225 protein-coding genes, 3 tRNA genes and 1 pseudogene (2 of these 229 only partly in view) are annotated in these 226,329 nt (G+C 61.6%); 110 read left to right on the forward strand and 119 right to left on the reverse strand.

Annotation, left to right across the window (positions count from 1 at the left end; genetic code table 11):
- On the forward strand, positions 1-1,181 hold the 3' portion of the coding sequence (locus J5274_RS01410; protein ID WP_142824842.1) for a M23 family metallopeptidase. The gene continues 769 nt to the left of window position 1, outside the view; the window shows 1,181 of its 1,950 coding nt (coding positions 770-1,950); its start codon lies off the left edge, out of view; the stop codon is at positions 1,179-1,181.
- Positions 1,182-1,193: 12 nt separating this feature from the next.
- On the opposite strand, the gene J5274_RS01415 is transcribed toward J5274_RS01410, so the two are convergent.
- Positions 1,194-1,412 (reverse strand): 4-oxalocrotonate tautomerase family protein, encoded by a 219-nt coding sequence (locus J5274_RS01415; RefSeq protein ID WP_142824841.1) that lies wholly within the window; start codon positions 1,410-1,412, stop codon positions 1,194-1,196.
- Between the two features lie 83 nt (positions 1,413-1,495).
- Positions 1,496-2,236, reverse strand: a complete 741-nt coding sequence (locus J5274_RS01420) for an SDR family oxidoreductase (protein WP_142824840.1) — start codon at positions 2,234-2,236, stop codon at positions 1,496-1,498.
- A 98-nt stretch (positions 2,237-2,334) separates the two neighbouring features.
- Here J5274_RS01420 and J5274_RS01425 point away from each other — a divergent pair, with 98 nt between their 5' ends.
- From J5274_RS01425 to J5274_RS01440, 4 genes are all read left to right on the forward strand, one after another.
- Positions 2,335-3,243, forward strand: a complete 909-nt coding sequence (locus J5274_RS01425; RefSeq protein ID WP_142824839.1) for a LysR family transcriptional regulator — start codon at positions 2,335-2,337, stop codon at positions 3,241-3,243.
- Positions 3,244-3,341: 98 nt separating this feature from the next.
- The gene (hisC, locus tag J5274_RS01430) at positions 3,342-4,418 is read left to right on the forward strand and encodes a histidinol-phosphate transaminase (RefSeq protein WP_142824838.1); all 1,077 of its coding nucleotides are present in this window, start codon (positions 3,342-3,344) and stop codon (positions 4,416-4,418) included.
- Positions 4,419-4,659: 241 nt separating this feature from the next.
- The gene (locus tag J5274_RS01435) at positions 4,660-5,898 is read left to right on the forward strand and encodes an MFS transporter (RefSeq protein ID WP_224127907.1); all 1,239 of its coding nucleotides are present in this window, start codon (positions 4,660-4,662) and stop codon (positions 5,896-5,898) included.
- Between the two features lie 32 nt (positions 5,899-5,930).
- Complete coding sequence (locus J5274_RS01440) at positions 5,931-6,425, forward strand: GNAT family N-acetyltransferase (RefSeq protein WP_224127905.1); 495 nt, start codon at positions 5,931-5,933, stop codon at positions 6,423-6,425.
- A 46-nt stretch (positions 6,426-6,471) separates the two neighbouring features.
- Here the strand turns inward: J5274_RS01440 and J5274_RS01445 are convergent, their stop codons facing one another.
- Positions 6,472-8,406 carry a methyl-accepting chemotaxis protein gene (locus J5274_RS01445; RefSeq protein ID WP_142824867.1) on the reverse strand — a complete coding sequence of 645 codons (1,935 nt, stop codon included), beginning with the start codon at positions 8,404-8,406 and terminating at the stop codon, positions 6,472-6,474.
- A gap of 485 nt (positions 8,407-8,891) precedes the next feature.
- Positions 8,892-9,071, reverse strand: a complete 180-nt coding sequence (locus J5274_RS01450) for a hypothetical protein (protein ID WP_142824836.1) — start codon at positions 9,069-9,071, stop codon at positions 8,892-8,894.
- Positions 9,072-9,119: 48 nt separating this feature from the next.
- Here J5274_RS01450 and J5274_RS01455 point away from each other — a divergent pair, with 48 nt between their 5' ends.
- The gene (locus tag J5274_RS01455) at positions 9,120-9,332 is read left to right on the forward strand and encodes a hypothetical protein (protein WP_142824835.1); all 213 of its coding nucleotides are present in this window, start codon (positions 9,120-9,122) and stop codon (positions 9,330-9,332) included.
- Between the two features lie 16 nt (positions 9,333-9,348).
- Here J5274_RS01455 and J5274_RS01460 read toward each other — a convergent pair whose 3' ends face one another.
- The 7 genes from J5274_RS01460 to J5274_RS01490 form a co-directional block, all read right to left on the reverse strand.
- Entirely contained in the window at positions 9,349-9,717 is a 369-nt protein-coding gene (locus tag J5274_RS01460; RefSeq protein WP_142824834.1) for a nuclear transport factor 2 family protein, read from the reverse strand.
- Positions 9,718-9,990: 273 nt separating this feature from the next.
- Positions 9,991-12,591 carry an ATP-dependent chaperone ClpB gene (gene clpB, locus J5274_RS01465; protein WP_142824833.1) on the reverse strand — a complete coding sequence of 867 codons (2,601 nt, stop codon included), beginning with the start codon at positions 12,589-12,591 and terminating at the stop codon, positions 9,991-9,993.
- Between the two features lie 230 nt (positions 12,592-12,821).
- Entirely contained in the window at positions 12,822-13,694 is an 873-nt protein-coding gene (locus tag J5274_RS01470) for a DUF4167 domain-containing protein (protein WP_142824832.1), read from the reverse strand.
- Between the two features lie 341 nt (positions 13,695-14,035).
- The gene (gene prmC / locus J5274_RS01475) at positions 14,036-14,908 is read right to left on the reverse strand and encodes a peptide chain release factor N(5)-glutamine methyltransferase (protein WP_142824831.1); all 873 of its coding nucleotides are present in this window, start codon (positions 14,906-14,908) and stop codon (positions 14,036-14,038) included.
- Positions 14,905-15,984 carry a peptide chain release factor 1 gene (gene prfA, locus J5274_RS01480; protein WP_142824830.1) on the reverse strand — a complete coding sequence of 360 codons (1,080 nt, stop codon included), beginning with the start codon at positions 15,982-15,984 and terminating at the stop codon, positions 14,905-14,907. The genes prmC and prfA overlap by 4 nt, the downstream gene beginning before the upstream one ends.
- A 390-nt stretch (positions 15,985-16,374) precedes the next feature.
- The gene (gene ptsP / locus J5274_RS01485; RefSeq protein WP_142824829.1) at positions 16,375-18,642 is read right to left on the reverse strand and encodes a phosphoenolpyruvate--protein phosphotransferase; all 2,268 of its coding nucleotides are present in this window, start codon (positions 18,640-18,642) and stop codon (positions 16,375-16,377) included.
- A gap of 87 nt (positions 18,643-18,729) precedes the next feature.
- Complete coding sequence (locus J5274_RS01490; RefSeq protein ID WP_142824828.1) at positions 18,730-19,983, reverse strand: aspartate kinase; 1,254 nt, start codon at positions 19,981-19,983, stop codon at positions 18,730-18,732.
- Between the two features lie 305 nt (positions 19,984-20,288).
- Here J5274_RS01490 and J5274_RS01495 point away from each other — a divergent pair, with 305 nt between their 5' ends.
- On the forward strand, positions 20,289-21,350 hold the full coding sequence (locus J5274_RS01495; protein ID WP_142824827.1) for a sensor domain-containing diguanylate cyclase: 1,062 nt from the start codon (positions 20,289-20,291) through the stop codon (positions 21,348-21,350).
- Between the two features lie 20 nt (positions 21,351-21,370).
- On the opposite strand, the gene J5274_RS01500 is transcribed toward J5274_RS01495, so the two are convergent.
- Positions 21,371-22,297, reverse strand: a complete 927-nt coding sequence (locus J5274_RS01500) for an alpha/beta hydrolase (RefSeq protein WP_142824826.1) — start codon at positions 22,295-22,297, stop codon at positions 21,371-21,373.
- A gap of 366 nt (positions 22,298-22,663) precedes the next feature.
- Here J5274_RS01500 and J5274_RS01505 point away from each other — a divergent pair, with 366 nt between their 5' ends.
- The 3 genes from J5274_RS01505 (at position 22,664) to J5274_RS01515 (ending at position 24,349) form a co-directional block, all read left to right on the forward strand.
- Positions 22,664-23,995: an MFS transporter gene (locus tag J5274_RS01505; RefSeq protein ID WP_219274733.1), complete on the forward strand. Its 1,332-nt coding sequence runs from the start codon at positions 22,664-22,666 to the stop codon at positions 23,993-23,995.
- A gap of 124 nt (positions 23,996-24,119) precedes the next feature.
- Positions 24,120-24,192: transfer RNA gene (locus tag J5274_RS01510), tRNA-Thr, on the forward strand.
- Positions 24,193-24,275: 83 nt separating this feature from the next.
- Positions 24,276-24,349 (forward strand) — tRNA-OTHER (locus tag J5274_RS01515).
- A 294-nt stretch (positions 24,350-24,643) separates the two neighbouring features.
- On the opposite strand, the gene J5274_RS01520 is transcribed toward J5274_RS01515, so the two are convergent.
- Complete coding sequence (locus J5274_RS01520; RefSeq protein WP_142824824.1) at positions 24,644-25,234, reverse strand: HAD-IA family hydrolase; 591 nt, start codon at positions 25,232-25,234, stop codon at positions 24,644-24,646.
- Positions 25,235-26,429: 1,195 nt separating this feature from the next.
- Between J5274_RS01520 and ubiG the strand changes: the two genes are divergently transcribed.
- Positions 26,430-27,191: a bifunctional 2-polyprenyl-6-hydroxyphenol methylase/3-demethylubiquinol 3-O-methyltransferase UbiG gene (ubiG, locus tag J5274_RS01525; protein ID WP_142824823.1), complete on the forward strand. Its 762-nt coding sequence runs from the start codon at positions 26,430-26,432 to the stop codon at positions 27,189-27,191.
- A 99-nt stretch (positions 27,192-27,290) separates the two neighbouring features.
- Here ubiG and J5274_RS01530 read toward each other — a convergent pair whose 3' ends face one another.
- The 4 genes from J5274_RS01530 to J5274_RS01545 are packed head-to-tail and all read right to left on the reverse strand — an operon-like array spanning position 27,291 to position 29,646.
- Positions 27,291-27,719, reverse strand: coding sequence for a DUF1178 family protein (locus J5274_RS01530; protein ID WP_142824822.1), 429 nt, complete (start codon positions 27,717-27,719; stop codon positions 27,291-27,293).
- Complete coding sequence (locus tag J5274_RS01535; RefSeq protein ID WP_219274734.1) at positions 27,716-28,573, reverse strand: carbon-nitrogen hydrolase family protein; 858 nt, start codon at positions 28,571-28,573, stop codon at positions 27,716-27,718. Before J5274_RS01535 ends, J5274_RS01530 begins: the two co-directional genes overlap by 4 nt.
- A 9-nt stretch (positions 28,574-28,582) precedes the next feature.
- Complete coding sequence (gene grxC, locus J5274_RS01540; RefSeq protein WP_142824820.1) at positions 28,583-28,840, reverse strand: glutaredoxin 3; 258 nt, start codon at positions 28,838-28,840, stop codon at positions 28,583-28,585.
- 29 nt (positions 28,841-28,869) lie between these two features.
- On the reverse strand, positions 28,870-29,646 hold the full coding sequence (locus J5274_RS01545; RefSeq protein WP_224127898.1) for a ComF family protein: 777 nt from the start codon (positions 29,644-29,646) through the stop codon (positions 28,870-28,872).
- A 101-nt stretch (positions 29,647-29,747) separates the two neighbouring features.
- On the opposite strand from J5274_RS01545, the gene J5274_RS01550 reads away from it, so the two are divergent.
- Entirely contained in the window at positions 29,748-30,632 is an 885-nt protein-coding gene (locus tag J5274_RS01550; RefSeq protein ID WP_142828805.1) for a class I SAM-dependent methyltransferase, read from the forward strand.
- On the opposite strand, the gene J5274_RS01555 is transcribed toward J5274_RS01550, so the two are convergent.
- From J5274_RS01555 to J5274_RS01580, 6 genes and pseudogenes are all read right to left on the reverse strand, one after another.
- The gene (locus tag J5274_RS01555) at positions 30,633-30,800 is read right to left on the reverse strand and encodes a Flp family type IVb pilin (protein WP_142824817.1); all 168 of its coding nucleotides are present in this window, start codon (positions 30,798-30,800) and stop codon (positions 30,633-30,635) included. It lies immediately after the preceding gene.
- Positions 30,801-30,871: 71 nt separating this feature from the next.
- Positions 30,872-31,186: a hypothetical protein gene (locus J5274_RS01560; RefSeq protein WP_142828803.1), complete on the reverse strand. Its 315-nt coding sequence runs from the start codon at positions 31,184-31,186 to the stop codon at positions 30,872-30,874.
- A 142-nt stretch (positions 31,187-31,328) separates the two neighbouring features.
- Positions 31,329-31,745: an 8-oxo-dGTP diphosphatase MutT gene (gene mutT, locus J5274_RS01565; RefSeq protein ID WP_142824815.1), complete on the reverse strand. Its 417-nt coding sequence runs from the start codon at positions 31,743-31,745 to the stop codon at positions 31,329-31,331.
- Positions 31,742-32,544 (reverse strand): annotated as a pseudogene (locus J5274_RS01570) (GNAT family N-acetyltransferase). The gene mutT and the pseudogene J5274_RS01570 overlap by 4 nt, the downstream one beginning before the upstream one ends.
- Positions 32,525-33,766 (reverse strand): bifunctional glutamate N-acetyltransferase/amino-acid acetyltransferase ArgJ, encoded by a 1,242-nt coding sequence (gene argJ / locus J5274_RS01575; RefSeq protein ID WP_142824813.1) that lies wholly within the window; start codon positions 33,764-33,766, stop codon positions 32,525-32,527. Before argJ ends, J5274_RS01570 begins: the two are co-directional and overlap by 20 nt.
- Before the next feature lie 334 nt (positions 33,767-34,100).
- Entirely contained in the window at positions 34,101-35,015 is a 915-nt protein-coding gene (locus tag J5274_RS01580) for a peptidylprolyl isomerase (RefSeq protein WP_142824812.1), read from the reverse strand.
- 245 nt (positions 35,016-35,260) lie between these two features.
- On the opposite strand from J5274_RS01580, the gene secA reads away from it, so the two are divergent.
- The 3 genes from secA (at position 35,261) to J5274_RS01595 (ending at position 40,875) form a co-directional block, all read left to right on the forward strand.
- Positions 35,261-37,993 carry a preprotein translocase subunit SecA gene (gene secA, locus J5274_RS01585; RefSeq protein WP_142824811.1) on the forward strand — a complete coding sequence of 911 codons (2,733 nt, stop codon included), beginning with the start codon at positions 35,261-35,263 and terminating at the stop codon, positions 37,991-37,993.
- A 192-nt stretch (positions 37,994-38,185) separates the two neighbouring features.
- Complete coding sequence (locus tag J5274_RS01590; protein WP_142824810.1) at positions 38,186-39,601, forward strand: lipopolysaccharide biosynthesis protein; 1,416 nt, start codon at positions 38,186-38,188, stop codon at positions 39,599-39,601.
- Positions 39,601-40,875 (forward strand): GNAT family N-acetyltransferase, encoded by a 1,275-nt coding sequence (locus tag J5274_RS01595; protein WP_374108255.1) that lies wholly within the window; start codon positions 39,601-39,603, stop codon positions 40,873-40,875. Before J5274_RS01590 ends, J5274_RS01595 begins: the two co-directional genes overlap by 1 nt.
- A 27-nt stretch (positions 40,876-40,902) precedes the next feature.
- Here the strand turns inward: J5274_RS01595 and J5274_RS01600 are convergent, their stop codons facing one another.
- The gene (locus J5274_RS01600) at positions 40,903-41,280 is read right to left on the reverse strand and encodes a nuclear transport factor 2 family protein (protein WP_142824809.1); all 378 of its coding nucleotides are present in this window, start codon (positions 41,278-41,280) and stop codon (positions 40,903-40,905) included.
- A gap of 125 nt (positions 41,281-41,405) precedes the next feature.
- Between J5274_RS01600 and J5274_RS01605 the strand changes: the two genes are divergently transcribed.
- Complete coding sequence (locus J5274_RS01605) at positions 41,406-41,867, forward strand: MarR family winged helix-turn-helix transcriptional regulator (RefSeq protein ID WP_142824808.1); 462 nt, start codon at positions 41,406-41,408, stop codon at positions 41,865-41,867.
- Between the two features lie 103 nt (positions 41,868-41,970).
- Here the strand turns inward: J5274_RS01605 and J5274_RS01610 are convergent, their stop codons facing one another.
- Positions 41,971-42,399: a hypothetical protein gene (locus tag J5274_RS01610; RefSeq protein WP_142824807.1), complete on the reverse strand. Its 429-nt coding sequence runs from the start codon at positions 42,397-42,399 to the stop codon at positions 41,971-41,973.
- A gap of 348 nt (positions 42,400-42,747) precedes the next feature.
- Between J5274_RS01610 and J5274_RS01615 the strand changes: the two genes are divergently transcribed.
- On the forward strand, positions 42,748-43,728 hold the full coding sequence (locus J5274_RS01615) for an aldo/keto reductase (RefSeq protein WP_142824806.1): 981 nt from the start codon (positions 42,748-42,750) through the stop codon (positions 43,726-43,728).
- A gap of 228 nt (positions 43,729-43,956) precedes the next feature.
- On the forward strand, positions 43,957-44,748 hold the full coding sequence (locus tag J5274_RS01620) for a class I SAM-dependent methyltransferase (protein ID WP_142828800.1): 792 nt from the start codon (positions 43,957-43,959) through the stop codon (positions 44,746-44,748).
- A 16-nt stretch (positions 44,749-44,764) separates the two neighbouring features.
- On the opposite strand, the gene J5274_RS01625 is transcribed toward J5274_RS01620, so the two are convergent.
- Complete coding sequence (locus tag J5274_RS01625; RefSeq protein WP_142824804.1) at positions 44,765-45,334, reverse strand: TetR/AcrR family transcriptional regulator; 570 nt, start codon at positions 45,332-45,334, stop codon at positions 44,765-44,767.
- Positions 45,335-45,521: 187 nt separating this feature from the next.
- On the opposite strand from J5274_RS01625, the gene J5274_RS01630 reads away from it, so the two are divergent.
- The 4 genes from J5274_RS01630 (at position 45,522) to J5274_RS01645 (ending at position 48,171) form a co-directional block, all read left to right on the forward strand.
- The gene (locus tag J5274_RS01630) at positions 45,522-46,820 is read left to right on the forward strand and encodes an MFS transporter (protein WP_142824803.1); all 1,299 of its coding nucleotides are present in this window, start codon (positions 45,522-45,524) and stop codon (positions 46,818-46,820) included.
- A 138-nt stretch (positions 46,821-46,958) separates the two neighbouring features.
- Positions 46,959-47,043 (forward strand) — tRNA-Leu (locus tag J5274_RS01635).
- 422 nt (positions 47,044-47,465) lie between these two features.
- Entirely contained in the window at positions 47,466-47,807 is a 342-nt protein-coding gene (locus J5274_RS01640; protein WP_142824802.1) for a hypothetical protein, read from the forward strand.
- 1 nt (position 47,808) lies between these two features.
- On the forward strand, positions 47,809-48,171 hold the full coding sequence (locus tag J5274_RS01645; RefSeq protein WP_142824801.1) for a hypothetical protein: 363 nt from the start codon (positions 47,809-47,811) through the stop codon (positions 48,169-48,171).
- 70 nt (positions 48,172-48,241) lie between these two features.
- Here J5274_RS01645 and J5274_RS01650 read toward each other — a convergent pair whose 3' ends face one another.
- Positions 48,242-48,475, reverse strand: coding sequence for a hypothetical protein (locus J5274_RS01650; protein WP_142824800.1), 234 nt, complete (start codon positions 48,473-48,475; stop codon positions 48,242-48,244).
- 445 nt (positions 48,476-48,920) lie between these two features.
- On the opposite strand from J5274_RS01650, the gene J5274_RS01655 reads away from it, so the two are divergent.
- Entirely contained in the window at positions 48,921-49,175 is a 255-nt protein-coding gene (locus tag J5274_RS01655) for a PilZ domain-containing protein (protein WP_224127895.1), read from the forward strand.
- A 22-nt stretch (positions 49,176-49,197) separates the two neighbouring features.
- On the opposite strand, the gene J5274_RS01660 is transcribed toward J5274_RS01655, so the two are convergent.
- Positions 49,198-49,473, reverse strand: coding sequence for a hypothetical protein (locus J5274_RS01660; protein ID WP_142824798.1), 276 nt, complete (start codon positions 49,471-49,473; stop codon positions 49,198-49,200).
- Positions 49,474-49,717: 244 nt separating this feature from the next.
- On the opposite strand from J5274_RS01660, the gene J5274_RS01665 reads away from it, so the two are divergent.
- Positions 49,718-50,308 (forward strand): YqaA family protein, encoded by a 591-nt coding sequence (locus J5274_RS01665; protein ID WP_142824797.1) that lies wholly within the window; start codon positions 49,718-49,720, stop codon positions 50,306-50,308.
- A gap of 19 nt (positions 50,309-50,327) precedes the next feature.
- A complete protein-coding gene (locus J5274_RS01670; RefSeq protein ID WP_142824796.1) occupies positions 50,328-50,843 on the forward strand; it encodes a disulfide bond formation protein B in 516 nt (171 codons plus the stop codon).
- Positions 50,844-50,857: 14 nt separating this feature from the next.
- Here J5274_RS01670 and J5274_RS01675 read toward each other — a convergent pair whose 3' ends face one another.
- Both J5274_RS01675 and J5274_RS01680 read right to left on the reverse strand, forming a co-directional pair.
- Entirely contained in the window at positions 50,858-51,415 is a 558-nt protein-coding gene (locus J5274_RS01675; RefSeq protein WP_111219936.1) for an HNH endonuclease, read from the reverse strand.
- Positions 51,416-51,526: 111 nt separating this feature from the next.
- Positions 51,527-52,171, reverse strand: coding sequence for a DNA-3-methyladenine glycosylase (locus J5274_RS01680; protein WP_142824795.1), 645 nt, complete (start codon positions 52,169-52,171; stop codon positions 51,527-51,529).
- Between the two features lie 50 nt (positions 52,172-52,221).
- On the opposite strand from J5274_RS01680, the gene gluQRS reads away from it, so the two are divergent.
- Entirely contained in the window at positions 52,222-53,103 is an 882-nt protein-coding gene (gluQRS, locus tag J5274_RS01685) for a tRNA glutamyl-Q(34) synthetase GluQRS (RefSeq protein WP_142824794.1), read from the forward strand.
- Here gluQRS and J5274_RS01690 read toward each other — a convergent pair.
- On the reverse strand, positions 53,068-53,982 hold the full coding sequence (locus J5274_RS01690) for a YihY/virulence factor BrkB family protein (RefSeq protein WP_142824793.1): 915 nt from the start codon (positions 53,980-53,982) through the stop codon (positions 53,068-53,070). The two genes, gluQRS and J5274_RS01690, sit on opposite strands and share 36 nt — an antisense overlap.
- A 98-nt stretch (positions 53,983-54,080) precedes the next feature.
- Between J5274_RS01690 and J5274_RS01695 the strand changes: the two genes are divergently transcribed.
- The 6 genes from J5274_RS01695 (at position 54,081) to J5274_RS01720 (ending at position 58,628) form a co-directional block, all read left to right on the forward strand.
- Positions 54,081-54,914, forward strand: a complete 834-nt coding sequence (locus J5274_RS01695; RefSeq protein WP_142824792.1) for an SDR family oxidoreductase — start codon at positions 54,081-54,083, stop codon at positions 54,912-54,914.
- An 18-nt stretch (positions 54,915-54,932) separates the two neighbouring features.
- Positions 54,933-55,136 carry a twin transmembrane helix small protein gene (locus J5274_RS01700; protein WP_111219926.1) on the forward strand — a complete coding sequence of 68 codons (204 nt, stop codon included), beginning with the start codon at positions 54,933-54,935 and terminating at the stop codon, positions 55,134-55,136.
- A gap of 10 nt (positions 55,137-55,146) precedes the next feature.
- Positions 55,147-55,725 carry a cob(I)yrinic acid a,c-diamide adenosyltransferase gene (locus J5274_RS01705; protein WP_142824791.1) on the forward strand — a complete coding sequence of 193 codons (579 nt, stop codon included), beginning with the start codon at positions 55,147-55,149 and terminating at the stop codon, positions 55,723-55,725.
- 174 nt (positions 55,726-55,899) lie between these two features.
- Positions 55,900-56,649 (forward strand): electron transfer flavoprotein subunit beta/FixA family protein, encoded by a 750-nt coding sequence (locus tag J5274_RS01710; protein ID WP_142824790.1) that lies wholly within the window; start codon positions 55,900-55,902, stop codon positions 56,647-56,649.
- A gap of 22 nt (positions 56,650-56,671) precedes the next feature.
- Complete coding sequence (locus J5274_RS01715; protein WP_142824789.1) at positions 56,672-57,601, forward strand: electron transfer flavoprotein subunit alpha/FixB family protein; 930 nt, start codon at positions 56,672-56,674, stop codon at positions 57,599-57,601.
- A gap of 145 nt (positions 57,602-57,746) precedes the next feature.
- Positions 57,747-58,628, forward strand: coding sequence for a 3-hydroxybutyryl-CoA dehydrogenase (locus tag J5274_RS01720; RefSeq protein WP_142824788.1), 882 nt, complete (start codon positions 57,747-57,749; stop codon positions 58,626-58,628).
- A 15-nt stretch (positions 58,629-58,643) separates the two neighbouring features.
- Here the strand turns inward: J5274_RS01720 and J5274_RS01725 are convergent, their stop codons facing one another.
- On the reverse strand, positions 58,644-60,014 hold the full coding sequence (locus J5274_RS01725; RefSeq protein WP_161990916.1) for a tetratricopeptide repeat protein: 1,371 nt from the start codon (positions 60,012-60,014) through the stop codon (positions 58,644-58,646).
- 144 nt (positions 60,015-60,158) lie between these two features.
- The gene (locus tag J5274_RS01730; protein WP_142824786.1) at positions 60,159-60,824 is read right to left on the reverse strand and encodes a TlpA disulfide reductase family protein; all 666 of its coding nucleotides are present in this window, start codon (positions 60,822-60,824) and stop codon (positions 60,159-60,161) included.
- Positions 60,825-60,847: 23 nt separating this feature from the next.
- On the opposite strand from J5274_RS01730, the gene argH reads away from it, so the two are divergent.
- The 4 genes from argH (at position 60,848) to J5274_RS01750 (ending at position 66,777) form a co-directional block, all read left to right on the forward strand.
- Complete coding sequence (gene argH, locus J5274_RS01735; protein ID WP_111219912.1) at positions 60,848-62,251, forward strand: argininosuccinate lyase; 1,404 nt, start codon at positions 60,848-60,850, stop codon at positions 62,249-62,251.
- A 103-nt stretch (positions 62,252-62,354) separates the two neighbouring features.
- Positions 62,355-62,549, forward strand: coding sequence for a lipoprotein (locus tag J5274_RS01740; RefSeq protein ID WP_142824785.1), 195 nt, complete (start codon positions 62,355-62,357; stop codon positions 62,547-62,549).
- A gap of 14 nt (positions 62,550-62,563) precedes the next feature.
- Entirely contained in the window at positions 62,564-63,832 is a 1,269-nt protein-coding gene (gene lysA, locus J5274_RS01745) for a diaminopimelate decarboxylase (RefSeq protein ID WP_142824784.1), read from the forward strand.
- Positions 63,833-64,083: 251 nt separating this feature from the next.
- Positions 64,084-66,777 carry a TIGR02302 family protein gene (locus J5274_RS01750; RefSeq protein WP_142824783.1) on the forward strand — a complete coding sequence of 898 codons (2,694 nt, stop codon included), beginning with the start codon at positions 64,084-64,086 and terminating at the stop codon, positions 66,775-66,777.
- Between the two features lie 58 nt (positions 66,778-66,835).
- On the opposite strand, the gene J5274_RS01755 is transcribed toward J5274_RS01750, so the two are convergent.
- The 3 genes from J5274_RS01755 to J5274_RS01765 form a co-directional block, all read right to left on the reverse strand.
- Positions 66,836-67,195, reverse strand: a complete 360-nt coding sequence (locus tag J5274_RS01755) for a response regulator (protein ID WP_111219904.1) — start codon at positions 67,193-67,195, stop codon at positions 66,836-66,838.
- Positions 67,196-67,328: 133 nt separating this feature from the next.
- Positions 67,329-67,871, reverse strand: coding sequence for a hypoxanthine phosphoribosyltransferase (gene hpt / locus J5274_RS01760; protein ID WP_111219902.1), 543 nt, complete (start codon positions 67,869-67,871; stop codon positions 67,329-67,331).
- A gap of 67 nt (positions 67,872-67,938) precedes the next feature.
- A complete protein-coding gene (locus tag J5274_RS01765) occupies positions 67,939-68,664 on the reverse strand; it encodes a hypothetical protein (RefSeq protein WP_224127892.1) in 726 nt (241 codons plus the stop codon).
- 179 nt (positions 68,665-68,843) lie between these two features.
- Here J5274_RS01765 and ftsE point away from each other — a divergent pair, with 179 nt between their 5' ends.
- From ftsE to J5274_RS01785, 4 genes are all read left to right on the forward strand, one after another.
- On the forward strand, positions 68,844-69,503 hold the full coding sequence (gene ftsE, locus J5274_RS01770) for a cell division ATP-binding protein FtsE (protein ID WP_111219900.1): 660 nt from the start codon (positions 68,844-68,846) through the stop codon (positions 69,501-69,503).
- Positions 69,496-70,515 carry an ABC transporter permease gene (locus J5274_RS01775; RefSeq protein ID WP_219274736.1) on the forward strand — a complete coding sequence of 340 codons (1,020 nt, stop codon included), beginning with the start codon at positions 69,496-69,498 and terminating at the stop codon, positions 70,513-70,515. The genes ftsE and J5274_RS01775 overlap by 8 nt, the downstream gene beginning before the upstream one ends.
- 115 nt (positions 70,516-70,630) lie before the next feature.
- Positions 70,631-71,314 (forward strand): YdcF family protein, encoded by a 684-nt coding sequence (locus J5274_RS01780; protein ID WP_224127921.1) that lies wholly within the window; start codon positions 70,631-70,633, stop codon positions 71,312-71,314.
- 86 nt (positions 71,315-71,400) lie between these two features.
- A complete protein-coding gene (locus tag J5274_RS01785; protein ID WP_142824781.1) occupies positions 71,401-72,204 on the forward strand; it encodes a 1-acyl-sn-glycerol-3-phosphate acyltransferase in 804 nt (267 codons plus the stop codon).
- Between the two features lie 2 nt (positions 72,205-72,206).
- Here J5274_RS01785 and J5274_RS01790 read toward each other — a convergent pair whose 3' ends face one another.
- Positions 72,207-72,740 (reverse strand): gamma-glutamylcyclotransferase, encoded by a 534-nt coding sequence (locus tag J5274_RS01790; protein ID WP_142824780.1) that lies wholly within the window; start codon positions 72,738-72,740, stop codon positions 72,207-72,209.
- A 50-nt stretch (positions 72,741-72,790) separates the two neighbouring features.
- Here J5274_RS01790 and J5274_RS01795 point away from each other — a divergent pair, with 50 nt between their 5' ends.
- Positions 72,791-73,807: a DUF2125 domain-containing protein gene (locus J5274_RS01795; RefSeq protein WP_142824779.1), complete on the forward strand. Its 1,017-nt coding sequence runs from the start codon at positions 72,791-72,793 to the stop codon at positions 73,805-73,807.
- 24 nt (positions 73,808-73,831) lie between these two features.
- Here the strand turns inward: J5274_RS01795 and J5274_RS01800 are convergent, their stop codons facing one another.
- From J5274_RS01800 to J5274_RS01810, 3 genes are all read right to left on the reverse strand, one after another.
- Positions 73,832-74,764, reverse strand: coding sequence for a prephenate/arogenate dehydrogenase family protein (locus J5274_RS01800; protein WP_142824778.1), 933 nt, complete (start codon positions 74,762-74,764; stop codon positions 73,832-73,834).
- Entirely contained in the window at positions 74,761-75,870 is a 1,110-nt protein-coding gene (hisC, locus tag J5274_RS01805) for a histidinol-phosphate transaminase (protein WP_142824777.1), read from the reverse strand. The genes J5274_RS01800 and hisC (J5274_RS01805) overlap by 4 nt, the downstream gene beginning before the upstream one ends.
- Positions 75,871-75,967: 97 nt before the next feature.
- Entirely contained in the window at positions 75,968-76,723 is a 756-nt protein-coding gene (locus J5274_RS01810) for a class I SAM-dependent methyltransferase (protein WP_142824776.1), read from the reverse strand.
- A gap of 87 nt (positions 76,724-76,810) precedes the next feature.
- Here J5274_RS01810 and gloB point away from each other — a divergent pair, with 87 nt between their 5' ends.
- Positions 76,811-77,581, forward strand: a complete 771-nt coding sequence (gene gloB, locus J5274_RS01815) for a hydroxyacylglutathione hydrolase (RefSeq protein ID WP_142824775.1) — start codon at positions 76,811-76,813, stop codon at positions 77,579-77,581.
- Positions 77,581-78,006, forward strand: a complete 426-nt coding sequence (locus J5274_RS01820; protein WP_142824774.1) for a cupin domain-containing protein — start codon at positions 77,581-77,583, stop codon at positions 78,004-78,006. The genes gloB and J5274_RS01820 overlap by 1 nt, the downstream gene beginning before the upstream one ends.
- Positions 78,007-78,009: 3 nt before the next feature.
- On the opposite strand, the gene J5274_RS01825 is transcribed toward J5274_RS01820, so the two are convergent.
- On the reverse strand, positions 78,010-78,903 hold the full coding sequence (locus tag J5274_RS01825; protein ID WP_142824773.1) for a DMT family transporter: 894 nt from the start codon (positions 78,901-78,903) through the stop codon (positions 78,010-78,012).
- A gap of 48 nt (positions 78,904-78,951) precedes the next feature.
- Positions 78,952-79,722: a DUF3108 domain-containing protein gene (locus J5274_RS01830; RefSeq protein WP_142824772.1), complete on the reverse strand. Its 771-nt coding sequence runs from the start codon at positions 79,720-79,722 to the stop codon at positions 78,952-78,954.
- Between the two features lie 234 nt (positions 79,723-79,956).
- Here J5274_RS01830 and rpmB point away from each other — a divergent pair, with 234 nt between their 5' ends.
- On the forward strand, positions 79,957-80,259 hold the full coding sequence (rpmB, locus tag J5274_RS01835; protein WP_111219879.1) for a 50S ribosomal protein L28: 303 nt from the start codon (positions 79,957-79,959) through the stop codon (positions 80,257-80,259).
- Positions 80,260-80,374: 115 nt separating this feature from the next.
- Complete coding sequence (locus tag J5274_RS01840) at positions 80,375-81,007, forward strand: queuosine precursor transporter (RefSeq protein WP_142824771.1); 633 nt, start codon at positions 80,375-80,377, stop codon at positions 81,005-81,007.
- Positions 81,008-81,039: 32 nt separating this feature from the next.
- Here J5274_RS01840 and J5274_RS01845 read toward each other — a convergent pair whose 3' ends face one another.
- From J5274_RS01845 to J5274_RS01860, 4 genes are all read right to left on the reverse strand, one after another.
- Positions 81,040-82,038, reverse strand: coding sequence for an esterase-like activity of phytase family protein (locus J5274_RS01845; RefSeq protein ID WP_142824770.1), 999 nt, complete (start codon positions 82,036-82,038; stop codon positions 81,040-81,042).
- A 52-nt stretch (positions 82,039-82,090) separates the two neighbouring features.
- Complete coding sequence (gene cobT / locus J5274_RS01850) at positions 82,091-83,989, reverse strand: cobaltochelatase subunit CobT (protein WP_142824769.1); 1,899 nt, start codon at positions 83,987-83,989, stop codon at positions 82,091-82,093.
- Positions 83,990-84,033: 44 nt separating this feature from the next.
- Entirely contained in the window at positions 84,034-85,023 is a 990-nt protein-coding gene (gene cobS / locus J5274_RS01855) for a cobaltochelatase subunit CobS (RefSeq protein WP_111220043.1), read from the reverse strand.
- Positions 85,024-85,335: 312 nt separating this feature from the next.
- Positions 85,336-85,953, reverse strand: coding sequence for a J domain-containing protein (locus J5274_RS01860; protein ID WP_142824768.1), 618 nt, complete (start codon positions 85,951-85,953; stop codon positions 85,336-85,338).
- Positions 85,954-86,057: 104 nt separating this feature from the next.
- On the opposite strand from J5274_RS01860, the gene J5274_RS01865 reads away from it, so the two are divergent.
- Positions 86,058-86,339 carry a BolA family transcriptional regulator gene (locus J5274_RS01865; protein WP_142824767.1) on the forward strand — a complete coding sequence of 94 codons (282 nt, stop codon included), beginning with the start codon at positions 86,058-86,060 and terminating at the stop codon, positions 86,337-86,339.
- A gap of 320 nt (positions 86,340-86,659) precedes the next feature.
- Here J5274_RS01865 and J5274_RS01870 read toward each other — a convergent pair whose 3' ends face one another.
- The 3 genes from J5274_RS01870 to J5274_RS01880 are packed head-to-tail and all read right to left on the reverse strand — an operon-like array spanning position 86,660 to position 89,684.
- Positions 86,660-87,970 (reverse strand): HlyC/CorC family transporter, encoded by a 1,311-nt coding sequence (locus J5274_RS01870; RefSeq protein WP_142824766.1) that lies wholly within the window; start codon positions 87,968-87,970, stop codon positions 86,660-86,662.
- Complete coding sequence (aroB, locus tag J5274_RS01875) at positions 87,967-89,097, reverse strand: 3-dehydroquinate synthase (RefSeq protein ID WP_142824765.1); 1,131 nt, start codon at positions 89,095-89,097, stop codon at positions 87,967-87,969. Before aroB ends, J5274_RS01870 begins: the two co-directional genes overlap by 4 nt.
- Positions 89,094-89,684, reverse strand: coding sequence for a shikimate kinase (locus tag J5274_RS01880; RefSeq protein WP_142824764.1), 591 nt, complete (start codon positions 89,682-89,684; stop codon positions 89,094-89,096). The genes aroB and J5274_RS01880 overlap by 4 nt, the downstream gene beginning before the upstream one ends.
- Before the next feature lie 150 nt (positions 89,685-89,834).
- On the opposite strand from J5274_RS01880, the gene J5274_RS01885 reads away from it, so the two are divergent.
- The 5 genes from J5274_RS01885 to J5274_RS01905 all read left to right on the forward strand — a co-directional run bounded on the left by J5274_RS01885 (position 89,835) and on the right by J5274_RS01905 (position 93,746).
- Positions 89,835-90,002: a hypothetical protein gene (locus J5274_RS01885; protein WP_162854752.1), complete on the forward strand. Its 168-nt coding sequence runs from the start codon at positions 89,835-89,837 to the stop codon at positions 90,000-90,002.
- Complete coding sequence (gene xerD / locus J5274_RS01890) at positions 89,999-90,955, forward strand: site-specific tyrosine recombinase XerD (RefSeq protein ID WP_142824763.1); 957 nt, start codon at positions 89,999-90,001, stop codon at positions 90,953-90,955. Before J5274_RS01885 ends, xerD begins: the two co-directional genes overlap by 4 nt.
- 63 nt (positions 90,956-91,018) lie before the next feature.
- Complete coding sequence (locus tag J5274_RS01895) at positions 91,019-91,972, forward strand: acetyl-CoA carboxylase carboxyltransferase subunit alpha (protein ID WP_142824762.1); 954 nt, start codon at positions 91,019-91,021, stop codon at positions 91,970-91,972.
- A gap of 234 nt (positions 91,973-92,206) precedes the next feature.
- The gene (locus J5274_RS01900; protein WP_142824761.1) at positions 92,207-93,520 is read left to right on the forward strand and encodes a murein L,D-transpeptidase family protein; all 1,314 of its coding nucleotides are present in this window, start codon (positions 92,207-92,209) and stop codon (positions 93,518-93,520) included.
- On the forward strand, positions 93,513-93,746 hold the full coding sequence (locus J5274_RS01905; RefSeq protein WP_224127888.1) for a sulfurtransferase TusA family protein: 234 nt from the start codon (positions 93,513-93,515) through the stop codon (positions 93,744-93,746). The genes J5274_RS01900 and J5274_RS01905 overlap by 8 nt, the downstream gene beginning before the upstream one ends.
- Here the strand turns inward: J5274_RS01905 and J5274_RS01910 are convergent, their stop codons facing one another.
- On the reverse strand, positions 93,747-94,928 hold the full coding sequence (locus J5274_RS01910) for a GTP-binding protein (protein WP_142824759.1): 1,182 nt from the start codon (positions 94,926-94,928) through the stop codon (positions 93,747-93,749).
- Between the two features lie 13 nt (positions 94,929-94,941).
- A complete protein-coding gene (locus J5274_RS01915; protein ID WP_142824758.1) occupies positions 94,942-96,075 on the reverse strand; it encodes a D-alanyl-D-alanine carboxypeptidase family protein in 1,134 nt (377 codons plus the stop codon).
- Positions 96,076-96,216: 141 nt separating this feature from the next.
- On the opposite strand from J5274_RS01915, the gene J5274_RS01920 reads away from it, so the two are divergent.
- From J5274_RS01920 to J5274_RS01940, 5 genes are all read left to right on the forward strand, one after another.
- Positions 96,217-97,377, forward strand: a complete 1,161-nt coding sequence (locus tag J5274_RS01920) for a M20 aminoacylase family protein (protein WP_142824757.1) — start codon at positions 96,217-96,219, stop codon at positions 97,375-97,377.
- 175 nt (positions 97,378-97,552) lie between these two features.
- Complete coding sequence (locus J5274_RS01925; protein WP_142824756.1) at positions 97,553-98,215, forward strand: CBS domain-containing protein; 663 nt, start codon at positions 97,553-97,555, stop codon at positions 98,213-98,215.
- A gap of 60 nt (positions 98,216-98,275) precedes the next feature.
- Positions 98,276-98,557, forward strand: coding sequence for a CBS domain-containing protein (locus J5274_RS01930; RefSeq protein ID WP_142824755.1), 282 nt, complete (start codon positions 98,276-98,278; stop codon positions 98,555-98,557).
- Positions 98,558-99,260: 703 nt separating this feature from the next.
- Positions 99,261-100,379, forward strand: coding sequence for a porin (locus J5274_RS01935; protein ID WP_142824754.1), 1,119 nt, complete (start codon positions 99,261-99,263; stop codon positions 100,377-100,379).
- 105 nt (positions 100,380-100,484) lie between these two features.
- A complete protein-coding gene (locus J5274_RS01940) occupies positions 100,485-102,206 on the forward strand; it encodes an ABC transporter ATP-binding protein (protein WP_142824753.1) in 1,722 nt (573 codons plus the stop codon).
- Positions 102,207-102,263: 57 nt separating this feature from the next.
- On the opposite strand, the gene J5274_RS01945 is transcribed toward J5274_RS01940, so the two are convergent.
- Together J5274_RS01945 and J5274_RS01950 are read right to left on the reverse strand one after the other, a co-directional pair.
- Positions 102,264-102,548 carry a DUF982 domain-containing protein gene (locus J5274_RS01945; RefSeq protein ID WP_142824752.1) on the reverse strand — a complete coding sequence of 95 codons (285 nt, stop codon included), beginning with the start codon at positions 102,546-102,548 and terminating at the stop codon, positions 102,264-102,266.
- 128 nt (positions 102,549-102,676) lie between these two features.
- Positions 102,677-103,102 carry a hypothetical protein gene (locus J5274_RS01950; protein ID WP_224127884.1) on the reverse strand — a complete coding sequence of 142 codons (426 nt, stop codon included), beginning with the start codon at positions 103,100-103,102 and terminating at the stop codon, positions 102,677-102,679.
- Positions 103,103-103,317: 215 nt separating this feature from the next.
- Between J5274_RS01950 and J5274_RS01955 the strand changes: the two genes are divergently transcribed.
- Positions 103,318-103,485: a Thivi_2564 family membrane protein gene (locus J5274_RS01955; protein WP_111219842.1), complete on the forward strand. Its 168-nt coding sequence runs from the start codon at positions 103,318-103,320 to the stop codon at positions 103,483-103,485.
- 68 nt (positions 103,486-103,553) lie between these two features.
- Here the strand turns inward: J5274_RS01955 and speB are convergent, their stop codons facing one another.
- Complete coding sequence (speB, locus tag J5274_RS01960) at positions 103,554-104,609, reverse strand: agmatinase (protein ID WP_111219840.1); 1,056 nt, start codon at positions 104,607-104,609, stop codon at positions 103,554-103,556.
- Positions 104,610-104,712: 103 nt separating this feature from the next.
- On the opposite strand from speB, the gene J5274_RS01965 reads away from it, so the two are divergent.
- A complete protein-coding gene (locus J5274_RS01965; protein ID WP_142824750.1) occupies positions 104,713-105,876 on the forward strand; it encodes an aminotransferase in 1,164 nt (387 codons plus the stop codon).
- Here the strand turns inward: J5274_RS01965 and J5274_RS01970 are convergent.
- Positions 105,857-106,585 carry a UTRA domain-containing protein gene (locus J5274_RS01970; protein WP_142824749.1) on the reverse strand — a complete coding sequence of 243 codons (729 nt, stop codon included), beginning with the start codon at positions 106,583-106,585 and terminating at the stop codon, positions 105,857-105,859. The genes J5274_RS01965 and J5274_RS01970 overlap by 20 nt on opposite strands.
- Before the next feature lie 230 nt (positions 106,586-106,815).
- Here J5274_RS01970 and J5274_RS01975 point away from each other — a divergent pair, with 230 nt between their 5' ends.
- The 5 genes from J5274_RS01975 (at position 106,816) to J5274_RS01995 (ending at position 110,818) form a co-directional block, all read left to right on the forward strand.
- Positions 106,816-107,643, forward strand: a complete 828-nt coding sequence (locus J5274_RS01975) for a transporter substrate-binding domain-containing protein (protein ID WP_142824748.1) — start codon at positions 106,816-106,818, stop codon at positions 107,641-107,643.
- Positions 107,644-107,743: 100 nt separating this feature from the next.
- Complete coding sequence (locus tag J5274_RS01980; RefSeq protein WP_142824747.1) at positions 107,744-108,385, forward strand: amino acid ABC transporter permease; 642 nt, start codon at positions 107,744-107,746, stop codon at positions 108,383-108,385.
- Positions 108,382-109,050, forward strand: a complete 669-nt coding sequence (locus J5274_RS01985; RefSeq protein WP_142824746.1) for an amino acid ABC transporter permease — start codon at positions 108,382-108,384, stop codon at positions 109,048-109,050. The genes J5274_RS01980 and J5274_RS01985 overlap by 4 nt, the downstream gene beginning before the upstream one ends.
- Entirely contained in the window at positions 109,047-109,838 is a 792-nt protein-coding gene (locus J5274_RS01990; protein ID WP_142824745.1) for an amino acid ABC transporter ATP-binding protein, read from the forward strand. Before J5274_RS01985 ends, J5274_RS01990 begins: the two co-directional genes overlap by 4 nt.
- A 92-nt stretch (positions 109,839-109,930) precedes the next feature.
- On the forward strand, positions 109,931-110,818 hold the full coding sequence (locus J5274_RS01995) for an AraC family transcriptional regulator (protein ID WP_142824744.1): 888 nt from the start codon (positions 109,931-109,933) through the stop codon (positions 110,816-110,818).
- A 14-nt stretch (positions 110,819-110,832) separates the two neighbouring features.
- Here J5274_RS01995 and J5274_RS02000 read toward each other — a convergent pair whose 3' ends face one another.
- On the reverse strand, positions 110,833-111,099 hold the full coding sequence (locus J5274_RS02000; protein ID WP_142824743.1) for a BON domain-containing protein: 267 nt from the start codon (positions 111,097-111,099) through the stop codon (positions 110,833-110,835).
- A 78-nt stretch (positions 111,100-111,177) separates the two neighbouring features.
- The gene (locus J5274_RS02005) at positions 111,178-111,837 is read right to left on the reverse strand and encodes a hypothetical protein (protein WP_142824742.1); all 660 of its coding nucleotides are present in this window, start codon (positions 111,835-111,837) and stop codon (positions 111,178-111,180) included.
- Between the two features lie 328 nt (positions 111,838-112,165).
- On the opposite strand from J5274_RS02005, the gene dxr reads away from it, so the two are divergent.
- Positions 112,166-113,341 (forward strand): 1-deoxy-D-xylulose-5-phosphate reductoisomerase, encoded by a 1,176-nt coding sequence (gene dxr, locus J5274_RS02010; protein WP_142824741.1) that lies wholly within the window; start codon positions 112,166-112,168, stop codon positions 113,339-113,341.
- A gap of 21 nt (positions 113,342-113,362) precedes the next feature.
- On the opposite strand, the gene hemA is transcribed toward dxr, so the two are convergent.
- Positions 113,363-114,577, reverse strand: coding sequence for a 5-aminolevulinate synthase (hemA, locus tag J5274_RS02015; RefSeq protein ID WP_142824740.1), 1,215 nt, complete (start codon positions 114,575-114,577; stop codon positions 113,363-113,365).
- A gap of 372 nt (positions 114,578-114,949) precedes the next feature.
- Here hemA and J5274_RS02020 point away from each other — a divergent pair, with 372 nt between their 5' ends.
- The 3 genes from J5274_RS02020 to J5274_RS02030 all read left to right on the forward strand — a co-directional run bounded on the left by J5274_RS02020 (position 114,950) and on the right by J5274_RS02030 (position 121,577).
- Positions 114,950-115,231, forward strand: coding sequence for a YMGG-like glycine zipper-containing protein (locus J5274_RS02020; protein ID WP_111219818.1), 282 nt, complete (start codon positions 114,950-114,952; stop codon positions 115,229-115,231).
- Between the two features lie 177 nt (positions 115,232-115,408).
- Complete coding sequence (locus tag J5274_RS02025) at positions 115,409-117,340, forward strand: autotransporter assembly complex family protein (protein WP_142824739.1); 1,932 nt, start codon at positions 115,409-115,411, stop codon at positions 117,338-117,340.
- A 76-nt stretch (positions 117,341-117,416) separates the two neighbouring features.
- Complete coding sequence (locus J5274_RS02030) at positions 117,417-121,577, forward strand: translocation/assembly module TamB domain-containing protein (RefSeq protein WP_224127881.1); 4,161 nt, start codon at positions 117,417-117,419, stop codon at positions 121,575-121,577.
- On the opposite strand, the gene J5274_RS02035 is transcribed toward J5274_RS02030, so the two are convergent.
- Entirely contained in the window at positions 121,574-122,002 is a 429-nt protein-coding gene (locus J5274_RS02035; protein WP_111219812.1) for an Lrp/AsnC family transcriptional regulator, read from the reverse strand. The two genes, J5274_RS02030 and J5274_RS02035, sit on opposite strands and share 4 nt — an antisense overlap.
- A 126-nt stretch (positions 122,003-122,128) precedes the next feature.
- Between J5274_RS02035 and rocF the strand changes: the two genes are divergently transcribed.
- The 5 genes from rocF (at position 122,129) to J5274_RS02060 (ending at position 129,054) form a co-directional block, all read left to right on the forward strand.
- Positions 122,129-123,064, forward strand: coding sequence for an arginase (rocF, locus tag J5274_RS02040; RefSeq protein WP_142824737.1), 936 nt, complete (start codon positions 122,129-122,131; stop codon positions 123,062-123,064).
- Between the two features lie 20 nt (positions 123,065-123,084).
- Positions 123,085-124,284 carry an ornithine--oxo-acid transaminase gene (gene rocD / locus J5274_RS02045; protein WP_142828796.1) on the forward strand — a complete coding sequence of 400 codons (1,200 nt, stop codon included), beginning with the start codon at positions 123,085-123,087 and terminating at the stop codon, positions 124,282-124,284.
- A gap of 322 nt (positions 124,285-124,606) precedes the next feature.
- Complete coding sequence (locus tag J5274_RS02050; RefSeq protein ID WP_219274738.1) at positions 124,607-126,397, forward strand: PAS domain-containing methyl-accepting chemotaxis protein; 1,791 nt, start codon at positions 124,607-124,609, stop codon at positions 126,395-126,397.
- Positions 126,397-126,873 (forward strand): chemotaxis protein CheW, encoded by a 477-nt coding sequence (locus tag J5274_RS02055; protein ID WP_111219804.1) that lies wholly within the window; start codon positions 126,397-126,399, stop codon positions 126,871-126,873. Before J5274_RS02050 ends, J5274_RS02055 begins: the two co-directional genes overlap by 1 nt.
- Before the next feature lie 408 nt (positions 126,874-127,281).
- Positions 127,282-129,054: a methyl-accepting chemotaxis protein gene (locus J5274_RS02060; RefSeq protein WP_224127875.1), complete on the forward strand. Its 1,773-nt coding sequence runs from the start codon at positions 127,282-127,284 to the stop codon at positions 129,052-129,054.
- Between the two features lie 37 nt (positions 129,055-129,091).
- Here the strand turns inward: J5274_RS02060 and fdhD are convergent, their stop codons facing one another.
- The 10 genes from fdhD to J5274_RS02110 all read right to left on the reverse strand — a co-directional run bounded on the left by fdhD (position 129,092) and on the right by J5274_RS02110 (position 139,827).
- Entirely contained in the window at positions 129,092-129,853 is a 762-nt protein-coding gene (fdhD, locus tag J5274_RS02065; RefSeq protein WP_219274930.1) for a formate dehydrogenase accessory sulfurtransferase FdhD, read from the reverse strand.
- A 67-nt stretch (positions 129,854-129,920) separates the two neighbouring features.
- Positions 129,921-130,691: an SDR family NAD(P)-dependent oxidoreductase gene (locus J5274_RS02070; protein ID WP_142828792.1), complete on the reverse strand. Its 771-nt coding sequence runs from the start codon at positions 130,689-130,691 to the stop codon at positions 129,921-129,923.
- Between the two features lie 172 nt (positions 130,692-130,863).
- Complete coding sequence (locus J5274_RS02075) at positions 130,864-131,268, reverse strand: F0F1 ATP synthase subunit epsilon (protein WP_142824731.1); 405 nt, start codon at positions 131,266-131,268, stop codon at positions 130,864-130,866.
- Positions 131,269-131,337: 69 nt separating this feature from the next.
- Positions 131,338-132,792: a F0F1 ATP synthase subunit beta gene (gene atpD / locus J5274_RS02080; protein ID WP_142824730.1), complete on the reverse strand. Its 1,455-nt coding sequence runs from the start codon at positions 132,790-132,792 to the stop codon at positions 131,338-131,340.
- A gap of 21 nt (positions 132,793-132,813) precedes the next feature.
- On the reverse strand, positions 132,814-133,701 hold the full coding sequence (locus J5274_RS02085; RefSeq protein WP_142824729.1) for a F0F1 ATP synthase subunit gamma: 888 nt from the start codon (positions 133,699-133,701) through the stop codon (positions 132,814-132,816).
- Positions 133,702-133,730: 29 nt separating this feature from the next.
- Positions 133,731-135,260, reverse strand: a complete 1,530-nt coding sequence (gene atpA / locus J5274_RS02090; RefSeq protein WP_142824728.1) for a F0F1 ATP synthase subunit alpha — start codon at positions 135,258-135,260, stop codon at positions 133,731-133,733.
- Positions 135,260-135,826 carry a F0F1 ATP synthase subunit delta gene (locus J5274_RS02095; RefSeq protein ID WP_202617160.1) on the reverse strand — a complete coding sequence of 189 codons (567 nt, stop codon included), beginning with the start codon at positions 135,824-135,826 and terminating at the stop codon, positions 135,260-135,262. The genes atpA and J5274_RS02095 overlap by 1 nt, the downstream gene beginning before the upstream one ends.
- 246 nt (positions 135,827-136,072) lie before the next feature.
- Positions 136,073-136,456, reverse strand: a complete 384-nt coding sequence (locus J5274_RS02100) for a DUF4345 domain-containing protein (protein ID WP_142824726.1) — start codon at positions 136,454-136,456, stop codon at positions 136,073-136,075.
- A 117-nt stretch (positions 136,457-136,573) separates the two neighbouring features.
- Positions 136,574-138,793, reverse strand: a complete 2,220-nt coding sequence (locus tag J5274_RS02105) for a primosomal protein N' (RefSeq protein ID WP_142824725.1) — start codon at positions 138,791-138,793, stop codon at positions 136,574-136,576.
- An 80-nt stretch (positions 138,794-138,873) separates the two neighbouring features.
- The gene (locus J5274_RS02110) at positions 138,874-139,827 is read right to left on the reverse strand and encodes a GNAT family N-acetyltransferase (protein WP_142824724.1); all 954 of its coding nucleotides are present in this window, start codon (positions 139,825-139,827) and stop codon (positions 138,874-138,876) included.
- A gap of 139 nt (positions 139,828-139,966) precedes the next feature.
- Between J5274_RS02110 and J5274_RS02115 the strand changes: the two genes are divergently transcribed.
- Both J5274_RS02115 and J5274_RS02120 read left to right on the forward strand, forming a co-directional pair.
- Positions 139,967-140,902 carry a tyrosine recombinase XerC gene (locus J5274_RS02115; protein WP_142824723.1) on the forward strand — a complete coding sequence of 312 codons (936 nt, stop codon included), beginning with the start codon at positions 139,967-139,969 and terminating at the stop codon, positions 140,900-140,902.
- 84 nt (positions 140,903-140,986) lie between these two features.
- Positions 140,987-142,078, forward strand: coding sequence for a TraB/GumN family protein (locus tag J5274_RS02120; RefSeq protein WP_142824722.1), 1,092 nt, complete (start codon positions 140,987-140,989; stop codon positions 142,076-142,078).
- Positions 142,079-142,588: 510 nt separating this feature from the next.
- Here the strand turns inward: J5274_RS02120 and lpdA are convergent.
- From lpdA to sdhC, 16 genes are all read right to left on the reverse strand, one after another.
- The gene (gene lpdA, locus J5274_RS02125) at positions 142,589-143,995 is read right to left on the reverse strand and encodes a dihydrolipoyl dehydrogenase (protein ID WP_142824721.1); all 1,407 of its coding nucleotides are present in this window, start codon (positions 143,993-143,995) and stop codon (positions 142,589-142,591) included.
- A 26-nt stretch (positions 143,996-144,021) separates the two neighbouring features.
- Positions 144,022-144,660, reverse strand: coding sequence for a LysE family translocator (locus J5274_RS02130; protein WP_142824720.1), 639 nt, complete (start codon positions 144,658-144,660; stop codon positions 144,022-144,024).
- A gap of 13 nt (positions 144,661-144,673) precedes the next feature.
- Entirely contained in the window at positions 144,674-145,429 is a 756-nt protein-coding gene (locus J5274_RS02135; RefSeq protein WP_142824719.1) for an SDR family oxidoreductase, read from the reverse strand.
- A gap of 6 nt (positions 145,430-145,435) precedes the next feature.
- The gene (locus J5274_RS02140; RefSeq protein ID WP_142824718.1) at positions 145,436-145,825 is read right to left on the reverse strand and encodes an MAPEG family protein; all 390 of its coding nucleotides are present in this window, start codon (positions 145,823-145,825) and stop codon (positions 145,436-145,438) included.
- A gap of 53 nt (positions 145,826-145,878) precedes the next feature.
- Positions 145,879-147,126, reverse strand: coding sequence for a 2-oxoglutarate dehydrogenase complex dihydrolipoyllysine-residue succinyltransferase (gene odhB / locus J5274_RS02145; RefSeq protein WP_142824717.1), 1,248 nt, complete (start codon positions 147,124-147,126; stop codon positions 145,879-145,881).
- Between the two features lie 144 nt (positions 147,127-147,270).
- The gene (locus J5274_RS02150) at positions 147,271-150,255 is read right to left on the reverse strand and encodes a 2-oxoglutarate dehydrogenase E1 component (protein ID WP_142824716.1); all 2,985 of its coding nucleotides are present in this window, start codon (positions 150,253-150,255) and stop codon (positions 147,271-147,273) included.
- Positions 150,256-150,417: 162 nt separating this feature from the next.
- Entirely contained in the window at positions 150,418-151,320 is a 903-nt protein-coding gene (gene sucD / locus J5274_RS02155) for a succinate--CoA ligase subunit alpha (protein ID WP_142824715.1), read from the reverse strand.
- Entirely contained in the window at positions 151,320-151,700 is a 381-nt protein-coding gene (locus tag J5274_RS02160) for a hypothetical protein (RefSeq protein ID WP_142824714.1), read from the reverse strand. The genes sucD and J5274_RS02160 overlap by 1 nt, the downstream gene beginning before the upstream one ends.
- Positions 151,701-151,704: 4 nt before the next feature.
- On the reverse strand, positions 151,705-152,901 hold the full coding sequence (gene sucC, locus J5274_RS02165; RefSeq protein ID WP_142824713.1) for an ADP-forming succinate--CoA ligase subunit beta: 1,197 nt from the start codon (positions 152,899-152,901) through the stop codon (positions 151,705-151,707).
- Positions 152,902-152,945: 44 nt separating this feature from the next.
- A complete protein-coding gene (mdh, locus tag J5274_RS02170) occupies positions 152,946-153,908 on the reverse strand; it encodes a malate dehydrogenase (RefSeq protein ID WP_142824712.1) in 963 nt (320 codons plus the stop codon).
- 178 nt (positions 153,909-154,086) lie between these two features.
- Positions 154,087-155,247 (reverse strand): cell division protein ZapE, encoded by a 1,161-nt coding sequence (gene zapE / locus J5274_RS02175; RefSeq protein WP_142824711.1) that lies wholly within the window; start codon positions 155,245-155,247, stop codon positions 154,087-154,089.
- Positions 155,248-155,294: 47 nt separating this feature from the next.
- Complete coding sequence (locus tag J5274_RS02180) at positions 155,295-155,834, reverse strand: protease inhibitor Inh/omp19 family protein (protein ID WP_142824710.1); 540 nt, start codon at positions 155,832-155,834, stop codon at positions 155,295-155,297.
- 229 nt (positions 155,835-156,063) lie between these two features.
- Positions 156,064-156,843 carry a succinate dehydrogenase iron-sulfur subunit gene (locus J5274_RS02185; RefSeq protein ID WP_142824709.1) on the reverse strand — a complete coding sequence of 260 codons (780 nt, stop codon included), beginning with the start codon at positions 156,841-156,843 and terminating at the stop codon, positions 156,064-156,066.
- 17 nt (positions 156,844-156,860) lie between these two features.
- Entirely contained in the window at positions 156,861-158,717 is a 1,857-nt protein-coding gene (gene sdhA / locus J5274_RS02190) for a succinate dehydrogenase flavoprotein subunit (protein WP_142824708.1), read from the reverse strand.
- 7 nt (positions 158,718-158,724) lie between these two features.
- Positions 158,725-159,105 (reverse strand): succinate dehydrogenase, hydrophobic membrane anchor protein, encoded by a 381-nt coding sequence (gene sdhD, locus J5274_RS02195; protein WP_219274740.1) that lies wholly within the window; start codon positions 159,103-159,105, stop codon positions 158,725-158,727.
- Between the two features lie 11 nt (positions 159,106-159,116).
- Entirely contained in the window at positions 159,117-159,512 is a 396-nt protein-coding gene (sdhC, locus tag J5274_RS02200) for a succinate dehydrogenase, cytochrome b556 subunit (RefSeq protein WP_142824706.1), read from the reverse strand.
- Positions 159,513-159,815: 303 nt separating this feature from the next.
- Between sdhC and J5274_RS02205 the strand changes: the two genes are divergently transcribed.
- Positions 159,816-160,379: a hypothetical protein gene (locus J5274_RS02205; protein WP_142824705.1), complete on the forward strand. Its 564-nt coding sequence runs from the start codon at positions 159,816-159,818 to the stop codon at positions 160,377-160,379.
- Positions 160,380-160,382: 3 nt separating this feature from the next.
- Here J5274_RS02205 and J5274_RS02210 read toward each other — a convergent pair whose 3' ends face one another.
- The 5 genes from J5274_RS02210 to tsaD are packed head-to-tail and all read right to left on the reverse strand — an operon-like array spanning position 160,383 to position 163,879.
- On the reverse strand, positions 160,383-161,033 hold the full coding sequence (locus tag J5274_RS02210; protein WP_142824704.1) for a methyltransferase: 651 nt from the start codon (positions 161,031-161,033) through the stop codon (positions 160,383-160,385).
- A gap of 7 nt (positions 161,034-161,040) precedes the next feature.
- On the reverse strand, positions 161,041-161,472 hold the full coding sequence (locus J5274_RS02215) for an EVE domain-containing protein (RefSeq protein WP_142824703.1): 432 nt from the start codon (positions 161,470-161,472) through the stop codon (positions 161,041-161,043).
- A 2-nt stretch (positions 161,473-161,474) separates the two neighbouring features.
- Positions 161,475-161,768: a YciI-like protein gene (locus tag J5274_RS02220; protein WP_142824702.1), complete on the reverse strand. Its 294-nt coding sequence runs from the start codon at positions 161,766-161,768 to the stop codon at positions 161,475-161,477.
- 27 nt (positions 161,769-161,795) lie between these two features.
- Complete coding sequence (locus tag J5274_RS02225) at positions 161,796-162,785, reverse strand: NAD(P)H-dependent glycerol-3-phosphate dehydrogenase (RefSeq protein ID WP_142824701.1); 990 nt, start codon at positions 162,783-162,785, stop codon at positions 161,796-161,798.
- A complete protein-coding gene (gene tsaD, locus J5274_RS02230) occupies positions 162,782-163,879 on the reverse strand; it encodes a tRNA (adenosine(37)-N6)-threonylcarbamoyltransferase complex transferase subunit TsaD (RefSeq protein ID WP_142824700.1) in 1,098 nt (365 codons plus the stop codon). The genes J5274_RS02225 and tsaD overlap by 4 nt, the downstream gene beginning before the upstream one ends.
- A gap of 74 nt (positions 163,880-163,953) precedes the next feature.
- Between tsaD and hemC the strand changes: the two genes are divergently transcribed.
- From hemC to J5274_RS02260, 6 genes are read left to right on the forward strand one after another with little or no spacing between them, the layout of a single operon-like run.
- Positions 163,954-164,883: a hydroxymethylbilane synthase gene (gene hemC, locus J5274_RS02235; RefSeq protein WP_142824699.1), complete on the forward strand. Its 930-nt coding sequence runs from the start codon at positions 163,954-163,956 to the stop codon at positions 164,881-164,883.
- A 3-nt stretch (positions 164,884-164,886) separates the two neighbouring features.
- A complete protein-coding gene (locus J5274_RS02240) occupies positions 164,887-165,633 on the forward strand; it encodes a uroporphyrinogen-III synthase (protein ID WP_142824698.1) in 747 nt (248 codons plus the stop codon).
- Positions 165,634-165,693: 60 nt separating this feature from the next.
- On the forward strand, positions 165,694-166,887 hold the full coding sequence (locus J5274_RS02245; protein ID WP_142824697.1) for a COG4223 family protein: 1,194 nt from the start codon (positions 165,694-165,696) through the stop codon (positions 166,885-166,887).
- A gap of 9 nt (positions 166,888-166,896) precedes the next feature.
- Entirely contained in the window at positions 166,897-168,537 is a 1,641-nt protein-coding gene (locus J5274_RS02250) for a heme biosynthesis protein HemY (RefSeq protein ID WP_142824696.1), read from the forward strand.
- Positions 168,538-168,549: 12 nt separating this feature from the next.
- Positions 168,550-169,035: a TerB family tellurite resistance protein gene (locus J5274_RS02255; protein WP_142824695.1), complete on the forward strand. Its 486-nt coding sequence runs from the start codon at positions 168,550-168,552 to the stop codon at positions 169,033-169,035.
- The gene (locus J5274_RS02260) at positions 169,025-169,756 is read left to right on the forward strand and encodes a glutamine amidotransferase (RefSeq protein ID WP_142824694.1); all 732 of its coding nucleotides are present in this window, start codon (positions 169,025-169,027) and stop codon (positions 169,754-169,756) included. The genes J5274_RS02255 and J5274_RS02260 overlap by 11 nt, the downstream gene beginning before the upstream one ends.
- A gap of 5 nt (positions 169,757-169,761) precedes the next feature.
- Here J5274_RS02260 and J5274_RS02265 read toward each other — a convergent pair whose 3' ends face one another.
- The gene (locus J5274_RS02265) at positions 169,762-171,015 is read right to left on the reverse strand and encodes an MFS transporter (protein WP_209185267.1); all 1,254 of its coding nucleotides are present in this window, start codon (positions 171,013-171,015) and stop codon (positions 169,762-169,764) included.
- Positions 171,016-171,119: 104 nt separating this feature from the next.
- Here J5274_RS02265 and J5274_RS02270 point away from each other — a divergent pair, with 104 nt between their 5' ends.
- A complete protein-coding gene (locus J5274_RS02270) occupies positions 171,120-171,464 on the forward strand; it encodes a YggT family protein (RefSeq protein ID WP_142824692.1) in 345 nt (114 codons plus the stop codon).
- A complete protein-coding gene (locus J5274_RS02275; protein ID WP_142828784.1) occupies positions 171,461-171,775 on the forward strand; it encodes a DUF167 domain-containing protein in 315 nt (104 codons plus the stop codon). Before J5274_RS02270 ends, J5274_RS02275 begins: the two co-directional genes overlap by 4 nt.
- Here the strand turns inward: J5274_RS02275 and ppa are convergent, their stop codons facing one another.
- From ppa to J5274_RS02300, 5 genes are all read right to left on the reverse strand, one after another.
- Positions 171,776-172,318 carry an inorganic diphosphatase gene (gene ppa, locus J5274_RS02280; protein ID WP_142824690.1) on the reverse strand — a complete coding sequence of 181 codons (543 nt, stop codon included), beginning with the start codon at positions 172,316-172,318 and terminating at the stop codon, positions 171,776-171,778.
- A 184-nt stretch (positions 172,319-172,502) separates the two neighbouring features.
- Positions 172,503-173,009, reverse strand: coding sequence for a GNAT family N-acetyltransferase (locus tag J5274_RS02285; protein ID WP_209185269.1), 507 nt, complete (start codon positions 173,007-173,009; stop codon positions 172,503-172,505).
- 203 nt (positions 173,010-173,212) lie between these two features.
- Positions 173,213-175,027: a translational GTPase TypA gene (gene typA, locus J5274_RS02290; RefSeq protein WP_142824688.1), complete on the reverse strand. Its 1,815-nt coding sequence runs from the start codon at positions 175,025-175,027 to the stop codon at positions 173,213-173,215.
- A 187-nt stretch (positions 175,028-175,214) separates the two neighbouring features.
- Positions 175,215-177,278, reverse strand: coding sequence for a M3 family metallopeptidase (locus J5274_RS02295; protein WP_219274741.1), 2,064 nt, complete (start codon positions 177,276-177,278; stop codon positions 175,215-175,217).
- Between the two features lie 116 nt (positions 177,279-177,394).
- On the reverse strand, positions 177,395-178,036 hold the full coding sequence (locus J5274_RS02300; protein WP_142824686.1) for a LysE family translocator: 642 nt from the start codon (positions 178,034-178,036) through the stop codon (positions 177,395-177,397).
- Positions 178,037-178,186: 150 nt separating this feature from the next.
- Here J5274_RS02300 and J5274_RS02305 point away from each other — a divergent pair, with 150 nt between their 5' ends.
- The gene (locus J5274_RS02305) at positions 178,187-178,666 is read left to right on the forward strand and encodes a MarR family winged helix-turn-helix transcriptional regulator (RefSeq protein WP_111219706.1); all 480 of its coding nucleotides are present in this window, start codon (positions 178,187-178,189) and stop codon (positions 178,664-178,666) included.
- Positions 178,667-178,731: 65 nt separating this feature from the next.
- Here the strand turns inward: J5274_RS02305 and J5274_RS02310 are convergent, their stop codons facing one another.
- The 3 genes from J5274_RS02310 to J5274_RS02320 all read right to left on the reverse strand — a co-directional run bounded on the left by J5274_RS02310 (position 178,732) and on the right by J5274_RS02320 (position 180,599).
- Complete coding sequence (locus J5274_RS02310; protein ID WP_142828781.1) at positions 178,732-179,955, reverse strand: argininosuccinate synthase; 1,224 nt, start codon at positions 179,953-179,955, stop codon at positions 178,732-178,734.
- A 183-nt stretch (positions 179,956-180,138) separates the two neighbouring features.
- Positions 180,139-180,357: a type II toxin-antitoxin system RelE/ParE family toxin gene (locus tag J5274_RS02315; RefSeq protein ID WP_142824684.1), complete on the reverse strand. Its 219-nt coding sequence runs from the start codon at positions 180,355-180,357 to the stop codon at positions 180,139-180,141.
- Positions 180,354-180,599: a type II toxin-antitoxin system ParD family antitoxin gene (locus tag J5274_RS02320; RefSeq protein WP_142824861.1), complete on the reverse strand. Its 246-nt coding sequence runs from the start codon at positions 180,597-180,599 to the stop codon at positions 180,354-180,356. The genes J5274_RS02315 and J5274_RS02320 overlap by 4 nt, the downstream gene beginning before the upstream one ends.
- Positions 180,600-180,682: 83 nt before the next feature.
- Between J5274_RS02320 and J5274_RS02325 the strand changes: the two genes are divergently transcribed.
- Both J5274_RS02325 and J5274_RS02330 read left to right on the forward strand, forming a co-directional pair.
- Complete coding sequence (locus J5274_RS02325; protein ID WP_142824683.1) at positions 180,683-181,543, forward strand: SDR family oxidoreductase; 861 nt, start codon at positions 180,683-180,685, stop codon at positions 181,541-181,543.
- 60 nt (positions 181,544-181,603) lie between these two features.
- Positions 181,604-182,245, forward strand: coding sequence for a LysE family translocator (locus J5274_RS02330; protein ID WP_142824682.1), 642 nt, complete (start codon positions 181,604-181,606; stop codon positions 182,243-182,245).
- Between the two features lie 146 nt (positions 182,246-182,391).
- On the opposite strand, the gene rlmN is transcribed toward J5274_RS02330, so the two are convergent.
- Positions 182,392-183,627 (reverse strand): 23S rRNA (adenine(2503)-C(2))-methyltransferase RlmN, encoded by a 1,236-nt coding sequence (rlmN, locus tag J5274_RS02335; RefSeq protein ID WP_142824681.1) that lies wholly within the window; start codon positions 183,625-183,627, stop codon positions 182,392-182,394.
- Between the two features lie 246 nt (positions 183,628-183,873).
- Positions 183,874-184,431 (reverse strand): invasion associated locus B family protein, encoded by a 558-nt coding sequence (locus tag J5274_RS02340; RefSeq protein WP_142824680.1) that lies wholly within the window; start codon positions 184,429-184,431, stop codon positions 183,874-183,876.
- A 338-nt stretch (positions 184,432-184,769) separates the two neighbouring features.
- Here J5274_RS02340 and J5274_RS02345 point away from each other — a divergent pair, with 338 nt between their 5' ends.
- Positions 184,770-185,324: a sigma-70 family RNA polymerase sigma factor gene (locus J5274_RS02345; protein WP_142824679.1), complete on the forward strand. Its 555-nt coding sequence runs from the start codon at positions 184,770-184,772 to the stop codon at positions 185,322-185,324.
- Positions 185,325-185,349: 25 nt separating this feature from the next.
- On the opposite strand, the gene J5274_RS02350 is transcribed toward J5274_RS02345, so the two are convergent.
- Positions 185,350-185,739, reverse strand: a complete 390-nt coding sequence (locus J5274_RS02350; protein WP_142824678.1) for a YkvA family protein — start codon at positions 185,737-185,739, stop codon at positions 185,350-185,352.
- A gap of 58 nt (positions 185,740-185,797) precedes the next feature.
- Entirely contained in the window at positions 185,798-186,103 is a 306-nt protein-coding gene (locus J5274_RS02355; RefSeq protein WP_142824677.1) for a 4a-hydroxytetrahydrobiopterin dehydratase, read from the reverse strand.
- Positions 186,104-186,138: 35 nt separating this feature from the next.
- On the opposite strand from J5274_RS02355, the gene J5274_RS02360 reads away from it, so the two are divergent.
- On the forward strand, positions 186,139-186,618 hold the full coding sequence (locus tag J5274_RS02360; RefSeq protein ID WP_219274742.1) for a low molecular weight protein-tyrosine-phosphatase: 480 nt from the start codon (positions 186,139-186,141) through the stop codon (positions 186,616-186,618).
- Here J5274_RS02360 and thpR read toward each other — a convergent pair.
- A complete protein-coding gene (gene thpR / locus J5274_RS02365; protein ID WP_142824675.1) occupies positions 186,552-187,145 on the reverse strand; it encodes an RNA 2',3'-cyclic phosphodiesterase in 594 nt (197 codons plus the stop codon). The genes J5274_RS02360 and thpR overlap by 67 nt on opposite strands.
- Positions 187,146-187,211: 66 nt before the next feature.
- A complete protein-coding gene (locus J5274_RS02370) occupies positions 187,212-187,862 on the reverse strand; it encodes an arylesterase (protein WP_111219682.1) in 651 nt (216 codons plus the stop codon).
- Between the two features lie 72 nt (positions 187,863-187,934).
- On the opposite strand from J5274_RS02370, the gene J5274_RS02375 reads away from it, so the two are divergent.
- The 3 genes from J5274_RS02375 to J5274_RS02385 all read left to right on the forward strand — a co-directional run bounded on the left by J5274_RS02375 (position 187,935) and on the right by J5274_RS02385 (position 192,148).
- Entirely contained in the window at positions 187,935-188,645 is a 711-nt protein-coding gene (locus tag J5274_RS02375) for an ABC transporter ATP-binding protein (RefSeq protein ID WP_142824674.1), read from the forward strand.
- Positions 188,642-191,188, forward strand: a complete 2,547-nt coding sequence (locus J5274_RS02380) for an ABC transporter permease (RefSeq protein WP_219274743.1) — start codon at positions 188,642-188,644, stop codon at positions 191,186-191,188. The genes J5274_RS02375 and J5274_RS02380 overlap by 4 nt, the downstream gene beginning before the upstream one ends.
- 189 nt (positions 191,189-191,377) lie before the next feature.
- The gene (locus J5274_RS02385; protein WP_142824672.1) at positions 191,378-192,148 is read left to right on the forward strand and encodes a Bax inhibitor-1/YccA family protein; all 771 of its coding nucleotides are present in this window, start codon (positions 191,378-191,380) and stop codon (positions 192,146-192,148) included.
- A gap of 126 nt (positions 192,149-192,274) precedes the next feature.
- Here J5274_RS02385 and J5274_RS02390 read toward each other — a convergent pair whose 3' ends face one another.
- The 8 genes from J5274_RS02390 to acnA form a co-directional block, all read right to left on the reverse strand.
- Positions 192,275-192,922: a hypothetical protein gene (locus tag J5274_RS02390; protein ID WP_142824671.1), complete on the reverse strand. Its 648-nt coding sequence runs from the start codon at positions 192,920-192,922 to the stop codon at positions 192,275-192,277.
- A gap of 87 nt (positions 192,923-193,009) precedes the next feature.
- Positions 193,010-193,564, reverse strand: a complete 555-nt coding sequence (locus tag J5274_RS02395) for a hypothetical protein (RefSeq protein ID WP_142824670.1) — start codon at positions 193,562-193,564, stop codon at positions 193,010-193,012.
- 226 nt (positions 193,565-193,790) lie between these two features.
- Positions 193,791-194,399 carry a hypothetical protein gene (locus tag J5274_RS02400; RefSeq protein WP_142824669.1) on the reverse strand — a complete coding sequence of 203 codons (609 nt, stop codon included), beginning with the start codon at positions 194,397-194,399 and terminating at the stop codon, positions 193,791-193,793.
- A 163-nt stretch (positions 194,400-194,562) separates the two neighbouring features.
- Positions 194,563-195,210 carry a hypothetical protein gene (locus tag J5274_RS02405; RefSeq protein ID WP_142824668.1) on the reverse strand — a complete coding sequence of 216 codons (648 nt, stop codon included), beginning with the start codon at positions 195,208-195,210 and terminating at the stop codon, positions 194,563-194,565.
- Positions 195,211-195,358: 148 nt separating this feature from the next.
- On the reverse strand, positions 195,359-196,420 hold the full coding sequence (locus J5274_RS02410) for a helix-turn-helix domain-containing protein (protein WP_161990915.1): 1,062 nt from the start codon (positions 196,418-196,420) through the stop codon (positions 195,359-195,361).
- Positions 196,421-196,998: 578 nt separating this feature from the next.
- The gene (locus J5274_RS02415) at positions 196,999-197,400 is read right to left on the reverse strand and encodes a DUF2794 domain-containing protein (protein WP_142824666.1); all 402 of its coding nucleotides are present in this window, start codon (positions 197,398-197,400) and stop codon (positions 196,999-197,001) included.
- Between the two features lie 154 nt (positions 197,401-197,554).
- On the reverse strand, positions 197,555-198,298 hold the full coding sequence (locus J5274_RS02420) for a thioredoxin family protein (RefSeq protein ID WP_142824665.1): 744 nt from the start codon (positions 198,296-198,298) through the stop codon (positions 197,555-197,557).
- A gap of 217 nt (positions 198,299-198,515) precedes the next feature.
- Positions 198,516-201,206 (reverse strand): aconitate hydratase AcnA, encoded by a 2,691-nt coding sequence (gene acnA, locus J5274_RS02425; protein ID WP_142824664.1) that lies wholly within the window; start codon positions 201,204-201,206, stop codon positions 198,516-198,518.
- A gap of 268 nt (positions 201,207-201,474) precedes the next feature.
- Here acnA and ccmA point away from each other — a divergent pair, with 268 nt between their 5' ends.
- The 5 genes from ccmA (at position 201,475) to J5274_RS02450 (ending at position 205,397) form a co-directional block, all read left to right on the forward strand.
- Complete coding sequence (gene ccmA / locus J5274_RS02430) at positions 201,475-202,113, forward strand: heme ABC exporter ATP-binding protein CcmA (RefSeq protein WP_142824663.1); 639 nt, start codon at positions 201,475-201,477, stop codon at positions 202,111-202,113.
- Positions 202,114-203,134: 1,021 nt separating this feature from the next.
- Positions 203,135-203,794, forward strand: coding sequence for a heme exporter protein CcmB (gene ccmB, locus J5274_RS02435; protein WP_111219658.1), 660 nt, complete (start codon positions 203,135-203,137; stop codon positions 203,792-203,794).
- 58 nt (positions 203,795-203,852) lie between these two features.
- Positions 203,853-204,614 carry a heme ABC transporter permease gene (locus tag J5274_RS02440; RefSeq protein ID WP_142824662.1) on the forward strand — a complete coding sequence of 254 codons (762 nt, stop codon included), beginning with the start codon at positions 203,853-203,855 and terminating at the stop codon, positions 204,612-204,614.
- A gap of 4 nt (positions 204,615-204,618) precedes the next feature.
- Positions 204,619-204,789 carry a heme exporter protein CcmD gene (gene ccmD / locus J5274_RS02445; RefSeq protein ID WP_142824661.1) on the forward strand — a complete coding sequence of 57 codons (171 nt, stop codon included), beginning with the start codon at positions 204,619-204,621 and terminating at the stop codon, positions 204,787-204,789.
- A complete protein-coding gene (locus tag J5274_RS02450; RefSeq protein WP_142824660.1) occupies positions 204,789-205,397 on the forward strand; it encodes a DsbE family thiol:disulfide interchange protein in 609 nt (202 codons plus the stop codon). The genes ccmD and J5274_RS02450 overlap by 1 nt, the downstream gene beginning before the upstream one ends.
- A 170-nt stretch (positions 205,398-205,567) precedes the next feature.
- Here J5274_RS02450 and J5274_RS02455 read toward each other — a convergent pair whose 3' ends face one another.
- The 5 genes from J5274_RS02455 to dapF form a co-directional block, all read right to left on the reverse strand.
- Positions 205,568-206,155: a DUF2585 domain-containing protein gene (locus tag J5274_RS02455; protein ID WP_142824659.1), complete on the reverse strand. Its 588-nt coding sequence runs from the start codon at positions 206,153-206,155 to the stop codon at positions 205,568-205,570.
- Complete coding sequence (locus J5274_RS02460; RefSeq protein WP_142824658.1) at positions 206,152-206,805, reverse strand: septation protein A; 654 nt, start codon at positions 206,803-206,805, stop codon at positions 206,152-206,154. Before J5274_RS02460 ends, J5274_RS02455 begins: the two co-directional genes overlap by 4 nt.
- A gap of 73 nt (positions 206,806-206,878) precedes the next feature.
- Positions 206,879-208,399, reverse strand: coding sequence for a signal recognition particle-docking protein FtsY (gene ftsY, locus J5274_RS02465; RefSeq protein ID WP_142824657.1), 1,521 nt, complete (start codon positions 208,397-208,399; stop codon positions 206,879-206,881).
- A 14-nt stretch (positions 208,400-208,413) separates the two neighbouring features.
- Positions 208,414-209,688 carry a tRNA (N(6)-L-threonylcarbamoyladenosine(37)-C(2))-methylthiotransferase MtaB gene (gene mtaB / locus J5274_RS02470; RefSeq protein WP_142824656.1) on the reverse strand — a complete coding sequence of 425 codons (1,275 nt, stop codon included), beginning with the start codon at positions 209,686-209,688 and terminating at the stop codon, positions 208,414-208,416.
- Positions 209,685-210,590, reverse strand: a complete 906-nt coding sequence (gene dapF, locus J5274_RS02475; protein WP_142824655.1) for a diaminopimelate epimerase — start codon at positions 210,588-210,590, stop codon at positions 209,685-209,687. Before dapF ends, mtaB begins: the two co-directional genes overlap by 4 nt.
- 125 nt (positions 210,591-210,715) lie before the next feature.
- Between dapF and J5274_RS02480 the strand changes: the two genes are divergently transcribed.
- The 12 genes from J5274_RS02480 to J5274_RS02535 all read left to right on the forward strand — a co-directional run bounded on the left by J5274_RS02480 (position 210,716) and on the right by J5274_RS02535 (position 223,874).
- The gene (locus J5274_RS02480; protein ID WP_142824654.1) at positions 210,716-211,000 is read left to right on the forward strand and encodes a GIY-YIG nuclease family protein; all 285 of its coding nucleotides are present in this window, start codon (positions 210,716-210,718) and stop codon (positions 210,998-211,000) included.
- 919 nt (positions 211,001-211,919) lie between these two features.
- Positions 211,920-213,506 (forward strand): signal recognition particle protein, encoded by a 1,587-nt coding sequence (gene ffh, locus J5274_RS02485; protein WP_142824653.1) that lies wholly within the window; start codon positions 211,920-211,922, stop codon positions 213,504-213,506.
- A 12-nt stretch (positions 213,507-213,518) separates the two neighbouring features.
- Positions 213,519-213,821: a chorismate mutase gene (locus J5274_RS02490; protein WP_142824652.1), complete on the forward strand. Its 303-nt coding sequence runs from the start codon at positions 213,519-213,521 to the stop codon at positions 213,819-213,821.
- 71 nt (positions 213,822-213,892) lie between these two features.
- Entirely contained in the window at positions 213,893-214,267 is a 375-nt protein-coding gene (gene rpsP, locus J5274_RS02495; RefSeq protein ID WP_111219634.1) for a 30S ribosomal protein S16, read from the forward strand.
- Between the two features lie 124 nt (positions 214,268-214,391).
- The gene (gene rimM / locus J5274_RS02500) at positions 214,392-214,958 is read left to right on the forward strand and encodes a ribosome maturation factor RimM (protein WP_111219632.1); all 567 of its coding nucleotides are present in this window, start codon (positions 214,392-214,394) and stop codon (positions 214,956-214,958) included.
- A 5-nt stretch (positions 214,959-214,963) separates the two neighbouring features.
- Positions 214,964-215,662, forward strand: a complete 699-nt coding sequence (gene trmD / locus J5274_RS02505) for a tRNA (guanosine(37)-N1)-methyltransferase TrmD (RefSeq protein ID WP_142824651.1) — start codon at positions 214,964-214,966, stop codon at positions 215,660-215,662.
- A gap of 229 nt (positions 215,663-215,891) precedes the next feature.
- Complete coding sequence (rplS, locus tag J5274_RS02510) at positions 215,892-216,455, forward strand: 50S ribosomal protein L19 (RefSeq protein ID WP_142824650.1); 564 nt, start codon at positions 215,892-215,894, stop codon at positions 216,453-216,455.
- A 149-nt stretch (positions 216,456-216,604) separates the two neighbouring features.
- A complete protein-coding gene (locus J5274_RS02515; RefSeq protein ID WP_142824649.1) occupies positions 216,605-217,402 on the forward strand; it encodes a transporter substrate-binding domain-containing protein in 798 nt (265 codons plus the stop codon).
- 28 nt (positions 217,403-217,430) lie between these two features.
- The gene (locus J5274_RS02520; protein ID WP_142824860.1) at positions 217,431-218,249 is read left to right on the forward strand and encodes an amino acid ABC transporter permease; all 819 of its coding nucleotides are present in this window, start codon (positions 217,431-217,433) and stop codon (positions 218,247-218,249) included.
- Between the two features lie 245 nt (positions 218,250-218,494).
- Positions 218,495-219,904 (forward strand): 3-isopropylmalate dehydratase large subunit, encoded by a 1,410-nt coding sequence (leuC, locus tag J5274_RS02525; RefSeq protein ID WP_142824648.1) that lies wholly within the window; start codon positions 218,495-218,497, stop codon positions 219,902-219,904.
- Positions 219,905-221,013: 1,109 nt separating this feature from the next.
- On the forward strand, positions 221,014-222,297 hold the full coding sequence (locus J5274_RS02530) for an FAD-binding oxidoreductase (protein WP_142824859.1): 1,284 nt from the start codon (positions 221,014-221,016) through the stop codon (positions 222,295-222,297).
- 44 nt (positions 222,298-222,341) lie between these two features.
- A complete protein-coding gene (locus tag J5274_RS02535; RefSeq protein ID WP_142824647.1) occupies positions 222,342-223,874 on the forward strand; it encodes an aldehyde dehydrogenase family protein in 1,533 nt (510 codons plus the stop codon).
- A 53-nt stretch (positions 223,875-223,927) separates the two neighbouring features.
- Here J5274_RS02535 and J5274_RS02540 read toward each other — a convergent pair whose 3' ends face one another.
- Positions 223,928-225,247 carry a glucoamylase family protein gene (locus J5274_RS02540; protein WP_142824858.1) on the reverse strand — a complete coding sequence of 440 codons (1,320 nt, stop codon included), beginning with the start codon at positions 225,245-225,247 and terminating at the stop codon, positions 223,928-223,930.
- A 360-nt stretch (positions 225,248-225,607) separates the two neighbouring features.
- Here J5274_RS02540 and J5274_RS02545 point away from each other — a divergent pair, with 360 nt between their 5' ends.
- The gene (locus J5274_RS02545; protein ID WP_142824646.1) at positions 225,608-226,108 is read left to right on the forward strand and encodes a ferritin-like domain-containing protein; all 501 of its coding nucleotides are present in this window, start codon (positions 225,608-225,610) and stop codon (positions 226,106-226,108) included.
- Between the two features lie 199 nt (positions 226,109-226,307).
- Positions 226,308-226,329 carry the 5' end (the start) of an NAD(+) synthase gene (locus tag J5274_RS02550; RefSeq protein ID WP_142824645.1) on the forward strand. The gene runs 2,021 nt beyond the window's last position, so only the first 22 of its 2,043 coding nucleotides appear in the window; it begins with the start codon at positions 226,308-226,310; its stop codon lies beyond the right edge, outside the window.

The following is a 226,329-nucleotide window of genomic DNA, read 5'->3' on the forward strand; positions in this document are numbered from 1 at the left end:
CGGAACAGGTGACGCCGAACACGCCGGAATATGCCGACGACATCATCCCCGTGCGCCAGACGACCGCCATCGAGGCCGCCCTCACCGCTGCCGGCTATCCTCCCGCCGATGCGAGCACGGTCGCCGGCAGCATCGAGCCGCTCTACGGCGCACCGGTCGTCAATGCCGGGGACGTCTTGCGGATCGGCATCCTGCAGACCGGCGAGCGCGCCAAGATTATTCGCGCCAGCCTTTATCATGGCACCAAGCATGCGCTGACCGTTGCGCTCGACGACAGCGGCCATTTCGTCGCCGGCAGCGAACCGCCGCTGCTCGACGCAATCGCCACGGCTTTCGACAACGACACGGCGCCTGTGGCCGCCGGGCGCGACCTGCCGCGCGTCTATGACGGGATCTATCGGGCAGGCCTTGCCTATGGGATGACCCGCGAGATGCTGTCGCAGATCATCAAGCTGCTGGCCAGCAATGTCGATTTCCAGGCGCAGCTGAAACCGACTGACATGCTCGAAGCCTTCTTCTCCGTCGTCAACGGCAAGGGCCAGGCGACGTCGGATTCGGAACTGCTCTACGTCAACGCCCGGTTCGGCGACACGGTCACCCGTTTCTACCGTTTCGAGGACCCGGACGACCATTCGATCGACTATTTCAACGAGGACGGCAAAAGCATCCGCCAGTTCCTGCTGCGCAACCCGGTGCCGACAGGCGTCTTTACCTCGGGCTTCGGCATGCGCCGCCATCCGATCCTCGGCTTTGCCCGCATGCACACCGGCGTCGACTGGGCCGGCCCGCGCGGCACGCCGATCATCGCCGCCGGCAACGGTATCGTCGAGAAGGCCGGCTGGGATTCCGGCGGCTTCGGCAACCAGACGCTGATCCGCCACGCCAACGGCTATGTCTCTTCCTACAATCACCAGAGCGCCATCGCCAAGGGCGTCGTGCCCGGCGCAAAGGTGGTGCAGGGCCAGGTAATCGGCTTCATCGGCTCGACCGGCATGGCAACCGGCGCCCATCTGCACTACGAGCTGATCGTCAACGGCACCAAGGTCGATCCGCTGCGCATCCGCCTTCCCGGCGGCAAATCTCTGGACGGCACTGCACTCGCAAAATTCGAGGACGAGCGCAAGCGCATCGACACCCTGCTGTCGGACGAAAAGGCCAAGCAGGTGGCAAGCCGCGGCTAGGTTGCCGGAGCGTCAGGCCGGCTCCTCGGCCCGATAGGCTTGCGGAATGACGAAGACCTCGTCGGCACGACCATAACCGCCGTCTGGCACGGTCTCGATCAGCACCATGGTGTGCGGTCGGGCCGCTTCGCTGAGATAGGCGACCAGCAGGTCCGTGGTCCGATGGATCAGTTCTTCCTTCTGGGCTTTGGAGAGAGCGCCTTCGGGCAGCTTGAAATTGGCAAACGGCATAGGGATTCCCTTGGATTGGAGACGGATTGGCGGCTGGCCTGGCCCGGTTGAGCCGAGACATGGCCAGCACGCATTCGCAATGTTCAGATCGCGCCGCCATTGGCGCGGATGACCTGGCCGTTGACCCAGCCGCTATCGGGGCCGGACAGGAACGAGACGAGGCCGGCGATGTCGTCGGGCTGGCCGAGCCGCCCGAGAGGGATCGTGCCGGCGATGGCCTTGACCAGCGCGTCGCTTTTGCCCGTCATGAAGAGATCGGTCTCGACTGGCCCGGGCGCCACGGCATTGACGGTAATGCCCTTGGGTCCGAGCTCCTTGGCAAGAATGTGGGTCATTGCCTCGACCGCTGCCTTGGTGGCGGCGTAGATTGCGTAATTCGGCTGGTAGAGACCGACGACGCTCGACGAGAAGCTGACGATCCGGCCGCCTTCTCGCAGTCGCCGTGCCGCCTCGCGCATGCCGCGGAAAACGCCGCCGATATTGACCGACACCATCCGCTCGAACGCGGCGTCGTCGACGTCGGCAAGCGGAGACAGCGACATGATGCCGGCATTGTTGACGAGGATGTCGACCTTGCCGAATTCCTGTTCAGCGGCATCGAACAGGGTGCTCATGCAATCTGCTGCGCCAATATCGGCGCCGACCGCGATTGCCCGGCCGCCGGCAGCAGCGATCGTGGCGACGACCTCGTCCGCAGCCTGGCGACCGCTGGCATAATTGACGACGACGGCGATACCATCGCGGGCCAGCCGCCGGGCGATGGCGGCGCCGATACCCTTGGAAGCACCGGTAATGATGGCGGTGCGGGAATGTTGATCTGTCATGTTGATCTCCTTCTGATGAGGAGACCAATACGCCGATGCCAGAATAGAACAATCACCGCTAATTTGACATCTCTATTCGGCTGTGATGAACAAGCTGAATGGATCGCCTGGATCGCCTGCAATTGTTCGTCCGCATTGTCGAGCGCCGCAGCTTCACCGCTGCGGCAGCCGATAGCGGTCTTGCACGCTCGACGGCGACCGAGGCGATCAAGCAGCTGGAAGCCGATATCGGCGCGAGATTGCTGGAGCGCTCCACACGTCATGTGATGCCGACGCTGGACGGCGAGGCTTTTTACCACCGCTGCCTGTCTATCCTGGCGGATGTCGAGGCGGCGGAAAACGCCTTTCGTGACGATCGTCCGCGCGGCCTGTTGCGTATCGACGCCAATGCGCAGGTCACCCGCACCTTTCTTTTGCCGCACCTGCCGGAATTCCTGGAGCGCTACCCGCTGATCGACCTGCATCTGGGACAGGGAGACCGGCTGGTCGATCTGCTGCGCGACGGTGTCGATTGCGTCATTCGCGCCGGCGAACCTTCCGACAGCGGCATGATCATGCGCCGGCTTGCCCTCGTCGAGGAGGTCACCTGCGCCAGCCCGGCCTATCTCGAGGCGCACGGAGTGCCGACCTCGCCGGACGGGCTGGACGGCCACGTGATGATCGGCTTCCTTTCGTCCCGGTCCGGCGAAGTCCTGCCGCTCGAATTTACCGTCGCTGGCAAGAGGCGCGATATCCACCTGCCGACCCGGGTGACCACCAACAGTTCCGATACCATGCATGAACTTGCCCGCATGGGACTGGGCCTGGTACAGGCGCCGCGCTATCGCTTCCGACAGGATTTCGAAGAGGGCGTGCTGGTCGAGGTGCTGAAGGACTTCTCCCCGAGCCCGACGCCCTATTTCGCGCTCTACCCGCAAAACCGCCAGCTGGCGCCAAGGCTGCGCGTCTTTCTCGCCTGGGCGACAGCAATTTTTGCGGAAGCAAAACTGTCTCGCGAAACTGACTGACGCATCCCGCCCGCTCCTGTCGGACGAACGGCGGGCATTGCGTTGCTTTGAGGGACGGAGTTTGCAAGATTGGCGCCATAGTCACCCAGGGAAAACACATGAGCCGCTTCTGGAGCCCCATCGTCTCGACATTGACGCCCTATGTTGCCGGCGAACAATCGAAGATCCCCGGCCTGGTCAAACTGAACGCCAACGAAAGCGCCTATGGGCCTTCGCCTGAGGTGGCGGCGGCAATTGCCGCGCAGCTGGACGGTTCGTTGCGGCTCTATCCCGATCCGACATCCCGCCGCCTGCGCACCGCGATTGCCGATAGCTACGGTTTCGAGCCCGACCGGGTGTTTGTCGGCAATGGCTCCGACGAGGTGCTGGCGCATGTCTTCAAGGCGCTTTTGAAACACGATGCGCCGCTGCTCTTTCCGGACATCACCTACAGCTTCTACACCACCTACTGCCGGCTGTTCGACGTGCCCTATCGCGAAATTCCGCTCGATGAGGCCATGTCGGTGCGGATCGACGACTTCCGGCAAGCCTGCGGCGCGATCATCCTGCCCAACCCGAACGCACCCACCGGTACCGCCCTGCCGCTGGGCGAAATCGAGAGGCTGCTGCTCGAGCACCCCGATCAGGTGGTGGTAATCGACGAAGCCTATGTGGATTTCGGCGGCGACAGCGCGGTGCCGCTGGTCGAGCGCTATCCGAACCTGCTGGTCGTCCAGACCTTTTCGAAATCCCGCAGCCTTGCCGGCCTTCGCGTCGGCTTTGCGATCGGCCAGAGACCGCTGATCGATGCGCTGGAACGGGTGCGCGACAGCTTCAACTCTTACCCGCTCGACCGGCTGGCGGAGGCCGGCGCCATCGCAGCCTGGGAAGACCGGGCATGGTTCGACAAACACCGAGCCATGATCGTCGCCAGCCGCGAGCGTCTGGCTGCGGCGTTGCGCGCGCTTGACTTCGATGTGCTTCCATCCTCGGCCAACTTCCTGTTCGTCACGCATCCGACGCGCACGGCAAGCGATCTTCTCGCCGAACTCAGGCAAAGATCCCTGCTCGTCCGGCATTTTGCAAAGCCCCGCATCAAAAACTACCTGCGCATCACGATCGGCACCGATGCCGAATGCGAGCGTTTGGTGAAGGCGCTGAACGAGATCCTGTCAGAACCACCCGTTGATCGGTAGCGGCGGTCATCCATACCTTGGAAATGCGCCCCGTTGACGATCTCAGGATTTATGCCTAGCTTGGCCGTCATGAAAGCTGCGACGTTTTTTCAGGTGGTGAGTGCGCGCATGGGCAGGATGGCATAGCCATCCGGCGGAAGCACCCATGCGCGACGAACAGGCTCCCGACGGGGCCTTTTTTTATGCCTCAAATCTGGCTGAGCCCCGTCGATCCCTTTCATCCCACCGACAGGACCGAACGATGATAGCCGCATCTCCGGACAACACGCTCAGACACCCGTCTGCATCTGCTACTGCCAGCCAGACGCCCGCCCCACCTCCGCTGCTCTCGCTGATCTTGCTGACGGCGCTCTCGGTTGTGCCAGTCAACATGATCCTGCCGTCGCTGCCGCACATCGCCGCCGAGTTTCACGCCAGTTCCGCCGTCGTCAGCCTTTCCGTTGCCGGCTATGCTGTTGTCACGGCTTTAATCGAGATCGTTTCCGGTGCAATCTCGGATCGATACGGACGGAGGCCCGTCGCCCTGACGGCCATCGTTGTCTTCATCTCGGCATCGATCGGTTGCGCCGTCTCCACGGATATCGTCGCCTTCATGATTTTCAGGGCTCTGCAGGCATCGATAGCCGCCTGCTTTTCGATAGCCCTCGTCATCATCAAGGAGACCTCGGGCGGACATGCGACAGCCAGCCGGTTTGGTTACCTCGCGATGGGATGGGCCCTTGCTCCGATGCTCGCACCCGTCGTCGGGGGTTCGCTGGATGCGGCCTTCGGATGGCGGGCGATCTTCATCACGCTGGCAACGGCCGGTACCGCCGTCCTCATCCTCAGCCTTGTGACGCTGCCAGAAACCGCTGACCGAGCCCGCAGGTCGCACAGTAGCGCGGGCGCCTATCTCCGGCTCATCCGTTCGTCCGCATTCTGGTGCTATGCGCTCTGCATGGCGGCATCCATGGGGACGCTCTACCTCTTTCTCGCAGGCGCCCCTGTTGCCCTCGGTCCCTTGCTTGGCGGCTCGACCGCGAAACTGGGCCTCTCCATGGGTATTGTCCCGGCCGGCTTTATGCTCGGCAGCTTGCTTGCTGGTCGTTACGCTTCGAGAATGTCGCTCGGCACCGTCCTCGTCACGGCGCGGACGCTGACCTGTACCGGCCTGCTGCTCGGTCTCGGCCTTGCGCTCATGGACGCGGGCAACGCTTTTGCGCTTTTCGGGCCCTGCATGTTCATCGGCATCGGCAACGGGCTGACCATGCCCGCCGCCAACAGCGGCGTGCTTTCCGCCCATCCCGACCATGCCGGAACCGCGGCAGGATTGGCGGCCGCCCTCAGCATCGGCGGCGGTGCTCTGATTGTCTCGCTCGGCGGCCCGTTTATCGCAGGCGCCAGTGCCATCCCGCTGTTCTTTGCCGTCATGCTCGTCCCCGCAGGCCTGGCGCTGCTGGCCGCAATCTGCGCCGCATTTCTCGGAGCGAGGGTAGAGTGAATAAAATGGAGAACCGAAGGGAGAATGACAGAATGCAAATATTGCGCCTCAAAGACAATCCAGCCTTCGCAGATACGGTTGCCGATCGCAGCTGGAACGCCTGGTGGACGGAGACGGGGGTCACTCTGGCGCAATATCGCGCCCACCTGGACCCTATGATCGAGAACGACGGCATTCCCTTTTGCCTCGTCGCCGAAGAGGACGGCATCTATCTGGGCTCGGTGCTGATGATTGAAAACGACCTGGATGCACGCCCGGACTATACACCGTGGATCGCGGCTTTATGGGTCGAGCCGCATGCAAGAAAACGAGGGGTCGCCACGCGGCTGATCGTCGCCGCGCGGGCGCAAGCTGCGAAATGGGGGAAATATAACTGCTATCTCTGCGCAACGCCGGAGATGGACAGCTTTTACCTCGGGCAGGGCTTCGAGCAGATCGAGACGGATGTCTCCGGACTGAATATCTTCCGGATCGAGCTTTCAGACCGGCCGGCGAGATCGCCTCGCGGCCGCATCTCGCCTCGGTGATCCAGCCGGTCGGCCCTCTCAGGCCTTCCGGCTGTTCGTCGTCTGATCAGAACTCTTCCCAGCTTTCCTTGACGGCGGCATTGCCGGCGGAGAAAGCCTTGGCTACCTGGCCTGCAAGACGGCGGGCGGGCGATGGGACCGGCCGATGTGCCGGGGCAGCCGCCATGGCACGGGGCGCATGACCGGAGGTGCTGCCGAGCTGGAACTGTGAAATGAGCTCCCGCAATTTGCCGCTTTCGCTGGCAAGCGTCGCGCCCGCAGCACTCGTTTCCTCGACCATCGCGGCGTTCTGCTGGGTCACCTGGTCCATCTGGTTGACGGCGGTGTTCACCTCGCCCAGACCGACCGACTGTTCGCGCGCCGAAGTGGCAATCGAGTCCATGTGCTGGTTGACGGTGACGATATAGCCTTCGATCGTCCGCAGCGCGTTGCCGGTATCGCTGACAAGCTTGACGCCGCTCTGAACATCGGTGCTCGAGTTGCGGATCAGGTCCTTGATTTCCTTGGCAGCCTTGGCCGACCGCTGGGCGAGTTCGCGGACCTCCTGGGCGACGACGGCAAATCCCTTGCCTGCCTCGCCGGCACGGGCGGCTTCGACGCCGGCGTTCAAGGCAAGCAGGTTGGTCTGGAAGGCGATTTCATCGATAACGCCGATGATGTTGGAGATCTCGTTCGACGATTGCTCGATCTTCTGCATCGCCTCGACGGCATTCGCAACGACTTTGCCGGACTGGGCAGCGCTTTCATTTGCCAGCATGGCAATCTGGCGGGCTTCTTCGGCACGCTTCGAAGAATTACTGACATTGACGGTGATCTGGTCGAGGGCAGCGGCCGTTTCTTCCAGCGAAGCCGCCTGTTGCTCCGTGCGCTTGGACAGGTCGTCGGCGCTGACGCTGACTTCGCGACTGCCGGTATCGATCCCGCTCGTTGCCTGCGCCACAGCCCGCAAGGTTTCGGCAAGCTGCTGGACTGCGGCGTTGAAGTCTTCCCGGAGGCTTTCGAACTCGGGAGCGAACTTGCTGGCAAGCTGAAAGGTCAGGTCGCCGCTGGCAAGGTGCTTCAGGCCTTCGCCGAGCCCGGATGTCGCCTCGGCCATGGATTCAGCCTTGATGCGCTCGGCTTCACTGCTCTTGCGGCGTTCCTGTTCGGTCAGGCTGCGATTGGTATCAGCATCCTGTGCGAGCCGGATGCGCTCGATGGCATTCTCCTGGAAGACACCGACGGCAGCGGCCATCTGGCCGATTTCGTCCTTGCGGCCGATACCGGGAACGACCACGCCGGTTTCTCCGTTGGCAATACGCGTCATCGTCGCATTGATGCCGGAAACCGGGCGAACCAGACCGAGGTTCAGGAGATACATGCCGAGTACAGCGACGAACAGCATTGCGCCGCCGCCGACATAAATGGCCATCTGCGCCGTGGACGCAGCATTCTCCGAAAGCGACGCGCGCTTGACGAGGAGAGCCTGCTCGTCTGCCGCCATCTCCTTCACCTTTGCCCGGATACCATCCATGGTTTGCTTGCCAGCGCCCGAAATCTCGATCTGGCGGGCCTGCTCATAGGTCGCGGGATCTTTCACCAGCACGGTTTCCGGCTCGACCACCTTTTGCGTCCAGGTCTTCACCAATGTGTCGAGATCGTCGAGACGCCGTTGCTGGACAGGATTATCGGAGGTGAGAGCCCGGAGCTGCGCCAGATTGTCTGCATAGGCTGCGGCACCGGCCTTCTGGGGTTCCAGGAAGTTGGGGTTCGAGGAGATCACATAGCCGCGCATGCCGGTTTCCTGATCCACCATGGCAGCGACGACACCCTCGAGCCGGGCCAGAACCTTGTAGGTATGCTCGGTCCAGCCCGAGGCCTGCTGCTGAGTCGCAATCGAATTTCCGCTGATCGCACTGACGGCGACATTGATGGCCATCAGCACCACAAGGGTGACTGAGATTTTGTAGAGTATCTTGAGGTTGTTGAAGTACGTCAGCATCGGGTCGGTATCCTCTGGCGGTTCAGTGGCGTTTTCACGCGTTCGATTGTTGGTGAAAGTCGATCCATCCCCACGGAGATCGTCCGGCACGGCGTTTGAAACGATCTTCAGCCCCACCGCATTGCCGCCGAAGCACAGAAAATCCGCATCCTGATTCCCGCGCGCACGGCAGCAGGCGGCGCTTGCAGAAGCGCGCAAATAACAATCTGGATTTAGAAGAAGAAATCGGGTGCGGCGGAGACGATGTAGAGATGAAGGGGAGATTTATCCGATTACAAGGGATCATGCCGCAAATCAGCAGCATGGCTCCCGGCAAGAGGCGACATCATGTCATCTCGACTGGCGTGTCCGGTAATTGCAGAAACTAGGAGGCATTGGTTAATTTACGCTAAATTCTAAGTTTAAAACAATTAACGGGCTATTTTTGTATTTAGGACTTGGCGATGACGGGCAGGGTGCGAAGAGGAATAGGCCAGGTAGAGCGCTCAGCACCCCTTGCCTCCACCACCCAAAGACAAAAGCGCAAGCCTCGTGGTCAACTCGCTGCGCGCTTTTTCGCAGAACTTCAGCATGACCTTGAACTCAGACAACAGCGTGCTCAACGGCTTCAGCTGGCCGCCGACGGAAAAGCGAGCGCGACCGCGCGGCTTGCCGGGGAATTTCAATCCACTACTTCCCTGCTTCATACCACTGACGCGTGAGGATAGAGCCCCATGACAAGCTCTCGTAAGGATCTGTTTTTTGCCCTGGCGATGATCGTTGCCGGCACAGCAGCATTTTTCCTCTTTCTCTACCTCGCCGGTATCGATCCCGATGAACAATCAATCGGCGCGATGGAATGGGTCATAGGCGGTATCCTCATCGGACCAGGCTTTAGTTATCTGCTCAGGTGGAGTAGCAAGCGGGGTAAGATCAAGGACCGTTAGACCCAAATCCGCTCGATCACTGTGGAAAGCGGCTGAGGTGCTCGTGGACGATCTTCCATTGCGCGTAGTCTTTTCTCAAGATGGTAGTGCCGCGTCCGTCGCCTTCATATATTTTCCCATCAATCTCGGCCCTCCAACGGAAGCGGTATATGCAGCTCGCAGCGTTATCGGTGACCGCAATCCAGTCGACGTCCTCAAGCCAGTATGTCTCGTTTTGAAGCTTGCGCCACGTTTCTTCGAACGCAGCCCTTATTGCGTCAATTCCGCAGTGGATACCGTCGGTAAACCAGAAGACCGCGTCCGCCGATATGAGCGGGGCGACTTCATCGAAGCGCCGCAGGTTAACTTTCGTTTCATAGAGTTTCATGAGTTCCTGAGGCTGCATTCGACGCTCTTTTCGTATCGGCTGGCATTCCGAAGTTTGTGGCCGCATGGGGTATTTTGCCATGGCACATTCATCCGGAACAAGCCGGTCGGAAATTTTGCATCTGCCCGAAAAGGATGGACTTCAGCCACCGGATTTCTTCGCGTGGAAGCAAGGGGAACGGGCCGATCCTTTGAAGCTTTAGCTGAACGGCTATCTGAACAGGGCGCCTATCCACCTCAAAATAAGGGCCGGCGTTGCCGCCAGCCCCATCTCCTTTTGCACCGCAAACCCTTACGCCGCCTGTGGCACGGTCTCGCGTGGGCGGAACAGGAGGCGGTCGCTTCCGCTGGTGACCTTGACCAGCGAGTTGTCCGGCACCTGCCCCGACAGGATCTGCTCGGCAAGCGGATCCTGGACGTATTTCTGAATCGCCCGTTTCAGCGGCCGCGCCCCGTAAACCGGATCGTAGCCCTTGTCGGCCAGCCAGCTGCGTGCATCGTCGTCGAGTTCCAGCGTGATCTTGCGCTCGGAAAGCAGCGTGATCAGCCGCTTCAGCTGGATGTCGACGATTGCTCCCATCTCACTCCGCTTCAGGCGGTGGAACAGGATGATCTCGTCGATCCGGTTGAGGAATTCCGGCCGGAAATGGCTGCGGACCTCGCCCATGACCGGTTCGCGCACCGCCTCGCTGTCATCGTTCTCGCCCAGCTTGGTCAAATAGTCGGAGCCAAGGTTCGACGTCATGATGATCATCGTGTTGCGGAAATCGACCGTCCGGCCCTGCCCGTCCGTCAGGCGTCCGTCGTCCAGCACCTGCAGCAGCACGTTGAAGACGTCGGGATGGGCCTTCTCGATCTCGTCGAACAGCACGACCTGATAAGGACGGCGACGGACGGCTTCGGTCAGCGACCCGCCTTCATCGTAGCCGACATAGCCGGGAGGGGCACCGATCAGCCGGGATACGGAGTGTTTCTCCATATATTCCGACATATCCATGCGCACCATGGCGCTGTCGTCGTCGAACAGGAAGCGGGCCAGTGCCTTTGTCAGCTCCGTCTTGCCGACGCCGGTCGGCCCGAGGAAGATGAACGAGCCAAGCGGCCGGTTCGGATCCTGCAGACCGGCGCGGGCGCGGCGCACGGCACGCGAAACGGCTTGCACTGCATCGCCCTGCCCGACCACCGATTTCGCCAGCTCGTCTTCCATGCGGAGCAGCTTGTCCTTGTCACCTTCGAGCATCTTTTCGGTCGGGATGCCGGTCCAGCGCGAGACGATATGGGCGATGTTGTCGGCGGTCACCACCTCCTGAACCATCGCATTCTGCGTGTGATCCTGGGCTTCGGCCTCCGTCAGGTCCTTTTCAAGACCGGGGATGACGCCATAGGCAAGCTCGCCGGCGCGCTGGAATTCACCTTTGCGCTGGGCAATCGCCAGTTCGTTGCGGGCTTCATCGAGCTGCTTCTTGAGGTCCGCGGCAAGGCCGAGCTTGGACTTTTCCGCCTGCCAGCGAGCCGTCAGCGCATCGGCCTGCTCCTCGAGGTTGGTGAGCTCCGTTTCGAGCCGCACCAGCCGGTCGGCCGAGGCCACGTCGGTTTCCTTTTTCAGCGCCTCGCGCTCGATCTTCAGCTGGATGACGCGACGATCGAGTTCGTCCAGTTCCTCCGGCTTGGAATCCACCTGCATGCGCAGCCGCGCTGCCGCCTCGTCCATCAGATCGATGGCCTTGTCGGGCAGGAAGCGGTCCGTGATGTAGCGGTTCGACAGGGTCGCTGCCGCCACCAGAGCGGCGTCGGCTATGCGCACCTTGTGATGCTGCTCGTATTTCTCCTTGAGCCCGCGCAGGATCGAGATGGTGTCCTCGACCGTAGGCTCGCTGACCATGACCGGCTGGAAACGACGGGCCAGCGCCGGGTCCTTCTCGACATGCTTGCGATATTCGTCGAGCGTCGTAGCACCGACGCAATGCAGCTCGCCGCGTGCCAGCGCCGGCTTCAGGAGGTTGGAAGCGTCCATGGCCCCATCGCCCTTGCCGGCACCGACCAGCGTGTGCATCTCGTCGATGAACAGGATGATCTCGCCGTTTTCCGACTGCACCTCGTTGAGCACAGCCTTCAGCCGCTCCTCGAATTCACCTCGGAATTTCGCACCGGCAATCAGCGCGCCCATGTCGAGCGCCATCAGCTTCTTTTCCTTCAGCGATTCCGGCACGTCGCCGTTGACGATGCGTAGCGCAAGGCCTTCGACGATCGCCGTCTTGCCGACGCCGGGCTCGCCGATCAGCACCGGATTGTTCTTGGTGCGACGCGACAGCACCTGGATCGTGCGACGGATTTCGTCGTCACGGCCGATGACAGGATCGAGACGGCCTTCGCGCGCCTCGGCAGTCAGATCGCGCGCATATTTCTTCAGCGCCTCGTAGCCGTTCTCGGCATTCGAAGAATCAGCGGTACGGCCCTTGCGGATCTCGTCGATAGCCTTGTTGAGACCGATAGGCGTCACACCGGCATTCTTCAGCGTCGTCGATGTCGAGGCGCTCGATTCCATCGCCAGCGCCTGCAGCAGACGCTCGACGGTGACGAAACTGTCGCCTGCCTTCTTGGCAAGATCCTCGGCAGTCGTGAACACCTTGGCCAGCGGCTGCGCCAGGTAGACCTGGCCATTGCCACCCGAAACCTTCGGAATTTTCGCCAGGGCCGCATCGTTGGCAAGCTTGGCCGCCTTGGGATCGCCGCCCGCACGCTGGATCAGCGAGGCAGCCATGCCCTGGTCGTCGTCGAGAAGAACCTTGAGCACATGCTCGGCGGTGAACTGCTGGTGATCCTGACCGAGTGCGTTGGTCTGGGCAGACTGCAGAAAGCCGCGCAGCCGTTCAGAGTATTTTTCGATATCCATCTTAGAACCTCCATGGATCGCCCTGCCCGCTTTTCGGCACAGAACGAGAGTGAGAGAAGACCCCCTGAAAAGGCAGATCCCGGTGCCGCATCCGTCAGGGACAGTGCCGCAGCCGAAGAACATATGGGTGGGAAATTACGCTGTTTAAAGGGTGCTGAAAACGAAAATACCCCGGATGAACCGGGGTATCTTGATGTGTATCAATTCAATGTGCGAAGTGGCGAAAATGCCTATTCGGAGCCGACATCCGCAAGGTTCGGGGCGTCGTTGCCACCTTCGCCGGGAGCATCGCTATCGGTGAGGCGCGGGCGGCGCGGACGGCCAGCAGCGCGACGACGCGGCTGGCGCGGCTCCTCGGTGCCCTGGGCTTCCTCGATGGCAACTTCCGCTGGCGTGCCGACGATTTCGGGCTGAGGGCCGGTACCGTCGTTGACGGGAGCGGGAGCTGCGGCCGGCGTACGTGGCGTGTAGACGCGCGGTGTGCGTGGCTGGCGCGGCGCCCGCTGGGCTTCGGCCTGCGGCTGGGGCTGATCGCCCTCGCCAGGCGTTGCATCCTGCTGGACCGGAGCCGGCTGCGGCGCCGGGCTCGGCTGCTGGCTGGCGACGGGACCGTGGGCCGGTTGCTGCGGCATCGACTGCTGCGGCGCATTGCGGCTCTGCATCGAAGGCGCGATCATTGGCTGATCGTCCATCTCGTTGCCGTCCATGTCGTCCATGTCGCGCTCGTTGCCGTCGCGATCATTGAAATCCTGCCTATCTTCGCGCTGGAAGCGTTCCTGCATCTGCGCCTGTGCGGCTGCGATGATGCGGTAATAGTGCTCAGCGTGCTGAAGATAGTTTTCCGCCATGACGCGGTCGCCGGAAGAGTGGGAATCGCGAGCCAGTGTCGAGTATTTCTCAGCGATGTGCTGGGCGGTACCGCGGATCTTCACATCGGGACCAGAACTATCGTAAGTCCGGGTCAGGGGGTTCGATCCCTTCCGATTGAAGTTGTTGTTCTGGCTGTTATTGCTGCTGCTGCCGCTGCTGGGGTTTCCGCCGCCGCTGCCGCCGCCGTTGTTGCCACGCCCTCGACCGCGCTTGTTCTGCTGTCCTGGCCTCATAGATCCTTCACCTGAATTCTCTTGTTGTGATAATTGCGCGCGGCACCCTGCCGCCATGGCCGGACAAACCGAGCCAGGGCCTGCGTGCCGCAAGCAGATCGGGTCTAACCCCCGTCTGCCGCTCGACTACGTCAGATTAACTGAATCACGCATCGGGTACGTTCAACCTTCAACACTCTTTCAAGAGAGCGGACCCCTGAGGCTGACCGGAACCCGAACGAATCTCCCATTCGTTTCCGGCTGCCCAACGCGTGAGCGCAACCTATATTGCTTCCCGGCTAAATCCAAGTCCTTTTCTTTAACAGCATAATAAAGTAGGAAAGACTTGTATTTTCAGCGCGTTATATACCTTTTGCGAAGATCAGGGCACGGTCGTTGTGACCATAATCGCGCGCTGCCTCTATCAATCTGAACCCCGAGCCCTCGAACAAGGCGGTGACTGTCGGGCGCTGGTCATAACCGATTTCGAGACCGAGCACGCCGTCGTCGTGAAGAAATTGCGCAGCGTCCGCAGCGATTGCCCGGTAGGCATCAAGACCGTCCCGGCCGCCATCGAGCGCCGCCGTCGGATCGAAATCCCTGACCTCCGGAGCCAGTGTCGGCATAACGTCCGATACGATATAAGGGGGATTTGAGACGATTGCGTGAAACCGTCCCGAAATCGGCGTGAACCAGCTGCCCTCTGCGGTGCGGAACCGGTCGGCAAGGCCATTGCGTTCGGCATTTCCCCTGGCCGTCGCCAGCGCGTCGGCGGAGATGTCGCTGCCCAAACCCGCTGCCTCGCGACATTCATGCAGCAGAGCGAGGCAGATGGCGCCGGTGCCGGTGCCCATGTCGAGAATATCGATGCTCCCGTGCAAGCCGACCAGCCTGCGCAGATGCGGCAGGACGCTGTCCACCAGGATCTCGGTGTCCGCCCGGGGCTCCAGCGTCGCCGGCGACAGGCGCAGCGGCAGGCCGTAGAATTCCCGCTCGCCAAGAATGCGATGCACCGGCTCATGGCGCAAACGACGCGCGATGGCGTCCTCCAGACGCACGACCCCTTCGGCATCCACCGTTTGGTCGGAGCGGGTGACGATCTCGGTGAACGTCAGCCCGAACAGCCCGGATACCAGCACCTTGGCGTCGGCGGCAGGATCGTCGAGGCCCGCCTCCGCAAACCGGCTCCGCGCCGATGCCTGCAATGCGCCGATCGTCGGGCCGGTGTCGCTCACATGCGATCCCCGAGCTGGGCAAGCTGGCTTGCCTGGTGATCGGCACGCAGCGCATCGACGACATCGTCGATCTCGCCTTCCATCATCCGGTCCAGCTTGTAGAGCGTCAGGTTGATGCGGTGGTCGGTGATGCGCCCTTGCGGAAAATTATAGGTGCGGATGCGCTCCGAGCGGTCGCCGGAGCCGACCTGGCTCTTGCGGTCGGCCGAGCGCTCGTTGTCGACCCGCTGGCGCTCCATGTCGTAGAGCCTGGAGCGCAGCACCTGCATCGCCTTGGCGCGGTTCTGATGCTGCGATTTTTCTGAACTGGTGACGACGATGCCAGACGGCATATGGGTGATGCGAACAGCCGAGTCCGTCGTGTTGACGTGCTGGCCGCCGGCGCCCGACGAGCGCATCGTGTCGATGCGGATATCCTGCTCGCGCACTTCGATATCCACCTCTTCGGCCTCGGGCAGCACCGCCACCGTGGCCGCGGAAGTGTGGATGCGGCCGCCGGCCTCGGTGGCCGGTACGCGCTGCACCCGGTGCACCCCGGATTCGAACTTGAGCTTGGAGAAAACGCCCTTGCCGGTGATCGTCGCAATCACTTCCTTGTAGCCGCCCGCTTCGCCGTCGCTCGAGGAGAGAATTTCGACCTTCCAGCCGTTCACCGAGGCGAAACGCTCGTACATGCGGAAAAGGTCGCCGGCAAACAGCGCCGCTTCGGAACCACCGGTCCCGGCACGGATTTCGAGGATGGCGCTCTTCTCGTCGGCGGCATCCTTCGGCAGCAATAGGATCTGTATCTCGGTCTCCAGCGTCTCGATACGCTCGCGCACGCCGGGCAGCTCCATATCGGCCAGGTCGCGCATCTCGCGGTCGACCGTCTTGTCGCCCAGCATCGCTTCGAGATCGGCCCGCTCCGCCGTCGCTTTTTCGTAGTCGCGGATCTTCATGACGACGGGCTGCAGCTCGGAATACTCGGACGCCAGCTTGACGTAGACATCCGCCGCCGGGCCTTCGGACATGCGCGCCTCGATCTCGCCGAACCGGCGCTCCAGCTCACGCATTTTTTCAACAGGTAGTGTAGCCACAGTCGAACTCCGAATTTTTCCAAGGCGCCCTGATGTCAGGCGCCGTCATCCATGGCGATTATCTGGCGGCCAGCCGTTGAACTGCACGCCTCGCCCCCGATCCTTCCTCATTCCTGTGCTTGTCACAGGAATCCAGTGCGCCCAGTCCTAGGCGCGCAAGACCTCCCGATTGCCGAGACAAGTCTTTTCACGACGCAGACGCGCCGTGGCTGGATTCCTGTGACAAGCACAGGAATGAGGGGGAGAGCGTCGCGCCTTCCAGACCCGGGCGAGAGCCAGACCGCGGGAACCAGGTCCCTAGCTTCCCATGCCTGGCCCAGCCCTGAAAGGACGGGCAGAGCGCCTCTTACCTCTTTCCACCGCAGTCAGCAACAGACTGCGCAAGAGCAGCTACAGGGGAATATTATGGGTCAATGCGAACTGCGCAAGGATGTCCCGCACCGAGAGCGTCGGGTTGCGGTCGTCCAAAGCCTCTTCCATGACTGCCGCCAGCGCCCCGACATCGAGACCCAGCAGCATCGCCTTGACCGGCCCGATCGAGGCTGGCGACATCGACACCGAGCGGAAGCCGATGCCCATCAGCGCCATCGCCGAGATCGGCTTGCCGGCAAGCTCGCCACACAGCGTCACCGGTGTCTTGTTGCGCTCGCCGGCGCGCACGATATCCCGCAGGATGCGCAGGAAAGGCCGCCCGAGCGTGTCGAACCGGTCGGACACGCGGGCATTGCCGCGATCGACCGCCATGGAAAACTGGAACAGGTCGTTGGAGCCGACCGAGACGAAATCGACGGCAGCCATGAGCTCGTCGAGCTGCCAGAGCAGCGCCGGGACTTCGAGCATGGCGCCGAACTGCAGCTTCCGCGGCAGCGCATGGCCGAAGCGCGACAGATGGTGCACTTCCTTCTGCAGCAGTTCGCGCACCGCCTTGATCTCGGAAACCTCCGTGACCATCGGCACCATCATCTTCAGTTCGCCGTCGGCGGCAGCCTTCAGCATGGCGCGCAGCTGCGTGCGCAGCAGGCCCGGCCTATCCAGCGAAAGCCGGATGGCGCGCCAGCCGAGTGCCGGATTTTCTTCCTGATGCGCCCGGAAATAGGGCACGACCTTGTCGCCGCCGATATCCAGCGTGCGGAAGGTGACGACGTGATCGCCCGCCTGCTTCAGGACATTGCGGTAGAACATTTCCTGCTCATCGGCCTTCGGCATCGTCGAGGCGATCATGAACTGCAGCTCGGTGCGGAAAAGACCGATGCCTTCGGCGCCGGATTCGGCCAATTGCGGAAGATCGACCAGCAGTCCTGCATTCATCAGCAGCGAGATGCGCTGGCCGTCCCGCGTGACCGGCTCGACGGCACGCAGCGCCCGGAACTGCTCCTGGCGGCGGGCGCGGAACTTGACCTTCTCTTCATAGGACTTCAGGTGATCGGCCATGGGCCGCAGGTGCACGTGGCCCTCGTCGCCATCGATGATGACGGAATCGCCGTTTTCCGCCAGCGCCACGACGCCGGCCGCCTGTCCGACGACCGGAATGCCCATAGCGCGGGCGACGATGACGACATGGCTGGTGACGGCGCTGTCTTCCAGCACTAGGCCGCGAATGTTGTCGCGCGGATAATCGAGCAGCTCGGCGGCTCCCATGGCGCGGGCGAAGATGACTGCGTCGTTGGGAAAACCGTCCGTCGTGTTGCGGCCGGTATGGCCGGTCAGCTGCCGCAGCAGCCGGTTGGCCAGGTCCTCGAAATCGTGCATGCGGTCGCGCAGGTACGGGTCGGTGAGCCGCATCATCCGAGCCTTCGTGTCGCTCTGCACTTTCTCGACCGCAGCCTCGGCCGTCAGGCCGTTGCGGATCGCCTCCTCGAGCTTGCGAACCCAGCCCTGGTCGTGGGCGAACATACGGTAGGTTTCCAGCACCTCGCGGTGCTCTCCTTCCATCGACACGTCGCGACGCGACAGCATGTCGTCGATGGAAATGCGCAAGGAGCCGAGGGCATCGGCCATGCGCGAGATTTCGTGGTCGGTGTCTTCGTTGAGCAGGTTGGTGACGACGACGCGCGGCTCGTGCAGCACGACATAGCCAAGGCCGATGCCTTCATTGTAGCTGTCGCCGTCGATGGTGACCGAGCGGGTCAGGTCGAGTTCGAGGCCGGGCTTCGAGATCTTCTTCAGATCGCCGGTGGCGATCATCTCGGCCAGCACCATGGCCGTCGTCTCGAGCGCTTCAAGCTCCTCGTCGCGGTAGGTGCGGCTGGCCTTGTTCTGCACGACGAGAACGCCGAGCGACCGGCCGGCGCGCAGGATCGGCACACCGAGGAAGGAATGGTAGATCTCTTCTCCGGTTTCCGGCAGATACCGGAAGGCCGGGTGCGACTGGGCGTCGGAGAGATTGAGCGATTGCGCCGAGGCGGCGATGGTGCCGACCAGGCCCTGGCCCATCTTCAACTGCGCCAGATGGACGGAATCCTTGTTGAGACCTTCGGTGGCATAGAGCTCGAGCACGCCGTCGGCGCGCAGCACGTAGACCGAGCACACCTCCGCCACCATGTTGCTGGCGATCTGACGAACGATCCGGTCAAGGCGATCCTGCGGTTCAAGCGGCTCCGCCATCAGCTCGCGCAGCCGCTTGAGCAGGACGCGCGGACCGCCGGAAAGGTCTCTCATTGCGTCACGCTCCCGAAAATCATGTCCACGCTGCGAAGGGTGTCACGAAGCATTTCGCGCTTCGCCCTGCCCCTCTGCAGTTTCAAATCAACTCTTATCCAGACCGTAGCAGGAATGCAAAGTCCTGACTGCAAGTTCTGCATAGGGGCCGTCGATCAGGATCGAAATCTTGATTTCCGAGGTGGTGATTGCCTTGATGTTGATGCCTTTTTCAGCAAGTGCCCGGAAAGCGCTCGCTGCAACGCCTGCGTGCGAACGCATGCCGATGCCAATCACCGAAACCTTGACCAGACCCGATTCGTTCTGGATGACATCGTAGCCGATCTGGCTCTTGTGTTCGCCGAGAACGGCGAGCGCCTTGTCGACGTCGCCGGACGGCACGGTGAAGGTCATATCCGTGGTCGAGCCGTCCTCGGAGATGTTCTGGACGATCATGTCGACATTGATATGGTTTTCAGCGAGCGGCCCGAAGATCGCAGCCGAGACGCCGGGGCGGTCGGAAAGCCGCCGGAGCGAAATCTGCGCTTCATCCTTGGCATAGGCGATGCCGGTTACGACTTCCTGTTCCACGATCTCTTCCTCATCACAAATCAGCGTTCCGGGCGGGTTCAGAAGGTCGCCCATGCCCGGCGCATCGGGGTCTTCGAAAGACGAGCGCACGAAGGTGCGGACCTTGAATACCATGGCAAGTTCGACCGAGCGCACCTGCAGCACCTTGGCGCCGAGCGACGCCATCTCGAGCATTTCCTCGAAGGCGATCTTCTTTAGGCGGCGCGCCTTCGGCACGATGCGCGGGTCGGTCGTATAGACGCCGTCAACGTCTGTGTAGATGTCGCAGCGGTCGGCCTTGACGGCTGCAGCAATCGCCACCGCCGAGGTATCGGAGCCGCCGCGGCCGAGCGTCGAAATGCGATTGTCGGGACCGAGACCCTGGAAGCCGGCAACGACGGCCACCTGGCCCTCGCCCATGCGGCGGATGATCTCGTCACCGTTGATCTCGAGGATGCGGGCCGCGCCATGGGCGTTGTCGGTCTTGATCGGGATCTGCCAGCCCTGCCAGGAACGCGCATTGATGCCGAGGTGCTGAAGCGCGATTGCCACCAGCCCCGAGGTAACCTGCTCGCCCGAGGCGACAACAGCGTCATATTCTCGCGCATCGTGCATCGGCGAGGCATCGCGGGTCCATCCGACCAGCTCGTTGGTCTTGCCCGACATCGCCGAGACGACGACGGCGACTTCGTGGCCGGCATCGACCTCGCGTTTCACATGCCGGGCGACGACGCGAATACGATCCATGTCCGCGACGGAGGTCCCGCCGAATTTCATCACGATGCGTGCCATAAGCCTCTACCCATAGTGGCGCGCCTCGTCACTGAGACCCGCCATACGACAAGGCTCCGCCCGGGGCAGCAGCAAAAGCGGTGGCTTTTCATACTGCCGGTGCACCGGAAACGGAGCGTCTATTTCGGCCGTCTCATACCGACTTTGAAGGGTGCGTGCAATGGGCATGCGACATCGATATGACGGGCGGCGAAAGCCGGCGGCAGTCCCAAACGATGCTCTAAATTAGACAACCTCGGCAACAAAGTCTTAAAGCTTATGCGCGAGTGTAGGCGAGCCGCTTCACGCAAAGCCAGAAATCGACGATGACCAACCCGCCCGCTCCGCGTTTCCTCGACCGCCTGAAGACGCTTGGCGCATCGCTTGTCTCCGTCTGCAATCCGGCCGTTCGTCGCCTGGAGCAGCAGCTGCGCGAAAAGGAAGCCACCATCGCGGAACAGGCCGAGGCGCTGGCCCGTGGCCGCAGGATTTTCAACCGCGCGGCCGAGGCTGCCCGCATCGGCATATGGCAATGCAGCCTGCCCGACGAGACCCTGACCTGGACGGATGTAGTCTACGACATTTTCGACCTCCCGCGCGACCTGCAGGCGGGCCGCGCGGAAACGCTTGCCTGTTATACCCAGGCATCCGCCAAGGAATTGCAGGAAAAGCGCCGTCTTGCCATCGAGACCCGCAGCGGTTTCACGATGGATGCGGAGATCGTGACGCAGAAGGGCAATCATCGCTGGATCCGCATCACCGCCACGGTGGAATGCGAGGGCGAAGAGCCCGTGCGCATCTTTGGCATCAAGCAGGACATCACGGACGCCAAGCTACTTTTCGATCGCACCCGCCACCTTGCCGATTTCGACATGATGACCGGGCTTGCCAACCGCGCCCAATTCCAGCTGCGTCTCGCTGCTCTATGCGAGGAACACGACCGGTCGAAGGCGCCGGCAGCGTTGCTGCTGGTCGACCTCGACGGCTTCAAGGCGGTCAACGATACCTATGGCCATGCCACTGGCGACGCCTGCCTGATCGAGGCGGCCGACCGGCTTCGCGCCGTCTGCAATTGTGCCCATCTGATTGCCCGCATCGGCGGCGACGAGTTTGCGGTTCTGCTGCTGCAGGACGCCGAACGCGGGACGGTGACCGATATCGCAAGCGACATCGTCCAGATCGTTCGCCGGCCGATGATCCTCGGCGATCTCGTCCTCAACATCGGCGCCTCCGTCGGCGTAGCACTTGCCGACGGGTCCAGCCCGTCCGAATTGTTTCAGCGGGCCGACACGGCGCTCTATGCCGCCAAAGCCGCTGGGCGCAACACCTTCAGCATCTTCGAGCCATCAGAGCGCCAGACGCTCTGCGCACCGCGCAGCGCCGCCTGAACCCGCCGAGACCAGATAGGCTAGGCGAGGAACCCGCCCTTGCGCAGCCAGGATTCATACCAGGCCGGCCAGGCGGCGGATGGCGTACCGGCCTTGCCCATGCCGAAGCCGTGTCCGCCGGTCGCGAGGCGGTGCATATCGACAGGCACACCGGCGCTCTTGCAGGCAGCAGCCATGATCAGTGTGTTGTGCGGATCGGAAACAGCATCGTCCTCCGCCTGGACGAGGAACATCGACGGGCAATGGGACCGCACATGCGGCTGCACCGACCATTCGGCGCTTTCCTCGTCGTTCGGATGCCGGCCGATCAGCACGGTCTTTGTCGAGGTATGGTCGTAGGGCGGCTCGAGCGTGATGATCGGATAGATAAGCGCTGCAGCATTCGGCCGCGCCGATTGCTTGTCGGCCTCGTCGACGGCGCGATAGGAGCGATAGGCCGAGCGCGCCGACGCCAGTCCCATCAGATGGCCGCCGGATGAAAAACCGAGCGCGCCGATGCGATCGGGATGAACGTCGTATTCGACGCTTCTCGCCCGGATCAGCCGCAGGGCGCGCTGTGCATCCTGAAGCGGTGCCCGGGGACCTTCCCGCCAGCCCTCCGACGGCAGCCGGTAGGACAGCACGAAGGCGGTGATGCCGCGATCGTTCAGCCAAAGCGCTGCCGGATGCGCCTCGCTTTCCATCTCGATCCGCTTGTATCCGCCGCCCGCCGCCACCAGCATGGCCGCGCCATTGGGCTTGGCCGGGCGGAAGACCTCGATAGATGGCGTGGCGATATTGCTGACGGCGCCTTTGGCGCTGGTCTCGACCGGCCCTTTCGGACCACGGCCGCCCGGGGCTCCTGCCGGCCAGAGCGGGATGACCGCATTGGCCGCGCTTGCCTGCCGCGATGCCGCGAGCAGCAGTGCCGCGCCGCCGGCCATAAGCAATGTTCTGCGATCGATCATGACGGTAATTTCCCTTTGGAGTGGCGTTCAGACAGGTGCGGCAAGGTAAGGGCAAAACTGAGGCAGAACAGCCTCAAAGTGCCGTCCGCAAGCCACCCGGCGACGTAAAACTGCAAATAATGATGATCATGTCATCATACCAGTTGACGACGTCAGCTCAATTTGACAGGTTCCGGCGACTTAAACGGGAGGAAATGCGGCACCACGGCGTGGGGAAAGCCTGTTTGCAGCGTGCAGACAGACAACGCGCGCCGTCGCCCGCATCGGATGAGATCAACAGGAGCCGTTTCCGTGAGGGAGGGCTTCGCGAGACAGGCGGCAGACCCTCTGCGGTGACAGCCCCTGCACTCGTCTTGGGAGGAAGACATGGACGCCACGACACATTCACAGAACACCGAACAGCAGGTCGAGGCATCGACGATCCGGAAGATCTCGTTCCGCATCGTGCCGTTCATCGCGCTGATGTTCTTCATCAATTTCCTCGACCGGACGGCCATCTCGTTTGCCGGGCCGAACGGCATGACCCAGGATCTCGGCATGACGGCCGCCCAGTTCGGCTTTGCCGCCGGCATTTTCTTCTTCGGCTACATCGTGCTCGAGATTCCGAGCAACCTGGCGCTTCACCAGTACGGCGCACGCCGTTGGCTGTCGCGCATCATGGTCACCTGGGGCATCGTCGCCATGCTGTTCACCTGGGTCAGTAGCATCAACGGGCTCTACGCCCTGCGCTTCTTCCTCGGCGTCGCAGAAGCCGGCTTCTTCCCCGGCGCAATCCTCTATCTCAGCACCTGGGTGCCCGGCCGCCACCGCGCAAAGATCCTGGCACTCTTCTATCTCGCACAGCCGCTGACGACCGTGATCGGCGCGCCGCTGGCCTCCGCCCTTATCCAGGCCCATGGGGTCTTCGGCCTCGAGGGCTGGCGGGTGATGTTCCTCGGCGTGTCCATCCCGGCCATCGTCGTCGGCATCATCACCTGGTTCTACCTGCCGGACACCCCCGTCGGCGCCAAGTGGCTCACCCCGGCGGAAAAGGGCTGGCTGAACCGGGCGCTGGCGAAAGAAGAATCGGAAAAGGTGACGGGGCGCCGCCACATGACGCTGCAGGCGCTGAAGGACGGCCGCGTCTGGCTCCTCTCGGTTATCTATTTCGGCCTGATCTACGGTCTCTATGCGCTTGCCTTCTTCCTGCCGACGATCATCGGCGGCTTCGAGGCCAAGTTCGGCACCAAATTCGATGTCTTCGAAAAGGGCATGATAACAGCCATCCCCTATCTGCCTGCCGCCTTCGCGCTCTACTTCTGGAGCCGGGATGCGAGCAAGCGCGGCGTCCGTCTCTGGCATGTCGGTATTCCGGCGCTGGTCGGCGCCATCAGCATCCCGCTGGCACTGCTGATGTCTTCGCCCGAGACGACGGTCCTCGTCGTCACCGTGACCGCCTGTGCGATCTTTGCAGCCCTGCCGAACTTCTGGTCGCTGCCGACAAGGTTCCTGACCGGCGCCGGCGCTGCGGCAGGCATTGCGCTCATCAACACGGTCGGAAACATCGCCGGCTTTGCAGCGCCCTACATCACCGGCGCCGTCAAGGATGCGACAGGCCTGTACGAGATGCCGATGTTCATCGTCGGCGGCTTCATGCTGGTCTCGGCTATCCTCGCTTTCTCCCTCGGCAAGGCCCTCAAGGACCCCACCGCAACCTGAAACCCGCCCTCCCCGTCGCAGCCATTCACCTGCGACGGGGAGGCTCGCGACGACCACGGCGCGTTAACCCTTATTTAACTATAGAGTTGCAACTGCCGCCCGGACGGGCAACAACACGGGGCATGCCCCTCGTAGCTCAACGGTAGAGCAGCTGCCTCGTTTGCAGAAGACCCAGGTTCAAGTCCTCGGCAGGGGCTCCCGCCACAATCTCTCCATAGTCCGGCGGATGCACGATTAAATTTACCCAGATTTAACGAAATACAACTACAGGTCATCCCATGGCCTCGTGGCGGAGTGGAGACGCAAGGGGAGTGAATTCCCCACAGCTTGGTTCGAATCCAGGCGAGGCCTCCATATGAACGTAATGCCGATCACCACCGCCTGCACCATCGGCCCTCCCAATTCCCTCATCCTGCGCCTGTCACAGAAATCCAGTCACAGCGCGTCTGAGCAGTGAGACGACATTATCTTAGGCGGAAAGAACTTTTCGCCCAAGGACTTGGGCGGCTGGATTCCTGTGACGGGCACAGGAATGAGGGTAGCTGGAGCTAACGCTTGTGCTTCCCCAGCTCTATCTAAATCATCCGTTAGGACTACGCCCAAACGGTATCAACGCGCCCATCACATTTTCCCCCCACTTTTCCTGTTTTACAGCGCGCCAACAATGCTCATACCCCTTTGCCAATGGACGGCGCTCCAACCGGAGGCATGCGCGGCCTGCACATTTTCCTCGGTGTCATCGATCAGGACGATGCTTTGCGGAGCGACAGAGGTGGCTTGCGTGACGAGGGAGTAGAATTCGGGGCTCGGCTTCTGGTACCCAAGCGATGCGGAGTAGAAAATGCCATCGACTTTCTCCCGTAGCCCCATGTCTTCCATCAGGTATGCGGCGCGCATATGCTCCTGGTTTGTCGCGAGGTAGACACGATCGCCGCGACCTCTGATCTCCGAAACAGCATCGAGCACCGCGCTGTCGATCCGCGAGTCGTTGGCGAACCAGTAGTCGATAAAAGTATCGACGCTGACATCGGGCGCGATCTCGGCCAGAACTTCGGCAAGCTCCGGCACCAGAGGCTTCCGCCCGCTGACGATATCCTGCCAGCGCGGGGCAAAAAACGCGCTTCGCAACGCATCGCGCGAAATCCCGAGGTCGGCGCCGAGGTCAGTCCACCACTGCGCGCCATCCCCCGGACGACCGCACACCAACACTCCATCGACATCCAGCATGATAGTGCGCATTGCGTGATGCCTTTCGCCAAGCCTGCACAGGGTATTTTCCACAAGACCGTGACGGCTTCATTGCAGCGCACGGCTCGAGGAGAATCCCGTTCGACAAGGGACCTGTGCAAAGGCGCATATGCTGCGGGCGGCGCTGTCCGCAGCGCGTTCGCCGCACACCCTCCAAACCCAACCTTCCGGCGAGCACCCACCGAGACGTTTGTCACTGCCGTCTGCCGGAATGGAGGCAAGTCGGGGCAGAGTAGTCAAGATATTGCAAACACAAACAGATTGAGGCAACCGGCCCAGTGAAAGACCGATCCACCACTGCCAAACCCTTTAAAGTCCAACCGCGCCTGGGATGCCCACCAAACCCTCATTCCTGTGCCCGTCACAGGAATCCAGTCACGGCGCGTCCGCGCCGTGGGAGGACTCTCTGTTGGTGGAGAAGTATCTATCGCCCAAAGACTTGGGCGGCTGGATTCCTGTGACGGGCACAGGAATGAGGGAGGTCGGGGGTGGCTCTTTCCGGTTTTGTGATCTTTCTGACCTCACACACACACTCTATCTCTAGCACACTCTCCTCTCTCGCTTCCCTCCATCGCCCCTGCTCGCAGCACCTCATGGGGATAAACCGTTGGGATTTCCGTTTGGAAACAATGCCGGCATCATAATTTCATCCCCGCTTTTCCGGGTTGATCTATAATCACCCCGTTCCGCCATCGGATACACCGGTCTGCGTTGCCGGCGAGGTGGGGCCGGGTCTTGGAGGGGTTGCTGTCTACGCAGGCACGTCTTCAAGGGTCCGCAGAAAGTGGATCCCTTCGGGCCCCTAGGCTCGGCGTGCCTGTGTGGCATAACTCCTGCAGCTTTTCCCCTCAACGGGACCTGGGTCGGAAACAGAGGATCCGGAGTTGCGGATAAAAACTGTCGAACGGGGCACATCTGGTGTCACTTAACTAAAAAATCATCAGGCACTCGATGTGCCCCGGCCATCAGAATTGTCATGACACGGACCGAACAGGCCGCGTGAACGGGATGGCGTGACGGCGCGACACGGCGAGCTTGCAGACCGGGGCAGAGAGACGATCCTGCTGCGGTCGAATGACGCGGGGCGGCCGGCGTGGTCGTCTCCTGCGTGCAAAGGAAGACCTCCCGCCCTTGACTTCCAGCACCGATCGTCCGACTTCACTGAGACAGGACAAGGAACCAGACGATGACCGAAGCGGCTCAGAACACCACGGCAAAGACCACTATCGACCAGAGCGAAGTCGACCGCTTTTCGGCAATGGCGGCGGAATGGTGGAGCCCGACCGGCAAGTTCAAGCCGCTGCACAAATTCAATCCCGTCCGGCTCGCCTACATCCGCGACCGCGCCGCCGAGAATTTCGGCCGCGACCCGCGCAGCCCCCGCCCGCTGGAAGGCCTGCGGGTGCTCGATATCGGCTGCGGCGGCGGGCTTCTCTCCGAACCCATGGCCCGTATGGGCGCCGAAGTGGTGGGCGCAGATCCGTCCGAAAAGAACATCGGCATCGCCTCCACCCATGCCCGCCAGTCGGGCGTCGAGGTCGACTATCGCCCGGTCACCGCCGAACAGCTGGCTGAGGCCGGCGAGACTTTCGACATCATCCTCAACATGGAGGTCGTCGAGCACGTTTCCGACGTCGAGTTCTTTCTGTCGACCTGCGCGAAGATGGTGCGGCCGGGCGGCATGATGTTCGTTGCCACCATCAACCGCACGATGAAGGCGGCTGCCCTTGCCATCTTTGCCGCCGAAAACGTCCTGCGCTGGCTGCCGCGCGGCACCCATCAGTATGAAAAGCTGGTACGGCCGGAAGAAGTGGAAAAGCCGCTGATCGCCAACGGCCTGATCTTCACCGCCCGCACCGGCGTGTTCTTCTCGCCGCTGCAGAATCAGTGGAACCTGTCTAAGGACATGGACGTGAACTACATGATGGTCGCAAAACGGCCGGCCTGAGCCGCCTTGGCGCACCAGACCCCCACCCTATGGCATTTCATGCTGCGCTGGAGGCGCAGGGTTATTTGACGAGTCGATGGATCGGCGGAAGGGGCAGCGTCAGTTGGCGTCGTCCGGCAGCGTCGGAAGCGGAGCGATCTCGATGCCTTCCTCGATCAGCGAGCGTGCCTCGGCAGGCGTTGCCTGGCCGATGATGCCGCGGGCATCGGCCTCTCCGTAATGGATCTTGCGGGCCTCCTCCGGAAACTTGGGCCCGACATCTTCCGAATTCGCCTTGATGGCGGCAACGGCGTCTTTGAGCGTGGCGATTGCCTGCTTGCGGGCCGCGTCCATCGCCAGCGTCGTTAGCGCCTCCCGGGTCCGGGCCGTCGAAACGGACGGTGCCATCAGCATCTTGCCGATCGAGGAAGATCCGCAGGTCGGGCAGCTCAGCAATCCGCTTTCGACCTGCCGCTCGAAGTCGGCGCTTTGCGAAAACCAGCCCTCGAACTCATGGCCGTGGTCGCAACTGAGCGAATAGCGGATCACGCAGCCACACCCCCGGCCTTTGCGGCCTCGATCGTTTCCAGCGTAAACGCGCGGCCGTTTTTCAGATTGGGGATCTTTTCGCGGGCAGCCTTGACTGCGGCAACGTCGATATCGGCCACCAGCACGGCCTCGCCGCTGCCGCCGGCGGACGTCAGAACCTTGCCCCAGGGATCGACGATCATCGAATGGCCATATGTCTCGCGGCCGTCCTGATGGACGCCGGCCTGGGCTGCGGCGATAACGAACATGCCGTTCTCGATGGCCCGTGCCCTCAGGAGGATTTCCCAGTGAGCCTCGCCGGTCTGGCGGGTAAAGGCGGCAGGAATGCTCATCACTTCGGCGCCGGCAACGGCCTGGCTGCGGAAAAGCTCGGGAAAGCGGACATCGTAGCAGATCGAGAAGCCGAGTTTTGCAAACGGCAGCGACACCACCCGAGCCTCGGAGCCTGGACGATAGACGGCACTCTCGCGCCAGCTTTCGCCATTGTCGAGATCGACGTCGAACATGTGGATCTTGTCGTAGCGCGTCACCAGATCGCCATCCGGGCCGAACAGGAAACCGCGATTGGCGATCTTTCCATCGTCGAGCGAAATGGCCGTCGAGCCGATGTGCAGGTGGATACCCAGTTCCGCCGCTGTCCGCGACGCTGCAGCGACGACGAGATCATCGGCCTCGTTGCGCAGGATGGCCCTCAGGCCGGGCCGGTCGCGCTGGATGGCGCCGGTCATTTCAGGCGTCTGGACATAGACCGCACCCCTGGACGCGGCGTCGCGCACCAGGCGCACCATATCGGCGACGTTCTTCTCCGGGTCGGTGCCCGAGCACATCTGGATAGCGGCGGCCTTGAAGCTCATGATTTATCCTCAGGCGGCAAGAAGCGGATCGAGCTTGCCCCCCCTGTCGAGCGCGTGCAGGTCGTCGCAGCCTCCGACATGCAAGCCGTCGATAAAGATCTGCGGAAAGGTCGTGCCGCCGTTCGATTTGGCGATCATCTCCTCGCGCATCTCCGGGGAATAGGTGGCATTGTGTTCGACATAGGCGACGCCCTTGGCCCCAAGCAGCGATTTTGCCTTGGCGCAGTAGCCGCAGAACTCACGCGTGTAAATAACGACGGATGCCATGGTCACTCCGGGTTTGAACAGCTTTCCTGTCATATAGGCATGGCGAGCGCCCGCGCAAAGGTCAAGACGGTGACATCGGCGGCGCCCGCCTTTTTCAGCACCCGCGTTGCCGCCGCAACGGTCGCTCCCGTCGTGTAGACGTCGTCGATGAGCACGATGCGCCGGCCGAAGACCTCGTTGTCGCGGTGGCGTGCGATTGCAAAGGCGCCCCGGACATTGTCCTGCCGGGCCCAGGCACCAAGCCCGACCTGCTGGCTGGTCCGCTTGATCCGGACAAGTGTCGCCGGCAGCAGCGGCTTGCCGGAGAGTGACGCCAGATGGCGGGCAAGCTCGGCTGCCTGGTTGAACTTACGCGAAAACAGACGGGTGCGGTGCAGCGGCACCGGGATCAGCGCATCGCAACCGGCAACCGCACCGTCGCTGGCGCGCAGCATCCATTCGGCCATCATCCGCGCAAGGTCGATACGATCGCGGTATTTGAGGCCGTGGACGAGATCGCGAACCACGCCGTCATGGATCGCCGCCGAGCGCAGCCGATCGAACGGCGGCGGATCTGCAATCGCCTCGGCGCTGAGAATGCCGGCGCCGAGATCGTGGGTAAACGGGCTGCCCATCACCTCGCAATAGGGACGCTCGACGAAACGGATCGTCGACCAGCAGCGCGGGCAAAGGCTGCGGTGGCTGCCGGTCGAGGCGCCACAGGCAGCACAGCCGGGCGGATAGAGCAGATCGGCCAGCATAAACCACGGCCGCAGCAGCCCGCGTCCGATGAGCGCAGCGGTGATTTCCGGTCGGCTCGTCCCCATATGCCCCATATGATTGACAATAGCCCGTTCCTCGCGCCATTGCGAAAGGAAAGTGCGGCAGGCTCTGGTGCCGCAGAGGACGTGGAGTGCAGGAATAGCGCATGGATATCGTATTCGACCAGGACCTCATCGCCGCCAACCGCCGCCGCGCGCTGGCGAGGGATGACGCCAAGGCCGCCTTCCTGCTCGACATCGCCGCCAACGAACTGGCCGAGCGATTGTCGCTGGTGGAACGCCGTTTCGAGGAGGCGGTGGAGCTGCACGGCGCGACCGGCATCGCGGCACGGTTGGCGATGGCGTCCGGCAAGATCGGCCATATGACGCGCATCGAGACCGACGAAATGCCGGCCGTTGCCGGTGAGACCATCGTCGTTGCGCCGCCAGAACGGCTGCCGCTAGCTCCGGCCTCCGTCAATCTGGTGCTCTCGCCGCTGGGGCTGCACCTCACCAACGACACGCCGGGCGTCTTCATTCAGGTGCATCGCGCATTGCAGCCGGACGGGCTGTTCCTCGCAGCCATACCCGGCAACGGCACGCTGCAGGAATTGCGCGAGGTACTGCTGGCAACCGAGATCGAGATGTTCGGCGGCGCCAGTCCGCGCGTCATCCCCTTCCCCGACGTGCGCGATGTCGGCGGGCTGTTGCAGCGGGCGGGTTTCGCGCTGCCGGTCGTCGATGCCGAAAGCTATACGGTGCGCTACGCCTCGCTGTTTCCGCTGATGCAGGACCTGCGCGCCATGGGCATGGCCAACCCGCTGGTCGACCGCAGCCGCCGACCGGTCGGACGCAATTTCTTCCTGCGTGCCGCGGAATTATATGCCGAGCGCTTCGCCGATGCCGACGGACGGATCCGGGCGACATTCTCGATCATCTATGCATCGGGCTGGAAGCCGCATGAAAGCCAGCAGAAGCCACTGCGTCCGGGCTCCGCCAAGACGCGGCTGGCCGACGCGCTGAAGGTCGAGGAGCAGACCCTGAAGCCGTGATTACGGCGTGCTGACCTTGTTGGCAAAGAAGTTGAACATGTTCGAGAGATTGCTGCCGAGAAGACCGAGGCTGACGATCAGCGCAACGGCGATAAGGCCGGCAATCAGGCCGTATTCGATCGCTGTTGCGCCGATCTTGTCGTCAATGAGTTTCCGGACCACATGCATCGAAAATATCCTCTGATCTATACCGAAATCAGCGAACCCGATGCCCCCGGCACAGATCGGCTGCAAGCTGTTCAGCAGTTGCTATCGCTGCCATACCCCTGCACGACACAGACTGAACCGGGTTCGTTCTGCAGCACGCTGCGGCGGATCGTAAAGCGCTTGCCGCTTTCCGTCTTCGGAATGGAGCCCGTGGTGATGTTATCGAATTCGGGCGCGCTCGCAAGCACACTCGATTTCGACTTATCGGCCAGCATCGGCGTCAGGATCAGCGACAATGCAACTGCCGCCGTGCCGAAAAGCAGGGCAATATTCAGTGCGCCGGTCTTGCGAGACTGTGAAGTTGCCTGTTCTTTCTCGCGAACGGCCTTCCAGAAATCGTCGTCCATTGTGTCAAGCCTCGTTATGACCATGCCCATCGCTTGATTGAGGTCGATCTTTGCCAGAAGGTCTTAAACGATCTCTTAATATCCACAGGCAAAATGATCATAAAATCTTAAGTGAAGAAGTATTCACTAAATTAATGGCCTGTCACAGCAGGTCTTGCAGAAACGGGATCAGCGGTTCGTCTGCAGGAGGCATGGGATAATCGCGAAGTGCCTGCGGCCGAACCCATTTCAGCCCCTGGCCCTCGCGGCCCTCTGGCGTGCCTTCATAGCGGCGGCAGATGTAGAGTGGCATCAGCAGGTGAAAACTGTCGTAGGTGTGGCTGGCAAAGGTTAACGGCGCGAGGCAGGCTATACGCGTCGTGACGCCAAGCTCCTCGTCGAGTTCACGAATGAGACACTCTTCCGGCGTCTCGCCCGGCTCGACCTTGCCACCTGGAAATTCCCACAGCCCGGCAAGGCTCTTGCCCTCGGGACGCTGCGCGAGGAGAATTCGGCCATCGGCATCGATCAGCGCGCATGCGGCAACCAGCAGGATCTTGCGCCCGGCCGCGACGCTCACGACTGCGGCCTCCAGTAACGGTAACGGTAGGCCTCGCGAAATCCTATGCCGTCATAAAGCGCCAGCGCGGCATCGTTGCTGGCGGCGACCTGCAGCCAGGCGGTTTTTGCGCTGCGGGTCCGGGCCCAGCGGAGCGCCGAGGCGACGATCTCGATACCGAAGCCCTTGCGGCGAAATGCCGGTGCGACCGACAACGACATCAGGCCGGCAAGGTCGTTGTCCTGCACGCAGAGCGTCGTCGCTACAGGCCCGAGTTCCGGATCCTCGATGACGAAGAGGCCCGATGGCGGCTTGATGGAACTGACGACTTCGGCCAGCGCCGGCTTCAGCGCGGAATCGGAACCGTCGACAGAGAGGCTGGCATCGACATAGCGGCCGACATCGTGGCTCGGCAAATGGTCGAGCGTGTCGGGGAGGACGATATCCAAAAGATCGCAGGTCATCACGATCGTCTCTTCGAAGGCGTCCCAGTTTGTCTCGCGCAACAGCGTCATCAACACCGGTGGCGCCAGCGGCGTTTCACGCACCACCAGGGGGCGGCCATAAGCCTCGAACTTGCGTTGCGCCTTCTCCAGCCGGATCTCGACGTCGCGATGGTCGGAGGGGTCGAGCGGCACGATCGAGTTCAGTCGCTTGGAGGGATGCCCGGCCGTCAGCCGCACCTGCCAGCTGCCGTCGTAATGGATAGACGACGCTGGCCAGGCCCGAAAGCCAACGGCTTCGAGCCTGCGCACCAGCGGCAGGGGATTGGACAGGAATTGCAAGGGCATCAGACGCTATCAGCTCCGGTAGTCGCCATTGATGGCAACATATTCCTTTGTGAGGTCGCAGGTCCAGACCGTAGCCCGGCCTTGCCCAAGTCCGAGCTCGACTTTGACCGGAATATCCTGGCGCTTCATGACTGCGGTCGCCGCATCTTCCGAATAGCCGGCGTCGCGTTCGCCATTGACGGCAACCCGGACATCGCCGAACCAGATGGCGAGCTTGTCACGATCTGCCATCTCGCCGGCCTTGCCGACGGCCATGACGATACGGCCCCAGTTGGCGTCCTCGCCGGCTGCAGCGGTCTTGACCAGCGGCGAGTTGGCGATCGACAGCGCAATGGTCTTGGCAGCGGCATCGCTTTCGGCACCGGTGACGGTGATTTCGAGCATCTTGGTCGCACCCTCGCCGTCCCGCACGACTTGCAGCGCAAGGTCCTTGAGAAGCGCATTCAGTGCCGTGCGGAAAGAGGCTAGCCGCGGATCGCTGGCGGTCTCGACGCGTTTCTGGCCGTCGGCCGCAGTGGCGCCGGTCGCAAACAGCATCAGCGTATCTGAGGTCGACGTATCGCTGTCGACGGTCATCGAATTGAAGGTCGGGCCGACGCCATCGGACAGCAGGGCCTGCAGCGCCACCGGCGCGATATCGGCGTCGGTGACAACGAAGGACAGCATCGTCGCCATGTCGGGTGCGATCATCCCGGCGCCCTTGGCGATGCCGTTGATCGTCACCGCGATGCCGTCGATCTCGGCGCTCCGCGTAGCGACCTTCGGATAGGTATCGGTGGTCATGATCGCCTTGGCGGCTTCGAACCAGAAATCGCCCGTGGCATCGGACTGCATCTGGTCCAGCACGCCGGCAAATTTCGTGGCGTCCAGCGGTTCGCCGATGACGCCGGTCGAGGCCAGGTAGACCTCGTTCTCGCTGCAGCCGACGGCGGATGCGGCCGATTTCGCGGTCAACTCCGTCGCCTGGCGGCCCTTTACGCCGGTAAAGGCATTGGCGTTGCCGGAATTGACCACAACCGCACGGGCTGTGCCGTGCGAGAGATTCTTGCGGCAGAAATCGACAGGAGCAGACGGGCACTTCGACTTGGTGAAGACGCCGGCAACAGCCGCCGGTGCATCGAACACCATCATCAGCACGTCGGTGCGGTTCTTGTACTTTATACCGGCGGAAGCAGTCGCCATACGAAGCCCGCGCACCGGCGGCAGCGTGGCAAAGGTTGTCGGGGCAAGCGGGGATACGGAACCAGACATCTTAATACCTTTGCAATTGAAAGGACCCGGATGAACCGGGCCTGTTGTCTAAGCAGTGCACCGCGTCTTGGCCAAAGTTCTCCTCATTCCTGTGCCTGTCACAGGAATCCAGCCACCGCGCGTCTGCGCGGTGAAAGGAGTCTCTTACGCTCACGGACGTGAACGCGCTGCATCTCCGCCACAAGGGCGAGGATGAGGGAAAGAAGACCTCCGGCCATGATCATCTCCCCGGACAAGGCGAACACATGCCCGGCGAGGCGGCCTGAAGAAAACCCACTTCCGCCTAAGCCATCAGGGCCCGGATGAACCGGGCCCCAATCGCATTATTGCTGTCTTACTGCTTCGGTGCCTCGGCGGCCGGCGCGTCAGGTGCATCGGGGGTGGCAGGCGCGGCATCCGGCTGCTGCTGCTGCTTGTCTGCATCGGCATAGGCCTTGGCCAGCGCCGGATCGGAGATCTCGACCTTGGAAGCTGCCTTGGCAGTCTTCAGCAGTTCGAGATACTTGTCACGCATGACCAGCTGCTTGACCTGGTCCTTGACCTGGTCGAACGGCGGAGGAGGCGCATCGCGCTTGTCTTCGACCTTGATGACGTGGAAGCCGAAATCGGTCTTCACAGGCGTCTTGGAATAGGTGCCGACCGGCATCGAGAAGGCTGCGTCGTCGAATTCCTTGACCATGCGGCCACGCTGGAAATAGCCGAGATCGCCGCCGTCCGACTTGTTCGGATCGGTCGACTTTTCCTTGGCGACTTCAGCGAAATCCTTACCGGCGTCGAGTTCCTTGATGACTTCCTTGGCCTCGTCCTCGGTCTTCACCAGGATGTGGCGGGCGTGCACTTCTTCCTGCTTCGGCAGGGCAGCAACTTCCTTGTCGTAGCGCGCCTTGACCTCAGCGTCCGTCACGACGTCAACGACGTGCTTCTTGAAGTAGGCATTGTGCAGTTCGCGGTCCTGGAGATAGGCCATGCGGGTCTTGAAGTCAGGAGTGTCCTGCAGCTTCTCGGCAAGCGCATCCTTGGCCAGAAGCTTGACGTCGATGGCGGCCGAAAGTGCGGCAACCTTCTTCTGGTCGTCTGGCAACTGGGCCAGCTGCGGGTCGAGGTTGGAGATGGCAAGATCGAGTTCGGACTGGTGGATCTCGAGGTCGCCTACCTTGGCAACGACGGCATCTGCAGCAAAGGCCGGGGCCTGGAAGGCAACGATCGCAGCAAAGGCGACAGCTGCAGCAAGTTTATGGTATCGCGACATGAAATTACCCTTTTGAAGTTCCCACCGGCTTCAGCATGCGCGAATCCGGCCTGAAAGTAGCCTTCACCATCAGAATGTGGCCTTTGTGTATCGGCCAATCCCGTTGACATCAATCGACCCCCCTCTTATCTGTCACGCAACCTTGCGTCCAGAACAGTTTCCGGCCGTTTCGGGTCAATCGGCCGATTTTTTCGGGACGGCGATTGCAGGAACGGCGGGATGTAAATTCAGAAAGGGCCAGTCATATGGTCAGCTTTGGTGGAATTGCCCGAAAGTTGTTTGGCTCGTCCAACGAGCGGCGTGTCCGCGTGTTCACGCCAAATGTTGCGGCGATCAATGCGCTCGAAGAGGGCATGCGCAAGCTGTCCGACGAAGAGCTTGCCGCCAAGACGGTGGAGTTCCGCCAACAACTCGCAAATGGCAAGACGCTCGATGATCTCCTCGTTCCGGCATTCGCCGTTGCCCGCGAAGCATCGCGCCGCGTGCTCGGCATGCGCCCGTTCGACGTCCAGCTGATCGGCGGCATGATCCTGCATTCCAACGCCATCGCCGAGATGAAGACGGGCGAAGGCAAGACGCTCGTCGGCACGTTGCCGGTCTATCTGAATGCGTTGCTCGGCAAGGGCGTGCATGTCGTCACCGTCAACGACTACCTCGCCCAGCGCGATAGCGCGACCATGGCGCGGCTCTACAGCTTCCTCGGCCTCACCACCGGCGTGATCGTTCACGGCATGTCGGATGAGGAACGCAAGGAAGCTTACGCCTGCGACATCACCTACGCCACCAACAACGAGCTCGGCTTCGACTATCTGCGCGACAACATGAAGTACGAGCGCGCCCAGATGGTCCAGCGCGAACACTATTACGCCATCGTCGACGAAGTCGACTCGATCCTGGTCGATGAAGCGCGCACCCCGCTGATCATCTCCGGACCGCTCGACGACCGCTCGGACCTCTACACCACCATCGACGCCTTCATTCCGCAGCTCTCCGAAGAAGACTACGAAATCGACGAGAAGCAGCGCTCGGCCAATTTCTCCGAAGTCGGCACAGAGAAGCTCGAAAATCTCCTCCGCGAAGCCGGCCTGCTGAAGGGCAATGCGCTTTACGACATCGAAAACGTGGCGATCGTCCACCACATCAACAATGCGCTGAAAGCCTACAAGCTGTTCAGCCGAGACAAGGACTACATCGTCCGCAACGACGAAGTCGTCATCATCGACGAGTTCACCGGCCGCATGATGCCGGGCCGCCGCTATTCGGACGGTCAGCACCAGGCGCTGGAAGCCAAGGAACGCGTCAAGATCCAGCCTGAAAACCAGACGCTGGCGCAGATCACCTTCCAGAACTATTTCCGCATGTACGACAAGCTCGCCGGCATGACCGGCACGGCGCAGACGGAAGCAGAGGAATTCGGCAACATCTACAATCTCGAAGTTATCGAAGTCCCGACCAACCTGCCGATCAAGCGCATCGACCAGGACGACGAGGTCTACCGGACGTTCGAGGAAAAGTTCAACGCCATCACCGCCGATATCATCGAGGCGCACAAGCGCGGCCAGCCGGTGCTGGTCGGCACGACGTCGATCGAGAAGTCGGAGCTGCTGGCCGAGCGGATGCGCAGCCAGGGCTTCACCCAGTTCCACATCCTCAACGCCCGTTACCATGAACAGGAAGCCTATATCGTCGCCCAGGCCGGCGTTCCCGGCGGCGTGACGATCGCTACCAACATGGCCGGCCGCGGCACCGACATCCAGCTCGGCGGCAACCTCGAGATGCGCGTCGAGCGCGAGCTTGGCGACATGGAGCCCGGCCCTGAAAAGGACGCCGCCATCCAGGCCATCGCCGAGGAGATCAAGGTCCTGAAGCAGAAGGCCATCGACGCCGGCGGCCTCTACGTCATCGCTACCGAACGCCACGAAAGCCGTCGCATCGACAACCAGCTGCGCGGTCGCTCTGGCCGCCAGGGCGACCCGGGCCGCTCGAAGTTCTACCTGTCGCTCCAGGACGACCTGATGCGCATCTTCGGCTCCGACCGGATGGACGGCATGCTACAGAAGCTCGGCCTCAAAGAGGGAGAGGCGATTGTCCACCCCTGGATCAACAAGGCCCTGGAACGCGCACAGAAGAAGGTCGAAGCCCGCAACTTCGACATCCGCAAGAACCTCCTGAAGTATGACGACGTGCTTAACGATCAGCGCAAGGTGATCTTCGAACAGCGCGTCGAACTGATGGAAGCGACGAATATCTCCGAAACCATCGCCGACATGCGCCACGAGGCCATCGAAGAGCTGGTTGCCAAGCACATCCCCGAGCGCGCCTATGCCGAGCAGTGGGACATGGCCGGCCTCAAGGTCGAGATTGCCAACCTGCTCGATCTGGACCTGCCCGTCGAGGAATGGGCCAAGGAAGAAGGTATTGGCGAGGACGACATCCGCGAACGCCTGATCGAGATCGCCGACAAGGCTGCTGCCGAAAAGGCGGAGCGCTTCGGCCCCGAGATCATGCACTACGTGGAACGCTCGATCATCCTGCAGACGCTGGATGGCCTGTGGCGCGAGCATATCGTCAATCTCGACCACCTGCGCTCGGTCGTCGGATTCCGCGGATATGCCCAGCGCGACCCGCTGCAGGAATACAAGTCGGAATCGTTCGAGCTTTTCCAGTCGCTTCTCAACAACCTGCGCCAGGCAGTCACGGCACAGCTGTCGCGCGTCGAGCTTGTACAGCAGCCACGCGAGCCGGAACCAATGCTGATGGAAGCCCATCACATCGACGCGACGACGGGAGAAGACGAATTTGCCCGCCTGCAGCCGCCGACAGACGTTGTCGTGCCACCTGAAAACCGCGATCCGGACAACCCTGCCACTTGGGGCCGCGTTGGCCGCAACGAGCTCTGCCCTTGCGGCTCCGGGCGCAAGTACAAGCATTGCCATGGCGCCTTCGAATCGCAGTCGGACGAGGCGACCATCGTCTGACACCGGAATGCCGCCCACGGGCGGCATTTTCATATCGAGGCAATTTCAATTCTAGCCACAACCTTTCCTTGCTTTCGCCCCATCCAAACCAACGCAATTGGGGAAAACGTCGACCTGTTGCACTGTTTCTTAACCCTGTCAGGGTGAGAATGATGATCGTCTAAAACGGTATCCCGAGTATTGCGTGTGATCATGCCTGTCGTTGAAACAGCAGAAAAAATGCTGCCTGTGGACGTGCGGACAAGATTGTCCTCGGCGCTCCAGCAGCTTGCTGCTGTTCTGTCCGGCCGTGGCGAAAAAGATGCCTCCCGCCGCATGGCGATGGTCGCCTTCATCATCCGCATTCTGAGCGCCGCGCTCGCCTTCGTCTCGCAGATCATCCTTGCCCGCATCATGGGCGAGTTCGAATACGGGATCTTCGTTTTTGTCTGGGTGCTGGTGGTGATCGCCGGCAACCTCTCTTGCATCGGCTTCCACACCGCTGTCATCCGCTTTCTCCCGCAGTACAAGGTCTCCGGCGACGATGCGCTGATCCGCGGCCTCACCAGCACGGCGCGCCGCTTTGCGCTGGCATCGGCCGGGGGATTGGCACTGGCCGGCATGATCGCGCTGTACTTCGGCGCCGGCTCGATTGCGCCCTATTACGCCATCCCGCTTTTCCTTGGATTGCTGATCATGCCGCTGATCGCGCTCGGCGACGTCCTCGACGGCACGTCGCGCGCCAATCACTGGCCCGTCATGGCGCTCAGCCCGACCTTCCTCATCCGCCCGACGCTGATCCTCGTCTTCATGGTCGGCGCCGTCCTTCTGGGTGCACCCCACAGCGCCGTGACGGCCGCCGAGGCAGCGCTCGCCGCCACCTTCGTTACCACGATCGGTCAATACCTCGCCGTCACCACCCGCCTGCGCCGCCATGTTCCGGCCGGCCCCCGGGAAATCCGCTTTTCGACATGGATGGCGGTGGCCTTTCCGATCTTCCTGATCGAGGGCGTCGGCTATCTCCTCACCAATTCCGATGTCATCGTCGTCGGCCTGTTCCTCGAGCCGGAGCAGGTCGCGATCTACTTTGCCGCAGCAAAGACAATGGCGCTGGTGCATTTCGTCTATTTCTCCGTCAAGGCCGCGGCCGGCCCCAGGTTTTCGGCGATCATCGCAGAGGGCGACAAGGCGAAGCTTGCCGCCTTTGCCACGCAGGCCACCCGCTGGGCATTCTGGCCGGCGCTGATCGTCGGTCTTTGTGTGCTGGCAGCCGGCAGCGAGTTGCTGTCGCTGTTCGGCGCTTCGTTTACGGCAGGCCAGGTCGTCATGGCGATCCTGCTCGCCGGTATTCTGGCCAAGGCGCTGGTCGGGCCCGGCGAGGTCCTTCTGATGATGGCAGGCCATCAACGCCTGTGTGCTGCGCTTTACGGCATTGCGCTGGCCGCAAATGTCTGTCTCAATGTGGGATTAATACCGCGCCTCGGAATCGAGGGCGCGGCCATCGCTACGGCCTCGGCCATGGGCGTCGAGGCTGTATTGCTGCATCTGGCGGTTCGCTGGAAGCTCGGTATCGTACTGTTCGCCTTTGCCCGATCAACCAGAACAATGATTGTGAAGGCATTCCCCTGATGGCGCGTCCCCCGCTCAACGATGTCACCGACGGCAAGGTAAATCCGATGATGCACGAGCTCGCCTCGCTGCACTTCGACAACCTGCCGCGCCCGGACGCCCGCACCGATGTTGGCCGCCCTGGCCGCGAACTATGTCTTTATCCGGCTAAGCTTGGCTACGACCTGCAGGACGAGCTCGATTTCCTCTCCAACCGCGCCATGGAGCCGAACGTCTTTTTCTCGGCCCGTTTCCTGGCGCCAGCCATGCCTCGCATCGATGAACGGCAGATCCGGATGGCGCTCATTCGCGACAACAAGGGCACGAGCAGCAGGATGCGCTTGCTCATGCCGTTTTCCGTCGACAAGCCGGGCTTTGCCGTCGGTCCGTCGATCATCCGCGTCTGGGCCAACAATTTCGGCCCACTCGGCACGCCGCTGGTGGATGGAGAAGAGGCGGCGGAGACGCTCGACAACCTGTTCGAAGGCCTGCTCCAGCACGCGCTGCAGCTGCCGACCACGCTGGTGCTGCCTGACGTCAGGCTGAACGGACCCTTTGTCCGCCTGGCGAAGGCGGTTGCCATCGGCCGCAACCTGCCGGTCACCGTTGCCAACGCCTATGAGCGTCCGATGCTGCAAAGCACCGAGGACGCGCTGGATTATCTGGCGGCGGCGATTTCACCCGCTCACTTGCGGGAAATGCGCCGTCAGTGGCGGCAACTCGAAAGCCTCGGCGAACTCGTCTACAACGTCGCCCGCCAACCGTCCGATATCCACCGTCGGATGGAAGAATTCATGGCCCTGGAAGCAGGCGGCTGGAAGGGCAAGAAGCGCAGCGCCATGGTGCTCGACCGCCACCACGCGGCCTTCGCCCGCGAGGCGATCTCCAATCTCGCTAGCGTCGACGCTGTCCGTATCCATACCATTGACCTCGACGGCAAGGCCATTGCCTCGATGATCGTGCTGATGATGGGCGGCGAGGCCTACACCTGGAAGACCGCGTTCGACGAAAGCTATGCACGCTATTCGCCCGGCAAGCTGCTGATGGGAGAACTCACCGAATTCCAGCTGGACGACCCCAACACCGTCCGCTCCGACTCCTGCGCCGTCGCCGATCATCCGATCATGAGCCGTTTCTGGCGGGAACGCGAAGAGATGGGCACGCTGGTCATCGGCCTCACCCAGAACAGCGACCGTGACGTCCGCCAAGCCGCCGCTCAATTGCACATGTATCGCAGCACCCGCAATATGGCCAAGGCCCTGCGCGACCGGATTTTGTCGCTGACACGGCGGTAGGCGGCGGGCGCGGCGGCGTCGTAAACCTCAAACATCGTCCTGAATATCGAAGCGGGTTACCTTGCCGCTTTCGATCCGGAAAATGTGCATTACAGTCTTGTCCCTGAGACCATGCGTTTGCCCCTGGAGCGGCTGGCCGTCGAGATCGAACACCGACTGGATCACCTCGACTGCAACGGCACCATTTTCCTGCTCCGAAAATTTCAAGGGCTCGACATGCGGGCTGACGACGGCCCATTGGGCTGTCCAATAGGCGCGCAGTCCCTCGTGACCGTGCACGTGGCCACCATCCATGCCGTTGGCCCAGGCAACGTCCCGGGCGAGCTTTCCAAGGACACCGTCAATATCCCGGGCGTTGAAACGATCGTAAAGGCCCCTGATCAGGTCGGCGTTGTTGTCTGACATCGTCATTTCCCCCGGGACGGTTTGAAGTGCTTGCCGGGCTCGTCAATCGATGTTGCCGACAGCCCACCGGAGAGATATATACGTGCATATATATATGGGTCAAGCAAGGTCGGGAAATGAGCGACATGGATGAAAACGTACTGTCGACGCCGGGGCATCTCATCGGTCTTGCGGCGCGCGCCTTCGCACGGCTGAGCGAAACGCGGCTGAAACCGCTCGGCTTCGGCGTCGGCCATTTGCCGGTGCTGGTGGCGCTGCGGGATGGCAAGGCGCAAACCCAGCGCGACCTCGCCCGCTTCGCCCGGATAGAACAACCGCCGATGGCGCAAATGCTGGCGCGCATGGAGCGCGACGGCCTGATCGAACGCACCCGCGACCCGGCGGACAGGCGGAGCAGCCATATCGTGCTGACGAGCGACGCGCAAAAACGGATGCCCGAGGCCATCGAGACGCTGTATCAGGGAAACCGCGAGGCGCTGGCCGGCTTCACCCCGGCAGAAACCGCACAATTCGTCCATCTGCTGACCCGGCTCATCGAAAACCTGAACCAAATCACCAACCACGAACCACCGTTGGGGATGTCGTAGGTTTGGGTTGAGGGTCGTGCCTTCAGAGCGCAAAAGCTTTCGCAGTCAAAAAGCGACGTCCGTCGGTACGACGAACCGAGCGAAAGTGCGCGACGAGACCTGCCTATTTGGACTGTTGCTTGTCGATGCATGAGACGATTGCAGGCCCCGCAGTCGTTGATCCCCGGGCGGTAAGAAGCTGTGGCTTGTCGCTTATCCCGTCGGAGATGGCGATCTGCTTCTTGGCTGCGGCAAAAGCCTTTACGAACTCCTTTGCCTGCTCACCTTTTATCTGCGTTTGGGAAATCGCTAGATTGTCTCCTACCGCGCCAACCTCGCCTTCAGCATCGAACAGAAACTTGCCATCGAATGCGAATTTCAAAGTTGGCTTGAAGGCCTCAAGTCGAGCATCGAACGTGAAACCGGGAATGGATCGGATGGTCAGCCCTTCTTTCGCACTGTCACAGAGCAACATGACGCCGGATCGAAACGACGTCATGAATCCTACTGACACGCTGTCGCCACCGGAAAATAGATCGGCCTCCTTGTCCACCGACCACTCCCGGAAGCCGGCTTGGCTTACACCCACCGAAGCCAAAAATACAACTCCAGCAATACAGCATAGCTTATACACTTTATTCCCCCGAATTATGCGTTTGTTCAGCGGTGTTCGATCCAAGATAAAAAATCAATCTTTAATTTAAAAGAATTGCAGATGCTTCCAGGGAGAGAATTTTTGAGCGTCTTGACCGAACCTATTGATGCTGGCTTGGAGCTGGATCCATGTCGTCAATTCTGCGTGACACCCCTATCCCCCGCCAGCCCTGCGGCCTAGCTTCTGCAGCAACGTCGGCCTGCCGCCAGATCGTCGGGCCCGTACAAGCACCGCAGGAGCAAAGCCATGGACTATGTCAAATTCGGCCCGACCGGCCTCGAGGTGTCGCGCATCTGTCTCGGCTGCATGACCTATGGGGAGCCGGACCGGGGCAACCATGCGTGGACGATGAGCGAGGAGGCGAGCCGCCCGCTGCTGCGCCAGGCCGTCGAGCTCGGGATCAATTTCTGGGATACGGCCAACGCCTATTCGGACGGCAGTTCGGAAGAGATTGTCGGACGCGCGATCAAGGATTTCTCCCGGCGCGAGGACATCGTGCTGGCGACAAAGGTGTTCAACCGCATGCGTCCGGGCCCGAACGGCGCCGGCCTGTCGCGCAAGGCGATCTTCGACGAGATCGACAACAGCCTGCGCCGGCTCGGCACCGATTATGTCGATCTCTACCAGATCCACCGTTTCGACCATGCCACGCCCATCGAGGAAACGCTGGAGGCGCTGCACGATGTGGTGAAGGCCGGCAAGGCCCGTTATATCGGCGCCTCCTCGATGCACGCCTGGGAATTCGCCAAGGCGGTATACACCTCGCGGCTGCACGGCTGGACCCAGTTTGTCAGCATGCAGGATCACCTCAACCTGCTCTACCGCGAGGAGGAGCGCGAGATGCTGCCCTTCTGCGAGGACCAGAAGATCGCCGTCATCCCCTGGAGCCCGCTGGCGCGCGGCCGCCTCACCCGCGACTGGAACGAGAGCACGTCCCGCCAGGAGAGCGACCAGTTCGGCAAGACGCTCTATAACCAGGCGGTCGAGAGCGACAGGCAGATCATCGATGCCGTCGGCGCACTCGCCAAGGCACGCGGCGTCTCCCGCGCCCAGATCGGCATCGCCTGGATCGCCCAGAAGAGCGCAGTCACCGCGCCCATCGTCGGCGCATCCAAACCGCACCATCTGACCGACGCCGTGGCCGCCCTTTCGGTGAAGCTGACGGCAGAAGAAGTCGCCACACTGGAGGCCCCATATGTGCCGCGCGGTATTGCCGGGTTCGCCTGAGATATCTTCGAGAGGGCCGCGCTTGCTCCTGCGTCGGCTTCGCTGGCAATTTCCAACACGGGTAGATGGGATGAACGCGGCATGGCAAGAAAATCATTGGCTTAGCCCGAGGTAAGGTCTCTCCGGCAAAGGCCACCTGCCCGCTCGAGGGCAGATGTCATGAAACGCCAGATGGCGATCGGCTATAGTGGATCGTCACGTCCTGTCCCGGCATCCGAGGATCTCCCCATGTCCACCGTCCCCTTCGAGGCCCGCCGCTTCCAGTCCACGGCCGAGTATTACCTGCGCTACCGCGTTCCCTATCCGGACACGCTGATTGCCCGCGTCGCCAACCGTTGCGGCCTGCAGATCGGAGATCCGCTGCTCGATCTAGGCTGCGGACCGGCCCAGCTCGGCATCGCCTTTGCTCGCCTGGGCGCCAGGGTGACGGCGATGGATCCGGAGCCGGAGATGCTGTGTGCCGCGACAGAAGGCGCCCGGGAAGCCGGCGTCGAGATGACCGTGCAGCAGGGCTCTTCCTACGACCTCGGCCCGGATATCGGTCCCCTCAAGCTTGCGGTGATGGGCCGCTCCTTCCACTGGATGGATCGGCCTGCGACGCTGGGAGCGCTCGACCGGCTGATCGTGCCGGGCGGCGCGGTCGTGCTGTTCCACGCCACCCATCTTGCCATGGTCCCGGACGGACGCAAGATCATCCAGCAGCTTGCCGAAAAATTCTCGCCGGAGCGCAGCGCCGACAGCGCCATCCGGCAGAGCAGCGAATGGCCGCGGCACGAGAGCATCCTGCTCCGCTCCACCTTCAACAATCTCGAGAGCATCGGTATCATCCGCGAGCGCCACATCGGCATCGACGATCTCGTCGGCCGCGCTCTTTCCATGTCCACCACCTCGCCCCAGGCGCTTGGCGAAGACGCTGCTGCCTTCGAGGCAGCCGCGCGTACCGCGCTGACGGAGGCTGCACCCGATGGCAAATTTACCGAGATCGTCGAATCGACCGCCCTGCTCGCCTTTCGCGATTGACCGACAAGAGCAAAAACTAGACCTGTTGGCGAGCTAGCTGGCGATGGGTAGCCGCCAGAAACTCGTCGGCCATCGCCGCGTCCTCCATGGTGCGCGCCAGGATGACCGCACCCATCATCGCTGCAAGCGTGGCCAGCGCGTTGGCGCGACGCGCCTCGGGCGTCTCGCCGGCAACGATCTCGGCCAGCACATCGACCAGGTCCGTCAGTCCGCCTGAAAAGGTCGATTGCAGGCCGGCGCCCTGGCGGCTGACCTCCTGCGTCAGCGAGGCGAAGACGCAGGCGCGGCTCTGCAGATTGCGGCGCGACAGGTAATGCTGCAGCAGAACCTCCAGCGGATCGCCCTCGGCTGTCTCGACGATCTGCCGCCAGCGATCCCGGGTCTTTTCGACCAGTATCTTGCTTGCCTCTAAGGCCAGCTTCTCCTTCGATTCGAAGTGCCCGTAGAAACCGCCATGGGTGAGCCCCGCTGTCTTCATGATGTCGGCAACGCCGATCCCGTCGAAACCCTTCTCGCGAAACAGGTCGCAGGCAGCCTCCAGGATCAACGCCCGGTTTTCAGCAAATTTTTCGCGGCTCACGCGCATCGGCCTGCCTCTTCGAAATCGTTGCTTGACAATTTACATGACGACCATCATCAATGCAAGATACATGATGCCCGTCATGTAAAGGACAGGTCGCAGGCTTGCTGGACTTTGCCTCGGAGACGGGTGAATAGTCGCAGACACGGTCGCGCCGCAAACGCTCCGACCACCCGATCACTGGAACAGTCCCATGGTGTCCACTGCCCTAGCCTCGACGCTTGCACGCCGCAACATCCACTACGGATGGGTGGTGGTGGGTGCCACTTTCCTCACCATGCTGGTGACCGCCGGCGCCATGGGCGCACCGGGCGTACTCATCAAGCCGCTGCAGGACGAATTCGGCTGGAGCACATCGTCGATTTCCTCGGCGCTGGCCATCCGCCTTCTGCTATTCGGGCTGATGGGGCCCTTTGCCGCTGCCTTCATGAACCGCTTCGGCGTGCGCAACGTCATCATTTTCGCGCTCGTCACCGTGGCCATCGGCTTCATCGGCTCGCTCTACATGACGCAACTCTGGCAGCTGCTGCTGTTCTGGGGGATCATCGTCGGCTTTGGCACGGGGCTGACGGCGATGGTGCTGGCCGCCACGGTCTCGGCCCGCTGGTTCAGCAAAAATCGCGGCCTCGTGGTCGGCATGCTGTCGGCGAGCTCTGCCACCGGCCAGCTGGTCTTCCTGCCGCTGATGGCGGAGCTGACCCAGCGCTACGGCTGGCGCACCACCGTTGTCTTCGTCTGCACCATGCTGGCCGTCGCGGCCCTGGTCGTCATGGCGCTGATGCGCGACCGCCCGGCCGACCTCGGCCTGCCGGTCTTCGGCGAGGAAACAGTGACGCCCGTACCGAAGATCGACAAGAGCCTTGCTGCCATGCTGATGTCGCCGCTGCTGGTCCTGAAGGAGGTCTCGCGGAGCTCAACCTTCTGGATCCTGTTCACCACCTTCTTCATCTGCGGGCTGAGCACCAACGGGCTGATCCAGACGCATTTCGTCACCCTCTGCGGCGATTACGGCATCCTGCCTGTCGCAGCCGCCAGCGTGCTGGCCGTCATGGGCATTTTCGATTTCTTCGGCACGATCGGCTCGGGCTGGCTGTCCGACCGCTTCGACAATCGCTGGCTGCTGTTCTGGTACTACGGCCTGCGCGGCCTCGCCCTGCTGTTCCTGCCGTTCAGCCAGTTCGGTTTCTACGGCCTGTCGATCTTCGCCGTCTTCTACGGGCTGGACTGGATCGCCACTGTGCCGCCGACGGTCAAGATCGCCGCCGACCGCTTTGGCCCGGAAAAGGCCGGCATGGTGTTCGGCTGGGTTTTCACCGGCCACCAGCTGGGTGCTGCCACTGCCGCCTTCGGCGCCGGCCTGTCGCGCACCGAGCTCGACAGCTACCTGCCGGCATTCTTCGTCGCCGGCGCCTTCTGCCTGCTGGCCGCGATCCTGGCAATCACGCTAAGCAAACCCGGCATCACGCTTCGCCGCACAGCCACCGCCCACTGACACACACGAACCAACGTTTGCCCGGGCCCGCAAGGCCTGCCTGCAAACGCCCACCGACGGAAATTGCCGACGAGCCCCCGCGCCGTCTTGCGCCTGCGCCCACTCGCATGTTAGACACCCGCCTCGTCGGTATCCGTTGCCCCATTGGCGGAATTGGTAGACGCGCTCGACTCAAAATCGAGTTTCGCAAGAAGTGCTGGTTCGACTCCGGCATGGGGCACCACCACTGTTTTTTGACGTTGAAAGATTGACTTTTTTGGCACTAAACGTCCAGAAGACTTGCCCTGCACCAAAAAAGCTGGACACTTTTCTTCAGCCTGTGATCCTCAGCCTTCCTGATTTTATCTATTGAGACCCCCCATGGCACCGTCTGCAGGCCGTCTCTGATTGGCGGCGCCGTGTATCTGTTGACTTCCTTCGACGTCGTATGGCCCGTAATCGACATGATTTGGCGTTCCGATTGGATGGACAATGACGGAGCGGACAGGGCTCAAAAAATACGCCCGTCCTACAGAGGTCGGTTTTGACGAAGCGTTTGCCCATCGGGGCTCTAGGTCTTTATCTAAATTGCCACCTCTACCTAAAGAAGAACTTGCCTTTAAACACTATCGCGATATGAGTGGTAAATATTAACGGTTGATGCATATGTTCCAAGTTTTCAATAATGCTTCTAAGGCGCAAACAACTGGAAGTGCATTGGCGCCCATATTGTGGGCCATAGCAACCTTTGGAGCTTTGGCAACCGCCTTATATGTCGCCATGGCTGGATTAGCGGCCCATGTCGCGTTGGCTGCAACGATCGCAGTGCTGGGCTATTTCATTTATGTTTACAACTTCCTGCTCCACAACGACCGCGACCGAATTCATTCGGAGGCTCACATACAGAATATGCGAACGATCGATGGCAAGTTGATGGGAGACGACCAAAGATCTATAACGACTGTCGGGAACATGCCGCTGGGTAATCCTAATCTACTGGAGCATTAATATGACCATTGATGAAGACAATGGTATCAATTGTCATATGATTTACGGCCTGTACGAAAACGTAAACGTGGCTGGGTTTCAGAGATATTTACTAGATAGCGTCGATATATTGTCTTATTGGAATCATGTTCCGCTTATTTACTTTGTAAAAACTAAACTGGACACGAATGAGCTTACAGTAAAATTACAGGATTTCTTTAATAAGAACCTGTTTGTTGTAGCCGAAATCGACCCTATGAGCATCAGCGGCTGGCTGCCTATGCATTCGTGGGATTGGTTCAGGACGCCTGCACCACTCTACAAGCTACCATCCAACAAGCTGACGTATGGACAACTGCTATCTGGCATCGAAAATAACTCTTGATGCAACGTGTTTTGAAGCATTCTCTGGAGCGTCTGAGCATTTCAAGTATGACGGCTATTCGTGAGCCGGGCTACAGTTCTTCTCGCGAGGCTTCGTCATGAATGTAGCTTGTGAAAGGCGAAAATTGCAACTCTTCAAGCCGATACCTGGGCTGCAAGCTCACCTTCAGATTGAATTTGATTTGCCATCGCTTAGCTGAATTTTGATCGAAACCACTAAAAGCGACCTGCATGGGGCGCGACCACGCCGTATAGCGCTGAAAACTTGTTGAATTTCCAGCAATGCTCGCCACATCACCTGACAAACGTCATTTCCATATTGATAGAACTGCATGACCGAGAGATGTTTGTTGTCGACGGTGGGCTGATCTTGCTGTAACGCCGCCGCATGCTCCGAACAGTCATTATGTATTATTTGATCTCTTGTCTCAGTGCTGCAGCATTTGGAGGGCTGGCTTATTATCTGTACCTTAAGGGTGCCGATAATTATCGCACCTCGATCGACGAACCCGTCAATACGAAGCCTGTCGCAAAAAAAGGCGACCGCCTGAAGCCATCGGATGTAGTGCCGCCGGGCCGGCCGGGTTTGTAGGCAGCACTGGAAAGAATTCGGTTGGCACGTATCGAACCCCAACCTCTCCCCCCACCCTACAATTTTTGCCTTACGACAACTTGCAGCGTCGGCTTTCATAAAGCTTCAATCTTTCCGTCTGCTAATGAAGGAACGACCACGGCTTCAGGATGTTCGTCTTGCAAAATCGAGAGCACGTTCGATCACGGTCTTTCCTCGGGGCGAAAATTGTTCTGGAGGGCGGCTATTCCGTCTTCGATTGCATCGTCAGGGACATTTCGCCGGCGGGTGCGCGGTTGAAGGTGCAGAACGCCATCTCCATACCGGATACCTTCACACTGCTGCTGTCCGATGGACGCAGCTTCGATGCTACCGTCAAATGGCGTCGCATCGATTCCGTCGGCGTCAGCTTCCCGGTGCCCGACATCGCATAAACAGACAAATCCAACCCCCACCTCAGCCCAGCGGCCAGTAGACGTCCGAGCGAAAATCGTCGGGAATGCGCTCGAGCCGGGCCAGCGTTTCTGCGGCATAGGCGATCTGCATCTGGAGATAGCGCAGCGCCTTTGGCATTGCGGCGCCCGTGGCGAATTCGCGGATGCGCCACGTGTCATAGCCGGCCATTCCGATGCGCCGCATGGCTTCGGCATGAACATCGGCGGCAGTCGGCCGCACGGTCGGTGCCGTCAGCCGCGCTGCATTCCTGCCACCCTCGATCACCAGAAGCTTCATGGCTTGCTCCACAGATTCGCGTTAAAACGAGTGTGCGCCGTAACAGTCGATTTGCAATGCAGCAGACACGAAGCTGCCGCCCGCTGCAGCGCGATTGGGTCCGGCGTGACAAGTTTGCGACAGCGCCGGTGCTCAGCGCCATCACGAAATTTTGCACAGGGCAGGTAGAAGCCGGCGCCGGCGCCATTTACAGCCCCGGTCGAGCCCCCTAAAGCTCTTGCACTGCAACCGGGAAAGGGAACGCATGCTGCGCAGACTGTACGACTGGACCATGTCGCTCGCCGGCCGGCCCTCGGCCGAAATCTGGCTCGCAGTCATCGCCTTCGTCGAAAGCTCGGTGTTTCTGGTGCCGGCCGACGTGATGCTGCTGCCGATGACGCTCGCCAAACCCCACCGCGCCTATCGCTACGCGCTGATTGCCACCGTCGCCTCGGTGCTCGGCGGCATCGCCGGCTGGGCCATCGGCTATTACGCCTTCGAGACCGTCGCCAAGCCGATCCTCGAATTCTACGGCAAGCTCGAAGCCTTCGACAAGCTGCGCAACGGCATCACCTACGAGACCGTCGTCCTCCTGCTGGTGACCTCGGGCCTCGCCCATCTGCCGCCGATCAAGGTGGTGACCATCCTGTCGGGCGTTGCCAACATCAATCTCGGCCTGTTCATCATCTCCGCCATCGTTGCCCGTGGCGCCCGGTTCTTCTTTCTCGCCTGGCTGCTGCAGCGCTACGGCGAACCGATCCGCCATTTCATCGAAAAACGCCTGGGCCTGATTGCCGGCGCCGTCGCGGCGGTGCTGATCCTGCTCTATATCGCCCTGCATTTCCTGACGCACTGAACGACCCCGGAGCCATACAATGACCGAGACGATCAACCCCGCCCGCCCCGCCTTCGGTTACGCCGCGCTTCTGGCACTCGGCATGTCGGCCACCGTCGGCTCGGCGCTCGGCTTCCAGTATATCGGCGGCTACACCCCTTGCGAACTCTGCCTGATGCAGCGCCTGCCCTACTACTACGGCATCCCTGTCGCCATTCTCGCAGCGCTGAGCGCACTGTTCGGCATGCCCGCCTGGCTCACCCGCGCGCTGCTTGCCGTGGCCGGCATCATGATGCTGGTGGGCGGCGGCATGGGCGTCTATCACGCCGGTGTCGAATGGAATTTCTGGGAAGGGCCGTCTTCCTGCACAGGGCCGGCCTTCTCGTCAACGACGCCTGCCAGCGGTGGCGTGCTCGGCAGCCTCAACAAGGTGCATGGTCCGTCGTGCTCGGTGGCTGCGCTGCGCGTGCTTGGTCTTTCCATGGCCGGCTGGAATGTCATTGCCAGCCTCATCCTCGCTGCCATCGCCGTTGCCGGCTTCCGCAAGGCGGCGTGAGCAAACCGCAGCCATCAGGGCTGCAGTTCGGTATCCCAGTAGAGATAGTCGAGCCAGCTTTCGTGCAGATAGTTCGGCGGAAACAACCGACCGTTATTGTGCAGGTCTTGCACGGTCGGCTGGTACGGCTTCTGCGCCGGGAACATCTGTGCCTGCTTCGGCAGCTTGCTTCCCTTGCGCAGATTGCAGGGCGAGCAGGCGGCAACGACATTCTGCCACGTGGTCTCGCCGCCATGGGCGCGCGGGATGACGTGATCGAAGGTCAGGTCGTCATGGGCGCCGCAATACTGGCATTCGAAGCGATCGCGCAGGAAAACGTTGAAGCGCGTAAAGGCCGGATTGCGGGATGGCTGGACATAGCTCTTCAGGCAAACGACGCTGGGCAGGCGCATGGAGAAGCTCGGCGAAGAGACCGAGTGGTCGTATTCCGCAATGATATTCACGCGGTCTAGGAAGACGGCCTTGATCGCGTCCTGCCAGGACCACAACGACAAGGGATAATAACTCAGTGGCCGGTAGTCAGCGTTCAGGACGAGCGCCGGCAAGGCCTGGGGCGAAACTGCAATCGTCAAGGAAATCCTCCCGGTCGATTCATCTGCAGCACCATATTAGGCCTGTTGTTACAGGAATGTGAAGTCCAATAAATTCAGTGCAGAGCAGCATTTTTGGCATCCGTCAGCCGATCATCCGACGGGCAGAGCGACACGCGCCGTGCGAACCGCGTAAAATGCCCAAAAAAGCCGTGCCGCCACCGACCGCCACGGTGCCCACGCCGTCGCCAGCACAACCACCTGCCTGGCCGACGGGCGCGCTTCCATCCCGAAAGCCATGCCGACTGCTGCCTGCAGCGCGACGTCGCCCGCTGGAAACAGGTCGGCATGTCCGCAGCAGAACATCAGGTAGACCTCCGCCGTCCAAGGGCCGATACCCTTCACCGCTATCAACCTGGAAAGCCCCTCTTCCGGGCTTTTCGAACCGAGATCCATGAGGTCGAGTCGGCCCTCCGCCACCGCTGTTGCCACTCGCGACAACGTCTCGGCCTTGCCGCGCGACAGGCCGAACGCGCGCCAGGCATCGGGCGCCAGTGACACATAGGCCTCGGCGGGCGGTGGCCCTGCGGCCGCACACATCCTGGCCCAGATCGCTTCGGCGCTCGCCCGCGACACCGCCTGCGAGACGATGACATACGCCAGTCCGGCAAAACCGGGTTCACTCAGCCGCAACGGCAGAGTGCCGCACAGTGCGGCGATCGGGCGCAGGCGCGGGTCGCTCTCGAGCAGCGCTTCGAGCCCCTCCGCGATGTCGTCGGCGTCGCGGATAATACGCATTGCGCACTCCTCCTGTTGGCCGAAGCCCTCAAATCGTGGCAGAAGAAAGCATGATCGACCCGCCCCGTCAAAAGCCGACCTTCCGCTTTGCACCGAGCCCGAACGGGCCGCTGCATCTCGGCCACGCGCTGTCGGCGATCCTCAACCACGACATGGCGAGGGATGCCGGCGGCCGTTTCCTGCTGCGGATCGAGGATATCGACCTCGCCCGATGCACGCCGGAGCTGGAAGCCGCAGTCCTCTCGGATCTCGACTGGCTGGGGCTCGAATGGGAACGTCCGGTACGCCGGCAATCGGAACATTTCGACAGCTATCAGGGCGCCCTGTCCACGCTCATCGGGCGCGGCCTTGTCTATCCCGCCTTCATGACGCGCGGCGAGGTCCGCCAGAGGGTCCGCGAGGCCGAGCAAGCCAGCCGGCCCTGGCCCCGCGATCCCGATGGCGCGCCGCATTATCCGGCAGACGACCGCGACCGGAGCGACACCGAACGTCGACGCCGGATCGACGCAGGCGAGAAACATGCCTGGCGGCTGGACATGGCGAAGGCGCTTGCCGCCGTCCCGCAGACGCTGTCATGGATGGAGAGCGGCGACGGCCGGCGCGGCGAGATTGCGGCCGACCCCGGCGCCTGGGGAGATGTCGTCCTGTCGCGGTCGGATGCGCCGTCCAGCTATCACCTCTCCGTGGTTGTCGACGATGCCGCGCAGGGAATAACCCATGTGGTGCGCGGTCTCGACCTGTTCGCCGCGACCTCCATCCACCGCCTGCTGCAGGCCCTGCTCGACCTGCCGCAGCCGCTCTACCATCATCATCGGCTGATCACCGATCCCGATGGGCGAAAGCTGTCGAAAAGCTTCGGCGCCGTCGGGCTGGAAGCCCTCAGGGAGGAAGGCCTGTCACCGGCGGATATTCGCCGACGGATCGGGCTTTGAGGCGCTGCCGGCATCGAGCCCATAGTAATTGCGCGCAATCATCCGGCGGACACGGAACTTCATCAGCGCCGCATTGATCTCGGCACCGATGATGAAGATCACACCGACCATGTAGAGAAACACCAGCACGATCATAACAGACGCCAGCCCCGCATAGGTGGCGGTGTAGTTGGCGAAGGTCTGCAGATAATAGGCAAAGATCAGCGCGCCCGCGAGCCACGACAGCAGGGTCAGAAGTACGCCCGGTACGACATCCAGCACCTTGCGCCGCCCGGCCGGCAACCAGAGATGGACGATCAGCAGCCCCGCGGTGAGGGCGAACAGCGTGCCGTAGATACGCCAGCTGGCAACGATATCCAGCGTATCGGCAAGCCAGGGTAGCTTGGCGCGGATGTAGTCGAGCACCACAGGCACGGCCAGCAGCAGGATGCTGATCGCCGCAAAGATCAGCACCGCAATCAGCACATAGCCGAGGCTGGCGAGCCGGGTGAAATACCACGGCCGCGTTTCCGGCACGCGGTAGGCGCGATTGAGCGAGATGCGCAGCGCCTCGACGCCGTTCGAGGCGAAATAGGCGGCGGCCAGCACGGAGACGGTCAGCAGTCCGCCGCGCGGGATCGTCAGCACCTGCAGCAGCTGGTCGGCAAGCGGCTTGGCAATGGTCTCTGGCCAGGTGTCGAAGATCAGGTGGATGGCCGTACCGGAAAACTGGCTCGCACCGAGAAAGCTCGCCAGCGCGGTGCCGAAGATAAGAAAGGGAAAGACAGCAAGAAGCGTCGACAGGGCGACGTGGCTCGCCATCGCAAAGCCGTCGTCCTCGATGAAGTGAAAGATCGCGTCGTAGACCACCTTGTAGAGCGTACGAAGAACCGTCTGCATTCCATCTCCGCAGTGCCCGGTCGGCGACCGTGGGTGAGTTGATTGTATCGTCGCTGCGAATATGGGAAACGACGCATGCTTTGTACAGGAATCATTGCATGATGGATCACCGCGTCATCATCATTACGGGCTGTTCGACCGGTATCGGCGCCCATTGCGCCCGGGCATTGAAGGCCGATGGCTGGCGGGTCTTTGCGACCGTCCGGAAAGATAGCGACCTTGCCCCGCTCGAGACCGACGGCATCGAGGCGCTGGTCATGGACTATACGGAGACCGCAACCATCACGGCGCTGGTTGAAACGGTCGCCGCGCGCACCGGCGGACGCATCGATGCCCTGTTCAACAACGGCGCCTATGGCCAGCCCGGCGCAGTCGAGGATCTGCCGACGGACGTATTGCGGCAGCAATTCGAGACCAACCTGTTCGGCTGGCACGAGCTGACGCGGCAGGTGATTCCGCTGATGCGCCGGCGCGGACAGGGTCGCATCGTCCAGTGCTCGTCGATCCTCGGCCTCATCCCCTATCGTTTTCGCGGTGCCTACACCGCCTCCAAATTTGCGCTGGAGGGACTGAGCATCACCATGCGGATGGAACTGCAGGGATCGGGCATCCATGTCAGCCTGATCGAGCCCGGGCCGATTGCCTCGCAGTTCACGGCGACGGCGCTGGCGCGCTTTGAAGCCAATATCGATATCGAGGGTTCGGCCCATGCAGCCGAATACCGCCGGCAGCTGGCGCGACTGAATGGCACAGGCCCCGTCAATCGTCACAAACTCGGTCCCGAGGCCGTTTATTCTGTGCTAAAGCATGCGCTGGAGGCGAGGAGGCCTCACCCGCATTATCTGGTAACGACCCCTGCCAGGCAGGGAGCGTGGTTGAAGCGGCTTTTGCCGGCCGATCTCTTCTACCGCCTGATGCGTCGGTTCGATTGAGGAGGGAGGATCAGTTCGATGTCTACTTTTACCTATATTCTTGCGATCATCTTCATGGGCCTCGTCGCCATCGTTCTGGTGCGCGGCCTGTTCAACATGACGCGCGGCGACAATCCAAGCCTGTCCAACCGGTTGATGCAGATGCGCATCCTCCTGCAGGCAGTAGCGATCATCTTGATCATGCTGACCCTGTGGCTAACCGGCGGCGGGCGACCTACCTGAGGCGAAAACCATGGTCAAACTCAACAAGATCTACACCAGGACAGGCGATGACGGCACGACGGGACTGGTCTGCGGACCGCGCCGGCTGAAGCACGATTTGCGCGTCGAATCCTACGGCACCATAGACGAAGCAAATTCGGCAATCGGCATCGCCAGGCTACACAGCCACACCATGCCTGTGCTCGACATGATGCTGATGGCAATCCAGAACGACCTGTTCGACCTCGGTGCAGACCTTTCCACGCCGGAAACCGACGAGCCTCCCGCATGGGAACCGTTGCGCGTCATCGATACGCAGGTCGAGCGGCTGGAACGGGACATCGACTACCTCAACGGCGAGCTTCAGCCGCTGACCTCGTTCGTGCTGCCCGGCGGCAACGCGGCAGCGGCCCACCTGCATCTAGCCCGCACGATCGCACGCCGGGCGGAGCGGCTGATGGTGGAGTTGTCCCACACCGAGGGCGAGCGCGTCAGTGCCCCGGCGCTGCATTACATAAATCGCCTCTCCGATTTCCTGTTTGTCGCGGCAAGGCACGCCAACGACCAAGGTCGTGCCGACGTGCTCTGGATACCGGGCAAGAACCGCTGACGACGGTTCCTGCATGTGCTCTGCCGCGACGATTTCGCAACCCCGGCAAAATCGACCTTTTGCGGCGGGCAAGCGTTGTATTTGGAGAAAAAACGCGTATCGATGTCGCCAATCGACAAATGGATTGGCGCTAAAAAGCGCATTTTCCGGGCGACCAGTTGAAGGAAGGATTGCATGAAAATTCTCGTAACCGTGAAGCGGGTTGTCGACTACAACGTCAAGATCCGCGTCAAGCCGGATGGCACAGGCGTCGAGCTTGCCAACGTCAAGATGTCGATGAACCCGTTCGACGAAATCTCGGTCGAGGAAGCGCTCCGCATGCGCGAGGCCGGCAAGGCAACGGAAGTGGTCGTCGTATCGATCGGCCCGGCCAAGGCCGAGGAAACGCTGCGCACGGCTCTCGCCATGGGTGCCGACCGCGCCATCCTGGTCGAGACCGACGATGCCGTCGAGCCGCTGAACGTCGCCAAGATCCTGAAGGGCGTTGCTGAAGCCGAGCAGCCCGGCCTGATCATCGTCGGCAAGCAGGCAATCGACGACGACAGCAACCAGACCGGCCAGATGCTGTCAGCCCTGATGGGCATCGCCCAGGCAACCTTCGCGTCAAAGATCGAGATCGGCGATGGCAGCGCCACCGTCACCCGCGAAGTCGATGGCGGACTGCAGACCATCGACATCAAGCTGCCAGCCGTCGTCACCTCTGACCTTCGCCTCAACGAACCGCGCTATGCCTCGCTGCCAAACATCATGAAGGCCAAGAAAAAGCCGCTCGACAAGAAGACGCCAGCCGATTTCGGTGTCTCGACGGAAGCACGCCTCAAGGTGTTGAAGACGGAAGAGCCAGGCGGTCGCAAGGCGGGTGTCAAGGTTGCCTCGGTCGCCGAACTGGTGGACAAGCTCAAAAACGAAGCCGGCGTGCTCTAACTTACGGAAAGGACGATCCAAAATGGCCATTCTTCTTCTGGCTGACCACGACAATGTCAGCCTTTCCGACCAGACCGCCAAGACCCTGACCGCCGCAGCTAAAATCGGCGGCGACATCCATGTGCTGGTATCAGGCAAGGGCGCCCGGGCTGCGGCCGACGCTGCTGCAAAGCTGTCCGGCGTCTCCAAGGTACTGCTCGCCGAAAGCGACGATCTCGCCAACAATCTTGCCGAACCTCTGGCTGACCTGATCGTCTCGCTGGCCGGCAGCTACGACACCATTATCTCGGCTGCCACCTCGGTCGGCAAGAATGTCCTGCCGCGCGTTGCAGCGCTGCTCGACATCGCGCAGATCTCGGAAATCATCGAGGTCGTTTCACCGGACACGTTCAAACGGCCGATCTACGCCGGCAATGCCATCCAGACGGTCCAGTCGACCGACGCCAAGAAGGTGATCACGGTGCGCACGGCATCCTTCGCTTCGGCGGAAGAAGGCGGCTCGGCTGCTGTCGAAGCCATCTCGGCTGTTGCCAATCCCGGCCTGTCGACCTTCGTCGGCGACGCGCTGTCCTCTTCGGACCGTCCGGAACTGACTTCTGCCAAGATCATCGTTTCCGGCGGCCGCGCGCTCGGCTCGGCGGAAAAATTCCGGGAAGTCATCCTGCCGCTTGCCGACAAGCTCGGTGCTGCCGTCGGCGCCTCCCGCGCTGCCGTCGATGCAGGCTATGCGCCGAACGACTGGCAGGTCGGGCAGACCGGCAAGGTGGTTGCGCCCCAGCTCTACATCGCAGTCGGCATTTCCGGCGCCATCCAGCATCTCGCCGGCATGAAGGATTCGAAGGTCATCGTTGCCATCAACAAGGACGACGAAGCACCGATCTTCCAGGTTGCCGATTACGGTCTCGTCGGCGATCTGTTCGAACTTCTGCCGGAGCTTGAAAAGGCGCTTTGAGCCGACGGGACCCGGTTTGTCCAATGCGGACGACTGGAAACTTCGCTCTTATCAGTCTATCAATAGTGCCGGGCTAGAAATGGCCCGGCATTATTTATAAACGGACGGGCCGCATCAATGAAATGCGCCGACCAAGGAGTGGGCGATGAGCACGATTTTGAACGCGATCGGTATTGTCGGCGCCGGCCAGATGGGCTGCGGCATCGCCCAGGTTTCCGCAGTTGCCGGCTACAAGGTCCACATCTACGACCTTTCGCAGGAACGCATCGAAAGCGCGCTGGCGACCATCAACGGCAACCTCGCCCGCCAGGTCTCATCAGGCAAGCTGACCGATGACAATCGCAAGACCGCGCTGGCGCTCATTTCCGGCTCCGCCGATGTCAACGATCTGGCGCCGATGGATCTGGTCATCGAGGCTGCCACCGAGGAAGAAAGCGTCAAGCGCAAGATCTACACACAAGTCTGCGCCGTGCTGAAGCCGGACGCCATTCTCGCCACCAACACCTCGTCGCTGTCGATCACCCGGCTTGCCGCGTCTACAGACCGCCCGGAACGCTTCATGGGCATCCATTTCATGAACCCGGTCCCGGTGATGAAGCTGGTCGAACTGGTGCGCGGTATCGCCACGGAGGAGGCGACCTTCAAGGTGGCGCGCGACTATGTGAGCTCCCTCGACAAGACCTTCACCGTTTCGGAAGATTTCCCCGCCTTCATCGTCAATCGCATCCTCCTGCCGATGATCAACGAGGCGATCTACACGCTCTATGAAGGCGTCGGCACCGTCGATGCCATCGACACCGCGATGAAGCTCGGCGCCAACCATCCGATGGGCCCCTTGCAACTGGCAGATTTCATCGGCCTCGACACCTGTCTATCGATCATGCAGGTGCTGCATGACGGCCTGTCGGACTCGAAATACCGGCCCTGCCCGCTACTGGTGAAGTATGTCGAAGCCGGCTGGCTCGGCCGCAAGTCAGGCCGCGGCTTCTATGACTACCGTGGCGAAGTGCCGGTCCCGACGCGCTAGGAACCATCCGCTGTCTCAGGCGATAGCTGGTCTCCCCGTCATAACCCGGTACTCGCTTGCCCGCCGCTCCAGTAGACGCTCGAAGGCGGCCTTTATCGCCAGCACGTAGGGCGTCTTGTATTCGAACCCCGGGTTGTCGTTATGGATCAGCATCGAGGCGTTGACCTCGAAGACGACCACCCTGCCCTCGGCATCGAGCGCACAGTCTATGCCGCAATAATCGAGACCGACCTGCCGGCGAATGGTCTCCAGTGCTGCCATACCCGATATTCCGAAAATGCTGGCCGGATCGGCAAGGAACGCCTGCTCTTCCATCCGCATCCACTCCACATCGCCCATCCGGGTCGACGCATGATGCACCTTCCAGCCATCGCCGATTGCCAGGTGGTAGGGAAGAATTTCATCGCCGACGAACAGGAAGCGATACTTCCGGAACAGTCCGTCGGCGGAGCGGTAGTCGACATAGTCCGTCAGGTAGAGCATGCGCTCGCCGGCTTCCTCGGCAAAATCCAGCAGTGCTTCCGGGCTGTCGACAAGCTCCATCATCTCGCCGCCATGGGTGGTCGCATGGCGGACGATGACCGGCAGGGACGGCGTGGCCTGGTCGCGCACGCGGCGGCAAAGGTCACCGGCATCGATGCGCACCGTCGCCGGCATCACCGTATCAGGGACATGGGCCAGTCGCTGCGAGATCGATTCGCGATCCGTGCCCAGGATCAGCCGGGGATGGTTGACCACAGGCCTTCCGAGTGAGTCCGCAAGATCGATGGCCGAGGCGATCACATCGAGACCGAAATCCGTTTCGGAAACGAGGTTGACGACGACATCGACGCGGGGGTCCCGAACGTCAGGATCGTTGCGATAGCCGCGCAGAACCATGATCACTTCGCTGTCGAAGCGACCGCCATTGATCAGATCCTCGTAGGGCGTATTGCCGGCTTCGGGCGAGAACAGCATGAGGATGCGAAATCTGGCTGGCTTCTGCGCGGCCGGATAGTTGCGTACCACGCCCTTCTCGGCGACGGTCAGAAAGCAGGCATGGGCTCCCGCTGAATTGCCGAGCCTCAGCTCGAAAGTACCGCACAGAAGCAGCGCCTCCTGGCTTTCCGGATCGAGACGCAGGGCCGCCTGTGCGGTCTCCAACGCCTCCAGTCTCCGGCCAAGCTGCTCGAACGCCTGCGCCTTGTTGCAAAGGCATTTGATGTGGCCGGGCAAGCGGGCCAACCCCTTGTCATAGGCCTCGATCGAAAGGGCGAACTGTCCCATGCGCTGCAGAAAATTTCCGCGTTTCAGCCATGCAGCGGCCTCGTCCTCGGCAGACAGGCCGATCATCGGTGCCATGATGGCAGAAACGTGCTGCGAAAAATCCGCCTCGGGCTGGCTCATCGGTATGGCTCTCAACAAAAGAAATGACGGGCAATGCCACGACTCTAAAGAGCGGGCCTTACTCCAGGGTGATGCCATCGATGATAGAGTTGATCCGCAGCGCCTGCGGATCAGGAGCCGGAGCACACAACTTTTGGCTCAGGCCTACAAGGCTGTCGCGGCCTTGATCAGCCCCTTTGCATCTTCGCTGTCCCAGGCCGCCGGGCCGTTCATGGCCGACACCAGGCAGCCCTTGCCGTCGAGCAGCAATGTCACCGGCAGGCCGAAGGCCAGGCCCTGCTTCTTCAGCGCATTGAAGACGCCCATGCTGTTGTCGCGGTAATAGCCGAGCGTATCGATACCGTTGTCGCTGCGGAAGGTCTTGGGCTTCTCGTCGTCGCCGGTGTCGATGTTGACAGCCACGACCTCGAACTTGTCGTTGCCCATCTGCTTCTGAAGTGCGTTCAGCGCCGGCATCTCCTCGCGGCAGGGAACGCACCATGTGGCCCAGAGATTGAGCAGCACGGTCTTGCCGGCAAAATTCCCGACCGACAGGGGCTGGCTGTCAGCCCCTTTGAAGGCAACGCCTTGCAGCGACAGCGGCTGCTGGGCTCCGACCATGGCCGCGACCTGGCCCTTGGTGAAGGGTGTCAGCGCAGCGCCCTTGGCCTTGGCCGGCTGGCAGTCGCCGGCGTCAGCGGTTTCGGTCGTCCCATTGCCAGACCCCGCCTGCTTCACGTATACCGCTGCCGCACCCGCGACGACGCCGGCAACGGCTGCGATCAGGACCAATTTCAAAGACGGCAGACCGAACGGCTTCTTTGCTGTCATTTCGTTCTCCAGATAGGCATCTCATGGCTGACGACACCAACGACACCAGCGCCTCCAACCAGATGTGGGGCGGACGTTTCGCGTCCGGTCCCGCCGCCATCATGGAGGAGATAAATGCATCCATCGGTTTCGACAAGAAGCTGTTTGCGCAGGACATCCGCGGTTCTGTCGCCCACGCCACGATGCTTGCTCATCAAGGCATCATTTCGACGGAGGACAAAGACAAGATCGTTCACGGCCTGAACACGATCATGTCAGAAATCGAGAGCGGCAATTTCGAATTTTCCCGCAAGCTCGAAGACATCCACATGAACATCGAGGCCCGGCTTGCGACATTGATCGGCCCCGCTGCCGGCAGGCTTCACACCGCCCGTTCGCGCAACGACCAGGTCGCGCTCGACTTCCGTCTCTGGGTGAAGGAAGAGTTGCAGCGCTGCGAACAGGCGCTGACCGGCCTGATCGCCGCCTTCCTCGACCGCGCCGAAGAGCATGCCGATACCGTCATGCCCGGCTTCACTCATCTGCAGACCGCACAGCCTGTGACATTCGGTCACCACTGCATGGCCTATGTCGAGATGTTCGGCCGTGACCGCTCGCGCGTTCGCCACGCCATCGAGCACATGGACGAATCACCTATCGGGGCGGCGGCGCTGGCCGGCACCGGCTTCCAGATCGACCGCCACATGACAGCCAAGGCACTCGGCTTCCGCGAGCCGACCCGCAATTCGATCGACACCGTATCGGACCGCGACTTCGCGCTGGAATTCCTGTCGATTGCCGCCATCGCCGGCATGCACCTGTCGCGTCTGGCGGAAGAAATTGTCATCTGGTCGACGCCGCAATTCGGCTTTGTGCGCCTATCCGACGCCTTTTCCACGGGCTCGTCGATCATGCCGCAGAAGAAGAACCCCGATGCCGCAGAACTGGTGCGCGCCAAGACCGGCCGCATCAACGGCTCGCTGGTAGCCCTGCTGACGATCATGAAGGGCCTGCCGCTCGCCTATTCGAAGGACATGCAGGAAGACAAGGAACAGGTCTTCGACGCCGCCGAGAGCCTAGAACTGGCCATTGCCGCCATGACCGGCATGGTCCGTGACATGACCGTCAACGTCGCGCGCATGAAGGCTGCCGCTGGCTCCGGCTATTCGACGGCCACCGATCTTGCCGACTGGCTGGTCCGCGAGGCCGGACTGCCGTTCCGCGACGCCCACCACGTCACTGGCCACGCCGTGGCGCTGGCGGAAAGCAAGGGCTGCGAACTGGCGGAACTTTCGCTCGACGACCTCAAGGCCCTGAACGCGGCGATTACGGCCGAGATTTTCGACGTTCTGACCGTCGAAGCCTCGGTTGCCAGCCGCAAGAGCTTCGGCGGAACCGCGCCCTCCGAAGTCCGCAAGCAGATCGCCTACTGGCGCGCCCGCAACTGACTGCACGGGCTGCAAGCCGCAACGCAACAATCAGGGTGCACAAGGCGCTGAAACTTCGCTATGAAGGTCTGCCTGCCCGACGCCGCGCCTCAAGAGGAAATCGATGCAAATCAACGTGCCGCACATCATCCGCATGACCCTCGTGCTTTCGCTCATGGGTCTCGCCACCGTTGCGTGCGGCCGCAAGGGCGATCTCGATCCGCCGAGCGTCAACGCCACCAAGGGCGGCGACACCTCGAAGCCGACCAAGCAACCGGGTACGGCCGACAAGCCTTTCATCCTCGATCCGCTTCTTTAGAACAGGCAACCGCCGTGAACCATTTCCAGTATCGCGACGGCGTTCTCTACGCCGAGGACGTTGCCGTTTCGAAGATCGCCGAGACGGTTGGCACGCCTTTCTACTGTTACTCCACGGCGACGCTCGAGCGGCATTACCGGGTGTTTTCGGAAGCCTTCCACGGCGTCGATGCCATGGTCTGCTACGCGATGAAGGCCAATTCCAACCAGGCGGTGCTGAAGACGCTGGGCCGCCTCGGTGCTGGCGTCGATGTGGTATCCCTCGGCGAGCTCACACGGGCGCTGGCCGCCGGCATTCCGGCGGAACGCATCATGTTTTCCGGCGTCGGCAAGACCGCGCCTGAGATGGATGCAGCTCTCGAGGCCGGCATCTACTGTTTCAACGTCGAATCCGAGCCGGAACTGGAAGTCCTGAACCAGCGCGCCGTCCGCGCCGGAAAAAGGGCGCCAGTCTCCTTCCGCATCAATCCCGATGTCGACGCCCGCACCCATGCGAAGATTTCGACGGGCAAGAAGGAAAACAAGTTCGGCATCTCCTATGAGCGTGCCCGCGCCGTCTATGCCCGCGCAGCCACCCTGCCGGGCATCGAGGTGACTGGCATCGACATGCATATCGGCAGCCAGATCACCGAGCTGCAGCCCTTCCAGGCGGCCTTCAAGCTGCTTCGCGAACTCGTCGAGACGCTGCGTGGCGAAGGCCATGCCATCCACCACGTCGACGTCGGCGGCGGGCTCGGCATTCCCTACCATGACGACAACAATCCGCCGCCATCGCCGGACGCCTATGCCGAGATCGTCAGGAACGAGCTGAGCCAGCTGAACTGCCGTATCGTCACCGAGCCGGGCCGCCTGCTGGTCGGCAATGCCGGCATCCTCGTCACCGAGGTGATCTATGTGAAGGATGGCGGCGAAAAGAGCTTCGTCGTCGTCGATGCCGCCATGAACGACCTCATTCGCCCGACGCTCTACGAGGCCTATCACGAGATCCGCCCGGTCGTCGTCACCGCCGCCAGCGCGCCGCGCATCAAGGCCGATGTCGTCGGCCCAGTCTGCGAGACCGGCGACTACCTGGCGCTCGACCGCGAGATGAGCATGCCGAAGCCCGGCGACCTGCTGGCCGTTTCCTCCGGCGGTGCCTACGGTGCCGTGCAGGCCGGCACCTACAATAGCCGGCTGCTGGTGCCCGAAGTGCTGGTCAAGGGCGACGAATTCCATGTCGTCAGACCGCGCCAGACCTATCAGGACTTGATCAACCTCGATTCCCTGCCGGCCTGGCTTGCCTGATCCCTTCTTCGAATTAAAGCAAAGACGCATGGAAAAACCGGCTTTGTCGTTGCACGCCCTCGTCTTCGCCACAAAGAATGCTATCCTTCCGCAAGCGCTGCTTCCTCGGAGGCGCTGGACCATGGGCGCTGCCTGCTGGGAACGGCGATGACGATGTGGGGCGTTTTCAGGCGGCGCAGGGTCGCCGGAGCAAATCTTCGCCCCGGGGATAAGCGTCGGCCAGCAACACCAGTTCGGGGAACAGCGAACCGATGACCAATGCCAGCAAAGATAGGAAAGGCGCTTTTGCCTCCCGGCCGGCGCTCGCACGCCTGGTCGCGACCAAGCGTTTCCTGGCAAGAGCGGTACTCGTCTCCGAGCAGTTGCTGCCGATGTTGCTGCCCTTGGCATCAGTGGCTGCCCTCTATGTCTCCGCCTCATGGTTCGGTCTCTTCCGTATCTTGCCGACTGTCCCGAGGCTGGCGCTGCTGGGCATCTTCATCATCGCGCTCGTCGCCTCCTTCATTCCATTCCGCCGCCTGCGCTGGCCGACCGCTCTCGATGCCGACCGGTTGCTCGAAGAGCGCAACGGCCTGTCGCATCAGCCGGTCGCGGTGCAGGAGGACGAACCTGCCTTCGAGACGCCATTCGCGCGAGCCCTCTGGCGCGAGCACCAGACACGCATGGCGGAACGGATCGCATCCCTCGATGCCGGCCTGCCGCGCCCCGATATCGCCCGCCACGACCCCTATGCGTTGCGTGCCCTCCCGGCCCTGCTGCTGGCGGTGGCCTTCGGCTATTCGATGTCGAACAGCGCCGGCACGCTGGGCGACGCCTTCGACCACCCTCTGGCGTCAACCAACGCCCCCGACCTGCGCATCGACGCCTGGGTGACCCCGCCCGCCTACACAGGCCAGCCGCCCGTCTACCTGACGGGCACGGCAGCCACTGCCGCCGGCGCGATCTCCGTCCCGCAATTTTCCGAACTGACCGTCCGCGTTACCGGCGGTGCCGGCAGCGAAACGGTGCTGTTCCAGGACACCGGTAGCAAGAGCGGGACCGAGGTCGCCTTGCAGGAGGATGCGCCGGCTGCCAAGGCGGGTTCGCCCACGGCTCAAACGCCGCCTGCCGCTGCCGATGCCACCGAAGCCGCGGCGCGGACCCATCAGATGAAGCTCGACAAGGGCGGCACGCTCTCGGTCAACGGCCGGCAATGGGCGTTCAACGTGCTCGCCGACAAGCCGCCGGAAATCGTCTTCGACGGATTGCCGCACGCGACCGTCAACGGGGCCCTCGAAATCGGCTTCAAGGCGAAGGACGACTACGGCGTGGACGAAGCCCACGCTGAAATCGTACCCGTCGATGCCGACCCGCAGGCAACGCCGCTCTATGCGGTGCCGGACTACAAGTTCGAGTTTTCCCGCCGCAACCGCAAGGACGTCAAGGGGCTCGGCAGCCACGACCTGACCCAGGATCCGCTGGCCGGAAAGCGCGTCCGGATCACGCTTGTTGCCCGCGATGGCGCCGGCCAGACCGGTCGCAGCCCGCCGCACGAGATGACCATGCCGGCCCGCAACTTCAACGAACCGCTGGCCGGTGCCGTCGCCGAGCAACGGCAGGTGTTCGCGCTCGACACCCGCAAGATGCCGGATGCGATCCAGCTGAACGAAGCGCTGACGATCCGCGCCGACGAGACCGTGCCGAACCTCACCCACTACCTGCTGCTGCAATCGGCGCAGGCACGCATGCGGCTTGCCCATGACGATGCGTCTCTGAAGGATACCGCCGACTATCTCTGGCAGATCGCGCTCGGCATGGAGGACGGACAGCTTTCGGATGCCGAGAAGCAATTGCGCGACGCCCAGCAGAAACTCTCGGAGGCGCTGCAGCGCAACGCTCCGGATTCGGAGATCAAGAAGCTCACCGACGAATTGCGCAAGGCAATGGACGGCTACATGAAGGAGCTGGCGCAGCGCATGCAGAACGCGCCAAACCAGCCGAACCAGAAGAATGCGAGGGTTTTGCGCCAGCAGGATCTCGAGCGGATGATGGACCAGATCGAGAACCTTGCCCGCTCCGGCAACCGCGATGCGGCCCAACAGATGCTGTCCGAACTGCAGCGGATGATGAATAACATGCAGGCAGGCCGACCGCAGCAGGGACAGCAACAGCAAGGCAAGGACGACAGCAAGGGCCGCCAGCAGATGGACAAGCTCGGCCAGATCCTGCGCGAGCAGCAGAAGCTGATGGACAAGACCTTCAAGCTCGACCAGGCCATGCGCAACAAGATGCAGAGCGGCGATCCGAACGAGGATATGGACCCCTTTGCCCAGCCGATGCCAGGCCCGCAGGGGCAGCAGCCGCCGGGACAAGAGCAGCCGCAGCAGGGGCAGCAACCGCAGGATCCGCAGCAGGGCCAAGGCCAGCAGAAGGCGCAGTCGCCGGAAGACGACATGACGGAAGACCAGCTGCGCGATGCACTGAAGGCCTTGAAGGAGCAGCAGAACACTCTGGAAAAGCAGCTCGGCGAATTGCAGAAGGGTCTCGGGGAGATGGGCGTCAAGCCGGGCCCGGGCTTTGGCCAGGCACAGCGGGAAATGCAAGGCGCCGGCGGCGCGCTCGGCAAGGGCGATGGCGAGAAGGCGACGCAGGGCCAGGGCCGCGCTCTGGAAGCGCTACGCCAGGGTGCCCGCGACATGCTCAACCAGATGATGCAGGCGCAGCAGGGACAAGGCCAAGGGCAGCAGCAGGGCCAGGGTCCGGGCAATCCGGGAGGCCGGGATCCGCTTGGGCGCGCCACGGCAGACGGCAACGGTCCGCTCGACGACGGCAACACCAAGATCCCGGACCAGATCGACGCCCAGAGGGCCCGCGAAATCCTCGACGCGATCCGCCAGCGACTCGGCAACAATCCGACCCAGGAAGAAGAACGGCGCTATCTGGAGCGGCTGCTCGACATCCAGTAGAAGACGCGACCCTCACCATGCGAACCGATATCGGCCTCGGGGGTGGCGAGGCGTGGCGTCAGGCGGCAAGCGCCAGCGCAACGGCCTTGCGGATGTCCGGCAGGGCAAAGGGCTTGGAGACAACGTCAACGATCTTTTCCATGAGGTCGTCGGCGCGTTCGCGCTGTTCGGCATAGCCGGTCATCAGCAGGATCTTCATGTCCGGCCAGTGCGAAGACGCCTGGTGCGCCAGCTCTATGCCATCCATCACGGGCATGCGGATATCCGACAGCAAAAGATCGAAGCCGCCGCCCTGCAGCTTCTCCAGTCCCTCGGCGCCATCGGCCGCTTCTTCCGTTTCGTGACCGTCCATGCGCAACGCGCGAGCGACGAACCGGCGCAGCGAATCTTCGTCTTCGGTGATTAGAATTCTTGCCATGTGCATCGCTCCGTCGGACGGTCATGTCCCTGGCAGCGAAATCACCAGACTTTCCTTTGCGATCGGTAAACGGCACGCCGAAGAACCGGTCGCATGGTTAACAAGGCGTCTGTGACAGGCGCCCCGAAATGGCTCAGGCGTCGCCGGTAACGACACCGACGAAAGGCAATTCGCGGAAGGCATAGGCGACGTCCATGCCGTATCCGACAACGAAATAATCCGGGCATTCGAAGCCGACATACTCGGCCTCGATCTTTTCCTGGCGCTTGACGCTCTTGTCGAGCAGCACAGCCACCGAAACATTTCTGGCGCCACGCTCATAAAGCATTTCCTTGGCGAACCGCAGCGTCCGGCCGGATTCGAGGATGTCGTCGATCAGCAGCACGTCCCGGTCGCGCACGTCGCTGTCGATATCCTTGACGATCCTGACACCCTGCGACACCGTTCCGGTGCCGTAGCTGGAGAGGGTGACGAACTCGACCTCGGGCGCCAGCCCGGTATCGTGCAGCGCCCGCAGCAGGTCGGCGGCGAAGATGAATGAGCCCTTGAGGATGGCAATGACCAGCAGGTCCTTGGTCGGTCCCTTGGCGATCTCGGCGGCCAGTTCGAGATTGCGTGCGGCAATCTGCGCGGCGGTGAAAAGCGGCTCGATGTTTTTTCCGCGAACGACTGGCATGGTCGGCAGGCTCCCTGGGCATCATCGGCGGAAGGCCCGCCGGTTGGAGCAACAGCCGTTAGCACAATCACCGCCCGTCGGCACCCGCCTGGACAAAGGAAAGCCGAACCTCTGGCATTTTTTCGCCTTGGTGCGGCAATCGCGCCGAAAAGCCACGGCTCTCGCCTCCGCCGATCCGCTCGCTGGGTGGCGCAATCATCACGCTCGCCAGCAACTGGTCGCCATCATAGAGATCGGCCCGGATTTCCGGCAAGGAGCGACCGGCGGCGGTGACATTGTCGATGATGCCGTTGAGTACGAGGATATGCATGCCGTTGGCATCGCGCGGCGTCAGCGAGACATGGGTGAACTGCAAGGGTGCTGCAGCGATCGGCGGGACCCGCACCGGCGCTTCCGCCAGGCCCGAAAAACCGCCGACCAGACCGAACACCAGCACGAAAAGCGCCACGATCAACACCGCGAAGCTGCGACCGGACGCCCGTTGCAGCCAGCTTTCGCCGGCGCGCATGAAATAGACGCCCGCCGACAGGAGAGCGGCAGATGCCATGCCCTTGCGCGGCTGCGGATGATGGCGCCTGTGATTGTCGTTACCGCTGCGGGCCGAAAAATTGTTGCTACGGCCCGGCTGGACGATGACGAATTCGGCGTCGACGATATCGTCCGACCGCTCGAAACGGCGAAGTGATCGCGTTGGCTGTTGCGCCTCGGGCGGGATCAGATCATAAGCCAGTCCCGTCTGATGGTGGCGATTGCGAAATGCGCCCATGGTGACGTCCTCTGTGGTGATCCACATCGTTTCATCGGCGCCGGCAAACGGGCCATTGAAAGGAATCCCACCTAGAAGTAAATTTGAATGGTTAATGCTTCGCAAAGATGGTCGCCGAAGCAGCTTGGGGCCGGCAAACTTTACGGTCCGTTAACCCTGTTGGTTAACAAGTCAGCGATCGAAACCGCGGAAGACTGGGCTGCCCGTTGATTCATTTTGAAAACGTCGGTTTGCGTTACGGCATGGGCCCGGAGATTCTCCGGGACATGACCTTCGACATTCCGAAAAAGTCCTTCCAGTTCCTGACCGGCCCCTCGGGCGCCGGCAAGACGACGCTTTTGCGTCTTCTCTTCATGTCGCTGCAGCCCACACGCGGCCTGATCCGCATGTTCGGCCGGGACATTTCCGCCATTCCCCATAGCGAGCTGCCGCTGCTGCGTCGGCGAGTCGGGATCGTTTTCCAGGATTTCCGCCTGCTCGACCATCTCACCACCTATGAGAACGTGGCCCTGCCCTTGAGGGTCCGCGGCAAGGACGAGAGCTCCTATCGCAACGATGTGCTCGAATTGCTGAAATGGGTCGGCCTCGGCGAGCGTATAAACGTGCTGCCGCCAGTTCTGTCCGGCGGCGAAAAGCAACGTGCCGCCATCGCCCGCGCACTGATCGACCGACCGGAAATCCTGCTCGCAGACGAGCCCACTGGCAATGTCGATCCGCCGATGGCCCGCCGGCTGCTCAATCTCTTCCTCGAGTTGAACCGGCTCGGCACCGCCGTCGTCATCGCCACCCATGACCTGACGCTGATGGACCAGGTCGAAGCGCGACGCATGATCCTCTCCGAGGGGCATCTCGACATCTATGATTGAACCTGATGTCCCCAGCAAGCAGGCGCGTCCGGACGCGCAGACGCCAGCCGAAACGAGGCGGCCGGCAATGCGCGTGCGCCCGACTGGGCCGATCGTTCCGTCCTCGAACATCCAGGGCAATGCGCTGATGGTGGTGATTGCCATCATGGCTTTCCTCGCCTGCCTGACACTCGGCGCCGTCAGCATGGTACGCTCAACGGCTGCCAGTTGGGAAAGCCAGATCGCCCGCGAAATCACGATCCAGATCAAGCCTGACGACGACCTCGACATGGAGAAGGCGCTGGTCAAGGCCCGCGATATCGCCATGACCTTTGTCGGCACCAAGACCGGGCAGATCGTCGACGAGGCCGCGACCGCCCGCCTGCTGGAGCCGTGGCTCGGCTCGGGCCTCGATCTCAAGGAACTGCCCGTGCCCCGGCTGGTCATCGTCACCATCGACGAAACCCACCCGCCGGATTTCGAGGCGATGCGCGCATTGCTGAAGGACGCGATCCCGCAGGCCTCGCTCGACGACCACCGCACCTGGGTCGACCGGCTGGTGTCGATGGCCCACACCACGGTCATGATCGGTACCGGCATCCTGCTGCTGGTGTTCACGGCTATGGTGCTGACGGTGGTCTTTGCCACACGGGGCGCACTGTCCGGCAATCGTCACATCGTCGAGGTGCTGCATTTCGTCGGCGCCGAAAGCGCTTTCGTAGCCAAGGAATTCCAGAAGCATTTCCTGAAAATCAGCTTCAAGGGCTCCGCGGTCGGCAGTGCCTTGGCGGCGCTTTTCTTTGCCGCCGCAGGCTTGCTGCAGAGCCACACGATCGCCACCCCGCAGACCGACCAGGCGACGGCACTGTTCGGCACCTTCTCGGTCGGCGCACTCGGCTATCTCGGCATTTTCGCGACGATGGTAATCATCGCACTGCTGACGACGGTCACCGCGCGGTTTACGGTGATGCGAACCATATACGAGATCGACCAGATCCGATCGGACCCGAGCAGGAGCGATAATGCGACCTGAGCTTAAAACTATGACTGATCTGCCATCAAACGGCCCGGACACAGCCCTAGTCTGGCGGAACTGACGTTTGGCAACCATGGAACAGATGACACGAAACACGCTCGATCCGGCGACGATGCGGCAGGTAGCAGGTGGTGAAAATCCCCCGCGCCGCAGCGTTTTCCGTCGGATTATGCGTTGGACGGGCTTTGCCACCATTCTTGCCGGCGCCATCCTTTTCGGTGGCTTCCTGCGCTTTGCTGATTCGGTCACCACCCTACGGCCGCCACTTGATCCAAAGGCCGACGCCATCGTCGTGCTTACCGGTGGCTACCAGCGCATCGACCAGGCGATCGAGCTTCTGCGCAGCGGCGCCGGCAACCGGCTCCTGATATCGGGCGCCTATCCCGCCACGACCCGCAAGCAGATCGCCAAGGCGACACAGACGCCGCCGGATCTTTTCGCCTGCTGTGTCGATATCGGCTACGACGCCATCGACACGATCGGCAATGCCAGCGAAACGGTGAAGTGGATCCATGCCAAGGGCTACAAGAGCGTGCTGGTGGTCACCAACAACTACCACATGCCGCGCAGCATAGCGGAACTGCGCTATGCCGACCCGGAAATGGATTTCATTCCCTATCCCGTCGTCAACTCGGACCTGAAGACCAAGGCCTGGTTTACCGACCCGAATGCGCTTCGCACCATGCTCTCCGAATATGCCAAGGTACTGTTGACCGGTGGCCGCAACCTGTTCGGTTTTGCCCGCCCTGCAGGCCTTCGCTCGCAGGAGCAGGACGACGCGCAGCACAAGGGCTAGCATCGGCGCCTGCCGTCTTTTTATTGAGATCGATATCGTGTAGGCACGGGATCAGGCGCCGTCACCAGGCGTGTCGGGACAGCTTCATGATCACCGTTCGTTCGATCCTCTTCAATGCCGCCTTCTATCTGAACCTGATCATCCGGATGATCGTGCTTTCGCCCATCTATTTCATGATGCCGCGCAAGGCCGGCTACGCCATTCCCAAGGCCTGGGCCACATCCAGCGTCTGGCTGATGGAGAAGATCGTCGGCACCACCTTCGAGATCGAGGGTCTCGAGAACATTCCGAAGGGCGGCTACATGTTTGCGCCGAAACACCAGTCTTTCTGGGATACGTTTGCGCTGCTCCCCTACCTCGACGATCCCGTCTATATCCTGAAGCGCGAGCTTTTATGGATCCCGCTGTTCGGCTGGTATGCCAAGAAGCAGCAGATGATCCCGGTCAATCGCGGCGCCCGTGGCAAGGTGATGGTCGAGGTCCTCAGGCGCACGCGCGAGGTTCTGGCGGCAGGCCGACAGCTGATCATCTACCCCGAGGGCACGCGCCGCCCGCCCGGTGCCGAGCCCGTCTACAAATACGGCATTGCGCGCATGTACCGCGATCTCGATGTGCCGGTGGTGGCGGTCGCCATGCACCCCGGACTGTTCTGGCCACGCCGCGATTTTCGTCGCTATCCCGGCCATTTCAAGGTCCGCATCCTGCCCCCGATCCAGCCGGGTATGGACCCCGATGCCTTTTTCGCTCACCTGATCAAGGTGACCGAGGCTGCCAGCGACGAACTGCTGCAGGAAACCGTGGCCCGCAATCCGGACCTGCCGCTACCGCCGACGGCCATCGAAAGACTGGCAATCCTGCGCAGTTCCCCGTCGGCAGAGGCCAGCGGCTGAGCTCAGGCAGCGCCTCGCAACCGCAACACTTCTTCATTGACGCTCTCGAGCCAGGCATCGCGGATGCCAGCCTCGCGGAGATGGGTGAGCGTATTGAACACATAGGCATCGTTTGGCCCGGACTGGCCGACGGAGACATCGACGATGCGGGCAGCTGTCAGCGGATCGAGCGCGCCGGCATATTGCCTGTGATGGCGGTCGACCACATAAGCCACAGCGGTCACCCGGCGGCCGTCTGCAAGCCGGATCGGAGCGAGGCGCTCGAGGTAGACCCTGGTCACCAGTTCCCGCTCCCTGAGGTAGGAAAGCACTGCATCCCTGTCCGCGTCCGCCACCCGGAACGCCACGCCACGGCAGGCCCCGCCACGGTCGAGGCCGAGCACCAACCCGGGGCTGGCCTCGCTGCCACGATGCACCCAGGAATAAACGCAGAGCGAACGGCGATAACCGAAAATGACGGCATCCGCTTGTTCCAAAAAGGCGAAACCCGGATTCCACATGAGCGATCCGTAGCCAAACACCCAAAATTCGTCCATATCCAAAGCCATACTCACATCAGCATTGCTGTGCACCATTGGAGAACATCATGTCAGCGTCAAGCCAGAGCGAGCGATCCGGCAGAGGCTTCCGGGGGATGTTCATCCTTTTGGGGATCATCGTCCTGCTGGCCGCAGTCTACACCGCCGGCTGGTTCTATGCCGCCTCGGCGCTGAAGACCAATGTCCTGCGGGCGCTGGGCAAACAGGATGCGGCAGGCTTTACCGGCCAGTGTACGGACCTCGACCAGCAGGGCTTTCCCTTCCGCATCGGCCTGACCTGCTCCAAGGTCCAGGTCGACGACCACACACGGGGTGTGTCCGCCACCTTCGACGACCTCAGCGCCTCGGCTCACGTCTACGCGCCCGGCAACATCGAGTGGCAGCTGAATTCCCCGGCAGAGATCCGAACCTCGCAGGGACTGACCATCTCCTCCGAATGGGCAGCGCTACAATCCACCATGGTCACCCGGGGCAACGGCATCGAGCAGGGCGCCACCACGATCAACGGCCTCAAGACCGCCGTCGTCTCCTCGGCAACCGGCCAGACGGTGAATTTTACGGCCGACAAGACGGAGATCCATGTCCGCCAGAACGGTGAAGACCTCGAAGCCGTCTTCGAGGTGAAGAACTCCAACGCCATCATCAAGGATTTCCCGCAGCTTCCGGCGCTCGCGGCCGAGATCGATGTGACGCTGACCGGCAAGGCGGGGCTGCTCGACGGCAGCGAAAAGGACGGGCGCGGCCTGTTTGGCGCATCGGGTATCCTGCGCAAGGTAACGACCGACATCGGCGACGGCCGTATCATGACCCTGTCAGGGCCGTTCTCCTTCGACGACGACGGCTTTCTGTCCGGCCAGTTCAAGCTGGAGATCCAGCAGATCAGCCATTGGCGCGACAGCATCAAGCAGGCGATCCCTGCCGCCAAGCAGACGGTGGACATGGCCGGCAAGCTGCTGAAGGCGCTCGCCGCCGGCGAGGACAAGGTGTCCGTCGATCTCACCGTCGATCACGGCGCGGTCACGCTCAGCGGCTTCATCCCGGTCGGCAAGATCCCGCCGATCTGAGGCGGTACGCCTTGAGACCGAGCGTCACGGCGCTTTCGGATCGAGCGCGTGTCGGCCGAAATCGGGGGCGTCGACATCCTGGCCGGCCTCGATGATGGAGCGGCGGACGGCGCGGGTGCGGGTGAAGAGTTCCATGATCTTGTCGCCCTCGCCCCAGCGGATCGCCCGCTGCAGATAGGCGAGATCTTCGGAAAACCGCGCCAGCATCTCGAGGATCGCATCCTTGTTGTGCAGGCAGACATCGCGCCACATGGTGGGATCGGAAGCTGCCAGGCGGGTAAAGTCGCGAAAGCCGGAGGCGGAATATTTGATCACTTCCGACTGCGTCACCGTCTCGAGATCGGCTGCCGTCCCGACGATGTTGTAGGCAATCAGGTGCGGCAGGTGGCTGACGATGGCCAGCACCTTGTCATGGTGTTCAGCGTCCATTTCGTCGACACGGGAACCAAGTGTCTCCCAGAAATGCCGCAGCACCTTCAGCGCCGTCTCGTCCGTGCCTTCGACAGGCGTGAAAATGCACCAGCGTCCCCGGAAAAGACCAGCAAAACCCGCGTCGGGCCCCGATTTTTCCGTGCCTGCGAGGGGGTGGCCCGGAATGAAATGCACGCCCTCCGGAATATGCGGTTGCATCTGCGCGATGACCGAGGCCTTGGTCGAACCGACATCGGTGACGATGGCACCCTGCTTCAGATACGGGGCAATCTCGATGGCGACACTCTCCGAGGAGCCCACAGGCACCGAGACGATGACGAGATCGGCACCCTTGACGGCCTCGCCCGACGACAGCGTGTAGCGGTCGCCCAGTCGCAGTTCCTCGGCCCGCTTCAGCGTCTCTGCGCCGCGCGTCGCGATGACGACCTCACGGGCAAGACCGAGCCCACGGATGTCATGGGCGAGAGACGAGCCGATCAGTCCGATGCCGATCAGCGCGATCCGGTCGAACTGGACATCGCTCATGCCTTGCGTCCCATGAATTCGCCGAGTGTCTCGATGACACCGCGATTGGCCTCTTCCGTGCCGATGCTCATCCGCAACGAATTGGTGAAGCCGTAGCCGCGCACGGCACGCAGGATATAGCCCCGGCTGGCCAGCAACTCGTCGGCATCGGCGGCCCGCTTGCCGTCCACATCCGGGAAGTGGATGAGAACGAAATTGGCAACCGATGGCGTGACCTTAAGCCCGATGGCTTCAAACGCCGCAGTCAGCTTGTCCAGCCACAGCAGATTGTAGGTGACCGCCGTCTCGACGAACGCCTGGTCGCGCATGGCAGCGGCTCCGGCGGCGATTGCAGGGGCATTCATGTTGAACGGTCCGCGAATACGGTTCAGCGCATCGACGATCTCCGCCGGGCCGAACATCCAGCCGACGCGAAGCGCCGCCAGGCCGTAGGCCTTGGAGAAGGTGCGGGTCATGACGACATTGGAATTTGCCGAGACCAGTTCGATGCCGGCCTCGTAGTCGTTGCGGCGGACATATTCGGCGTAGGCGGCGTCGAGCACGAGGATCACGTTCTTCGGCAAAGCCGCGTGCAGGCGCCTGATGTCGTTGACGGGCACGTAGGTGCCTGTCGGATTGCCGGGATTGGCGATAAACACCATCCGCGTCCGGTCGGTGACGGCGGCAAGGATCGCGTCGACGTCGACAGTGCAGTCCTTTTCCTTGACCGTAACAGGCGTCGCCCCGGCGCCCATGATCTGGATCTTGTAGACGAGGAACCCGTGTTCGGTGATGACGGCCTCGTCGCCCGGTGCCAGGTAGACGTGGCAGAGCAGGCCGAGCAGTTCGTCGGAACCGTTGCCGCAGAGGATATTCGCCGGATTGAGCCCGTTGACGTCGGCGATGGCCTGCCGCAGCGCCAATGCCTGGCCGTCCGGATAACGTTCCAGCTCGTCGGCGGCAGCCTTGAAGGCGGCGATGGCCTTGGGGCTGGCACCGAGCGGCGTCTCGTTGGAGGACAGCTTGAACACGCGGGAAAGACCCGGCGCACCTTCCTTGCCCGGCACATAGGCAGCGATGTCGAGAATACCGGGACGCGGGACGGGCTTGCTGATTTCGCTGCTCATGGGATCGACCTTGGACAAGGGCCGGCATATCCGGCTTCAAACATCCCGTGGCATTAATCCGGAATGACGATTTTGTCGAGCAGGAAGCCGGCAACACTCAGCGCTTCGGCTGGGTTTCCTCACGCGTGGTGGGCACGCCGCGCGGCGCCAGCACGGGCACGAACACACGTCGCGAAGCGCGCACCGCAACCGGCAGGCCCTGGTAAAGCCGTTTCTGCGCCTCGACGATGATGACGCCGGAGAAGGCCGGCCACAGCGTCCTGCCGATACGCTCGAAGGCCCGGCGCAGCCTGAGCACCGCACGCAGCTTGGAAGGCGGGAAGAACAGCGCTTCGGCGGTCGCTCCCGGCGTGAAGTTCGTCTCGCGCAACAGCGCCGTCAGCTGGCCGCGCGAATAGGGCCGGCCCGAGCCGAATGGCGTATGTTCCATCCGCGCCCAGACGCCACGCCGGTTCGGCACCACGATCACCAGCCGCCCGCCGGGCGCCAGCACCCGCCAAAGCTCTTTCAGCGTCTCGCGCGGGCTTTCGGCAAATTCCAGCGAATGCACCAGAAGGACGCGGTCGATCGACGAATCGGGCAAAGGCAGTTCTTCGTCGAAGATCAGCGCCGTCGACGACGCCGATCCCATCGGCCAGTTCACCGCCCCCTGCCCCGCCGGCATGAACGCGAAGGTCCGCTCGGTATCGGCGCGAAAGCGGTCGAGATAGGGCACGGAATATCCGAGACCGACGAGCCGCTCCTCCGGCAATCGCGCCCAGAGCGACGACAGCGCCATGGCAATCGATTGCTCCGCCAGCCGGCCGAGTTCGGAATGATAGAATTGGCGAAGGTCGACGATATCGGCATGCATACGGTAAATCTTATCAGCCGGCGGTTGGACTTCAAGGCCGCAGCCTCTACATTCGTGTCGACCGACGAAAGTTAGGACATTTGAGCCATGCAGCCTTTGGAACTCGACGTATTTACCTGCCGCACCGACAATTACGGCGTTCTCGTCCACGATCCGGAGACAGGCCTCACCGCCTCCATCGATGCGCCGGACGCAGCAGCCGTTGCCGCAGCAGCGGGGCGCCGTGGCTGGAAGATCAGCCACATCTTCACCACCCACCATCACACCGACCATGTCGAAGGCAACCTGGCGCTGAAGGAGCAGTTCGGCTGTCTCATCTTCGGCCCGCTCAACGAGGCGGTCGCCATTCCCGGCCTCGACCGCGCCTATGGTGACGGCGACAGCTTCAAGTTCGGCAGCCACACTGTCAACGTCATCGAGACGCCGGGCCACACAGCCGGACATATCTGCTACCACTTCGAGGACGACAAGCTGCTGTTTGCCGCAGATACGCTGTTCGCGCTCGGCTGCGGTCGTCTTTTCGAACGCCCGGCCTCGGACATGTGGGCTTCGCTGCAGAAACTTGCCGTGCTGCCCGACGAGACCGCCGTCTATTTCGGCCATGAATACACGCTGGCCAATGCCCGTTTCGCGCTCACCATCGATCCCGACAACGAGCGCCTGAAAGCCCGGGCGGCCGATATCGAGGCGATGCGCGCCGAGGGCAAGTTCACCATCCCGACGACGCTGGCGCTGGAGAAGGAAACCAATCCGTTCCTGCGCCCCGCCGATCCGGCCATCCGCCGCAACCTTTTGATGGAAAGCCGCACCAACGAGGAAGTCTTCACCGAAATCCGCAAGCGGAAAGATAATTTCTGATGCGGCCGGAGGACATCATCCGCGAACTCGGCATGCAGCCCCACCCGGAAGGTGGCTGGTACGTCCAGACCTTCCGCGACAGCACAGGCGAGGCGCGCGGTCATTCGACGGCGATCTATTACATGCTGCAGTCCGGAGAGCGCTCTCACTGGCACCGTGTGCGGGATGCCGCCGAAGTCTGGCATTACTATGCCGGCGCTCCCTTGGCGCTCGACATCTCGGAGAATGGCCAGGGCAAGACGACGATCGTCCTCGGGACAGATTTCGCGAGCGGCGAACGGCCACAGGCGATCGTACCCGCCGACTGGTGGCAGGCGGCGGAAACAACCGGCGACTACACGCTGGTCGGCTGCACCGTCGCCCCGGGCTTTGAATTTTCGAGCTTCGAAATGGCGCCTCCGGGCTGGAAGCCTTCGGACGCCTGATTCCTATTCGGCAATGGCGACATCCGGCGCTGGCGGACGGCGCAGGATCATTTTATGGGCGGCAAGCACGGCGCCGCCGGTCACCAGCAGGCAGGCACCGACAATTCCCCACCTCGGCTCGGCAAAGCCGAACAACGTCAGGATCAGTGTCGACAGCAACGGCGCCGCATAGCTGGCGGCACCGAGGATCTGGATATCGCCGCTCTTGACACCATAATCCCAGGCGTAGAAGGCAGCCCCGACCGGCAACAGCCCGAGACCGGCTATCGCCGCCCATTGAAAGCCTGTTTCCGGCCAGACAGTGCTTTCCAGCCCCACATGGCACAGCAGCGACAGGATCGACGTCGCAAGGCAGAAGCCGGTGACGACATCGGTCGAGACGGCATCGAAACGCCGCGTCAGCAACGAATAGCCTGACCACGTGAAAGCGCAGAGAACGGCCGCGCCATAGCCGAGCCCATAGGCCGCATCGAAATGAAACCCGTTGCGCCCGACGATCAGCACCGTCCCGGCGAGCCCGGCAAAGGCGCCTGCGATGTGATACCAGCGCAGCCGTTCCCCCGGCAGCAGCGCCGAGCCGACGACGATGAGCAACGGCCAGAGATAGGCGATGAGACCGGCCTCGACCGCCGGCGCATTTCTAAGTGCCGTGAAATAGAGAAAATGATAGCCGAACAGCCCGGCAATGCCTGTGATCCACACTTTCGCCGGCTGACGCAGCAGCTTTATCCGCTCCGGCCTGAGGATCAGAACCACAATGCCCGGGATGCTGCCGATGGCAAAGCAGATGGCCGAAAGCTGGAAGGCCGGCATTGTCCCGGAGGCGGCAGTGAACAGCGCCAGGAAGGACCACATCAGGATTGCCGAAAAACCGATCAGCGTTGCCCGCAATGTCATTCTGCCCCCTTTGCGACACCGCGCCGGTGTCTGCCGGAGGAGGTGCCGTTAACTGCCGTACTTGACCGCCGTGATTGTCACCGTGCCGTACTTGGTCGGGATGCGGACGTAGACGGGAGCATATACCTTCATGGCGTCCGCCTTGGCAAACCAGATCTCCATGTCGTTGCTCTTGCTCAGGTAGTCGAAATCGGTACGGCTCTTCTTGTAGCCGCCGAGAGCTGTGAAATGCACGCCGCAAACGATCGCGTCGCCCTTGAAACCCTCGGTCGAAAACGGCTTGGAGCCCTTCGGAGACAGCTTCAGGTTCATGCGCGTCTCGCCGTCGTAGATCGGCAGTGTCTGCGCACAGACGTTGGTGTTTGCCGGAAAAATCAGCCCCGACACCGGATCGAGAACGGAGCGCAGGTCTCCCTCGGCAACCGGGATCCAGTTCTGCGGCCGGTGCGGCTCCGGCGTCGTGGTCGACGATGTGACGTTGCCATCGCGGTAAAGGACGTCATAGGTGTGCTGCTTGCGGCCGCTCTTGTAATTGAGCGTGTAGCGCGATGTCTCGAGCTTCCGCGGCCCCACGACACCGGCAACATCGGCTTGCGCCGAGATCGTCGTCACAAGATCGGCGAGGCCCGAGGAACTGACCGTGCCCTTGATGGTGAAATGCTTGTCGATGACTTCGGTCTTGAAATCGGCGTGCGCGATCGGCAGCCCGGCCAGCGCCACGCGGTATTCGGTTTCATGCCGCATGTCCTCGGCATGACCCATGGCCGGGAGTGATCCGGCGATAACGGAGACGAGAAGCCATTTTCCGAGATATGACATCGTGATTGCCTTCATATGAGTGGTAGTACCCTATATAGACACTTGTGACGATGTCTGCGATGCCAACAAGCACGAGCTTTTTGGCGGAATTGCGGGAAATGCCAAGGTTTGGCTTGACTGCCAAGGCTGCGCTGACTATAGAACCGCAACTTTCCAATCATGGCCTGTTGGATTGCGGAACCGGTTTTGCCGGCAAGGCTCTCCGATGGCAGACAAAAATAAAATAGGTGTACCATGTCCCGCATGTGCGAATTGACCGGCAAGGCCGTCCTGACGGGTAACAATGTCAGCCACGCAAACAACAAGACCAAGCGCAAGTTCCTTCCGAACCTGTGCCAGGTAACGCTGATCTCCGATTCGCTCGGCCAGCGTTATCGCCTACGCGTTTCGGCTGCGGCGCTCCGCACTGTCGAACACCGTGGCGGCCTCGATGCCTTCCTTCTGAAGTCCGACGAAACCACGCTGAGCCAGCGCGCTCGCCTGCTTCGTCGCCAGATCGTCAAGAAGACTGCAGAACTTGCAGCGACCGCTGCCTAAGCTTTCTTGATCTGACTTTATACGTGCTTTCAAAGGCTTGACGGATAATATCCGCTCAAGCCTTTGCTTTGACCGGTCCTTCCCTCCAACTGGTGGCATCACCCAGGATAAAAAAATGCCCAACCCGCGCTTTCTGCTGATCTACGTTGCCCTGATGACGCTGGTCGTCGTCGCGTCCAATTTTCTCGTCCAGTTCCCGCTGAACGGCGAGATTGCCGGCATCAAGCTCGGCGACATCCTGACCTGGGGTGCCTTCACCTACCCGGTCGCCTTTCTCGTCACGGACCTCACCAACCGCCAGTTCGGCCCGACCATCGCGCGCCGCGTCGTGCTTGCCGGCTTCGTCGTCGGTATCGCCATGTCGTTCTTCTCGTCGGTGCCGCGCATCGCCATTGCCTCGGGCGCTGCCTATCTGGCAGGCCAGCTGCTCGACATCGTGCTGTTCAACCGCTTGCGCCGCCAGGCGTGGTGGCGCGCGCCGCTGGTTGGCTCCCTGCTGGGCTCTCTGCTCGATACCGTGCTGTTCTTCTCTCTGTCCTTCGCCGCCTTTTTCGTGTTCCTCGGCGACAACACGCCATTCGCGCTCGAACAGGCGCCGATCCTCGGCATCTTCACGATCGAAGCGCCGCGCTGGATCTCCTGGGCCATCGGTGACTTCTCCGTCAAGCTGATCGTCGGCCTGGTAATGCTGCTGCCCTACGGCGCCCTCATGAACGTTCTGAAGCCGGCGCAGCCGGTTCGGGGCTGAGGGACTGTCCCTGAGAAACCGGTAGCGGTTCCTCACCGCAGAAGCCGGAATTCCAGCATCAGGTTGCGCTGCAGGATCGAGTGATTGTCGTCGGAGACCATGATCAGGTGGATCGTGCCGTCTTCGGCGCGGAAGGCGTCTATGCCTTCCATGTTGTCGATCTGTTCGTCGGCATTGGCCTCGAAGATCACCTTTCCATCGACTACGGCACCCGGCTTGATATCGCCGCCGACAATGCGGCGCAGGCGCATGCCGATGCCGTGGGCGAAGTCGAAACGCCGTTCCAGAAGCAGCAGGTCGCCGTCCGGGAGGAACACCCCGTCGCTGACATCGTAGTCATCGTAATGGCGGACGGTGAAGCGGCCTTTCAGGGGGCCGTCGAGAATGGCGGCGAGCATGTTGCCGTCCTTGTCGAGGCTGCGTTCCGTCACCAGTACGGCATTGCCGGCAAGCGGGCTGCCCGGCGGGCCAATCATCAGCGCTTCGAGGCTCTGGTTGCCGCGCAACGCATTGCGGTTCATGAGGATAGGGATCGAGCCCGACGGCTTGGACGTCTCGAAGCCGGGATCGGGATAGACGTCGACCCGGTGGTTCTGCTCGTAGCTGACAAGCACGGTGTTGCCGCGCAGCGCAACGCCCTCGGCATCCATTGCGCCCTTGCCTTCGTGCATCTGGCCAAACCGGTCGATCATCGGCGTGATGACCGCCTCGGAGATGCCCTGCAGCTTGCCATCGGCATCACGGTCGATGGCGCCTGTCCACCAGTGCCCGGTATCGAGCACGGAGACGAAGTGCCGGTGGTCTGGCCGCAGCCGGATGGCCGAGGCGGCACCGAACAGATCGTTGCTCGAGGTCATCTGAAGGCCGCCCAGAAACTCGAGATCGCCGAATTTAGTCACCGTCGAGCCAAAACGAAAAGCGGATATCTTGCTGGCACGGATCTCGGCAGGTCCGCCGGCGGAGGGATCGCCGGCAGACACACAGCCGGCCAGCAGCGCGGCCAGCAGGCAGACGCGGGAAAGTCGCTTCATCAGGCCCTCGGATATCAGGAAACAGCCGTCGGCGAAAACCGGCGGCGCGTTGTCAGCCAGCCCGGCGCCGCCGGCTACCGCGCAGCTGCGTCTGGTCTTCGAACAGCGATGCCAGCTGCTCCGTCATGGCGCCGGCCAGTTCGTCGGCATCGACGATCGTGACGGCGCGACGATAATAGCGTGTCACGTCGTGGCCGATGCCGATGGCGAGAAGTTCGACAGGCGAACGGGTCTCGATCTGCTCGATGACGGCGCGCAGGTGGCGCTCCAGATAATTGCCCGGATTGACCGACAGCGTCGAATCGTCGACGGGCGCACCATCCGAGATCATCATCAGGATCTTGCGCTGCTCGCGCCGCGCCAGCAGCCGGTTATGCGCCCAGATCAACGCCTCGCCGTCGATATTTTCCTTCAGCAACCCTTCGCGCATCATCAGGCCGAGATTGTTGCGCGCCCGGCGTAGCGGCTCGTCAGCCGACTTGTAGATAATGTGGCGCAGGTCGTTGAGGCGGCCCGGCGTCTGCGGCTTGCCGCCGGCAAGCCATGTCTCGCGGGACTGCCCGCCCTTCCAGGCCTTGGTCGTGAAGCCGAGGATCTCGACCTTGACGCCGCAGCGCTCCAGCGTACGCGCCAGGATATCGGCGCAAGTGGCGGCAACCGTGATCGGCCGTCCGCGCATCGAGCCGGAATTGTCGATCAGCAGCGTCACCACCGTATCGCGGAACTGCGTGTCGCGTTCCATCTTGAACGACAGCGGCTGCATCGGGTCGATGATCATCCGCGTCAGGCGGGCGGGGTCGAGATAGCCCTCTTCCAGGTCGAAATCCCACGACCGGTTCTGCTGCGCCATCAGGCGGCGCTGCATCCGATTGGCGAGGCGTCCGACGGCACCCTGAAGATGGGCCAGCTGCTTGTCGAGAAACGCCCGCAACCGCTCCAGTTCGGAGGCATCGCAAAGCTCCGACGCGCTGATGGTCTCGTCGAAATCCTCGGTGAAGACGTGATAGTCGACCTTTTCGTTGAAATCGGAGAAAGGAGTGTTCGGGCGGCGCGTCTCGCCGGGCGTTTCGGAATCGTCCTCGCCCTCGTCGGTCATGTCGTCGTCGGAAATCTCCGCGCCGTCCATCTCGCCGTCGTCCATCTGCTCGTCGGCCTGCTCGCTGTCTTCAGCGGGCGCGGCGTCAGCGCCGGCATCTTCGTCGACCTCGTCCTGGTCCTGCTCGTCGCTGCGTGGCTGGTCTTCCTCGGAGGTGCTGTCCTCGTCGTTCTGCTCGGTCTCGTCGTCGCCGTAGTCCTCGGCCATTTCCATGGCTGAGAGGACGTGGCGCATGGCGCGGGCAAAGGCCTGCTGGTCGTTGATCGCAGCCGGCAGCGCATCCAGAGCGCCGGCGGTCTTTTCCTCGATGAACGGACGCCAGAGATCGAGCACCTTTCCAGCGCTTTCCGGCGGCTTCTGGCCGGTCAGCTTCTCGCGGATGATCATCGCCATGGCTTCGCCGAGCGGCGCATCTTCCTGACGCTCGACACCGGCAAAGTTCGCCTTGGCATATTTCTCGGTATTCATGGAGTAGATGTTGGCGGCGACGCCATCCATCCGCAACGTCCCGATCGATTCAACGCGCGCCTGCTCGACGGCATCGAAGATGGTGCGGGCGTCGGTGCCCTGCGGCGCCATCGTCGCATGAACGCGCGCATCGTGGCAGGCAAGACGCAGCGCCATGGAATCGCCGAGCCCGCGGGTAACGGCAAGCTCATGCAGCGTTGGCCGCTTCGACATTTCTGGCAGGCGGATGCGCTCGCCGCTCATGCCCGGACGTTCGTTGGCAAACGTCACCTCGACTTCGCCGTCGCCGGCAATCGAGCGCACGCAGCCGGTGATCGCCCGGCGCAACGGCTCCATATCGACCTGCGTGCCGGGCTTGCCCTTCAGATTGTCTCCACGACCTGCCATATGACTTCAGTCTTTCCGAGCTATCATGTCGAGCATGAAATGCTCTAGGCCTCGAGAACGATGTTGGCGGCGCTTTCCTTCAGCTCGACGCCGAAGGCGCGCTGATAGTGCTCGGCCACCAGCGGACGCTCAAGCTCGTCGCACTTGTTGAGGAACGTGACGCGGAAGGCGAAGGCGACATCACCGAAAATCTCGGCGTTCTCAGCCCAGGTGATGACGGTACGCGGGCTCATCACGGTCGACAGGTCGCCGTTCATGAAGGCAGCGCGCGTCAGGTCGGCAACCCGTACCATCTTCGAAACGGTCTCGCGGCCGGCCGTCGTGCGGAAGGATTTGACCTTGGCGGCGACGATGTTCACTTCCTGCTCGTGCGGCAGGTAGTTCAGCGTCGAGACGATCGACCAGCGGTCCATCTGCGCCTGGTTGATCTGCTGCGTGCCGTGATAAAGGCCCGTCGTGTCGCCGAGGCCGATGGTGTTGGCGGTGGCAAACAGGCGGAAGGCGGGATGCGGGCGGATGACGCGGCTCTGGTCGAGAAGCGTCAGGCGACCCGACGATTCCAGCACGCGCTGAATGACGAACATCACGTCCGGGCGCCCAGCATCGTATTCGTCGAACACGAGCGCGACATTATGCTGGTAGGCCCAGGGCAGGATGCCGTCCTTGAACTCGGTGATCTGCATGCCGTCCTTAACGACAATGGCATCCTTGCCGACAAGGTCGATACGGCTGACATGGCTGTCGAGGTTGATACGCACGCAGGGCCAGTTGAGGCGCGCGGCGACCTGCTCGATATGCGACGATTTGCCCGTGCCGTGGTAGCCCGAAATCATCACGCGCCGGTTATGCGCGAAGCCGGCGACGATGGCGAGCGTCGTGTCGCGGTCGAAGAGGTAGTCCGAATCGAAGTCCGGAACATAGGCGTCGCCCTTGCTGTAGGCCGGCACGCGCATGTCGGAATCAATACCGAAGGCTTCGCGCAGCGAAACCGTGGTGTCGGGCAGCTGCGAGATATCAACGTCAATCTTACTCATCATGTCTCCAAGGCGGGTGATCGCACCCGGCCGCATTGCATGTTCTTTGTCGCGACTGCTTCGCCACCGAAGATGGCCGCTCATCTCGAATGGTCAAGACGACGGCGATTCTTCTCCGGGACTAAAGCGAAATCTCTGTGCGACCGGGCTGCGCCGGAGAGCATGACAAGCAAAGTCCCGGACAAGAAACGCCGCGCCCGGAGTGTCGACCGGAGATCGCAGCGACAAACGCGCGGGATCACGCCTTGGCCGCCCGGCTGTCCCGGTCGATCTGGACCATACCTCATCCCATTTCGAACTCAAGGAGACGGATTAACAAAAACCGTTCTGCTTCAACAATTGATAGGCCTGGACGACGGCCCGGAAGCGGTCTTCGGAGCCCCGGTCACCGCCATTGGCATCCGGATGGTGTTTCTTGACGAGTTGCTTGTAGCGGCTCTTGATCTCGGTCGCCGTGGCGCCGAAGGTCAAATCCATCGTGTCGAAGGCCTTGGCCTCCAGTGTTTTCAACTTGCGCGCTGGCGCTTCGAAACGGGGTCCCCGACCGAGCCCTTCCGCCACGAAGCCGAACGGATCGCGCATCCTCGGGTGGGCGCCGGAGCGGACCTCGGAATGCAGCGGGCTGTTGCGCGCTGCCTTGTTGACGCCGACGCTCCAGGTCGGGCGGTGACCGGTGATCGCCTCCTTCTGGTAGCGGGCGATCTCGCTGTCCGACAGGCCTGAGAAGTAATTATAGCCCTTGTTGTACTCGCGGACGTGCTCGAAGCAGAACAGGAAGAATTTGCCTTCGGCATTGCGGCCGACCGGCGCGCGATGCACACCCTTCTTCTCGCAGCCGTCCCATGTGCAGATGGGGTCGGCAGGCGTCTCGTCCGGTACCTTTCTACGGCGTGTCCGGATGCCATCGAAGAATTTTGAGTCTAGTCCCATGGGGCTAATTATGGGACGTCCGGCGGCCTACAACAAGAATTGACAAACCGGAATCTTGCAGGCTTTGTGATCCGTTTTCTTGAAACCGAAGCAGGCTGCAGATCATGACCGTTCAATCGCGCATCGAAGAAACGCTGACGCAGAATTTCGCGCCCGAGCGCCTTGCCGTCATCAACGAAAGCCATCTCCACGCCGGCCACCATCCCGACATCACCGGCGCCGGGGAAACCCACATGCGGGTTCGCATCGTGTCCCAAAAATTCGCCGGCATGCCCCGCCTCGCCCGCCACCGCGCCATCACCGCCCTCCTGAAACCCGAACTAGACGCCGGCCTCCACGCCTTGGCCATCGAGCCCGCAGCACCGGGTGAAGAGATCGCCTGGTAGGTCTGGCCGGGGTTCTAGCAGCCGGCTGATGAACCAGCGTCGCGCTTCAGAGGCGGGGTTACAGCCAAAGTTAGAGCGCCACTCTCTCCGCCCTCATTTCTGTGCTCGTCACAGGAATCCAGTGCGCCCAAGTCCTTGGGCGCGACAGAACTCTCTCAACTTAAGTGCATCTTCTCGCCGCGCAGACGCGCCACGGCTGGATCCCTGTGACAAGCACAGGGATGAGGGAGGTGAGTTTTGTCGCGTTATCAAATCGACGTCCAAGGTGCTGCAGATAGCAGCAACGCCGCCATCGGACGGCGACTAAGCCCGCCTCAGCCCTACACAGGATCCGTATCTGCCGCCTCAGCCGGCCGGATGCGCAGCTTGGTAATCCTGTTCTTCTCGCGCTTCATGACAATGAAGCGCTTGCCGTAGAAGGTGAAGGCCTGGCGTTCCTCGGGGATGGTCATGGATTCGTGGATGACCAGGCCGGCGATCGTCGTTGCCTCCTCGTCCGGCAGGTTCCAGTCGAGGGCCCTGTTGAGATCGCGGATCGGCACCACGCCATCGACGACGATCGAGCCGTCCGCCTCCTGCCGCACGCCCTGGATATCGAGATCGTGCTCGTCGGCGATGTCACCGACGATCTCTTCGAGGATATCCTCCAGGGTGACGATGCCCTGCACCTCGCCATATTCGTCGACGACCACTGCAAAATGCTGCTTGCGCCGCAGAAAGGCGTTCAGCTGGTCCTCGAGATTGGTGCTATCGGGCACGAACCACGGCTTTTGCGCGATCTTGGCGACATCGAGGTTCTCCGGCTCGACGTTCGGCTCTGCCAGCGCCCGCAGCAGGTCCTTGGCATGGATGACGCCAATGATATTGTCGGTCGTCCCGCGCCATAGAGGCATGCGCGTATAAGGGCTTTCCAGCATGGTGCGGACCACCGCCTCCGGCGCGTCGTCGGCGTTGACGGCCCGCATCGACGTGCGGTGAACCATGATGTCGGACAGTTCGAGTTCGCTGAGGTCGAGGACGCCGCCGAGACGGTCGCGGTCGGCCTTCACCACCGATCCCTCGCGGTGCAGGAAGTCGACGGCGCCGCGCAGTTCCTCGTGGGCCGACAGCATCGACACTTCCTTGGAAAGGTTGATGCCGAACAGCGCCAGGATCTGCCGGACGATGACATTGACGACGCTCGACAGCGGCCCGACCACCGCCACGAACAGCTTGACCATCGGCGCGACATAGAGCGCGAAACGGTCCGGTGCCGAGATCGCCCAGCTCTTTGGCAGGACTTCGGCGAAAATGACCAGGATGACGGTCATCGCCAGGGTGGCCAGTGCCACGCCCGAGCTGCCGAACAGCCCGAGGAACAGGCTGGTGGCAATCGACGAAGACAGGATGTTGGCAAGATTGTTGCCGATCAGCAGCGCCCCGATCAGCCGGTCACGACGCTCGATCAGCCCGTTGACGACAGCAGCACGGATCTCGCCATTGGCCTCGAGCGTATGCATGCGGCTGCGCGATGCCGCCGTCAGCGCCGTTTCGGAACCGGAAAAGAAGGCCGAGACCAGAACGAGCAGGACGATGGACAGGAACTGCGGCCAATATTCCGCAAGTGCTGCGAATGTGCCTTCGATGGTCATTGCGGGTGATTTTCCTTGAGGAAGCTCAGCACTTCCGAAGAGGGAACATCGTCGGCGACGAAGGCCTGGCCGACGCCGTGCGTGAGGATGAAGGTCAGCTTGCCGCTCTTTACCTTCTTGTCCTGGCCGATGGCTTTCATCAGCATCTCTGCTGGTGGCAAGGCGCCCGGGATATCGCTCATGCGCGTCGGCAGGCCGACCGCCTTCAGATGTGCCTCGACCCGGGTCGCATCGTCGGGGCTCGCCAGATTGAGCCGGGCGGAAAACCGATGGGCGAGCACCATGCCGATGGAGACGCCCTCGCCGTGCACCAGCCGGCTGCTGTCGTAATTCGTGGTCGCTTCCAGCGCGTGGCCGAAGGTATGTCCGAGATTGAGCAGCGCCCGCGCGCCGTTTTCGTGCTCGTCGGCCACCACCACATCGGACTTCGCCTGGCAACTGGCGGCAATAGCCTCGATGCGGGACGGGCCGCCGGCAAACACGTCACGCCAGTTGGCCTCGAGCCAGGCAAAGAAGTCCGGCTTGTCGATCAGCCCGTATTTCGCGACTTCGGCATATCCGGCCCGGAATTCCCGTTCGCTCAACGTATTCAGCACGTCGCTGTCGGCCAGCACGAGGTCCGCCTGGTGAAAGACGCCGACGAGGTTCTTGCCCTGGCGGGTGTTGATGCCGGTCTTGCCGCCGACGGAGGAATCCACCTGCGACAGCAGCGAGGTCGGCACCTGAACGAAGCGCACGCCACGCCGGACGATACCGGCTGCAAAGCCGGCGAGATCGCCGATGACGCCGCCACCGAGCGCGATCACCATGTCGTTACGCTCGACGCGGGCTTCCAGCACCGCGTCGCAGACCGTCATCAGCGGCTCGAAGCTCTTTGTCTTCTCGCCGGCCGGCAGCACCAGGCTGGCAACAGCGATGCCAGCAGCCTCGAGGCTGGCTGTCAGGGCGGCGAGATACAGCGGACCGACATTTTCGTCGGTGATGACGGCAGCCCGCCGACCCCTAAGGCGCGCGGTAATCTCCGCACCGGCGCGCGCGATCAGGCCGGGGCCGATCAGGATATCGTAGGCCCGTTCGCCGAGCGGCACGTGGACGAGACGCTCGGACACGTCAGGAATGGCACTCATGATACTTTACTTTCCTGGCTTGTGCGGAGGATCGCCGCCAGCACGTCACGGGCGATGATATCCTTGTGGACATCGCGCGACATGACGGTGAGATCAGCCTCCGCATAGATCGGATAACGCGCCTTCATCAGGCCCTCGAGCGTCGCCTTGGGATCCCCGGTCTTCAACAGCGGCCTACTATCGCGCTTGTTGACGCGCTCCCAGAGCACGTCAAGATCGGCCTTCAGCCATATCGAGAGGCCTTTGCGCTTGATATGCCAGCGGGTGCGATCGTTGACGAAAGCACCGCCGCCGGTCGAGACGACACGCGGGCCGCCTTTCAGCAGTCTCTTGATCACCCGCGTTTCGAGCGACCGAAACTCTTCTTCTCCATAGGCCGTAAACAGTTCGGATATGGTCATTCGCGACACCCGCTCGATCTCGGCATCGGCATCGACGAAGGGAATTGCGAGATGGGTTGCAACGAGCCGACCTATCGAGGTTTTGCCGGCACCCATAAGACCGACGAGGATAAGATTGCGCTGACCGAGCGCCGCTCGGGCTCTGTCTTTGAGGCTTTGCGCAAGGGTTAGGACAGGTTCACACATCGGGCCATTCATAAATTGTTTGCAAAGGGTATCGTCAAATGCGCCCATAGCGTCAAGTCGCCGCAGTATAAACACCTCTGCAATACATCTTCGCTAACGCTGGCCTTGCCGAAATGCCCTTGGCCTCTTGCCGCACACCCAGGAGACTGCATGCCCACACTGTTTCGCTTCCTTGTTTTCTGCGCGGTGATAGCGGGGACGGTCTATGGAGCGATGTGGGCACTGGCCGTTTTCGTCGAGCCTAAGCCGCGCGATATCACAATCCGCATCCCGGCCGAAAAGCTCAATCCGCCATCGACAGGCACGATCAAGCCATGAGAGATCTCGGACGCGCCCACATGGAAGCTTTCCTCGAAATGATGAGCGCCGAGCGCGGTGCGGCGCTCAACACGCTGTCGTCCTATCAGCACGATCTCGACGACCTGCACGGCTTCCTCAAGGCCCGTGCCGTCCGAATGACGGAGGCGGCGTCCACCGATCTCGGTGCCTATCTCACAGGCCTCTCGAACCAGGGCTTCAAGGCATCCTCGCAGGCCCGCCGCCTGTCGGCGATGCGGCAGTTCTACAAGTTTCTCTATGCCGAAGGGCTGCGCACCGACGACCCGACCGGTATTCTCGATGCGCCTAAAAAGGGCCGCGCACTGCCAAAGATCATGGGCGTCGAAGAGGTCAGCCGCCTTCTGGCGCAGGCTGAAACCGAAGCCGAACTGGACGGGCCGAACAAGCTGCAGCGCGTGCGGATGCTGGCGCTGCTGGAACTCCTCTATGCGACCGGCATGCGCGTCAGCGAACTTGTCTCGCTTTCCGCCAAGGTACTGGACCACGAAGGCCGCTTCCTGATGATCCGCGGCAAGGGCAACAAGGAGCGCATGGTGCCGCTGTCGCACTCGGCCATATCGGCGATGAAGGCCTATGGACAGATGCGCCTTGCGCAGGAGGCCGCCGCCAAGGAGCCACCACCGGAAAGTCCGTGGCTGTTTCCATCCTCTTCGAAGGAAGGCTATCTGCCGCGCCAGGTGTTTGCCCGCGACCTCAAGGACCTCGCCATCCGCGCCGGCCTGACGCCATCGCTGATATCGCCGCACGTGCTGCGGCATGCCTTTGCCAGCCATCTTCTTGCCAACGGCGCCGATCTGCGCGTGGTGCAGGAACTGCTTGGCCATTCGGACATTTCCACCACGCAGATCTATACCCATGTGCTGGAAGAACGCCTTCACCAACTGGTGCAAACGCACCACCCCCTTGCCAAACAGGCGAAAAAGCAGGATTAGGACCGGCAACAAAGGCCGGAGCCTGACAACCCCGCCCGCGCAAAAGGAACGGAAACGCCCCTCATGCACCAATATCTCGATTTCGAAAAGCCCATCTCGGACCTCGAGGGCAAGATCCACGAGCTGAAGAAGCTGGCCCTGGAAGACGAAAGCATCGACACTTCCGATGAGGTGAACAGGCTAGAAGGCCGCGTCCACGAAGCAACGCTCGAGATCTACTCCAAGCTCAATGCCTGGCAGAAGACGCAGGTCGCGCGCCATCCGCAGCGACCGCATTTCATCGATTATTCTGCAGCCTTGTTCGAGGAATTCACGCCTCTGGCCGGCGACCGGAAATTTTCCGAGGACGCCGCCATCCAGGCCGGCCTCGCGCGCTTCCGTGGCCAGCCTGTTGCTGTCATCGGCCAGGAAAAGGGCAGCGATACCAAGATGCGGCTGAAACACAACTTCGGCAGCGCCCGGCCCGAGGGCTACCGCAAGGCCATCCGCGTACTCGAGATGGCGGATCGCTTCGGCTTGCCGGTCATCACCCTCGTCGATACCGCAGGCGCCTATCCCGGCGTCGGTGCCGAAGAGCGTGGACAGGCGGAAGCCATCGCCCGCTCGACGGAAATGTGTCTCGGCCTCAAGGTGCCGATCATCTCGGTCATCGTTGGCGAAGGCGGGTCTGGCGGCGCCATCGCGATTGCCACCGGCAACCGCGTCTACATGCTGGAACATTCGATCTACAGCGTCATCTCGCCCGAAGGTGCGGCCTCCATCCTCTGGCGGGATTCCGCCCGTGCGAAGGAAGCTGCCACAAACATGAAGATCACGGCCGAGGACCTGAAAGCCTTCGGTGTCATCGACGGCATCATTCCCGAGCCGCTCGGCGGCGCGCACCGCGATCCGCAAGCCGCAATCGCCTCGACCGGCAACGTCATCGCGACAGCGCTCGGTGAGTTTTCTGGTCTGTCCGGCGAGCAGGTCCGCAACGAACGACGCCAGAAATTCCTCGCCATGGGCCGCAATCTCTAGGCGAAACCCGTCCAAACGTAGAAAATCGCGCGAAATTCTGCCGTAAAAAGCCAAATCTTGGCCACATTGATGTTATCCAACGAACCTCGGGCAAAGAATTGCTTGCCTGGGGGCACCGGCCGATGCATAGGCTGGTAAGGAATCGTCAAGCATAAACGCCTATGATTTTGGTTCCTTTGATGGGTTTGCGATAAGGGTCACCCGACCCGTTTCGCGTCTAGGGCTTAGTCACACATGCGCATTCGTTACCTTGCCTCTCTTTCCCTGATGGCGCTGGCACTCGCCGGCTGCAACGACACGCTCGATTCAGCAACCTCGATCGACCTGTCTAAGGTCAAGAACAAGGTCGAGCAGCCGCTCCCGGACCGCATCGTCGCCGAAATGGCGAAAAAGGGCATGGACCGCAACTCGCCGATCATGATCCGCATCCTCAAGGAAGAGGGTGTCATGGAGATCTGGAAGGCGAAGACCGACAACCGCTTCGACAAGATTGCTGAATACAAGATCTGTGCGTGGTCCGGCCGCCTTGGCCCGAAGGTCAAGGAAGGCGACCGGCAGGCGCCCGAAGGTTTCTACAACCTGACGCCGGCCAACCTTAATCCGAATTCGAAATATTACCTGGCCATCAACACCGGCTTCCCGAACAAATACGACAGCGCCAACGGCCGCAGCGGCGTCAATCTGATGATTCACGGCGCCTGCTCGTCGTCCGGCTGCTATTCGATGACGGACCAGCAGGTTCTCGAAATCTACGCCTTCGCGCGCGACGCCTTCAAGGGCGGCCAGAAGACCATCCAGCTCGAAGCCTTTCCGTTCCGCATGACAGCCGAGAACATGGTCCGCCATCGCCTCAATTCCAATATCGACTTCTGGAAGATGCTGAAGGTCGGGTACGACGATTTCGAGGTGACCAAGCGTCCGCCGGAAGTCGAGGTCTGCGAGAAGAAATACGTCTTCAACCAGCAGTCCGACGGTCCCTTCACTGCAAGCGGCAAATGCCCTGCCATGACCACGCCGCCTGCCCTGCAGTCGGCTCTGGTCGCCTACAACAAGATCTACAAGCTCGATTACGACAAGGCGATGAGCAAATATAGCGATACCGCCTGGTACGACCCGACCGAAGCCGAGCGCAAGGCGGTCGTCGCCAAGCAGCGTGCCGGCCACGATCTGGCATACGCACCGACGGGCTCGGCCCTGGCTGCCGGCAAGATCATGAAGGTCACCGAACTCGAAACGCTGATGGCTCGCCAGTCGAACCTTCCGACGACATCTCCGACCATCATGGCCGGAATGCCGTCGGGCGTCCACAATGCCAAGGGTAGCATTGCGCAACTGCCGATGACGACTGCCTCTGTGCCGACGGTAGGCAGCGCGCCGGCAGCGACATTGGCCCCGACAGCCGTAGCCGTGACATTGCCGGCGACCGTGCCGGTACCGGCCCAGAACCCACTGGCCTATGCGCAGGTCCCCTCCCCGGTCGAGACAGCTCAGGACCAGCCTTCCGACAAGAAGCCGCCGTTCTGGAAATTCTGGTCTAAGAGTGAGTAGGCTCGACGCCGGGACCTATGACCTGCGCGGACTGAAATGTCCGCTTCCCGTTTTGAAGACCCGGAAAAAACTGGCTTCGATGCCACAGGGCGCAGTGCTGACTGTCGAGACCAGCGATCCGCTGGCCATCATCGACATCCCGCATTTCTGCAACGAAAACGGCCATACGCTGCTGGACAGCGCCAGCACGGCGGACGGCCATCGCTTCACGATCCGCAAGGGTTGACTACAGGCGCATTCCCGGGATCGCCAGCGGATTGTTTTCCAATGCCTCTCGGTCCGGCATGTCGATGCGCGGCTTGCCGAGGAAGGCGTCGAACAGGTCCTTGACGAAACTTTCCGGCAGATCCTTGGTGATCAGCACCATGCGCGTCCGCCTGTCGGCTGGATCCGGCCACGCCGGCAGTCGCACCGGCGCGTGAAAGATGTTCTGGACGCCATGCAGCACGACAGGCCGCTCGGGACGATCCTTCAGCGCCACGATGGCCTTCATGCGCAACAGCTTTTCCCCATGCGCCGAGCGCAGCAGGTCGATGAACATATCCAGCGCCATCGGATCGATCGGCTGGCTCTCGACAATCGAGAACGACCGGATCGACGCATCGTGACGATTGACGTCATGGCCATGCTGATGCCCGTCGCCATGATGGTGATCATGGTGATGATGACCATGCCCATGGCCCTGATCATGCTCATGCTCATGGTGATGCGCGTGATCGTGGGCATCGGCGGTCATCTCGTCCTGCAGCCAGCGGCCGACATCGGCAATTTTCGAGCCGGGATCGTACAGGCCGTTGACGAGGATGGCGGCGCGGGCAGCCTCCTCGCTGTCGCCGTCAACGATCGGGGCGCGCGGGTTGAGCAGCCGCAGCCGCGCTTCCAGCGCTGACGATGAAGCAGCACCCGCCATGGTGCCCTTGGAAATGATCAGCCGGTCGGCGACTGCCACCTGCCGGCGCGCTTCCTCGTGATTGTCGAGGGTCTGCAGCCCGTTGACGGCATCGACGACAGTGACCATGCCGTCGAGATCGAAGCTCTGGGCGATGACGGGATTGCCCATGATCGCCTGCATCACAGGCGCCGGGTCGGCAAGCCCCGTCGTCTCGATGACGACGCGGCGCAGCGTGCGGCTGCGGCCGGTCTGCATCCGGTCCATCAGCATCGCCAGCGTATCGACCAGCTCCCCGCGCACGGTGCAGCAGAGGCAACCATCGGACAATTCGATGATAGAGTCGCCGGAGCTCTCGACCAGCAGATGGTCGATGCCGACATCGCCAAATTCGTTGATGACGACCGCCGTGTCGCGCATCTCCGGATCCTTCAGGATGCGGTTGAGAAGCGTCGACTTGCCGGCGCCGAGAAAGCCGGTGAGGATGGACACCGGCACCTTGTCAGGCGTGCTGTTCATGATCTGGGTCCGATCAGTTGGTCGGGCGCGGCTGCGGAACCGGAATGCCTGCGACATCGCCGGATACCTGTTGCGAACTCTTCGCGACAGACGCCTTGTCGGCCGCCGCATCGGGTCCGCCGCCGATCAGCCCGGCATAGGTGAAGTTGGGGGTATGGGTCATCTCGTGGATATAGGGAGAAAGCACCTTCATCCGGCCTGTCGGGTCGCGCGTCTCGCTGCGCATCTGCGCGCCCTTGGCGCTGCAGATATCGTTGGTAACGTCCGCCACCTGGTCCTGGCCGGGACCATAGGGTTTCAATGTCTGCAAGGTGTCGTTGCCGGGAAACTGCGAGGTAAAGCCTTTTTCGAGCATGTCGGCCGACATGTCGGCGCGTTCAGCCAGGCTGTTGGTGCCGAGCACGACGGATACCAGCGTCCGGCCGTTGCGCGTCGCCGAGGCGATCTGGTTGAAGCCGGATGCACAGATGAAGCCGGTCTTCATACCATCGGCACCGTTGTAGCGGCCGATCAGCAAGTTGATGTTGGGCACCTGCTTGACGCCGTTGGTAAAGCCCTCGAGCGCGAAATAGCCGGCATACTGTGGAAACTCGCGACGCAGGGCGACGGTTACGATCGCGAGATCACGCGCCGTCGTGTACTGCCCCTTGCCGGGCAGGCCGTTCGGATTGATGAAATGCGAACTCGTCATGCCGAGTCGCGCTGCTTCCGCGTTCATCTTGGCGACGAAGCCCTGCTCGGATCCGCCGACCGTCTCGGCAACAGCCATGGCCAGATCGTTGGCCGATTTCACCAGCATCATCTTCAACGCATTATCGAGCGTCATCTTCTGGCCGGGCTTGAAATACATCTTGGCGGCAGGCTGGGCAGCGGCGTGCTTCGACATCACCACCGGGGTGTCGAGGCTGATCTGGCCGGCCTGGATGGCGCGAAACGTCGTATAGACCGTCATCAGCTTGGTCAGCGACGCGGGATACCATTTGCGGAACGCTTCCTCGTGCTCCAGCACGCGGCCGGTACTGACATCGACAAGGATGTGTGGGTTTGCAAAGGCTGCGGATGCACCGCTCAGGAAAAGCGCTGTGACGGCAGCACCCACCGGCAAAAGCCGCAAGGCGGCAAACAAAGAATTCTGCTTCGTCGGCACGGTCTGTCCTTCAGTGTCCGGAATTTTCTCGAACCTCGCAGGTATTTAACCTATATGGCTATGAGAAGGCAAAGGTGATCGACGGTTTATTTCCGTCTTCCCACGCCATATCAAAGAGATTGATCAGCAGGAAAATCGACCATGCCCATCTTGAACAGAGCAGCGGAACTGCAGGACGAAGTGACCGAATGGCGCCGCCACATCCACGCCCATCCGGGCTTGCTGTACGCTGTCGAGGAGACCGCCGCCTTCGTCACTGACAAGCTGAAAAGCTTCGGTGTCGACGAGATCGTCACCGGCATCGGCCGCACCGGCGTCGTCGGCATCATCCGTGGCACTGGCGAAGGTCGCACCATCGGCCTGCGCGCAGATATGGATGCTTTGCCGATGACCGAGATTTCCGGCAAGCCCTGGGCATCGAAGACACCCGGCAAGATGCACGCCTGCGGCCATGACGGCCACACCGCCATGCTGCTGGGAGCCGCCAAATATTTGGCGGAAACACGCAATTTCACCGGCAGTGTCGCCGTCATCTTCCAGCCGGCCGAAGAAGGCGGCGCCGGCGGCAAGCTGATGGTCGAGGACGGCATGATGGACCGTTTCAAGATCGCCGAAGTCTATGGCATGCACAATATGCCGGGCATCCCCGTCGGCAAGTTCGCCATCCGCAAGGGTGCGATCATGGCGGCGACAGACGAGTTCAGCATTGTCGTCAAGGGCCGGGGCGGCCATGCGGCGATGCCGCACACGACGATCGACCCCATTGCCATCGGCGCGCAGATCGTCACCAACCTGCAGATGATCGCCTCGCGCAGCGTCGACCCGCTCGGCTCCGCCGTCGTTTCCGTCACCAAATTCAACGCCGGCTTCGCCCAGAACGCCATCGCTAACGAAGCGACGCTCGCCGGCACTGTCCGTACGCTGGATGCCGGCATTCGCGATCTCGCCGAGCAGCGCCTGCGCCAGGTCGTCGCCGGCATCATTGCCGCCCATGGGGCCGAAGCCGATGTCCGCTATAACCGCAATTACCCGGTGACATTCAACCACGCCAACGAGACCGATTATGCGGCCGATGCGGCTCGCGACATCGCCGGCGACGCCAACGTCAATGCGGAAGTCGATCCGATGATGGGCGGCGAGGATTTTTCCTACATGCTCAACGCCCGGCCCGGTGCCTTCCTGTTCCTCGGCAACGGCGACACCGCCGGCCTGCACAATGCCGCCTACGACTTCAACGACGAGGCCATCGCCCACGGCATTTCCTTCTGGGTCCGCCTTGCCGAGCAACGTCTCGGTTCGTGACGGCAAGGTCGCGGTAACGACTGAAGCTCATTCACGGTGACCAATACCCGCGATGGCATTGATCAAAATCAATGCCATCGCGTCTTTCTCCCCTAATGTGCCCGGAGTTCGGTCAGCCACGTCGGTCAACAGAGCCGGTGTCGCCTGCCCTCTTCAGGTCTCGGGAGAAATATAAATGCTCGCCAAGAACGTCATGACAACCAGTGTCATCTCGATCCAACCCACCGCGAGCGTCCGCAGCGCCGCGCTTTCGATGATCGCTCACTCCATCAGCGGCCTGCCCGTTATCGACGACGACGGACGAATGATCGGCATCGTCACCGAGGGTGACCTGCTGCGTCGCGTCGCCGTCCGCGCGCAGGATCGGCACTACGACCTGCCGGGGCCAAACGATCCCCCTTCGCTGGATGACTACGTGCATACCCATGGATGGTCGGTCCGGGATGCGATGTGCAGCGATATCATTACGGCGGCCCCCGACACCGATGTCCGCGAGATTGCCGGCATCATGCTGTCGCACGGCATCAAGCGCGTACCGATCCTCGACAAGGGGCAACTCATCGGCATCGTCAGCCGCTGCGACCTGCTGGGCATGATCATCGACGCACCCTTCGATATCGTCGCTTCCGGCGATGAGGCAATTCGCCTCGCCATCTCCACCCGGCTGCAGGACGACCTCGGCATCGACCCCGCCCACGTCAGGGTAACGGTATCGGGCGCACGCGTTTCTATCGGCGGGCGGCTTGAGACGGACCTGCAGCAAAAAGCCGTCCGTGTGCTCGTCGAAAGCGTTCACGGCGTGACCGGCTACACCGACCACACGACGCTGACGGACTGACCACCCGAGTTCGGACTGACATCCGAGCGATCGGCTGCGACGGCATACCAAGGAACGACCATGGACGAAGCCCAAAAGAGCAACAAACCGTTGCAGACCGTGACGCGTGGCACATTCGCCAACGACGTTCTGGAAATCATGCAGCGGGAGAACGTCAGCATTGTGGTGGTGGTCGAGACAGGCATCATCATCGGCACCGTGACGGACCGCGACATAGCCATGAAGTGCCTCCTGTCGGGAAAGCTCCCGGGCGCCATCACCGCCTTCGACGTCATGACGCTGCAGCCGGACGGATGCATCGGCAAGGCCATGCGGCGCGCAGAACTGCACATCATGGAATAGCGGCAGACGGTCCCGTCCCGATGCAGCGCCCGGCTTTGCATGCCCTTCCGAACATGGAGTTCGGCAAAAGATGAGTTGCGACACGCTTGAGCCTGCGTTATGGAGACCGGGGTAAAACCGTTATGTCCACGTAGCTCAGTAGGATAGAGCACAGGATTCCTAGTTGCATTAATTGGGGGCTGCATTTGAAAGATTGCAGTCGATCTGCTCAAAGTCGGGGAACGCTTCGCTGATCTTTCAGCATGCCAATCCCGAGCCAAGCTCCGGAGAAATCCGGTGAAGGTGTAGAGACTGGATGGGCAGCACCTAAAGGCCTCGGCCCATGGTGAAGGGACAGTCCAGACCACGAACGCCTCCGGGCGGCGGTTAAAACCGAAGTGGTATGAATCCTGGGGTCGGAGGTTCGAATCCTCTCGTGGACACCATTTTTACAAAATTTCCAGACGTAAGCGCGTCAAACTATCCGGCACCGGCAAAGCTCGGTGGCGGGCTGGAGTTGTGACATTTCGGCAACCTCGGCGTGCTGAAAGTTCTGCTTCGCCGTGATCGACGCTGATCCCTGTTGATACATTCCGTTGTCCCGATATGCTTATATTCAGCGGGGATTCGCCGCTGTTCCAGGTGGAGCATGTAATAGGCCGCAGTTGCAGCAGACAGTTTTGCGCGCAGCTGCCACGGCCAATCCCGACAGATTGGATAGATCATGAACATTCGCACATTGCTGTTGGGCTCGGCCGCAGCCCTTTCCATCGTCTCCGGAGCAAAGGCTGCCGACGCCATCGTCGCCGCCGAACCGGAACCCCTTGAATATGTTCGCATCTGCGACGCCTATGGCGCCGGCTACTTCTACATTCCAGGCACGGAAACCTGCCTCAAGATCGGCGGTATGGTGCGTACCGAAGGCGAATGGCACGATGCCTACCAGCCTGACCACAAGATCGGCACCTTCTGGCATACGCGCGTCGAACTGAACGTCGATACCGCAACTGACACCGAATACGGCGCGCTGAAGACCGAGATGGTCTACCGCTTCGAATCATCTGAAGGCATCAACACCAACAAGGTCCTGTTTGCCAACATCAGCCTCGGCGGCTTCCTCGTCGGCAAGGCGGATTCGCAGTTCTCGTCCTACACGGGCTATGCCGGCGACATCATCCAGGACGACGTGGTTTCCTACGGCCCCGGACCGATCAACACCGAACTCAACCAGCTGACCTACACCTACGATCCGGGCAATGGCTTCACCGCGATGGTCTCGGTCGAGGATTCCCAGTCGGCATCCGACGCAAATTACGACTCCTCCTTCGTCCAGAGCAATGGCCGCAGCTGGCAGGTCTCCAAGGCCGACACCTATACCCCGGATGTCGTTGCCGGCCTCGGCTACAAGTCCGGCATGTGGAGCCTCAAAGTTGTCGGCGGCTACGACTCGATCGTCGAGGAAGGCGCTATCAAGGCCCGCGTCGATGCCGATTTCGGTGTCTTTTCGGCATTCCTGATGGGCGGCTGGAACACAGACGGCGACAAGCTCAACAAGTATGCTTCGGGCTACGTCACCGATGGCGCCTGCCCCGTCAACAAGGAAGAGCTTTGCGGCTGGGGCGACTGGGCTGTCTGGGGCGGCGTCAACGTGCCGATCAACGACAAGCTGAAGGGCAACGTCCAGGTCGCCTACACCGACAGCAAGATCCTTGCCGCAGCTGCCAACCTGCAGTTCAAGCCGGTCGGCGGATTCACCATCGAGCCGGAAGTCGAGTACACCAAGTGGGATTCGACCAACAACGACGCCTGGGCCGGCATTCTTCGCTTCCAGAGAAGTTTCTGATAGGCTAGACCCTCACTATCGTCTGCCAAAGGGCCCGGCTTTCGGGCCCTTTTCTGTGTTCAAGCCGCTGGTCGATTGCCTCCTGCCCCACAAGCGAGTTTTCCCATGCTGCGCCGGTTCTTTTCCTATTACGCCCCTTACAAGAAGCTCTTTTATCTCGATTTCGGCTGCGCAGTCGTTGCTGGCCTTCTGGAACTCGGGTTTCCGCTGGCGATGAAGCTGTTCATCGACACGCTGCTGCCAGGCCAGGATTGGGGCCTGATTGCCGGTGTCGCGGTGCTGCTGCTGGTTGTGTACGTGATCAATACCGGCCTCATGGCGGTCGTCAATTACTGGGGACACGCACTCGGTATCAGCATCGAGACCGACATGCGTCGCCAGGCTTTCGACCATATCCAGAAACTCAGCTTCCGCTTCTTCGACAATAACAAGACCGGGCACCTGATCGCCCATGTCACCAAGGATCTCGAGGAAGTCGGCGAAGTCGCCCACCATGGCCCGGAAGACGTCTTCATCGCCATCATGACCTTCATCGGCGCCTTCATCCTGATGTTTACCGTGCACTGGAAGCTGGCACTGCTGACGACCGTCATCGTTCCCGTGATGACCTGGATGGTCAGCCGCTATGGCGCCCGGATGACGGAAAACTGGCGGAAGCTGTTTGGCCAGGTCGGCGAGTTTAATGCCCGCATCGGCGAGAGCGTCGGCGGCATCCGGGTCGTCAAGGCATTTGCCAACGAGGACCACGAGCGCGCGCTATTCGCCGTCAACAACGAAGGATACAAGGCAACCAAGCTGAATGCCTATGCCTACATGACGGCGAGCCTCACGCTCTCTTATTTCGGCACCCGGTTCGTGCAGCTGCTGGTGATGGTGGCCGGCACCTATTTCGTCATTCGCAGCGAGCTGAGCTATGGCGGCTTCGTCGGCTTCCTGCTGCTGGTCAACGTCTTCTTCCGGCCGATCGACAAGATTACCTCCGTGCTGGAAAGCTATCCGAAGGGTATCGCCGGCTTCAAGCGCTTCACGACACTGATCGACACCGCCCCGGACATTGCCGACAGACCGAACGCCATTGCGGTTGAGCATCTGAAGGGAGACATCGCCTATACCGACGTCAGCTTCGGCTATGATGCCAATGGCAGGATTCTCGACAGGCTGAACCTGACGATCAGGGCCGGAGAGACGATTGCTTTCGTTGGCCCGTCAGGCGCCGGCAAGACGACGATCTGCTCGCTGCTGCCACGCTTCTACGAAGTCGACAGCGGCGCCATCAGCATCGACGGAATGGACATCCGCGACATGACGCAGGCCTCGCTCAGGGCGCAAATCGGCATCGTCGCCCAGGATGTCTTCCTGTTTGGCGGCACGATCCGCGACAATATCGCCTATGGACGCCTTGGCGCCAGCGACGACGAAATCATGGATGCGCTGAGGCGGGCAGCGCTGGATGAATTCGTCCTGTCGCTGCCGGACGGACTATCCACCCGCGTCGGCGAGCGCGGCGTCAAACTGTCCGGCGGCCAGAAGCAGCGACTGGCGATTGCCCGCATCTTCCTGAAGAACCCGCCAATCCTGATCCTCGATGAAGCCACGTCCGCGCTCGACACGGCCACCGAATATGCCATCCAGCAATCTCTCGCGGCGCTGTCCGAGGGACGCACGACGCTGGTGGTCGCCCACCGCCTGGCAACAATCCGCAACGCAGACCGGATCATCGTGGTCGGCACGTCCGGCATCGTCGAGGACGGTACGCACCAGCAGCTGCTCGCACGCCGGGGTCCCTATGCACGGCTGCACGAGGCGCAATTCGGGGCGGTTGCCTGATTTCTGATAGTGGAGCCGGTTTACCGCGAGGTGGAAGCGTCTACCGCCCCTGACTGGCTATACCTTCGGCACATTCGGAAGCCGGGGCGTATCCGATACGAAGACGCCGGCCTCCTCCGCTGCGGCGAGGAATGCTTCGCGGGCGTCATCGGGCGGCAACTTGTTCATCATCACCTGCCCGAAAGTCCGCAACGCATGGAAATAGGCTTCTCCCTCGCTGACTGGCCAGTAGCGGGAGAGCAGGTTCATGGCTTGCCGGGTGGAACTGACGATCATGTAGAAGCCGAGCTTGTCTCGCTCGACATAACAACTCTCAGACCACTGCTTATCCTCAAGCGTCATGGCGCCCCCCAAAAACGCAAAAGCTACGTATCAATCGATCTGACGGACTATCGTTCCGTGCACCCGGATGCTCTTCGCAACGGCAGGTACGGTCCGGCATCTGCCATTCGGAAAATGGCGATTTTGTATCAATCGTTGTAAATATAGGAACCGCACATGTCTTCATCACTCTCGGGAGCGGCGTGGCCCGTGAAAACTGCCACGGCCGTAAGCCCCTCGCCAGCGCCCCAGGTGGCGATATAGCTGACCTTGCCGGAGCCACACAGCCTGTTGCCATTTTCGAGCACCGGATCGGCAGGGTTTTGCACCCGGTAGACGGATGCTGGAACCCTGTGACCGTCGATACGGAAATGGTCGCTGACCAGATCCGAGAAATCGAGCGATTCCCCATTGGCAAAACTGATGCTGAAATCGTCCATCGAAATGTCACCGGTTATGCTGGACGCGGTGTTGCTATAGGCCGTGTAGGCGTCGGCGCGGACCGGGGAAGACCCGCCGATGCCAATCGCGCCGGCGATGCACACCGACATAGCGATGACGAACCTGTTCAGCATAGTTACCCCCCACGGCACGAATTGGAGCCCGATTGAACTCGAAAAGCCGGCAAGGACGCAGCAAACCGGTAAAATCAATGGTCAATCCGAGGCTTTATTGCACTACCCGCACAAAAATGCATCGAATTTAACTGCCGGCCTTTCCTTATGAACATGGCTACATAGTTAAGCCAGGTGGCCGCAAGGCATATTCAAGACGCAAGGAGTTGGGGATAATGGGTTCATCTGTTTTGATTGGTATTCTGATCACGTTTCTGGTGATCATTCTGGTGCTTTGGCTTGTTCAGCGTTTGCCCATCGAGGCTCGCATCCGCCAGATCGTGCAGATCATCGTGATCATCATCGGCATCATCTCGCTGCTGAAGTACCTCGCGGTATTCTAGGCCAGATCCAGTCGACGGATACGGGATTGCCCGTGTCCGTCGATTTTTCAAAGCCTGCCCATAAAAGCCTACCGCCCTCCGAGTGACGGGCTGAACACCATCAGGCTCAGGATTTCAAACAGCACCTGGGCACCGGCCTGCGCCGTATTGGTGGTCGTATCGTATTGCGGCGCCACCTCCACGACATCTCCACCGACAATATCGATCCCCTTCAAACCACGGATCAGCTCCAGCACCTCGCGTGTCGTCAGGCCGCCGATCTCAGGCGTACCGGTTCCCGGCGCAAAGCTCGGGTCGAGACTGTCGATGTCGAACGACAGATAGGTCGGCCCGTCGCCGACGATGGCCCTCGCCTTTTCGATGATCGCCGGAATACCTAGACCCGTCACGTCCTCCGCGTGGATGACCGTCATGCCGGACTCGAACGAAAATTCCCAAAGATATTCGGCCGAGCCACGAATGCCGATCTGCACCGTGCGCGTCGGATCGAGAACCCCGTCTAGCACGGCGTTTCGGAAAGGCCCGGCATGGTGGAACTTGGTCTGGTCGAAAGCGCCGCTGGTATCGCAGTGGGCGTCGATATGGATCATTCCGACCGGCCGCTTCCTGCCGACGGCTTTCAGGATGGGATGGCTGATCGAATGGTCGCCGCCGACCGATAGGGGCAGGACGCCGGCATCGACGATCTGGTTGACGCGCTTCTCGATATCCGCATGCGACTGCTCCAGCCGGTATCGGCTCTGGAAGGGCACGTCGCCGATATCGGCAACACGGATATCGAACACCGGCGCCGTACCGAGCACATGATTGTAGGGACCGATCCGCTCGATGGTGCGCAGCGCACGCGGCCCGAAACGCGAACCCGGGCGGTTGGTGACGCCGAGGTCCATCGGAATTCCGAGGATTGCTACCTGCAGATTGCCGAAATCGGGATCTTCCGCAGAAACCGGCAGATAAGGCGCACTGACGAATGTCGGCAGGCCTGAATAGGGCGCCAGCCGGGTGCCGCTCTTCGAAAAGATCTTGTCGCCGACCTTGCGAAACGCTTCGTCGAAAATCGCGCCGCCTGCAGCATCGCTGAATTTCGCCCGCAACGCGTCCAGCTTCGTCTTGTCCCAGCTCATAGCCGCTTCCTCTGCCCGATGTTGTTCCCGCCTGCCTCGCCCGACAAAGCAGTTGAGAATGCCGTTGCACTCGTTGTAGCAATGGAAAAACGAGAAAGCCAATATGACCCGCGCCCAAGCCAACCCCCTCGTCACCCGCCTCTCACCCCCGCCGATCCCCTCGGTGCACGCCTGGGGGAAGGCCTATGATGGCAGGCTCGGACCGCTGATCGATCTGTCGCAGGCAGTCCCCGGCTATCCGACCCATCCCGAGATGCTGCGCTTGCTCGGGCAAGCCGCCGCCTCGCCCGCCATGACAGGCTATGGCCCGATCGAGGGAGAGCCGGTGCTGCGCGACGCCTATGCGCGGCATGTCAGCACCGTCTATGGTGCGGAAATCAACGCCGACCACATCCACATCACCGCCGGCTGCAACCAGGCCTTCATGTCCACCGCGATTGCCCTTACGGCTTCGGGAGGCAGCGTGGCGCTGACAAATCCCTACTACTTCAATCACGAAACGACGCTGTCGATGCTCGGTATCGGGCATAGCCTGGTTCAATGCGACGCGGCCAATGGCTTCCTGCCCGATCTCAACTCGGCGCAAGCAGCGCTCGCAACCGGTGCACGGGCGCTCGTGGTGGTGACGCCCAACAACCCGACCGGTGCTGTCTATCCGAAAGATCTGCTGCATCAGCTTTTCAAGCTCTGCCAGGAGCACGGCGCCTGGCTGATCATCGATGAAACCTACCGCGACTTCCTACCCGAGGATTTCGGGCGGCCGCATGCGCTTCTGTCCGAACCCGGCTGGGAAGAAACGCTGGTGCTGCTCTACAGTTTTTCGAAATCCTTCTGCATTCCCGGCCATCGGCTGGGAGCGATCACTGCAGGACCGAGCCTCGTCGCGGAAATCGCCAAGGTCATGGACAATATGCAGATCTGTGCGCCCCGTGCGCCGCAAATGGCGGTTGCCACCGCCTTGCCTGTTCTCGCCGACTGGCGCGCCGGCAATCGCCAGGAAATCGCCCGGCGGGCCGATGCGCTGCGACTGGTGTTCGCCGATCTGCCGCAATGGGAAATCGGTGCCATCGGCGCTTATTTCGCTTTCGTCCGCCATCCCTTTTCCGGGCAGTCATCGGCAGAGGTTGCCGAGAGGCTCGCAAGGCAGGCCGGCGTCGTCTGCATTCCCGGCAGCTATTTCGGCGAAGGACAGGATCGCTATCTGCGGCTGGCTTTCGCCAACGCCGATGTGACCTCCATCGCGCTTCTCAGCGATCGCCTGCGGTAGGCCAGGTTGCCGCTGGCTGGAAACAGCCGGCAAACTGGAACCGCTCGCCCGGATGGGTGATTTCGACGTAGGTGACGGTGCGGCCATTCTGCCAGGTCTGGCGAACGAGGTTGAGGCAGGCTTCGCCACGCTCGGTCTCCAGCAACCGCGCTGTCGCCTGATCGGCCGAGATCGCCCGGATGACATGACGGGCCTTGGTCCAGGGCACCTGCTCCAGCAGCCATTTTGCCGGCGGCAGCACGGCAAATTTCTCCTCCCGGGCAAGCGGCACCAGATCCAGCATGATGATACGGCGCTCGAGCGCATTCGGCCTGCCATCGACGATGTGCAGGCATTGCAGCCTGAGGATCTCGGCCCCCACCGGCTCAGAGAGCAACTTGGCATCGCCTGCGTCCAGTCGTTCGATCTTGCGCGTCAGTATACTGTGGTCGTGGCTGTGCCCGGCAAGTTCCGCGGCAGTGCTGATATCCTGGATATCCATCACGGTGCGGTCGATCTGCGGCAAGGCGACAAACGAACCGGTCTTGCGCCGGCGCACGACCATGCCACGCGCAACAAGCGCCGACAGCGCCTTGCTCACCGTCATGCGCGAGCAACCGTATTGCGCCACCAGATCCTGCTCGATCGGAATGCGGGACCCAGGCTGCCATTCGCCCGCCAGGATTTTCGCCTCGATATCGCTGAAAATGGTCTGGTAAATTGATGCCAAGGTCGACCCTCGATCCGTGTGGCAACAGAGCCTACCGGTCACCCGGCAATGGCGGGCGATTTGCCTGCAGCTGTCAGCCGGCACATTTTTTGCGTGTCCAGACTTTTACATTGACACTGTAGGCCCGCCTATATCTATTTGTATAGTCAAAAGCGGATCGCAGAAATCCGTCTCGCGGGAAAATCACATTCAAATCCTCCGACAGGGGGATGAAAAACTGGAGAGAGATCATGAAAACCAATTCCCTGCTGAAGGGTCTTCTCGGCGCTGCCTTCCTGCTAGGCGCGACGCTGTCGGCCCAGGCTGCTGATACGCTTGCCGCAGTCAAGGCTGCCGGCACCATGAAGGTCGGCACCGAAACCGCCTTCGCACCCTTCGACTTCATCGATGCCGGCGAGCATGTCGGCCTCAACGTCGATCTCTTCGCCGAAATCGGCAAGGAACTCGGCGTCAAGATCGAATGGGTCACACTTCCCTGGGACGGCGTCTTCCCGGCCCTTGAAGCTGGTAAATTCGACGTCGTTGCCGGCCCGGCTACCATCACCAAGAAGCGTCTGGAGCATTACCGCTTCACGCCGCCGATCGCCGAGGCGAGCATCGCCATCCTGAAGAAGTCCGGTGACAAGAAGATCGTGAAGCCGGAAGACATTGCCGGCACCAAGATCGGCGTCGGCAAGGCGACTTCGCAGCTCGACCAGCTGAAGGAATATTCGGCTACCCTGCCCAAGCCTGTCGACGTGCACGAATATGTCTCGTTCAACGATGCCTATGCCGACCTCGCCGCAGGCCGCGTCGAAGGCGTTGCAAACTCGCTGCCGAACATTGCTTTTGTTGCCAAGCAGCGTGAAGGCGTATTCGAAGTCGTCACGCCGACATTCGGCAAGAAGTCCTATTTCGGCTTCATCGGCCTGAAGGATGCCGATCACGCGCCTCTGATGGACGCGATCGATGCAGCTCTTTTGAAGATCAAGGCTGATGGTCGCATGGCCACGTTGCAGAAGAAGTGGTTCGGCGCCAGCTTCGACACCCCGGATGCCGTCAAGGACCCGGCATTCTGATCTGCTCGTCTTTCTGACTGATTGCGCCCCGGCTTATCCCCGGGGTGCGATCCGAGACAGGATCGGGTCTCACTGACTGCCAGGCGAGCGAATTCGAGACATGTCCTACAAACTCTTCGAACTGCTTTTGCAAGCATCGATCTACACGATCACCATCAGCGTCGCGTCGATCCTGATCGGCTTCACGCTAGCCTTGCTGATCTCGGCGATGACGCTGTCGGGCCAGCGGCTGTTCATCTGGCCAGCCCGAATTTTCATCAGCTTCTTTCGCGGCGTGCCTCTGCTGGTGCAATTGCTGCTGATCTACAATCTGCTGCCGGCCATTGGCGTGAACGTGCCGAGCATTGTCGCAGCCATCATCGGCATGTCGCTGTCGACGGCCGCCTATCAGGCAGAAAACCTGCGCGGCGGCTTTGCCAGCGTGCCGCGCGGCCTGATAGAATGCGCCGAAATGGTCGGCCTGACGCCGGCCCAGATCTTTCGCCGCATCAAGGCGCCAATCGCCATGCGGCTGACCTTTCCCGCCCTCGTCAACGAGGCGATCCTGCTGCTCAAGGCCTCGTCGCTGGTATCCGTCGTCGGCATCATCGAATTGACCCGCATGGCTCAGGACCTGTCGGCCAGCACTTTCCAGCCGCTGCAGATCTTCGCCTCGGCCGGCCTCATCTACCTGATAATCAACTGGATCGTGGCGCTTGCAGGCGGCATGATCGAGCGCGCGTTGCCGGGAGCGCCGCGATGACCTTCGACATCCATGTCATCATCGACCAGTGGCCGGCGATCGTCAGCGGCGGCCTGGTCACCATCCTCATCTGGATACTCGGCACCGTTGCGGCCGCCTTCCTCGGCTTCCTCGTTGCCGTCGCCCGCCGCTACGGCGGCCCCGTGGTCGATGCGATCTTCGGCCTGCTGGTTGCTATATTGCGCGGCACGCCTTTCCTCATCCAGATCTTCCTGGTCTACTATGGCGGCCCCTTCATCGGCCTGTCGCTCGATCCGATCCCGGCCGGCCTGATGGGTCTGTCGATCTACGGGGCGGCCTATTACAGCGAAATCTTCCGCTCCGGCTTTGCGGCCGTGCCTCCCGGCCATATCGAAGCCGGCGAATGCGTCGGCATGAGCCAGGGCCAGATCATCCGACGCATCCTGCTGCCGGAAATGATCATGCTGGTGCTGCCGCCTTCGCTGAACATGACCATCATCCTGATGAAGGAAACGGCGGTGCTGTCGATCATCACGGTGCCCGAACTGACGGCCACGCTGAGTGCCATAGGCTCGCAGCAATATGCCTTTGTCGAAGCGCTCTTCGTGCTCGCCGTCTTCTATTGGGTCCTGGTCGAAGCCACCGGCTGGCTCGGCCATCTCGCCGAAACGAAACTCACCAGATTCAGGTTTTTCAACGCATGAGTATCCCGGCAATCGCAGTCAAGAACCTGGTCAAGAAGTTCGGCGACACGACCGTACTGCACGGCATCGATCTGGAAATCCCTCAAGGACAGGTCTCCTGCCTGATCGGCCCCTCCGGCTCCGGCAAGAGCACGCTGTTGCGCTGCATGGCCTTTCTCGAGGAAGCGACAAAGGGCACCATCACCATCGATGGCGAAGTGCTCGGCTTTACGGAGAATGCCCAAGGGGTGCGGGAACGCCTGTCGGCCGCGACCAACCGGGCTATCCGCGGCCGTATCGGTATGGTCTTCCAGCAATTCAATCTCTGGCCGCACATGACGGCACTCGGCAACGTCAGCGAAGCGCTGAAGACGGTGCACAAGATGAGCCGCAAGGATGCCGAAGACAGCGCCATGGCACAACTGGTCAAGGTCGGGCTCGAAAACCGGGCCGGGCATTATCCGTCACAGCTGTCCGGCGGCCAGCAGCAGCGCGTGGCAATTGCCCGGGCGCTGGCCCTGAAACCGAAGATCATGCTGTTCGACGAGCCAACCTCGTCGCTCGACCCGGAACTGACCGGCGAAGTGCTGAACGTAATGCGCGACCTCGCGTCTGAGGGCATGACGATGGTCGTGGTTTCCCACGAGATCGGCTTTGCCGCCACCGTCGGCCAGCAGATGACATTCCTCGACCATGGCAAGATATTGTTCAGCGGCACGCCGCAAGAGGTCTTTGCCAAGCCCCGCCACCCCCGCCTGGAGCAATTCCTCGACACCTACCTCGATCGCGGCGCCTCGACGCTGCTTTAGGCGGCATTCCAGCATTCTGACTGTCCTGCGCCCCGGACTATGCCTATAAGTTTTCGACCGGACGGAGATCGAAATACTTCAGGGGTAATTTCATGCTGCAGAAACTGCTCGACGGTGGACCGATGACGCGGACGGTCTCGCTGCCTCGGGGACGGCACAGGCTGCATGCCATGCCGACCAGCGCCGGCTATGAGATCCGCCAGAACGAGACTTACGACTGGGATGGCCGCAAGCGCGGGCAGACACCGTTTACAGTACTGCAGCACACCGTCAGCGGCGAAGGGCGTTTGCGCTACGAAAACCGCAATTATCGTCTGGGTTCGGGCGATACGCTGCTGGTCATGGTGCCTCACAACCATCGCTACTGGCTGGAGAAGAACAGCCGCTGGGAGTATTTCTGGATCTCGATGAACGGCGAGGAAGCGCTGCGCATCCACCAGCTGATTCTGGCGGCGGCCGGCCCGCTGCTGAAGCTGCCGCAAGGGACTATCGACCAGCTGGCGGATTGCAGCCTGCAGCTGATCCACGGCGCCAAGAGCCCCGCCCAAGCCTCCGCCGTCGCCTATAGCGCCGCTATGGCACTCTACGACGGGGTGTTCGGGTCACACGCCTTCATGCAGACCCAGAGCGCGATGCAGGCAGTTGTCGATCACATCAACGCCAATCTCGACAAGCCGCTGCCCGTCGAGGAACTGGCGGAAGTAAGCGGCCTCAGCCGGGCGCATTTTTCGCGGGTTTTTGCCGAGAGCGAGGGCCTGCCGCCGGCAGAATTCGTCCTGCAGCAACGCATGCAGAGGGCTGCCGTTCTGCTGACAAAGGCAGCCTTCCTGCCGGTCAAGGAAGTGGCGATCATGTCGGGCTTCGACGACGCCAACTATTTTTCAAAGGCGTTCAGGCGGGTCTATGGCCTCAACCCGACAGAGTTTCGCACCACCGGCATGTACGCATCACTGCGCAACGTTCCGGCGACCAACCGCTGAAACTGGCTCGGAGGTCACGTAATGGCAATGTGATTGGTGACGGAGGCAACCCCGGGCACAGCCCGCGCGACTTCGGCAGCACGCTCGACTTCGTCGGCGGTTGCGACAGCGCCCCGAAGAACGATCGCATCGCCCTCGGCAGTCACAATCACATCGGAAGCGCTGATGCCGCCGGAGACCGCGAGTGCCTCTGCCACGCGCACCTCAAGTGTCGCATGATTTGGGTTTTCGACTTCGATTTCAGGCTCTTCGCCGTTAAATGTTGCGGGTTTCAGCACCATGACTGCATCTCCTTGTGTTTCAGGAGATAAAACGCCGATACCGGCCATAGGTTCAGACACGCCGATGCGCCGATGCCATTACCACTTGATCCGGTAGTTCATGCGCAGATCGCCCGCCCGTGTCGCGGAAAGCGGATCGGCAACGGACGCGGTGAAGCGAAGATGCGGTGCAAGCGGCTGGTTGAGTGCCAGCGTGCCCGTGATGTCTCCGGTAGCCGAGGTCACCGTACCGCTCGCCGAAACCGCAGTGCCGGCCCAGGGATACGTCATTGTCAGCGCTTGCGTCGCATCGATCGACGGCGACACACCTGAGGCAGCCGCGTAGTTGAGATTGAGCGAGTTCGATGCCTTCAGGTCGAGATTGCTGGAATAGATCCAGCTCCTGGATCGGCTCAGCGAAACACCACCGCTGCCACCGAGGGTGTCGATCCGGACGACGACGGCGCGATCTTCCGTCGTCCCCAGTCTTTGCCGGCTGTCAGCAACCTTGCCCCAGACGGTCGCCAGTTCGGAGCCGCTTAACAGCTGGCCGCCAGTCCCGGTGCTCAGCCCGAGGTCGGCGCCGGCGCTTGCATCGACAGCCAATGGCAGCTTCACCCCGACTGTGGTCTGATACACCCTCGGGGCCACCTTCACGGGAGCCCAGATCAACGCGCCGTCGGCCTTTGCCGGCAGAGCAATCGTCATTGTGCCGAGCACGACGCAAACGGGCGCCATGCGGAACAGCATTTTTGCCATGGATCATCTCCAGGGTTGGTATCGAGACAGACGGACATTGTCCGCAACGGGGGCAACCGAACACCGCACGATAGAAACGGTTCGGGTACCTCTTGCTAACAGGGCCAGGGCCCGGACGATGGGATCGTCACCAGCGCAGCGCATCTTATCGATGAAAAGAGTAAATGCCGCGTTGTTATGGTTCAATGATCCCATCCGTACCTATGCTTGTAAACCCCCGTCCTTCAGAATTATGCTGCAACGCACACTTGCCGCCCCGAACCTTCCGCGCTAGAGCCTGCGAGAGCAGGGATGACACCGAGTTGCCAAAGATGCAGATACGCGAACCATGACATTGGATAAGCAGGCGCCGCGTCGGCTGACGATCATGGGCTCGACCGGCTCCATTGGCCGGAACACGCTGGACGTGATCGGCCATCTCGGCGGACGCGATGCGTTCGAGGTCAAGGCCCTGACGGGAAACGGCAATATCGCACTGCTGGCAGAGCAGGCGAAGGCCGTTGGCGCCACTCTTGCGGTCACGGCCGACGACAGGAACTACAGCCTCCTGAAAGACGCCCTTGTCGGATCGGGGATATCGGTGGCCGCCGGTCGCAGCGGCCTCGAGGAGGCTGCCGACATGGAATCCGATTGGGTCATGGCGGCCATCGTCGGCACAGCTGGTCTGGCACCCACCCTTGCGGCTGCCCGCCGCGGTGCCGATATCGCCCTTGCCAACAAGGAATGCCTGGTCTCCGCCGGCGATCTTTTCGTCACCGCAGTCAGGCAGGGCGGCGGACGGCTGCTGCCGGTCGACAGCGAACACAATGCCATCTTCCAGGTGCTGGAGGAAAGCCAGCGCCACGCCGTCGAACGCGTCATCATCACCGCTTCGGGCGGCCCCTTCCGGACCTTTACGCTCGAGCAGATGGCCGATGTTACCGTCGAGACGGCGCGCGCCCATCCGAACTGGTCGATGGGTCTGAAAATCTCGATCGACAGCGCCTCGATGTTCAACAAGGCGTTGGAAATGATCGAAGCGCGGCATCTGTTCGGCCTCACCCCGGATCAGATCGAGGTCGTCGTCCACCCGCAGTCGGTGGTCCATTCCATGGTTGGCTATTCCGACGGTTCGGTGCTGGCCCAGCTTGGCGCGCCCGATATGCGGACCGCTATCGGCTACGCCCTGTCCTATCCGCGCCGGGCACATCTGCCGGTGGAGCGGCTGGATTTCACAAAGCTGGCACGCCTCGACTTCGAGACGCCGGATGACGTCCGGTTTCCGGCCATCCGCCTTGCCCGACTGGCGATGACCCGCGGTGGCGTCCAGGGAGCGGTCCTGAACGGCGCGAAGGAAATTGCGCTTGACGCCTTCATCGCCGGCCGCACCGGCTTTCTGACAATGGCAAAGGTCGCGGAAGACGTGATGGACCGCCTCGCCCATCTGCCGGCCGCGTCGAGCATGGACGACGTATTCGCCGCAGACGAAGAAGCCCGGCGACTGGCGACCGGGCTTCTGAACTAAATCGGCGAATGGAGCGAACCGTCAGGCGACGGCGCGTGCGAGCGCGCAGCGTGCCCAGAGCGATTGCACAGCCTCGACCAGATGGGCGATATCCGCATCGCTGTGCAGCGGCGTCGGGGTAATGCGCAGGCGCTCGGTCTTCTTCGGCACGGTCGGATAGTTGATCGGCTGAACGTAGACATCGAAGCTGTCGAGCAGGATATCCGAGATCCATTTGCACTTGGCAGCATCGCCGACCATGATCGGGACGATGTGGCTGGGGTTCGGCAAATGCGGAATACCGGCAGCATCCAGCATGCCGCGCAGCTTGCGGACCCGGTCCTGGTGGCGGGCGCGTTCGAAGCTGCTGGATTTCAGGTGCTGGATCGACGCAACAGCGCCAGCAGCAAGCGCCGGCGGGATCGACGTCGTGAAGATGAAGCCTGAGGCAAACGAGCGGATGAAGTCGCAGAGCGCTGTCGATGCGGCGATATACCCGCCCATCACGCCGAATGCCTTGCCGAGCGTTCCCTCGATGACCGTGATGCGATCCATCAGCCCTTCGCGCTCGGCGATGCCGCCGCCACGCGTACCGTACATGCCAACCGCGTGCACCTCGTCGAGATAGGTCATGGCGCCGTACTTGTCGGCGAGATCGCAGATTTCCTTGATCGGCGCGATATCGCCGTCCATCGAATAGACGGACTCGAAGGCGATCATCTTCGGCGCCTTGGGATCGGCAGCGGCGAGCTTGGCTTCCAGATCTTTCAGGTCGTTATGACGCCAGATCACCCTGTCGCACTTGGCATAGCGGATTCCCTCGATCATCGAGGCGTGGTTCAGCGAATCCGAAAAGATGATCATCCCCGGAATGCGCGAGCCGAGCGTGCCAAGCGCTGCCCAGTTCGAGACATAGCCCGAAGTAAAAACCAGAGCCGCTTCCTTGCCGTGCAGGTCAGCCAGTTCGCGCTCGAGAAGAACGTGGTAATGGGTCGTTCCAGAGATATTCCGGGTGCCTCCCGCACCCGCGCCACAGTGATCGATCGCCTCTTTCATCGCCGCGATTACCTTGGGATGCTGCCCCATTCCAAGATAGTCGTTGGAACACCAGACAGTCACATCCTTCGGTCCGTCGGCTGTGTGGCGCGTCGCGCGCGGAAAATCACCGCGATGGCGCTCCAGGTCGGCAAAAACGCGATAGCGCCCTTCCTGATGCAGCCCGTCCAACTCGCCCTTAAAAAACGCTTCGAAATCCATCATTTTCTCCAGTACCGTGACCGTGTTGTATGACTGCTGCACGGCACGTCAACCCTATCCCGTCCGACTGCGGCAAATGGCCGTAGTTTGGAATAGCTCAAAAGAGAAAATAGCCCATCGGCGCGCTTTTGCAATTGATCCATGCCAATGCGCGATGGACTTTCACGATGAAACAATTGCCTGACCTTGCGTTTAGAGCAGAGATCCATGTCGGCAAGCAACATTCAGCAAAAAACCGCATAGGTCGGTAGACAATCATATTTAGCGCTATATTTTGGTGTTTACACCAGCATTAAGACGGTGCTGACACCGCGCGGACACAATGGGGACGGCCAGCCGCTTTGACGGCAAAGCCAACGTGGAGAGAGATTTATGAAGAAAGTCCTAGCTTTCGTGCTGATCGGATTGTCGATCGCAAGCTGCACACCGACCGAGCAGGGTGCGGGTATCGGCGCAGCGTCCGGCGCCCTGATCGGCGGTGCGGTCACCGGCAATTTTCGAGGCGCAGCCGTCGGCGGCGCTATCGGCGGGTTAACGGGTGCAGCGATCGGCAGCGTCGCCGAACAGCCCGGCCAGTGCTACTACCGAGACCGCTACGGCCGTCGCTATATCGACGACTGCCCACGCGGCGGATACCGCAACGACGGCTACTAAGCCACATCGCCTCCAGCGCGCCCCGGACGAGGGTCCGGGACGTCTGCATCCCAGGGGCGCAGTCTCACGTATATTATTAAAATGCTACACATGGCGACTTTGAACCGCTATGGTGAGACGGCGTTAACGGTTTGGGACGCAAAGCTGGCTAAATTACAAGTAATCGTAAAGCGCCGTATGTACATCAGACGAACCGGCCCGGGGATTGGTTTTGCGTATCGACGAGCAGGCACCGTTATTGCGGTCGCGGCGTGCGTATTTGTGAGTCCCGCTCTCATCACTGATGCCTTCGCTTTCAAGCTCTTCGGCATCAATTTTTTCGGCAAGGATGAGGACAAAACCGATGCGGTCGCCGATCCCGTCCGCTATTCGGTAACGTTGAATACCGGCAACGCCGACAAGGACCTCAAATCTACGCTCGAGTTGAGTTCCATGCTTGAGGCCGACAAGGACAAGGCTGTGTCAGGCGATCTGGGCGTCGTCATCAAGGCCCGCGACGACCGCGACCGACTGCTGGCATCCCTCTACGAAAACGCGCGCTACGGCGCGGTAGTAACGATCACCATCAACGGCACCGATATAGACCAACTCCCGCCGCAGCCGACATTCGGCCGGGCGAAACCCGTGCCTGTGGTCATCACGGTCGATCCAGGCCCGCTGTTCAAGCTCGGCAAGATCCGACTGGAAGGCGACGCCGCCGGTCGCGACCCGACGAATTATGGCCTGGTATCGGGTGGTGACGCCGGTTCGCTGGTCATCATCAAGTCGGCCGACAAGGTCGTTGCCGAGATGAAAAGCGAAGGCCGGCCGCTCGCCCGGGTGATCAGGCGCGATGTCGTCGCCGACCACGCGACAAATACGGTCGACGTCACGCTCGACGTCAAGAGCGGCCCGATTGCCAATATCGGCGACGTCACGGTGACCGGCGAGAAACGTCTCGATCCGACTTTCGTCCAGCGTTATTCGCGCCTTAACAAGGGGGATCGCTATTCCCCAGAGCAATTGAAGAAAGCCTCCGAACGGCTACGCAAGCTCGGTGCGATCGGCAGCGCAACGATCCATCAGCCCGACAAGCTCGCACCTGATGGCACGTTGCCGCTGAACCTGGAGATTTCGGAAGCCAAGCGCCACTACTTCGGCGCAGGCGCGCAATACTCAACCACCGATGGCTTCGGGCTGCAGGGTTACTGGGGCGATCGAAACGTTTTCGGCAAGGCGGAATCTCTACGCATCGAAGGTACGGTGTCCCGCCTTGGCGAAACCACCAACTACCAGGATCTCGATTACGAGGCCGGGATCATCTACACGAAGCCGGCCGCCGTGCTGGCTGCCGGCACCTTCATTGCCAGCATCAAGGCAGTGAGCACGAATCCGGACAACTACAGCGCCAGGACGATTACCGGCGATGTCGGCTACTCCTATGAGCTCAGTGACTACGACACTGCTCTGGCAGGCGGTCGCGTGAGCTACGAGGACAGCACCACCGATGCTTTCGGCGACCAGCAGTTCCTGACCTTCTCCGTACCGCTCGAGTATATCCGCGACACACGCGACAACAAACTCGACGCCACCGAGGGTTACCGGGCGACGCTCGACGCGCAGCCGGGCTACGAGGCGCTGGGCGGGACGATCTTTACGTCGCTCGAAGGCTCCATCTCCGGCTACAACGGCATCGGGTCCGACGACAACGTCGTCTTTGCCGGCAAGCTTGCAGCCGGCTCGCTGCTCGGCGCGGACAATATCTCCGACATCCCGACGACACGGCGCTTCTTCGCCGGCGGCGGCGGCTCTGTGCGCGGCTATGCCTACCAGGAAATTACCGCCTACAATGCCTTGAACCAGGCACTCGGTGGCACGTCCTATGCGACGGTGTCGCTGGAGGCGCGCGTCAAGGTGACCAAGACCATCGGCCTCGTGCCATTCATCGACGCCGGCAGTGTTACGGACAAGAACATCCCGGATTTCTCCGACGTTCGCGTCGGCGCCGGCGTGGGCTTGCGCTATGCCACGCCGTTCGGTCCGATCCGGGTGGACTTTGCCGTGCCTCTCAACAAGTACCAGGGCGGCACGTCCTATGGCATCTATGCCGGCATCGGACAGTCCTTCTGATAGTGCAGCAATGTCGACCTAAGATTCCGGCACGAAATGGGGTAACATCGCTCTGATGGGCACTTTGATAAGAGTTTTGAGCGGACTGACCAGGCTCGTCGGCATCGTCCTCGCAGCCGTCGTGGTGATTGCGATCGGCTTGGTCCTGGCGATCGGCTTTGCCCCGGGCGTGACCCGTTTTGCCGTCGATGAAGTCGCCAAACTCGCCTCGACGCCTGACCGCCGTATCACCGTCACGGACCCCTCCGGTCTTTTGACGGGCAAGCTGCGCGCCGGCAACGTTACGCTCTCCGACACAAAGGGAATTTTTGGCCAGATCTCCGGCCTGTCCGTCGACTGGTCGCCGCTTGCCCTCATCAAGGGCACCTTCCATGCCGAGACGATCGCCGCTGACAAGGTAGATTTCGTGCGCTTGCCGATCAGCACTGCGGAAGTCGTGCCGGAGCCGACGCAGGCAACGCGCACAGCGTTCACCTTGCCCGTCGCCGTCACAGTCGATGCGTTCAACCTGCCCGAGATCCAGCTCGGCAAGCAGATTGCCGGCAACGACTTCGCGCTGGCAGCCTCGGGCAGCCTCGATGCTGAAGGCAACAGCATGGCGATGAAGCTCAACGCCAACCGCCTGGATGTGCCGGACGCAAGGCTGGTGGCCGATGTCGTCTTTGCACCCGATGACAACCAGCTGAAACTCCAGGCCAATCTCGCAGAGCCGAAAGGCGGCATGCTGGCCGGTCTGCTGCGCTTGCCCGGAAGCCCGGCAATGAACATCGATCTTTCCGGCCAGGGTCCGCTCTCAGACTGGACCGGCAAGCTGCAGGCGGCCCTCGATGGCCAGCAGATGGCGACGATAGACGGGCGCCACGTGTTGTCGGCAGACGGCGTGCGCCACATCACTGTCAAGGGCGGCGGCAAGGTGGACTCTCTGCTGCCACCGAATTTCCGGCCTCTCTTTGCCGGCCAGACGACCATCGACGTCGCAGCCGCCTTTGACGGCAAAGGCAAGATCGATATCCAGACCGGCAATCTCGCGACAGGCAGCGTCGTGCTTGCGGCATCCGGGACACTCGATCCTGCCGGTAATAACAGTCTCAATGCCAATCTTATCGGCACCTCTGGACCGGTAGACTTCCGCTGGCCGCTGGCCGAAGGCGAGGCTCGCGCCCTTATTTCACGCGTCGATCTCGCCCTGACCGGCGCAGCAGGGTCGGCAAAAATCGATGCCAGGGCGCAGATCGACAGCGCCAGCGTTCCGCAGGGGCGGCTTTCAAAGGTAGACCTCACCGCAAAGAGCGATGATTTCAATGTCTCGGCAAGCTCCGGTCCGCTGCTGCTCAACCTGTCGGTCGGCGATGCTTCCTTCGTCAATCCGGACCTGCAGCGGGCAGTTCACGGCCCGCTCTCGCTATCCGCCCCCTTGCAACTCTCTTCCAACAATATCGGCTTCAATGGCACGACGCTGCAAAGCGGCGGTATCAACGGCACGCTCAACGGTCGCTACACGCTGACCTCGCAATCTCTGAACGGCAATTTCAAGCTGGCAGTAGCCCCCGCAGCACTGCCCGAAGCGATTGCCCAGAAATTCGATACGCCGATTTCGCTGGAGGCGCAGGTCGCCGGCACTATCCCGTCCAGGATCAATCTTTCCAATCTCCATCTGAAATCCGGTACCGCCGAGATCAACGGCAATATCGCCCTTGCGGACGAGGCACTGACAGCGGATCTTTCCGGCCGATTGCTCAAACTTTCAAAGCTGCTGGAAACTGCCGACGGACAGGCCGACTTCACCGTCAAGGCAGCGGGGCCGCTGGCAAAACTCGGCGTCGATGCCAGCCTGAAGGCGATCAACGTTAAACTGGCCGGTCGCCTGCTGGATACGCTCGACGTCGCTGTCAAAGGCGTCGCCGATCCGAAGGCGCCCGAGGGCAGCGTCACGGCGTCGGGTGCAATCGACGGCAAGCCGATCAACATCAGCGCCAATGCTACTTCCAAGGATGGCGCAACCGACATACCCGGCCTCAGCGTGGAGATCGGCGATAACAGCCTGAATGGGTGGCTGACCCTATCGCCAGGCTTCGAGCCGGCCGGCTCCTTGACCTTCGACTTTCCTGATATAGGGCTGTTGGCGGCACTGGCCGGTCAGCGGGCAGACGGCAACCTCCGGGGCGAGGTCAAGATCGACAACGACAACGGCAAGACCTCTGCCGTGATCAATGCATCCGGTTCCGGAGTGCGGCGAGACGATCTTTCCATCGTCAAGCCGGAGATCGCGCTGACCATCAGCGACCTCAAGGCATTCGCTGCCAATGGCAGCATTCGTGCGGGCGAAATCGCTTCCGGCACGAACAGGCTGGTTGCCCCGGCCCTGACATTCACGCAGCAAGGCAGCCGTACGGACTTCGATCTGAAGGCCAATTACGACGACAAGCCGGTGACGGCGTCAGGAAATGTCGTGACGGGCAACGGCCAGACGGTTGTCAGCCTCGATAACTTCGCGGCAACCCCAATGGCTATTCCGGTAAAGCTCGGCGCACCGACGAAAGCAACGATTGCCAACGGCATCGTGACACTTTCCGGTATGACCATCCAGACCGGCAGCGGATCGATCAACATGACCGGCAGCGCCGGTGCGGCTCTCGATATCCAGGTCAAGATCACTAGCCTGCCCGCAAGTCTGGCGAACACCTTCATGCCAAGCCTCGCCGCCGAGGGTACGATCTCCGGAACGGCCAAGGTAACCGGCAAGCCGGCGTCCCCCAGCGTCGTGTTCCAGGCAGACTGGGCCAATGCCGCAACGAGCCAGACGAAATCAGCCGGCATTTCCAAGCTGGGCATCAAGACAAACGGTAAGTTTGCAGACAACAAGGTCACGATCGATCTCAATCTCGCCGGCCCCTCCGGTCTGTCGCTGAACGGTGGCGGCAGCGTCGAGGTTGCAGGCAGCAAAGCCCTGGCCCTGAAATTCGACGGCACCGTACCATTCGACGTCCTTGCCGGGCAGTTATCGGCACAGGGTTACGTCGCCAGCGGCGCGGCCAAGGTCAATGTCCAGATCGGTGGCACGACCGCAGCGCCGGCGATCACGGGTAGCGTCAACGTCAGCGGCGCCAAGCTCCTCGATATCCGTCGCAACCTTGCGGTCAACGCAATCTCCGCCAACCTGACGCTGGAGGGCCAGCAGGCGCGCCTCGTCAGCCTGAATGCGACGCTGGGAAGCGGTGGCACAGTTTCCGCCAGCGGCACGGTCGGTATCTCCGGTGACTTCCCGGCAGACATCGCCATCAAGCTCAACAGGGCCACCTATGTCGACGGCACTCTCGTCACCGCCACCGTCGACGGCACGCTTGGCATCAAGGGACCGATCCTGACCGCGCCCGTCCTCAGCGGCCGGCTGAGGCTGGAGAAGGCGTCGATCACGGTGCCGGAAAAACTGCCCGCCTCGCTGTCGGAGATCAACATCCGCCGCAAGAACGCCCCCGCCGCCGTGACCGCCCAGTTCAAGAAGGACAGGGCGGAAGGCGCCACGCAGAAATCGATGAGCCTCGGGCTCGACCTGCAACTCGATGCGCCGTCCCAGATCTTCGTGCGCGGTCGTGGCATCGATGCGGAACTCGGCGGCAGCGTCATCATCAAGGGCACGGCAGCAACGCCTGTCGTCACCGGCGGCTTCACCATGCGCCGTGGCCGATTGACCATTCTCAGCCGTCGGCTTGATTTCACCGACAAGAGCCGCATCAGCTTTGCCGGCGACCTGACCCCCACCCTCGACATGGAAGCGACCTCGACGGCGAGTTCGACGACCGTGACCGTCAATGTGTCAGGCGTCGCCACGGACCCGACCATCGGCTTCTCTTCATCGCCCGCTCTGCCGCAGGACGAGGTCATGGCACAGCTCATCTTCGGCCAGTCCATGGCCAAGCTTTCGCCGGTGCAGATTGCCCAGCTTGCCGACGCCGCCAGCCAACTCGCCGGTGGCCGCTCGACCTCGCTGTTCGAGGGTTTGCGCAACCAACTCGGCGTGGACGACCTCGATGTCACTACCGATTCCAAGGGCCAGACCCAGGTCGGCGTGGGCCGCTACATCAACAAGCGCACCTATCTGGAACTGCAGCAGGGCACCGGCAATTCGACCAAGGCCGTGATCAACCTCGATGTCGGGCGCGGCATCAAGCTGCAGGGCTCGGCTGGCTCCAATGGTGCCGGTGGCGCCGGCGTCGTCTATGAACACGAATACGACTAGAAACCGGTCTTGCTGGTTTTCAGGAGAATGTTCGATTCCGTCGTGTTGATGCCGTCGATGAGCCGGATGCGCCTGAGCGTCTCGTCGAAGCCGGCAAGGTCATGGCTCTCCAACTCGGCGATGAAATCCCATTTGCCATTGGTACTGTGCAGGGCGCGCACCTGCGGCAACCCGCGCAGCTGATCGGCGACCCGGTCCGCCAGCCTGCCGAGCACCTCGATCATCACGATTGCGCGCACACCGGCAGATCTTGTCTCGTGGCCCGTGCGTATCGTGAAGCCGGTGATGGTGCCGTTTTCCACCAGCCTGTCGATGCGCGCCGAGACTGTTGCGCGCGATGCGCCCGTTGCCGCAGCCAGCGACGAAACAGGTATCCGCGAATTATGCCTGAGTGCACTCAGAAGCTCCCGGTCCAGATCATCCATAGACATCTCACTTTGTAAAATTGGCCTTAGCAATCTGCACAATCATACGCAAAAACCGACACTTTTCCATCTTTTTGCTGTCATCGCCGTAGGCCATATTTCCCTGACAATTCAGGGAACAGCCTCATGAACACCCACTCGACCTCTGTCACGCTGATCGGCGTTCCTCTCGAAGAAGGCTCTGGCCGACGAGGCGCGGCCATGGGGCCGACGGCGCTCCGCATCGCCGGCATCGACACGATGCTGATCGAGCTCGGCCATAGTGTTATCGATGCCGGTGACCTTCACCCTGAACCGGCCGGCGACTTGCCGGATCATCCAAAGGCTCATCACCTGAAGGTCGTCGGCGCCTTTACCCGGGCGCTGGAATCAAGCGTATACGACGTGGCCAAGGCAGGCGGGTTTCCCATCATTCTTGGCGGCGACCATGCCCTGTCGATGGGCAGCGTCTCCGGCATGGCGCGCTATGCAGCCGGTATCGGCCGCCCGCTTTTCGTCTTGTGGCTCGACGCCCATGCCGACTTCAATTCGCCGGTGACGTCTCCGTCCGGCAATATCCACGGAATGCCCGTGGCGTTTTTCTGCGGCGAGGCGGAATTCGCCGACATCCTGCCGAAGGAGCGACCCTTCGTCGATCCGCGCAAGGTCTATCAGGTCGGCATCCGCTCCGTCGATCCACATGAGCGCGACGCCATCCGCGAGCACGGTGTCAATGTCTTCGACATGCGCGCCATCGACGAGCACGGCGTGGCCTCCATCATCAGCAACATCCTGACGACCGTGAGCAATGCCAATGGCCTGCTGCATGTCAGCTTCGACGTCGATTTCCTCGATCCGGACGTCGCACCCGGCGTCGGCACCACCGTTCCCGGCGGCGCCACCTTCCGAGAAGCCCATCTGGTGATGGAGATGCTGTCGGACAGCGGCCTTGTATCGTCGCTGGATCTCGTCGAACTCAATCCGTTTCTCGACGATCGCGGCAAGAGTGCCCGCGTTCTTGTCGAACTGACGGCCAGCCTGTTCGGCCGCCGCATCTTCGACCGCCCGACCCGCGCCGCCTGATCTTGGAGAGGAGACCGCCCGTGACCTTGTCCGCCAATCTCATAGCCACCGAACAGCGCCTCGGCGCCCACAACTACAAGCCGCTCGACGTCGTCCTGTCACGTGGCGAAGGCGTGTATGTCTGGGACACCGACGGCAATCGTTATCTCGATTGCCTGTCCGCATATTCGGCGGTCAACCAGGGTCACTGCCATCCGAAAATCCTCGCGGCCATGACCGAGCAGGCCGGCAAGCTGACGCTTACCTCGCGGGCTTTCCGCAACGACCAGCTTGCCTACCTCTACGAAGAGCTCGCCGCCCTCACCGGCTCGCACAAGATCCTGCCGATGAACTCCGGGGCCGAGGCAGTCGAGACCGTCGTCAAGGCGGTCCGTAAATGGGGATATGAGGTCAAGGGCGTCGCCGAGAACCAGGCGGAGATCATTGTCTGCTCGGAGAACTTCCACGGCCGGACGCTCGGCATCATCAGTTTTTCGACGGACCCCGATGCCCGCAATGGCTTCGGCCCCTACGCGCCCGGCTTCGTCACAGTGCCCTTCGGCGATGCCGATGCCCTGGCGGCAGCGATCACCGAAAATACAGTTGCAGTTCTGGTGGAGCCGATCCAGGGCGAAGCCGGCGTCATCATCCCGCCGGCCGGCTATTTCACGCGTGTCCGTGAACTCTGCACCGACAACAACGTCACGCTGATCCTCGACGAGATCCAGACCGGGCTTGGCCGTACAGGCAAGCTGCTGGCTGAGGAGCATGAAGGCATCGAGGCGGACGTGACGCTGATCGGCAAGGCGCTGTCAGGCGGCTTCTATCCGGTGTCGGCGGTGCTTTCGAACTCGGAGGTGCTGGGGGTCCTGAAGCCCGGTCAGCATGGCTCGACCTTCGGCGGCAACCCGCTAGCCTGCGCCGTCGCCCGGGCCGCGCTGAAGGTGCTGACGGAAGAAGGCATGATCGAGAACGCCGCCATTATGGGCAATCGCTTCCTCGATGGCCTCAGGGCAATCCGGTCCAACATCGTCAAGGACGTTCGCGGTCGCGGCTTGATGATGGCGATAGAACTGGACCCGGAAGCCGGCGGCGCCAGGCCTTACTGCGATGCCTTGAAAACACTCGGCATTCTGGCCAAGGACACCCACGGCCATACCATCCGCCTTGCACCCCCGCTTGTCATCACAGCAGATCAGGTCGACTGGGCCATCGAGCGACTTGCCAAGGTGCTCGCATAGCACGACCCTTTCGTTGTCTCTATAGTTAGATGCATGCGTGCTTACCCCTAGGATTTCAGGGGTAAACAATAGAATCTAAGTAAATTTTTAATGACTTCATTCTAATACAAATAGCAACGCGCATCAGACTTCCGAATAAAAATGACATTTCACAAATTTAAAATTTTCGTCTGAACTACAAATAACTCAACACACAGCAAATAATCAGCCATACTTACAAATTAGATAGAATATAAAATGAAAATGGGCGGCGCTCACATTTTACATTCTGCTGATTGGCGAAGTGTGCCTTGACGACATTGCTTCCTTGGAGGAAAATTCTATGTCGATCATACCGTTCAGTTCCGGGGCCAAAGCCAAGGCGATCAACGCAGCCCTCATGAAATCCCAGGCAGTCATCGAGTTCGACCTGACGGGGAAGATCATCACTGCCAATGAGAATTTCTGCAACACCCTTGGCTACAAGCTGCAGGATATCGTCGGCAGGCACCACAGCATTTTCTGCGACCCCGCCTATGTCGCATCCAGCGAGTACCGTACCTTCTGGGCCAATCTCGGCGACGGCAAGTTCGATTCCGGCGAATATAAAAGACTTGCAAAGGACGGACGCGAAGTCTGGCTCCAGGCGACCTACAATCCTGTGCTGTCGCACGGCAAACCCTGCAAGGTGGTCAAATTCGCCAGCGTCATCACCGAAGCAAAATTGCGCGCGGCCGATGCCGAGGGCAAGCTCAATGCGATTTCCCGCGTCCAGGCCGTGATCGAATTTACGCCTGGTGGAGAGATCCTTACGGCAAACGAAAACTTCCTGTCGCTCCTTGGATATAGGCTCGAGGACATCAGCGGCCGTCACCACCAGATATTCTGCGACCCGGCCTATGTTTCAACGCCGGCATACAGGAAGTTCTGGGAAACGCTCGCCTCCGGTCAATTTATCGCGGAAGAGTTCATGCGGATCGGCAAGGGCGGCAAGGTCGTCTGGATTCAGGCTTCCTACAACCCTATTCTGGACATGAACGGTCGCATCTTCAAGGTCGTCAAATTCGCAACCGACGTCACCGAACGCGTCCGTGCAGTCGCAGAACTGGCCGCTGGCCTGACGGCGCTTGCCAACGGCGATCTGGTATCGCGCATTGAAAAGCCGTTCATTCCGACGCTTGAAAAAGTCCGCGTAGACTTCAACCACTCCGTCGAGAAGCTGGAATCCGCCATGCGCGTGGTGGCCGAAAATGCCAACGCGATCGCCGCCGGCGCAAGCCAGACCCGCACAGCCTCCGACGAGCTCGCGCGGCGTACCGAGCAACAGGCCGCCGCCGTGGAGCAGACAGCCGCTGCCCTGGAGGAGATTACCCAAACGGTTGCCGATAGCGCCCGTCGGGCCGAGGAATCCGCCAATCTGGTGGCCCAGACCAGAAGCGGAGCCGAACTCTCCGGAGCGGTCGTGCGCAACGCCGTTAATGCGATGGGGGAAATCGACAAGTCTTCACGCGAAATCAGCAACATCATCAGCGTCATCGACGACATTGCCTTCCAGACAAACCTGCTGGCCCTGAACGCCGGCGTCGAGGCAGCGCGGGCCGGAGAAGCCGGCAAGGGCTTCGCAGTCGTCGCCCAGGAAGTCCGCGAACTCGCACAGCGCTCGGCCAAGGCGGCCAAGGAGATCAAGACACTGATCACCACCTCCTCGACGCAGGTCAAGAACGGCGTGTCGCTCGTGGATGAAACAGGCCGCGCGCTGGACACCATCGTCCGCCAGGTCGGCGAGATCGACACGAACGTTGCCGCTATCGTCGTTGCGGCGCGGGAACAGGCGACCGGGCTGAAAGAAATCAACAACGCCGTCAACTCCATGGACCAGAACACCCAGCAGAATGCAGCCATGGTCGAGGAGACGACAGCGGCAAGCAGCAGTCTCGCCAACGAGGCCGAGAGCCTGCGCGAGTTGTTGGCGCAGTTTAGATTTGGGCAACACTCTTCCACTATGATTCGCTCAGGGCGTCCCGATGCCAGAGCGACGACGGGTTCGGCGCCCGTATCGAGGGTGAAGGCCGTTCGCGCCAGCGGTCGCGGGGCCACAGCCGCGCTTGCTCAGGAAAATTGGGAAGAATTCTAATGGCAACCATCACGACAACGAGTTTCAGCGGCGAGACCCTCGAGATCATCGCTTTCCGGCTTCACGAGCAGGAATTCTGCGTGAAGACGACCACCATCCGCGAGATCCGCGGCTGGGCTCCTTCAACCCCGATCCCGCATGCACCTTCTGACGTCATCGGCGTCATGAACCTGCGCGGTTCGGTGATCCCGATCATCGATCTTGCCTACAAGCTCGGCATGAAGAGCACGGTCGCCAACGAACGCAGCGCCATCGTTGTCGCCGAGGTCCACAACATGGTGATCGGCATGCTCGTCGACCGCGTCTCGGACATCCTGACGATTGGCTCGGACCAGGTGCAGCCGGTCCCGGAAGTCACCGCTTCCTTCGATCGCTCCTATTGCGAAGGCATCATCGCCACCGAAAACGGCATGATCTGCTTTCTCAACCTGGCGAAGATGTTCAAGGAAACCGACGCCGAAGACATGGCTGCTTAGAAAACATGGCTGCTTAAAGACGTGGCCGCATAAACTGCCGTCGTCTTCCACAAATGAAACCGCTCCGTTCCGGGGCGGTTTTTTTATTGCCTTAATGCCTGAACCCGTGCGCCCGCAGACATTATACTGACCGCACAATCTTTGGTTTTATTGTCTATTTAGAATATACCATAATTTAACTATTTTTATCCATCTTTGTATTGCGACATCATGTTGCGGACAGCTTAACGCAGACAGCCAGTGAAACTCTGGCGCACCTAGCAAATCGATTATTCAAATACGGCCGTTCCGGATGGATCGACCAACGCCTCTTCGTGCGATGTGCCTGAGGGCTGTTGTCGCGCCTGGAGGCTTCAATGGAGCATTGGCGCTGGCGTGGGGCTGCGCCAGGAAATGAGGCACCTCGCTATGAGCTTCGGACTGACTTCAGACGCCCAGCATATTCTCAATGCCATCTCGCGATCACAGGCAGTGATCGAATTCGACCTGACAGGCAAGATCCTGAAAGCAAACGAAAACTTCTGCAACGCGCTCGGCTACCAGCAGAGCGAGATCGTCGGCAAGCACCACAGCATGTTTTGCGACCCGGATTACAGCGCCTCGCAGGAATATCGTAATTTCTGGGCCAGCCTTGGCCGCGGCGACTATGCTTCAGCCGTTTTCAGACGCATCGGCAAGAACGGTCGGAATGTCTGGATTCGGGCAAGCTACAATCCCGTTCAAAAGAGCGGCAAGCCCTACAAGGTCGTCAAATTCGCCTCCGACATCACGGCCGCATACACCAAATCTGTCGAGGACGCAGGCAAGCTGGATGCGCTTTCCCAATCTCAGGCCATCATCGAATTCACACCGACGGGCGAAATCCTCGTCGCCAATGAAAATTTCTGCAATGCGCTCGGCTATTCGCTCAGCGAGATCGTTGGCAAACACCACAGCATGTTCTGCGATCCGGCCTACAGCCGCTCCGAAGAGTATGCAAACTTCTGGCGCCGTCTGGCGGGTGGCGAGTTTGTCGCCAACGAGTTCGTCCGCCTCGGCAAGGGTTGTCGCGAAATCTGGATTCAGGCCGCCTACAATCCGATCCTCGATGCCAACGGGAAGGTCTTCAAGGTCGTCAAATTTGCGACGGATGTCACCAGCCGCATGAGTGCCATCGCGAAACTCGGCGAAAGCATGAAGGCACTGGCGCAAGGCGATCTTACCCAGACAATTGACACGCCGTTCGTACCCTCGATGGAGCAGTTGCGTCGCGATTTCAACGACGCGCTGGGCAAGCTTTCGGCGGCGATGGAGACTATCGGCGGCAACGCCAGCGCTATCGCAGCCGGCTCGCGCGAGATCGGCACGGCGGCAGACGACCTGTCCAAACGGACGGAGCAACAGGCCGCCTCCATCGAAGAGACGGCGGCAGCGCTCGAAGAGATCACGACCGCTGTCAACGACAGCAGCAAGCGTGCGGACGAGGCCGGGCGGCTTGTCGCCCAGACAAGGCAAGGGGCCGAGCAATCTGGCAATGTGGTGCGCAACGCAGTTGCCGCGATGGGCCAGATCGAACAATCGTCCCGCGAGATCAGCAGCATCATCGGTGTCATCGACGATATCGCCTTCCAGACCAACCTGTTGGCGCTGAATGCCGGCGTCGAGGCCGCCCGTGCCGGCGAGGCCGGAAAGGGCTTTGCAGTCGTTGCCCAGGAAGTCCGCGAACTCGCTCAGCGCTCCGCCGGGGCTGCCAAGGAGATCAAGGGGCTGATCAACAAGTCCGGCCAACTGGTGAAAAACGGCGTCGCGCTGGTCGACGAGACAGGCAAGGCGCTCGAGGAAATCGTCCAGCAGGTCGGCGATATCGACAAGAATGTCATCGCCATCGTCGTCGCCTCGAAGGAACAGTCGCTCGGCCTCAAGGAAATCAACCAGGCCGTCAATGCCATGGACCATGCGACCCAGAAGAACGCAGCCATGGTCGAGGAAAACACTGCGGCCAGCCACAAACTTACGCACGAGACCGAGGAGTTGCGGACGCTGCTCGCCCAGTTCGGCGTCGCCGGCGACAGGCCCTCGCGCACGGCAGCCGCCTCGCCACGCTCCCGGACCGCGCCATCGCCAGTTCGGCAACCGGTGTTGCGGGCTGCCAGAAGCAGCGGTTCGTCATTAGCCGTCGCCGAGAGCTGGGAGGAATTCTAGCCGCGATATCAGGCGTTGAGACCGCATGCGGCGTTGCTCAATCGAGTGCCGCGTCGATGATCCGGCGGGGGTGGGTGAATATCTCGAAATCCTCCCCCCGGACCAGCGCAACAAGCGTCATGCCCGCCTCTTCAGCAGTCCGGATGGCGAGCGCCGTCGGAGCTGATATCGCAATCAGCACGGCGCTGCCGAGGATGGCGGCCTTCTGCACCATCTCGACCGACAAGCGGCTGGTGACCACCACCGCGCCTGCGCTGGCGTCGAGACCGGCACGAACGACCGCACCGCACAGCTTGTCCAGAGCATTGTGACGGCCGACATCCTCGCGCACGGCCGAAAGCCCCTTCCCCGGCAGGTAGAAGCCCGCCCCATGCACAGCCCGGGTCTCGCGATGCAGCGGCTGCGCGGCATTCAGCAGGGCGACAGCGCCGGTGACTTCGGCCATGGTCAGTGTCAGGCCGACACCCGAGATATCCGGTACCGGGCGCACAGCCTGCTCGATCGACTCGATGCCGCACAGGCCGCAGCCGACCGGGCCGGCCATGTGACGTTTGCGGCTGCGCAACGCGTCCGCTACAGCATCGACAAGCGTGATCTGCACGTCGATACCCTGCTCATCCTCTACAGCCTCGAGGGCGGCGATCTCGCCAACCGTGGTGACGATGCCCTCCGTCAGGCTGAAGCCGACAGCGAAATCCTCGAGATCGGCCGGTGTCGCCATCATCACCGCATGCGAGGAGCCACCATAGGAAAAGGCAATCGGCACCTCTTCAGGCACGCTGCGAAGGCTTCGCGCCATCTTGCCGTCGCGGCGCGCAAATCTCTCGACATGCGCAGTCGTCTCGAACTTGCTCACCGCTTTCCCATCAGCAAATCAGCTGCCCACCGTTGATCTCGATCACCTGGCCAGTTATGTAGCCGGATAAGGATGGTGCCGACAGGAACAGGTATGCCGGCGCGCAGTCCTCTGCCGTCCCTAGACGCTGCAAAGGGATCGTGCGTCGGGTCGCCTCGAGTTTTTCCTGGGACGAATAGCGCTCGTGGAATTCTGTCGTGATCGTCCCCGGCGACACGCAGTTGACGCGGATACCGTCCGGCGCCAGTTCCCGCGCCAAGGCCTTGGAATAGGTGGCAACGAAAGCCTTCGAGGCCGAATAGATTGCCGAACCCGGACTGCCTCCCGTCAGCGCGGAAATCGATACCGTGTTGACGATGGCCGCCTGCCCCGAGGCTCTCAGCAGCGGCAGCAGGCCTCGCGTGACCTCGACGACAGCTGTCTGGTTGAGCTGCACCACGGCCTGATATTGCGCGTCGGTGAGGTCGGCGGCCGGGTAGCGTCCGAGCATCGTCCCGGCGTTGTTGACGAGCACATCGACCGTGCCAGCATGTTCGCCAACGGCCTTGACGAAGGCAGACGTCCCATCGGCAGCACCGAAGTCGGCGGCAAAGATCACGGCACGCCCTGTATCTTTGGCGTCGCTGAGAAAAGCCGGCAACGGGCGGCTTTCATCCCGGCCGATATGCACCAGCACGCGCGCGCCACAGTCGAGAAACTGCCGCGCTACCTCAAGCCCGATCCCACGGCCCGCACCCGTCACGACAACGGTCCGGTTGGCAAACAAATTGGATTGAAACACTAGAATTCTCCCAGGCCCGATGGCTCCCATCCCGCTATCATAGGGTTTAGATCCACGAAGGAAAGCCGATTGGCGGGAGGTTTAGCGGAGAAATCGGTATCGGACGAACAAGCCGGTTCAAAAAATAAAAGCGGCCGAAGCCGCTTTGGAGATCTCGTCCTGACGCTCTGTATCAGTCGCGGATGACGCTACCCTGCAGATGCGAAAGTTCCATGATGAACTGCTCAAGCTTCGACTTGTGCTCGTGATGAACAGCATCGTTGAGTTCGGCCTGCGCCGCGTCGATACGACGGGTCAATTCATCGCGCTGCAGTTCGTCGACCGGAACGGCGGATTCGGCAAGCAGCGTGCACCCCGTCGGCAGGACGTCTGCAAAACCACCGAAAACCACATAGTCCTTCTTTGCGCCGCTGCTGGAGCGGACGCTGACCACACCTGGCTTGATGGTGGTCATGGTCGGCGCATGGTTTGCCATGACCGTCATCTCGCCTTCGCTCGCCGGAATGACGACAGCCGTCACCATTTCGGACAGCAGCAGCCGCTCGGGAGACACCAGTTCGAATTTGAAATCAGCCATGGACCGTCACTTCTCGATTGTCTTTGGTAAGGCAGTGGCGCTGGCAAAGCCTGGCGCCACCGACAAGCATCAAACGGCAGCAGCCAGCTTCTTTGCCTTTTCGACCGCTTCCTCGATGGTGCCGACCATGTAGAAGGCAGCTTCCGGGAGGTGGTCGTAATCGCCGTTCACGAGGCCCTTGAAGCCCTTGATCGTGTCTTCGAGCGCAACGAGCTTGCCCGGAGCGCCGGTGAAGACTTCGGCAACGAAGAACGGCTGCGAAAGGAACCGCTCGATCTTGCGGGCGCGGGCAACCGACAACTTGTCGTCTTCCGACAGTTCGTCCATGCCGAGGATGGCGATGATGTCCTGCAGGGCCTTGTAGCGCTGCAGGGTCGACTGAACCTTACGGGCAACTTCGTAGTGCTCTTCGCCGACGACCAGCGGGTCGAGCATGCGCGAGGTGGAGTCCAGCGGGTCGACGGCAGGATAGATGCCCTTTTCGGCGATCGAACGCGACAGGTTCGTCGTTGCGTCCAGATGGGCGAACGAGGTGGCCGGAGCCGGGTCGGTCAAGTCGTCGGCGGGGACGTAAATCGCCTGAACCGATGTGATCGAGCCCTTGGTCGTCGTGGTAATGCGCTCCTGCATCTGGCCCATGTCGGTGGCCAGAGTTGGCTGATAGCCCACGGCCGAAGGAATACGGCCCAGCAGAGCCGACAGTTCCGAACCAGCCTGCGTGAAGCGGAAAATGTTGTCGACGAAGAACAGAACGTCCTGTCCCTTGTCGCGGAAGTCTTCGGCGATCGTCAGGCCGGTGAGCGCAACGCGGGCGCGCGCACCTGGTGGCTCGTTCATCTGACCGTAGACGAGAGCTGCTTTCGAGCCTTCGCCGCCGCCCAGCTTGTTCACGCCGGATTCGATCATTTCGTGGTAAAGGTCGTTGCCTTCGCGGGTGCGTTCACCGACGCCGGCAAACACCGAGTAACCGCCGTGCGCCTTGGCGACGTTGTTGATCAATTCCATGATCAGAACGGTCTTGCCAACGCCGGCGCCGCCGAACAGGCCGATCTTGCCGCCCTTGGCATAAGGTGCGAGCAGGTCGACGACCTTGATGCCGGTAACGAGGATCTGCGCGTCGGTGGACTGCTCGATATAGGCAGGTGCTTCCTGGTGGATCGAACGCTTGGTCGCGGTGACCAGCGGACCTGCTTCGTCGACCGGCTCGCCGATGACGTTCATGATGCGGCCGAGCGTCTCGGGGCCGACCGGAACGGTGATCGGGGTGCCGGTGTCCGTGACGGTCTGTCCGCGAACGAGACCTTCGGTGGCGTCCATGGCGATCGTGCGGACGGCGTTTTCGCCGAGGTGCTGCGCGACTTCCAGAACAAGGCGGTTGCCGTTGTTCATGGTTTCCAGCGCATTCAGGATCTTCGGCAGTTCGCCGTCGAACACAACGTCAACGACGGGTCCGATGATCTGCGTGATCTTGCCGGTCGAACCGACTGCAGGCGTTGCTGCTGCGGGGGTAGCTGCCATAGCCATATTCTTACCCTCTTCCTAACCTCAGAGCGCTTCCGCGCCCGAAATGATTTCAATGAGTTCCTTGGTGATCTGCGCCTGACGCTGGCGGTTGTAGCTGAGCGTCAGTTTGTTGATCATCTCACCAGCGTTCCGGGTCGCGTTATCCATCGCGCTCATCTTCGCGCCCATCTCACCGGCAACGTTCTCGAGGAGCGCGCGGAAAACCTGGACGGAGATGTTGCGCGGGATCAGATCCGTCAGGATCGACGCGGCATCGGGTTCGTATTCGTAGATCGCATTCGCCTGGGTCGCTTCCGTCGCGACCGGTGCAGTCGGCACGATCGCCGGGATAAGCTGCAGCGCCGTCGGCACCTGCGATATCACGGACTTGAATTCGGAGTAGAACAGCGTGCAGACATCGAATTCGCCGGCATTGAACATCTCGACGATGCGCTTGCCGATTTCATCGGCATTGGCGAAGCCGATCTTCTTGACGTCGCGAAGTTCCTTGCGCTCGACGATCAGCGAAGCAAACTCGCGACGCAGGATGTCGTAACCCTTCTTGCCGACGGTAAAGATCTTGACCGTCTTGCCTTCGGCCAGCAGCCTGCGGGTATGATCGCGTGCAAATCGGGCGATCTGCGAATTGAAACCGCCGCAAAGACCGCGCTCGGCCGAGCAGACGACGAGCAAATGTACCTTGTCCTGACCGGTTCCACGCATCAGCGCGGGCGCCTCGTCACTGGTGCCGACCGCCTGCGTGATGTTTGCAAGCACGGCGCCCATGCGCTGCGAGTAAGGGCGGGCAGCCTCGGCCGCCTCCTGAGCACGCCGAAGCTTCGCCGCTGCGACCATCTTCATCGCTTTGGTGATCTTCTGCGTCGCCTTGACGGAGGCGATCCGGTTTTTCAGATCCTTAAGTGAAGGCATCCGTTATCCGTCCTAAAGTGATGCCTTGATCAGGCGAAAGACTTGCCGAAGGTATCGATGGCAGCCTGGAGCTTGCCCTTGATATCGTCGCTGATGGCCTTCTGGTCGCGAATGGCGTCAAGGATATCCTTGCCGTCAGACCGCAGATAAGACAGCAGGCCCTGCTCGAACTTGCCGATATCGCTGACAGCGACCTTGTCGAGATAGCCGTTCACACCGGCGAAGATCACCGCGACCTGCTCTTCCGTCTTCAGCGGCGAGAACTGCGGCTGCTTCAGGAGTTCGGTCAGGCGTGCGCCGCGGTTCAGGAGGCGCTGCGTCGAGGCGTCCAGATCCGAGCCGAACTGCGCGAAGGCAGCCATTTCGCGATACTGCGCAAGTTCGCCCTTGATCGAACCGGCAACCTGCTTCATCGCCTTGACCTGAGCGGCCGAACCGACGCGGGAAACCGACAGGCCGACGTTCACAGCAGGACGGATACCCTGGTAGAACAGATCGGTTTCAAGGAAGATCTGGCCGTCGGTGATCGAGATCACGTTGGTCGGAATGAAGGCCGAAACGTCGTTGCCCTGTGTTTCGATGACCGGCAGAGCCGTCAGCGAACCGGAGCCCTTTTCGTCGGAAAGCTTGGCAGCACGCTCGAGAAGACGCGAGTGCAGGTAGAAAACGTCGCCTGGGTAGGCCTCGCGGCCTGGCGGGCGGCGCAGCAGCAGAGACATCTGGCGGTAGGCGACGGCCTGCTTGGAAAGATCGTCATAGCCAATCAGAGCGTGCTGGCCGTTGTCGCGGAAGTATTCGCCCATGGCGCAACCGGCAAACGGTGCGAGGTACTGCATCGGCGCCGGGTCGGACGCGGTGGCAGCAACGATGATCGAGTACTTCAGCGCGCCGCGCTCTTCGAGCACCTTGACGAACTGGGCAACCGTCGAGCGCTTCTGGCCGATGGCGACGTAGACGCAATAGAGCTTTTCAGCATCAGGGCCGTTGTCGTGGATGGCCTTCTGATTGAGGATCGTGTCGAGAATGATGGCGGTCTTGCCGGTCTGGCGGTCACCGATGACAAGCTCGCGCTGGCCACGACCAACCGGGATCAGGGCATCGATGGCCTTGAGGCCGGTCGACATCGGCTCATGCACCGACTTGCGCGGGATGATGCCAGGAGCCTTGACGTCGACGCGCGAACGGCGGGTCGCGTTGATCGGGCCCTTGCCATCGATCGGATTGCCGAGTGCGTCAACGACGCGGCCGAGCAGTTCAGGACCGACCGGAACGTCGACGATGGCGCCGGTGCGCTTGACGATGTCGCCTTCCTTGATGTCACGGTCGGAACCGAAGATCACGACGCCGACATTGTCGGATTCGAGGTTGAGGGCCATGCCGCGAATTCCGCCGGGGAACTCGACCATTTCGCCGGCCTGGACGTTATCCAGACCGTAGACGCGGGCAATGCCGTCACCGACGGAGAGAACCTGGCCGACCTCGGAAACCTCAGCCTCCTGGCCAAAATTCTTGATCTGGTCTTTCAGAATTGCGGAAATTTCCGCGGCGCGGATATCCATCAGCCAACCTCTTTCAATGCAAGCTTAAGGGTAGAAAGTTTGGTGCGTAGCGACGTATCAATCTGTCGCGACCCCACTTTCACAATCAAACCACCAAGAATAGACGGGTCCACCGTTACGGCGACCGTGACTTCTTTACCGGTAACGCTCTTCAGCGCCACCTTCAATTCGTTTTCCTGCTCCGGCGTCAGCGCATGCGCGGAACTGACCTCGGCAGTGACTTCGCCACGCTGCTCGGCAGCGATCAGGCGGAAAGAGCGGATCATGCCCGGCAGCGCAAAGAGACGACGGTGACGCGCAACGACCTTCAGGAAGTTTGCGAAGAAACCGGTGATCCCAGCCTTGGCCGACAAAGCCTCGATGGCCTTGACCTGGTCTCCGGACGAGAAAACCGGACTGGCAACGAAACGCCGCAAGTCTTCGCTTTCGTCGAGCATGGCCTGGAAACGGTCGAGATCGGCAGTCACCTGGGCGATGGCGCCCTCGGCGAGCGCAAGCTCGAACAAAGACGATGCATATCGCTCTGCCACACCGGATATAGGATGGGATGTGTCTGCCACGGGCACAATTTTCCCTGATTTCAACCCTAAAGTTAGGATCCGGGCGTGCGGATGCCTAGGACTTTGAATTGGTTTTGATTTCCCCCAAGAAATCCGCGGGAGATGCCCCCGCTTCTTCCCATTTCCGAGCCCGTCTAACATAGGAAGTTGAGACTCGCAACACACCTCGGTCCCTATTGCGCCTTTCGCGGGGATTTCTGCCGCAAAAAGCCGAATTCTCCCCGCGACGAGTTGGCGCAGGTCAAATTCTGCTCAAATCCAGCCGAGAAAATAGATAATCGGCAAAGCTGCAAGAGCTACCTGGATGACAAGCATCACCAGGTTGACGACGACGTTTCCACGGTCCGACATCAGCGACAGCACCCTCCCGAATGCTGCAAGCGCGAAAGACGTGCCGAGGGCGAGATAAACCATGGGCTGTGCCAGAAGGATCGCCATCAGGCCGAAGCCGATATACGATCCGCCCATCGACCGGGCCTCCGCATAGGCGCCGAGGCGACCCTCGCGCGGCTGCAGACCGAGAATGCGATAGGCATATCCAGGCGCAAACATCATGAAGAGCCCGAGCAAGGCCGTAAAGGCAGCCGCGCAATAGGCGAGCTGTTCGCCCCGTTCAGTCGGAAAATAAAATTCCATCACCGTTCCCAAATCATCTGAAGCATTGCCGGCCTTATGGCACGAAGTCCGTGTCGAGGAAATATGGATGCCCCGCCCCATGGTTTTGGTAACCAATGCTGTCGGCAGCGGCTCGGTTTACAAAAAGCTCTGCGGGTCGATATCGAGTTGCACATGGACGGAGCCGCGCTCCTTCGGCCCTTGCGCCAGCAGGGTGCGCAAAAAACCCTGCATGTCCGAATTGCGCCGGCCGTGCACCAGGAGCCGGAACCGATGCCGGCCGCGCACCAGCGCCAGCGGCGCTTCCGCCGGCCCGAGAACGGCAATGCCCGGCACGTTGGGCGCGGCGTTGCGCATACCGCGCGCATGGGTTTCGGCATCCTGGCGCGTTTCGGCCGAGACGATGATCGAGGCAAGCCGTCCGAACGGCGGCAGCAGAGCTCTTTCCCGCTCCGAAATCTCGCGTTCGTAAAACGCAGCCGCGTCACCCGAGACGATCGCCTGCATGACGGGATGCTGCGGCTGGTAGGTCTGCAGCAGGCCATGGCTTTTCAGGCCGGTCCGACCGGCGCGGCCGGTGACCTGGCTCAGCAGCTGGAATGTCCGCTCGGCCGCCCGTGGGTCGCCATTGGCAAGCCCGATATCGGCATCGACGATACCGACCAGCGTCATCAGCGGGAAATTGTGGCCCTTCGCCACCAGCTGCGTGCCGATGACGATATCCGCCTCGCCATTGGCGATCGCCTCCAGCTCCAGCCGCAAGCGTTTGACGCCGCCGAGAATATCGGAGGACAGGACGATGGTCCTTGCATCCGGAAAATGCTTCTCCACCTCCTCGGCGACGCGCTCGACACCGGGTCCACAGGCCACGAGATGATCGAAGGTGCCGCACTCCGGGCAGGCTTCCGGCGTCCTCTCCGCATGGCCGCATTGGTGGCACTGCAACTGCTGGCGAAACCTGTGCTCGACCAGCCAGCTGGAGCATTGCGGGCACTGGAAGCGGTGTCCGCAGACGCGGCAGAGGGTCAGCGGCGCATAGCCGCGCCTGTTGAGGAACAGCAGCGCCTGGTGCCCGTCCGCGACCGTCTTTCCAACCGCACGCAACAGCACCGGCGACAGGAAACCGCCGCGATCTGGAGCATGCCGGCGCATATCGACGAGGTGAAGATCCGGCAACGCCGCATCGCCGAAGCGCGTCGGCAGGTGGATGGTGCTGTACCGGCCGCTCTGGCCGTTGACCTGGCTTTCGACCGATGGCGTCGCCGACACCAGCACCACGGGAAAATCGCCGATCCGGGCACGCACCACAGCCATGTCGCGGGCATTGTAGAAGACGCGGTCCTCCTGCTTGTAGGCAGGGTCGTGCTCTTCGTCGACAATGATCAGCCCGAGATCCTCGAACGGCAGGAACAGCGCCGAGCGCGCACCGGCGACCACGCGCACATCCCCCGTTACAGCTTGCCGCCAGACCTTTTCGCGCGTGCGCGGTGCGAGATCGGAATGCCATTCGGCGGGCTTCGATCCGAAGCGCTGCTGGAACCGCTCGAGAAAACTTGCTGTCAGGGCAATTTCCGGCAGCAGGATCAGCACCTGCCGTCCCTGCCGCAAAGTCTCGGCAATCGCCTCGAAATAGACCTCGGTCTTGCCGGACCCGGTGATCCCGTCGATCAGAGATACCGAGAACGTCGCGTTCCTGACCTCGTCGATCACCTCGACTGCCGCCTGCTTCTGCGGCCCCTCCAGCCGGGCAGCGACGAAATCCGGATCCGGCTTGGCAACGACAGGCGGCGGGGTGAGGAAGATGGTCTCGAAAACCCCCTGCTTTACCAGACCGTCGATCACGCTTGTCGACACGCCGGCAGCGTGCGCGAGGCCGCTACGCGTCCACGAAGGCGCGCCGACGGCCATTTCCAGCACGCGGCTTCTGGCCGGTGTCAGCCGGTCGGGTGCGCCGCCGACGAACTTGAGCCCCTCGACCATCGGCTCCGGATCGAAGGCAGCCGGCACGCGCAAGGCCATCCGCGCCACATGACCGGGTGGCGAAAGCGTGTAGGTCGCCACCCAGTCGATGAAGTCGCGCATTTCTTTCGCGAGCGGCGGGCAGTCGAAGACACGGGTGATCGGCCGCAGCTTCTTGGGGTCGACGCCGTTGTCATCGCCACCGTCCCAGACGACGCCGATCACCTGGCGCGGACCCAGCGGCACCTGCACGACCGAACCGGGCTCGACCGCCATACCCTCGGGCACGGCATAGGAATAGGGCCGAGGCGCAGGCATAGGCACCAGAACTGGCACAGTACGCGTCACCGGCGGCACCTTCGCAAGCGCGCCGAACAGATCGGAGGAATCGTTGTTCATTACGGCAGACCATGCCCGGAGTTGGAAAGAAATGAAACCGGCGAATGGTGCCGAATGATCACCAACTTGGGAATGTCGCGTCAGAGCGAATTCGCAACGAGCGGGCGCGGTGCCAGCTCGCTTGTCGGTGACGAAAGCGGCGTGAACTCGGCATCGGCGTCCGCCGCCATGTCATGCACCGTCAGCTTTTCCAGCGCCCTCGTCACTTCGTTGACATCGCCTTCCAGTTGGTCCGGGGATATCAGCTTGCCGACGCGGAAGTCGAAGCGGTCGCCGCGCTTGTTGAGCAGTTCGTAAAACACCGTCATGTCGCGGAGTTCGGTGGACCATTTGGCAAACCAGTAGAACAGGCCGGAATTGCGCGCCGACAGATGCACCGGCAGGATCGGCAGATTATATTTTCGTGCCAGCGCGACCGCCGACGTCTTCCACGGCCGCTCGTTCAGCTTGCCATTCGCCCAGTAGGCAATGCGACCGGAGGGAAACAGGACCATCGCCTTGCCTTCCTCGACCGTCTTGTTGGTAAGAACCAGCGTCTCGCGCGTCTTCAGCTTACTCTTGTATTCATCGCGCCATTCGACCGGAATGATCATCTCGGCAAAGCGCGGATTGACACGCACCGCGTCCCGATTGGCAAACACCATCATGTCCGGCCGGCGCGCCTTCATCAGGTCGAAGATCGCCACACCGTCGGCAATGCCGGTCGGATGGTTGCTCACCAGAATGAAGCCGCCGCTGGCCGGAATACGCTCGGCATTCTGGCAGCGGATGTCGAGCTGCAGCAGGTCGCTCATATATTCGAAGGACTGGAATCCGGGAAGCTTGGCGACATCGTCGGCAAAACGGATCGCCTTGTGATAGCGCAGCAGCACGTGCAGGAAGGGACGGATGAGCGGCCAGAAAGGGCTCTTGACGATCTTCTCGCCGCGCTCGGCGATCAGCGTATCGACGATATGGCCGGGCCTTCCCTGCGACACCAGGGCGATGGCGCCGGCAAGCTGTCCGAGGGTCGAGGTAGAATCGCGGCGCGTCATGGAAGGTCCTGCATGCTTATGTCGTGGTTATCGCGGCGTAAGATGATCGAAGCATGACACGCCAGCCGGAACGTTAGCGATTCCATAACTCTCATTGAGGCAAAGTGGCAGCCTAAAATTGGAATTCAAGAGGTTTACCGTGGGCGAGATCCTGATCATGGCCCATCCCCAGCTTCTGGACGAGCGCCAGAAATGGCTGGAGGCGCTCCGCAGCGAGCGCAGGCTATCCGCCCACACGCTGGATGCATATGAGCGCGATACACGCCAGTTCCTGTTTTTCCTCACTGGCCACCTTGCCGGCCCGACCACATTGAAGGACATCCAGGCCCTGCGCCCGGCCGATTTCCGCGCCTTTCTGGCGAACCGCCGCCGCGATGGCGCCGGTGCACGCTCGCTGGGCCGCAATCTCGCCGGATTGCGCTCTCTCCTGCGTTACCTGGAGAAAAAAGGGCTGGTGAACGCTGCCGGTGCCGCTGCCGTCCGCTCGCCGAAGCAACCGAAATCTCTGCCGAAGCCACTGTCCGACAGCCAGGCCATCAATGTCGTCAGCGACGAAGCCCAGATGCACGAGGAACCCTGGATCGCCGCGCGGGACGCCGCCGTGCTGACGCTGCTTTACGGCTGCGGGCTGCGCATCTCGGAAGCGCTCGATCTCATGCCGGACGATCTCCGCCCCGGCGCAACGTCGCTGCGCATCACCGGCAAGGGCAACAAGATGCGCATCGTGCCGCTGCTGGCAGTCGTCGTCGATGCCGTGGAGCGGTACAAGCAGCTCTGCCCCTACGATCTCGACCCGGCCCTGCCGCTGTTTCGCGGCGCTCGCGGCGGAAAGCTGCATCCCGGCCTTATCCAGCGCGGCATGCAGAAACTTCGCAGCGCTTTCAACTTGCCGGAAACGGCAACACCACATGCGCTGCGGCACTCGTTTGCCACCCATCTGCTGGCCGGCGGTGGCGATCTTCGCACCATCCAGGAGCTGCTCGGCCACGCCAGCCTGTCGACGACGCAGGTCTACACCGGCGTCGATTCCGCCCGCCTGCTCGAAGTCTATGACCGCGCCCATCCGCGGGCTTAAACTCCGGTTAACCGAATGCGTTAAGAGAATATCCGCTCCGCGCGGGGTAGAGCAGATGCAGATCCCGTCCGCTGAAAGATCGTCATGACATCAGTCTACCGCCAGAAGACCCGGCCCGCCATCCTTTCGACGCTCGGCAACGCCGGCTTCTGGGCGGCGGCGTCCCTGCCCCTTGCATTCGCCGTCACGCTGGTTGTCACGCTGGCTTCTTTTGCGCCCGCCCATGCCGCAGACGATGCGGCCTGCGGCGGCAGGAACCTGCTTGCCGAACTGCAGAAGAACGATCCGGCGAAATACGCGTCTTTCCTCGCTGACGGTGACAAGGTCGCGAACGGGCGCAGCATTTTCTGGAAGATTGAAAAGCCCGGAGTGAAGACCTCCTGGCTGCTCGGCACCATGCACGTCACCGATCCGCGCGTGCTGGTCATGCCGAAGGGCGCGGCGGAAGCGGACGCCAAGGCCGACACGATCATCGTCGAATCCGACGAAATACTCGATGAAAAGAAGGCGACGATGGCGATCCTCGCCCGCCCGGACCTCACCATGCTCGCCAACGGCGCGACGATCAATTCGCTGCTGCCGGCAGCCGACGCCGCCAAGCTCGAGGCCGGCCTTGCCAAACGCGGCATCACGCTGGGCGCGGTGTCGCATATGCAGCCATGGATGATCTCCAGCGTCGTCGCATTGCCGTCCTGCGAACTCTCGCGCAAAGCCAAGGGCGCACAGTTCCTCGACCAGAAGATCGCCAACGACGCAGCCGCAGCCGGCAAGCAGGTCAAGGGGCTGGAAACGCTCGTCGAGCAGCTTCAGGCCATGGCCGACCTGCCGGCCGCCTTCCACCTGAAGTCGCTGATCGAAACCCTGCAGCTCGGCGACAAGATGAACGACGTCGTCGAGACGATGACCGAACTCTATTTGTCCGGCAATGCCGGGGCGACGATGGCTATGCTGAAGGTCGTCACGCCCGATGGCGAAGACACCGATAGCGACGGCGATTACGCCTCCTTCGAGCAGCGCATCATCCTCGACCGCAACAAGGTCATGGCCGAGCGCGCCGCGCCGATCCTTGCCAACGGCAACGTCTTCATGGCCGTCGGCGCCCTGCACCTGTCAGGCGACCAGGGCCTGGTCGAACTGTTCCGCAAGCAGGGCTTTACGCTGACGGCGGTTGATTGATCTGGCGGCTCGAGGAGCGTCTCACCTAAGCAAATTTGCGGCCCCATAACACAGTTTTCGGCATGGGGGATAAATCCGGCGTGATTTATTTTTTCACGCAGTCAAATCAGGTTCTTACAGATTTTCGAGGCTTGTTTCATCCCCATACCTGCCGGTGGGCCTATACTGCAGAGGTCAAAGGAAGGGGAAGCCGGGTCGCGAACCGGTCGCTCCAACGGGACGATATCCGGTGTCCGATGATGGTTGGAAGCGATGATCACGAGGCGTTGGGCTGAGTGATCGGGATATCGGGTAGCGGAATTCGGACCCCCGTATCGATATCGTCAAATCGCAACCGATCGGCAGGCAGCCACACCCCGACACAAACAACACCAGCCACCCGGCTGCTTGCCATTTCCCCATCACGTTCGGCCATATCAGGCGCGACGCATTTTGGCATGCCTGCAGTTGGCTGGCATCGAAGCAAGCGCAGGAGCGCCAGGGCGAGAGGCCTTGGCGCTCCTTTCGATTTTACATATGGATCGGCTTGAAGGCGGCAGCCATGGCTGCTTCCTTGACGGCTTCCGACATAGTCGGATGGGCGTGGCAAACACGGCCGAGATCTTCTGCAGAGCCGCTGAAATCCATCAGCACGGCGATTTCATGGATCATGTCGCCGGCACCGAAGCCGATGATGTGGCCACCGAGGACCTTGTCGGTTTCCTTGTCGGCCAAAATCTTGACGAAGCCATCCGTTGCCAGCATGGCGCGGGCGCGGCCGTTGGCGCTGAACGGGAACTTGCCGACCTTGTAGGCGACGCCAGCGGCCTTGAGCTCTTCCTCTGTCTTGCCGACGGAAGCCACTTCCGGCTGGGTGTAGACGACGCTCGGGATGACGTCGTAGTTGACGTGGCCGGCCTGGCCAGCGAGAATTTCCGCCAGCGCGACGCCTTCGTCTTCCGCCTTGTGGGCGAGCATCGGACCCTTCACGACGTCGCCTATGGCATAGATGCCGGCTACGTTGGTCTTGAAGTGGTGGTCGATTTCAACGCGGCCTCTGTTGTCGAGCACGACGCCGGCTTCCTCGAGGCCGAGGTTGGCGGTGTACGGCTTGCGGCCGGTGGCAATCAGCACGACGTCAGCATCGAGCGAGGTCGCTTCACCGCCCTTGGCCGGCTCGAAGGTGACCTTGGCGCCCGTCGCCGACTTCTCGACGCCGGTAACCTTGGCGCCCAGGTGGAAGTCCATCCCCTGCTTGGCGAGCAGGCGGTGGAACTGCTTCGACACCTCGCCGTCCATGCCGCCGAGGATGGTGTCGAGATATTCGATGACCGTGACCTTGGCGCCGAGACGCGACCAGACGGATCCGAGTTCGAGACCGATGACACCGCCGCCGACGACGATCATCGTCGCCGGGACCTTCTCCAGCGCAATGCCGCCGGTGGATGAAATGATGATCTTCTCGTCGAGATCGACGTGGACGCCCGGAATGCCCGCAACGTCCGAGCCGGTGGCGATGACGATGTTCTTGCCTTCGATTTCCTGGACCTGGCCATCATCGCCGGTGACCGAAACCTTGCCGGCCGAGACGATCTTTCCTGAGCCGATGAAGCTGTCGATCTTGTTCTTCTTGAACAGGAACGCGACACCCTCGACGTTCGACTTCACGGTGGCATCCTTGTGAGCCATCATGTTGGGCAGGTTCAGGGTTGGAGCAGCGACCTCGATGCCGAGCGCTTCCATGCCGTGACCGGCCTGGTGGAACATCTCGGAGGCATGCAGCAGGGCCTTGGAGGGAATGCAGCCGATGTTGAGGCAGGTGCCACCAAACGTGGCGCGCTTCTCGATGACAGCGACCTTCATGCCCAGCTGTGCTGCCTTGATGGCGCAGACATAGCCGCCAGGGCCGGTTCCGATAACGATCACATCATAAGACATCGAGAATTCCTCTTGGATTTTTCCGGTTAGTCGGCGGCGCGCGCCAGGGCGAGACGAAGGCCGAAGCCGACCAAGGCCGCTCCGGTGATACGGTTGAACCATTTTCCGCCCGCAATGAAGCGGTCGCGGATCGGCTTGACGGTAAAGAATACCGAGACTGCGGCAAACCAGGCAACGAGCGCCGTCGCCATGCCGATGCCGTAGCTGAACTGGATGAGCGCAGGCGTGTCGTGGTGGACCAGGGTCGAAAACAGCGACAGGAAGAACAGCACTGGCTTAGGGTTCAGCGCATTGGTGATGAAGCCTGTTGCCAGGCATCGCCAGGCGGACACCGGCTTGCGGTCGTCTTCCGTCACCGCGATATCGGCAACCTTGAAACCCGGTTCCCGGAACGACTTGATGCCGAGATAGACGAGGTAGGCAACACCGGCCCATTTGATCACGCTGAACAGCAACAGCGATTTAGAGACGATCAGGCCGAGGCCGAGGATGGTGTAGCTGATGTGGAACAGCAGCGAAAAGCCCATGCCGACGCCGGTCATCATGGCAGCCCGACGGCCATGGACGACACTCTGGCGCAGCACGACGGCGAAATCGGCGCCGGGCACGACGATGAAGATGGAGAACACCGCCATCAGGCCCAGGAATTCGAACAGATATTGCATATTTGCCCCCCTCTCAGCGTCCGCCGCTGACGTCTAGGATGGCACCCGTAATATAGGAAGCCGACGGTGACAACAGGAACAACACCGCATCGGCAATCTCCTGCGCCTCGCCGGGCCGCTGCATCGGCACCAGATGGGCCAGATCCCGCGCCCGATCCGGAAGTCCGCCGGAAGCGTGGATCTCGGTGTCGATGATACCCGGACGCACAGCGTTCACCCGGATATTCTCTGCCGCAACTTCCTTGGCAAGGCCCGTCGTGAATGTGTCGATTGCACCCTTGGAGGCGGCATAGTCGACATACTGGCCCGGCGAGCCGAGCGTCGCTGCCACAGAGGAAATATTGACGATAGCACCGCCCTTGCCGCCATGCCGTGTCGACATCCGCCTGACGGCTTCGCCCGCACAAAAGATAGAGCCAGTGATGTTGATGCGAAACATCCGCTCGAGCCGGTCCCAGGACATCTCATCCACCCGCGCGGTCATGTCGACAACACCGGCATTATTGACCAGGCCGTCGATGCGGCCGAAATGAGTATCGACGACTGCATACATCGAGGCTATCCCGGCAGCACTTCCGACGTCTCCCTCGGCGATGACAGCCTGCCCGCCGTTGCTTGCAATCTCATCGACCACGGCTTCGGCCGCGCTTCGGTTCGTCGCGTAGTTGACGACCACGGCGAAACCCTGCTTCGCTGCGGAGAGCGCGATAGCTGCGCCTATTCCGCGGCTGCCGCCGGTGACGAGAAGCACGGGACGGTCGCTGCCCATATCACGTCACCAGAAAAGGCCGACGAACATCAGCACGAGACCGATGAACGACACCGTCCAGATCCACGAACGGTAAGGGCTGAGGCCCAGCATGTAGGCCGGGAGATATGCAAAACGTGCCCAGAACCACAGAGCGGTACCCCAAGATACCAGCGCATCGTCGTGATTGCCAAAGATCGCCACCACGCTGAGCGCGATGAAGATGGGATAGGTTTCCTGGAAATTGCGCAGCGCGCGCGTTGCCCGGCCCGTCAGGAGGTTGGGTTCCGGCTCGTCGTCGCGGGTCGAATTGGCCGCCTTGACGCCGATCTGCAGGCGAAACGCGGTTGCCTGCGCCGTTAGATAGGCGAAAGCCAGCGCCGCGCTCCAGAGCAGATAGGTGATTTGAAAGGACATTTAGACTTTCCGGAGGGCAAGCGGGCCGCCAGATGCGGCCCTGCTGTTCAGTTTTAGAGATCGAGAACGAGGCGTTCCGGATCTTCGAGGCTTTCCTTGACGCGGACCAGGAAGGTAACGGCTTCCTTGCCGTCGACCATGCGGTGATCGTAGGATAGGGCGAGATACATCATCGGGCGGATGACGATCTGGCCGCCGACGACGACCGGGCGCTCCTGGATCTTGTGCATGCCGAGAATACCGGACTGTGGTGCGTTGAGGATCGGCGAGGACATCAGCGAGCCGTAGACACCGCCGTTGGTGATGGTAAACGTGCCGCCCTGCATGTCCGCCATCGACAGCGTGCCATCGCGGGCAGCCTTGGCAAGACGGCCGAGGTCCTTCTCGATTTCCGCAACGGTCATCTGGTCGGCATCACGGATGACCGGAACGACGAGGCCCTTGTCTGTGCCGACGGCCATGCCGACGTGACAATAGTTCTTGTAGATGATGTCGGTGCCATCGATCTCGGCGTTGACGGCGGGCAGTTCCTTCAGGGCGTGGGTCACGGCCTTGGTGAAGAAGCCCATGAAGCCGAGCTTGACGCCGTGCTTCTTCTCGAAAATGTCCTTGTACTTCGTGCGGAGCGCCATGACAGCCGTCATGTCCACCTCGTTGTAGGTGGTCAGCATGGCAGCGGTGTTCTGCGCATCCTTGAGGCGACGGGCGATCGTCTGGCGCAGGCGGGTCATCTTGACGCGCTCTTCGCGCGGCGCATCCTCGACGGCAGTCGGTGCGCGCGGCGCGGCCTTGGCAGGCTCTGCAGCAGCAGGCGCCGAAAGGCCCTTGGCGACAGCAGCGATCACATCGCCCTTCAGGACTTGGCCACGCTTGCCGGAACCGTCAACCTGATCGGCAGCAACGTTATTTTCGGCCATCAGCTTTGCAGCAGCCGGAGCCGGTGGCATCGATGTCGGTGCGGCGGGAGCAGCCGGGGCAGAGACGGAAGCGACAGGTGCAGCGGCCGCAACAGGCTCGGCCTTGGCAGGGGCAGCAGCAGCCGGGGCGGCCGCAGCGCCAGCGCCGCCGGCAGAGATCTGACCGAGCAACGCGTTGAGACCGACCGTCTCGCCGGCCTGGGCAACGATTTCCGAAAGTGTGCCTGAAATCGGCGATGGCACTTCGATCGTCACCTTGTCGGTTTCGAGTTCGACAAGCGGCTCGTCGACCTTGATGACGTCGCCAACCTTCTTGAACCAGGTACCGACGGTCGCCTCGCTGACGGACTCGCCGAGGGTGGGTACGCGAATTTCAGTGGCCATGTTCAAATCCTGAATTTTGATCGTTATCGGTGGGACGGCGCTCCGGCAGCGGCCGAAGAGTGGTCTGACGGAGCCCGGCAGGCGACGTCTTCAATCGTATGCTGTGCGAAGGGGATATATCGAGACATCCCCTCCGCTTCGTTCTTAGCCGCCGAGCGCATCCTCGAGGAAGGCTGCCAGTTGCGCCAGATGCTTCGACATCAGGCCCGTTGCCGGCGATGCGGCGGCCGGACGGCCGGTGTAGCGGACGCGCTGGTACTTGGCGTCGATATGGGCAAGCACCCATTCCAGATAAGGATCGATGAACGACCAGGCGCCCATGTTCTTGGGCTCTTCCTGGCACCAGACCATTTCCGCGTTGCGGAAGCGGCTAAGTTCGTTGATCAGCGCCTTTGCCGGGAATGGATAAAGCTGTTCGATGCGCAGCAGGTAGACGTCGTCGACACCGCGCTTCTCGCGCTCTTCCAGAAGGTCATAGTAGACCTTGCCGGAGCAGATGACGACGCGACGGATCTTGGCGTCCTTCTGCAGCTTGATCGGTCCGTCCTTGATGACTTCGGCATCGTCCCACAGCAGGCGGTGGAAAGAGGATTCTCCGGCCATTTCGGCGAGGCCCGACACAGCCTTCTTGTGACGCAGAAGCGACTTCGGCGTCATCATGATCAGCGGCTTGCGGAAGTCGCGCTTCATCTGGCGACGCAGGATGTGGAAATAGTTAGCCGGCGTCGTAACGTTGGCGACCTGCATGTTGTCTTCTGCGCAAAGCTGTAGGAAGCGCTCCAGGCGTGCCGACGAATGCTCGGGGCCCTGACCTTCGTAGCCGTGCGGCAGCAGGCAGACCAGGCCCGACATGCGCAACCACTTGCGCTCGCCCGACGATACGAACTGGTCGAAGACCACCTGCGCACCGTTGGCGAAATCGCCGAACTGGGCTTCCCAAAGCGTCAGAGCATTCGGACGGGCCAGCGAGTAGCCATATTCGAAGCCGAGCACAGCCTCTTCCGAGAGCATCGAATTGATGACTTCGTAGCGTCCCTGGGTCGACGACAGGTTGGCAAGCGGCACGTAGCGCTGCTCGGTTTCCTGATCGTAGAGCACCGAGTGGCGCTGCGAGAACGTGCCGCGCTCGCAGTCCTGGCCGGAAAGGCGGATCTTCGTGCCCTCGACGCAAAGAGCGCCGAAAGCCAGCGCTTCTGCCATTGCCCAGTCGATGCCTTCGCCCGACGAGATCATGTTGGCGCGGTTTTCCATGAAGCGCTGGATCGTCCGGTGCGCGTTGAAGCCTTCGGGGATTTCGGACAGCTTGCGGCCGATATCCTTCAGCGTCTTCATCGGCACGGCTGTCTTGCCGCGGCGCTGTTCGTCTGCATTGTCTGCGGTCCGAAGGCCCGACCACTGGCCGTCCAGCCAGTCGGCCTTGTTCGGCTTGTAGTGCTGGCCGGCCTCGAACTCTTCCTCGAGATGCGCGCGCCAGTCGGCCTTCATCTTGTCGACGTCTTCCTGCGAGACGACGCCTTCTTCGATCAAGCGGGCCGAATAGAGCTGCAGGACAGACTGGTGACCACGGATCACCTTATACATCTTCGGCTGCGTGAAGGACGGTTCGTCGCCTTCGTTATGGCCGTAGCGACGGTAGCAGAACATGTCGAGGACGACAGGCTTGTGGAACTTCATGCGGAATTCGGTCGCGACCTTGGCCGCGTAGACGACGGCTTCCGGATCGTCACCGTTGGCGTGGAAGATCGGTGCCTCGATCATCTTGGCGACGTCGGACGGATAGGGCGACGAGCGCGAGTAGGCCGGATTGGTGGTGAAGCCGATCTGGTTGTTGATGATGACGTGCATGGTGCCGGCGACGCGGTGGCCGCGAAGACCGGAGAGGCCAAGGATTTCAGCAATCACACCCTGGCCGGCAAAGGCCGCATCGCCATGGATGAGCAGCGGCATGACCTTGGCGCGCTCGGAAAGCGGGATCGTGTCGCCTTCCCAGACGGTGGCGCCCATGTCCTGCTTGGCGCGGACCTTGCCCATGACGACAGGGTCGACGATTTCCAGGTGCGACGGGTTGGCCGTCAGCGAGACGTGGATCTTGTTGCCGTCGAAATCGCGGTCGGAGGAGGCACCGAGATGGTACTTCACGTCGCCGGAGCCTTCGACTTCGTCGGGCGCATAAGAGCCGCCCTTGAACTCGTGGAAGATGGCGCGGTGCGGCTTGCCCATGACCTGGGACAGCACGTTGAGGCGGCCGCGGTGGGCCATGCCGAACACGGCTTCGCGCACGCCGAGAGCGCCGCCGCTCTTCAGCATCTGCTCCAGCGCCGGGATCAGCGATTCACCGCCGTCGAGGCCGAAACGCTTTGTGCCCTTGAACTTGACATCGAGGAACTGCTCGTAGCCTTCGGCTTCGATGACCTTCTGCAGGATAGCCTTCTTGGCTTCCGGAGAAAACGCGACGCCCTTTTCCTTGCCTTCGATGCGTTCCTGAACCCAGGCTTTTTCTTCCGGGTTGGACATGTGCATGAATTCGACGCCGATCGTCGAGCAATAGGTGCGCTCGAGGATCTCGATCATTTCGCGGACCGAGGCGTATTCGAGGCCGAGAACGTTGTCGATGAAGATCTTGCGGTCGTAGTCGGCCTCGGTGAAGCCGTATGCTTCCGGCGACAGCTCGTGGTAGTCCTCGACCGGGGCAGCGATGCCGAGCGGATCAAGCTTGGCGTGCAGGTGGCCGCGCATCCGGTAGGCACGGATCATCATGATGGCGCGCACCGAGTCGCGGGTCGCCTGGATGATGTCGGCGCCGTCGGTCGGCTTGCCCGCTGCTTCCGCCTTGGCCTTGACCTTGGTCTCCACGACCTTTTCGATCACGCCCCAGTTGCCGTCAAGCGCCGAGACCAGATCGCCACCGGCCGCAATTGGCCAGTTCTTGCGCTGCCACGAGGCGCCCTTGGCTGCCCGCTTCACGTCGCCCGGATTATCGTCCAGCGCCTTGAAGAAGGACTGCCATTCGTCGGAAACCGACGACGCGTCCTGCTCGTAGCGCGCATAGAGTTGCTCGATATAGGCCGCGTTGGCGCCGTCGAGGAACGACGTGATCTGAAATTGCTCGTTGGCTTCTTGTCTTGCCATGGTGATCTGCGGACGCTGGTCCGCCTCCCGACTTGAATGGATTGCCGGTCATTTCCGGCGGCCGCATTTCAATTTTCATCCGCCAGTGGCGGCAGTCATTTCGGGCAGATGCCCTGAAATCGAAATGGGCAGGGGCTGATGTCCCTGCCCTTCTATATCGGATCAGCCCTTGAGGACTTCAACCAGCGTCTTGCCGAGGCGGGCCGGAGACGGCGATACACGGATGCCTGCGGCTTCCATCGCAGCGATCTTGTCTTCCGCGCCACCCTTGCCGCCAGAGATCACGGCGCCGGCATGGCCCATGGTGCGTCCGGGAGGGGCCGTGCGGCCAGCGATGAAGCCGACCATTGGCTTGGAGCGACCACGCTTGGCCTCGTCCTTGATGAACTGCGCCGCGTCCTCTTCAGCCGAACCGCCGATTTCGCCGATCATGATGATCGACTTGGTTTCTTCGTCTGCGAGGAACATTTCCAGGATGTCGATGAACTCGGTGCCCTTGACCGGGTCGCCACCGATGCCGACAGCCGTGGTCTGGCCGAGGCCTTCGTTGGTCGTCTGGAAAACGGCTTCGTAGGTCAGCGTGCCGGAGCGCGACAGGACGCCGACGGAGCCCTTCTTGAAGATCGAGCCCGGCATGATGCCGATCTTGCATTCGTCAGGCGTCATCACGCCTGGGCAGTTCGGGCCGATGAGGCGCGACTTGGAGGCGTCGAGGCGAGCCTTGACCTTGATCATGTCGGCAACCGGGATGCCCTCCGTGATGCAGACGATCAGCGGGATCTCGGCTTCGATGGCTTCGAGGATGGCCGCGGCAGCGCCGGCTGGCGGCACGTAGATGACCGATGCGTCGGCGCCAGTTGCTTCCTTGCCTTCGGCAACGGTTGCAAAAATCGGCAGGGATTCGCCGGCCGAACCGCTCCAGGTCTCGCCACCCTTCTTCGGGTTGATACCGCCGACCATCTTGGTGCCGTGGTAGGCGAGCGCCTGTTCCGTGTGGAACGTGCCGGTCTTGCCGGTCAGACCCTGAACCAGGATCTTGGTGTCTTTGTTAATCAGAATGGACATCAGTTGTCTTCCTCTTCCTCGAACTCGAGGGGATCGAATGCTTCAAAGGCGTCATTGGAAAAGCGGTAGCCTTTGCCGGCGGCCGACTTTTGCGTCAGGTGCGCTTCGAGGTTCTTGGACCACTGGGTACGGAACCAGTCATAGTGCTGGTCGACCTGGGAAATGCCCAGCTCGCCCTTCCAGACGAAGAGGTCTGCATCCTTGATCTTCTCGGCAAAGTAGGCCTGCGCGTCATCGTTGTGCGTGAAATGCGCCCAACGCTCGGCCGTGCCGTCTTCGCTGTCGTATTCGCTGTCCCAGCAGACGAAGTAGCACAGATTGGCATCTGTCTCGTTCGGGCCGAAAGGCTGGCGATTGGGGTTCTTCGGGGATTTGGCCATGGTTTTAAGCTGCTTTCACGGCTGCGACGATCTTCTGGGCGGCATCGTCCAGGTCGTCGGCGGAAATGACATTGAGACCGCTCTCGTTGATGATCTTCTTGCCAAGCGCAACGTTGGTGCCTTCGAGGCGGACAACGAGCGGGACCTGCAGACCGACTTCCTTGACGGCAGCCAGAACGCCTTCGGCAATGACATCACACTTCATGATGCCGCCGAAGATGTTGACCAGGATGCCCTTCACGGCAGGATCGGCCGTGATGATCTTGAAGGCTGCCGTAACCTTTTCCTTCGTCGCGCCACCGCCGACGTCGAGGAAGTTGGCAGGCTCTGCGCCATACAATTTGATGATGTCCATGGTGGCCATGGCGAGACCGGCGCCATTGACCATGCAGCCGATGTTACCATCAAGGGCAACGTAGGCCAGATCGTACTTGGAAGCGGCGATTTCCTTCTCGTCTTCCTCGCTGGTGTCGCGCAGCGCAACGATGTCTTCATGGCGGAACAGCGCGTTGCCGTCGAACGATACCTTGGCGTCGAGGACGCGCAGGCGGCCGTTGGTCATGACGATCAGCGGGTTGACTTCGAGCAGGGCCATGTCGGTTTCGACGAAGGCCTTGTAGAGGATCGGGAACAGCTTTTCAGCGTCCTGGCGAGCTTCGCCTTCGAGCTTCAGCGCATCGCTGAGCTTGGCGACGTCTGCCGCCGTGACGCCCGTCGTCGGATTGATTGCGACGTTGATGATCTTTTCCGGCGTGTCGTGGGCGACGGTCTCGATGTCCATGCCGCCTTCGGTCGAAACGACGAAGGAGACCTGGCCAACGGCACGGTCGACCAGGATGGAGAGGTAAAGCTCGCGGTCGATGTCGGCGCCGTCTTCGATGTAGAGGCGATTGACCTGCTTGCCGGCTTCACCGGTTTGGGCTGTCACCAGCGTGTTGCCGAGCATGTCCTTGACGAAAGCCTGGACTTCCTCGAGCGACTTTGCGAGACGAACGCCGCCCTTGGCTTCCGGCGGCAGTTCCTTGAACTTGCCCTTGCCGCGACCGCCGGCATGGATCTGGCTCTTGACGACGTAGAGCGGGCCCGGAAGCTGCTTGACGGCTGCCTCGGCTTCCGATGCGTTGAAGATGGCAACACCTTCTGCCACCGGTGCACCAAAGCTCTTCAGCAGAGCCTTGGCCTGATATTCATGAATATTCATGGATCTATCCCTATTGGAACGCGACGCTTATTTCAGCGCCAAACTTATTTTAGCGAAGGCGCGATGTTGATGCAGGCTTCGCAGAGACCGGCGACGGCAGCGACCGACTTGTCGAAGGCTTCTTTTTCAGCCTTGTTCATGTCGATCTCGATGATCCGCTCAATGCCGCCGGCACCGATGACAGTCGGCACGCCGACATACATGTCGTTGACGCCGTACTGGCCGGAAAGATACGCGGCGCAAGGCAGCACGCGCTTCTTGTCCTTGAGGTAGGACTCAGCCATTTCGATGGCAGAGGCAGCAGGAGCGTAATAAGCCGAACCGGTCTTGAGCAGGCCGACGATTTCGGCGCCGCCATCACGGGTGCGCTGGATGATCTCCTCGAGGCGCTCCTTGGTGACCCAGCCCATGGTGACGAGGTCCGTCAGCGGAATGCCGCCGACCGTCGAGTAGCGCGCCAGCGGCACCATCGTGTCGCCGTGGCCACCGAGCACGAAGGCCGTGACGTCCTGGACGGACACGTTGAATTCCTTGGCGAGGAAGAGGCGGAAGCGCGACGAGTCGAGGACGCCCGCCATGCCGACGACCTTGTTGGCCGGCAGGCCGGAAAACTTCTGCAGGGCCCAGACCATCGCGTCGAGCGGGTTGGTGATGCAGATGACGAAAGCGTTCGGGGCATACTTCTTGATGCCGGCGCCTACCTGCTCCATCACCTTGAGGTTGATGCCGAGCAGATCGTCGCGGCTCATGCCCGGCTTGCGAGCGACACCGGCGGTGACGATGCAGACATCAGCACCCTCGATCGCCGAGTAGTCGCTGGCGCCGGTTAGGTTGACGTCAAAGCCTTCGACCGGCGAAGACTGGGAAATATCAAGGCCTTTGCCCTGTGGAATGCCGTCCGCGATGTCGAAGAGGACGATGTCGCCCAGCTCCTTCAAGCTGGCGAGATGCGCCAGCGTGCCACCAATCATGCCAGAACCAATGAGTGCGATTTTGTTACGCGCCATTTCGGGATATCCTTTGCGATCGAAAACGATGGCGCGACACTTTGAAGCATCGACCACGGCCGCCAATCGCATAGACCCAACGGCCAAAAATGGCAATTGATTATTTTGTGACGTTAAAATTCAATCGGTTAGATAGAAAAACTCTTACGTAAACGTAAGAATTATTGTCACCATATCGTTATTCGGCCGCTGACTTCGATCGAATCTGGGCGAGATACTCGGCGCTTCGCATCTCGAAAAGGCGTGAGGCCGTGCGGTCGAATTCAAAACCCTCGGTTCCACGGCGCTGCACGAGAAGTGCCTCCGGCATCGCGGCTGCGGAGATCGTCACATGGATGGCGTGATCGTAAAGCGTATCGATGAGAATGATGAAACGCTTGGTCTGGTTGCGTTTTTCCGGCCCGAGCTCCGGAATGCGGTCGATGAAGATCGTGTCGAAACGGGCAGCTATGGCGAGAAAATCTCCGGCTCCTAGCGGCGCCTCGCAGAGATCGGCGAATGAAAACCGCGCCAGCCTGTCGACGGCAGCCGGCACATGGACGGTCCGGCCCTTTCTCTGGATCTCGACTGGCTGTGCCGTGCGGCCGTGAAGCGCCCGCGCCCAGGCTGCATCCATCGCCTTGTCGGTCTCGGCGTTGAGCGGCGTCAGGTAGACAGGCTGACTGTCGTCCTTCTCCATGCGGTAATCGGTCGGCGAATCCAGCGTCACCACGTCGACATAAGTCTTCAAAAGCGTGATGAACGGCGTGAACAACGAACGATTGAGCCCCTCGCGGTAAAGGTTATCCGGCTCGACGTTGGACGTGGTGACAAGAACGCAGCCGAGCGAGAACAGTTCTGAAAACAGCCGCGACAGGATCATCGCATCGGCGATGTCGGTGACGCTGAATTCGTCGAAGCACAACAGCTCCGCCTCGGCAAACAGATCGGCGGCGACAGGCGGAACCGGGTCGGAAAGCTTCGTGTCGCCGTTCTTGATCTTCAGCCGATGGGCCGCGATGCGGTTGTGGACGTCGGCCATGAACTCGTGGAAATGCGCCCGCCGCTTCTTCTTGGACGGTGCCATGGCGAAGAACATGTCCATCAGCATCGTCTTGCCGCGCCCGACGCTGCCGTGAATGTAGAGGCCACGGATCGGCTCGGGCTTCTTGCGCGCCGCAAACAGCCATCCGAGCGCGCTGGACTTCGCAGCCGGCCGCCGCTGCTTGAGAGCGGCCAGCACCCGGTCGAGATGTTTTGCAACATCCATCTGCGCTGCATCCACCTGCAGCGAACCGGAAGCCGTCAGCGATTTCAACTTTTCGCTCACGCTGATCGAGTAGTCAGGCATAGGCTGCATGGAGAGATTCGCCTCGCGCGTCGAAAGATGGCCGGTGGGCCGCAGACCTAGCGGCTAAGCGTGATCGGCTGGCCAGAGGCCGTGGTGCCGGTGAAGCGCGAGTCGGCCGTCTTGTAAACCGAACCCAGCTGGTTGCCGCTGCGGTCCTTGAGAACGACCTGCTTGCCGGCCACTTCCCAGGATCCCATCGTCGTCAGTTCGCCGACGCAGCCACGTGTGCCGCCGCGCGATCCGCTGCCGAGATTGGTGAGTGTCAGGAACATGTCGCAGCTTGTACCGCCGTTGCCGACCTTCCAGCTACCGACCATCGATTCCTTGGTAACATCGAGGCCGGAGGCGGCAAGCGCTGCATTCTGCTGCGGCGCGCCAGCACCCGGGTTTGCCGACGGAGGGGCTGGAAACTGCGAGCCGGTACCGGTCGGGGATGGAAGCTGGCTGGACTGGACCTGCCCGACGGGCGCGGCCTGGATCGGCGGTGGAGAATAGGCTGGCGAAGCGGAGCCATAATCGTTGTTGTAACCCGTCCGCTGGCAACCAGCCAGCGCTACACCGATAACTGCAGCCGTCGCAGCATATTTGAATCGCATTAGGAAACTCCTGAAATAGCCCAGCCTGCCCCGACGTTGGCGCGCAATCACGGCGGAATTATCGTGAAAGGCATTGATGAATCAAGTGAGCACAAGGAGAAATTGTCGCGGGCTGCTGCCCTTGCCGCAGTCATGGGACAAATTTGGCGCATTTTTCCAGACGTCTGAACGAAAGACGCCCTCATATCAACATGAGGGCGGCTTGTAGCGCGATCGTGAGAGTAAGCGACTAGACGCGCCGCTCGACCATCATCTTCTTGATCTCGGCAATCGCCTTGGCCGGATTCAGGCCCTTCGGGCATGTCTGGGCGCAATTCATGATCGTGTGGCAACGATAAAGCCGGAATGGATCTTCCAGATTGTCGAGGCGTTCACCGGTGGCCTCATCGCGCGAATCGATCAGCCAGCGATATGCCTGCAGCAGGACGGCTGGACCGAGATACCGGTCGCCGTTCCACCAGTAGCTCGGACAGGAGGCCGAGCAGCAGGCACACAGGATGCACTCGTAAAGACCGTCCAGCTTCTGGCGGTCGTCATGGCTCTGCTTCCATTCCTTCGCAGGCTCCGGCGATACGGTCTTCAGCCAAGGCTCGATCGAGCGGTGCTGGGCATAGAAGTTCGTCAGGTCAGGAACCAGGTCTTTCACCACAGGAAGGTGCGGCAGCGGATAGACCTTGACGGTACCCTTCACCTCGTCCAGCCCCTTGGTGCAGGCGAGTGTATTGGTTCCGTCGATGTTCATGGCGCAGGAGCCACAGATCCCCTCGCGACAGGAGCGGCGCAGCGTCAGCGTCGGGTCGATGTTGTTCTTGATGTAAAGCAGGGCATCCAGCACCATCGGCCCGCAGTCGTCGACATCGATGTAGAAGGTATCGATGCTCGGGTTCTGACCGTCGTCTGGGCTCCAGCGATAGATCCGCAGTTCGCGGGTGTTCGTCGCACCCTGCGGCTTCGGCCAGACCTTGCCTTCGCGCATCTGAGAGTTCTTGGGGAGAGCGAGTTCAACCATGTCCAGTTCCTCTCAAATCAATACACACGCGCCTTCGGCTCGATCTTCTGCGGATCCATGCCTTCGGCGATCAGTTCGGTGTGAACCGGACGGTAGTCGAGTTTCACTTCGCCTGAGTCGTTGACCCAGGAGAGCGTGTGCTTGCGCCAGTTGACGTCGTCACGGCCGCCGAACGGACCGTCGGTGAAGTCTTCCCGTGCATGCGATCCGCGGCTTTCCTTACGGGCTTCCGCGCCGTAGATCGTGGTGATCGCGTTGGCCATCAGATTGTGCAGTTCGAGCGTCTCGACCAGATCGGAGTTCCAGATCAACGAACGGTCGGTGACCTTTACGTCAGAAAGCTCCTTCCAGATCGCCGACATGCGCTCGCAGCCCGAGGCCAGCGATTCCTGCGTACGGAATACGGCAGCGTCGTCCTGCATGGCATGCTGCATCTTTTCGCGCAGCACCGATGTCGGTGTATGACCATTGGAGAACCGCAGCTTGTCGAAGCGATCCATGATCTTTTCGCAGGCAGCCAGGTTGAGCTGAGGGATTGGCGCAGCGCGATCGATGACTTCGGCAGCGCGGATGGCAGCAGCACGTCCGAAGACGACGAGGTCGATCAGCGAATTGGAGCCAAGGCGATTGGCGCCATGAACCGATGCGCAGCCGGCTTCTCCGACAGCCATGAGGCCCGGAAGGATGCGTTCCGGATTTTCACTGTCCGCATTCAGCACTTCGCCCCAGTAGTTCGTCGGGATGCCGCCCATGTTGTAGTGCACCGTCGGCAGGACCGGGATCGGCTCGCGCGTCACGTCGACGCCGGCAAAGATCTTTGCCGATTCCGAGATACCGGGCAGGCGCTCGTTGAGAACAGCCGGATCGAGGTGGTCGAGGTGCAGGTAGATGTGGTCCTTGTTCTTGCCGACGCCACGCCCCTCGCGGATTTCCAGCGTCATGCAGCGCGATACGACGTCGCGCGAGGCAAGGTCCTTGGCTGATGGAGCATAGCGCTCCATGAAGCGCTCGCCTTCCGAATTGACGAGATAGCCGCCTTCGCCGCGCGCCCCTTCGGTGATGAGACAGCCGGCGCCGTAGATGCCGGTCGGATGAAACTGCACGAACTCCATGTCCTGCAGCGGCAGGCCGGCACGCGCCACCATGCCGCCGCCGTCGCCGGTGCAGGTATGGGCGGACGTTGCCGAGAAATAGGCACGGCCGTACCCGCCGGTCGCAAGCACCACCATCTTGGCGGAGAAGCGATGGATGGTTCCATCGTCGAGGCACCAGGCCATGACGCCGATGCACTTCGAGCCGTCTTCCGACATGATCAGGTCGAGGGCGAAGTATTCGATAAAGAATTCGGCGTTGTGCTTCAGCGACTGTCCGTAAAGCGTGTGCAGGATAGCGTGGCCGGTGCGGTCGGCAGCAGCACAGGTGCGCTGCACGGGCGGGCCCTCGCCGTAATTCTGCATGTGGCCGCCAAACGGCCGCTGGTAGATCTTGCCTTCCTCGTTGCGCGAGAAGGGGACGCCGTAATGCTCGAGTTCGTAAACGGCCTTAGGCGCTTCCATCGTCAGATACTGCATGGCATCGACGTCGCCGAGCCAGTCGGAGCCCTTGACGGTGTCGTAGAGATGCCACTGCCAGCTGTCCGGCGTCATGTTGCGCAGCGACGCAGCGATACCGCCTTGAGCGGCCACCGTGTGCGAGCGGGTCGGGAATACCTTGGTGATGCAGGCGGTCTTGAAGCCCTGTTCGGCCATGCCGAGCGTGGCGCGGAGACCCGCGCCGCCGGCACCGACGACGATCACGTCATAGGAGTGATCGACGTACTTGTAGTCCTTGCCGGTCCGTTCGGGCCCATTCTGATTGGGTGAGGTTGGTGCCATGATGCAATTATCCTACGAACGCGATTTTCAGAATGGCGAAGAGACAGAGCCCAGCGACGACGATCGAAAAGAACGTGTTGAGCATCAGCAAGACGAGTTTGCCGACTTCGCCATGGACGTAGTCCTCGATGATCACCTGCATGCCGAGCCGCATGTGGATCACGCCCGAAATCACCATCAGCGCGAAGAACACGGCGACAAACGGGTTCGACAGCGCGTGCACGACAACAGCATAAGGTGCGCCGGCGTAAATCATCAGGAAGACGACGAAGAAGATAAACAACGGCACGTTGGCGACGGCCGTCAGCCGCTGGCGCCAGAAATGCTCCGTGCCGTCCTTGGCCGAACCGAGACCGCGAACGCGGCTGAGAGGGGTGCGCATATCCATGACCAGAACCCTCAGAAACGCATCGCCAGGGCAACAGCCCAGACGATGGCGGTGAGACAGAGCGAACCGATCAGATTGGCGATCGCCAGCTTGGTGGAAAAATGCTTCTCGAAACCATGGCCGAGATCCCACATAAAATGGCGGAAGCCGCCGAGCATGTGGTGCAGCAGCGCCCAAGTATAGCCAAGCAGGATCAGCCGGCCGATGATCGTGCCGAGAAACCAGTTGGCCCAGTCGAAATAAAACTGGCCCGACGCGGCGGCGACAAGCCACCAGACGACCAAAAGCGTGCCGACGTAGAGCGCGCCACCGGTAATGCGATGGATGATCGACATGGCCATGGTCGGGATGAGTTTGTAGATTTGAAGATGCGGCGATATAGGCCGATTATGTGTGACGTTCGCCATCAAGACCTCGCGGCGTTACGATGCGCTTCCAATGCGGGCAATCCCGGGCAACACACGAATGACAAAGTCCTATGTGCGTTGCATCAGTCGCGTGGTTTAATCACCGAAATGCCTGCCGACAAGCACTATTGCAGTCCATAGAAAATTTAATCGATTGACGTCATCCACACGCCGATTTCGCCGTATTACTCTCTTGCGAGTTAACCATCCGGGTGGATTTGTCGCCCGCTGCGTGGACTTGGTCTTCCACTTCCGGCACTCTTCCTTAACTTTTTGTTAACGGTTATTTGTCCGGAGGCCGGCATGCCTGGTGTTTTCTCGCGAATCGGTACGATCCTTGGCGCAGCAGCACTGAGCGGAACCCTGGCGTTGCCTGTTCTGGCGAACGACTACCACGGCCACGGCCGGACCATTTTCCATCAGGGAGCGCACGCCTCCGGCTTTCGGAACCGCGAGGCCGGTGGACACCGCTTCTACGCCGACGATCGCAGCCCGCGCCAGGGCCATGAACACAGCCGTTTCGATCCCAGCGGTTATCGCAGCCATGCGCCCGAGCGCCAATTTACCGACGGGCACATGCGTAGAAACCATTTCCGGATGCTGGCGTCCCGGGATTTTTCGACGCGGCGTGGCGGTGGCATCGCCGTTATCGAGCGCCGTCAGCCGGACTATAATTTCATCAGTAATTACGCCGGCTCGGTCGATGTCTACCATGCCAATGGCGGCACCTATATCACCGGCTATGGCGACGGCGGCTACACCGGGTCAAGCGCCCCTGTCATGGCGCCGCGCGCAAAAATCATCGATGTCGCCCGCACGCGCAACGGCTGCGCCTACGAAAACGGCGTCTGCGTCATCAGGCCCTGATCGTCAGTCTGCGGAGAACCGCCACACGGTCGTCTTCTTGATGTCGCTGTCCTCGAGGGCGCGCGTGACCGGCACTTCATAGGTCGCCTGGAATGTGAGACCCGCTTTCGGCAGGTAGGCTCGCCCGGGATCGCCGACGAGAACGACGATGCCCCGGGAGGTGAGTGCCGATAGCCAGGGGACGAGCCGGTCTGCAAATTCGCGATCGTAGAACACGTCGCCAGCGAGCAGCACGTCCGCGTCGACGGGAAGGCCGACGATATCATCGCCGGAAAACCCGATATCGGCCCGATTTTCCGCAGCATTCAGCCGCACTGCCGTTTCCGCCCACGGATCGATATCCACCGCCAGCACCTTTGCAGCACCCGCATGTGCGGCGGCAATGGCCACCAGCCCCGATCCACTGGCAAAATCCACCACACGCTTGCCGGCGACGACATCGGGGTTATCGAGCACGAAACGCGCCAGGCCCTGGCCTCCCGCCCAGGCAAAGGCCCAGAACGGTGGTGGCAGGCCGATCTCCTGCAGCTCCTCCTCGGTCTTCAGCCAGAGGTCATGGGCTTCGCTCGCCAGATGCAGCCGGATCTCAGGCACATGCGGCGGCGCCAGCACATCGGTGTTAGCGCGGATAAAAGCTTCCGGCTCGGTCTTCACTCGCGGCTCAGCGGGGCGGATTGTCGAGGCCGCCCATCCGGCAGACCTCCAGATATTCCTCGTCGGTGACCGGCTGCACGGACAGCCGCATCGAGGTCACCAGCGACATTTTCGCCAGCTTCTCGCTCGCCTTGACATCCTTCAGCGTCACCGGCTTCGGCATATCGCAGACGGCGCGGATGTCGACGCAATCCCACTTCGGATCGCCCTTGGCGCTGGAATCCGGATGCGACAAGGCACAGACCTCGACGATACCGACGATCTCGAGCCCTTCGTTCGAGTGGTAGAAAAAGCCCTTGTCGCCGATCTTCATCGCCCGCATGTGGTTGCGCGCCAGATAGTTGCGCACGCCGGTCCATTCGGTGCCGGCCTCGCCCGCATCCTTCTGCGCCTGCCAGCCCCAGGTCTTCGGTTCGGACTTGAACAGCCAGTGAGCCACGATCACGCCTCCGGCTTGTTGAATACCCAGTTGAACGGCTTGACCTCGACGCTTTCGAACAGGCCGGCCTTGGCATAGGGATCGGCATCGGCCAGGGCCTGCGCATCGGCGAGCGACGCCGCTTCGACGATCACCAGGCTGCCGCAGGGCTTTTCATCCGAGCCGAGGAACGGGCCGGCCATCTTCAGCGTGCCCTCGTCATTCAGCTTGTTCAGATGCTCGACATGGGCAGGGCGGGTGTCCATGCGGACATGTAGATGGTCGGGTTTGTCCTTGCAGAGAAAAGCGAAAAGCATGGGTTTGCTCCTGTTTTGTGGTCAGATCTATTCGGTGGTGATCGGCCGCGTCATCAATTGTTCGATGGCGTCGGAAATATCGAGCGTGCCGTCGATAATGGCCGCAACCGCTTCGGTGATCGGCATGGCGATGCCGAGTTCGGCGGCAAGCCGAACGGCGACGGAAGCGGCAAGCGCCCCTTCGACCAGTCCCCCCTGCGCCGGATCCCGAAGCTCGCCGCGACCAAGCGCGATGCCGAAGCGCAAGTTGCGCGACTGGTGGCTGGTCGCAGTCAGCACGAGATCGCCAAGGCCGGAGAGGCCGCGCACCGTCTCCGCCTGCCCGCCCTGCGCGCCGACGAAGCGCGACATCTCGGCCAGTCCCCGGCTGATCAGCGCCGCGCGGGCCGAATCGCCGATGCCACGGCCTTCGACGATGCCGCAGGCAATCGCCAGCACGTTCTTCAGCGCGCCGCCCAGCTGGACGCCGATCCGGTCATCGGAGGCATAGAGCCGGAATGTCCGCCCCGAAATTGCCTGCGCCAACCGTTCGGCATCAGCCATGTCCCCGGCGGCGACAGCCATTGCCGTCGGCAGGCCCTTGGCAATATCGGCGGCAAAACCGGGGCCTGAAAGTACAGCGATGGCATGATGCGGCAATTCGCGTTCCAGCATTTCCGTCAACAGCGAGCCGGAAACACGATCGATACCCTTGGCACACGTAACGACGACGGCATCCTTCGAGAGGTATCTTCCATACTGTCGCGCTGCATCTGCCTGTGCCTGGGAGGGCATCGCAAACAACACGATATCGGCATGGGAAACCGCATCCGGTTCGGCGGAAAAGGTGAGACCGCCCGGAAGCGCAATGCCGGGCAAAGCCGCTTCGTGCCGGCGCTCGGCGGCAAGTTTGGCCATCAGCGCCGCATCGCGGCCGACGAGCACCACCTCGTGGCGGCCGGCCTGGGCAATGACGGAGGCCAGCGCCGTTCCGAAGGCGCCGGCGCCGATAACCGCGATGCGCTCCGTGCCACTCATGATTTTGCGCCCCGACGGCCGTGGCCGATCAGCGCCGCAGCATTAGCGTCCAGCGGCCAGCGCGATCGCGGCGCCACCGAGAGATCGTCTGCAGGTTCACCGGTTGCCATCCGCTCGAGGCCGGCCCAGGCGATCATCACGGCATTGTCGGTGCAAAGATGCAGCGGCGGAGCGATGAAGCGGAAGCCCTGCTGGTCGCATAGCTCCTGCAAGGTCCGGCGCAATTCGAGATTGGCGGCAACACCGCCGGCAACGACCAGCGCCGGACGATCCGACAATTGCGGAAACTCGGCCTTGAAGCGTTGCAGCCCGCGCCCGATGCGATCCTTCAGTGTCCGCGAAATGGCCTTCTGGAAGGAGGCGCAGATATCGGCGATATCCTGATCCGAAAGCGGCGCGATCTCCATTGCGGCCTGCCGCACGGCAGTCTTCAGGCCGGAAAAGGAAAAATCGAGCCGCGCCTCACCGACCAGCGGCCTGGGGAAGACGAACCGGTCGGCATTGCCGGTCTTTGCCGCCTTTTCCACCGCCGGACCGCCGGGATAGGGCAGGCCCAGCAGCTTGGCCGTCTTGTCGAAGGCTTCGCCGAGCGCATCGTCGATCGTCGTGCCCCAGCGCTCGTAGACGCCGACGCCGCGCACCAGGATCAGTTGCGTGTGGCCGCCGGAGACCAGCAGCATCAGATAGGGAAAGGCCAGCCCATCGGTCAGGCGCGCCGTCAGCGCATGGCCTTCGAGATGGTTGATGGCATAGAGGGGCTTGCCCGAGGCACGCGCCATCGCCTTCGCCGTCATCAACCCGACCAGCAGACCACCGATCAGGCCAGGGCCGGACGTTGCGGCAATCGCATCGACGTCGGCAAGCGACACATTGGCGCGTTTCAAAGCTTCTTCGATAAGCGTATCAAGCGCCTCGACATGGGCGCGGGCCGCGATTTCGGGGACCACGCCGCCATAGGCACTGTGCTCCTCCATCTGGCTGAGAACGACGTCGGACAATACAGAGCACTGCCCGTCCGAACGGCGTTCGACAACGGCAGCGGCGGTTTCGTCGCAGCTTGTTTCGATGCCGAGAATGCGGAGAAAGGGCGTCATGGAACCTGAACGTCGGATTGCGGTGCAGTCTAAACCTGTTTACGAGAACTGTCGGTAACAACGGATCAATACGGATGCAAACGAAACCTTTCCGGATCGGCACACGCGGTAGTCCGCTTGCGCTGGCCCAGGCCCACGAGGCGCGAGACCGGCTGATTGCCGCCCATGGCCTGCCCCCGGAAATGTTCGAGATCGTCGTCATGACGACAATGGGCGACCGCATTACCGACCGTTCGCTGGCTGAAATCGGCGGCAAGGGGCTGTTCACCCAGGAACTCGAACTGCGGCTTTTGACCGAGGACCTGGACTTTGCCGTGCATTCGGCCAAGGACATAGCCACCAATCTGCCCGAAGGCCTCTATCTCTCCGCCTTCCTGCCGCGCGAAGATATCAGGGATGCCGTGATCGGCCGCACGGCGCCGAGCCTGATGGAATTGCCGCAGGGCGCAACGGTCGGCTCTGCATCGCTTCGCCGGCAGGCACTGATCAGACGCATCCGCCCGGATATCAATGTCATCGTCTTTCGCGGCGCAGTCGACACGCGGCTGCGCAAGTTGCACGAAGGCCAGGCCGATGCCACGCTTCTGGCCGTGGCCGGGCTGAAGCGACTGGGCAAGGTCGACGTGCTTACCGAGATACTCGACCCCGACGCCTTTCCGCCGGCGCCGGCGCAGGGCGCAATCGCCATCGAAAGCCGGGTCGGAGACATCAGGACCGACGCGCTGCTGGCGCCGATCAACGACATCCCCACCTTCGACACCGTCTCCTGCGAGCGCGGCTTCCTCGCGACGCTCGACGGCTCCTGCCGCACGCCGATTGCCGGCTACGCAACCTGCGACGGCGACAACCTGCGCTTTTTCGGCATGATCCTCACCCCGGACGGCCGCATCGAGCACAACATCACCGTCGAAGGCCGGCGCTCGGATGCCGAAGCCCTTGGCGCTGCGGCCGGCGAGGCGGTGCGTGACAAGGCCGGCCCGACCTTTTTCGATAGCTGGAGCTGACCGATGCGCGTGCTCGTCACACGTCCCGCAGCATCGGGCGAGCGCACCGCGAAAAAGCTCGAAGCGCGCGGCCATGAGGCACTGCTCTTGCCGCTGACGGCAGCAGTCCACGATCCCGAGGCGGCATCGGCGGCACTGGACAACTCCACCGGCGCCATTGCCGTTACCAGCGCAGAGGCGCTCCGTGCATTGCAGGCCATCGGCCCGGCGCTCTCCGCACATATCGGACGACCGCTCTTTGCCGTCGGCAAGGCAACCGCCGAAAAGGCAGTCGCAGCCGGTTTCACCACTGTCCACCATTCCCAAGGCGATGGCACTGAACTTGCCGATCTCGTGGCCAGCCAGAAATTCTTGTTGGGTGATCGTCCGCTGACTTATCTCGCAGGCTACCCCCGCGCGTCAGGCTTCGAAAAGCAGCTTTCCCTGCACGGCGTCCCGTTCGACTGCATCGAATGCTACCGCATGGAGCCGGTAGAGCCGCCTGAAACACTGCTGCAGAGCCTTTTCAGCGACGTTCCTGTCGATGCAGTGCTCTTCTACTCCAGTCACACCGCCAGACGTTTTTTCGGCCTCGCTACAGTATCCAGGCATCTGGAGAAGCTGAAAAAGACGCGACTTCTTTGCCTGAGCGCGACGATTGCCACAATCGTCCCCTACCCGTTGCGATCAGCGGTCGAAATAGCGGAGATCCCGGAGGAAGACAGCATGCTCGGCCTTCTCGATCCCGATCCGAGCGCTAATTTGATCTAAGCTCTTTCCATAAACCGCTTCACTGTCTACCTTCTTCGCAGTGCATCACATGAGGACGCCATGATCCCCGGTAATCCGCCGCATCATACGAAGCCCGACGAAGAGCCCGTAACGATCGATCTGGAAGCCAACGCGGCTGACCGCCGCGAAGCCGAGATCGAAAGTCACAAGGACGAAATCGGCACCTCCGCCACGGACACAGTGGACATCAAGCCGCAGCCCGAGCCGGAACCGGCATACGAGCCCGCCGGAACAACGCCGACAGAGCCACCGGCCCCGACAGCCACGGCACCCGCCAACAGCACCACGGGACTGATTGCAGCCGGCATCGTCGGCGGCCTGATCGCGCTGATCGGTGCCGGAGCGCTGCAATATGCAGGCGTCCTGCCCGCCGCTTCCGGAAATGATAAGCAGCAATTCACGTCGTTGGACGCTGAGATCGACGGGCTGAAGCAGAGCGTCGCCAACCTGGCCACCTCTCCCGCAGCAACGCCGGATGCCGCGCTGGAAGCACGCATTGGCGCGCTCGAGACAGCCCTAAAGAACAACCCGCAGGCAGCAACCGCCAACGGCGCCGTCGACACCGCCTCCGCCCAGAAAATTTCCGATCTGACGGCCGAAGTCGACCAGCTCAAGGCCAGCCTGACGCAGACCTCGCAGACGCAGGCCACGACCGGCGCCGACATCAGCAAGCGGCTGGACGATGCTGAAAAGAAACTGAACGACCCGGGCAAGGATGTCGCCGTTGCCCAGGCAATCGCTGCTGCCGGCCTCAAGGCGGCGATCGATCGCGGCGGCCCGTTCCGCGCCGAACTCGACACCTTTGCCGGCGTCTCTCCTAACGACCCGACAGTGGAAACCCTGGGCAAGTTTGCCGAAACCGGCGTGCCATCGCGCGCGGAACTGATCCGCCAGGTCCCGGATGTTGCCACCACCATCATCGGTGCGACAGAAAAGCCGGCTGAAACCCAGGGCTGGAGCGACCGCCTGATGGAAAGCGCCAAGTCGCTGGTGACCGTTCGCCCCGTCGGCAATATCAAGGGTGACGGAGTCGACGCCATTGCCGCCCGCTTCGAGGACAAGATCCGCAACGGCGACCTGCCGGGCGCTGTCAGTGAGTGGAATAGTCTCCCGGAAACCGGCAAGATGGCATCGGCGGCGTTCAAACAGTCGATCGAAGCCAGGATCAAGGTCGAGGATCTCGTCGGTGAAACCCTGTCGAAGGCGATTGCCGGCGCCGGCAAGCAGAGCTGAGGTAAGAACATGATCGTCAGACTGCTTGTCTTTATCGTCCTGATCCTTGCACTCGGTTACGGCTTCTCCTGGCTGGCCGATCGTCCGGGCGACCTGTCGCTGATGTGGGGTGGCGAGCTATATCAGACCAAGCTGATTGTCGCCGCCAGCCTGCTGATCGCCATCGTCGCTGCTGTCATGATCGTCTGGTCGCTGCTGCGGATGATCTGGACCTCGCCCCATGCCGTCAGCCGCTATTTTCGGGCCCGCAAGCGTGACCGCGGCTATCAGGCATTGTCGACCGGGCTGATTGCCGCCGGCGCCGGCAATGCGCTGCTGGCCCGCAAGATGGCTGCTCGTTCGCGTGGCCTGATCCGCGCCGACCAGGAACCTCTGATCAGCCTTCTCGAGGCGCAGGCAGCGCTGATCGAAGGCAACCACGACGAGGCGCGCGCCAAGTTCGAGCTGATGGCCAAAGATCCGGAGACCCGGGAACTCGGCCTCCGTGGCCTCTATCTCGAGGCCAAGCGCCTCGGTGCCGATGAAGCTGCCCGGCAATATGCCGAACAGGCTGCAGACAAGGCGCCCTACCTGCCTTGGGCAGCACAGGCGACGCTCGAATATCGCAGCCGCGCCGGCCGCTGGGACGATGCCATCCGTCTTCTCGACCAGCAGAAGGTCGCAAGGGTCATCGGCAAGGACGAGGCGAACCGACTGCGCGCCGTGCTTCTGACGGCACGCGCCACCGACCGGCTCGACGCCAACCCGACCGGTGCGCGCGACGACGCGCTGGCCGCCCTGAAGCTTTCCGACAATCTCGTGCCTGCCGCGCTGATTGCCGCCAAGGCGCTGTTTCGCGAAGACAAGATCCGCAAGGCAGCAGCGGTGCTGGAGGATGCCTGGAAGGTTTCTCCCCATCCCGAAATAGGCCGCGCCTACGTTCGCGCCCGCAGCGGCGACAGTGTGCTGGATCGCCTGAAACGCGCCGAGAAGCTGGAAGCGCTGCGACCCAACAATGTGGAAGCATTGCTGATCACGGCGCAGGCAGCACTCGATGCCGGCAATTTTGCTGTCGCCCGCAGCAAGGCGGAAGCCGCCGCCCGCATGCAGCCCCGCGAGGGCGCCTTCATGCTGCTCGCCGACATAGAGGACGCCGAGACACGCGACCAGGGACGCACCCGCCACTGGCTCGCCCAGGCCTTGCGCGCACCGCGCGACCCGGCCTGGATGGCCGATGGTTTCGTGTCCGACAAGTGGCTCCCGGTTTCTCCGATCTCGGGCAAGCTCGATGCCTTCGAATGGCGGTCGCCTTTCAGCCAACTTGAAGGACCGGTCGAGGAAGGCACGGTCGCCTCTTTCGAGACGGCGCTCCGCAACCTGCCGCCGCTGGCGGATCTGCGCCCGGCCGCTGCTCCAGTTTCCGGGCAACCTGTCCAGGAGCCACCTGCTGTAGCCAAGCCTTTGCCATCGGGACCGTTGCCAGCCAACTCTCCGCCAGCCAAACCCATGCCGGCCAGAACGCAGCCATCGACGGCGCTGGTCACCGTGACAAAACCCGAAAGCCCGAAAAAGCCCGAGCCCCGCCCCTTCTTTGGCGGCGCCCCGGACGATCCGGGTGTCCGCACCACAAAGGCAGATCTGGAGCCCAAGACCCGGCTGAAGCTTTTTTAAGAATGAAACCGCATGTTTGAACGCTTCCAGGAATTCTTTCAAAGTCTGACGACAGATCATTCGAAGCCCGGCCTTGCGCCCGACGATCCACGGATCTCGGTGGCGGCGCTCTGCATCCAGGTGATGGAGGCCGACGGCAAGGTCGAGGCCAGCGAGAAGAAGGCCCTGCGCCGGTTGCTCAAGGACCAGTATGGCCTCGATGGCCGTGAGCTGGATGCGCTGATCGCGGCAGGCACCGAGGCCGAGAACGAGGCCGTCGACTATTTCCGCTTTACCTCGGATCTCAAGCGCCATCTCGACAGCGACCAGCGCATAGAACTGATCGGCATCCTCTGGGATATCGTCTATGCCGATGGCGAGCGCAGCGAAATGGAAGACGATGCCATCTGGCGGATCGCCGAGTTGCTGGGCGTGTCCGGCCGCGAGCGCATCATGAAGCGGCAGGAGGCAGCGGCGCGGGTGCCGGGCCTCGCCGTGGAGGCCGACGATGCGGATTGAGGCGGCCAACAGCTGCCACCGCCGGCCGATCCTGATCGTGTTGCACCAGGAGCGCTCCAGCGCCGGGCGCGTCGGGCAGATGCTGCTGCAGAAGGGCTACGACCTGGATATTCGCCGTCCCGTCCTCGGCGATCCCCTGCCGGAAACCCTTGAGGCGCACGGCGGCGCCGTTGTCTTCGGCGGACCGATGAGTGCCAACGACAGCGATCCCTTCGTGCGCTCGGAAATCAGCTGGCTGGATGTTCCGCTGCGAGAGAACCGCCCGTTCCTCGGCATCTGCCTCGGTGCCCAGATGCTGGTGCGCCAGCTCGGCGGCAAGGTACAGGCCCGGCCGGATGAAAAGGCTGAAATCGGCTGGTATCCGCTGCATCCGACCGAGCGCGGACGTCAGCTGATGCGCTGGCCGCCTATGGTCTACCACTTCCACCGCGAAGGCTTCGATCTGCCCGCTGGAGCGGAGCTCCTGGCCAAGGGCGATACCTACCCCAACCAGGCATTCCGCTATGGCGAAAACGCCTGGGGCCTGCAGTTTCACGCCGAACTGACCCGTGCCATGATGCAGCGCTGGGTCGTCCATGGTGCCCATCGCTTCGCACTGCCCAACGCCCAACAAGGTCGAGATCATCTGGAGGGCCGTATGCTTTTCGACGGTGCGCTCAGGCAGTGGCTGTCGGAATTTCTCGATATCGTCTTCGAGACGCAGGTCGCGGTCGCGGCCTGAACCGATCAGGCTGACCCTGCGGCGTTTTCATCCGGGGCATCCAGCGCGTCGATCTTGCGCAGCTGCGGAAAGCCTATTGCCCAGATGATAGCCACTGCCAAGGTGCCGACACCGCCGATCACGACCGCCGGCACCGCCCCGAATACGGAGGCCATCGTCCCCGCACGGAATTCGCCGAGCTCGTTCGAGGCACCGACAAAGACCATGTTGACGGCATTGACCCGGCCTCGAACATGATCCGGCGTCCACAGGGCAATCAGGGTTTCCCGCACATAGACCGAGATCATGTCTGAAGCGCCCATGATCATCAGGGCAACGATCGACAGCCAGGGCGTGCTGGACAGGCCGAAAATCAGCGTTCCCACACCGAACATCGCCACGCCGGCAAACATGTAGACGCCTGCCCGATGACGGAGCGGATAGGTAGCCAGCAGCACCGCCGTAGCGATAGCGCCGACACCCGGTGCTGCCCGCAACAGCCCAAGCCCCCAGGGTCCGAGTGTCAGGATATCGCGGGCAAAGATCGGCATCAGCGCCACGGCGCCGCCGAGCAGCACTGCGAACAAGTCGAGCGAAATTGCACCGAGTACGACCTTCTCAGACCATATGAAGCGGTATCCGGCGAGGATGGTGCTCCAGTTGGTTGCCATCCCCGTGCTCCGCTGGACGGGCTTGGCAATCATCTGGATCAGGATGGCGCCGAGAATGGAAAATACCGCGGCCACCGCATAGGCAAAGCTTGGTCCAAGACCGTAGAGCAGACCACCGGCAACAGGACCAACGATTGCAGCAGTCTGCCACGAGGACGAATTCCAGGCGACGGCATTCGACAGGTCTTCTGGCGGGACGAGATTGGGCGCCAGCGACTGTGTGGCCGGCCCAAGGAAAGCCCGTTCGATCCCCATGATGGTGAGAATGCCGAAGACCGGCAACGGTGCGAATGATCCCGTCGACGTCATCACCCACAGCGCCACGGCACAGAGCGCACCGACCAGCGTGCAGATTGCCACGATGTGGCGGCGGCTGTAGCGATCCGCGACCGAACCGGTGACCAGCGTCAGAAGCAGCGACGGCAGGAACTGCACGAGGCCGATAAGGCCCAGGTAGATGGCGCTGCCCGTCTGGTCGTACATCTGCCAGCCGACGGAGACACTGATGATCTGCGCGGCGAAGGAAACGAGAAAACGGGCAAAGAAGAAACGCGTGTAGGAAACATGGCGGAATGCGGCGAAGCGATCCGCAGACGAGATAAGCGACATGAACGGCTTTCCGTTAGCGACCGCCGTAGATCCCCCACGGCCGTTAAACATGATTCATCGTGCCGGCGGGCATACCACTTGCTCGCGCCTTCGCCAATGTCTACATGTCTGTCAATCGCGAAATGGAGACGTACATGTCCGGAATACTTCTGGCGCTCTTTCAAGTCATTGATATCGTCTTGCAGCTTTACGTCTACATCCTGATAGCCAGTGCCATCTTCTCATGGCTCTACGCCTTCAACGTGATCAATTCGAGCAACCAGTTCGTGAACTCGGTCGGCCGCTTCCTCTACAATGTCACCGAGCCGGTTCTCAATCCCCTCCGGCGCATCTTGCCGAACCTCGGCGGCATCGACATTTCGCCGATTGTCGTGTTGCTGATCATCTTCTTCATTCAGGCGGTCCTGCATAACACGGTCTACCCGGCCCTCCTTCAACTGACGATGTGAGCAGCGCCTGGCGCAAGCTTGCAGACCATGTCCGATTGTCCGTCCGGCTGACGCCGAATGGCGGCCGCGATGAGATAGACGGTATCGAGACCGGCGCCGATGGCGAGGTCCATATCAAGGTGCGCGTCAGCGATGTGCCCGAAAAGGGCAAGGCCAACAAGGCGCTGATCGCCTTGCTGGCGAAAAGGCTCGGCCTGCCGAAATCCTCCATCAGCATCATTTCCGGCGACACAGCGCGCAAAAAAATCCTCCGGATCGACGGCGACCCGGAGGAAATATGCAAGGCTCTCTATGCTGTCGTAGAAGCCTGATCAGGCCTTCTTCTCGGCCGCATTGTGGCGAGCGATGGCTTCGAGGATCAATTCGCCGGCTTCCTTGGCACCCTTCCAGCCATAGATCTTCACCCACTTGCCGGGCTCCAGATCCTTGTAATGCTGGAAGAAATGCTCGATCTGCTTGATGGTGATATCAGGCAGGTCAGTGTATTCCTTGACCTTCTCGTAGCGCAGCGTCAGCTTCGGCGACGGGACGGCAATGATCTTCTCGTCCTTGCCGGAGTTGTCTTCCATCATCAGCACGCCGATAGGGCGGACGTTGATGACGCAGCCGGGAACGAGCGGCCGGGTGCTGGCGATCAGCACATCGATCGGGTCGCCGTCTTCCGACAGCGTATGCGGCACGAAGCCGTAATTGCCTGGATAGGTCATCGGCGTGTAGAGGAAACGGTCGACGACAAGCGTGCCGGCTTCCTTGTCCATTTCGTACTTGATCGGGTCGCCGCCAACCGGCACTTCGACGATGACGTTGACGTCTTCAGGTGGATTTTTACCAATGGAAATTGCGTCGATGCGCATGGGAGTCCCCTAAACTATGATAGCTGCCAGCCACTTAATCGGAAATAACCGGTAAGGCAACAGCGCTTCGAAAGCATGGCCTGCTTTGAGCCAAGGCCAAAAACCCCGACACCTACAAATGAATTGGCGGCGAAATTACGACGGCCGCCGCATTATGCCCGACCGCCGTGATCGCCAGCCGGCCTTACGGCCAGACAAAGCCGATCTTCTTCACCTGCTCGCCGCCAAAGGTCTCCAGCCCCTCGCAGAAATCGAGCCCGCCGTGGCTGCGATAGAAACGCTCGGCATTCTCGTTGTCTTCCAGGCACCAGACAACCATGCCCTTGCAGCCCAGCGACTTCAGCAGCCGCCGCGCCTCGCCGAACAGCAGACGGCCGAGGCCGATCCCCTGATATTCCGGACGGAGATAAAGCTCGTAGATCTCGCCTTCCTGCGGTAGCGCACGCGCCCGGTTGAGGCCAAGTGTCGCATAGCCTGCAACGGTGCCGGCAACATCGAGAACGAGCAGGGTCGCCGGTCCGCGCGTCGCCCGGCGCCACCAGGCTTCGCCGCGCCGCTCGATCATCTGCGACAGTGCACGGTGTGGAATGATGCCGGTGTAGGCATACTGCCAGGACAGCCGATGCGTCTCCGAAATGGCTCGGGCATCGTGCGGTTCAGCCCGCCGGACATCAATCGATAACGTTTTCATAACGCCTACTTTGGCCCGGCAACCGCAAATTAACCATCCAGCAATATTGCCGGAAACCATTTGCCCACAGGCTTTATGTGTGGACTAGCGCCAAACGTTAACTCTTTTTTAACGGATGTCACAAGAGGCCAAAAATCGAACATGCAAATAAAAAACCCCGATGCAAGCACCGGGGTTTGAGGTCTTCTGGGTGTCGAAAAGCCTTATGCGCTCTTCTTGCCGAAACGCTTGCGATCGTTCGGGTCCAGATAGGTCTTGCGCAGACGAATGGACTTCGGCGTGACTTCCATGAGTTCGTCGTCCTGGATCCAGGAGAGCGCCCGGTCGAGCGTCATGCGGATCGGCGGCGTCAGGCGGACAGCTTCGTCCTTGCCGGCAGACCGGATGTTGGTCAGCTGCTTGCCCTTCAGCACGTTGACTTCGAGGTCGTTGTCACGCGTGTGGATGCCGATGATCATGCCGGCATAGACCTTTTCACCTGGCTCGATGATCATCGGGCCGCGATCTTCAAGGTTGAACATGGCGTAGGCCACGGCTTCCCCGGACTGGTTGGACAACAGGACGCCGTTGCTGCGGCCGCCGATTTCGCCCTTGAAAGGCTGGTAGCTATGGAACAGGCGGTTCATGATCGCCGTGCCGCGCGTGTCGGTCAAAAGCTCCGACTGGTAGCCGATCAGGCCGCGGGTTGGCGCGTAGAATACCAGACGCAGACGATTGCCGCCCGACGGACGAAGCTCGACCATCTCGGCCTTGCGCTCGGACATCTTCTGGACAACGATACCGGAATGCTCTTCGTCGACGTCGATGACGACTTCTTCGATCGGCTCCAGCTTGTTGCCGTTTTCGTCGTCATGCATGACGACGCGAGGACGCGACACAGCCAGTTCGAAGCCTTCGCGGCGCATGGTTTCAATCAGAACGGCGAGCTGCAATTCGCCGCGGCCGGATACGTAGAACGAATCCTTGGCTTCCGACTCTTCGACCTTCAGCGCAACGTTGCCTTCGGCTTCCTTCATCAGGCGGTCGCGGATGACGCGCGAGGTAACCTTGTCGCCTTCGGTGCCGGCCAGCGGGCTGTCGTTGACGATGAAGGACATGGTGACGGTCGGCGGATCGATCGGCTGGGCATGCAGCGGCTCGGTAACAGCCGGATCGCAGAAAGTATCGGCAACCGTGCCCTTGGAAAGGCCGGCGATGGCGATGATGTCACCTGCGAAGGCTTCTTCGATCGGCTGGCGCTCGATGCCGCGGAACGCGAGGATCTTCGAGATACGGCCGGTTTCGATGGTCTTGCCATCGACGCCCATGACCTTGACAGGCTGGTTCGACTTGATCGAACCGGAATGGATGCGACCGGTGATGATACGGCCGAGGAACGGGTTGGCTTCGAGCAGCGTGCCGATCATGCGGAACGGGCCTTCGCCGACAGTCGGCTCTGGTACATGCTTGAGCACGAGGTCGAGCAACGGGCCGAGGCCCTGGTCCATCGGGCCTTCTGGTGCAGTGTTCATCCAGCCAGCACGGCCGGAACCGTAAAGGATCGGGAAGTCGAGCTGTTCGTCGGTAGCGTCGAGGGCAGCAAAGAGGTCGAAGACTTCGTTGACGACTTCTTCGTGACGCGCGTCCGGACGGTCGATCTTGTTGATCGCGACGATCGGGCGAAGGCCGACCTTCAGCGCCTTGCCGACCACGAACTTGGTCTGCGGCATCGGGCCTTCGGCAGCATCGACCAGCACGATAGCGCCATCTACCATCGAAAGGATACGCTCGACTTCGCCGCCAAAGTCGGCGTGGCCGGGGGTGTCGACGATGTTGATGCGAACATCTCTCCAGACGACCGAGGTCGCCTTCGCCAGGATCGTGATGCCACGTTCCTTTTCGAGTTCGTTCGAATCCATCATGCGCTCAACGGTGCGCTGGTTGTCGCGGAACGAACCGGACTGCTTCAGGAGTTCGTCGACAAGCGTCGTCTTGCCGTGGTCAACGTGCGCGATGATCGCGATATTTCGCATAGACATATGGGCTACTCGGAGGGTTTGCGGGCAGCCAATTGTGCGGCCCTTATCTTCGGTTGAGGCGCTCATAGCCTGTTTTTCGCATTTGCGAAAGGGGGGGCGCGACAAAGCAGCGTCTTCCCTGCCCCAGCGCAATCGCATGGCTGGGACAGGGTATGCTGTTCAATTGATCAACCGCCGGCACAAAGCCTTATGCGGCCAAGCCTTTTTGCGCCAGCATAGCATCCGGGCTCGGCAATTTGCCGCGGAACGCCCGGTAAGCATCTTCCGGGTCGATGGAGCCGCCGACCGAATAGATGTGAGCCTTCAGCTTCTCGGCCATCTCGGGATTGAAGGCGTCGCCGGTTTCCGTGAAGGCTGCGAAGGCGTCGGCATCGAGCACCTCGGACCACATGTAGGAATAGTAGCCGGCCGAATATCCGTCCCCGGCAAAAACATGCTGGAAATGCGGGCTGGCGTGCCGCATCACCATCGATTTCGGCATGCCGAGCGTGGCCAGAATCTCCGCCTGTTCCGCCATCGGATCCTCGACCGGCCCACGCGTATGGAATGCCATGTCGACGAGCGCCGACGATGTGAACTCGACGGTATTGAATCCGGAGTTGAAAGTCCGGGCGGCCAGAACCTTGTCGAGCAGCGCCTGCGGCATCGGCTCGCCGGTCTGGTAGTGCACGGCATAGGTCTTCAGGATATCGGGCACCGTCAGCCAGTGCTCGTAGAGTTGTGACGGCAATTCGACGAAATCGCGCGATACGCCTGTGCCGGCAACCGACGGGTAGGTGACATCGGAGAGCATTCCGTGCAGCGCATGGCCGAACTCGTGGAACAGCGTGTAGGCATCCCCCATCGACAACAGCGCCGGCTTGCCCTCGGCCGGCTTGGCGAAATTGCAGACATTGTAGATGATCGGCCGCTCGCCCAAAGCGCCGTTCTTCAACGGCAGCTTGTGCTGAGACTGGAAGGCACTCATCCAGGCGCCGGAACGCTTCGACGGCCGGGCAAAATAGTCGCCGAGGAACATCGCGATGAGCTTGTTGGAACGGTCGCGGATTTCAAAGACGCGGACATCCGGATGATAGGCGGGCGCATCGTGGATCTCGACGGCATGAAGGCCGAAGAGGCGGCCGGCAACGACGAAGCAGGCTGCGATGATCTTGTCGAGCTGCAGGTAGGGCTTCAGTTCGGCCTCGGAAAAATCAAACCGCTCCGTGCGGATCTTTTCCGAATAGAAGCGCCAGTCCCAGGGCATGACATCGTGGTTGCCGCCGCCTGCCTTGATCAAGGCGGCAATATCCGTCTCTTCTTCCCGCGCCCTGGCGACAGCCTTGGCCCAGACCGTGGTCAGCAGATGGTTCACCGCCTCGGGCGTCTTCGCCATGGTGTTGTCGAGCTTCAGTTCGGCATAATTGCCATAGCCGAGCAACTTTGCCTTTTCGAAACGCAGCGCCAGCGTCTGGCGGATGATGTCGCGATTGTCCGTCTCCCCGCCGTTGCGGCCGCGCGCCACCCAGGCCTCAAACGCCTGCTCGCGCAGGTCGCGACGCTCGGAAAAGGTCAGGAACGGCTCGATAATCGAGCGCGACAGCGTCACCGCATACTTGCCCGCATCCCCACGCTCCGTGGCAGCTGCCGCCATGGCCTCGGTGACAAACCCCGGCAGGCCGGCAAGATCGGCCGCGTCGGACAGGACCAGCGCCCAGCCCTTCTCGTCGGCCAGCACGTTCTGGCCGAAACTGGCGCCGAGGCCTGCCAGCGTCTCGTTGATTGCAGCCAGCCGCTCCTGCTCCGGTTTTGCGAGCTTTGCGCCAGAGCGCACGAAGCCTTTCCAGTGGCGCTCCAGCACGCGGCTTTCCTCGAGCGTCAGGCCGAGCGTATCTCTCATTTCCCAGAGTGCATCGATCCGGGCAAACAGCGCCGCGTTCATGCCGATCTTCGAATAGTGGCGTGACATCTTGGGCGCGATCTCGCGCTCCAGGCCCTGGATCACGTCGTTGGTATGGGCACCGGCCTTGCTCCAGAACAGCGACGAGACGCGCGACAACTCGTCGCCGACGATCTCCAAGGCGACGATGGTGTTGGCAAAAGTCGGTGGCTCCGGATTGTTGGCAATCTGGTCGATCTCGCCGTTGTGCAGTTCCATGGCAGCATCAAAGGCTGGCCCAAAGTCGGCGTCATGGACGCGGTCGAAGTGCGGCAGTCCCTCATGCCCTGTCCATTCGACGAGGGCGGGATTGACGGAGAGTTGCGATGACATGGGACATCCTTTCGGCATCAGATTGGTCACGGGCATATAAGAACCCCGGACCGGCAATGGTATGGTGATCGCAGCCTCTCAGCAAAACGGTGCGGCGGCGACATGTTGGAGAGGCATCAGGCCCTGCGCCACCCGAGCAGCCCCGGCGCGGAATGCAAGAGCGCCTGCGCAGCAAAACCCATGAACAAAACCCCGGAGCAGCGCACGATGACGCGTTCGTGGGACCGATAGAGCCGCCGCACGGCGCCGGCACCGATGATACCGATCAGAATGATATCGGCGGCCACGAACCCGGCAAAGGCAACGCCCAGCAGCAACGGAAGCTCGCTGAACTGCAAGGCACTGGCCGAACCGGCGACAAGCGCCGTGAAGGTCGCGAGCGCCACCGGATATCCCTTTGGATTGGTGGCGCCGAAGATAAGGCCGCGTCGGAAGGGGCGCTCGACTGCGATCATCGCCGCACCGTCGACCCGGGGCTTGGCGGTCACCGCGTGCCAGCCGATCCAGGCGAGATAGAGGCCACAGAACAAGCCAAGCAGATCGAATACGAGGCTGCCGATGGTCCGCGCACCGATGATTGCGGTCAGGGCCAGGGCAGACCACATGAGGTCGCCGAACAGATGGCCGCACATGAAAAGCGCCCCCGCCCTTCGCCCCTGGCCTGCACCTATTCCCAGCAGCGCCAGAAAAGCCGGACCGGGAATGAGCACGTAAAACAGTGCGGCAAGGAAAGTGCCGGCAATCAGGGAGGAGGTCATGGCACGGTTTCCGCTTGATTTGCGGCCAGCTTAACGCCGGCACTGCGGGCGTCAAGGCGCCCTTGTCGCCGGCAAAGATTCAATTGTGTTCACGCTATAGAGTGATTAAGGAAAACCAGAGAGAACCGCGATAAAGAGCCGAGAAACGCAATGAGCATCACAATAGATACGGATACGCTCGCATTTCTCGTCGCCGATTGTGCACGGCTGATGCGAATGGCTTTCGAGAAACGCATCTCGTCGGCCGGCCTCGGCATCACCGCCGGCGAGGCAAGAACCCTCGTTCAGATCGCTGCGGTCAACGGCAGCCGACAACTCGACATCGCTATACGCATGGGGCTTGAGCCGATGACGGTGAGCGCTTTCCTCGACCGTCTGCAGGCCCGCGGCCTGATCGAACGCCAGCCCGACCCCCTGGACCGCCGTGCAAAGCGGATACTCCTGTCGGATGCTGCGGAAGACATGATCCGCGCCATCAGCATCGAAATCGCGGCCGTCCAGCAGGAAGCAACGATGGGGCTGGACGAGCAGGCTTTGTGCGACGTGAGCAAGGCTCTCAAAAGCTTCCGGCTCAACCTGCAGAAAGTCGAACAACCCGCAATCGAAAACGCTCCGATCACAGATAGCTGAATTTACCCGAAAAAGGCCCGCCACCATGAGCGGTGACAGGCCTTGATCAGGCTGAGCTCGATGGCTCAGTTCGACAGGTTGCGCTTGCCGAGCGTGCGCAGGCGCAGGGCGTTGAGCTTGATGAAGCCGGCTGCATCCTTCTGGTCGTAGGCGCCCTGGTCGTCCTCGAAGGTGACCAGCTTGTCGGAATACAGCGACTTCGGGCTCTCGCGGCCGATGACCATGACATTACCCTTGTAGAGCTTCAGCGTCACTTCGCCCTCCACATGCTCCTGGCTCTTATCGATCGCCGCCTGCAGCATTTCGCGCTCCGGCGAATACCAGAAGCCGAAATAGATGAGCTCCGCATAGCGCGGCATCAGTTCATCCTTCAGATGCGCAGCCCCGCGATCGAGCGTGATCGATTCCATCGTCCGGTGGGCGGTCAGCAGGATCGTGCCGCCCGGCGTCTCGTAGACGCCGCGCGACTTCATGCCAACGAAACGGTTCTCGACGAGATCGAGACGGCCGATACCGTTGTCCCGGCCGTAGTCGTTGAGGGTGGCGAGCAAGGTCGCCGGGCTCATCCTGATGCCGTTGACGGACACCGCATCGCCACGCTCGAAGCCGACCTTGATAATGGTCGCCTTGTCGGGTGCGGATTCCGGAGAAATGGTGCGCATATGCACATATTCCGGCGCTTCCTGCGACGGGTCTTCCAGAACCTTGCCCTCGGAGGACGAGTGCAGCAGGTTGGCGTCGACCGAGAACGGCGCTTCGCCCTTCTTGTCCTTGGCAACCGGGATCTGGTGCGCTTCAGCAAAGGCCAGCAGGTCTGTCCGCGACTTGAAGTCCCAGTCGCGCCAGGGGGCGATGATCTTGATATCGGGGTTCAGCGCGTAGGCAGCGAGTTCGAAACGAACCTGGTCGTTGCCCTTGCCGGTCGCGCCGTGGGCAATCGCATCGGCGCCGGTTTTGCGGGCGATCTCGATCAGGTGCTTGGAGATCAGCGGCCGGGCAATCGACGTGCCGAGCAGGTAGACGCCTTCATAGACGGCATTGGCGCGGAACATCGGGAAGACGAAATCGCGGACGAACTCTTCGCGGACGTCCTCGATGTAGATTTCCTTGATGCCCATCATCTCGGCCTTCTTGCGGGCCGGCTCCAGCTCTTCGCCCTGGCCGAGATCGGCAGTGAAGGTGACGACTTCGGCGCCGAGTTCCGTCTGCAGCCATTTCAGGATGATTGAGGTGTCGAGACCGCCGGAATAAGCGAGAACGACTTTTTTCACGTCTTTGTGCGATACCATGATGATGAGGTCCGTTTTTATGCGCGCGGCGCCGGACGCCGCAAATCTTGATGTCGCGGCACTTTTATCGAGATTAGCGCCATGCGCAAGACAAACTGAAGCCGGCATTCAGCGCAGATGCGCAGTAATATTCATACGTTGATGCAGGATACGAATGATTGTGACCGCGCGCGCATCGGCTTTCTAAACGATGAAATGTGCACCGCTGCGAATAAGAAAGTAGCCATGCTTTATCCGAGCGGCCAGCAGTCCGAATTTTGCCCCCGTTGAAACGGCCTCGCAACAGGCGCGAATTTCAAGGACATAATCCTCCGCCTGCTGAAATCCCCAGTTTGCCTCGGTATAGTCATATATTTCATCGAGGTCGCCCGCCGCTTTAGGCGAGTAGACCAAACGCTTCATCGTTGAAGCCGGTTGGCACGTTTTCTTTCGATGAAAGCATCGAAATCAAACGGCTGCGGCTCCCCGGATTCTTCACCTTCAGCGATTGCCGCGCGAATTGCCTCCAACTCGGCTCGCTGTCGAAGAAGTTGCAGGGATGCCTCGACGACCTCTTCGGCCGAGCCGTAAAATCCGCCGTTCACCTGCTCATCGATAAATTCATCCATCTGCGGATCGAGCGTCACGGATATGACCTTCGTCACAGTCCCCTCCTGCCATTTGACTTGGTCGTTCAATCTACCATATCTGCTAGCGCCAAAACAATGTCTCAACCGGGAGCGACGACATGACGAACGCACAAGCCGTATTCGCAAAATCCAACGTCGCCGTCATAACCGGTGGCGCTTCCGGCATCGGCTTTTCCGCTGCCAAAAACTTTGCTGCGCGCGGCATGAGCGTCGTCTTGGTAGACCTCGGTGGCGACCGGTTGGCAAAGGCAAAGAAAGAGATCATCGCCCTTTCCAATGGTAGCGACGAACATGTCATGGCCATCGAGACCGATGTCAGTGACAAGGAATCGCTGGACGCCCTGGAGCGCACCGTCATCCAGCGCTTCGGCCGCGTCCATGTACTGATGAACAATGCCGGCATCGGCCCGGAGACATCGATCTTCAGCCCGCAGGCCGCCTGGGACAACATTCTCGGCGTCAACATGATGGGCGTGATCAACGGCACCAGGACATTCGGGCCGCACATGATCGGCCACGGCGAGCCGGGCATGATCATCAACACCGGCTCCAAGCAGGGCATTACCACGCCGCCGGGAAACCCTGCCTACAACGTCTCCAAGGCCGGCGTGAAGGCTTTCACCGAGGCGCTGCAGCATGAACTTCGCAACACGGAAGGTTGCCGTATCACCGCCCACCTGCTGATACCGGGCTTTGTCTACACACCTCTTACAAAGGGCGACCGCACGGAGAAGCCCGCCGCCGCCTGGACACCGGACGAGACCGTCGATTTCATGATGAAAAGTCTTGAGCGCGACGATTTCTACATCCTCTGCCCCGACAACGATGTGCCCCGTTCACTGGATGAAAAGCGAATTCTCTGGGCCGCTGGCGATATCGTCGAAAACAGGCCTCCGCTGTCGCGCTGGCACGGGGGGTACGATGACGCATTCAAGGCCTTTGTCGCCGGCAAGGGCTGATTGGCAACAGCCGCTAAACAAGGTAGGCATCCTGGAAACCTTTGATCCGAGGAGCCTGCCATGGACTTCCTGCCGAGCTTTGCGACGGCGCTCGCTTTTGTCGCCGCAAGCCTTCTTCTGGCCGCAACGCCAGGCCCGGACATGACGCTTTCGATCAGCCGCGCCCTGTCGCAGGGCAAGACGCCTGCGCTGTTTGTCGTACTTGGGACCAGCCTCGGAATCGTCGTCCACACGATGCTGGTGGCGTTTGGGATATCGGCCCTGATCACGGCCTCTCCGGTTGCCTTCACAATCCTGAAGACCGGCGGCGCGGCCTATCTCCTGTGGCTCGCTGTTCAGGCCATCCGCTTCGGCTCGAAACTCAGCGTCAATGCCGTGGAAGAGCCGAAAGTGTCACCGCTGTCGAACATGGCGAGCGGGTTTTGGGTCAACCTCCTGAACCCGAAGGTCATCATCTTCTTCATGACCTTCCTGCCGCAGTTCGTCACTGCCGGCGATCCGGCCGTCACCCAGAAGCTGCTCTTCTTCGGTTTTCTGTTCATTTCGGTCGGCATGCCGGTGAACGCCCTGGTCGTGCTCGCGTCAGACAGGCTGGCCTCGTGGCTGCAGAACAACAGGAAAGTCTTGCGCGGCATGGACTACACCTTCGCCGGCGTCTTCTCGATCTTCGCGGCGAAGATCCTGCTTACCCACGCGCGCTAAGTACGTCGCGTGGTCGGCCATCCCTGCGGGTGATATAGATCAACGCACCCGAGCGCGCCGACCGCAAAGATCGCAATTGCAATCCCGTCGAAATGGGTCGCCGTCAGTTTCGTCTGCTCGTTGCGAACGACTTCGCCCGTTGACCGTCAGTCCTCGCCGTGGTTGGCGATCATCATCGCTTCAAAGGCGAGGCGGTCGGTCTTGCGCATGCGCTCCGAATCCGATTTCAGCTGGCCGCAGGCGGCGAGAATATCGCGTCCGCGTGGCGTACGGATCGGCGAGGCATAGCCGGCCGCATTGATGAAATCGGCAAATTTCTCGATCTGCTCCCAGTCCGAACACTGGTAATTACTGCCAGGCCAGGGATTGAACGGGATAAGGTTGATCTTTGCCGGCACGCCCTTAAGCAGCTGAATGAGCCCCTTGGCATCTTCCAGGCTGTCGTTGACGTCCTTCAGCATCACATATTCGAACGTGATGCGGCGGGCGTTCGACAGGCCGGGATATTTGCGGCAGGCGTCGATCAGGTCCTTCAGCGGATACTTCTTGTTGATCGGCACCAGGATGTCGCGCAGATCGTCGCGCACAGCGTGCAGCGATATCGCCAGCATGACGCCGATTTCGTCACCGGTGCGGAAGATCTCCGGCACCACGCCCGAGGTCGAAAGCGTGATGCGACGACGCGACAGCGACAGGCCGTCACCGTCGGAGGCGATCAGCAGGGCGGTCTTCACGGCCTCGAAATTATAGAGCGGCTCGCCCATGCCCATCATCACCATGTTCGAGACCTTGCGGCCTTCGGCAGGCATGGCGGTACCCACAGGCGTATCGCGATCGGGGAAGTCGCCGAGCCGGTCGCGTGCCAGCAGCAGCTGCGAGAGGATTTCCTCGGCCGTCAGGTTGCGGACCAGCCGCTGGGTGCCGGTGTGGCAGAAGGAACAGGTGAGGGTGCAGCCGACCTGGCTGGAGACGCACAGCGTCCCGCGGCCTTCCTCCGGGATATAGACGGTTTCGATCTCGACCGGTCGTCCTGCACCGCGTGCCGGAAAACGCATCAGCCATTTGCGGGTGCCGTCGTTGGAGACCTGCTCCTCGACGATCTCCGGGCGGGCGATGGTAAAATGCTGCTTCAGCATTTCGCGCATGTCCTTGGCAACGTTGACCATGGCGTCGAAATCAGACACCCCGCGCACATACAGCCAGTTCCACAACTGGCTGACGCGCATCTTGATCTGCTTTTCGGGAACGCCCTTGTCGCGCAGTGCCTGCCCCATCTCCTCGCGCGTCAGGCCGATCAAAGACGGCTTCGGCAGAGCTTCGCCACCGCGCACGACGGGCGCCGAAGCGGGCTTGGCAATGGTCATGGCATCTATCACGGACATGGGATCATCCAAAAGGTTGATGCCTGCCGTGCTTCGAGGAAGCTGCAGGCGCGATCTAGGGTATTGAAATTGAATTCGGTGACGGAAGGGGCGACAGCATCGCAGGCACATCCGCAGTTCGCGGCGGCAATAGCACTAATTTCGTCGCCCGTCATCCCCCTGAAAATGCCAGAGGCCGGCGCAAGGCCAGCCTCCATGATCTTGCACCCGCGCTTTTCACACACGAAAAGCGAAACCCGGCTCAGCCTACTTGCAGCTCTCGATCTGCTTCAGCGAGGCGGAAATGCCAGCCAGCGAGTAGGTGTAGGATGTCCCCGTACCCTTCTTCGACGTCGCGGTGACGGTCAGGGAGTGGCCGGTCTTCATGGCCGAGACCAAAGCCGGCTCCTGTGCGGCGTTCTCGACCCATGCAGCCTTGTCCTTGGTAAACATCACGAACGTCTTGTTGTCGATGGTGACGTTGACCTTGGAGTTTTCCTTCAGCACATAGCCCATCATCGCCTGGGGCTCGTAGGAGATGTTCTGGCCGGGGCGCTGGGTGACGATGAAGAAGTTGTCGCCGTGGTCGATGCCCGTTGCCGGCAGCTTTGCCGTCGGCACCGACAGGACGTAGCACACCTTGCCGGTTCCCGACTGGTAGGAATAGGCACCCCAGGCATCGAACTGCTTGATGCGGGTCGGCGCTGCAGATTGCGTCTGGGCGGCAGCCGCAGGCGCGGCCTTTGGCTTGGTTTTCTGAGCGGATGCGATGCCGGCGGTGGCCAGAACGAGCGTGAGGGCGATTGCGGAGCTTTTTACAAACATGATTTCCTGCCGGTTTCTTGCGATCCAGAGCCCGACGTGAATTTCGTCGGGAGATGCGTATTCACGAGGCGCCTTATTTTGGCGTAATTTCGGTTACCAAACCGTCAATGGGATGGTCGATTGCCTCTTAACTGTGCCGATTCAGTCAAGCGATGATCGATGGATTGTCGAAACTTCTGAAGATAGATGGACCTGATTGGCGAGATCGCCAGCCTTTATAGCGATTTAAGACAGAAAGATTCAGGCAAGAGTTTGACGTTTATAAAATCCGCTGTACCTCATAAACCATTCGGACGACGGTTGCGAGTTGCAAGAGCTGGGGGGCAGGTGGAGGGGAAATGGATGCGAAGGAAAAACAGCGCTTTGCTGTCCTCGCCAGGGCCGTTGCCGAGCGCCGTGACCAGACGGCGTTTTCCCATCTGTACGACTACTTCGCGCCAAGGCTGAAGTCCTGGCTTTTGCGGCAGCGCATGGCCGATGGAGAGGCAGAGGAGCTTGTCCAGGAGGTGATGATCGTCCTCTGGCACAAGGCTGGGCTATACGACCCGGCGCGCTCTTCGCTGTCGACCTGGATTTTCCGTATTGCCCGCAATCGCCGCATCGATATGCAGCGTCGATCAAAAATTCGTGTGCTCGACGATAATGATCCGGGATTGCAGCCAATCGGCGAATTGGCGGCCGACGTCGTCATGGAATACGAAGACCGCGATGCACAGGTGCGCGCTGCAATGGCCGAGTTGCCGCACGAACAGCAGGAACTTCTGCGCGCCGCATTCTTCCTCGGACAATCGCACTCGGAGATCGCTGCCATCACCGGCCTGCCGCTCGGGACTGTCAAGTCGCGCATCAGGCTGGCTTTCGGCAAGCTTAAGAAACGGCTTGAGGCAGTCTAGGTCGCCGTCTGCCTGCGCTCACCTGCTAGGCCGGCTTGCCGGCATCCAGTTCATCCGCCAGCGCCCGGTCGGCGGCATCGTAGTGACTTTCGTTGATATGCCCGCTGACCATGCGAAACGCTGCCGTCAGCACCGCTATATCATCCGTGTAGCCCACGACTGCCATGAAATCCGGAATGATATCGAAGGGCATCACGAAATAGGCAAGCGCTGCCAGCAAGATGCCTCGCACGCGCGCAGGCGTTTGCGGATCGAGAGCGCAGTAAAAGGCAGCCACCATGTCGCGCGCAAACGGGACGTAGCGGATTGCCTTGCGAAGCGCCGGCCAGAATTTGCGGCGCACGGTCTTCTCCCGGCTTTGACGGGTATCGTCATCGCCAGGAAGAAGAATTTCGCCGAACTTGATATCTTGCATTGCTAGAAAATCCTGTGGGACCCTTGAGGCACACATATGGAAGCGGCCGCTCGAGCAATCAACCGATACGGCCGGCCGCAGCCTTGTCCATCGCTTTCGCCATGCGAAAATCCTGCTCCGTCAATCCGCCGGCATCATGGGTGGTCAGCGTCACCTCGACCTTCGAGTAGACGTTGAACCATTCGGGATGATGATCGAACTTTTCCGCCGCAAGCGCGCTTTCCGTCATGAAACCGAAGGCTTCGCGAAAGTTGGCAAATTTGAAGCTTCTGGTGATCGATTTCGCGTCCCCCGCAAGCGTCCAGCCTTCTAGGCCGGTCATCTTTTCTTCTATGGCCGTCGCTTCAAGTTTGTCGTATTTCATGTCGGTGGCCCTCGTTTGAACAGTCGAAAGTTCGTATGCATCGCTTCAAGATCCTCTTCGTCTGCATGGGCAACATCTGTCGCTCGCCGCTCGCCGAAGGAATTTTCAAACATATGGCAATAAACGCCGGACGCGCCGCAGAGTTCGATATCGACTCGGCCGGCACGGGCGGATGGCATCAGGGCAACCCGCCCGATCCGCGCTCGATCGCTGTTGCCGCTGCGCACGGCATCGATATCGCGGCCCAGCGCGCACGCCGCATCGCAGCTGCCGACTTCGATCATTTCGACCTGATCCTGGCGCTTGATCGTGACAATTTAAGGGTTCTCGAAAAGATGGCGAGTGGCGCAAACGCGGCCAAGCTGCATCTCTTCAATCGGTATGCGCTGGAAACCGGCGATGACATCCCGGATCCCTACTACGGCGGCCGGGATGATTTTGACCGTGCCTACAGCATGCTCTTGACCGGCTGCAAGGCCTTGCTGGAAACCGCCGGGAAAGTTCGCACCTCGTGAAGCGGAAAAATCTCTTCCGTCAGATACGGACCGCCGCCCACCGATTCCCGAGACGATAGCAGCACAAAGCGTGACGCCGTGAACAGCGATGTCTGGAAATTGCCGCGGCCGGAGAGATAGTGCGCGACATCGTCCAGACGCGACGATTTCAACCGGGCCAGCGTAACGTGCGGCATGAATTTCCGGGGATCCGCCGACAGGCCGACCCGCTGGCAGATCCGCTCGATCTCGCCCTGCAGGGCATACATTTCGGGGTTGGGCGTGACCCCGGCCCAGACGGAATGCGGTTTCTTGGAGCCGAAGGCACCGATGCCATCTAGCTTGATCTGGAATTCGGGCCTTTCGATCCGGTCCAGGCGCTCGACGATTTCATCGGCGGTCCGGCCGTCGACGTCCCCGATAAAGCGCAAGGTGATGTGGTAGTTCTCTACGTCAATCCACCGGGCGCCCGGTAGACCACCGCGCAACAACGACAGGCTCATCGCCGCGTTACGGGGAATTTCGAGGGCGGTAAACAGTCTCGGCATGGCGAGATCCCCGAATCTTTTGCAGATACATGCAGCGAATCACGCAATCAAATGCGGCGCAAGTGTCTATTTCTGCACCGCAGCGATCGTCCCAATGAAACTTGTCACCTGTGGCATAATCCGCTGTACCATGACATCGACCCCTTCAGGATTGGGATGCATGCCATCCTGCAGTTGCAACTTTGCCTGAGCGGCAACGCCGTCAAGGAAGAATGGGTACAACGGCAACTGGTACTTGTCGGCCAGCCGCTTGTAGATCGGGTTGAAACGGGCGGCGTAATCCCCACCCATATTCGGCGGCGCTAGCATGCCTGCCAGAAGAACGGGAATTTTGCGTTCCTTCAGCTTGGCGATGATCGCATCGAGGTTCTTCTCGCTCTCCTCCGGTGCAATGCCACGCAGCGCATCGTTGGCGCCGAGTTCGAGAATGACGCCATCGGTACCGTCTGGCACCGACCAGTCTGTCCGCGCCAACCCGCCGGAGGTCGTGTCGCCGGACACACCGGCATCGGAAACCGCGACATCGAGCCCCTTGGCTTTCAACGCGGCCTCGAGCTTTGCCGGAAAACCGTCGCCCGGTGGCAGCATGTAACCGGCCATCAGGCTGTCGCCGAGACCGACCAGCTGGATGGTTCTTGCGGCCGCCGGACCGCAGAGGCCGAACACAAGGGCAGCGGCAATGACGACGAATTGAAACCCGGCAACTTTAAAACGCATGATCGATTCCCTAGATTGCCTGCATTGGGCGCGCAGCAGCGGCCCGTCTTCGCTTATATAGGGCAGTTCTCATTGGCTAAAACAATCATCGAGCTGAAGAAGGCGGATTTGACGCTGGGCAACGCCGCCGCGTCGGTGCATGTGCTGAAAGGCATCGACCTGACCATTTTCGAAGGCGAATCCGTCGGCATCGTCGGTCCTTCCGGATCAGGCAAATCGACGCTGCTGATGGTTCTGGCCGGGCTGGAGAGCCTCGACAGCGGCGAAATCATCATTCGCGACACCCCGCTGCATGCGCTCAGCGAAGACAAGGTCGCCGATTTTCGCGGCCGCAACATCGGCATTGTCTTTCAGTCCTTCCACCTGATCGCCAACATGACGGCGCTGGAAAATGTCGCGGTGCCGCTGGAACTGGCCAATGTGCGGGATGCCTTCGACATCGCCCGCCGGGAGCTCCAGTCCGTCGGGCTGGGCGAACGTCTCACCCATTATCCCGGCCAGCTCTCGGGCGGCGAACAGCAGCGGGTGGCGATTGCCCGCGCGCTTGCCCCCTCGCCGGCCCTGATCATCGCCGACGAACCGACCGGCAACCTCGACACCGATACCGGCCGGCAGATCGCCGACTTGTTGTTTGCAAAGAAGGCCGAGCGCGGCACGACCCTGTTGCTGGTCACCCACGACAACGCGCTGGCGGCCCGCTGCTCGCGCCAGATCCGCGTCCGCTCCGGCGCAATCGACAGCGACAACACGAAGACGTCCGACCAGCAGGCGATTTTCGCATGACGCTCGGCGGCGCCCGCCTTTCACTCGCCTTCCGTCTGGCGCTGCGCGAACTGCGTGGCGGCTTGCGCGGGTTTTATATCTTCCTCGCCTGTATCGCGCTCGGCACCGGCGCCATCGCCGCCGTCAATTCCGTTTCGCGCTCGATCACCGATGCTATCGCAACGCAGGGCCAGACGCTGCTGGCCGGCGACGTGCGCTTCGAAATCAACAATCGCGAGGCAACGCCAGAAGAGATGTCCTATCTCAAAGGCCTCGGCACGCTTTCTGCGTCGACCGGTGTGCGATCGATGGCGCGCCTGCCGGATGGTACCGACCAGTCACTGGTCGAGGTCAAGGCCGTCGATCAGGCCTATCCGCTTTATGGCAAATTCGAAGCTGATCCGGATCAGCCGCTTTCGACGCTTCTGGCGGAAAAGGACGGCACCTATGGCGCGCTGGTAGCGCCCCTGCTGCTCGATCGCCTCAACCTGAAAATCGGCAGCGAACTGCTGCTGGGCAGCGCCAAGCTGCGAATTTCAGGCACGATCAAGAACGAACCCGACGCGATTTCCGAGGGCTTCGCCTTTGCGCCGAGATTGCTCACCAGCGCCGATGCCCTGACAGCCTCCGGCCTGGTGCAGAACGGCAGCCTCGTCGAGCATGGCTACAAGATCCGCATGGCAGACCCTGCCAATGGACTGAAAGGCATTGCAGACCGTGCCAACAAGGCCTTTCCGCAAGCCGGCTGGTCGATCCGCACCAGCGACAAGGCAGCACCGTCGCTGGCCGACAACATCACCCGCTTCTCGCAATTCCTCACCCTCGTCGGCCTGACGGCGCTGATCGTCGGCGGCGTCGGGGTGGCCAATGCCGTGCGCGCCTTTCTCGACAGCAAGCGCACGACCATCGCAACCTTCAAATGCCTCGGCGCTCCCGCCTCCGTCGTGGTGATGATCTATCTGATCCAGATCGCCCTGATCGCGCTCGCCGGCATTCTTGTCGGCCTTGTGATCGGCGCGATAGCCCCGATTTTCGCGTCTCAGTTCATGGCGCAGTTCCTGCCGGTCTCGACAGCGCCGACCCTCTACCCGGGTGCGCTGACGCTGGCCGCGCTGTTCGGCCTCCTGACCACGCTCGCCTTCGCGATCCTGCCGCTCGGCCACGCCCGCGAAGTGCCGGCGACGGCGCTGTTCCGCGAGCAGGGCTTCGAGACCCGCAAGCTGCCGTCCTGGCCCTATCTCCTCGGCGCAGCGCTATTGCTCGCAGCCCTCTCCGCGCTTGCCGTCTTTACCGCCTATGACCGCTTTATCGCCATCGTCTTCATCGTGGCCATCGCGGTGGCCTTCGCAGTCCTGCGGCTGGTCGCCTGGGGCCTGGCATGGCTCGCAAAGCGCAGTCCGCGCGTCAATTCGCCGGCACTGCGGCTTGCTATCGGCAACATCCACCGGCCGGGCGCGCTGACCGCATCCGTCGTGTTGTCTCTCGGCCTCGGCCTGGCACTGCTGGTGACCTTGACGCTGATCGACAGCAACATGCGGCGCGAACTGACCGGCCACATGGCAGACAGGGCGCCGAACTTCTTCTTCGTCGATATCCAGGGCAGCGAACTCGATGGCTTCAAGACGCTGGTCTCAGCGCAGGCGCCAAAGGGCAAACTGACCGAGGTGCCGATGCTGCGCGGCCGCATCACCGCCTTCAACGGCGAGGACATTACCAAGCGGCAGGTCCCGCCGGCCGGCCAATGGGTGCTGCGCGGCGACCGAGGCATCACCTATGCCGAAACGCCGCCGGAAAATGCCGCCATCACCGAAGGCAAGTGGTGGGACAGGGGATATACCGGCGAACCGCTGGTGTCGTTCTCGCAGGAGGAAGGCAAGGCGCTGGGCTTGAAGCTCGGAGACAGCGTCACCGTCAATGTGCTCGGGCGCAACATGACGGCCAAGATCGCCAACTTCCGCAAGGTGGAATGGCAATCGCTGTCGATCAATTTCGTCATGATCTTCACCCCGAACACCTTCAAGGGCGCGCCACACGCCTGGCTGGCGACGCTGACAGACCCGTCCGCGACGGCCGAGCAGGAGGCGACGATCCTGCGAACCGTGACCAATGCCTATCCGACTATCACCAGCGTCCGCGTCAAGGATGCGCTCGACATGATCAACTCCCTCGTGGCCCAGCTGGCGACAGCCATCCGTGCCGCCGCCTCGATCGCGCTGATCGCCTCGGTGCTGGTGCTGGCCGGTGCGCTTGCCGCCGGCAACAGGGCCCGCACCCACGATGCCGTGGTGCTGAAGACGCTGGGGGCGACCCGCGCCATGCTGATCCGCGCCTTCACCTACGAATACCTCATCCTCGGCGTGGCAACGGCGATCTTTGCGCTCGCTGCCGGCTCGGTCGCGGCGTGGTACATCGTCAGCCGGATCATGCATTTGCCGTCAAGCTTCCTGCCGGACGTCGCCTTTTCGACAATTGTCATCGCTCTGGTGCTGACGGTCGGCATCGGCCTCATCGGCACGTGGCGCATTCTAGGCCAGAAAGCAGCACCCGTGCTGCGCGAACTCTAGGGTCCGCCATTAACCCAGGCGGCCAAAAGCCCCGAGGTTACATCGATTTAACCCGATTGCAGATCGTTGGCTCTTGTACGCGCGCCTCGAAAGCCTCATATTCTCGTCAGGCATGCTGGAGCTCCGCAGCGGCGCCCGGGACTGAAGTGCCCGACACCGTCATCCACTCGGAGCTTGAAAGAGGAAAACATGGCTGACTTTCGTAATTTCCCCAACCGGGCAACCGGCGCGCAATCGGGCGCAGTGATCGACGAGGGCCTTCGCAGCTACATGCTGAAGGTCTATAACCTGATGGCACTGGGTCTGGTGCTGACGGGCGTCGCCGCCTACGCCCTGATCGCGCTCACCACGACCACTGATCCGACACAGGCAGCGGCCAATTTCCACGGCGTCATGCTGACCAGCGCCGGCGTTGCCGTCTACGGCTCGCCGCTGAAGTGGGTCATCATGCTGGCGCCCCTGGCTGCCGTGTTCTTCCTGAGCTTCCGCATCAACAACATGAGCGTGTCCGCTGCTCGGACGACATTCATGGTCTATGCGGGCCTGGTCGGATTGTCGCTGTCGTCGATCTTCCTGGTCTATACGACTGGTAGCGTCGTCCAGACGTTCTTCATCACGGCTGCCGCCTTCGGTGCGCTTTCGCTCTACGGCTACACGACTAAGCGCAGCCTGTCGGCGATGGGTTCGTTCCTGATGATGGGCCTGTTCGGCATCATCATCGCCTCGGTCGTCAACATCTTCATGCAGTCCTCGGCCCTGCAGTTTGCCATCTCGGCAATCGGCGTCCTGGTCTTCGCCGGCCTCACGGCCTACGATACCCAGCGGATCAAGGAACTGTACTTCGAAGCAGACGACGACGTCGTTGCCGGCCGCAAGGCCATCATGGGCGCCCTGACCCTGTACCTCGACTTCATCAACCTGTTCATGTTCCTGCTGCAGTTCATGGGCAACCGGAAGTAAGGCTCAGGCGCCAGGCTCCGAGAAGTCTTTTGAGACGAGAAATCGACCATACGGGGGCATCGCTGCCCCCGTTTCTGTATTGTTTTTCAGTTCGATGACCGCTGAGATAGATCTTGCCAGCGGTCGTCACGCGGTGATGGTCATCACCAGCCAGTCTCGATCGGTGATCTCTGCCAGCATTGCCTGCGCATCGGCAAGGGCATGGCTCTCCTTTAAAAGTGACCACGCAGCCAGGGTCTGGTCGTCGGCGTGTGGCGGGATGCCTCTAGCCAAGTGATCGAGGCGTTTCTTCAGCGCCTGTCCGATGCGTCCCGGCGTCCAGCCACCGGTGTCGCGGTAGCCGCCTTGATCGAGCTTCACGGCCGGCGCAGCGTAGCTTTCCAGCATCGCTTCAACCGGATTTCCCCTGAGAAGGAAGCTGATGTCCTCCGACGACCAACCCAGCAGGGGCAGCTGCGTCTCCAGCAGGTGATGGTTGGCATCGTTGCTGGCGCTAAGGCCGGGAATGGGAACGAAGGCACCGGCCAGTGTAGCTAGGGCAGCGAGCCCCGGGCTTATGAACTGTGGCTGCATCCACGACGAAACAACTCCCTCTTGATGGAGGCGGAACGCCGATCGCAGATCTTCGCGCTCTGCCAGCGAGCCATACGCGCCCAGCGCCAAGGTCGAAAGCTCTCGGTAGTCGCGCCGGCTCCACGCGGCCAGCAAAGTTGAAACCTTCTGGTCGAATTCGGCCGTAGCCGGGCAACGAAAGGCGTGATGAAGGATTGCCATGCGGGACTCCCATTGGGAAGCCGCCAGGCAAGGTTGCCCAGCGGCGAAACACTTTTACCGGAAGAACTCAAATCTACCGGGAAACCTTCAGCGCACGCAATTTTGCTGCGAGCCGTTGATGACCGTTACGCCGAAATTATTGGCATTGAAGGCGAGATTATGAAAGCCCAAGGCCGCGACCCTGGAGGCTGTATTATTTGAGGGAGGAGGCTGTGGCACCATGTTTACCATTTCGCCCTTGCCGATGTTCCAATGGCCTGGCGGCACATTGTCGAAAACAATTCTCCATGGAAAAGGCAGAGGATTGTTCGGACCGCCGATGGCAACGCTCACATCGCCGACGATATCCTGGGCATTTTGCAGCGGGTGAGCAACGGTATTGGCAAGATGGACTTTAACAAAGCATTCATATCGGGGCAAAAGTTGCTGCGCCTCCACGTCGCTAGCGGCGTAAAAAAACGACAGGTTCGGGTTGACGCCGCTGACACCGAAGCTCGCCAGGCTCCAGTCCACGGTGCCATTCGCGGCGGCATGTACCGTATGATAGACGTCATAGGCCTGGGCATGGTTCGCGAGACCGATGGTGGTGAAAGAGGCAAGCATCGCTGCCAACAGGCTGTGACGCAGTTTGTCGATTTTCATTGGACTTTCCTTTTCACAATAAGGGAGTGGTCGCTCGTCGCACCATGCGCAGAGCGTTGCCGGAAATGCAGAAGCGGTGACGGGTCACCGCAATGTTTGGGGGGCTAGGCAGAGCGTGCTTGGGACGCTCCGAAGTCTGTCAAAGAAGGCCGTTGCCATCTCAGGATCTGCGGCAGGTTGCCCGCAGAGGTCCAGCACGGCAGCAACAGGGCCGCCGTGCCGAAGATCAGGCTGTGGTGATCAGGTTGTTCAGGCCGAGCGTGGCCGTCCGCGATGTCAGCGCGCCGCCGTACGTCACCTCGACCGCCGAGCTGATGTCCTCGATGTCCATGACGTCGCCCGTCGTGTAGTTGCCGAAGATCACCCAGTAGTTTGGATGCGGCGTGAAGACGGCCGTCATGTTCGGAGCCGCCTGGACGGCGTGGGTCCCGGATCCCGCCATGCCGATGCCGACTGACGTGTAGTTGGGCTGGACGTTGGACAGCTGCTGGATCGTCAGGGAGCCGATTGCACCCGTACCGGCGGGATTGGCAAAGGTGGTGGCCCCGAAACCGTCTTGCGTCAGCTGCACGACGTTCTGCCCGTTCGGATCTGCTGCGACATTCTGTGTTGCGGCAAAGTTGATGCCCGGCTGCAGCAGGCCAGTCTCCGACCAGACGAAGCTGTAGTCGAGACCCCAGGTAAAGGTGACTTTGCTGGACACGGCCGTTGGCCGGGCGAACCAGGCCAGCGAAAAGATGTTACCGGGAATGGTCATCGGTGGTGGCTTCTGGAAGACCGCAAAGCTGCCGGACATCTGCGAGTTATTGATGCATGTCAGAGAGTAAGTCGTCATTGTCGTCGCCTTTCGTTTCGGGAAGATCCCCTGTGATCAAGAGGCCGGCACCGCCCAGGGGAGGATGCGGTGCCGGCCCGCCTCGCCGCTCAAGTCGTGCGGAGCATGGAGACGGCGAGGATGCCCGGCTCGGTGGCGGAAGCCGGGCAATCGGAAATTGCAGCTAGCCGAGCTGGACGATCTCGTCGGTCACTCCGACAGAGATCTCTGCGGTTGCGAGCAGGCCGCTGCTCGATGTCCCCGGCTGGAACGTCACCTGCCTCGGCTGGCTGACATCGGAGACAGGCGGTGGCGGCAGCTGAAAGGCAGTACCGAACGACACCGTTGCAACGAGAGACATGTCAGGCGTCAGGGTGAGTACTGCTTGGCCCATCGCTGGCCGAACCAGAATCGATCCTGGACCCACCACCAGGCCGAGCTTTGTGCCAGGCGGGACCTGGGCGGTGAACGACACCTGAATGCTGTCTGCTGGGCCGCCGGCTGCGGGGGTGATCGTGAAAGCGCCGGCCGCCCAGTCGACGACCACGGTGTCGCCCAGCGCAACTGCGGTGCTAGGCTCGGTGACGCGGCTAGCTCCGGCCGTGACGGCAAACAACGACAGCGCACCGTTACCGCCTTGCCATGTCATCGTTGTGGATTGCCCTTTGCTCGTCGCATCGGAGACCAGAGCGACAAGGGTCTGGGCTTTGGCGTCCAGATTTGTCAGTATCGGTGGATAGACGTTGAAATAATTCTGCCCCGGAAGGCTGGAGTCGTTGGTGGCCTTCAGCTCGAAGGTGGTGCCGGCGCCCGCTTGTGCATCGATCGACATTGTATCGTTTCCTGTCGCTATTCGTTTGAGAACAATTGAATTGCTTCGGCTTTCTCTTTTGTTGCTGTGGATACTAGCGATCCTCTCCTGGTTGTCCTTGGATGCCCGTCCCGCAAACTTGGACAGGCGTCCCAAATCACGGACCGCGTCAGCCCGTGCCGAGCATGAGAAGCCAATCGGAGAAGGAGGGGACGGGACCCGGCGGGAACTTCAGGCCCTTCAAACTGCTGTCGCCGGCGCGCGCCGCCGCCCTGATGTCGCGCGGCGATTGCCCGAAGGTCTGCCGAAACAGCCGGCTGAAATGCGCCTCGTCGGAAAAACCCATTTCGTAGGAGATGTCGGCGATCCTGGCATCTGCGCGTCGTGGGTCGGCAAGCGCCTGCAATGAGCGCCGTAATCGCCGGCCACGGATGTAGGTGTCGACACCGCCGCTCGCCTCGAACTGCCGATAGAGCTGACTGCGGGATACGCCGATCTCGCGCGCCAGCCGCGAGGCAGTCAGGTCTGCCCGGTCGATATTCTCCTCGATATGACGGCGCAGCCGCCGGCCGAGATCGCCTCTCGTTGTTACCGCTGAAACCACGGGAACGGTCCCCAGGCACCAGCCGAGCAGGTCGGGAAAGCAGGCACCGAGGGCATTGACCTCAAGCGCGCTGAAATAAAGGGAGGCGTTGGAGAGGCTTTCGAGGATACCCCGCAGGAAAATAGCCATTGCGGTGTCGCCCTGGAAAACGCGGCATGGCATTGGCGAAAGGGACGCCACGGCACTGGGCAAACCGGCGCGCGGAACGATCAGATGCAGCGCGTCGGCCGCCACCATGGCAAAACGCATCGGCGAGGAAAGATCGACGACCGTAACGTCTCCCGGCCGCAACCGCCTCGCCTTGCCGCCGACAGCGATCCCTCCGCTCAACACCGAGGAGACAACGACATGGTCCAGATCGTCTGAACAGACCCGCTGATGGTCACGAAGAAAGCGCCCGCTGCCCGCAAAGCTGCGGCAAAGCAGGAACGTCCCGAAATGCTGGACAACAAGATCGGCCTTGAACCCGCTAGGGGTAATTTGCTGGGTCTGCGTGGCTTCGAACAACGTCGCGAGGACTGCACGCCAGGCGGCAAAGGGCGCATCGTTATCAGCCGTGGAAAAGCGAAAGCCGGCGACCTCACCTCGCCCTTGGGCATCGGACAGCGGTTCTGATGTTGGCGCCACGGCCTGATTCCAAGGGATCATAGATCGTAGGATTACAATCCTACTTCATGGATATCAAGGGTAGCATTTTAAATAAATGCAATTCAGGGTAATTGGCATAATACCGTCAACTGCTGAGGTGCCAGTCCGGGCTTCATTCCAGGGGAGCGCAACTTCTTCTAAAAAAATATAGATTCAGCATTGGTTCAGCGGATTGCGCCGAGCTCCGGACAACACTTCGACAAAAAATAGTTCAATCAGCGCGAACGAGCTCGAAAATAGGATTTAGATCCTGCCATACGAATGATTGGCTCTCCGCCGGGAAAGCATGAAAAAAGACTGTCGCCGCCGAAACTCTTTGTCCTGCCCCGACGTACCCACACCTGCGGTAGAAACATCCACGGAGTTACGTATTGAAAATAGGCATTTTCCTTTTGAGCATTTCCACGGTGATGTGTTGGGGACTGGCGTTTTACATGGTCTATCGCACGCATTAGCTACGAAAAATTGGAGGGTATCCGGCAGAGTGCAGCAGCACCGCCGCACTGGCCCTTCGCTCCAGATCGCTACTACAGATAGCAGAACCCCCCTCGGAGCGACTACTTCTCGACCAGTTTCAACGTCTTGTCGAAAATCTTCAGCACCTGGCGCAGATCGTGCCCGCGCTTCAAGATCATACCGTTTGTGTTGATGACGGCGTAGGCACCCTGCTTGGCGGCAAGCTTCGGGTCCTTCTCGATGCGAAACAGCGGCAACTCGCCGGAGCGTTTGAAAACCGAGAAGATCGCCTTTTCCTTGGTGTGGTCTATGGCATAGTCGCGCCACTCGTTCTCGCCCACCATTCGACCGTAGATCCACAGTATAGCATCCAGCTCCCGCCTGTGAAACGTCACTGGCAGGATATCCTTGCTCTGTTTATATTGAGTAATATCGACGACAACGGAAGAGTTGCTATCGACGCTGTTGCTTTGGCCGCGTCGCAAATCCGGCTGATCAGTCATCAATTCCTCGAAGCCTCCGCCCATGACAGCAGGGTGACAGTGTCGCCCCGCCGCAATAAAATTGCAAGATGCCGCGCATCCGGATTTGCGCCGGTGCAGATTTCACCGGGCATCCAGCCTGGAAGACATTTGCGATAGCGAAGATTTGACGCCTCTAGTCGTCGGCACCCACAGTCATGACGGTGGCCCCGATGATGGCTGCCGGATCTCCCGTGGCCGTCGAAGACTGCAGCATGATGGCAAGCCCCTTGCGGCCGGCCTTGTCCATAACGTTCGCAGGCAATGTTAGGTGCATCGGCTTGCCCTCCCACATGCCCACAGTCTCGACGTCCGAAACGCTGTGCATGTAGGCGATCTGCTGGCCGGTATTTTCACCCTTGGTGACGTCGACGCGCTGTTCCCGGTCGAAATAGGCGACTACCACGTTGGCCTTGCCCATGCCTGCCGCGATGTCGATTTCCAGTTCGTCGCCCTTCATCGCGGCGCTGACCGGAACGGTCAGTCCCTGTCCGGCACGCGAAAGATCATCCAGCTTGACGTTGATAGCCCCGAGATCGGCGCCGTTCAGATGATCCCGGCCATTCAGCACGGCCTGCGGCGTGTAGACGCTGCTGCGGCCGAGTGTCCGCGCATAGGCATATTGCCGGGCGGTATTGTCCTTCGACGACATGGTGTCGTTCCAGCCGAGATAGTTCCAGTAGTCGACGTGATAGGCCAGCGCCACGACATTGCCCTGCTCGATCAGTTGCTTGAGCGCGGCGTCCGCCGGCGGACAGGAGGCGCAGCCCTGCGAGGTGAAGAGCTCGACGACGCCCTTCAGCTTGCCCAAGTCCTGCGCATGCGCCGCGCCCGTCAACGCGACACCGGCCAGCAGGGATATCAGGAACCGAACGGACATGGGGCAACACCTCTTTCAGACCTTGTTAGCCAAAATCCTCGGCCTGCATCAAGCCTGACAAATCTGAAGCAAGAGATAATGGCTCGCAGCAGCCGCGCAAAGTCACGAACGGGTGAGGCAACGCGGCAACAGCGGACAACGATACACTTCACCGTGAAAGAACAACGCCGCCGGAGATTTCTCTCCGGCGGCGCCTGTCTGTGGCCTGTATTGTCTATCAGGCAGCGAGATCGCGCAGAACCGTCTGCAGGATGCCGCCATTGTTGAGATAGACCACCTCGTCGAGCGTATCGACGCGGCTGATGAGCGGCACATTCTTCACCGTGCCATCGCCGTAAGTGATGACGGCGGTCTTCTTTTCGCGCGGCTTGATGTTCTCGAGGCCTTCGATGGTGACGGTCTCGTCACCCTTCAGTGCCAGCGAGGCCCAGGTCGTGCCTTCCTCGAAGACGAACGGGATGACGCCCATGCCGACCAGGTTGGAGCGGTGGATACGCTCGAACGACTGGGCGATGACGGCCTTGACGCCGAGCAGGTTGGTTCCCTTGGCAGCCCAGTCACGCGACGAGCCGTTGCCGTATTCGACACCGGCAAAGATGACCAGCGGCACGCCTTCGGCCTTGTACTGCATGGCCGCGTCGTAGATCGATTCCTCTTCCTTGGACGGGTAGTGGATGGTGTAGCCACCTTCCTTGCCGTTCGGGCCGAGCATGTGGTTGCGGATGCGGATGTTGGCGAAGGTGCCGCGCATCATCACTTCGTGGTTGCCGCGACGCGTGCCGTACTGATTGAAGTCGGCAACGCCGACATGGTGCTCCAGCAGGTAAGCGCCCGCCGGCGACGCTGCCTTGATCGAGCCGGCCGGCGAGATGTGGTCGGTGGTGATCTTGTCGCCGAACAGGCCAAGAACGCGAGCGCCCTTGATATCGGAGATGCCGGAGCCGCTCTTGCCTATTCCCACGAAGTAGGGAGGGTTCTGGACGTAAGTGGAATCGTCGTCCCAGGCATAGGTCTGGCCCGGAGGAACCTGCACGGCCTGCCAGTTGACATCGCCCTTGAACACGTCGGCATACTTGCTTTCGTAGAGTTCACGGGTGACGTATTTCAGGATGAATTCCTGGATCTCGTGCGAGGTTGGCCAGATGTCCTTGAGGAACACCGGGTTGCCATCCTTGTCTTCGCCGAGCGGTTCACTGGTCAGGTCGATCTGCACCGAGCCCGCCAGCGCGTAGGCGACGACCAGCGGCGGCGATGCGAGGTAGTTCGCCTGCACATCGGGCGACACGCGACCTTCGAAATTGCGGTTGCCGGAAAGAACGCCAGCTGCAATCAGGCCCTTGTCGTTGATTGTCTTGGAAACCGGCGCCGGCAGCGGGCCGGAATTGCCAATGCAGGTGGTGCAGCCGAAGCCGACGAGATTGAAGCCGAGCGTGTCGAGATCGGTCTGCAGGCCGGACTTCGACAGGTATTCGGCAACGACCTGGCTACCGGGTGCCAGCGATGTCTTTACCCAGGGCTTTGACTTCAGGCCCTTGGCAACGGCGTTGCGGGCGAGCAGGCCGGCGGCGATCAGCACCGACGGGTTGGACGTGTTGGTGCAGGAGGTGATCGCGGCAATTGCCACGTCGCCGTGGCCGAGGTCGTAGTCCGTACCCTCGACAGCATAGCGCATGTCGATCTGGCCCGGCTTCTTGTAGTCGGCTTCGAGAGCAGCAGCGAAACCGGCGGCGATGCTTTCCAGCGGCACGCGGCCTTCGGGACGCTTCGGCCCGGCCATGGCAGGCACGACGTCGCCGAGATCGAGTTCCAGCGTGTCGGTGAAGACAATCTCGGACCCGTCATTGTCGCGCCACATGCCTTGCGCCTTCGAATAGGCTTCGACGAGCGCGATCCGGTCGGTGGTGCGGCCGGACATGGTGAGATAGTTGATGGTTTCGCTGTCGACCGGGAAGAAGCCGCAGGTCGCACCGTATTCCGGGCCCATGTTGCCAATGGTGGCACGGTCGGCAAGCGACATGTTGTCGAGACCGGCGCCGAAGAATTCGACGAACTTCGACACGACGCCCTTCTTGCGCAGCATCTGCACGACCATCAGCACGAGGTCGGTCGCGGTGCAGCCTTCCTTGAGCTTGCCGGTCAGCTTGAAGCCGATGACTTCGGGCAGCAGCATGGAAACAGGCTGGCCGAGCATGGCGGCTTCGGCTTCGATGCCGCCGACGCCCCAGCCGAGAACGCCAAGACCGTTGATCATCGTCGTGTGGCTATCGGTACCGACGCAGGTGTCGGGGTAAGCCACCGTTTCCCCATCCTCTTCCTTCGTCCAGACAGTCTGGCCGAGATATTCGAGGTTCACCTGATGACAGATACCCGTGCCCGGAGGAACGACGCGGAAATTCTTGAAGGCCTGCTGGCCCCACTTGAGGAAGCGATAGCGTTCGCCGTTGCGCTCGTATTCGAGTTCGACGTTGCGCGCGAGTGCCGTCGGCGTGCCGAATTCGTCGACGATGACGGAGTGGTCGATGACCAGGTCGACGGGAACCAGCGGGTTGATCTTTTCCGGATCGCCACCCAGCGCCACCATGGCATCGCGCATGGCGGCGAGATCGACCACGGCGGGAACGCCGGTGAAGTCCTGCATCAGCACGCGGGCCGGACGGTATGCGATTTCGCTTTCAGCGGTGCCCTTGTCGATGAGCCAGGCGGCAACGCTTTCGATGTCCTTTTTGACAACCGAGCGGCCGTCTTCGTTGCGCAGCAGGTTTTCCAGGACGACCTTCATGGAATAAGGCAGCTTGGAAATACCGGAAAGGCCGTTTGCCTCAGCCTTGGGCAGGCTGTAGTAAACATAATCCTTTCCGTTCACGCTGAGCGTGGAACGGCAATTGAAACTGTCGAGAGATTTAGACACGAGAGACCCCGTTTCTGATAGCCAACACAGTCGTGTGGACGCCTATGCACGTAATGCACATCAGGATGCGGGTACGGCCATTTCCGCTGTCCGCACGTGAGGTTGCCTTGAGACAACCGCAAGTTCGGCGCTAGGATGAAGTTCACGCCGACCGCTGGCGTGGTTGCAGGTCTTATAGATAATTTCCAAAAAACTTGCCATAGCAGGCAAGCCCAAAATCGGACAATTTTTTGCACATGCGTCATGCCAACCGGGAAAGCCTCCGCCAATGCATCTGAGTGCCGAAAACCTGGCTGCCAGGCGGGGCGAAGATCTGATTTTCGTTAACATTTCCTTTCACTTGCGAGCCGGCGAGGCCCTGATATTAACCGGCCCGAACGGCTCCGGAAAATCGACCCTCCTGGGTGTTGTCGCCGGTCTTCTGGCGGCCGAAAAGGGCAGGATCGTCTGCGTCGACGGGGCAGGAGAATCGGAGCGTCCGGTGGGCGAGGTCAGCCACTATTTCGGCCACCGCAACGCGATGAAAAACGAGCTTACCGTCGCCGAGAACCTGTCCTTCTGGCGCACGTTCCTCGGGTCTGACGGCGGGGTGTCCGTGGAGGAAGCAGCCGAGGCCGTCGGCCTTGCCGCCATCCTGCACCTGCCCTTCGGCTACCTCTCCGCCGGCCAGCAGCGCCGGATGGCCTTCGCCAAGCTGCTCGTCGCCCACCGCCCGGTCTGGATCCTCGACGAACCCACGGCAGCCCTCGACGCCAACGCCGACCTCCTGTTTGCCGACCTGATCACCAAGCACCAGCAGCGCGGCGGCATTGTCCTCGCAGCCACCCACCAGCCCCTCGGACTGGATAACACCCGCGAACTGGCGATGACCGGATTTGTCGGTGTGGATGAGGGAGTATGGGGTTGATGGTTCCAAGTTTGCCGCTGCCAAGCCATCCCGATGTTCACGCGCCACCTCCACAACAAGAGCGGGGTCACCGGACACGTACAAGTACCCCTGCCTTACCCTCTCCCCTCTTCCCTCATTCCTGTGCCCGTCACAGGAATCCAGCCACGGCGCGTCTGCGCCGTGAGACGACTCACTGTTGCTCGGCAAAGAGGCTTTCGCCCAAGGACTTGGGCGACTGGATTCCTGTGACAAGCACAGGAATGAGGGAGGTGGATGCAGCGCCCTCCCGAAACACTGGTCGCAATACACAAGCCAATCGGACTGGGCATCGCATGCGGGCCGGCGATGACAGGTTTTGCGGCCTTCGACGAGGAGTCATGCGATTGATCGCCGGGATTCTGGTGCTCCCGACCGCCCTCCCTGACGGTGCGGCCTCTCCCCTACAAGGGCAGGCCCACAATATCTCCCTCATTCCCAACCCCCTCTTCCCTCATTCCTGTGCTTGTCACAGGAATCCAGCTACGGCGCGTCTGCGCCGTGAGACGACTCACTGTTGCTCGGCAAAGAGGCTTTCGCCCAAGGACTTGGGCGACTGGATTCCTGTGACAAGCACAGGAATGAGGGAGGTGGATGCAGCGCCCTCCCGAAACACTGGTCGCAATGCACAAGCCAATCGGGCTGGGCATCGCATGCGGTCCGGTGATGACAGGTTTTGCTGCTTCCGGAGAGGAGTCATGCGATTGATCGCTTGGCCCCTACCACTCCCAACCCCACACTCTGACCGTGCGACCTCTCTCCCACACGTGCAGGCCCACAATATGTCCCTCATTCCCAACCCCCTCTTCCCTCATTCCTGTGCTCGTCACAGGAATCCAGCCACGGCGCGTCTGCGCCGTGAGACGACTCACCGCTGTTCGGCAAAGAATTTTCCGCCCAAAGACTTGGGCGACGGGATTACTGTGACTAGCACAGGAATGAGGGAGGTGGATGCCTTGCCCTCCGAAGCTTGCAACTGCCCTCGCCATGTCGGAGGCAAACGATGATTGCGCTCTTTCTTCGCGACCTCAAGCTTTCCGTTCGCTCTGGCGGCGGTGCGCTGATCGGGGTGCTGTTCTTTCTGACCGTCGTTGCCGTAATCCCCTTCGGTGTCGGGCCGGACCTGAAACTGCTTGCCCGCATCGGACCGGCCATCGTCTGGATCGGCGCGCTGCTGTCGGCGCTGCTCGGCCTCGACCGGTTGTTCCAGGCGGAGCGCGATGACGGCTCGCTCGATCTGCTGTTGATGCAGGAAACGCCGCTGGTGCTGACCGTGCTCGTCAAATGCGCGGCCCACTGGACGGCCACCGGGCTGCCGCTGGTGATCGCCTCGCCGCTGCTGGGGCTGTTCATGAACATGAGCGAGACGGCGATCGGCGCCACCATGCTGACGTTACTGGTCGGCTCGCCGGCCATCACGCTGATCGGCGCGGTCGGGGCGGCCGTTGCCGTTGCCCTGCCGCGCGGCGGATTGCTGGTGTCGATCCTGATCCTGCCGCTGGCTATCCCGGTGCTGATCTTCGGTGTTTCGGCCACCTATGCCGCCGTCGAAGGCCCGGCGCCGTTCCTGCCGCCCTTCCTGATCCTCATCGCCCTGACGCTGTTCTTCGCAGTCCTCGGACCGGCCGCAGCAGCCCTGGCTCTCAGGAGCACGCCGGATTGATCGCCTTGCCAGCAGCGTTTGAATTGCAGGCTTCACAATATCGCGCTAAGGAAAATCGATGAGCGAAGTCAGCCCGACACTGAGCCGGTTTTCCGATCTGGCCAACCCGACCCGGTTTCTGGCGCTGGCAAGCCGCGTCATTCCCTGGCTGGCTGCGCTGACGGCGATGCTCTCGGTCATCGGAATATACCTCTGTTTCTCGACGGATGCGGACTACCAGCAGGGCGACACCGTGCGCATCATGTACATCCACGTGCCGGCCGCCTGGCTGTCGATGATGTGCTATACGGTGATGAGCGTGGCTGCCATCGGCACGCTGGTCTGGCGCCATCCGCTGGCCGATGTTGCTGCCAAGGCCGCAGCCCCGCTCGGTGCCGCCTTCACCCTGCTGGCGCTGGTGACCGGTTCGCTCTGGGGCAAGCCGATGTGGGGCACCTACTGGGTCTGGGATGCCCGCCTGACCTCCGTCTTCATCCTGTTCCTGATGTATCTCGGCCTGATCGCGCTCAATCGCGCCATCGACGATCCCTCGCGCGGTGCGCGGGTGAGCGCAGTGCTGATCCTCGTAGGCTTCGTCAACATCCCGATCATCAAGTTTTCTGTAGAATGGTGGAACACGCTGCACCAGTCGGAAAGCATCGTGCGGCTGGACGGCCCGACCATCGCGCCGGAATTTCTTTGGCCGCTGTTCGTCATGGCGCTGGCCTTTACGCTACTATTCTTCACGCTGCACCTGATGGCGATCCGCAATGAGATCTGGCGCCGCCGCATAGCCGCCCAGCGCCGCCTTGCCGCCCGCATGGCAAGCCGGGAGGGCTGAGCCGATGGACCACGCCTTCTACGTCTATGGCTCCTACGGCTTTGCCGCACTGACCGTGATCGCACTCATTGGCTGGACCTGGATCGACGGTCGCCTGCGTCGCCGCGAACTGGCGGCGCTGGAAGCCTCCGGCATCCGCCGGCGCTCGCAGCGCAACAAGGAAGTCACATCCTGATGGCCGAAAGCACCGATCAGGACCCGGCGCCAAAGTCGCGCGGTATCGGCCGCTATGCCGCAGCCCTGCTGCCGCTGTTGGTGTTCGGGGTGATTGCCGGCACGGCTGGCAAAATGCTCTACGACCAGGATTTTCACGGCAAGGACATCGCCACGATTCCCTCGGCCCTGATTGGCCGGAAAGCGCCGTCGCTGGCGCTGCCGCCACTCGATGGCGCCAATCTGCCGGCGCTGACGGATGCGGCGATCAAGGGCAAGCTGACGCTGGTCAACGTCTTTGCATCCTGGTGCATTCCCTGCCGCGAGGAACATCCGCTGCTGAAGGAACTGGCGAAAGACGGGCGGCTGAATGTGGTTGCCATCAACTACAAGGACCAGCCGGAGAATGCCTTGCGCTTCCTCGGCGAACTCGGCAATCCGTTCAAGGCCATCGGCATCGATCCGAAGGGCGCAGCCGCAATCGACTGGGGCGTCTACGGCATCCCCGAATCCTATCTCGTCGCCCCCGACGGCACCATCGTCTACAAACGCGTCGGCCCGTTCGATACTCTCAGCCTCAGGGAAGGCCTGTACCCGGCGATCGACAAGGCCCTGGGACACGGTTCGTAGCATCATACGCTTGCTATTGCCCGCACCGCGCGGCGGGCGACCAGTCGCACCTGGCTACCCCAAACGCGTCAGTCGCCGCCCTCTCCTCCCTCATCCCTGTACTTGTCACAGGAATGAGGGGCGTGGGGTAACCCTTTGAAAACGAGATTTTACAGCGCAGCCTGCCAGACCTAAAGCGCCGCCTGCCAGGTCTTGACTGCGTCGACCGGCCAGACCAGCATCAGCACGTTCAGGGTGAGGTTGTCGCGGATCAGCCAGCCGGTGAGGAGTTCGAAGAAGATGGCGATTGCTATCGTCAGCCAGACGGGCGCCCGCCAGGCAAAGACGAAGCCGACGGCCATGAACACGGTATCCATCGCCGAATTCAGGATGCTGTCGCCGACATAGGCGAGCGAGATCGTCGTCGCCCGGTAGCGGTCGATGATGATGGGCGAGTTCTCGAGGATCTCCCAGCCCGATTCGATCAGCATGGCAACGAAAAGCCGCATGGACAGCGGCTTGGCCCGCATGATCAGATGCGTCAGGCCAAAAAACAGGAAGCCGTGAATGATGTGCGACGGCGTGTACCAGTCGGCGAGATGCTGCGAGTTGCCACTGGAATTGACCGCAGGCTCGAACAATTTGACATAGCCGCAGGTGCAGATGGCAACCCGGCCCATCAGGTGCTCGGCGAGGACCTGCACAAGAAGCACGGCGAGGCATGCCACGAACCACGCGGTGTGGCGGTTTGCCCGGTACGTCTGGTCGACGACCGTCATTTCTCCGCGTCCGTGGCAGCAGGCGGCTGCACCGTGTGCTTCATGATCAGCGGCATCTGCGAAAGCGTGAACAGGATGGTGATCGGCATCGTCCCCCAGACCTTGAAAGCGACCCAGAAATCATCGGAGAAATTCCGCCAGATGACTTCGTTGAGCACGGCAAGAAACAGGAAGAAGACGCCCCAGCGTACGCTCAGCTTGCGCCAGCCCTCGGCATCGAGCTGGAAGGCGGCATTGAAGACATAGCCGAGCAGCGACTTGCCGAACAGCAGGCCACCGAGCAACGCACAGCCGAACAGCGCATTGATGATCGTCGGCTTCATCTTGATGAAGGTCTCGTCCTGCAGGTAGATCGACAGCGAGCCGAATACCAGCACGACGATGCCGGAGACGAACGGCATGATCGGCAGGTGGCCGAGCACGAACTTCGAGACGATCAGCGACACGATCGTCGCGGCCATGAACAACCCGGTGGCGACAAACAGCGGACCGCCCAGCGCTGAAAGCGCCGGAAATTGCGCCACCAGCCAGGGGCCGCGCAGGTTGGCAAAGAAAAACACCATCAGCGGCCCGATCTCGAGCGCCATCTTCAACATCGGATTCTGACGATCCGCCGTGCTGGGTGTTACGTCGCTTTCGCTGCTCGTCATTATCCGTCCTGACCTTGGTCCAAATCCCGTTGCGCCATGATCGGCGTCGATGGCTTATCTATGGCGCCGGTTGCTATCCGTCGATCCCCGCAATCGCCTGGGCGAACTCTTCCGCCTCGAACGGCTCCAGATCGTCCACCCCCTCGCCGACGCCGATGAAATAGACCGGCAGCTTGTGCTTGGCCGAGATGGCGACAAGAATGCCGCCGCGGGCGGTGCCGTCAAGCTTGGTCATGATAAGACCGTTAACGCCGGCAACATTGCGGAAGATCTCGACCTGGTTGAGCGCATTCTGGCCGGTCGTCGCATCCAGCGTCTGCAGCACGGTGTGCGGCGCCTCGGGATCAAGCTTGCCGAGCACGCGGACGATCTTTTCGAGCTCGTCCATCAGCTCCTTCTTGTTCTGCAGCCGGCCGGCAGTGTCGATGATCAAGACGTCGGTGCCATCGGCTTTCGCCTGCTGGAATGCGTCGAATGCGAGACCGGAGGCATCGGCACCGATCTTGGTGCCGACAAAGGTCGACTTCGTCCGGTCGGCCCAGATCTTCAGCTGCTCGATGGCTGCGGCGCGGAACGTATCGCCGGCAGCAACCATCACCTTCAGGCCGGAGCCCGACAGTTTGGACGCCAGCTTGCCGATCGTCGTGGTCTTGCCGGTTCCGTTGACGCCGACCACTAGGATAACATGCGGCTTATGGCTGAGGTCGAGCTGCAGGGGCTTGGCCACCGGCTTCAGCACCTTGACGATCTCGGCCGCCATGATGCGGCTGACATCCTCGCCGGACACATCCTTGCCGTAGCGCTCCGAGGCCAGCGCATCGGTGATGCGCAAGGCCGTCTCGACGCCGAGATCGGCCTGGATCAGAAGGTCCTCGAGGTCCTGCAGCGTCTGGTCGTCGAGCTTACGCTTGGTAAACAGCGCCGTGATCTGGCCGGTGAGCTGCGACGAGGTCCGCGACAGGCCTGCACGCAGGCGCTGGAACCAGGTGGTCTTCGGGGATTCGGGGACGGGCGCGACGATGGCGGGACCGGTGGAAAAGCCTTTGGGGAGAATGGGAGGGGACGGGATGGTTGGCTGCGACGCCAGTTCGCCCCCCTCTGCCAGCTTCGCCGACATCTCCCCCACGAGGGGGGATATTGGCGCCGGAGCGGCCTTGGATGTTAAATCAGCCAGGCTGTCGACGATTGTCGTCGGAGCCGCGCCACTCTCCGTCTGATCTCCCCCCTTACGGGGGAGATGTCCCGCAGGGACAGAGGGGGGTGTCGCCCCACCCTCGGGAATCTCAGCCTCGGCTTCGAGCAACGCCAGTGGTGTGACGCCGAGATCGTCCAGCGCAGTGACGACAGGCAGGATCGGCGGCGTATCGTCCTCGGCATCGCCAACGATCCCATCGGCCGCAGGCCCACCGGCTGTCTCCATTTCCGCCGGCAAGACCGGATCGGCAGCCTCGGGCAGGTGCTCCTCGCGGCTCTTCGGCTCCAGCTCTGCGGCAAGACCCTTGTCTTCGTCCGGCAGCAACTCGGCCGGAACCTCGTTGAAGCCCGGCTGGTCGTGGCGGAAGGTGAAGACTTTTTTGATGAAACCGATCGCCATGAAAATTCCGTCAGTCAGGCCGCGTTTGCGGCGTCAAGTTGTATATCGAGGCGCTTGCCGTCGTGGCCGGTGATGACGGCCGGGACTAGCGCACGAGGCGCAAGGCCCGGAGCCGCGACAAGCGTGAAGTTTTCCGTATGCGCCATACCGTTGTTTTCGACAAGCAGCCATTGCGTCGTGCCGACCATGCCATCCAGATGGGATTGCTGCAGCCGAAGACCAGTGGCACGCAGCCGGGCTGCCCGCTCCTTGACGACGGCCCGGTCGAGCTGTGGCATGCGCGCTGCCGGCGTCTCCGGCCGCGGACTATAAGGAAACACATGCAGATGGGCGATGCCGGCTTCTTCCGCCATACTCACCGCATTCTCGAACATTGCTTCTGTCTCGGTCGGGAAGCCGGCGATCATGTCGGCGCCGAGGCTGATACCCGGCCGCAACCGCCGGACCTCGGCGCAGAAGGCGAGCGCCTCGGCACGCGAATGGCGGCGTTTCATCCGCTTCAGGATCATGTCGTCGCCATGCTGCAGAGACAGGTGCAGATGCGGCATGAAGCGCGGCTCGTCGGCGATCAGGTCGATCAGGTGCCGGTCTGCCTCGATACTGTCGATCGACGACAGCCGCAGCCGGCGGATTTCGGGCACTTGGCGCAAAAGGGTCTTGGCCAGCATCCCCAGCGTCGGCCGGCCCGGCAGGTCGCCGCCATAGCTGGTGGCATCGACGCCCGTCAGCACGATCTCGACATAGCCTGACGCCACCAGCTGGCGCGCCTGCTCGACAACTGATCCCATCGGCACCGAGCGGGAATTGCCCCGTCCATACGGAATGATGCAGAAAGTGCAGCGGTGGTCGCAGCCGTTCTGCACCTGGATGAAGGCGCGCACATGCCCGTCGATGTGTTTGACCATCTGCGGCGCCGTGTGGCGGACGCTCATGATGTCGTTGACGCGCAGCTTTTCTTCCGCCGAAACGCCGAAATCAGGCAATGCCCGGTAAGAGGTTTGGGTCAGCTTTTCTTCGTTGCCGAGCACCATGTCGACCTCGGGCATCTCGGCAAATGTCTGCTTCTCGGTCTGGGCAGCACAACCTGAAACGATGATGCGGGCATGCGGATTGTCGCGCCGCGCCCGCCGGATCGCCTGGCGCGCCTGGCGCACGGCCTCGCCGGTGACCGCGCAGGTGTTGACGAGGATGGCATTGTTCAGCCCGGCCTTCTCAGCCTGGCCGCGCATCACTTCGGATTCGTAGGTATTGAGCCTGCAGCCGAAGGTAATGACCTCGACGCCGCTCACCGCACCGACGCCACTTCGGATTGTTCGTCGCGCGAAAACACGCCTGTCGCCGGATCGACCCTGCCCGACCACTCCCATTCGGCCGGACCCGTCATGACGACGTGATCGTCGTCGCGCCACTCGATCTGAAGCTTGCCGCGCGGCACGCTGCTGGCAACGTCGATCTCGACGGTGCGACCGGTGCGGCCGGTGCGCGCAGCACTGACGCCGGCGGCACAGGCGGCAGATCCGCAGGCAAGCGTCAGCCCGGCGCCGCGCTCCCAGGTGCGGGTGATCATAGACGACGGCGAGGTCACCTGCGCCAGTGTGATATTGGCCTTTTCGGGAAACATCGGATGGTTTTCGAGCATCGGTCCGAAACGGGCGAGATCGTAGGACATCACGTCGCGCTCGACCCAGAAGATCGCGTGCGGATTGCCCATCGACATCACGGCAGGCGAATGCAGGATCGGCGCGTCGATCGGGCCTATCTGCAGTTCGATGCGGCTGGTGTCGAAGAACTCTTCCGACAGCGGGATCCTGTCCCATTCGAACACCGGCCTGCCCATGTCAACCGAGATCGTCCCATCATCGTGCTCGACTGCATTGAGGACGCCGGCGACGGTCTGGAAGGTGAAAACCTTGCGGCCGGTCTCCGATGAAAGCGCCTGCACGACGCAGCGCGTACCATTGCCGCAGGCCTGAGCCTTGGTGCCATCGCAGTTGAGGATGTCGATCCAGGCGTCGGTGCCCTGGGCCTTCGGGTCGTGGATGGCCATGATCTGGTCGAATTGCGTGGCCGGATCGGCATTCAGCGCAATCGCTGCCGCCGGCGTCACCTTGTCCTTGCGACCGCGCATGTCGACGACCAGAATCTTGTTGCCAAGCCCGTTCATGCGCGCAAATTCGACCGTGTCACCCATCAGACGTTCCATTGTTGGAGCCTGTATATGGCGGAAATGGCCGCGAATTACCAGTCTTGGCGCAAGACAGGCCGCCTGCCTCGCCAAGCTTGACCAATAGCAACCTAAGCGAGCACATTGAGCCTATGACCGACTACACTTACATCGTCACGAACCACAAGCACGGCACCCTCTACATCGGAGTGACCTCGGACCTCGCACGCCGCATCCACGAACACCGCGAAGCCCTCACCCCCGGCTTCACCGCCACATACGGCTGCCGGCGACTGGCCTGGTACGAAGAGCACTTCAACATCCAGGACGCCATCCAGCGCGAAAAGTCCCTCAAGCGCTGGTATCGCCAATGGAAGATCGATCTGATCGAAAAAACCAACCCGGATTGGAGGGACCTGTATTACGAGCTGTGGTGAACATGGTGGTCCTCGGGTCGAGCCCGAGGATGACGAATTGTGGGGGCTTGGCTTTGTCGATGCAAGGGCTGCGTTTGAGGCGCCAACTTCAGAATGACGGTCATCCGCTAAAGCCTGTCGACAAGCCCGCACCAACCACCCAGCACCACCGCCCCATACCGTCCACACGCACCACCTTCAAACGGCAACCCCACCCACGGGGTTCGTCATCCTCGGGCTTGACCCGAGGATCCAAACGCAAGCCACCGTAAGTATTTCAGGGGCCCCGGCTTAGCGGAAAACCGGGGTAGGCGGCATGCGTGCCATGCGTTCACCACGAATGCCGCACCGCTTGCGCCTGGATCCTCGGGTCGAGCCCGAGGATGACGAAGTGCGGTGGGCTGGGCTTTGCCACAGCAAGGACTATGTTTGGGGGCGCCAATTACAGAATGACGGTCACCCGCTAAAGGCCGGCCGACAAGACCGACCACCCCGCACCACCCATCCCGCACCACCGCCACACGGCAGCCCCACCCCCGGGGCTCGTCATCCTCGGGCTTGACCCGAGGATCCAAACGCAAGCGACCGCCGGAGGATGACGAACCCCAAGGGCCGGGCTTTCCCAAAACAAGCACAGCCCCCCGGAATTACCCATCCCCCGCTCGCGACCGGGCAATTTCCTCGCCGATCTTGACTTTCCCGCCCAATTGCTGTTTACCGCGCCCATCTGCGACGAGCTCAAGCCTCCTAGCCGCCGACCGGGACCCCGCAAGGGAATTGGATCCCGGAGGTCAACACCCGACAGCGCGATGCGCCCTCGGGTGCTTTTTGGCTTTGCGTCTTGTTTTCGTCAAGGAAAAGAACAAAGTTTCCGGCCGACGCCGCGCGATGCCCTGAGGCGATATGCGGTCAAAAAATCGGAAGCGAGAAGGAAGAGCTGATGTTTGAAAACCTCCAGGACCGACTTGGCTCCATTCTGAATGGACTGACCGGCCGTGGCGCTTTGTCGGAAGCCGATGTTTCCGCAGCGCTGCGCGAGGTTCGCCGTGCTCTTCTCGAAGCCGACGTGGCGCTCGACGTCGTGCGTGGCTTTACCGATCGCGTCCGTGAAAAGGCCATCGGCGCCGAAGTCTTGAAGTCGATCAAGCCCGGCCAGATGGTCGTCAAGATCGTTCATGACGAGCTGATCGAGATGCTCGGTGCCGACAGCGTCGGCGTCGATTTGAATGCGCCGGCCCCCGTCGTCATCATGATGGTCGGCCTGCAGGGCTCGGGCAAGACCACGACATCGGCCAAGATTGCCCACCGGCTGACGACACGGGACCGCAAGAAGGTGCTGATGGCATCGCTCGATACGCGGCGCCCGGCCGCCCAGGAGCAGTTGCGCCAGCTCGGCGTGCAGGCCTCCATCGACGTGCTGCCGATCATTGCCGGCCAGTCACCGACAGACATTGCCGCCCGCGCGGTGCAGGCTGCCCGCCTTGGCGGCCACGATGTCGTCATCCTCGACACCGCCGGTCGCACCCATATCGACGAGCCGCTGATGGTCGAGATGGCCGAGATCAAGCGCAAGTCGAACCCGCACGAGATCCTGCTGGTCGCCGATAGCCTGACCGGCCAGGACGCGGTGAATCTTGCCCGGAATTTCGACGAGCGCGTCGGCATCACCGGTCTTGTGCTGACCCGCATGGACGGCGACGGCCGCGGCGGTGCGGCCCTTTCGATGCGCGCCGTCACCGGCAAGCCGATCAAGCTGATCGGTACCGGCGAAAAAATGGGCGAGCTGGAAGAGTTCCATCCGCGCCGCATCGCCGACCGCATTCTCGGCATGGGCGACATCGTCTCGCTCGTCGAGCGTGCCGCCGAGAATATCGACGCCGAGAAGGCGTCCGCCATGGCCGCCAAGATGGCCAAGGGCAAGTTTGACCTCAACGACCTCGCCGACCAGCTGCGCCAGATGCAGAAGATGGGCGGCATGGGCGGCATCATGGGAATGATGCCCGGCATGTCGGGCATGAAGGACAAGATGGCCGCCGCCGGCCTCGACGACAAGCTGTTTGGCCGCCAGATCGCCATCATCCAGTCGATGACCAAGGCCGAGCGCGCCAATCCCGATATCCTCAAGCATTCCCGCAAGAAGCGCATCGCCGCCGGCTCCGGTACCGATTCCGCCGCTATCAACAAGCTCCTGAAGATGCACCGCCAGATGGCCGACATGATGAAAGCCATGGGGGCTAAGGGCAAGGGCGGCATGATGAAGCAGATGATGGGTGGCCTTGCCGGCAAGATGGGCCTCGGCGGCATGGGCGGAATGGGCGGCATGCCCGATCTCTCCAGCCTCGATCCGAAGCAGCTGGAAGCCCTGCAGAAGCAGGCGGAGGCGGCTGGCCTCGGCCGTCCCGGCAGCATGCCCGGGCTTGGTGGCATGGGCGGTGGAATGGGTGGCCTGCCGGGTCTCGGCGGCCCCAAGCTTCCCGGCCTTGGCGGTGGTTTTCCTGGCCTGCCCGGCCTGCCGAAGAAGAAGTAAGGGAGCGCCCTAATGACCGATAACGACGTCAAGACCCAGCTTTCCGGCTACCGTCAGTCGATCGACAACATCGACGCCGCGCTGGTCCACATGTTGGCCGAACGCTTCAGCTGCACCAAGGCAGTCGGCGTTCTCAAGGCAAAGTACAATTTGCCGCCGGCCGATCCGGCGCGCGAGGAATACCAGATCGAACGTCTGCGGCGGCTTGCCAAGGATGCCGATCTGGACCCGGATTTCGCCGAGAAGTTTCTGAACTTCGTCATTACCGAAGTCATCCGGCACCACGAACAGATCGCCGCCGAATTCAAGGCATGATCGACAAGAACTGAAAGACAAAAGGCCGCCCGCCAAGGCGTCCTGACAACACTCTGAAGGAGTATGATACAATGGCACTGAAAATTCGTCTCGCCCGCGGTGGCTCCAAGAAGCGCCCTTACTACCACGTCGTCGTTGCCGACGCCCGTTCGCCACGCGACGGCCGCTTCCTCGAAAAGGTCGGTTCGTGGAACCCGATGCTCGCCAAGGAAGATGCCAAGCGCGTCGAACTCGACACCGCCCGCATCCAGCATTGGATCGACCAGGGCGCCCAGCCGACCGACCGCGTCCTGCGCTTCCTGTCTGAAGCCGGCGTTGCCAAGCGCGATCCGCGCAGCAACCCGGAAAAGGCAAAGCCAGGCAAGAAGGCCGAAGAGCGTATCGCTGAACGCGCCCAGAAGGCTGCCGACATCGCCGCCGCTGCCGAGACTGCTGCTGCCGAATAAGCCGTCACAGGCAATCACCGGAGCGGGTGGCATGGAGACATGCCGCCCGCTTTTTATTTGCCATCGTTCTCCGTTCCTCTATGAGAAGAACGATGTTCACCCTCATTCGATCTGCGGCATAGTCATGGCGAAACTCCAAAACCCCATTCTGATGGCCACACTTGGCGGCGCGCAGGGCCTGCGCGGCGAAGTCAGGGCGCGCTCCTACACGTCCGATCCGATGGCGCTTGCCGAATACGGCAACCTGCACGCCGCCGATGGCCGCACGTTCGAGGTGCTGGACATCCGCGCCAGCAAGACTGTCGTCATCATCCGGTTTCGCGGCATCAACGACCGCGAGGCTGCCGAAGCGCTGAACGGCCTCGAGCTGTTCGTCGAACGCGAGGACTTGCCGGACGACGAACTCGACGACGACGAATTCTTCTACGCCGACCTCGAGGGTCTGGAAGTCGTCGATGCCAAGGGCGTCGGCTACGGCGTCGTCAGCGGCGTCTACGATTTTGGCGCCGGCGACCTGCTGGAACTGAAGGGACCGGGCAAGCGCCCCGTGCTGATCCCCTTTTCCGAAGCAGCCGTGCTGGAGATCGACCTCGAGAACCGCAAGGTGCTGATCGACCCGATGGCTGCCGGCCTGATCGACGATCCGACCGACATCGGCCAGCCGCCAAAAACCGACCGCCCGAAGAAGTAGGTCCGATGAGTTTCCGGGCGACCATCCTGACGCTCTATCCCGAGATGTTTCCCGGCCACCTCGCGACATCTCTTGCAGGCAAGGCGTCGGCGCGCGGCCAGTGGTCGCTCGACACGCTGCAGATCCGCGATTTTGCCACCGATCGCCACCGCACCGTCGACGACACGCCGGCCGGCGGAGGCGCCGGCATGGTGCTGAAGCCCGACGTGCTCGCCCGCGCCATCGACCACGCCGGCTCTGACGACGGTCGCCCCCGCCTGCTGATGAGCCCGCGCGGAAGGCCGTTGACGCAGCAACGCGTCCGCCAACTGGCGGCGGGGCCGGGCGTCGTCATCGTCTGCGGCCGCTTCGAGGGCGTCGACCAGCGTGTGATCGATGCCCGCGACCTCGAGGAAATCTCGATTGGCGACTACATCCTCTCCGGCGGCGAACCGGCAGCGCTGGTGCTGCTGGATGCCATCATCCGCATCCTGCCCGGCGTCATGGGCAACGACCTCTCCGGTACGCACGAGAGCTTCGAAAACGGCATGCTGGAGCACCCGCATTATACGCGCCCGCAGCAGTGGGAAGGCCGCGAGATCCCGGCTGTCCTGACATCGGGCAACCACGGCGCCATCGCCAGATGGCAGGCCGAGGAGGCCTTGAAGCTGACACGGGCGCGCCGGCCCGACCTGCTCGACGATGCCGACGTGTCAGGCCGCTGATATCGGCCCCATTGCCGACAGCCCGGATCGAGAAAAATACGGCGCGAGGGATGACAAACCCTGCATTTTGGTGTAACTGCCCACGCGGACATGGGGTCAACCCCGTCGACCAGCAAAGAAATAATAGTGAATTCGCCCCCGTCCGAAAGGACAAGATCCCGCGGCATCGACCTACGGATACTGGCAGGGCGCTCTGGCTGTTTTAGAAGAACTCGAAAAGGTTAGACCAATGAACATCATTCAGGAACTGGAAGCCGAACAGGCTGCCAAGATCTTAGCCGTACGCAAGCTGCCGGAATTCTCCCCGGGCGATACGCTCCGCGTCAACGTCAAGGTAACCGAAGGTACGCGCACCCGCGTGCAGGCCTATGAAGGCGTCTGCATCGGCCGTTCTGGCGGCGGCATCCACGAGAACTTCACGGTTCGCAAGATTTCCTACGGCGAAGGCGTCGAGCGCGTATTCCCGATGTATTCGCCGATGATCGAAAGCGTCGACGTCGTCCGTCGCGGTAAGGTCCGTCGCGCCAAGCTGTACTACCTGCGCGATCGTCGCGGCAAGTCGGCTCGTATCGTTGAAGACACCGGTATCCGCGCCCGCAAGCTGAACGACGCCGAGCGCGCTGCGATGGCCGAAGAGAAGGCCCGTATCGAAGCTGAGAAGGTCGCAGCAGCACAGGCACTGGCCGCCGAGAAGGCAGCAGCCGAAGCCGCTGAAGCAAAAGCTGCCGACGAAGCAGCAAAGGCGAAGGCCGCTGAAGAAGCCGCCGCTGCCGCCGAACCTGCTGCAGAATAAGCCTTCAGGCTTTGACGCAAAAATAGTATCTGGAAAGGGCGGTCTTTGGGCCGCCTTTTCTGTTTTTATCGTCCCGGCCATGCCATTGCCCTTGCCAGCGACTTTGCACCTGTGACAATTTCGCGATTGGCCATTTGGGGAGATTTTCCATGACGTTCCGCCGCTCGTTCCTGCTGGGTCTGACCGCCCTTGTCTTGTCGCCGCTCGCAGCCCTTGCCGCCGACCTTCCGGATCTGAAAGGCAAGACGGTCGTCGTCGTCACCGAAAATGCCTATCCTCCGCTGCAGTTCGTCGAGCCGAAGACCGGCAAGGCGATCGGCTGGGAATACGATGCGATGAACGAGATCGCCAAGCGGCTGAATTTCAAGGTCGAATACCAGAACACCAGCTGGGACGCGATGATCCAGGCGGTGTCAGACGGCCAGTACGCCATCGGAATGACCGGCATCACCATCAAGGAAGACCGTAAGCAGAAGGTCGATTTCTCCAACCCGTACATGCGCTCACAGCAATTCATGCTGGTGCGCGGCGACGAGAAGCGCTTCACCGACGCCAAGACGTTCGCCGCCTTCAAGGACGGCCTGGTCGGCGCCCAGCCGGGCACCACGCCCTTTTACACATCCGTCTACGAAGTGCTCGACGGCAACGAGCAGAACCCGCGCATCAAGCTGTTCGAAACCTTCGGCGCCACCGTCCAGGCCTTGAAGACCGGCGATGTCGATACCGTTCTGACGGACGGCACAGCTGGCAAGGGCTATGTCGAAAGTTCTGGCGGCGCCCTGAAGCTGATCGGCGGCCCGCTTGGCGTCGAGGACTTCGGTTTCATCTTCCCGAAGGGATCCGACCTCGTGGCTCCCGTCAACGCCGCCATTGCTGCACTCAAGGCAGACGGCACCTTCGCGGCGCTCGATAAGAAATGGTTCGTCGACTACAAGATGGGCGGCTGATGCTCGATACAGTGAAGTGCCGCCGGTGATTGCAGCCCAGCCCTCGCCGAGCGGCAAAGACAAGGGCGACTACCCCTGGTGGCTGGTCGCCCTGATCGTCATCTGCGTGGCGGTCGCCATCGTCATCGCCACCAGCGGCCTCTATACACAGGTCTTCCTCACCGTCGTGACCGGCGCAACGATCACCGTCTTCGTGACTCTGGTCTCCTTCGTGCTGGCGACGCTGCTCGGCCTCGGCGTGATGCTTCTCGGGCGCGCCGACAACGTCGTCCTCAGGCAGGTCTCGCGCTTCTACATCGAGGTGATCCGCGGCATCCCGATGCTGGTGCTGCTGTTCTACGTCGCCTTCGTCGGCGCCCCCGCCATCGTCGCTGCCTATAACATGCTGACCGCGCCGCTGGTGGCTGCCGGATGGACCGAGCCGCTGATGGTGCGCGAGCTGTCGCTGATGTGGCGGGCGATCATTGCCTTGACGATCGGCTATGCCTCGTTCATCGCCGAGATCTTTCGCGCCGGCATCGAAGCGGTCGATCACGGCCAGATCGAGGCATCGAAGGCGCTCGGCCTCTCCCGCGTCCAGCGCTTCCGGCTCGTGGTCTTCCCGCAGGCGATCCGCGTCATCCTGCCGCCGCTGTCGAACGACTTCGTCTCGATGGTCAAGGACTCGTCGCTGGTCTCGGTGCTCGGCGTTGCCGACATCACCCAGATGGGCAAGGTCTACGCCTCGGGCTCCTTCCGGTTCTTTGAAACCTATTCGATTGTCACCTATATCTACCTGATACTGACGGTTGGCCTGTCGCTGTTGCTGCGGCAGTTTGAGAAGCGGATGCGCCAGGTCAGGCGCTAGAACCCCAATGATTCGAATTGCCGTGCGCCAGAAAAATTGGTAAAGCCAGCCCCATGGAATCGAAGTTTAGATGCATCGGCGGAGAGACTTTCGTGCTGCAGGACCACAAGCGTCTGCCAGCGCGTTTCTTTGCGATGATTTCAGGCGCGCTCAACAGCCGGGTTTGCTGATCGAGCCTGCGGCCGGCGAGCCCCTCGCCGCCCCATCATTTTCCGCGATACCCACTCCAATATGGATCCGCCGCCATGACAGCACCCCGCACGCTCTATGACAAAATCTGGGACGACCACGTCGTCGATACGCAAGACGATGGTACCTGTCTTCTCTACATCGACCGTCACCTCGTTCATGAAGTGACCTCGCCGCAGGCCTTCGAAGGCCTGCGCATGACGGGCCGGACCGTTCGCGCGCCGCAGAAGACGCTCGCTGTCGTCGACCATAACGTGCCGACCTCGCCGGATCGCCACCTCGGCATCAAGAATGAGGAAAGCCGCATCCAGGTCGAGGCGCTGGCCACCAATGCCGCCGAATTCGGGGTCGAGTACTATTCCGCCAGCGATATCCGCCAGGGCATCGTCCACATCGTCGGCCCCGAGCAGGGCTTCACCCTGCCGGGCATGACCATCGTCTGCGGCGACAGCCACACCTCGACGCATGGTGCCTTCGGCGCGCTGGCGCACGGCATCGGCACATCCGAGGTCGAGCATGTGCTGGCCACGCAGACGCTGATCCAGCAGAAGGCCAAGAACATGCTGGTGCGCGTCGACGGGAAGCTGCCCGACCACGTCACCGCTAAGGACATCATCCTTGCCATCATCGGCGAGATCGGCACCGCCGGCGGCACCGGCCACGTCATCGAATTTGCCGGCGAAGCCATCCGCGCCCTGTCGATGGAAGGCCGCATGACGGTCTGCAACATGACCATCGAGGGCGGCGCCCGCGCCGGCCTGATCGCCCCAGACGAGAAGACCTTCGAATACATCAAGGGCAAGCCACGCGCACCATCGGGCGAGAACCTGGAAAAGGCCATCGCCTACTGGAAGACCCTGCAGACCGACAAAGGCGCCCATTACGACAAGGTCGTCGTGCTCGATGCCGCCAACCTGCCGCCGATCGTCTCCTGGGGCTCTTCGCCGGAAGACGTCGTCTCCGTGCAGGGTGTCGTGCCTGATCCGGCCGAGATCGAGGACGAGAACAAGCGCACCTCGAAGCAGCGCGCCCTCGACTACATGGGCCTGACCGCCGGCACGAAGATGACCGACATCAGCATCGACCGCGTCTTCATCGGCTCCTGCACCAACGGCCGCATCGAGGATTTGCGCGCCGTCGCCAAGGTTGTCGAAGGCCGCACGGTGGCGCCGACAGTCGACGCGATGATCGTGCCCGGCTCCGGCCTCGTCAAGGAACAGGCGGAAGCCGAAGGCCTCGACAAGATCTTCAAGGCCGCCGGCTTCGACTGGCGCGAGCCGGGCTGTTCCATGTGCCTGGCCATGAACGACGACCGGCTGAAGCCGGGCGAGCGCTGCGCCTCGACCTCGAACCGCAATTTCGAAGGCCGCCAGGGCCACAAGGGCCGCACCCATCTGGTCTCCCCGGCCATGGCCGCCGCCGCCGCCATCGCCGGCCACTTCGTCGATATCCGCGAGTGGAAATAGGCATAAGCGTCTGAGTAAACCGGAGGCCAACAAACCCGGCCTCCGGTTCCAAGTCCAAGAGCTGGATTTGTAAGTTCGTCGTCGACGGGATTGACCATTCCCCTGAAAACGAAACGCGGTCGCAGAAGCCAAACTTTTCACCACGACATTACCCACGATTTCCCCAATTTCCCTCACTCCTGTGCCCATCACCGGAATGACGGGAGGAAGTGGGGGCCTCTCTGAGCAAGGCCTTGTAAACTCAAGTCTATCGAGGCGCCCAACTCCGTGAAAAGGGATCAATTGCTACCACGTATTCTAAGATCCAACTTCGCCTGGGATGCGCGCCCCCACTTCCCTCATTCCTGTGCTCGTCACAGGAATCCAGTCACGGCGCGTCTGCGCCGTGGGAGGACTCTCTGTTGGTGAGGAAAGTATCTATCGCCCAAAGACTTGGGCGGCTGGATTCCTGTGACAGGCACAGGAATGAGGGAGGTCGGGGGTGGCTTTTTGGTTTTGTGATCTTTCTGACCTCACACGCACACACACTCTCTCTATCTCTCGCACTCTCTCCTCTCCCGCTTCCCTCCATCGCCCCTGCCCGCAGCACCTCATAGGGATAAACCGTTGGGATTTCCGTTTGGAAACAATGCCGGCATCATAATTTCATCCCCGTGCTTTCATCCCGATCTATAATCACCCCGTTCCACCATCGGATACACCGGTCTGCGTTACCGGCGAGGTGGGGCCGGGTCTTGGAGGGGTTGCTGTCTACGCAGGCGACTTCTTCAAGGGTCCGCAGAAGTGGATCCCTTCGGGCCCCTAGGCTCGGCGTGCCTGTGTGGCATAACTCCGGCAGCTTTTCCCTTAACGGGACCTGGGTCGGAAACAGAGGATCCGGAGTTGCGGATAAAAACTGTCGAACGGGGCACATCGCGTGTCACTTCACTAAAAATCATCAGGCACTCGGTGTGCCCCGGCCATCAGAATTGTCATGACACGGACCGAACAGGCCGCGTGAACGGGGAAGCGTGGGGGTTGTTGTCGGGCCGGTGCAAAGCCCTCGGAATCGTCTTTCACAACCGCAAGTCGGGCGCTAAGGTGGGCCCACGCAACGAATGGACCGAATGATGCTCAACGACCCGCGCTCCCATGGCCTATGGGAAAAGACCGCCCCGCCGCCGCCTGTGACGCAGCCGCTTGCCGGCGCGGTATCGGCCGATGTGGTGATCGTCGGCGGCGGTTATACGGGCCTGTCGTCGGCCCTGCATCTTGCCGAGGCCGGCACGCGGGTGGTGCTTCTCGAAGGCAACGAGATCGGCTTCGGTGGCGCCGGGCGCAATGTCGGGCTGATCAATGCCGGCATGTGGGTGATGCCCGACGACGTGCCGGGCGTGCTTGGCCCGCTCTACGGCGAGCGCCTGCTCGATACGCTCGGCAACGGCCCTGAACTGGTGAAGGCGCTGATCGACAAGCACAGCATTGCCTGCGAACTCGAGCGCAACGGGACGCTGCACTGCGCCGTCGGCGCCGATGGGCTGAAGGAGATCGAGGCCCGCGCCCGCCAGTGGGCGAGTCGAGGGGCGCCCGTCACCGTGCTCGATGCCGACGAGACGCGCCGCCGCATCGGCAGCGACGGCTATGCCGGCGCGCTGCTCGACATGAGGGCCGGGACGCTGCAGCCGCTTGCCTATGCGCGCGGGCTTGCCAAGGCGGCCATCCGTGCCGGCGCAACACTCCACACCGGCAGCCGCGTTACGGAGACCAGCCGCGAGGGCAGTCGCTGGGTGGTAAGGACAGCCGCCGGCAGCGTCACCGCCGACTGGATCGTCGTCTCCACCGATGCCTACAGCACCGGGCCGTTCGAACAGGTGCGCGGCGAGCAGGTTTTGCTGCCCTATTTCAATTTTGCCACCGTGCCGCTGGGAGACAATCTGCGCAAATCCATCCTGCCCGGCCGCGAAGGTGCCTGGGACACCAAGGAGGTGCTGTCTTCCTTCCGCATGGACCAGGCCGGGCGCCTGGTGTTCGGCAGCGTCGGGGCACTGCGCAACACCGGTGCCGCGATCCACAAGGGCTGGGCCCGGCGGTCCCTGAAGCGGCTGTTCCCGCAGCTTGGCGACATCGAATTCGAATGCGAATGGTACGGCAAGATCGGCATGACCGACAATGCCCTCCCGAGGTTTCACAGGTTCGCCGAAAACGTCGTCGGCTTCAGCGGCTATAACGGGCGCGGCATCGCGCCAGGCACGACATTCGGAAAGACCCTTGCAGCCCATATCCTCGGACGGATCGGCGAAAACGAACTGCCGCTGCCACCGACCGAGGTTGGCGCCCCCCGCTTCCGTGCCCTCAAGGAAATGTGGTACGAGGCCGGCGCCCAGATTGCCCATCTTGCCGAGTCCCGCTTCTAGCCGGCGCCAGGCCACCATCAGACCAACTCAAGGGACAGCCTCACATGACCGCTCTCGATCTTGCCCAGGAAACCAAAAAGATCTTAACCGACCTCGGCGTCGCCACGGAACGCTTTACCGGCGGCACCCTGTCGGTAACATCGCCGATCACAGGCGGCGAAATCGGCCGCCTGCCGGAGCACTCCGTTGCAGAGGCCCGCGCGGCCATCGACGCGGCGCATGAAGCCTTCCTCACCTGGCGCACGGTTCCGGCGCCGAAACGCGGCGAACTGATCCGCCTGCTCGGCGAAGAGCTTCGCGCCGGCAAGGCGGCACTCGGCCGGCTGGTCTCCATCGAGGTCGGCAAGATCACCTCGGAAGGTCTCGGCGAAGTGCAGGAGATGATCGACATCTGCGACTTCGCGGTCGGCCTGTCCCGCCAACTCTACGGACTGACGATCGCCACCGAGCGCTCCGAGCACCGGATGATGGAAAGCTGGCACCCGCTCGGCGTCACCGGCATCATCTCGGCCTTCAATTTCCCCGTTGCCGTCTGGTCGTGGAATGCGGCGCTGGCCATGGTCTGCGGCAATTCGACGGTGTGGAAGCCATCGGAAAAGACGCCGCTGACGGCGCTCGCCACCCAGGCGCTGTTCGAAAAGGCGCTGAAGCGCTACGTCGCGGAAGGCGGTTCTGCGCCGGCTAATCTTTCGACACTGCTGATCGGCGGCCGCGATATCGGCGAAGCGCTGGTCGATCACGTCAAGGTGCCGCTGGTGTCTGCCACCGGCTCGACCGCCATGGGCCGCACTGTCGGCCCGAAACTTGCCGCCCGCTTTGCCCGCGGCATTCTCGAACTCGGCGGCAACAACGCCGCCATCGTCTGCCCGACGGCCGATCTCGACCTGACGCTGCGCGGCGTCGCCTTTTCGGCGATGGGCACGGCCGGCCAGCGCTGCACCTCGCTGCGTCGCCTATTCGTCCACGAGAGCGTATACGACCAGCTGGTACCGCGATTGCAGAAGGCCTATGGCTCGGTGAGCGTCGGTAATCCGATGGAAGACGGCGTGCTGGTCGGACCGCTGATCGACAGGCAGGCGTTCGACAAGATGCAGGCGGCGCTGGCAGCAGCCAAGGCAGAGGGCGCAACCGTCACCGGCGGCGAGCGCGTTGAGGCCGATGGCGCGGATGCCTTCTACGTTCGGCCGGCGCTGGTGGAAATCCCAGCGCAGACCGGCCCGGTCGTCGAGGAAACCTTCGCGCCGATCCTCTACGTCATCAGGTACAGCGATTTCGATGCGGTTCTCGACCTGCACAATGCCGTGCCGCAGGGCCTTTCGTCGTCGATCTTCACCAACGACATAAGGGAAGCGGAGACCTTCCTGTCGTCACGCGGTTCGGATTGCGGCATTGCCAATGTCAATATCGGCCCGTCCGGCGCCGAGATCGGCGGGGCTTTCGGCGGCGAGAAGGAAACCGGCGGCGGCCGCGAATCCGGCTCGGATGCCTGGCGCGCCTATATGCGTCGCGCCACCAACACCATCAATTACGGCCGCACGCTGCCGCTCGCCCAGGGCGTCAAGTTCGACGTCGAATAAGGGATGCCATAGAATGCGCGGCGGCCGGGGCCGCCGCGCATTCCTTTGAAAAATCAGGAGATGGCGTCAGGTTCGCCATCGAGCCAGCCGCCCTTGAAACCGGCCTTCTCGAGGCCCTTGCGCATGATCGGCGAGCCGCGCAGGAGCTTCCAGATCAATCCGGTGCGGTCGTTCTCGATCATGATCACCAGGAGACCCTGGTCGATGGCGACCGAGCGGTCATCGACCCAGCCGTCTGGTCCCTTGCCTTCGACGGTCGGGTTAAAGCCGCCGACGAAGCATCCGTCGAGCATGATGTTGGGATAGGCCGACATCAGCGCCCGGGTACCGCTGAGGGCTGCCTTGCGGTCGAAGGGCAGGCAGGAGAGCGGCGCCCAGGGGGCGATGGTGCCGTCATCCGGGCCGAACGGTGCGCCACGGGCGGCATAGCCCAGCACTTTCGGTCTCCCGCGCCGGCTATGGCGGCCGCCTGTCGGGTTGGGTCCGTCGCAGGCGGTCAGGCCCCAGACCTCGCGGCTATAGCCGGCAAAATGGCCGGGGTTGCGGTCGGCATAGTCGCGCTGCGTATCGATGGCGATCTGGGTGTTGAGAAAATAGTCGCTGTCCTTCTCCGCCATGTACTTGTCGCGGATACCGCGAAAGTCGATCCAGGCGTGGGAGAACAGGTGGATGAAAAGCGGGCCGGCATAGAGGAACGGCTTGTTCTTGACCATCATCCAGTTGTAGGTCGAGGCAAAGGCATCGTAGCATTTTGCCGGAATGGGATGGGTCGGCGACGCCATCGCCATGGCATAGAGCAGGATCGCCTCGTCGTAGCCCTGCCAGCGCCAGCGCAGGAAACCGCCGCCCGGCTTCCAGCCCATCGTCAGCGTGTCGCCCTTGTTCAGCGCCCAGCGCCAGTCGGCCCGCTCGTAGAGCATGGTCGCAAGCTCGCGGATCTCGGCATCGTCGGGCTCGTCGCGGTCGAAATAGGCGGCGACGGTGAGGACGCCCATGAACAGCAGGGCGGTGTCGATAAGCGACAGCTCGCTGTTCCAGGCGCGGTTGCCGGTCTTCATGTCGATGAAATGGTAATAGAAGCCGCGATGGCCGGTGGCCGCGCGTTCCTCGCCCTGGTCGCTGTCGGCAAAGAAATCCAGCGTCGTCAGGATGATTTCGGCTGCTTCCGTCCGGTCGATCCAGCCGCGCTCGATGGCGACGGGATAGCTCGAAAGCGCAAAGCCGACAGCCGCGATGCTGCAGTGGCTGCCCTTGATCGAGGTGTCCGCCACAAGCCCGTTTTCGCGGTTGGTGTGGCGCAGGAAATAGGTGAAGGCAGATTTCTGAAGGCGATCGACGAGGGCATCGTCGGTTTCCTCGCTGCGTTGAAGCATTGCAAATCCATCCATTGTCCGCCCCCTCCATGTGCTTTGCGGCATGCCAAACGTCAACTGCAAATCAATGTGATCGATGCTGCCACGCGTTCATCAACGATTGCTTAAGAAAGTGGCGTCTGCCCTATCCGCAGCCAAAAATAGTTGCGAAAGACCGCCAGAATTCAACTCACGGGGGCGTCAAGAATTAAAGGTCGGTGTGAAAAGCGACAATCGAGGCGGCCGACAGCCCGGGAAATTATCGGTGCTCCAGCGTCTCCTCGGTATGGGGGAAGTCGATTTCAATGGTCCGGAACCGAGCGGAACAATTGCTCGGAATGCAGGTTGAGTCACCTGAAAGCCAACCCACAGGAGAACCTCATGGCCGACAAAACACTCAACGACCTCTTCATCGACACGCTGAAAGATATCTATTTCGCCGAGCGCCAGATCGTGAAAGCGCTGCCGAAAATGGCTCGTGCTGCGCAGTCGCCGGAACTGAAAGCTGCCTTCAAGAAGCACCAGGAAGAAACCCAGGGCCAGATCGAACGCCTGCAGCAGGTTTTCGAACTGGTCGGCAAGCCCGCCCGCGGCAAGACCTGCGAAGCCATCCAGGGGATCATCGCCGAAGGTGAAGAGATCATCGAGGAATTCGCCGGGTCGCCAGCCCTTGATGCAGGTCTGATCTCGTCCGCTCAGGCGGTCGAACACTACGAGATCGCCCGCTACGGCACGCTGAAGAACTGGGCGACACAGCTCGGCATGAAGGAAGCCGCCGACCTGCTCGATGCAACGCTGCAGGAAGAAGGCGCAACTGACGAAGCGCTGACTCAGCTGGCCAACGCTTCGGTCAATGACAAGGGCAAGAAGAAGGTCGCCTGAGGCACCTCTTCTCCATCTAGAAAGGCGGTCGTCCCCGGGGCGGCCGCTTTTTTTGGCTTTCCACCCGCCTGAAGCTTGATATCGGCGACATCAAACTCTGGCGCATCGCCCTTGTCGGACCGCTGCCTGAGGGCTTAATAGAAGGACATAGTTGACGTGATTTTCGCCCTGCCCTAGGTGGCGGCGAAGGGAGACTACGATGACCTTCTTCTCCGCCTACG

Origin of the sequence: Rhizobium sp. L51/94 (genome assembly GCF_019355555.1) — a bacterium.
In the GTDB taxonomy this organism is placed as follows: Bacteria; Pseudomonadota; Alphaproteobacteria; order Rhizobiales; family Rhizobiaceae; genus Rhizobium; species Rhizobium rhododendri.

Coding starts and splice junctions, on each gene's coding strand:
- J5274_RS01415 (WP_142824841.1), bottom strand. CDS start 1,412: ATGCCGTTTGCCAATTTCAAGCTGCCCGAAGGCGCTCTCTCCAAAGCC.
- J5274_RS01420 (WP_142824840.1), bottom strand. CDS start 2,236: ATGACAGATCAACATTCCCGCACCGCCATCATTACCGGTGCTTCCAAG.
- J5274_RS01425 (WP_142824839.1), top strand. CDS start 2,335: ATGGATCGCCTGGATCGCCTGCAATTGTTCGTCCGCATTGTCGAGCGC.
- hisC (WP_142824838.1), top strand. CDS start 3,342: ATGAGCCGCTTCTGGAGCCCCATCGTCTCGACATTGACGCCCTATGTT.
- J5274_RS01435 (WP_224127907.1), top strand. CDS start 4,660: ATGATAGCCGCATCTCCGGACAACACGCTCAGACACCCGTCTGCATCT.
- J5274_RS01440 (WP_224127905.1), top strand. CDS start 5,931: ATGCAAATATTGCGCCTCAAAGACAATCCAGCCTTCGCAGATACGGTT.
- J5274_RS01445 (WP_142824867.1), bottom strand. CDS start 8,406: ATGCTGACGTACTTCAACAACCTCAAGATACTCTACAAAATCTCAGTC.
- J5274_RS01455 (WP_142824835.1), top strand. CDS start 9,120: ATGACAAGCTCTCGTAAGGATCTGTTTTTTGCCCTGGCGATGATCGTT.
- J5274_RS01460 (WP_142824834.1), bottom strand. CDS start 9,717: ATGCAGCCTCAGGAACTCATGAAACTCTATGAAACGAAAGTTAACCTG.
- clpB (WP_142824833.1), bottom strand. CDS start 12,591: ATGGATATCGAAAAATACTCTGAACGGCTGCGCGGCTTTCTGCAGTCT.
- J5274_RS01470 (WP_142824832.1), bottom strand. CDS start 13,694: ATGAGGCCAGGACAGCAGAACAAGCGCGGTCGAGGGCGTGGCAACAAC.
- ptsP (WP_142824829.1), bottom strand. CDS start 18,642: ATGAGAGACCTTTCCGGCGGTCCGCGCGTCCTGCTCAAGCGGCTGCGC.
- J5274_RS01490 (WP_142824828.1), bottom strand. CDS start 19,983: ATGGCACGCATCGTGATGAAATTCGGCGGGACCTCCGTCGCGGACATG.
- J5274_RS01495 (WP_142824827.1), top strand. CDS start 20,289: ATGACCAACCCGCCCGCTCCGCGTTTCCTCGACCGCCTGAAGACGCTT.
- J5274_RS01500 (WP_142824826.1), bottom strand. CDS start 22,297: ATGATCGATCGCAGAACATTGCTTATGGCCGGCGGCGCGGCACTGCTG.
- J5274_RS01505 (WP_219274733.1), top strand. CDS start 22,664: ATGGACGCCACGACACATTCACAGAACACCGAACAGCAGGTCGAGGCA.
- J5274_RS01520 (WP_142824824.1), bottom strand. CDS start 25,234: ATGCGCACTATCATGCTGGATGTCGATGGAGTGTTGGTGTGCGGTCGT.
- ubiG (WP_142824823.1), top strand. CDS start 26,430: ATGACCGAAGCGGCTCAGAACACCACGGCAAAGACCACTATCGACCAG.
- J5274_RS01535 (WP_219274734.1), bottom strand. CDS start 28,573: ATGAGCTTCAAGGCCGCCGCTATCCAGATGTGCTCGGGCACCGACCCG.
- grxC (WP_142824820.1), bottom strand. CDS start 28,840: ATGGCATCCGTCGTTATTTACACGCGTGAGTTCTGCGGCTACTGCGCC.
- J5274_RS01545 (WP_224127898.1), bottom strand. CDS start 29,646: ATGGGGACGAGCCGACCGGAAATCACCGCTGCGCTCATCGGACGCGGG.
- J5274_RS01550 (WP_142828805.1), top strand. CDS start 29,748: ATGGATATCGTATTCGACCAGGACCTCATCGCCGCCAACCGCCGCCGC.
- J5274_RS01555 (WP_142824817.1), bottom strand. CDS start 30,800: ATGCATGTGGTCCGGAAACTCATTGACGACAAGATCGGCGCAACAGCG.
- J5274_RS01560 (WP_142828803.1), bottom strand. CDS start 31,186: ATGGACGACGATTTCTGGAAGGCCGTTCGCGAGAAAGAACAGGCAACT.
- argJ (WP_142824813.1), bottom strand. CDS start 33,766: ATGTCTGGTTCCGTATCCCCGCTTGCCCCGACAACCTTTGCCACGCTG.
- J5274_RS01580 (WP_142824812.1), bottom strand. CDS start 35,015: ATGTCGCGATACCATAAACTTGCTGCAGCTGTCGCCTTTGCTGCGATC.
- secA (WP_142824811.1), top strand. CDS start 35,261: ATGGTCAGCTTTGGTGGAATTGCCCGAAAGTTGTTTGGCTCGTCCAAC.
- J5274_RS01590 (WP_142824810.1), top strand. CDS start 38,186: ATGCCTGTCGTTGAAACAGCAGAAAAAATGCTGCCTGTGGACGTGCGG.
- J5274_RS01595 (WP_374108255.1), top strand. CDS start 39,601: ATGGCGCGTCCCCCGCTCAACGATGTCACCGACGGCAAGGTAAATCCG.
- J5274_RS01600 (WP_142824809.1), bottom strand. CDS start 41,280: ATGTCAGACAACAACGCCGACCTGATCAGGGGCCTTTACGATCGTTTC.
- J5274_RS01605 (WP_142824808.1), top strand. CDS start 41,406: ATGGATGAAAACGTACTGTCGACGCCGGGGCATCTCATCGGTCTTGCG.
- J5274_RS01615 (WP_142824806.1), top strand. CDS start 42,748: ATGGACTATGTCAAATTCGGCCCGACCGGCCTCGAGGTGTCGCGCATC.
- J5274_RS01620 (WP_142828800.1), top strand. CDS start 43,957: ATGTCCACCGTCCCCTTCGAGGCCCGCCGCTTCCAGTCCACGGCCGAG.
- J5274_RS01625 (WP_142824804.1), bottom strand. CDS start 45,334: ATGCGCGTGAGCCGCGAAAAATTTGCTGAAAACCGGGCGTTGATCCTG.
- J5274_RS01630 (WP_142824803.1), top strand. CDS start 45,522: ATGGTGTCCACTGCCCTAGCCTCGACGCTTGCACGCCGCAACATCCAC.
- J5274_RS01640 (WP_142824802.1), top strand. CDS start 47,466: ATGTTCCAAGTTTTCAATAATGCTTCTAAGGCGCAAACAACTGGAAGT.
- J5274_RS01645 (WP_142824801.1), top strand. CDS start 47,809: ATGACCATTGATGAAGACAATGGTATCAATTGTCATATGATTTACGGC.
- J5274_RS01660 (WP_142824798.1), bottom strand. CDS start 49,473: ATGAAGCTTCTGGTGATCGAGGGTGGCAGGAATGCAGCGCGGCTGACG.
- J5274_RS01665 (WP_142824797.1), top strand. CDS start 49,718: ATGCTGCGCAGACTGTACGACTGGACCATGTCGCTCGCCGGCCGGCCC.
- J5274_RS01670 (WP_142824796.1), top strand. CDS start 50,328: ATGACCGAGACGATCAACCCCGCCCGCCCCGCCTTCGGTTACGCCGCG.
- J5274_RS01680 (WP_142824795.1), bottom strand. CDS start 52,171: ATGCGTATTATCCGCGACGCCGACGACATCGCGGAGGGGCTCGAAGCG.
- gluQRS (WP_142824794.1), top strand. CDS start 52,222: ATGATCGACCCGCCCCGTCAAAAGCCGACCTTCCGCTTTGCACCGAGC.
- J5274_RS01690 (WP_142824793.1), bottom strand. CDS start 53,982: ATGCAGACGGTTCTTCGTACGCTCTACAAGGTGGTCTACGACGCGATC.
- J5274_RS01695 (WP_142824792.1), top strand. CDS start 54,081: ATGATGGATCACCGCGTCATCATCATTACGGGCTGTTCGACCGGTATC.
- J5274_RS01700 (WP_111219926.1), top strand. CDS start 54,933: ATGTCTACTTTTACCTATATTCTTGCGATCATCTTCATGGGCCTCGTC.
- J5274_RS01705 (WP_142824791.1), top strand. CDS start 55,147: ATGGTCAAACTCAACAAGATCTACACCAGGACAGGCGATGACGGCACG.
- J5274_RS01710 (WP_142824790.1), top strand. CDS start 55,900: ATGAAAATTCTCGTAACCGTGAAGCGGGTTGTCGACTACAACGTCAAG.
- J5274_RS01715 (WP_142824789.1), top strand. CDS start 56,672: ATGGCCATTCTTCTTCTGGCTGACCACGACAATGTCAGCCTTTCCGAC.
- J5274_RS01720 (WP_142824788.1), top strand. CDS start 57,747: ATGAGCACGATTTTGAACGCGATCGGTATTGTCGGCGCCGGCCAGATG.
- J5274_RS01725 (WP_161990916.1), bottom strand. CDS start 60,014: ATGAGCCAGCCCGAGGCGGATTTTTCGCAGCACGTTTCTGCCATCATG.
- J5274_RS01730 (WP_142824786.1), bottom strand. CDS start 60,824: ATGACAGCAAAGAAGCCGTTCGGTCTGCCGTCTTTGAAATTGGTCCTG.
- argH (WP_111219912.1), top strand. CDS start 60,848: ATGGCTGACGACACCAACGACACCAGCGCCTCCAACCAGATGTGGGGC.
- J5274_RS01740 (WP_142824785.1), top strand. CDS start 62,355: ATGCAAATCAACGTGCCGCACATCATCCGCATGACCCTCGTGCTTTCG.
- J5274_RS01750 (WP_142824783.1), top strand. CDS start 64,084: ATGACCAATGCCAGCAAAGATAGGAAAGGCGCTTTTGCCTCCCGGCCG.
- J5274_RS01755 (WP_111219904.1), bottom strand. CDS start 67,195: ATGGCAAGAATTCTAATCACCGAAGACGAAGATTCGCTGCGCCGGTTC.
- hpt (WP_111219902.1), bottom strand. CDS start 67,871: ATGCCAGTCGTTCGCGGAAAAAACATCGAGCCGCTTTTCACCGCCGCG.
- J5274_RS01765 (WP_224127892.1), bottom strand. CDS start 68,664: ATGTGGATCACCACAGAGGACGTCACCATGGGCGCATTTCGCAATCGC.
- J5274_RS01775 (WP_219274736.1), top strand. CDS start 69,496: ATGATTGAACCTGATGTCCCCAGCAAGCAGGCGCGTCCGGACGCGCAG.
- J5274_RS01780 (WP_224127921.1), top strand. CDS start 70,631: ATGCGGCAGGTAGCAGGTGGTGAAAATCCCCCGCGCCGCAGCGTTTTC.
- J5274_RS01785 (WP_142824781.1), top strand. CDS start 71,401: ATGATCACCGTTCGTTCGATCCTCTTCAATGCCGCCTTCTATCTGAAC.
- J5274_RS01790 (WP_142824780.1), bottom strand. CDS start 72,740: ATGGACGAATTTTGGGTGTTTGGCTACGGATCGCTCATGTGGAATCCG.
- J5274_RS01795 (WP_142824779.1), top strand. CDS start 72,791: ATGTCAGCGTCAAGCCAGAGCGAGCGATCCGGCAGAGGCTTCCGGGGG.
- J5274_RS01800 (WP_142824778.1), bottom strand. CDS start 74,764: ATGAGCGATGTCCAGTTCGACCGGATCGCGCTGATCGGCATCGGACTG.
- hisC (WP_142824777.1), bottom strand. CDS start 75,870: ATGAGCAGCGAAATCAGCAAGCCCGTCCCGCGTCCCGGTATTCTCGAC.
- J5274_RS01810 (WP_142824776.1), bottom strand. CDS start 76,723: ATGCATGCCGATATCGTCGACCTTCGCCAATTCTATCATTCCGAACTC.
- gloB (WP_142824775.1), top strand. CDS start 76,811: ATGCAGCCTTTGGAACTCGACGTATTTACCTGCCGCACCGACAATTAC.
- J5274_RS01820 (WP_142824774.1), top strand. CDS start 77,581: ATGCGGCCGGAGGACATCATCCGCGAACTCGGCATGCAGCCCCACCCG.
- J5274_RS01825 (WP_142824773.1), bottom strand. CDS start 78,903: ATGACATTGCGGGCAACGCTGATCGGTTTTTCGGCAATCCTGATGTGG.
- J5274_RS01830 (WP_142824772.1), bottom strand. CDS start 79,722: ATGTCATATCTCGGAAAATGGCTTCTCGTCTCCGTTATCGCCGGATCA.
- rpmB (WP_111219879.1), top strand. CDS start 79,957: ATGTCCCGCATGTGCGAATTGACCGGCAAGGCCGTCCTGACGGGTAAC.
- J5274_RS01840 (WP_142824771.1), top strand. CDS start 80,375: ATGCCCAACCCGCGCTTTCTGCTGATCTACGTTGCCCTGATGACGCTG.
- J5274_RS01845 (WP_142824770.1), bottom strand. CDS start 82,038: ATGAAGCGACTTTCCCGCGTCTGCCTGCTGGCCGCGCTGCTGGCCGGC.
- cobT (WP_142824769.1), bottom strand. CDS start 83,989: ATGGCAGGTCGTGGAGACAATCTGAAGGGCAAGCCCGGCACGCAGGTC.
- cobS (WP_111220043.1), bottom strand. CDS start 85,023: ATGAGTAAGATTGACGTTGATATCTCGCAGCTGCCCGACACCACGGTT.
- J5274_RS01860 (WP_142824768.1), bottom strand. CDS start 85,953: ATGGGACTAGACTCAAAATTCTTCGATGGCATCCGGACACGCCGTAGA.
- J5274_RS01865 (WP_142824767.1), top strand. CDS start 86,058: ATGACCGTTCAATCGCGCATCGAAGAAACGCTGACGCAGAATTTCGCG.
- J5274_RS01870 (WP_142824766.1), bottom strand. CDS start 87,970: ATGACCATCGAAGGCACATTCGCAGCACTTGCGGAATATTGGCCGCAG.
- aroB (WP_142824765.1), bottom strand. CDS start 89,097: ATGAGTGCCATTCCTGACGTGTCCGAGCGTCTCGTCCACGTGCCGCTC.
- J5274_RS01880 (WP_142824764.1), bottom strand. CDS start 89,684: ATGTGTGAACCTGTCCTAACCCTTGCGCAAAGCCTCAAAGACAGAGCC.
- J5274_RS01885 (WP_162854752.1), top strand. CDS start 89,835: ATGCCCACACTGTTTCGCTTCCTTGTTTTCTGCGCGGTGATAGCGGGG.
- xerD (WP_142824763.1), top strand. CDS start 89,999: ATGAGAGATCTCGGACGCGCCCACATGGAAGCTTTCCTCGAAATGATG.
- J5274_RS01895 (WP_142824762.1), top strand. CDS start 91,019: ATGCACCAATATCTCGATTTCGAAAAGCCCATCTCGGACCTCGAGGGC.
- J5274_RS01900 (WP_142824761.1), top strand. CDS start 92,207: ATGCGCATTCGTTACCTTGCCTCTCTTTCCCTGATGGCGCTGGCACTC.
- J5274_RS01910 (WP_142824759.1), bottom strand. CDS start 94,928: ATGAACAGCACGCCTGACAAGGTGCCGGTGTCCATCCTCACCGGCTTT.
- J5274_RS01920 (WP_142824757.1), top strand. CDS start 96,217: ATGCCCATCTTGAACAGAGCAGCGGAACTGCAGGACGAAGTGACCGAA.
- J5274_RS01925 (WP_142824756.1), top strand. CDS start 97,553: ATGCTCGCCAAGAACGTCATGACAACCAGTGTCATCTCGATCCAACCC.
- J5274_RS01930 (WP_142824755.1), top strand. CDS start 98,276: ATGGACGAAGCCCAAAAGAGCAACAAACCGTTGCAGACCGTGACGCGT.
- J5274_RS01935 (WP_142824754.1), top strand. CDS start 99,261: ATGAACATTCGCACATTGCTGTTGGGCTCGGCCGCAGCCCTTTCCATC.
- J5274_RS01940 (WP_142824753.1), top strand. CDS start 100,485: ATGCTGCGCCGGTTCTTTTCCTATTACGCCCCTTACAAGAAGCTCTTT.
- J5274_RS01945 (WP_142824752.1), bottom strand. CDS start 102,548: ATGACGCTTGAGGATAAGCAGTGGTCTGAGAGTTGTTATGTCGAGCGA.
- J5274_RS01950 (WP_224127884.1), bottom strand. CDS start 103,102: ATGCTGAACAGGTTCGTCATCGCTATGTCGGTGTGCATCGCCGGCGCG.
- J5274_RS01955 (WP_111219842.1), top strand. CDS start 103,318: ATGGGTTCATCTGTTTTGATTGGTATTCTGATCACGTTTCTGGTGATC.
- speB (WP_111219840.1), bottom strand. CDS start 104,609: ATGAGCTGGGACAAGACGAAGCTGGACGCGTTGCGGGCGAAATTCAGC.
- J5274_RS01965 (WP_142824750.1), top strand. CDS start 104,713: ATGACCCGCGCCCAAGCCAACCCCCTCGTCACCCGCCTCTCACCCCCG.
- J5274_RS01975 (WP_142824748.1), top strand. CDS start 106,816: ATGAAAACCAATTCCCTGCTGAAGGGTCTTCTCGGCGCTGCCTTCCTG.
- J5274_RS01980 (WP_142824747.1), top strand. CDS start 107,744: ATGTCCTACAAACTCTTCGAACTGCTTTTGCAAGCATCGATCTACACG.
- J5274_RS01985 (WP_142824746.1), top strand. CDS start 108,382: ATGACCTTCGACATCCATGTCATCATCGACCAGTGGCCGGCGATCGTC.
- J5274_RS01990 (WP_142824745.1), top strand. CDS start 109,047: ATGAGTATCCCGGCAATCGCAGTCAAGAACCTGGTCAAGAAGTTCGGC.
- J5274_RS01995 (WP_142824744.1), top strand. CDS start 109,931: ATGCTGCAGAAACTGCTCGACGGTGGACCGATGACGCGGACGGTCTCG.
- J5274_RS02000 (WP_142824743.1), bottom strand. CDS start 111,099: ATGGTGCTGAAACCCGCAACATTTAACGGCGAAGAGCCTGAAATCGAA.
- J5274_RS02005 (WP_142824742.1), bottom strand. CDS start 111,837: ATGGCAAAAATGCTGTTCCGCATGGCGCCCGTTTGCGTCGTGCTCGGC.
- dxr (WP_142824741.1), top strand. CDS start 112,166: ATGACATTGGATAAGCAGGCGCCGCGTCGGCTGACGATCATGGGCTCG.
- hemA (WP_142824740.1), bottom strand. CDS start 114,577: ATGGATTTCGAAGCGTTTTTTAAGGGCGAGTTGGACGGGCTGCATCAG.
- J5274_RS02020 (WP_111219818.1), top strand. CDS start 114,950: ATGAAGAAAGTCCTAGCTTTCGTGCTGATCGGATTGTCGATCGCAAGC.
- J5274_RS02025 (WP_142824739.1), top strand. CDS start 115,409: ATGTACATCAGACGAACCGGCCCGGGGATTGGTTTTGCGTATCGACGA.
- J5274_RS02035 (WP_111219812.1), bottom strand. CDS start 122,002: ATGGATGATCTGGACCGGGAGCTTCTGAGTGCACTCAGGCATAATTCG.
- rocF (WP_142824737.1), top strand. CDS start 122,129: ATGAACACCCACTCGACCTCTGTCACGCTGATCGGCGTTCCTCTCGAA.
- J5274_RS02050 (WP_219274738.1), top strand. CDS start 124,607: ATGTCGATCATACCGTTCAGTTCCGGGGCCAAAGCCAAGGCGATCAAC.
- J5274_RS02055 (WP_111219804.1), top strand. CDS start 126,397: ATGGCAACCATCACGACAACGAGTTTCAGCGGCGAGACCCTCGAGATC.
- J5274_RS02060 (WP_224127875.1), top strand. CDS start 127,282: ATGAGCTTCGGACTGACTTCAGACGCCCAGCATATTCTCAATGCCATC.
- fdhD (WP_219274930.1), bottom strand. CDS start 129,853: ATGGCGCGAAGCCTTCGCAGCGTGCCTGAAGAGGTGCCGATTGCCTTT.
- J5274_RS02075 (WP_142824731.1), bottom strand. CDS start 131,268: ATGGCTGATTTCAAATTCGAACTGGTGTCTCCCGAGCGGCTGCTGCTG.
- atpD (WP_142824730.1), bottom strand. CDS start 132,792: ATGGCTATGGCAGCTACCCCCGCAGCAGCAACGCCTGCAGTCGGTTCG.
- J5274_RS02085 (WP_142824729.1), bottom strand. CDS start 133,701: ATGCCTTCACTTAAGGATCTGAAAAACCGGATCGCCTCCGTCAAGGCG.
- atpA (WP_142824728.1), bottom strand. CDS start 135,260: ATGGATATCCGCGCCGCGGAAATTTCCGCAATTCTGAAAGACCAGATC.
- J5274_RS02100 (WP_142824726.1), bottom strand. CDS start 136,456: ATGGAATTTTATTTTCCGACTGAACGGGGCGAACAGCTCGCCTATTGC.
- J5274_RS02105 (WP_142824725.1), bottom strand. CDS start 138,793: ATGAACAACGATTCCTCCGATCTGTTCGGCGCGCTTGCGAAGGTGCCG.
- J5274_RS02110 (WP_142824724.1), bottom strand. CDS start 139,827: ATGACGCGCCGCGATTCTACCTCGACCCTCGGACAGCTTGCCGGCGCC.
- J5274_RS02120 (WP_142824722.1), top strand. CDS start 140,987: ATGACATCAGTCTACCGCCAGAAGACCCGGCCCGCCATCCTTTCGACG.
- lpdA (WP_142824721.1), bottom strand. CDS start 143,995: ATGTCTTATGATGTGATCGTTATCGGAACCGGCCCTGGCGGCTATGTC.
- J5274_RS02130 (WP_142824720.1), bottom strand. CDS start 144,660: ATGCAATATCTGTTCGAATTCCTGGGCCTGATGGCGGTGTTCTCCATC.
- J5274_RS02135 (WP_142824719.1), bottom strand. CDS start 145,429: ATGGGCAGCGACCGTCCCGTGCTTCTCGTCACCGGCGGCAGCCGCGGA.
- J5274_RS02140 (WP_142824718.1), bottom strand. CDS start 145,825: ATGTCCTTTCAAATCACCTATCTGCTCTGGAGCGCGGCGCTGGCTTTC.
- odhB (WP_142824717.1), bottom strand. CDS start 147,126: ATGGCCACTGAAATTCGCGTACCCACCCTCGGCGAGTCCGTCAGCGAG.
- J5274_RS02150 (WP_142824716.1), bottom strand. CDS start 150,255: ATGGCAAGACAAGAAGCCAACGAGCAATTTCAGATCACGTCGTTCCTC.
- sucD (WP_142824715.1), bottom strand. CDS start 151,320: ATGTCCATTCTGATTAACAAAGACACCAAGATCCTGGTTCAGGGTCTG.
- J5274_RS02160 (WP_142824714.1), bottom strand. CDS start 151,700: ATGGCCAAATCCCCGAAGAACCCCAATCGCCAGCCTTTCGGCCCGAAC.
- sucC (WP_142824713.1), bottom strand. CDS start 152,901: ATGAATATTCATGAATATCAGGCCAAGGCTCTGCTGAAGAGCTTTGGT.
- mdh (WP_142824712.1), bottom strand. CDS start 153,908: ATGGCGCGTAACAAAATCGCACTCATTGGTTCTGGCATGATTGGTGGC.
- zapE (WP_142824711.1), bottom strand. CDS start 155,247: ATGCAGCCTATGCCTGACTACTCGATCAGCGTGAGCGAAAAGTTGAAA.
- J5274_RS02180 (WP_142824710.1), bottom strand. CDS start 155,834: ATGCGATTCAAATATGCTGCGACGGCTGCAGTTATCGGTGTAGCGCTG.
- J5274_RS02185 (WP_142824709.1), bottom strand. CDS start 156,843: ATGGTTGAACTCGCTCTCCCCAAGAACTCTCAGATGCGCGAAGGCAAG.
- sdhA (WP_142824708.1), bottom strand. CDS start 158,717: ATGGCACCAACCTCACCCAATCAGAATGGGCCCGAACGGACCGGCAAG.
- sdhD (WP_219274740.1), bottom strand. CDS start 159,105: ATGGATATGCGCACCCCTCTCAGCCGCGTTCGCGGTCTCGGTTCGGCC.
- sdhC (WP_142824706.1), bottom strand. CDS start 159,512: ATGGCGAACGTCACACATAATCGGCCTATATCGCCGCATCTTCAAATC.
- J5274_RS02205 (WP_142824705.1), top strand. CDS start 159,816: ATGCCTGGTGTTTTCTCGCGAATCGGTACGATCCTTGGCGCAGCAGCA.
- J5274_RS02220 (WP_142824702.1), bottom strand. CDS start 161,768: ATGCTTTTCGCTTTTCTCTGCAAGGACAAACCCGACCATCTACATGTC.
- J5274_RS02225 (WP_142824701.1), bottom strand. CDS start 162,785: ATGAGTGGCACGGAGCGCATCGCGGTTATCGGCGCCGGCGCCTTCGGA.
- tsaD (WP_142824700.1), bottom strand. CDS start 163,879: ATGACGCCCTTTCTCCGCATTCTCGGCATCGAAACAAGCTGCGACGAA.
- hemC (WP_142824699.1), top strand. CDS start 163,954: ATGCAAACGAAACCTTTCCGGATCGGCACACGCGGTAGTCCGCTTGCG.
- J5274_RS02240 (WP_142824698.1), top strand. CDS start 164,887: ATGCGCGTGCTCGTCACACGTCCCGCAGCATCGGGCGAGCGCACCGCG.
- J5274_RS02245 (WP_142824697.1), top strand. CDS start 165,694: ATGATCCCCGGTAATCCGCCGCATCATACGAAGCCCGACGAAGAGCCC.
- J5274_RS02250 (WP_142824696.1), top strand. CDS start 166,897: ATGATCGTCAGACTGCTTGTCTTTATCGTCCTGATCCTTGCACTCGGT.
- J5274_RS02255 (WP_142824695.1), top strand. CDS start 168,550: ATGTTTGAACGCTTCCAGGAATTCTTTCAAAGTCTGACGACAGATCAT.
- J5274_RS02260 (WP_142824694.1), top strand. CDS start 169,025: ATGCGGATTGAGGCGGCCAACAGCTGCCACCGCCGGCCGATCCTGATC.
- J5274_RS02265 (WP_209185267.1), bottom strand. CDS start 171,015: ATGTCGCTTATCTCGTCTGCGGATCGCTTCGCCGCATTCCGCCATGTT.
- J5274_RS02270 (WP_142824692.1), top strand. CDS start 171,120: ATGTCTGTCAATCGCGAAATGGAGACGTACATGTCCGGAATACTTCTG.
- ppa (WP_142824690.1), bottom strand. CDS start 172,318: ATGCGCATCGACGCAATTTCCATTGGTAAAAATCCACCTGAAGACGTC.
- J5274_RS02285 (WP_209185269.1), bottom strand. CDS start 173,009: ATGAAAACGTTATCGATTGATGTCCGGCGGGCTGAACCGCACGATGCC.
- typA (WP_142824688.1), bottom strand. CDS start 175,027: ATGTCTATGCGAAATATCGCGATCATCGCGCACGTTGACCACGGCAAG.
- J5274_RS02295 (WP_219274741.1), bottom strand. CDS start 177,278: ATGTCATCGCAACTCTCCGTCAATCCCGCCCTCGTCGAATGGACAGGG.
- J5274_RS02300 (WP_142824686.1), bottom strand. CDS start 178,036: ATGACCTCCTCCCTGATTGCCGGCACTTTCCTTGCCGCACTGTTTTAC.
- J5274_RS02305 (WP_111219706.1), top strand. CDS start 178,187: ATGAGCATCACAATAGATACGGATACGCTCGCATTTCTCGTCGCCGAT.
- J5274_RS02310 (WP_142828781.1), bottom strand. CDS start 179,955: ATGGTATCGCACAAAGACGTGAAAAAAGTCGTTCTCGCTTATTCCGGC.
- J5274_RS02315 (WP_142824684.1), bottom strand. CDS start 180,357: ATGAAGCGTTTGGTCTACTCGCCTAAAGCGGCGGGCGACCTCGATGAA.
- J5274_RS02325 (WP_142824683.1), top strand. CDS start 180,683: ATGACGAACGCACAAGCCGTATTCGCAAAATCCAACGTCGCCGTCATA.
- J5274_RS02330 (WP_142824682.1), top strand. CDS start 181,604: ATGGACTTCCTGCCGAGCTTTGCGACGGCGCTCGCTTTTGTCGCCGCA.
- rlmN (WP_142824681.1), bottom strand. CDS start 183,627: ATGTCCGTGATAGATGCCATGACCATTGCCAAGCCCGCTTCGGCGCCC.
- J5274_RS02340 (WP_142824680.1), bottom strand. CDS start 184,431: ATGTTTGTAAAAAGCTCCGCAATCGCCCTCACGCTCGTTCTGGCCACC.
- J5274_RS02345 (WP_142824679.1), top strand. CDS start 184,770: ATGGATGCGAAGGAAAAACAGCGCTTTGCTGTCCTCGCCAGGGCCGTT.
- J5274_RS02350 (WP_142824678.1), bottom strand. CDS start 185,739: ATGCAAGATATCAAGTTCGGCGAAATTCTTCTTCCTGGCGATGACGAT.
- J5274_RS02355 (WP_142824677.1), bottom strand. CDS start 186,103: ATGAAATACGACAAACTTGAAGCGACGGCCATAGAAGAAAAGATGACC.
- J5274_RS02360 (WP_219274742.1), top strand. CDS start 186,139: ATGCATCGCTTCAAGATCCTCTTCGTCTGCATGGGCAACATCTGTCGC.
- thpR (WP_142824675.1), bottom strand. CDS start 187,145: ATGCCGAGACTGTTTACCGCCCTCGAAATTCCCCGTAACGCGGCGATG.
- J5274_RS02370 (WP_111219682.1), bottom strand. CDS start 187,862: ATGCGTTTTAAAGTTGCCGGGTTTCAATTCGTCGTCATTGCCGCTGCC.
- J5274_RS02380 (WP_219274743.1), top strand. CDS start 188,642: ATGACGCTCGGCGGCGCCCGCCTTTCACTCGCCTTCCGTCTGGCGCTG.
- J5274_RS02385 (WP_142824672.1), top strand. CDS start 191,378: ATGGCTGACTTTCGTAATTTCCCCAACCGGGCAACCGGCGCGCAATCG.
- J5274_RS02390 (WP_142824671.1), bottom strand. CDS start 192,922: ATGGCAATCCTTCATCACGCCTTTCGTTGCCCGGCTACGGCCGAATTC.
- J5274_RS02395 (WP_142824670.1), bottom strand. CDS start 193,564: ATGAAAATCGACAAACTGCGTCACAGCCTGTTGGCAGCGATGCTTGCC.
- J5274_RS02400 (WP_142824669.1), bottom strand. CDS start 194,399: ATGACGACTTACTCTCTGACATGCATCAATAACTCGCAGATGTCCGGC.
- J5274_RS02405 (WP_142824668.1), bottom strand. CDS start 195,210: ATGTCGATCGATGCACAAGCGGGCGCCGGCACCACCTTCGAGCTGAAG.
- J5274_RS02415 (WP_142824666.1), bottom strand. CDS start 197,400: ATGACTGATCAGCCGGATTTGCGACGCGGCCAAAGCAACAGCGTCGAT.
- J5274_RS02420 (WP_142824665.1), bottom strand. CDS start 198,298: ATGTCCGTTCGGTTCCTGATATCCCTGCTGGCCGGTGTCGCGTTGACG.
- ccmA (WP_142824663.1), top strand. CDS start 201,475: ATGCATCTGAGTGCCGAAAACCTGGCTGCCAGGCGGGGCGAAGATCTG.
- ccmB (WP_111219658.1), top strand. CDS start 203,135: ATGATTGCGCTCTTTCTTCGCGACCTCAAGCTTTCCGTTCGCTCTGGC.
- J5274_RS02440 (WP_142824662.1), top strand. CDS start 203,853: ATGAGCGAAGTCAGCCCGACACTGAGCCGGTTTTCCGATCTGGCCAAC.
- ccmD (WP_142824661.1), top strand. CDS start 204,619: ATGGACCACGCCTTCTACGTCTATGGCTCCTACGGCTTTGCCGCACTG.
- J5274_RS02450 (WP_142824660.1), top strand. CDS start 204,789: ATGGCCGAAAGCACCGATCAGGACCCGGCGCCAAAGTCGCGCGGTATC.
- J5274_RS02455 (WP_142824659.1), bottom strand. CDS start 206,155: ATGACGGTCGTCGACCAGACGTACCGGGCAAACCGCCACACCGCGTGG.
- J5274_RS02460 (WP_142824658.1), bottom strand. CDS start 206,805: ATGACGAGCAGCGAAAGCGACGTAACACCCAGCACGGCGGATCGTCAG.
- ftsY (WP_142824657.1), bottom strand. CDS start 208,399: ATGGCGATCGGTTTCATCAAAAAAGTCTTCACCTTCCGCCACGACCAG.
- dapF (WP_142824655.1), bottom strand. CDS start 210,590: ATGGGTGACACGGTCGAATTTGCGCGCATGAACGGGCTTGGCAACAAG.
- J5274_RS02480 (WP_142824654.1), top strand. CDS start 210,716: ATGACCGACTACACTTACATCGTCACGAACCACAAGCACGGCACCCTC.
- ffh (WP_142824653.1), top strand. CDS start 211,920: ATGTTTGAAAACCTCCAGGACCGACTTGGCTCCATTCTGAATGGACTG.
- J5274_RS02490 (WP_142824652.1), top strand. CDS start 213,519: ATGACCGATAACGACGTCAAGACCCAGCTTTCCGGCTACCGTCAGTCG.
- rpsP (WP_111219634.1), top strand. CDS start 213,893: ATGGCACTGAAAATTCGTCTCGCCCGCGGTGGCTCCAAGAAGCGCCCT.
- rimM (WP_111219632.1), top strand. CDS start 214,392: ATGGCGAAACTCCAAAACCCCATTCTGATGGCCACACTTGGCGGCGCG.
- trmD (WP_142824651.1), top strand. CDS start 214,964: ATGAGTTTCCGGGCGACCATCCTGACGCTCTATCCCGAGATGTTTCCC.
- rplS (WP_142824650.1), top strand. CDS start 215,892: ATGAACATCATTCAGGAACTGGAAGCCGAACAGGCTGCCAAGATCTTA.
- J5274_RS02515 (WP_142824649.1), top strand. CDS start 216,605: ATGACGTTCCGCCGCTCGTTCCTGCTGGGTCTGACCGCCCTTGTCTTG.
- leuC (WP_142824648.1), top strand. CDS start 218,495: ATGACAGCACCCCGCACGCTCTATGACAAAATCTGGGACGACCACGTC.
- J5274_RS02530 (WP_142824859.1), top strand. CDS start 221,014: ATGCTCAACGACCCGCGCTCCCATGGCCTATGGGAAAAGACCGCCCCG.
- J5274_RS02535 (WP_142824647.1), top strand. CDS start 222,342: ATGACCGCTCTCGATCTTGCCCAGGAAACCAAAAAGATCTTAACCGAC.
- J5274_RS02540 (WP_142824858.1), bottom strand. CDS start 225,247: ATGCTTCAACGCAGCGAGGAAACCGACGATGCCCTCGTCGATCGCCTT.
- J5274_RS02545 (WP_142824646.1), top strand. CDS start 225,608: ATGGCCGACAAAACACTCAACGACCTCTTCATCGACACGCTGAAAGAT.